A 229,476-nucleotide genomic window follows, 5' to 3' on the forward strand; every position below is an offset into this window, starting at 1 on the left:
GTGCTGGTGACCGAGCTGATGGGCCAGGGCGTCAACGGTGTCACTGGTGACTACTCGCGTGGCGCCTCCGGTTTCTGGGTCGAGAACGGCGAGATCCAGCATGCGGTCGAGGAATTCACCATTGCCGGCAATCTACGCGACATGGCGGCCAATCTGCTGGCGGTCGGTGATGATGTCGATACGCGTGGCAGCATCCACAGTGGTAGCTGGCTGATCGATGGCATGACCGTCGCGGGCATGTCCGAAGGAGAAGATGATGAGCTGGAAGGCTGATCGCTGACGCTTCTGTCTCGTGCGACAGGCGACAAACAACACGGCCGCTCCCTCGGGAGCGGCCGTGTTGTTTCTGGGGTAATCACTAATACCCGCACCCGTCGGGGATTACAGATAGAGCCAGGTCGCCAGCCCCAGGAAGGCCATGAAGCCGATCACGTCGGTCACGGTGGTCAATATCACGCTGCCGGAAAGGGCAGGGTCGATATTGAGCTTCTTGAGCAGTACCGGCAACAGTGTGCCCGTCACGGCGGCGATCAACAGGTTGATCATGATCGCGGCGCCGATGATTGCCCCCAGCTGGACATCCCCGAACCATACGATGGCGATGCCTGCCACCACCACGGCCCATAACAGGCCGTTGAGTCCCGCGACGATGACTTCGCGCTTGAGTAGCCAGCTGACATTGCCACTCTTGACGTGCCCCAGCGCGATACCACGGATCAGGACGGTGAGTGCCTGAGAGCCCGCGATGCCCCCCATGCTGGCGACAATGGGCATCAGCACGGCCAGCGCGGTGATCTTCTGGATGGTGCCTTCGAACATGCCGATCACGGCGGAGGCCATGAAGGCGGTCAGCAGGTTGATACCGAGCCAGACGGCGCGGCGCCACGAGGTCCGTATCACGGGAGAGAAGGTGTCTTCGTCCTCATCCATCCCCGCCATCGACATCACCTGGTGCTCGGCGTCGCCACGGATGACATCGACCACGTCATCGATGGTGATGCGACCCAGCAGGTTGCCATCGCCGCCGACCACGGGCGCCGAGATCAGATCGTGCTTCTCGAATAGCGAAGCGACTTCGTTCTCCGGCATCAGGGCCGGGATCACCACGCTGTCGGTGTCCATCACTTCGCGCACCGTGACGCCGGGGTCCGAGACCAGCAGGCGGTTGATGGGCAGCGCACCGATGAATTCATCGCGTCGTGAGACGACCAGCAGGGTATCGGTGGAGTCGGGCAGGCGCTCGTGGCGGCGAATGTAGCGCAGCACCACGTCCAGGGTGATGTCCGGACGAATGGTGATGGTGTCCGTGTTCATCAGGCCGCCGGCGGTATCCTCCGGGAAGGACAGTACCGTTTCGACGCGCAGACGCTCCTGCGCCTCCATGGAGTCGAGGACTTCGAGAATCACCGTATTCGGCAGGCGCTGCAGGATGTCGGCGACATCATCCGGTTCCAGGTTCTCGGTAGCGGCGAGAACGTCGACGGCGTCCATGTCCTTGAGGAAGTCGGTCTGGATGTCTTCGCCAAGGTATTGAAGGACATCGCCCTGTAGCTCGGCATCGACCAGCTCCCAGAGCAGATTACGCTCCTTGGGGGGCGAGGATTCGAGCAGGTGGGCCACGTCCACCGGCGCGAGGCCGCGATTGAGCATGCGTCTTGCCTGTTCCAGCTCGCCGCTTTCCAGCGCCTGTGACAGGCGATCAAGTCTTGGCTTGAGTTTTCGAGACGTCTTGCTCATCTGTCGGCTTCCCCTGTCGACATGAAGGACAGTGCTGATTCTACCATTGGCTCAGGGGGGCGCGTCGACAAAAGAGAACAGCGTTTCTTATCGAAAGGACAATCCGCGTTCCGGCCACTGGCGCAAAAGCAGCGTTGCATGGCTGTCAAGCGCAAGGATAGGTGCAGGGAAAGGGGGGAGGGTAGGTGAAAGGATAGGTGCAAGATCAGGTGCCAGGCATCCCACGCGAGCCGTTGATGGTGTCGCCAGGGGGGGCTGCCAGAGGGGGGGAGCTGGCCGATAAGCGAGCGGGCCGAAAAGATAGTTGACCAAGAAGCGAGCTGGCTGAGGAAGGAAGGCTGAGCGCATAGCGCAAATGTACAGCGCTGTCAGTGGCGGTTATTCGTCTTCCTCGAAACGCGCCTCGAACAGCGCCTCGATGGCCAGCATCGCCTCATCGGCCTGTTCGCCCTCGACATCGATCAACAGCTTGGTGCCGCAGGGTGCGGCAAGCATCAGCAACGCCATGACATTGGCTGCATTGGCGCGTCGCTCGCCATGGCTGACCATCACCGTCGCGCAATAGGGCGCACAGCAATTGACCAGCTTGGTGGCTGCGCGGGCGTGCAGCCCGCGACGGTTGGTCAGCGTCAGCTCACGAGAGGCCATCGCGACTCTCCTCGGTGCTGGTGTCTGAGTCGCTTTCGCCTGTGGTATCGACATGACTCAGTGCGGTATGAATACCCAGTTCACGATGGCGTAGACGCACCTCCGGCAGGCGCTCGGCGAAGTAGCTCGCCAGCTGCTCGCACAGGTAGACGCTGCGATGTTGGCCGCCGGTGCAGCCCACGGACACCGTCAGGTAGCTGCGATTGCTGTCCTGATAGGCGGGCAGCCAGCGTTCCAGCCAGCCGGCGATATCGTCATGCATCGCCTGGACGGTGGGGTAGCGCCGCAGGAATTCGGCCACGCTGTCATCGCGACCGGTATCGCCGCGCAGGTTGATGTCCCAGTACGGGTTGGGCAGGCAGCGGACATCGAACACCATGTCGGCGTCGGTCGGCACGCCATGCTTGAAGCCGAAGGATTCAAAGGTCAGCGTCAGGTGGCGAGAGCTGTGCTGGGCGACCTGCTCGGTGATCCGGGAGCGCAGATCGTGCACGCTCAGGTTGGTCGAGTCGATGACCAGATCGGCCTTCTGGCGAATGGGAGCGAGCGTCTTCTGCTCGATCTCGATGGCCTCGGCCAGGGTGTGGTCGTTGTCGCGCGTCAGAGGGTGACGACGACGGGTCGCCGAGTAGCGTTCCAGCAGCACGCGCGAATCGGTGGTCAGGTAAACGACCTGCACGTCCATGCCGCTCTGGCGGACGTTGTCGAGCAATTCGGGGAAGCGGGTCAAGGCTTCCGGCAGGTTGCGGGCATCGATGGAGACCGCGATACGTCGGCGTGCCGGACTGTCCTGTTCGAGCTGGTCGACCAGTGGCGCCAGCAGCATGCCGGGCAGATTGTCGATGGCATAGTAGCCAATGTCTTCCAGCGCCTGGAGAGCGATGGATTTCCCGGAGCCGGAGCGGCCGCTGATGATCACGATCTTCATGAAGTGCTCTCCAAGGGCGAGGTCAACGTCGAAAGAATGCAGGGGTGGGGCAGAAGGCTGCCCGCTATCAGTGCGCTGTACGTCGGCCGATGGGAGGCCAGCAAGACGAAAGCCCGGACGATGTCCGGGCCTGTGATTCAGCGCGCCGGTAATTCGGCGATGGCTTGGGTCAATGCCTCAAAGAGTGCACGCTGGCTGTCTGCCTGGCGCAGGGCCGAGCGATTGGTCGGGGAATTGAGCAATTCCGCGACCTGCCCGAGCAGCGTCAGATGGGTTTCATCCGCTTCCTCAGGCACCAGCAGCACGAACAGCAGATCGATGGGTTCTCCGTCGATGGCATCGAAGTCGATGGGTTCACCGAGCTTCAGAAACGCAGCGATTGGCGTCTTGCAATGCGGGCTACGTGCATGGGGCACGGCCACACCGTGGCCGATGCCGGTCGATCCCAGTCTCTCGCGCCCGATCAGGCGCGAGAAGACTTCCTGGCTATCCAGGCTGGGAATGTTCTGTGCGATGAAGGTGCTGAAGAATTCAAGCACCCGCTTCTTGCTCCCCCCGGGGACACCGTAAAGGGTGCGCTCGGGGGGGAGGATCTGATCAAGTGTCATGGCTGAAGGTCAACGGGTCCCGGTGCCCTGAGCACGAGCCTGGGACTTTTCCTTGTGTTTGACCAGCTGGCGATCCAGCTTGTCGGCGAGCGCGTCGATGGCAGCGTACATGTTGGGGTCTTCTGCCAGGGCGTGGAGGTCAGCGCCTGCTGCGTGCAAGGTGCAGGCAGCCTGCTGGCGCTCCTTCTCGATCGACAGTGTCACCTGAACATTGGTGATGTTGTCGTAATGCCGTTCGAGGCGGGCGAGCTTCTCGTTGACGTAATCGCGGAGAGGATCGGTAAGTTCCACATGATGCCCGGTAATATTCACTTGCATGGACACGCTCCTTTATCCAGCGGGTTGCCATTCAATTGTAACCCTTTTTGACTACGAGCAAACCCTGATCGGACGCTCTGCAACAGGCTTGACGGCCGCCGTCTGGCGATGTTTTCGCGCCCTTGCCAGCGGCGTCAGATGTCGTGAGCGTCTGTACCGACAATGCCCAAGCTTTGCGCAAAGATCAACGCTGCGCTGCATCGTGGCTCAGTGCTTGTCTTCAACTCAATGAAGGGTAGCGGAATGGACTTCAAGGTCACGCTTGAAGGGTGGTGCATGAAAGGCGCGCAAGAAGGCGGGTTTTCGTCGCCAATCCCTGCATGTACGCCGCCTTTCAGGCGCCTGGGTTGCGTGGAGCAAGCAGCGTGCCGGAAGGATCACCGAGTGTCATCCCGGTGCAATACGGCCAAAAGTGACTTTAAAAACATGCGATTGACGGTAAATGATGCTGCCGGAATGATGGATTTTTGCCAACATCCTGCGCGCCGTCATGGGCCATGATGGGTCATTGACGAGTGGTTGACGGCATGACAGGGCGCGCAACAGGCGCGCCGGTGTCAGTAATGTCAGAGGCTGGTGAGAGAGAAAACCAGCGTCTGAGGTTGGCGGCGGCTGCCATTGTGGAGGTGAAAGCAGGGCATGGCAGCTGCAGGTGATGCCTCAGGCCAGACGCTTGCGCTCGCTGGAGGATGGGATGCCCATCGCTTCGCGATACTTGGCCACGGTACGGCGTGCGACCTCGATGCCATCGCTGGCGAGCAGATCGACCAGGCGTGAGTCGGAGAGAGGCTTGCGAGCCGGTTCTTCCGCAATCAGCTTGCGGATGCGGGCACGAATGGCGGTGCTTGAGTGGGCGTCGCCACTGCCGCTGCCACCGACCTGGCTCGAGAAGAAGAACTTGAGCTCGAAGACGCCGCGCGGGGTGTGGATGTATTTCTGGGTCGTGACCCGCGAGATGGTCGATTCGTGCATCTCGACCACTTCGGCGATGTTGGCCAGAATCAGTGGCTTCATGCCTTCCTCGCCTTGCTCGAGGAAGTCGACCTGGCGCGCCATGATCTCGCGGCCGACCTTGAGCAGGGTGTCATTGCGTGATGACAGGCTTTTCATCAGCCAGCGCGCTTCCTGCAGGTTGTCCTTGAGGAAGGTGTTGTCGGCGGACTTGTCGGCACGCTTTATCAGTGCGGCGTATTCCGGCTGGATGCGCAGCCTGGGCAGCGCTTCCGGGTTGAGCTCGACCTGCCAGCCGTGGCGGGTATGACGCACCAGCAGATCAGGGATCACGTAATCGCTGGCGGGCTCGCCCCAGGCGGATGCCGGACGCGGATCGAGCGCGCGCACCAGGCGGATGACGTGGTCCAGCTCGTCATCGTCAAGGCTCAGTCGGCGCTTGAGCAGCTTGCGGTCATCGTTGCCCAGTGCCTCGAGGAATTGACGTACCAAGCGACGCGCCTGCGCCAGCAGCGGCAGATCATCCGGCAGCAGCGCCAGTTGCAGCAGCAGGCACTCGCGCAGGTCGCGGGCGAAGACGCCGGTCGGGTCGAACTGCTGCAGACGCAGCAGTACCTGCTCGAGCTCGGAAGCCTTGAGACCGGGCAGGCCCTGGCCGCGCAGACCATCGACCAGCTCATCGAGTGACAGGCTCAGGTAACCGGCACCGTCGACGGCATCGATCAGACTCTCCGCCATCTGGCGTTCACGGCTATCGAGGTCGGTCATCGCCAGCTGCCAGCGCAGGTGGTCCTGCAGGCTCTCGACGCTTGTATTGCGATCGAAGTCCGGCCCTTCTTCGCTCCCGCTGCCACTGCCGGAGCTGGTCAGGCTACCGGCGTGGTCCTGATAGAGGTCCGACCAGTCGCTGTCGAGGGGGTATTCCTCGGGAATCTCGCTCGAGGAGTCGGCAGTGGAGATCTCGCTCGTATCCTGTGTCTCGATGACATCCAGCGACTCGTAGTCCTCGTCGAGCTCCAACATGGGGTTGGACTCGAGGGCTTGCTGAATCTCCTGACGCAGATCGAGCGTCGACAGCTGCAGCAGCTGGATCGCTTGCTGAAGCTGCGGCGTCATGGTCAGCGAGGTGCCGAGGCGGAGTTGCAGGGTGGGTTTCATGGAGTCAGTCAATTCACGGCAAAGGAACGTGCTTACTACGCTATACCGTGACTCGGGCCACTGACAAGTGGTTGCCGTGAATATTAAAGCAACTTGCATGCCATGTTTCCACCAAGGTGGTATGGACGTCATGCATGCGTCTGATGTCAGACATGAAAAAGCCGCTACGCGATAAAATCACGCAGCGGCTTTTGAAGCTTTCGCCTCCGGTGGGCTCAGCGCAGCCGCTGACCCTAGAGCGTGAACTCGTGGCCGAGGTAGACGTCGCGCACCTGCTGGTTGGCCAGGATGGAGTCCGCGTCACCGTGGGCGATGATCTGGCCATCGCCGACGATATAGGCGGTGTCACAGATATCGAGTGTCTCGCGCACGTTGTGGTCGGTGATCAGCACGCCGATGCCACGATCGCGCAGTTGGCGCACGATGCTCTTGATCTCTCCCACCGAGATGGGGTCGACGCCGGCGAAGGGCTCATCGAGCAGCACGAAGTCCGGCTCGGTGGCCAGTGCGCGGGCGATCTCGACCCGTCGACGCTCGCCACCGGACAGGCTCATGCCGGCACTGGCACGAATATGCGTGATGCTGAATTCCTCGAGCAACTCTTCAAGGCGTGCCTTGCGGCCATTGCGATCCAGGTCCTTGCGGGTCTCCAGAATCGCCATGATGTTGTCGGCTACCGACAGCTTGCGGAAGATCGACGCCTCCTGAGGCAGATAGCCGATGCCGGCGCGTGCACGCTGATGCATGGCGGCAGCGGAGAGGTCCTTGTCGTCGATGGAGACGTTGCCGGCATCGGCGCGCACCAGCCCGACGATCATGTAGAACGAGGTCGTCTTGCCGGCGCCGTTGGGGCCCAGCAGGCCGACGATGTCACCCTGACGGATCTCAAGCGAGATGTCCTTGACCACCTTGCGGCCCTTGTAGGCCTTGGCCAGATGGCGAGCGCTCAACGTACGCGGAGTAGCAGCAGTCATCACTCAGTTTTCCTTGCTGGCATTGGCGCCGCGCGGCGTCAGAGTCATGTGCACGCGACCGCCTTCGGTCTGCTGTGCCGTCTTGCTGTTGTTGGCGTTCACCTGGCGCTTGTCGAGGAAGTACTCCACGTAGCCGCCTTCGAAGGTGTCATCGCCTTTCTCGAGGCGCGCATTGCCGACCAGCTCCACGCGGCGCTCCAGCGCATGGTAGCGGATGGTGTCGGCCCAGCCCTTGACCAGCTTCTCGTCGGGTGCGGGTTGCTGTTCCAGGTAGGCACGCTTGCCGGTGGCCTTGACCAGCGAGATCTCGCCGCTGCCGGCGCGGCTGATATCGACGCGGCTGGCATCGAGCTTCATGCTGCCCTGGCGCATCTCCACCTGGCCGGTATAGGTGGCGGTACCGGCCTTGTCATCGAGAGACAGGGCATCCGCGGCGATGTTGATCGGCTGGCTGGCATCGCTGTCCAGCGCCATGGCGGCCGGGGCGAAGGTAGACATGCCCAGTGCCAGGCAGAGCGCCATGACACCGCTGTTGAGGGTCTGGCGACAGGCCGTCAAGGGCTTGCGAGTCGTGGAAGTCATGGTGGCTCCTTGGCATGACGGGGTCGCCGCCCGAGCAATGATGCCATCGAGCGGCAGGGAAGAAGGTGTTGCGGCGCGGGTCATGGCGCGACGGCCAGCCCGGCGGGTTCATTCACCGCTGGCAGGCGCTGCCTCGAAGGTGCTGTTGACGCGCCCCTCATCGGTAGTGGTGCTCTCGGTGCCCGAGTCTATGCGCTCGGCTTCCTTGCTGGCCTCGCTCTGGCCCGCACCGGGTTGCAGGACGCTGCGGACGCGGCCCTGCAGCACGGCGGAATCCCGGGAGAGGTCGGCGCTGAAGCTGTCGCTTTCGACATGCTGGCCATTCTGGGTGATCACGACCGGCACGTCACTCCAGGCGCGATTCTGATCACGGCTGTAGTGCAGGACATCGGTATCGAGGGTCCAGCGGTCATCGGGCTGGCGCAGTCTGGCATTGCCCTCGAGAGTGAAGGTGTCGCCGCCGGCGCTCAACACGCCACTGTCACCCGTGGCATACCAGCGGCGGTCTTCACTGTCGTTGGTGCGAATCTTCGGGGTCTGCGCCCGGGTCACGTCATCGCCTGGCGTATGCTCGATATGCGGCGAGCTCATGGACTGGATCGCCACGCCGCGCGCATCGAAGCGTGTCATGTCTGCCCCGTCGAGATAGTAATCCGGCTCACTGCTGTCGACCTCGACATTGACGGTCGATTCCAGGCTGTTGCGCTGCTCGATCAGCGCCAGCACGCCACCGACGAGCAGCAACAGCAGCATCAGCCAGAGACGCGGAGAAGGGCGGGGCAGACGTAACATCAGGGACGCGACTCCTGCAGGTAGGTATCCAGCACCGAGGCCCAGTGGCCCTGTGCCTTGAGCAGCAGATCACAGAGCTCGCGCACGGCGCCATCGCCGCCCTGGCGCGAGGTGACCCAGTTGGCCTCGCTCATCACGTAGGCCATGGCGTTGGGCACGCTGACGCCGAGGCCGACACGCCGAATAGCTTCGCGGTCCGGCAGGTCATCGCCACAATAGGCGACGTCTTCCAGCTCGATCCCGTGCTCGCGGCACAGATCGGTCAATGCGACCAGCTTGTCTTCACGGCCCTGGATGACATCCTGAATACCCAGTTCCTTGGCGCGACGCTCGACCATCGGTGAGCTGCGGCCGGTGATCAGCGCGACGCGAACGCCACTGCGCAGCACCAGCTTGAGGCCATGACCGTCCTGGACGTGGAAGGACTTGGTCTCGACGCCGTTGGCATCGTAGTGCAGGCGGTTGTCGGTGAGCACGCCATCGACATCCAGCGCCAGCAGACGCACGCGGCGTGCGCGGTCGATGATGTCCTGCGGATATTCTTCGCTCAGGGAATTCGTGTCGCTCATGGTCTTTCTCCTCGCACTCCGTGCATGCTTGACGCTGTCCTGTGAACGGCGCTGATGGGCGTTGAGCGGTGGCGTCTTGCCGGGACGATCTGCCGTCGAACAGAGACAGCGAACGCCCGCGGGAGTTCAGATCACGCCGCTGGCCAGCAGGCCGTGCATATGGATGGCCCCGATGGGGTGCTCATCCTCGTCACAGACTACCAGAACGCTGATGCGGTTTTCTTCCATGATGCGCACCGCTTCGGCGGCCAGCATGCTGGCGCGCACGGTCTTGCCGCCGCGGGTCATGACATCATCGACCTTCAGCGCGCGCAGATCGCCGTGCTGGTCGAGGGTGCGGCGCAGGTCACCATCGGTATAGACGCCGACCAGATGGTCGTCATCATCGATTACACAGGTGAAGCCCATGCCCTGACGCGTGATCTCGAGCAGCGCATCGCGCAGCGGGCTGCCGAGTGCCACGCGCGGCAGGGCGTCGCCATGATGCATCACGTCCTGGACTCGCAGCAGCAGGCGGCGACCCAGGCTGCCGCCCGGATGGGAAAGCGCGAATTCCTCGGCAGTGAAGCCGCGCGCCTCAAGCAGTGCCACCGCCAGGGCGTCGCCCATCACCAGCGCAGCGGTGGTCGAGGCGGTGGGTGCCAGATTCAGCGGGCAGGCTTCCTGGGCAACGCTGGTGTCCAGATGCGCCTCGGCGTCACGCGCCAGGGTCGAGCCGGGTTTGCCGGTCATCGAGACCAGCGGGGTGCCCATGCGCTTCAAGAGCGGTAGCAGCGCTGTGACTTCGGCGGTCTCTCCGGAGTTGGACAGCGCAAGTACTACATCGGCCGGCGTGATCATGCCCAGGTCGCCATGGCTGGCTTCCCCGGGGTGGACGAAGAAGGCCGGGGTGCCGGTGCTGGCCAGGGTGGCGGCGATCTTGCTGGCGACATGGCCGGATTTGCCCATGCCGGTCACGATGACGCGGCCCTTGGTGGCGAGCATCAGCTGACAGGCGCGGTCGAAGTCGTCATCGAGATGGCTTTCAAGCGCGGCGATGGCCGCCTCTTCAATGGCGAAGGTGCGACGGGCGCTGGCGCGAAAATCCGCCTGGCTGGCCGGAGTCTCATCAGCGGCGGCGGACTGGCTGGATGCTGAGGCGCCAGGTGTGGTGGCGTGTGGAGTGCTGGAAGGCTCGGTCATGATCGAATTGTTGCCTGTGGTTGGCCAGGGCTCAGGCCGCGCGGAAAGGGCGTGTCATCCCGCGCGGCGGCGTGGCAAACGATGATGAAGACGCTGCCGTCAGCGAGTCAGGCTGATGGCAAGCCAGGCCGTGTAGGCCAGATAGCAGGCGAGCAGGATAACACCTGGGGCACGGCCGATGCGCCCACGGCGCTGCCAGATGAGCAACGCGGCCAGCAGCAGCGTCAGTCCCAGCATCACCGGATAGTCACGGCTGATGGCGCTGCCATCCACCGGTCCCGGCGCCAGCAGGCCCGGCACGGGCAGCACGGCGAGGATGTTGAACAGGTTGGAGCCGATGACGTTGCCGATGGCGATGTCGTGATGGCGCTTGAGGGCGCTGGCCACGCTGGCGGCCAGTTCCGGCAGGCTGGTGCCGATGGCGATCACGGTCAGGCCGATGATCAATTCCGGCACGCCGAGTGCCTGGGCGATGTCGGTCGCTCCCCACACCAGCGCCCGCGAGCTGGCGATCAGCACGGCCAGCCCGACCAGTAGCCAGAAGATGGCGCGCCCGGTACTCATCTCGGGCACGTCATCCTGGCTTTCCGCCTCACTCGGGGCATCGACCTTGAACAGCCACACCAGCGTGAAGACCAGCAGGGCCAGCAGCAGGATGCCATCGAGACGCTCGAGCCCGCTGTTGGACAGCGCATAACCGCCCAGCGCCGTAGCCGCCAGCAGCAGCGGCAGCTCGCGGCGCACCAGCCCGAAATGCACTGGAATCGGGGCGATCAACGCCGTGACGCCGAGCACCAGGCCGATATTGGCGATGTTTGAGCCCAGCGCATTGCCGGTCGCGATATCCGGAGTGCCATCAAGAGAGGCCATGATGGAGACGACGATCTCGGGGGCAGAGGTGCCGACGGAGACAATCGTCATCCCGATCAGCAGTTTGCTCATCCCGGCGCGCCACGCAGTGGCCGCGGCTCCTTCGACGAAGCGATCAGCACTCCAGACAAGACCAATCAGGCCGATGACGACTGCAAGGATGGGAAATAGCATCAGAACTCTCGGGTCAGGGGGCAGGGCGGTGGCGTATCGCCGGGAACCGCGCCATTAAACGCATCCCCCCAATCCATTGCAAGACGGCGGCCTTGTTCGCATTGCAGGCCGTGTTGCCGAGCGCATTGCTGCCCGCATCACCACCCGCGGCACGGCTCTGTTGCCTTGATGAGACTGGCGGCACAGGGGTGGGTTCGGATACGATGTTCGCTAACTAACTTGATCCTTGGATCCCATGACTCGGACATTCGTCCTGTTCACGAGCCGACTGCGTGTGGCTTGTCACGGCGAAGGTCCCTCACAGCGGATGCTTCTATGACTGATTTGCCCGGTCAGACCGCAACCCGGACGGGTGCGGACGGCCAGGATGCGCAGGCTTCTTCACGTGGCGCGGCAGGCGAGATCAATCTCGATGACGCCCTGATTCGTGTCGAAGGCCTGCGGTTCACCCGTGGAGAACGCGAGATATTCTCCGGCATCGACCTCAAGATCCCGCGCGGCAAGATAACCGCCATCATGGGGCCTTCCGGTACCGGCAAGACGACACTGCTCAAGTTGATCGGCGGCCAGTTGACACCTTCGGCAGGACGCGTCGAGATCGCCGGGTTGCACGTGCATGGCCTGTCGCGGCGCGAGCTGTTTCGCATGCGCCGTCGCATGGGCATGCTGTTTCAGAGCGGTGCCCTGTTCTCCGACCTGAGCGTGTTCGAGAACGTCGCCTTCCCGTTGCGCGTCCACACCGATCTCCCCGATGCGATGATTCGTGACATCGTGCTGATCAAGCTCGAATCCGTCGGGCTGCGCGGCGCGCGTGAACTGATGCCGGCCGAACTCTCCGGCGGCATGACGCGGCGTGTGGCGCTGGCGCGAGCCATCGCGCTGGACCCGGACCTCATCATGTACGACGAGCCGTTCGCCGGGCAGGACCCCATCTCGATGGGCGTGCTGGTCAATCTGATCCGGCGCCTCAATGATGCGCTGGGCATGACGGCGCTGGTGGTCTCGCACGACATCAAGGAAACGCTGACCATTGCCGATTACGTCTATGTGATCGCCGATGGCAAGGTGATGGCGCAGGGCACCCCCGAGGCGCTGAACGCCGAATCGGACCCGCGTGTGGCCCAGTTCATCCACGGCAAGCCGGATGGCCCGGTGCCCTTCCATTACCCCGCCCCGGACTTCGCCGGCGACATTCTCGATGGTCGCGAGTCGGCAACCCGCAGGAGAGAGTCATGAGTGGTCTGAATCGTGGCCCGCTCGGGGCCATCACGTCACTGGGCCGCAGCAGCATCGACGTGATCGCGGCCATCGGGCGCGCCGGCATGCTGCTGGTGCAGGCCGGTATCGGCATCCCGTCCCGTGAGGGCATTGGCCTGTGGGTGCGACAGATGCACTTCGTCGGTGTGCTGTCGCTGGCCATCGTGCTGGTCTCGGGGCTGTTCATCGGCATGGTGCTGGCGCTGCAGGGCTACACCATTCTGGTCGGTTTCGGCGCCGAGGAAGCGCTGGGACAGATGGTGTCGCTGTCACTGCTGCGCGAGCTGGCGCCTGTGGTCGCGGCCTTGCTGTTTGCCGGGCGCGCGGGGTCGGCGCTGACGGCGGAGATCGGCCTGATGAAGGCCACCGAGCAGTTGACCAGCATGGAGATGATCGGCGTCGATCCGCTCAAGCGCATCGTCGCGCCGCGCCTGTGGGCCGGGTTCGTCTCGCTGCCGCTGCTGACCATCGGCTTCAGTGTCGTGGGTATCTGGGGCGGCAAGCTGGTGGGGGTCGACTGGCTGGGCATCTACGAGGGCGCCTACTGGAGCAGCATGCAGTCGAACGTCGATTTCATCGGTGATGTCATGAATGGCGTCATCAAGTCACTGGTCTTCGGGCTGGTGGTCAGCTGGATCGCCGTCTTCCAGGGCTATGACCTGATCCCGACCTCGGAAGGCATTTCGCGCGCCACCACACGTACCGTGGTTTATTCATCTTTGGCGGTGCTGGGACTCGACTTTGTCCTCACGGCCGTCATGTTCGGAGAGATTTGATGAAACGTACCCGCATGCTCGAGTTCGGCGTGGGCCTGTTCATACTCGCTGGTTTCCTGGGAATGGTCTTCCTGGGGCTGCGTGTCAGCGGCGTCACGTTCCAGCAGGCTGATGACACCTTCGTGCTCAATGCCAACTTCTCAGGGATCGGAAGCCTCAAGGCGCGGTCAAAGGTCACGATGGCAGGTGTTGCCGTCGGCAGCGTCGAGAAGATCGAGCTGGACCCGAAGTGGTTTGACGCCCGTGTCACGATGAAGCTGGACAGCAGCCTGCGTGGCAAGCTGAGCAAGGACACCACCGCCGCCATCCTGACGTCCGGCCTGCTGGGCGAGCAGTACATCGGCCTGAGTACCGGGGGAGACCCGGACGTGCTGGAGGACGGCGACACCATTCGCGATACCCAGTCTGCACTGGTGCTGGAAGAGTTGATCCAGCAGTTCGTGTCCAATTTTTCGAAGAGCTGATTCTGGAAGCGCTGATTCTCGAAGCGCTGTTCATCGAAGTCCAGGCACCCGGCGCATGCGTGTGATGCGCCGAAAGACCTGACTCGGTGCCTGTGGTTTCACGTTCGAGCACGATGCACATTTTCAAGGAGCAACCCTGATGATTCCTAGCCTCAAGAAGCTGATCCGTCCGCTGAGCGTGCTGAGCCTGTCCGCCCTGATGGCGCTGAGCCCGCTGGCCATGGCCGCCCCGCAGGAGCCGGACGTGCTGCTGCGCGACACGGTCGAGGGCCTGACTACCAAGATCGATAGCCGCGAGAGCTACTACAAGGACAACGTCGACGAGCTGGAAAGCCTGGTGGATTCCGCGCTGAAGCCGGTGGTGGATTATCGCTACATCGCCGCCAGCGTGATGGGCAAGTACTTCAAGGGCGCCTCTCCTGAGCAGCGCACCGAATTCGCCAAGGTCTTCCATGACACCCTGATCGGCACCTATGCCAAGGGGCTGGTGAGCTTCGATTACGCCAGGCTGGACGTGAAGGACAGCGAAGGTGAGCGTCGCTATGAAGACCAGGACACCGTCTACATGGACGTGGTCGATACCAAGGGCAAGGTCTATCCGGTGGCCTATTCCATGCGTCTGCGCAACGACAAGTGGAAGGTGGTCAACGTGATCGTCAATGGCGTCAACCTGGGCCTGACCTTCCGCAACCAGTTCGACCAGGCCATGCGTGACAACGGCCGCGACATCGATGCCGTCATCAAGGGCTGGCAGCCGGATGTCGACCTCGAGAAGGGTGAGGGGGATCAGGGCAACAGCTGAGCCCTGTCGTCGCCATGACCATGAAAACTCTCTTCGATCGCGAGGGCGTCACGCTGGAAGCCGGTGACGCACGGTTGAGCCTGAGTGGCCAGCCGGATTTCGACAATGCCGCAGAGCTGGCGGATTCCGGCAGGAAATGGCTGGGGCGCCGCGAGGATGGGGTTTCCATCGATCTGTGCGGCGTGGATAGCGCCAGTACTGCCACCCTGAGCGTGCTGCTCGAGTGGCAGCGCCATCTGGCGGAGCATGGTGGGCACGTCGCTCATCTCGCGTTGTCTCCCGCGTTGAGCCGACTGGCGGCAGTCTCTGGACTGGAAAACCTGCTGCCGGGGCTGAATGTCGCTGAGATCAGCGCCGAGCCCCCGCTGTCACTCGAGACGTCCTGAGCCAGCAGTGTGGCCTGACTACCTGTCAGGCCACACTGCTCTGCTGGATGCTAGAGGCTTGTCCGTATCGCCATTCATGCGCGCGGCAACGTGGAGGCAGCGATTGACTGCCAATCGCGTTCCCGCGCGCTTTTGATTACCATGTGCGGTCATATCGCATCGATCGTCGCGCAAGGATTCCCTGCCACGATCCCGACATGTACCGCGAAGGAGTCATCGCCCGTCATGCAACCGAATGATGTCAAGGCCCTGCTCGAGGCTCGTATCGAGAACGTCGATTTTCATATCCAGGGTGAGGGCTGCAATTTCCAGGTCGTCGCCGTGGGGGATGTCTTTGCCGAGCTGAGCCGCGTCAAGGCCCAGCAGCTGGTCTACTCCGCACTCAATGATGAGATCCGCTCTGGCGCGCTGCATGCCATCAGCATTCGTACCTATACCCCGGCGCAGTTCGAAGCTGCCGCCGGCAACGCTCAGGGTTGACCGGAACATTTCATGGATAAGCTGATCATCACTGGCAATGGGCCGGTCAACGGGGAAGTCTGGGCCAGCGGCGCCAAGAATTCGGCACTGCCCATTCTGGCAGCCACGCTGCTGTCGGAAGGTCCCGTGACCATCAGCAACCTGCCGCATCTGCAGGACATCACGACCAGCCTCGAGCTGCTCGGGCGTATGGGCGTCGAGCCGGTGATGGGCGACAACATGACCGTGCAGCTGGATGGCTCCAAGGTCGAGCATTGTCACGCGCCCTATGACCTGGTCAAGAAGATGCGTGCCTCGATTCTGGTGCTGGGCCCGCTGCTGGCGCACTTCGGCAGTGCCGAAGTCTCGCTGCCGGGCGGCTGCGCCATCGGCTCGCGTCCGGTGGATCTGCACATCCGTGGCCTGGAGGCGATGGGGGCCGAGATCACGGTCGAGAATGGCTATATCCGCGCCAAGGCGCCGGGTGGCCGCCTGAAAGGCGCGCGCATCGTCTTTGATGTCGTGACCGTCACCGGCACCGAGAACCTGCTGATGGCCGCGACCCTGGCCGATGGCCGCACCGTGCTGGAAAACGCCGCGCGTGAGCCGGAAGTCGTCGATCTGGCCGAGTGCCTGATCGCGATGGGCGCGAAGATCACCGGCCAGGGCTCCGACACCATCGTCATCGACGGTGTCGAGAAGCTGCACGGCTGTGAATACTCCGTCATGCCGGACCGCATCGAGACCGGCACCTTCCTGGTCGCGGCGGCTGCCTCGCGCGGCAAGGTGCGTGTCACGCGTACGCGTGCCGACACCCTGGATGCCGTACTGGCCAAGCTGGAAGAAGCCGGCGCCACCATCACCACCGGTGATGACTGGATCGAGCTCGACATGCACGGCAAGCGCCCGAAGGCGGTCAATATCCGCACGGCGCCGTACCCGGCATTCCCCACCGACATGCAGGCCCAGTTCGTGGCGATGAATGCGGTCGCGGAAGGCACCAGCACCGTGATCGAGACCATCTTCGAGAACCGCTTCATGCACGTGCAGGAGCTCAACCGCATGGGCGCCCACATCGCGCTCGAGGGCAACACCGCGGTCGTGACCGGCACCGAGCGCCTGTCCGGCGCGCCGGTGATGGCGACGGACCTGCGTGCCTCTGCCTCGCTGGTGATCGCGGCGACCGTCGCCGACGGCGAGACCATGGTCGACCGCATCTATCACATCGACCGCGGTTACGAGTGCATCGAAGAGAAGCTCTCCGGGCTGAACGTGATCATCCGTCGCTCCGCCGGCTGATCAGTGGCCCACCTCGTGCTGCCGGCCTTGATTGACCGGCAGCGCGTGCCGAATTCCTACGTACAAGCACGGGCGAATACCCCATGAGCAAGCAACTGGTCGTCGCCCTCTCCAAGGGGCGTATCCTCAAGGAAACCCTGCCGCTGCTGGCTGACGCTGGCATCGAGCCGCTGGAAGATCTCGACAAGAGCCGCAAGCTGCTCTTCGATACCAATCTGCCGGACGTCAAGCTGGTCATCATCCGTGCCACCGACGTGCCGACCTACGTGCAGCTGGGCGCGGCCGATCTCGGCATCGCCGGCAAGGACGTGCTGCTCGAGCATGGTGCCGAAGGCCTGTACGAGCCGCTGGACCTGGAAATCGCCAAGTGCCGCCTGATGACCGCCGGTGTCGTCGGTCAGCAGCAGCAGGGCGCTCGCCGCCGCGTCGCGACCAAGTTCGTCGATGTCGCGCGTCGTTATTACGCCGAGCAGGGCATTCAGGCGGAAGTCATCAAGCTCTACGGTGCGATGGAACTGGCCCCGCTGATGAATCTGGCCGACGAGATCGTCGATATCGTCGACACCGGCAACACCCTGCGCGCCAACGGCATGGAGCCGCGCGAGCTGATCACCGACATCAGCACGCGTCTGGTGGTCAACAAGGCCGCCATGACCATGAAGCACGATCGTCTCAAGCCGCTGATCGATCGCCTGCGTCAGGCCGTGGAAGCCCGCCGCGAGGCGTGATGGCGGCGTGCTGTTGGCATCGACCCGATGGATACCCAAGGTCGCATAGATGACCGTGGCAGAAGATGACGCTCGAAACGCCAGCTGCCGCCCCTGCTCGTCACGATCCTTATCAAGATGATAGGGGTAGGCGCTGGACAGAGCCCGTCCGGTTCAGCCTTCTCTGCCAAGCAATGAGAAAAGAGGTTCGCATGGATACCTTGATCAACCGGCTTGATAGCCGTGATACCGATTTTATTGCCCGCCTGGATCGCTTGCTGTCATGGGAGGGCGTGTCCGATGCCGAGGTACAGCATCGTGTCACCGACATCCTCGCGCGCGTCAAGCAGGAAGGCGATGTGGCGCTGGTGGAGTTCTCCAACCGCTTCGACCGCCTGAATGTCTCGAGCATGGCCGAGCTGGTCATCGGTGCCGAGCGTCTGGCCCAGGCCTATGCCGACTTGCCGGCGGATCAGCGCGAGGCGCTGGCTGTGGCTGCCGAGCGCGTGCGTGTCTATCACGAGCATCAGAAGCCGGAAAGCTGGTCCTTCAAGGACGAGCACGGCAGCCTGCTGGGCCAGAAGGTCACGCCGCTGGACCGCGCCGGCATCTACGTGCCGGGCGGCAAGGCCGCCTACCCGTCATCCGTGCTGATGAACGCGATTCCGGCGCATGTCGCGGGCGTGCGCGAGATCATCATGGTCGTGCCGACGCCGGACGGCGTGGTCAATGAGCTGGTGCTGGCCGCGGCTCACCTGGCGGGTATCGATCGTGTCTTCACCATCGGTGGCGCCCAGGCCGTGGCGGCACTGGCCTACGGCACCGAGTCCGTGCCGCGCGTCGACAAGATCGTCGGACCGGGCAACATCTACGTGGCGACTGCCAAGCGTGCGGTGTTCGGTCAGGTCGGTATCGACATGATCGCCGGGCCGTCCGAGATCCTGGTGGTCAGTGATGGCGTGACCGATCCGGACTGGCTGGCGATGGACCTGTTCTCCCAGGCTGAGCACGATGAAGATGCCCAGGCGATCCTGATCGGATGGGATGACGAGCACCTGGCCGCCGTCGAGGCCTCCATCGCACGCCTGGCACCGACCATGGAGCGTGCCGAGATCATCCTGACCTCGCTGCGTGAGCGTGGCGCCCTGATCCGTGTCAGCGGGCCGGAGCAGGCGCTGGAGCTGACCAACCGCATCGCGCCGGAGCACCTGGAGCTCTCGGTGGCCAATCCCCAGGAGTGGGTCGAGGGCGTGCGCCACGCCGGCGCCATCTTCATGGGCTCGCATACCTCCGAGGCGCTGGGCGATTACTGCGCCGGGCCGAATCACGTGCTGCCGACCTCCGGCACCGCGCGCTTCTCCTCGCCGCTGGGCGTCTATGACTTCCAGAAGCGCTCCTCGCTGATCCAGTGCTCGCCAGCGGGCGCGTCAGTGCTCGGGCGTACCGCCTCGGTACTGGCACGTGGCGAGTCGCTGACGGCACATGCGCGCAGTGCCGAGAATCGCATTCTCGACTGATCTTGAGACTGAGCCTTGCCTGGTCAGTCGTCTGACAAGACAAGAAGCCCCGCGACGGACTCCGTCGCGGGGCTTCTTGTCATCATGGGGCGGGGGCTGCCCAAGGCGCTGCGCCGATATACCGGCTCAGCCCTTGTCCTGCAGGGACGGCTCGACGGCCGCCGGTGTATTGTCGGGAATCGGGCGCTCGCCGACCTTGACATCGATGTCCAACGTCTTGCCGTCACGCAGCAGGCGCAACTCCAGCGCATTGCCGGGCTTGACGGCGGCGATGTCGGCCATGGCCAGGCGAGCATCCAGCAGGCGCTTGCCGCCGATGGCGGTCAGGATATCGCCCGGGCGCAGGCCGGCGCGCGCGGCAGGGCCGTCACGCAGCACGGCGGCCACCACCACGCCTTGCGGGGCGCTCAGGCCGAAGGAGTGCGCCAGCGACGGCGTCAGCTCCTGGACTTCCAGGCCCAGCCAGCCACGAATCACGCGGCCGTGGTCGACCAGCGCTTCGAGGATGTCACGTGCCAGGTTGGCGGGGATGGCGAAGCCGATGCCCTGCGAGCCCCCGGAGCGCGAATAGATGGCGGTATTGATGCCGACCAGCGAGCCGTCGGTATTGATCAGCGCGCCGCCGGAGTTGCCGGGGTTGATCGCGGCATCGGTCTGGATGAAGTCTTCATAGGCGTTCAGGCCAAGATGATTGCGTCCGGTGGCCGAGATGATCCCCATGGTGACCGTCTGGCCGACTCCGAAGGGATTGCCGATCGCCAGCGAGACATCGCCGACGTGCACCTGGGTGGAATCGGCAATCGCCACGGTGGGCAGGTTGTCGAGGTCGATCTTGAGCGCCGCGAGGTCGGATTCCGGGTCCACGCCCACGACCTTGGCGAATGTCTCGCGGCCATCGCGCAGGGCGACCTGGATCTGGTCGGCACCCTGGATGACGTGATTGTTGGTCAGGATGTAGCCGTCGCTGGAGAGAATGACGCCGGAGCCCAAACTCGACAGCATGCGCTGGCTGCGCAGTGCGTCTTCGCCGTAGAACTGGTTGAAGAAGGGGTCGGACATCAGCGGATGCTTGCTGTCGTCCTTGATCTCGCGCGAGGAATAGATGTTGACCACCGCCGGAGCGGCGGCGTCCACCGCGGCCTGATAGCTGGCCGGGCCGCTGTTGCGCTGCAGCGGCGGTGCTTCACGCAGTACCGGGTCTGCCGACTCTTCGCGCTGCGCCGCTGACAGCGTCAGGCTCGGAGGCGGCAGCACCTGCTGATTGGCGGCAGAGTTCCGTGACGGGCTCGGATAGGGGGTGTTGCCTGCCTGCTCGCTCTGCTGCGGGGCGGGTTCGCCCAGACCCAGCGTCGGAAAGCGATCCAGCACGACGACGGCCAGCAGGACGCCGGTGACGACGGGCCACAGTAGCGGGAGCAGTGTGCTGCGAAGAGAACGGGGCATCGGATTACCTGATGAAAAGTCCGCGCACCGACGCGATGCTGCGGACATGAAGATGAATGGCCTGAAACTCCACGTGCCACGCGAAGGGATGGCCCCGGTCAAGGCGCGGCACGCTTACATGGCGCCGATGCGCCGTTACAATGCTCGCCAGTGTAACACTCGATGACTCTGACTGCTGGAGGCCCAATGGCTGATCGTGACACGCTGATGAAGGCGCTGGATGGCTGTCTGGAGGCGCAGGCCTTCAAGGACTATACCGTCAATGGCTTGCAGGTGGAGGGGCGCCGCGAGGTGCGCCGCGTGATGACTGGCGTGACGGCCAGTCAGGCGTTACTTGATGAGGCGCTCGCCTGGCAGGCCGACCTGGTGCTGGTGCACCACGGCTACTTCTGGAAGAACGAGCCGGCCCAGATCACCGGCATGAAGCGTCGGCGCCTCAAGACCTTGCTGGCCAATGACATCAATCTGGCAGCCTATCACCTGCCGTTGGATGCGCATCCGACCCTTGGCAACAATGCCCAGCTGGCCGAGCGTCTGGGGCTGGTCAGTGAAGGCTGTCTGGATGGCGTGCCCGGGCGTGGCCTGGTGCATGTCGGGCGTCTGGCTGCTGAGGTGGAAGAGCTGGACAGCACAGCGCTGGGGGCCGAGTTCAGTCGGCGTCTGGGACGTGAGGTGCTGGTCGTGGCCGGCCATGATCGTCCCATCAAGCGCATTGCCTGGTGCACCGGCGGCGCTCAGGACTATATCGGTCTGGCCATCGAGGCCGGCGCCGATGCCTTCCTCTCGGGCGAGATTTCCGAGCGCACCACCCATAGCGCCCGTGAAGAGGGAGTGACCTACTTCGCGGCGGGGCATCATGCGACCGAGCGTGACGGTGTGCGGGCCCTCGGCGAGTGGCTGGCCGCCGAGCATGGAGTAGAGCACCGCTTCGTGGATATCGACAATCCGGCGTGACATCTGGTGCCGGAAACGACAACGGCCACCTCTCGAGGTGGCCGTTGTCGTTTTCAGATGCCGTGAGAGGTTCACGACAGCAGGGCGATCAGATGCGCGGCGGGTTGGTGGCCGGAGTCTCGCCTTCACTCGGTTGCGGCTTGAGGCCGAAGTCCTCTGACAGAGTGCCACGGTTATCGGCGTAATCACGCGGCAGGTCGACCTTGTCGGTCTCGCTGTCGTCCGGCGTGGTGTCAGTGTCCAGCAGGCGGCGCTTGAGCTGGCTGTCATCGCACAGCGCGGTGGCGCCAGTGGCCAGATGCTGGCGCAGCTCATTGCCGGCGCGCTGGATCTGGTCGGTCAGGTCGCTGGCCTTGGAGAAGTGGTCGTTGAGGGCATCGCGGAACTGGGTCAGCTCCAGTTCGCGCTCAGCCAACTTCTGGCGGGTCTTCTGATTGCGGGCCACGTTGGCATTCAGCAGGTGGTAGCACAAGGCGCCGATACCGATGCCAGCCAGAAAACAGGCAATGGCCAGGATCCAGTCAATGTTGCTCTCGTTCACGTCGCTCTCCTTGTGTCACGACTGCGGTGATCGTCACCGCTGGGGCATGGTAGCGCTGAGATACGATGCCGGTCTTCAATGATGTTCCATCACGCCGATCTCGGGATCGGTCTGGTGTCCAGCAGGTCAGCGCCGCTTGCCGCTGTCCTTCTTGCCTTGGTCTTTCCTAGCTCAGTCTGTAGTGCCGCTTGCGTTTCAAAAGCGTCCACGCGCCATTATATCGGTGTGGTGCAGCGATGCGTCAATTCACTCGGCGCGCGACCTTGGTCGCCTGTCGGCGCATCCGGCGGGGTGTGGGCGGATGCCAGCTCACGCCTTGCGAGCAATGCGCGCGGCGACAGCCACCTCGCACCGCCGATTGCTGGCCGGTGAGTGGGTAAAGTGGCCATCAAGGCGTATAATGCCGCGCAATTTCGTTCTTGCCTGCCCGCCGTGTCGGGTCAGGCGTGTTCTTGTTCCTTTTCATGTCAGGCGTGTGCCAGTAGGTGGCGCCTGACCTGCAGCGGGTTTCTCAATGCCAGCACCGACGCCTCTCGAGAAGTACCAGGCAGACCTCAAGCGTGATGACTTTGCCTACGATGCCGCCCAGGAAGATGCGGTCCGTCATCTGCAGCGTCTCTACGATGACCTCGTGCGCAGGCCGCGCCAGACGCCCGACAAGGTGTCCGACGCGACGGGTGGCGGCGGGCTGGGCTCCAAGGTGCGTCGTCTGTTCGGCAAGCCGTCACGCACGGCACCTGTCGATGAAGTGCCCGAGATCATGGGTCTCTACTTCTGGGGCGGTGTGGGGCGCGGCAAGACCTATCTCGTCGATACCTTCTACGAGAGCCTGCCGTTTGCCGACAAGATGCGCACGCATTTCCACCGCTTCATGCAGCGTGTCCACAATGAACTCGGCCACTACAAGGGCGAGAAGAATCCGCTGACTCTGGTGGCGGCCAAGTTCGCCGTCGAGGCGCGCGTGATCTGCTTTGACGAATTCTTCGTCAAGGACATCACCGATGCGATGATTCTCGCCACCCTGTTCGAAGAGCTGTTCAAGCAGGGCGTGGTGCTGGTCGCGACCTCCAATATCGTGCCGGATGACCTCTACAAGGACGGCCTGCAGCGGGCGCGCTTCCTGCCGGCGATCGACCTGGTCAAGCGTCACTGCACGGTGGTCAACGTCGATTCCGGCATCGACTATCGCCTGCGCGCGCTGGAGCACGCCGAGCTCTTCCATAGCCCGCTGGGCGACGACAGTGCCGCGCGGCTGGCGCGGGAGTTCCGCTCCATCGCCGGTGCCGAAGGCCATGCTGATGAAGGCTTGAGCATCAATCACCGCGTGCTGCATGCTCTGCGTCGCCATGAAGACGTGGTGTGGTTCCACTTCGATGAGCTGTGTGATGGCCCGCGTAGCCAGAATGACTACATCGAGCTGGCGCGTGAGTTCCATACCGTGCTGGTGTCCGAGGTGCCGCAGATGGGGCGCGACAGTGACGACCAGGTGCGTCGTTTCATCAACATGGTCGATGAGTTCTATGACCGTGGCGTCAAGCTGCTGATGAGCGCCGCGACGCCCGTCGAGGATCTCTACACCGGTGGCAATCTGGATTTCGAATTCCAGCGCACGCTGTCACGCCTGCAGGAAATGCAATCACGCGAGTACCTCGCACTGCCTCACAAACCGTGATGTCCATGACAGGGCAAAATAGCCTTTGTGGTAGGCGGGTATGACATGTACAATGCGCGCTCGCTCGAACTGTTGACCGGTTCTCGAGCCATCCTGAGTCATTCACTCCTGATGGGCGAGGGCAGTCTGGAGATGAGAGGGCAGTGACTGCGCAAGCAGCATGCCGCTCGCTGCCAGACGTCGGGCAACCAAGAAAAATAGGGATTGGTCGCGCACACAGGTGCAAGACCCGACTATAGGTGATTCATCCATGAAGACGTTTACTGCTAAGCCGCAGTCCGTCCAGCGTGACTGGTTCGTCGTCGACGCAGCCGGCAAGACGCTGGGCCGTATGGCTACCGAAATTGCTCGTCGCCTGCGCGGCAAGCATAAAGCCGAGTACACTCCGCACGTTGACACTGGCGATTACATCGTCGTCATCAACGCCGAGAAAGTCGCTGTGACTGGTCGCAAGGCAGAAGCCAAGACCTACTACCGTCACACCGGTTACCCGGGTGGCCTGCGCTCCATGAACTTCAACCAGATGATCGACCACAAGCCTGAGCGCGTGATCGAACTGGCTGTCAAGGGCATGCTGCCGAAGGGTCCGCTGGGTCGTGCCATGCAGTCCAAGCTGAAAGTCTATGCTGGCTCCGAGCATCCGCACGCTGCGCAGCAGCCGCAAGAACTGAACATCTGAGGGAAGCATCGCCATGACACAGCAGCACTACGGTACCGGGCGCCGCAAGACTTCTACCGCGCGCGTCTTCCTGAAGCCGGGCACCGGCAAAATCACCGTCAACCAGCGTGACCTGAACGACTACTTCGGTCGTGTGACAGGGCGTATGGTTGTCCGTCAGCCGCTCGAGCTGACCGAAACTAGCGAACAGTTTGACGTCTACGTCACTGTTGCTGGTGGTGGTGGTTCTGCCCAGGCCGGCGCTATCCGTCACGGCATCACTCGTGCCCTGATGGCTTACAACGAAGACTTCCGTCCGACCCTCCGCGCCGCCGGTTACGTCACTCGTGACGCCCGTGAAGTCGAGCGTAAGAAAGTCGGTCTGCGCAAGGCCCGTCGTCGTCCGCAGTTCTCCAAGCGTTAAGAGAACTCGCGTCGACTACAAGAACGTCCAGTACCCGCAAGGGTGCTGGACGTTTTTTTTGCGGTCTCGCTGCACGATTGACGAAAGCGGCTTTGGTCAAGGTGGCTTTCTTGAGTTGTGAGTGCTCTGTTCTTGCCCTTTAATACAAGCAAGCATCAAGTGCTCGGCAAGTGGATGGCCCAGCATCAAGCGGTAGTGTTTGGGAGATAACAATAAAATGTCAGATCAAGTCGTGAACCGAGGGCGACGCCGCTTCCTCGTCAGCGCAACCACCGTGGTCGGGGCGGTAGGGGTGGTCGGTATCGCAACGCCCTTCCTGGCGTCCTGGCAGCCAAGTGCGCGTGCTCGCGCGGCAGGCGCGCCTGTCACGGCGGATATCTCGCGGCTGGCACCCGGCCAGCAGATGACCATCGAGTGGCGCGGCAAGCCGGTGTGGGTGGTGCGTCGCACCCCCGAGATGATCGCCGATATCCGCGCCATCCCCCCCGCAGAGTTGCAGGACCCCGAGTCACTGCGTCCCCAGCAGCCCCCTTATGTCGATGCCGTGCTGCGTTCCATCAAGCCGGAATATGTGGTGTTGGTGGGTATCTGCACGCACCTGGGCTGCTCGCCTGGCTATCGTCCCGAGATTGGTGCGGCGGATCTTGGCGCGGACTGGCCGGGCGGCTATCTGTGTGCCTGTCATGGGTCCAGGTTCGATCTCGCCGGGCGAGTCTTCACCGGAGTGCCGGCACCTTCGAATCTGGAGGTGCCGCCGCATCGCTACGAGAGCGAGCAGGTACTGGTGGTGGGTGTCGACGAGGAGGCTGCCTGATGGGGAATCCAAACCGTGCCAAGGCGCCACGCGGCATCATGCGCTGGATCGATGACCGCCTGCCGGCCACCCAGTTTCTGCAGGACCATCTGACCGGCTACTACGCGCCGAAGAACTTCAACTTCTTCTACTTCTTCGGCTCGCTGGCCTTGCTGGTGCTGGTCAATCAGATATTGACCGGCATCTGGCTGACGATGAGCTATACGCCGAGTGCCGAGGAGGCCTTTGCCTCCATCGAGTACATCATGCGCGATGTGGAGTACGGCTGGTTGATCCGCTACATGCATTCCACCGGCGCCTCGGCCTTCTTTGTTGTCATCTATCTGCACATGTTCCGTGGCCTGCTGTATGGCTCCTACCGTGCGCCTCGCGAGCTGGTCTGGATCTTCGGCATGTGCATCTATCTGGCGCTGATGGCCGAGGCCTTCATGGGCTATCTGCTGCCCTGGGGGCAGATGTCCTACTGGGGTGCGCAGGTGATCATCTCGCTGTTCACGGCGATTCCGGTCATCGGGGCAGACCTGGCGCAGATGATTCGTGGCGACTATCTGATCTCGGGAATCACCCTGAACCGCTTCTTTGCGCTGCATGTCATTGCCTTGCCGCTGGTGATCGTCGGGCTGGTGGTGCTGCATCTGGTGGCGCTGCATGAGGTGGGCTCGAACAACCCCGATGGCATCGAGATCAAGGACCGGAAGGATGAGGCGGGGCAGCCCCTGGATGGCATTCCGTTCCATCCCTATTACACGGTGAAGGACCTCGTCGGCGTCGGCGTATTCCTGTTCGTGTTCTGTGCAGTGATCTTCTATTTCCCCGAAGGCGGCGGCTACTTCCTGGAGACGCCGAACTTCGAACCGGCCAATTCGCTCAAGACGCCCGAGCACATCGCGCCGGTGTGGTACTTCACGCCGTTCTACGCCATGTTGCGCGCGGTCAATTACCCGCTGTTCGGCGTGGATGCCAAGTTCTGGGGCGTGGTGGTCATGGGGCTGGCGATCGCTATCCTGTTCGTGCTGCCGTGGCTGGATCGCTCGGCGGTGCGCTCGATCCGCTACAAGGGCTGGCTGTCGCGTGTCGCCATCGTCATCTTCGTGGTCAGTTTCGTGACGCTGGGCGTGCTGGGGGTGATGCCGCCCACGCATGAGCGCACGATCATCGCGCAGCTGGCGACCGTGGCATATTTCGCCTTCTTCATACTGATGCCGCTGTATACGCGCTTCGAGACGACGCGAGCGGTGCCTGACAGGGTGACGGGCCGATGAACGCGCTGATGAGTGGGGCAAGGGAGTGGCTCAAACGCGGGCTGGCAGCAGGGTTGCTGGCCGTAGTGAGCCTGATGGGGGCGGGTATGGTGAGCGCGGCCAGCAGCGCGGTGCCGCTGGAGACGATGGAGCCGGATCTGCATGATCAGCCCTCGCTGCAGCGAGGCATGCAGCTTTACACCAACTACTGCCTCGGCTGTCATAGCCTGCAGTATCAGCGTTACTCGCGTGCCGCGGAGGACCTGGGGATGCCCGAGGACCTGGTCGAGCAATACCTGATTCTCTCGCCAGCGCTCAAGATCAATGACACCATGCGTACGGGCATGCAGAAAGAAGACGCGGCCGGCTGGTTCGGCACGCCGCCACCGGATCTGTCGCTCGAGGCGCGTCTGCGCGGCACGGACTGGATCTACACCTATCTGAAGAGCTTCTATCGCGATGCGTCACGTCCGTGGGGCGTGAACAATGCGGTCTTCCCCCAGGTCGGCATGCCGCATGTGCTGGAATCGCTGCAGGGCGTGCAGGAAAAGGTCTGTGGACAGACTGATATGGCGGTAGCGGGGGCGGAGATCGATCCCGGCACGGGGCGTTATGCCTCCTGTGATATCCTAGAGATCACCCAGCCTGGCAGCATGACGGCAGGGGAATTCGATCAAGCGATGTGGGATCTGACCAATTTTCTGGCCTATGTCGGCGAGCCTTCGCGACTCAAGGCTGAGAGCATGGCCCCCAAGGTGTTAATATTCATTCTGATCTTTACCTTGCTGGCGTATCTTCTCAAGAAGAAATACTGGCGCGACATTCATTGATGGCCCCCGGGGCGGGGTCTCAGTGATAATGGCGAGCCGGCAGTGACGGGCGCGCGGCTGATCAGTCGCGCGCCCGCTTGCGTCGCCTCGAGGTGGCGCAGGCTGACCCTCTGGCAGGGCCCGTTGTGACAAGGGCAGGCCAGAGGAAACTTATCCCCGTTTGTCAGGCCAAAAGCTGACACGGGCATGTCTCGAACAGATGCGAGGACAGTTTCATGGGTGTTGTGGCCAAGCGTTCATCGATGACCTTCTACTCCGGTGGTGACGACCACTTCAGCCACCGTGTACGGATCGTGCTGGCCGAGAAGGGTGTGGCAGTCGATATCATTGATGTGGATGATGACAGCCGTCCGGCCGAACTGGCCGACCTGAACCCGTACAACAGTGTGCCGACGCTGCTGGATCGCGACCTGGTGCTCTACGAGTCCAAGGTCATGATGGAATATCTGGACGAGCGTTTCCCGCATCCGCCGCTGTTGCCGGTGTATCCGGTGGCGCGCGCCCAGAGCCGTCTGTGGATGCATCGCATCGAGCGCGAATGGGTGCCGATGATGGAAACCATCCAGACAGGCACCAAGAAGGAAGCCGACAAGGCGCGCAAGGAATTGCGTGAAAGCCTGATCGGCATTTCCCCGATCTTCGACGACATGCCGTTCTTCATGAGCGACGAGTTCTCGCTGGTGGACACCTGCATTGCCCCGATCCTGTGGCGCTTGCCGACACTGGGAATCGAGCTGCCGGAGAAGCAGGTCAAGCCGCTGCTGACCTACATGGAGCGGTTGTTCGGGCGTGATGCTTTCAAGGCGTCGCTGTCCGAGGCCGAGCGCGAGATGCGCATCTGATCCGTGCGTGATCCTTCGGTCACTGATCGATCGGTCACGCATTCGGGCTTTCGCCCTCGCTCATCAGTCTGAGGTCGATGGATGTGAGCGATGTGCGGGGCGTTGGCCCGTTGGCGGAATGGACTTCGGTCGTCGCTGACACTCATTGCAGTTCAAGAGGTTCTCCCATGCTTTCCAGTCGCCCTTATCTGGCACGCGCACTCTACGAGTGGCTGCTGGATAACGACAATACGCCGTACATCGTGGTGGACGCCGAGCAGGAAGGTGTCCAAGTGCCGCGTCAACACGTCCAGAACGGCCAGATCGTGCTCAATATCGCACCCGGTGCGGTGCGTGATCTGTTGATCGCCAATGAAGGGGTCAGCTTCAATGCCCGCTTCGGTGGTCAGCCGATGCACGTCAGCGTGCCGACGACGGCCCTGGTCGCGCTGTATTCGCGTGAAAACGGTGTCGGTATGGTCTTCGGTCATGAGCCGGTGATGCCGGGTGCCGATGAGATGACATTCGGTGAAGCCGCGCCAGATGCCGAGCCGGCCGCCACAGCGCGCCCGACGCTGGCCAGTGTCGGCAGTGCGCCCGCCGAAGAAGAGGCACCTGCCTCGGAATCAGTGGATGCGTCCGTCGAGCCAGGCGCTGATGCCGGAGTCGCCGCTGAAGAGCCGGCGTCGGACTCGGCCAGTGACGAGCAGGATGCTGATGACAATGGTCAGCCCAAGCCGCCGCGCAAGGGGCGTCCTTCGCTGCGTGTGATCAAGTAATCACGTCGGCAGGTGGGGGCGATGGATGAGGGCTGGCCATTGTCCGCCTGATGTCGCTCCTGTCATGAAAAATGCCCCGCAGGCTTCGGCCTGCGGGGCATTTTTCATTCTGGGTGCTGTTCATTCAGGGCGCCTTGCATGTCAGGCATGCAAGGCGCGCCACCTTGATCAGTCGAGGTACTCGAAGACCTTGGCGATACGCTGGATGCCGCCGACTTCAGAGACCTTGCTGACGATCTGGTCAGCTTCGGCGCGGGTCACGATGCCCATCAGGTAGACGCTGGCATTCTCGGTGAGTACCAAGATGCGACCGGAGTCGATATTGGCATCCGCCGCCAGTGTGGCCTTGACGCGCGTGGTCAGCCAGGTGTCCTGCACGCGCTGGCTGGCCGGGGCATTGGCGCTGATTTCCAGCGCATTGTGCACCTGACGCACACGACGCACATCCTTGGCGATGTCCGTGGCCTTCTGCTTCAGCTCGTCACTGGCGACCTGGCCGGTCAGCAGCACCATGCCGTTGTAGGAATTCACATTGACATGGGCATCGTTGAAGCGGGCGTCGGTCTTGCCGAGATTGACCTCGATCTTGGTCTCGATGCTCTCGTCTTCCACCTGGGCGCCCAGGGTGCGATCGCCATAGTCTTCGTCGATCGGGCCGCTGTTGGTCAGGTCGGCGACGGTGGTGCAGCCGGCTAGCGTCAGGAAGCCGGCGGTGGCTATGAGGGAAAGCAGGTTCTTGGGCGTCATGCCGTTTTCTCCTGGTGAATGCCGTGGGGCGCGCGGATTACTCGTTGCTGCCGAACAGCTGATGATCAATCAGGTCGCACAGGCAGTGGATGGCCAGTAGATGGACTTCCTGGATGCGTGCCGTAGAGGTGGCGGGGACACGAATCTCGCAGTCTTCACTGCCCAGTAGTGACGCCATGTCACCACCGTCACGGCCGGTCAAGGCCACGACGCGCATGTCGCGGTCGTGAGCCGCCTGGATGGCCTGCACCACGTTGGCGGAGTTGCCGCTGGTGGAGATGGCCAGCAGGATGTCGCCGGGCTGACCCAGGGCGCGGATCTGCTTGGAGAACACCTCGTTGTAGCTGTAGTCGTTGGCGATGGACGTCAGCGTGGAGGTGTCGGTGGTCAGCGCGATGGCCGGCAGGCTCGGGCGCTCACGCTCGAATCGGTTGAGCAGCTCGGAAGAGAAATGCTGGCTGTCGCCGGCGCTGCCGCCGTTGCCGCAGGCCAGGATCTTGCCGTCATTGACCAAGCTCTGGACCATCATCTGGCTGGCCGCTTCGATGAAGGGCGGCAGCACTTCGCTGGCGTAGGTCTTGGTGTCAATGCTGGCGTTGAAGTGGCCGAGAATACGCGATTGGAAATCCATGATGGCTCTTGGTCGTTGGCTTCAGATCGCTTCGAAGGCGTGGCGAATCCAGTGAATGGAACGAGGGGAGGTCCCCTCCACGCCTACCACGTCGAAGCGGCAGGAACATGATAGCCCGTGCTGGGCCAGATAAAAACGCGCGGCAGTGATCAGCCGGCGTTGCTTGGTATGGGTCACGCTTTCCAGTGCGCTGCCGAAGCGGGAGTTGGCCCGGTAGCGCACCTCGATGAAGACCAGGGTCTCGGCGTCACGCATGATCAGGTCGATCTCGCCGCCCTTGGCATGCTGGTTGCGCGTGACGGGTGTCAGGCCACGCGCTGCCAGCCATTGTTCTACCTCCGCCTCGATGACGGCGCCGCGCGCTCGGGCGCGACGCTGGGGAGGCGGGTGCGCTTTGCCAGAGGGCGAGTCGGCGCGTGTCATGTCAGGGCGTGTAGGCTTCGACGGTGCGGCTGTTGGCGCCTTTCAGTGGCGGACGCGGTACGCCACCTCTGAATTCAGCCCAGGGCAGCGTGCGCTCGATGCGTCCATCGTGGCGCGGGAAGAGGCTGCCGGTGGCGCCGAAGAGTTCGCCGCCCGCTCCGGCCAGCATCAGCGGTACGCGCTGGGCCAGACGATAGGCATCGACCCCCATGGCGTTGAGCTTGAGCATGCGTGGTGAAGCATCGGACAGGGCGCGATAGGTGTCGGCTTCCGGCAGGGATGCCTTGCCACCGGAGGAGGCCTCCGGCACTTCCCAGGGAATGTCCACGAAGTCGACGCCATTGAGGTCGCCGTCCTGATCGGGCTGCGGTGCGCCGTCATAGAGATGGGAAGTGCCGTAGATCGGCAGGTCGCCCGCGTAGTAGAAGTCCAGCATCGGCGGCACCTGACGCGCATAGCTCGGCAGCGCCAGCAGGAAGATCATGTCGATGTTGCCGGAGTGCGCGCGGCCGTATTTGCTGCCGGATTTCTTGGCGGACTTCATGCGCGCCTGGTCCTGGCTCGAGACCGACAGCAGGTCCTTGACGGCCGAGCTGACGGCGCCCTTGGGGTTGTAGCGCTCAACGGAGACGATGTCGCCACCTTCCTGCTCGAAGCGGTCGCGGAAGGCGCTGTAGACGCGTTGGCCCCAGGCATTGTTGGGCACCAGTGCGGCGGCGCCACGATGGCCGTCGAGAGCGGCTCGCAGGGCGACCTGGCGGGCTTCGTCCTCGGCGGAAAGGCCGTACTGGAACAGGTTGTCGGCACGGTTGCTGTCATGGGTGCCGTAGTTGAGGGCCAGTGTCGGCAGCGGCAGGCTGTTCTGAGTCTCGAGCCGACTGACCAGCTTCTTGTCCAGCGGGCCGAGCACGACCTGAGCGCCATCCATGGTGGCACGGGCATACAGGGTCTTGAGGTCCGCGCTCGAGGTGTCATAGAAACTCAGCTGCGGCGTGGCCTCGGCATTGTCGATGGCGCTGCGATGGCGTGCCTCGATGCCTTCACGGATGGCCTGGGCGATCCGCTTGAGCGAACCGGACTCGGGCAGGAAGACGGCAATCTTGCGCACTTCCTGGCCGGAGAGCTCGCGCAGATCGAGAATGCCCTGCGGCATCTGGCGCGCTGCGGGATGCTGCGGGTTGGCGTCCGACCAGTCGTTGATGGCGGAGAACATCTGGTCGATGTTGCCGCCGAAGCGACGCTGTAGGCGCAGCAGGTCCGTCCAGCCGCTGGCGGTCGGGCTAGCGCTGGCCAGCTCATTGAGCTGACTGGGCGAGAGGCGCGTGAGCTGCTCCCACAGGGTGTCGTTGATGCTCAGGTCATCGCTGTCGGCCTGCAGGGCGATCAGGGTCTGGGCGCTGGCCAGGGGTTCGCCGACCATGCCGAGTGCCAGGCCGCGACGCTTGCGCAGTGTGCGCTGGTCATCGCTGGACATCTGGATGTTGTCCTCGAGCACCGAGGTGGCCAGGATCGTGTTCCAGCCGTCCTGCTGCTCAAGCGCGATACGCGACAGCAGCAGGGCCCATTGCACGCGTTCCTGCGGCTCAAGGCTTGTCGGGTCGATGTCGGATGCGATGGTGATCGCCTGCGCGTTGTCGCCGCTGCGTGCTAGGATGTCCGCAGCTTGCAGGCGCGTACTGGCCGCTTGCTGACCCTGTTGCTGCTCGGCCTGAGCTAGCAGGGCATCGGCACCGGGGCCGCTGGAAAGCGGTGACTGTCCGGCACACCCTGCCAGCAGCAGGGCGGAGGCGGCGAGGCCCGCCAGCGTGCGCAGGCCGGAACGTGAACGGCGCGCGGCCTCCTGCCGGATGGCTGACGAAGTGCCCAGCGTATTGGCTGATGCACGATTCCATGTCTGGCGCATGTACGACGGTCCCTTGGCTGATGGGCGATGTGGTCAGGACTGTGCATCGCCGCCTACTGTGATGAAGGGTGAAAGGCATCATGGCACTCGGTCGATCAGGGCCACGCATGCAGCGTCCTTCGGATGAAATGTCCCAAGGCAATCTGCCTGTGTCTGACGACCATTTCTACCATTGAGTTCAACGAGTCGAAGCATTGAATGTCCGAGTCTTCTGAAGGCGTATTGTACGTGGTCGCCACGCCGATTGGTAACCTCGATGATCTCAGTCCCCGCGCCGCGCGGGTGCTGGGAGAAGTGGACCTGATCGCAGCCGAGGATACCCGCCACAGCGCGCGGTTGCTGCGTCACCTGGGCCTGGAAGTGCCCATGATGTCCCTGCACGATCACAACGAGCGTGGCCGTGTCGACCAGCTGTGTCAGGCGCTGGAGGCAGGCCGACGCGTCGCGTTGGTCTCCGATGCCGGCACGCCGCTGATCTCTGATCCCGGCTTCATCGTCGTGCGCGCCCTGCGCGAGCGTGGCTTCAAGGTAGTGCCGCTGCCGGGGCCGTGCGCGTTGATCACCGCCCTCAGCGCTGCGGGCCTGCCGACGGATCGCTTCACCTTCGAAGGCTTTCTGGCCCACAAGGGCGGCCCGCGTCAGGCGCGCCTTGCCGCGCTGCGCGACGATAGCGCCACCCACGTGCTGTATGAATCTCCGCACCGTATCCAGGCGCTGCTCGGCGATATCCGCGAGGTGCTGGGCGAGCGTCGGGTCGTGCTGGCCCGTGAGCTGACCAAGACCTTCGAGACCTTCCTCGATGGCACGGCGGCCGAGCTGCTGGCGCAGATGGACGCTGACAGTGATCAGACACGCGGTGAGTTCGTGGTCATGATCGAAGGAGCGCCGGCACGTGACGGCGACGAGGCGGCCAGTGTCGAAGGCGACGCCCTGTTGCAGGTGCTGTTCGAGGAGGGCGTCGGCGTCAAGCAGATGGCCGCTATCGCCACACGTCTGGTGGGCGGGCGCAAGAAAGCCTGGTATGCCAAGGCGCAAGCCATGAAGGACGCGGCGGAGGAATAGGCAAACCTCTGTCACGCCAGACTTTTTTGCCGCTGCCATTGTTCGGCCTGCGCGGGCTTCGTCTTGTGAAAGGCCCATGACACTGGTAGTCTTGCGTGCTTGGGAGACGGCCAGACAGTCGCCGCCAGCGCAAGCTGGGGGAGGAAAGTCCGGGCTCCATAGGGCAAGGTGCCAGATAACGTCTGGGCGGCGCGAGCCGACGGCAAGTGCAGCAGAGAGAAGACCGCCTACGTCAGCTTCGGCTGACCGGTAAGGGTGAAAGGGTGCGGTAAGAGCGCACCGCGCGGCTGGTAACAGTTCGCGGCGAGGTAAACCCCACCTGGAGCAAGACCAAATAGGCCCCCTATGCTGCTGCCCGCAGTGGGGGCGGGTTGGTTGCTTGAGCCCTGAAGTGATTCAGGGCCTAGATGAATGACTGTCCACGACAAGACCCGGCTTATCGGTCATCTCCCGCCTTATAACGTCAGTGTGCTGCCATCCTTCGCGATGCGAGCGGTGGCAGCACACCTTGAATTCGCATGACCGGCGCCGTCCGCTGCGTGTTTCGTGAATGACCATTGCAGTTGGATGGCAACGAACACGCTGCCGTGACAGGCGCCGGTTGTCGGTTATGGCACTTGAATTCGTGTTTCAGCCGCTTGCCTGCTGCACGCAGGCGCTGTCTCCGCTCTTATGCTGTCGGTGTCCTTTGCCACCGGCTTTCACTGCTCGCATCGCGTGCCAAGGTCCAGAGTTTCGTCATGTCCAAGCCCAGTGCTCCTTCCGTTACCGAGTCTGTCGATACCGAGTCCGTCGAAGTGGCTGATCGCTTCGCGCATGTCAGTGTCATGCTCGATGGTGCGGTCGATGGTCTGATTCAGGACACTGCCGGCGTCTACTTCGACGGCACCTTCGGTCGCGGTGGCCATTCGCGTCTGATCCTGTCGCGTCTGGCGCCCGAGGGGCGTCTGATCGCCTGTGATCGTGACCCCCAGGCGCTGGCGGAAGCCGCGACCATCGATGATGAGCGTTTCAGTATCCATGCCGGTGAATTCGCGCGTCTTGGCGAGTATGCCGAGCATGAGGGCGTGCACGGTCAGCTGGATGGCATCCTGCTCGACATCGGCGTGTCATCCCCGCAGCTGGATGATGCCGAGCGTGGCTTCAGCTTCATGAATGATGGCCCGCTGGACATGCGCATGGACCCCACCAGTGGCGAGAGCGCCGCCGAGTGGCTGTCGCGTGCCAGTGCCGAGGATATGGCCTGGGTCTTCAAGACCTACGGTGAGGAGCGTTATGCCAAGCGCCTGGCGCGTGCCGTGGTGGAGCGTCGCGCCGAGCGACCCATCACGCGCACCGGCGACTTCGCCAGCCTGATCAAGGATGCCCACCCCAACTGGGAGAAGCACAAGCACCCGGCGACGCGTGTCTTCCAGGCGATCCGCATTCACATCAATGGTGAGCTGGATGAGCTGACCCGCGCGCTGGATGCCGGTCTCGAGGCGCTCAAGCCCGGCGGTCGTCTGGTCGTGATCAGCTTCCACTCGCTGGAAGACCGCATCGTCAAGCGCTTCATGCGTGACAAGGCGCGGGGGGATCAGGCGCCGCGTGGCATGCCGATCCGCGAAGACCAGCTCAACAAGCGTCTCAAGCTGGTGGGCAAGGCACAGAAGGCTTCGCAAAGCGAAGTCGATGCCAATGTCCGTTCGCGCAGTGCGGTGATGCGCATTGCCGAAAAGCTCAAATAGCCTCTGTGCACCCTCTGGGGAATCGTGCCTCTTTCTGCGCCTGCCTACCGGCAGGCGCGCGCGCAAGTGGGCTGTGGTGAAAGGGCGACACAAGTGTTGCCGTGCTGCAACTCTTAGCGGCTAACGCCACTTGCTGACATAATGCGCCGGGCGCTTCAAACAAGTGAGCGAACATCGCGCTTGCACGTTGACAGTCTGCAAGGATATTCGTGATGCGGGGCATCACGTTCAGAGTGATTAGGGAGTCGGCATGGCGGGACGGAGACAGGAGGGCTGGACGGGTAACTGGCCGATCAAGGTGCAGATACGTTGGCGTCACCTGTGTTTCGCGGTGCTGATGCTCAGTCTGCTCGGCTCTGCCGCTGCCGTCGTCATCAGCTCGCACCTCTCGCGCGGCCAATATGCCCAGCTGCAGAAGCTGGAAGCGGCGCGCGATGATGCGCGTGCACGCTGGGGCCGCCTGCTGCTGGAAGAGAGCGCCTGGTCGGCACCGGCGCGTATCGAAAGCATCAGCATCGAGCGACTCGAGATGCGCGTCCCGGATGTCCACGATGTCGAGGTCATTCGCTGATGGCCACGCGTCGCCCGCCTTCGTCACGCCCGCGCAAAGCCGCCGGCGCTGAGACGCCCGCTCGTACCAAGGCCGCAAGCGGTGCCCGCAAGAGCGCACGCGCGGCCATGGGGCCTGCCCGCTATCGCATCATGCTCTTCATCGTGCTTGCCGGGCTTGTCGCTCTGGTCGGCCGCATCGGCTATCTCCAGCTCTTCGATCAGCAGTTCCTGCAGGATCAGGGCGATGCACGCACCCTGCGTGTCGACAGCATCAATGCACACCGCGGCATGATCACCGATCGCACCGGTGAGCCGCTGGCGATCTCCACGCCTGTCATCACCCTGTGGGCCGACCCGCGCAAGGTGCCTGATGACCCCGTGCGTCTGTCATTGCTGGCGCGCGCGCTGGGTCAGAAGCCGGATGACCTTATTGCTCGCGTCCGCCGCTATCGTGATGCCGGCAAGGGCTTCATGTACATCAAGCGCCAGATGACCCCGCCGCAGGCTCAGCCTGCCATTGACCTCGATATTCCGGGCGTCAGCCACAAGCAGGAATACAAGCGCTATTATCCCTCCGGAGAAGTCTCCGCCCAGTTGATCGGCGTGACCAACGTCGATGACAAGGGTCAGGAAGGGCTCGAGCTTGCCTACAATTCCTACCTTTCCGGCACGCCGGGCAAGCGACGTGTGCTCAAGGACCGCAAGGGGCGGCTGGTGCGTGACCTGCATCTGATCAGCGAAGCCAAGCCCGGTGGCGACCTGACGCTCTCCATCGACCTGCGTCTGCAATACATGGCCTACCGCGAACTCAAGGCGGCCGTGGCGGAGCACCGCGCCGATGGCGGCACCCTGGTGATGATGGATGCGCGCACCGGCGAGGTGCTGGCGATGGTCAATCAGAAGTCCTATAACCCGAACAACCGTGCCGGGCTTGATCCCGAGGGGCTTCGCAACCGCGCGATCACCGATGCCTTCGAGCCGGGCTCGGTGATGAAGCCGCTGGCGATGAGCGCTGGGCTTGCCACTGACCTGTATCAGCCGGATACGGTGATCGATACCACGCCGGGTTACATGCGGGTCGATCAGTTCACCATTCGTGACTTCCGCAACTACGGCAAGCTCGACATGGCCGGCATTCTCTACCATTCCTCGAATATCGGCATGAGCCGCATGGCGCTGAGTCTCGAGGATGATGCGGTATGGAATCGCTACTATGAGCTGGGCCTCGGCCAGGCACCGGGCACCGGCTTCCCGGGCGAGACGACCGGCGTGCTGCCGCCGCCGACCAACTGGTCGCGCAGCAAGCGGGCCTCCATCTCCTACGGCTACGGTATCAGCGTCTCGGCACTGCAGCTGGCCAGTGCCTTCACCGCGCTCGCCAACGACGGTCGTCGTGTGCCGCCGTCGCTGCTCAAGGTCAAGACGCCGCCGGTCGGTGACCAGGTGATCTCATCGGACAACGCGCACGCCTTGCTCGGCATGATGGAGAAGATCGTGCAGCCCAACGGGCCTGCCAAGCGGGCGGTGGTCGAAGGCTATCGCATCGCCGGCAAGACGGGCACCGTGCGCAAGGTGACGGCCGGTGGTTATCAGAAGACCGCCTATCGTTCGTTGTTCGCGGGTGTGGCACCGGTGTCTGATCCGCGTATCGTGACCGTGGTGATGATCGAGAACCCCAAAGGGCAAGAATATTACGGCGGTCTGGTGGCGGCGCCCGTGTTCGGGCGCGTGGTGGGCAAGGCATTGCGCCTGCTGGATGTGCCGCCGGACAGCAAGGTCGATGAGTAACGCATTCAATGTGGCATGGTCGTCGGCCCCGGGCGGGCGGCTGCGTCTTTTTTCTCATGTAGTGAATACGTTCCGGGACATCGGGAACAAGGAAGGTCTTCCGACATGACTTCACCGCACGATTCCAGGCGCCTGGGCGAGTTTCTGGCGCGCCCGTTGGCCACGGCGAGCGACATGCTCGCCGCCTTGCTGGCACTGTGGCCAGGCGCCCTCGATGATGATTGGCGCGCGCGGCTTGCCGCGCGCGATGACTGGCACCTGACGATCGACAGTCGCAGTGCCGCGCAGGGTTCGCTCTTCATCGCCATCCCCGGCATCGCCAGCGATGGCCGCGACTATATCGCCGCGGCGCTTGAGGGCGGTGCCGAGCTGGTGCTGGCCGAAAGACCCGCAGGCGGGGATGCACGTCTCGCGCTGCATTCAGACGATGCCAGAGTCGTCTGGCTCGAGAATCTGGGCGAGCAGCTCGGTGAGCTGGGTCGCCAGGCCTTCAGTGTGCCCGAGTCGCTGACGCTGGTCGGGGTCACGGGCACCAATGGCAAGTCTTCCGTCACCCATTACATCGCCGAGCTGGCCGAAGCGATGGGCACGCCCGCCGGCATGATCGGCACGCTCGGCATCGGGCGTCCCGGCGCGCTGGTCGCGGGCGAGCGCACCACGCCTGATGCCCTGGCCGTGCAGGCGGCGCTCAAGGGCCTGAGCCTTGCCGGTGCCGAGCTGATCGCGATGGAAGTCTCTTCCCATGCGCTGGATCAAGGGCGCGTCAATGGCTGTCGCTTCACCGTTGCGGGCTATACCAATCTTTCGCGAGACCACCTCGACTACCACGGCAGCATGGCGGCCTATGCGGCGGCCAAGGCGAAGCTGTTCAAGCGCCCCGAACTCAAGCTTGCGGTGCTCAATGCCGATGATGCGCTGGCGCGTCTGATGCTGGCCGGCATGCAGCGCGGCGTGCGCGTGCTGGCGATGGGGCGTGATGATGTCGCGACCCTGCGCGTGCTGGATGTCTTCCCCGAGCCGCTGGGCCAGGTTGCCGTGATCGCGACGCCGGATGGCGAGCGTGAGCTGGGCCTCAATCTGATGGGGCGCTTCAATCTCGACAACGCCTTGCTGGCAATGCTGATCCTGCATGGCCTCGACTATACGTTCGAGGGGCTGTTTGCCGCCGCGCCGCGTCTGACGCCGGTGCCGGGCCGCATGCAGCGCCTGAGCCGTGATGGCGCGCCGGTGGTGGTGGTCGACTACGCCCACACGCCGGAGGCCGTCGAGACGGCACTGACCGCGCTGCGTGCCCACCTGCCGGCGCGGGATGATGCGCGCCTGTGGTGTGTACTCGGCTGTGGCGGCGATCGCGATAGCGGCAAGCGCCCGCTGATGGCCACGGCCGCCGAGCAGGGCGCCGACCGTGTCGTGATCACCGATGACAACCCGCGTAGCGAGGATGCCGCCGCCATCCGTCAGCAGATGATGACCGGCATCCATTCCCGCGAGCGCGTGCTGGATATCGCCGAGCGTGGTGAGGCCATTGCCCAGGTCATCCGGGATGCCGGCGAGCATGATGTCATCCTGATCGCCGGCAAGGGGCACGAGGACTATCAGGAAATCGACGGTCAGCGACTGCCGTTTTCGGATGTGGCCCATGCGGTCGCGGCGCTGGAGCGTCGTGAGCTCTCGATGCTGGAAGGTCAGGAGCGTGACGCATGAGCGCGCCTGAACAGCCCGTCGCTCTGAGTACCTTCGAGGAACTGGCCGCGGTGCTCGGGGCGCAGTTGCCACCGGCATTGCGCGGTCAGTCGCTGGGCGTCATCGAGACGGACACCCGCAAGCTTGGCGAGCAGGCCGCGCCGCTTTTTGTGGCACTCAAGGGCGAGCGATTCGACGCCCATGACTTCCTCGCCCAGGCTCGCGCCAATGGCGCCGTCGCGGCGCTGGTCGAACGGGCAGTGGATGACCCGCTGCCGCAGATCGTCGTTGCGGATACCCGGCTGGCCTTCGGGCTGCTGGCGGCGGCGCGTCGCCGTGCCTGGGGGAAGCCGTTGATCGCGGTGACCGGCAACAGTGGCAAGACCAGTGTCAAGGGCCTGGTGCATGCCATCCTCGTGCGGGATGCCGCGCGTTTCGAGGCCCAAAGCCTCGCCAATCACGGCAACCTCAACAACGATTTCGGCCTGCCGATGACGTTGCTGCGCTTGAGCGATGCCCACCAGCACGGCGTGGTCGAACTGGGCGCCAATCACCTCGGCGAGATTGCCTGGACGACGGCCCTGGCGCGCCCGCAAGTGGCGGTGATCACCAATGTCACCGGCGCCCATGTCGGCGAATTCGGCGGCATGGGTCAGATCGCCCAGGCCAAGGGCGAGATTCTGGCGGGCCTCAGCCCGTTGGGAGGACGACGCCCGGTCGCGGTGCTCAACCGTGATGACGCCTACTTCTCGCTTTGGCAGGCGCTGGCCGCGACTGGTCAGGCGATCGATATCATCGACTTCAGCGTTGCGGATGACGCTGCGGATGGCAGCGTGGATAGCGTTGATTGCCCGGCACGCCTGCAGGCGCGTGAGCTAGGCGCGGATGAACTCGGGCGTTATGCTTTCGAACTGACGTTTGATGGCCGCTCGCTCGGCCGTGTTCAGCTGGCGTTGCTGGGGCGTCACAACGTGGCCAATGCGCTGGCGGCTGCCGCGGCGTGCCTGGCACTGGGCATCGACAGTGATCTGGTGATCGCCGGGCTCGAGAGTGCCGAGAGCGTGCCCGGCAGGTTGGGGGTCGTGGCGGGCATCAATGGTTCGCGTCTGCTGGATGACAGCTACAACGCCAACCCCGGTGCCATGCTGGCGGCGCTGGATCTGCTGGCGACACTGCCTGCGCCGCGCTGGTGCCTGATGGGCGCCATGGGCGAACTCGGAGCCGACGCCGAACGTCTGCATGCCGAGGTGGGCGATTACGCCCGCAAGCTGGGCATAGATTTCATTGCCACCTGCGGCGAGGGCGCTCAGGCGACTGCCGAGGCCTTCGGGGCCGGTGGCAAGCACTTTATCGAGCGGGTGGAGCTGGAAGCTTACGCCCGTAACCATCTACCCACCGGGGCCAGTGTTCTGGTCAAGGGGTCTCGCAGCGCTGGCATGGAGAATGTCGTTGCCGCGCTCAAGGTCGACGCATCAAGGTGAATGTGAGTCATGCTGCTGCTGCTTGCTGAGTTTCTGGCCCAATTCAATGGCGCCTTTACGGTTTTCAATTATCTGACCCTGCGCGTGGTATTGGCCACGTTGACGGCACTGTTGCTGTGTCTGTGGCTGGGTCCCTGGGTCATCCGCAAGCTCGTCGATGGCCAGATCGGCCAGGCCGTGCGCGACGATGGCCCCAAGTCTCACCTTTCCAAGGCCGGTACTCCGACCATGGGCGGCGTGATGATCCTGCTGTCGATGGCCGTCTCCACCCTGCTGTGGGGCGACCTGACCAACCTGTATGTCTGGGTGGTGCTGGTCGTGACGCTGGGCTTCGGCGCCGTCGGCTGGGTCGATGACTACCGCAAGGTGGTGGAGAAGAATCCGCGTGGCCTGCCGGCGCGCTGGAAGTACTTCTGGCAGTCGGTGGTGGGCATCGGCGCCGCCGTGGTGCTGTACCTGACGGCGAGCACGCCGGCCGAGACGGGCCTGCTGGTGCCATTCTTCAAGGACGTCGTCATCCCGCTGGGCGTGTTCTACGTGGTGCTGACCTACTTCGTGATCGTCGGCAGCTCCAATGCGGTCAACCTGACCGATGGCCTCGATGGTCTGGCGATCATGCCGACCGTGCTGGTCGCCATGGGCCTGGCCATTTTCGCCTATGCCTCGGGCAATCTGAAGTTCGCCGAGTATCTGCACATTCCGTTCATTGCCGGTTCCGGTGAGCTGGCCGTGTTCTGCGCCACCATCGCGGGTGCCGGCCTCGGTTTCCTGTGGTTCAACACCTACCCCGCCCAGGTCTTCATGGGCGATGTGGGCGCGCTGGCGCTCGGCGCGGCACTGGGGGTCGTGGCGGTCATCGTGCGTCAGGAAATCGTGCTGTTCATCATGGGCGGCGTCTTCGTGATGGAAACCGTCTCGGTGATCCTGCAGGTCGGCTCCTACAAGCTGACCGGGCGACGCATCTTCCGCATGGCGCCGCTGCATCACCACTTCGAGCTGAAAGGCTGGCCGGAGCCGCGCGTCATCGTGCGCTTCTGGATTATCACCGTCGTGCTGGTGCTGCTTGGCCTGGCCACACTCAAGGTTCGCTGAGGACGCATTCGCGATGACCCTCTCTGTCACCTCTCACACACCGGCCTCGCCGGTGCCTGCCAAAGGACCGACCCTGGTGGTCGGTCTTGGTGTCTCCGGACAGGCGATCGCTCGCCATCTGAGTGATCGCGGCATCGACTTTGCCGTCGCCGATACCCGCAGCGCACCGCCTGGCCTCGAGAGCCTGCGCGAGCATGCGCCGCAGGCCGAGGTACATCTTGGCCCACTGGAAGCGCTGGACCTGTCACGCTTCGGCGAGGTGGTACTCAGTCCGGGCATTGCCCCGCGTCAGGCGGTGTTCGATGGGGTCCGCGAGCGACTGGTCGGCGAGATCGCACTCTTCGTGCGCGCGCTGGATGAGCGCCAGGCTCGTGACGCGCAGGGCAAGCGGCCCACGCTGGTCGCGATCACTGGCTCGAACGCCAAGTCCACCGTGACCACGCTGATCGCGCAGATGGCCGCGCGTGCCGGTCGTGACGTGGCGGTCGGCGGCAATCTGGGCACCGCCGCGCTGAGCTTGTTGCGTGAGCAGCCCGATGCCGAGCTCTACGTGCTGGAGCTGTCTTCCTTCCAGCTCGAGACCACGCCTGAGCTCAAGGCCGATGTCGCCTGCTTCCTGAATCTCTCCGAAGATCATCTTGATCGCCACGACGGCATGCGCGGCTATCAGGCCGCCAAGCGCGGTATCTTCCGCGGCGCAGGCCTTGCGGTCATCAATGCCGATGACGCCTGGAGCTGGCCGGCCGAGAATGATGCGGTGGCGCGAGTCAGTTTCAGCGTGCAGCTCGGTGGGTCGGCCGATAAGTCGACCGATGAGGCTGCCAGGCAGGCGCAATGGTGCCTGGCGGAAGAGGGCGGCACGCTGTCGCTGTGTCATGCCGAGTCTGGCCAGCTGCGCAGCGTGATGCCTGCTGCGGACGTGCGTCTTGCAGGCCGCCACAATCAGGCCAATGCGCTGGCGGCACTCGCGATGGGCACCGCGATCGGCCTCGACGAGGCGGCGATGGTCGCCGAGCTAACCAGCTTCGCGGGCTTGCCGCATCGCGGCGAGCTGATCGCCGAGGTGGCGGGCGTGCGCTGGATCAATGATTCCAAGGGCACCAATGTCGGGGCGACGCTGGCGGCGATTGCCGGTCTCGGCCCGACGCTCGAGGGCAAGCTGATATTGCTGGCCGGTGGCCAGGGCAAGGGCGCAGATTTCACGCCGCTGGCGGCGCCACTGGCCCGTTATGCCCGTGAGGTGGTGGTGTTCGGACAGGATGCGCCGTTATTGATGCAAGCCCTGGCCGATGACGTCCCCGTGACGCCAGTCATGACGCTGGGCGATGCCATGCGTCATGCACGACAGATCGCTCAGGCGGGTGACTGCGTGCTGCTGTCACCGGCCTGCGCCAGTCTTGATCAGTTCCCCCATTACATGGCGCGCGGCGACGCCTTCCGTGACTGGGTCACGCAGTACATCATGTCTGGTGCTGACGGCAATTCTGGCCCTAGCAGCAGCGACAAGGAAGCCTGCGATGCGTAACAAGGCCCGGCGAGTCCATGACACCTTGACGGCAGAGCGTCAGCCCGTCGACGGCTGGCTGCTGTTCTGCGCGCTGGCGATTCTGTGTATCGGCTGGGTAATGGTGACCTCTGCCTCCAGCGAGATCTCGAGCGAGCGCTTCGATGGCAATGCCTTCTACTACAGCATGCGCCACGGCATCTTTATCGTGATCGGCCTGGTGGCCGCCTTCTGTACGCTGCGCGTGCCGATGTCCGCCTGGCAGCAGCGCAGCTTCGCGATGCTGATGCTGGGCTTCGTGCTGCTGGTGGTCGTGTTGGTGGTCGGGCGCGAGATCAACGGCGCCAAGCGCTGGATACCGCTGCCATTGGTCGGCGGGGTGCAGGCCTCCGAGATCGCCAAGCTGTGCCTGATGATCTGGCTGGCCGGCTATCTGGACCGCCGCCTCGACAAGGTGCGCGCCAGCGTCGTCAATGGCCTCATTCTGCCCTGTGTCCCCTTGTTGCTGATGATCGTGCTGTTGGCACTGGAGCCTGACTTTGGCTCCATCGTGGTCATGGGCGGTGCCGTGATGGGCATGCTGCTGATGGCGGGCGTCGCCTGGTGGGGGTTCATCGTCTTGCTGGGCCTGGCGGGCGGTGGTGGTTGGCTCTTGGCGATCGCCGAGCCCTATCGCTGGGAGCGCCTGACCACCTATACCGACCCGTGGGCCAACATGTATGACAGTGGCTACCAGCTGACCCAGGCATTGATCGCCTTCGGTCGTGGCCACCTGAGCGGCATGGGGCTGGGCAATAGCGTGCAGAAGCTGTTCTATCTGCCGGAAGCGCATACCGATTTCGTATTTGCCGTGCTGGCCGAGGAGCTGGGCTTGATCGGGGCGACGGCCGTGGTGGCGCTGTTCGGACTGCTGATCTACCGCGCCTTCAAGATCGGTCGCCGCGCTGAACTCGCCGGCTTGCCGTTCAGCGCCTACCTCGGCTACGGTATCGCCCTCGTGCTGGGGGCGCAGGCCTTCATCAACATCGGTGTGGCCAGCGGACTGCTGCCCACCAAGGGGCTGACCCTGCCCCTGATGAGTTATGGCGGCTCCAGCCTGATCGTCAGTTGCGTGCAGATCGCGATACTGCTGCGTATCGATGCCGAGACCCGCAAGCTGACCCGCACACCGACAGGAAATGCCGCCGCGCCCCGCCGCAAGACCAGGAAGCCGACCGAGACACCGCAAGGAGCACAGGCATGACGTCATCTTCTTCTACCATCGCTCCCCAGGGGGCGGTTGACTCGGTAGACGCTGCCTCCAGGGGCGTCGTGCTGATGATGGCCGGCGGGACGGGAGGACATGTGATTCCAGCGCTGTCGCTGGCGCGTGCCCTTGCGGCGGCCGGTCACGAGATTCATTGGCTGGGCAGCCCGCGTGGTATCGAGAACCGTCTGGTGCCCGACGCCGGCTACCCGCTGCATCGGGTCGAGGTCGCAGGCTTGCGCGGCAAGGGGCTGGCGGGCTATGCGGCGATCCCGTTTCGTCTCGCGCGCGCCGTCCTGCAGGCAAGGCGCGTGATTCGTGAGCTCAAGCCGGTGCTGGTGGTGGGCCTCGGTGGCTTCGCCAGTGGTCCGGGCGGGCTCGCGGCGCGCCTTGAAGGCATTCCGCTGATCATTCATGAGCAGAACGCCATCGCGGGGCTGACCAACAAGGTGCTGGCGCGGATGGCGACGCGTGTCTACGCCGCCTTCCCGGGCGCCTTCCCGCCGGCCCTCGGGGCTCAGGTGGTGGGCAATCCGGTACGTGATGAGATCGCCGACGTCGGCGCCGCCGGGCATATGTCCGAGTCTGCTGCCGAGGCGGCAGGCGAGTCGCGTGCCTTGCATCTGCTGGTGATGGGCGGCTCGCTGGGGGCTCAGGCGCTCAACGAGACGCTCGCGCCGGCGCTGGCCCTGCTGCCGGAAGCCTCGCGCCCCGTGGTGCGCCATCAGGCCGGACGTGACAAGCAGGAGGCGACCCTCGCCGCCTATCAGGCAGTCGGTGTCACGGCTGAGGTCAGCGAGTTCATCGGTGACATGGCCGAGGCCTATGCCTGGGCAGACCTCGTGGTCTGTCGCGCCGGCGCCCTGACCGTGGCCGAGCTGGCCGCGGCAGGTCGCCCTGCGGTGCTGGTGCCGTTCCCCCACGCCGTGGATGACCACCAGACCGTCAATGCCGCGGTATTGGTCAAGGCGGATGCCGCACGCCTGATTCCCCAGAATACGTTGACTGCCGAGCGTCTCGCCGAGACGCTGGCAGAATTGCTCGACCCCAAGATACTCACTGGCATGGCCGCTCGCGCCCGCAATAGTGCGGAACTCGATGCGGTAGCGACCATGCTGGCAGGCTGCATGGAGACTCGCCTTGAACGCTAGCAATTCTGATCGCGGTGCAGGTATGCGCCGCATCCGTCGTATCCATTTCGTCGGCATCGGCGGTGTGGGCATGTGTGGTATCGCCGAAGTACTGGGCAACATGGGCTATGAGGTCAGCGGTAGCGATCTCAAGGAATCCGCCGTCACGGCTCACCTGCGTGAGTGCGGCGTGCGTGTCGCCATCGGTCATGCGGCCATCAATGCTGAAGGCTCGGATGTGGTCGTGGTCTCGACCGCGGTGGACATCACCAACCCGGAAGTGGCTTGGGCGCGGGAGCATCGCATTCCCGTCGTGCGTCGCGCCGAGATGCTCGCCGAGCTGATGCGTTTCCGCCAGGGCATCGCGATTGCCGGTACCCACGGCAAGACCACCACCACCAGCCTGACCGCGACTCTGCTCGCGGAAGGCGGCATGGACCCGACCTTCGTCATCGGTGGCAAGCTGACCAGCGCAGGCACCAATGCCCGTCTGGGCGAGGGGGAGTATCTGGTCGCCGAGGCGGATGAGTCCGATGCCTCCTTCCTGCATCTTCAGCCGTTGATCTCGGTAGTGACCAATGTCGATGCCGATCACATGGCCACCTACGAGGGCGACTTCAATCGCCTCAAGGACACCTTCATCGAATTCCTGCACAACCTGCCGTTCTACGGTCTGGCGGTGCTGTGTATCGATGATGCCAACGTGCGTGAGCTGCTGCCGCGTGTTCAGCGTCAGTTCGTGACCTACGGCTTCAGTGACGATGCCGATTACCGCATCAGCGATTTCCGCCAGGGTGGCGGTCAGCTCAGTTTCACGGCGCTGCGTCCGGAAGGCCATGCACCGCTCGAGATCACCCTGGCGATGCCGGGTGAGCACAATGCGCTCAACGCCCTGGCGGCGATCGCCATCGCCACCGATGTCGGTGTCAGCGATGAAGCCATCGCTCGCGCGCTGGCAAGCTTTGCCGGTGTCGGTCGTCGCTTCCAGGTGCACGGAGAATTCGCGGCACCCAATGGCGAGCAGAGCGTGATGCTGGTGGACGATTATGGCCACCACCCGCGCGAAGTGGAGATGGTGATTCGCGCCGTGCGCGCCGGCTGGCCGCAGCGCCGTCTGGTGATGGCCTACCAGCCGCACCGTTATTCGCGCACCCATGATCTCTATGAAGATTTCGTGCGTGTGCTGTCCGAAGTCGACACCCTGTTGCTGCTGGATGTCTACAGTGCCGGGGAAGCGATGATTCCAGGCGCCGATGGCCGCTCGCTGGCGGGCTCGATCCGTCAGCGCGGCCAGGTGGACCCGCTGTTCGTCGAACACAAGCGTGCCTTGCCGGACCTGCTCAAGAACGTGCTGCGTCCGGACGATATCCTGATTACCCAGGGGGCGGGCGATGTCGGTGGCATTGCGCTGGCACTGGCGGGGGCCGACCTCAAGCTTGACGAGGTGACGCTATGACCGTCTCTTCTTCCTCGTCTGGAGTGACAGGCGTGAATCCTGAGCTGGCCACGCGCTATGGACGTGTCGTGGTGCTGTTCGGTGGCCTGAGCGCCGAGCGCGAGGTGTCGCTCAAGAGCGGTGCGGCGGTGCTGGCGGCCCTGCAGGGCGCAGGTGTCGATGTGCAGGGCTATGACATGGCGCATGGGCTGGCCGGTCTCGAGACATTGCGCCCCGACCGTGTCTTCATCGCCATGCACGGTCGGGGCGGCGAAGATGGCACCTTGCAGGGGGCGCTGGAATTGCTGGGCATTCCCTACACCGGCAGCGGAGTACTGGCCTCTGCACTGGGCATGGACAAGCTGCGCACCAAGAAGCTCTGGGATATCGAGGGCTTGCCGACGCCGCGTTCCTGTCGCCTGGCGGCGGATACGAACTGGCAGTCGGTGCTAGAGACGCTCGGTACCCCGGTAGTGGTCAAGCCGGTGCATGAGGGGTCGACTCTCGGCATTCATATCGTCGAGGACGCCCAGGCGCTCCATGATGCCTGGACGGATGCCAGCCGCTTCGATGCGGTAGTGATGGCCGAGCGTTTCATCAAGGGGCCGGAATATACGGTCTCGGTGCTGGACGGCGAGGTATTGCCAGCCATTCGCATCGAAGCCGATAGTGGCTTCTATGATTACGATGCCAAATACATCGCCAATACCACGCGCTATCTGCTGCCTTGTGGTCTGAGCGCTGCGCGTGAGGCGGAATTGGCCGAGATCTCACTCAAGGCATTCAACGTGCTGGGCTGCGAGGGTTGGGGCCGTGTCGATGTGATGGAAGATGCGGACGGCGCCTTCTGGCTGCTGGAAGTCAACACCTCGCCGGGCATGACTGATCACAGCCTGGTGCCGCAGTCCGCGGCGCATATCGGGCTCGATTTCGCCACCCTGGTGCTGCGTATTCTCGACACGACTCTCGCCGAGCGGGGCGCAAACGATGCGTCAGTCGCTCAGCAGAGTGGTCATTGATCGATGGCGGCGCGTAGCACAACCGGTGCAATCTTCGGCTTCGTTCTCGGCCTTGCGCTGCTGGTTGCGGGCGGACAGGCATTGTGGACCTGGCTTGACCGCCCCATTGAGCGAGTCACCATCAAGGGTGACTTCGATCATGTCAGTGCTGCCTACCTTCAGCGTCATATCGCGCCGTTGATTCGCGGCCAGAGCTGGCTCTCCGTCCCCTTGGGCGAGGTTCGGCGTCGCGCGTTGGCGATCGATTGGCTGAGTGAAGTCAGCATATCGCGTCGCTGGCCGGATACACTCGAATTCGAGCTGTTTGAACAGCAGCCGGTGGCCTACTGGAATGATGGCGAATTGCTCAATGTGCGCGGTGATGCCTTCCAGGCGGGCCCGGTCACGCAGCTGGGCAACCTGCCCAATCTGGCGGGGCCAAAGGGCAGTGGATCCGAAGTGCTGGCCGAGCTTGACGCGCTGCAGAGCCAGTTGGGCGGGCTGGGACTCAATGTCTCCCAGTTGCGATTGGAGCCACGTGGCGCCTGGCGCTTCCAGGTCAATGATTCAGTGTGGGTGATGCTGGGTCGCAACGATCGAGAGGCACGTCTGGCGCGTTTCATGGCAGCCTGGCAGCGGCGTCTGGGTGATGAGGCGTCGCAGATCCGCTACATTGATCTGCGTTACCCCAACGGAGTGGCAGTGGCGTGGCATGGGGAGACGATGGCACTCGAAGAAGGCAAGGATAGTTGAGGCAAATGGCGACACTCACTACATGCTTCATTTGCGTGTGAGCATTAGCAAAATGGCGATATCGCCAGTTTCATTTGTCGTCAATCCCGCCTATTCTAGCGGGGATTTGCGCCCCTCGGTATTTTAGGCTGGTATGCCCCAAGTGGCTGCTCCTATACTGGGAAGTCAAATCCCTCTGTACGGGTTAAACGGAACGTAAACCCGTTCTGGGTGGTGCGGCAGACATGGTGTCTGTCAAAGCGCGCAATTATTTTCATGATGAACCAGAATCAAGGAGCTGGCCCGACCTATGGCAGGACATTCCAAATCACAGGATATGGTGGTCGGGCTGGACATCGGAACCTCCAAGGTAGTCGCGATCGTGGGTCAGCCGACCGATGATGGCGGTATCGAAATCGCGGGAATTGGCTCCCACCCTTCACGTGGCATGAAGAAGGGCGTGGTGATCAACATCGAGTCGACCGTACAGTCGATTCAGCGCGCAGTGGAGGAGGCTGAGTTGATGGCCGGCTGCGATATCCACTCGGTATATGTGGGCATCGCCGGCAGTCATATCAGTTCGATGAATTCCGATGGTGTCGTGGCAATCAAGGATCGCGAAGTGACGCCGTCTGATATCGAACGCGTGATCGACTCGGCGCGCGCTCGAGCGATTTCTGAAGGTCAGCGCATTCTTCACGTGCTGCCGCAGGAATATGCCATTGACCGTCAGGAAGGTATTCGCGAGCCGTTGGGCATGTCCGGGGTGCGTCTTGAGGCGCGCGTTCACCTGGTCACTGCCGCACTGAATGCCGTGCAGAATATCGAGAAGTGCGTGCGTCGCTGCGGGCTCGAAGTCGACGACATCATTCTCGAGCAGCTCGCCTCGAGTCATGCGGTTCTGACCGAGGATGAGCGTGAATTGGGTGTGTGCATGGTGGATATCGGCGGTGGTACCACGGATATCGCCGTCTTCACCGAAGGTGCCATTCGTCATACGGCTGTGATCCCCATCGCGGGTGATCAGGTCACGAATGACATCGCCATGGCGCTGCGCACACCGACGCAATATGCAGAGGAAATCAAGGTCAAGTATGCCTGTGCTCTGACCCAGCTGGCCTCCAGCGACGAGACGATCAAGGTGCCGAGTGTCGGTGACCGACCGGCACGTGACCTGTCCCGTCAAGCGTTGGCAGAAGTGGTCGAGCCCAGGTATGAGGAACTGTTCACCCTGGTCCGCGATGAATTGCGTCGCAGTGGCTATGAAGATCTCGTGGCTGCGGGCGTGGTCCTGACGGGTGGAACGTCACGCATGGAAGGTGTCGTGGAGCTGGCGGAGGAGATCTTCCATATGCCGGTTCGCATCGCTTGCCCGCAAAATGTGCGTGGACTGGCGGATGTGGTCCGCAATCCGATTTATTCCACGGGTGTGGGTTTGCTACATTATGGGATGAAACAGGAGCGGCATACGCCATCCTCGACTGCGGTCGCGGTGCGCAGGGAGGAATCTGCCGCACGACGCGTTCACGGCCATGAGCACGACACCTCCACGCTGGAGCGGATCAAGGGCTGGTTCAAGGGAAATTTCTGACAGGGATTACAGAAAGACTGTGATCCAGGAGACAGGGCATATGTTCGAACTGGTAGATAACGCACCCTCCAGCAGCGCGGTCATCAAGGTGATCGGTGTTGGCGGCGGCGGTGGTAACGCCGTCAATCACATGGTCGAGAGCAACATAGAAGGCGTCGAGTTCATCTGCGCCAACACCGATGCTCAGGCGCTCAAGCGCGTAGCCGCCAAGACTGTCCTTCAGCTGGGCAGTGAAATCACCAAGGGGCTTGGCGCTGGCGCCAACCCGGAAGTGGGCCGCCAGGCGGCGATGGAAGATCGTGAGCGTATCGTCGAGCTGCTGCAAGGCGCCGACATGGTCTTCATCACCGCTGGTATGGGGGGAGGTACCGGTACCGGCGGTGCTCCTGTCGTGGCGCAGGTCGCCAAGGAACTGGGTATCCTGACCGTGGCCGTCGTCACGCGTCCGTTCCCGTTCGAAGGGCCGCGTCGTCAGAAGGCGGCGGAGCAGGGCATGAAGGAGCTCTCCGAGCACGTCGACTCCCTGATCACCATCCCCAACGAGAAGCTGCTGTCAGTGCTGGGCAAGAGCGCCAGCCTGCTGAGCGCCTTCAGTGCCGCCAACGACGTGTTGCTGGGTGCCGTACAGGGGATTGCGGAGCTGATCACCAGCCCGGGCATCATCAACGTCGATTTCGCCGACGTGCGCACTGTCATGTCCGAGATGGGCATGGCGATGATGGGGACCGGTGACGCCATCGGCGAGAACCGTGCTCGTGAAGCCGCCGAGAAGGCCATTCGCAGCCCGCTGCTCGAAGACATCGATCTGCACGGCGCGCGCGGTATCCTGGTCAACATCACGGCAGGCCCGGATCTCTCCATCGGTGAATTCAACGATGTGGGTGCCACCGTGCAGGAGTTCGCTTCTCCGGACGCCACCATCGTGGTCGGGACGTCCATCGACATGGACATGACCGACGAGCTGCGTGTCACTGTCGTGGCGGCCGGGCTTGACGGTCGCGTCGAGAAGCCGGCGGCGCGTGAAACGGCACCGGCCAAGCGTACCGTCGAGAAGCCGGCAGACTACCGTAGCCTGCAGACGCCGACGGTCACCCGTCAGGCCAAGGAAGAGCAGGAAGCGGCAGCCAAGAAGCCGGAGCCGCGCAAGTCGCGTGATATGGATGACTATCTCGATATCCCGGCCTTCCTGCGTCGCCAGGCTGACTGATGTGCACTGACTGACACGTCATTGACGCTCATGTGCCAGTCGGCATGAGGCTAAGATGACACGGCTCATCGTGAGTCTGACTTCACCCATCCGGGGCTTCCCGGGTGGGTGAAGTCGTTTCCGGGGCAGACAAAAGGGGCTTTCGCAGCCGGCGCGGGGCGCTGCCTGTGCGTCGCGGGAGCATCCGCCAGTGGCGTGGGTGTGCAAGGAGGAGAGGCTTCAAGCTGTCTTGCACATTGATTATCGTTTTATGGCAGTGCGAGTGAGAACTGTTTGGTGATTGCGTGTTCATACTCAGCACGAGGCCAGCAGGCACGAGGGTCAGCCTCAATGGTGCTCGAAAGGCAATGTTGAATTTCCCTAACAGCGGCAGGTGACAATTTGTTGAATTCCTGCATTGCTGTTATCATGAACACTGTTTCCAAATTCAGGCTGACTGGCTATCTCCCTATGATTCGACAAAAAACACTCCAGAATACGATCCGCGCCACAGGCGTTGGTCTGCACTCAGGTGACAAGGTTTACCTGACGCTGCGTCCCGCTCCGGTCAACACCGGCATCGTCTTCATCCGTACCGATCTCGAGCCGCAGGCTCATATCCGTGCCGATGCGATGAGCGTCCGTGACACCACCATGTGCACCGCCGTCTCCAACGGTGAAGCCAAGGTGACCACCGTCGAGCACCTGATGTCCGCCTTCGCAGGCTTGGGCATCGACAACTGCTTCGTCGAGCTGTCCGCGCCGGAAGTGCCGATCATGGACGGCAGCGCCGGTCCGTTCGTCTTCCTGATCCAGTCCGCTGGTATCCAGGAGCAATCGTCGCTCAAGAAGTTCATCCGCATCAAGCGCGAGATCGAAGTGCGTGATGGTGACAAGGTCGCGACCTTCCTGCCGCACAACGGTTTCAAGGTGTCCTTCGCCATCGACTTCGATCACCCGGTGTTCGAGCAGCAGAAGCAGACCACCACGGTCGACTTCTCTACCACCTCCTTCGTCAAGGAAGTGTCTCGCGCGCGTACCTTCGGTTTCATGCGTGATCTCGAGTTCCTGCGCTCCCAGAACCTCGCGCTGGGCGGAAGCCTCGACAACGCCATCGTCGTCGATGACTATCGCATCCTCAACGATGAAGGCCTGCGTTACGACGATGAGTTCGTCAAGCACAAGGTGTTGGACGCCATCGGTGACCTCTACCAGCTGGGTCACAGCATCATCGGTGAGTTCCGTGGCTACAAGTCCGGTCATGGCCTCAACAACATGCTGTGCCGCGCGCTGCTGGAAAATGCCGACAGCTACGAGATCGTCACCTTCGAGAACTCCGATGCGATGCCGATTTCCTATGCCTCTCCGGCGCTTGCCGTCTGAGTCGAGGCCAATGACATCTGCGAAAGCTGCAAGACGAGGTATTTCAGAAGAAAAGCACTCAGAGAGACAGTACGAGCAGAACACTGTGACCTAGCCCGTCCAGCCTGACAGCACTGCTCCGGCCTTAGCCAGCCGGAGATGGAAACGACAACAGCCACGCCGCCCTTCTGGGCGGCGTGGCTGTTTGCATGCAAGACAAGAATTGCTTGAGTTGGCTCAGGGGGTCTCGGCGTCTTCGCTCGAATCCGATGCGTGGGCCGCCAGTCGCTCCAGGGCGAGGCGTAGGCGCTCGTCCCGGGTGTGGGAGGCGCAATCCATCAGGTGTTCCGCGGCAGCCTCTGGCAGGTGGCGCGGTTGGCGTGCGGGCACGAAGGCCGGGCGGATCGGGCGGACCTTGAAGGCCAGGCGGGTGAGGGTGGCAAGCTCTGGAAGCTCGCGCAGTACACTGATCAGGCGACGCTGTTCATAGCGCAGCCAGGTCAGCCAGGAGGCGCGGCTGGTGATCAACGTCAAGGTGTCATCGTGATAGCCGCCGACGAAGACCTGTTCCTGCATGTCCTTGGGCAGTGCAGCACGCAGGTGCAGCTGGGCCTGCTCGAGCATGCGCGCCTGGCGCATGACACCGCCAAGTTGCCCCTTGCCGTTCAACAGGCGCGCCGCGGGCTGGGCGCGGAAACGCTTAGCCTTTATACTCATGGGCTTGCATGCCGGTTCAGTGATTTCCGGCAATCTATCATGAGCGGGAGTCCGGCAACAGCATGAGCCTTGTCGATGCCACAGCACGCCCTCGTGCGTTACCGGGTTCCGGTAGCGGCGCTTCGCGTCGCTGGTCGGTACGCACGGCGCCGCGCTGGCTGCTGGCAGGTCTGCTGCTCAGCTGTCTGTTCCCCGCTGGACTGAGCGCGGCGCAGGTCGAGCGCGTCAATCTGACACTGGCCAGCATCCAGTTGCTGGCACCCTCGGTGATTCGTGCCGAGAGTCGCCGTCAGGGGCTGCGCTGTCTGCGCAAGCGGGTGCGCCGTGCGCCCCAGGCCAGTCCCAACCTCCCGCGACAGCGCTCCTTCGTTTCCTGCACACGCGTCCTGCTGCGTGGCCTCGTCAACGCCATCGCGCCGCGTGCGCCGCCCATTCTGTCCTGACACCCCGTTCATCGTTCGCGCTGAGAATGATGAGGTTCGTTTTTTCTTTCGAGCGTAATGCCTGATGGGCCCCGGGCCACATCGAGCTGCTTGTCATCGCGTTTGGCGGCAGCGCTTGAGTGTCATGATATGTGAAGGCGTGCCCCGACCCCGGGTTACGTACAAGGACAGAATATGCTGGGTAAATTCCTGACCAAGGTAGTAGGTTCCAAGAATGATCGCGAAGTGAAGCGCCTGCGCAAGCGGGTCAACGCGATCAATGCGCTCGAGAGCGAGTTTGAGCCGCTCTCCGATGAGGCGCTGACAGCCAAGACCGCGGAATTCCGCGAGCGTCTCGCGCAAGGGGAAAAACTCGACAAGCTGCTCCCGGAAGCCTTCGCGACAGTGCGTGAGGCCAGCAAGCGCATCATGGGCATGCGTCACTTCGATACCCAGATGGTCGGTGGCATGGCGCTGCACGAAGGTCGCATCGCCGAGATGAAAACCGGTGAGGGCAAGACGCTGGTGGGAACGCTCGCGGTCTACCTGAATGCACTGACCGGCGAAGGTGTCCACGTGGTGACGGTCAACGATTATCTGGCCACCCGTGATGCCAACTGGATGCGTCCGCTGTATGAATTCCTCGGTCTGAGTGTCGGTGTCATCTACTCCGGCCAGCCCAATGAAGACAAGCGCGCCGCCTATCAGGCCGATATCACCTACGGTACCAATAACGAATACGGTTTCGATTACCTGCGCGACAACATGGCCTTCTCGCTGGAAGACAAGGTCCAGCGCAAGCTGCACTTCGCCATCATCGATGAGGTCGACTCCATCCTGATCGATGAGGCGCGCACGCCGCTGATCATCTCCGGTCCGGTGGAAGAGAATACCGACCTCTACAAGATCATCGATCGCATGGCGCGCGAGCTCGAGCAGTGCAGCGATGAGGAAGACCCGGAAAGCGGCGACTTCACCCTCGATGAGAAGCAGAAGCAGGTCGAGCTGACCGAGTTCGGTCACCAGAAGGTCGAGGCGCTGCTGCGTGCTCAGGAGCTGCTCGGGGAAGAGGACTCCCTGTATGCAGCCCAGAACCTGAGCCTGCTGCACCACGTGCACTCTGCGCTGCGTGCCCAGAACCTGTTCGTGCGTGACGTGGATTACATCGTCAACAACGGCGAAGTGGTCATCGTCGATGAGCACACCGGGCGTACCATGGTCGGTCGTCGCTGGTCTGAAGGTCTGCACCAGGCGGTCGAGGCCAAGGAAGGCGTTGCCATCCAGAAGGAAAGCCAGACGCTGGCATCCACGACCTTCCAGAATTACTTCCGTCTCTACGACAAGCTGTCCGGCATGACCGGTACGGCCGATACCGAAGCCTTCGAATTCCGTCAGATCTACAACCTCGACGTGATGGTCATCCCGACCAACAAGCCCATTGCGCGCAAGGACATGAATGATCTGGTCTATCTGACCGCGGAAGAGAAGTTCAACGCCATCATCGAGGATGCCCGCGAGAAGGTCGCGGAAGGTCGTCCGGTGCTGGTGGGTACCGCCTCGGTCGAGACCTCCGAGCTGCTGTCGCAGATGATGCACAAGGCGGGCGTCAAGCATCACGTCCTCAATGCCAAGCAGCACGTCAGCGAGGCCGCCATCATCGCCCAGGCGGGTCGTCCGGGCGCCGTGACCATCGCGACCAACATGGCCGGTCGTGGTACCGACATCATGCTGGGCGGCAACTGGGAAGCCGAGCTTGCCGAGCTGGAAGCGCCGACCGAAGAGCAGATCAACGAGATCAAGCATGGTTGGCAGGAGCGTCACGAAGCCGTGCTGGCGGCAGGCGGTCTGCATGTGATCGGCTCCGAGCGTCACGAATCACGCCGTATCGACAACCAGCTGCGCGGTCGTGCCGGTCGCCAGGGTGACCCGGGTTCCACGCGCTTCTTCCTGTCGCTGGAAGACAGCCTGATGCGCCTGTTCGGCTCTGACCGCGTGCAGCGTCTGATGGGCGCGCTGGGGCTCGAGAAGGGCGAAGCCATCGAGCACAAGATGGTCTCCAATGCCGTCGAGCGCGCGCAGAAGAAGGTCGAGGGTCGCAACTTCGACGTGCGCAAGCAGCTGCTTGAGTACGATGATGTCGCCAACGACCAGCGCAGCGTGATCTACGAGCAGCGCAACGACATCCTCGAAGCCGACGAGATCGCCGAGAACATCGCCGGCATCCGTCGCGAGGTGTTGGATGACGCCATCTCCCTGCGTGTGCCGCCGCAGAGCCTGCCGGAACAGTGGGACCTGCCGAGCCTCGAGAACGACCTCAAGACCGACTTCAACCTCGACTTGCCGCTGGTGCAGTGGGCGGAAGAGGACGAGCACTTCCATGAGGAAACGCTGCGTGAACGTCTGCAGGCCGCCCATGAAGCGCTTTATGCCGACAAGGTCGAGGCCGTCGGCCCTGAGCTGATGCGTCGCTTCGAGAAGCAAGTCATGCTTCAGGTGCTGGACACGCGCTGGAAGGAGCACCTGCAGGCGATGGACAACCTGCGTCGCGGTATCCACCTGCGCGGCTATGCCCAGAAGAATCCGAAGCAGGAATACAAGCGCGAAGCGTTCGAGCAGTTCCAGGCGCTGCTGGTCAACATCAAGTCCGACGTGGTGCGCATCCTCAGCCACGTGCAGGTGCGTCGTCAGGAAGAGGTCGACACGCTGGAAGAAGAGCGTCGTGCCAACCTCGAGCGTGAGCAGGCCAGTGCCGAGACGCGCCGTGTCGATGAGGACGCGGTCAGTGAAGACGGTGTCCAGGCGGCCGAAGAGGTCGTCGAGGCACAGTACGGTGCGCAGCCTCAGGCCCAGGGCGATGGCGAGCCGATGCGCCGCGATGTGCCCAAGGTCGGTCGCAACGACCCGTGCCCGTGCGGTTCCGGCAAGAAATACAAGCAGTGCCACGGCAAGCTGAGCTGACACTGAGCCATACAGCCTCCCTGCGAGTCATGTCGACTCGGCTCGCAGGGGGCAGTAGTCACAGAACACCATGATTGGAGACGTGAGCGATGGCGGTAGGGCCTTCCACTTTTCCCGCTGACATGCCGGCGATTGCCGGCTTTCAGATCGGGGTTGCTGAAGCCGGTATCAAGAAGCCGGGTCGTCGTGATCTGGTGATCATGGCCCTCGAGGCAGGGTCGCGTCTTGCAGGCACTTTCACCCGCAACGCCTTCTGCGCGGCGCCGGTTCATGTCGCACGTGAGCACCTCACGGCAGGCGTCGCAGGGCCGCGTTATCTGGTGATCAACACCGGCAATGCCAATGCGGGGACTGGGGAGCAGGGCATGACCGATGCTCGCGCGACCTGCCAGGCATTGGCAGAGATCGTCGGCTGTGATGCTCGGGCAGTGCTGCCGTTCTCGACAGGCGTGATCGGTGAACCCTTGCCGATGGACCGCCTGACGGCGGCGTTGCCGACAGCCTTTGCCAACCTGGGCGAGGGCGACTGGTCTGCCGCGGCGCATGGGATCATGACCACCGATACGCGGCCCAAGGGCAGCTGGCGGACACTGACGCTGAGCAATGGCGAGAGCGTGACGCTGGCAGGTGTCTCCAAGGGCTCCGGCATGATCTGCCCGAACATGGCGACCATGCTGGGCTTCGTGGCCACCGATGCTGATCTCGCCATCGATCAGGCGGCGCTTGATGCCATGCTGCGCCGGGTGGTGGTCAAGAGCTTCAACAGCATCACCGTCGATTCCGATACCTCCACCAATGACGCCTGCATGCTGGCTGTCACGGGGCAGGCCGGACGTGTCGAGGGTGAAGACCTGATCGCGTTCGAGGCCGCTCTGGCGGAAGTCATGCTCGAGCTGGCTCAGGCCATCATTCGTGATGGCGAGGGGGCGACCAAGTTCGTCACCATCGAGGTCAGCGAGGCGCGTTCACAGGAAGAGGCGCGTGCCGTCGGCTTTACCGTCGCGCACTCGCCGCTGGTCAAGACAGCCCTCTATGCCAGCGACGCCAACTGGGGGCGCATTCTGGCGGCCGTCGGACGTGCGCCGCTGGAAGCGCTGGATGTCACGGGTGTCGCGATCACGCTCAATGGCGTCACCATCGTCGAACAGGGCGGCCGTGCCGACAGCTATACCGAAGCCGCCGGCAGTGCCGCCATGGCCGAGGAGGAGCTGGTGATCGGCATCCGCCTGGGACGTGGACAGCAGGAAGCTCGCATCTGGACATCGGATCTGTCCCACGATTACGTCTCGATCAACGCTGATTATCGTAGCTGACGCCCGAGGGCGAAGGCCTACGCTGAAGCGGTAATGCAATATCTCCCGCAGGCTTCGCCTCTCGAGGCGGAGTCGGATGTACAACGCGAGTCAAAGGTACAGGCATCATGCCGAAGCGAAGGGTTCACGTGGCGGCTGCCGCCATCTTAAACGAACAGGGCCAGGTCCTGATTGCACGTCGTCCCTCGACGGTGGATCAGGGCGGCTTGTGGGAGTTTCCGGGTGGCAAGCTGGCGCCTTACGAAACCGGTCTGGAAGCGCTCAAGCGTGAGCTGTGCGAAGAGCTGGGCATCGAGATCATTCGTGCTCAGCCGCTGATCCGTATTCATCACGAATATCCGGACAAGCACATCCTGCTGGATGTGTGGGAAACGCGTCAGTTCACTGGCGAGCCCTTTGGTCGTGAAGGGCAGGCAGTGCGCTGGGTCGAGATCGAGGATCTCTACAAGTACGCCTTCCCGGCGGCGAATCTGCCGATTCTGCGGGCGGTCTCGCTGCCGCGCGAGTATCTGATCACGCCGGAAGAGGTCGATGAGGACGTCTTCGAGACGCGTCTGACGCGTGCATTGGATGAGGATGGCGTGCGTCTGGTCCAGCTGCGCGCCAAGGAGCTGGATGAGGCGGCCTATATCGCGCGTGCCGAGAAGGCGCTGGCGATCTGTCATGCGCGTGGTGCCCGTCTGCTGCTCAATGCCGAACCCTCCATGCTCGACAAGGTCGATGCGGATGGTATCCACCTGACCAGCGTGCGTCTGGCGGAGCTGGCGGAAAAGGGCGAGCGTCCGATTGCCGCCAACAAGTGGCTGTCTGCCTCTACCCACGATCAGCAGCAGCTGGATCAGGCCGGTCGTGTGGCGTGTGACTTCGTGTCACTGTCACCGCTGCGTGTGACGCCGTCGCACCCGGAGCGTCCACCGCTGGGCTGGCACGACTTCCAGGGGCTGGTCGAGCAGGCGTGTATGCCGGTCTATGCGCTGGGTGGCATGTCCCGCCATGACAGCGACCACGCACGCGCCGTCGGTGCCCAGGGTATCGCCTCGATCCGTGATTTCTGGAAGTGATGCTCGCGCGTTGATGGCAGTTGCCTGAACAAAAAAAGACCCTCGAGGCTAGCCTCGAGGGTCTTTTTTTGTTGCTTGGCATCTTGGTTGCCGAGCATCTTGAGTGACGAGCTTTGGACCAGCCTGAGTCAGCAGGGCTCTCTCGAGCGCTACTGCTGGTGCATATCGCGCTCCATGCGCGCCACCATCTCGTCGATGCTGGTCTCATCCATGGCGGGCTCACCGGCGATGCTGTGGGATTCGTCAGCCCAGGCACCAAGATCCAGCAGTTGGCAGCGTTTGCTGCAGAAAGGGCGAAACTCGCTGGCGGTACTCCATACCACGTCGGTACGGCATTGAGGGCAAGCGACGGTCAATGGTGTCTTGCCATTGGGGGCAGCGGTGGCATCAGACATGAGGTGTGTCCTGAAACGGTGTATGGGGGGCGCTCAGTGATCGATAGTAGGCATCCATGGCCCTTACCTGTTCACGAAGATGCGCCAAGCTTCCGTCATTGTCGATGACATCGTCGGCCTTGGCCAGTCGTGTCTCGCGTGGCAGCTGGGCCGCGAGGATGGCGCGTACCTGCGCTTCGCTGACACCATCGCGGCTCAGCGTGCGCGCCAGCTGCACATCCTGGCTGACATCCACCACCAGGGTACGTGAGACGAGGCTGTCCTGGCCGGACTCGAACAACAGGGGAGAGACCAGCAGGCGATAGGGGCTGATCATGGCCGCGAGATGCTCGACGATCCGCTCCCGGATACGCGGATGGGTGCAGTGCTCCAGCCATTGACGCTCCTCGGGGGCAGCGAAGATCCGCTCGCGCAGCGCGGCGCGATCAAGCTCGCCCCGTGCCGTGACGATCGACTCGCCGAAGTGGGCGATGATCTCGGCCAGTGCGGTTTCGCCGGGGCGCACGATCTCGCGCGAGACATCATCGGCATCCACCCACTGGATGCCCAGCTCGCCGAAGAGTCGCGCGACGCTCGACTTGCCGCTGCCGATGCCGCCTGTGACACCGATGATGGGGCCTTGGGATACAGAAGTCGTCGTCATGCGCCAATCACGCTCAGGTAGAGGCTCATCAAGGGCGTGCCAAACAGCAGGGCGATCCAGCCGGCAACCGCCAGATAAGGCCCGAAGGGCATCGGGGCGCCGCGCAGACGCGGAACCAGCAGTTGCAGCAGGATGCCCAGAACGGCCCCGAGACCGGCGGACAGAATCAGCAACAGCGGCAACCACTGCCAGCCGAGCCAGGCACCCAGCGCGGCGAGCAGCTTGAAGTCACCGTAGCCCATGCCTTCCTTGCCGGTGACCAGCTTGAATAGCCAGTAGAAGCTCCACAGCACCAGATAGCCTGCCATCGCGCCGATGACGGCGCTGGGCAGCATCAGAGGCTGGAACAGCAACTGATAGGCGAGGCCTGCCCACAGCAGTGGCAGGGTGATGGCATCTGGCAGCAGCTGGGTGCGGAAGTCGACGACTGACAGCACCAGCAGGGTCAGACAGGCGCCGAAGATCCACAGGCTCTGTGCCTCCAGGCCGTAGATCAACGCGATGGACGCGCCGAGCGCGCCTCCGGCCAGCTCCACCAGCGGGTACTGCGCGCTGATACGCGTATTGCAGCTGGCGCAGCGGCCACGGCGTTTCAGCCAGCCGAGAATGGGCAGGTTGTCGTGCCACTTGATTGGCGTGTCACAGCCCGGGCAGCGTGAAGCTGGCACCAGCAGATTGAAGCGCGGTGTATCTTCGGCTTCCAGCTCCAATGCCTCGCGGGCCTCGGCGCGCCATTGGCGCATCATCATCACGGGCAGGCGAGTGATGACGACATTCAGAAAGCTGCCGATCAGCAAACCGAATATACCGGCCAGGCAGGCCTGCAGAGTGGGGGAAAGTTGGGCGAGTGATTCCACGAGTCGTCCTTGTCAGTAAATGACACGGCCGCGTCCTTTTGGTGGCGCGGCCGCTTGGCATGAAAGCTTCTTTCGAGATACAGGCCGCGTGCTAGATCGCGTTGCCCAGCTCGAAGATGGGAAGATACATCGAGACCACAAGCCCGCCCACCAGGGTGCCTAGCACCACGATGATCAAGGGCTCCAGCAGTGAGGTCAGGGCATCTACCTTGTTGTCGACATCTTCTTCGTAGAAATCCGCCACCTTGTTGAGCATGGCATCCAGTGAGCCGGATTCCTCGCCAATCGCTACCATCTGTACTGCCAGAGTCGGAAACAGCTGCGTATTGCGCATGGCGAAGTTCAGCTGCTGGCCAGTAGAGACATCTTCCTTGATCTGGGCGATGGCACGCTCGTAGACCTTGTTGCCTGAGGCGCCGGCGGCAGTATCTAGCGATTCCACCAACGGAACACCGGCCTGAAAGGTCGTGGCCAATGTGCGTGAATAACGAGCGACAGACGATTTATCCAGGATATCGCCGAGCACCGGTACCTTGAGCATGAAGCGGTGACTGGCGTAGGCAAACTTGTCAGAGCGCTTGATCGCTTGCGCAATAAGTACGACGGCCAGGATGATCGCGCCTAGCGCAATATACCAATAATTCTGCGCATACTCCGACAAGCTGATCGTCAGCTGGGTAAAGGCTGGCAGTTCTGCGCCGAAGCCCTGGAAAAGACTTTCGAATTGCGGGACAACCTTGATCAACAGAATCGCTGTGACCCCGATCCCGACGCCGATCACGGCGATAGGGTAATACAGAGCTTTCTTGACGCGCGCCTTGAGGGAATCAATCTTTTCTTTATAGGTCGCGACACGGTCGAGCATCTTGTCCAGGGCGCCAGCTTGTTCGCCGGCTTCAACCAGATTGGCAAACAGCTTGTCAAAGTGCTGGGGATGTTTGCGCAAGGCTTCCGAAAAGCTGGCGCCTGCTCCCACCTGATTCATCATGTCTTCGACCAGATGACGCATGCCCGGACTCTTCATGCTCTCAGCCACGATGCCAAATGCCTGAAGTACCGGTACGCCAGCGCGGATCATGGTCGCCATCTGACGGGCGAACATGGTGACATCCTTGCCACTGACCTTCTTGCTGCCGCCAAACAGGGAGGACTTCTTGCGCAGGCGCTTTACCACGATTCCCTGGCTGGTCAGCGTGTTCTTGACCTGGTCGACACTGGCCGACATCAGCTCGCCCTTGACGTTTTCACCGCGCGAATTCTTGCCCGACCATTGCCAGGTCTCAATGCCCGCTTTTTTCTTGTCTTGCTTGGCAGTTCTGGGAGTTGCCATGTCAGTTATCGTTCCCTGATAAATGGGGAGCAGGCATTGAAGGTCGAGCCATGTTCAATGCCTGGGTCATCCTGTCCTCAATGTGCCTGATGACTGAACAAAAGTCAGCTATCTGACGTATTGACCACTGTCAGCCGCCATGGATAACCGTGACATGCGTGGCCTGCAACAGTGACTCAGTCCTTGGTGATGCGATTGACTTCTTCCAGTGAGGTCATGCCCGACATCACCTTGCGCAAGCCGCTACGCCTCAGGTCTGAAAGCCCTTCCTTGCGGGCCTGGTCTGCCAGCTCGATGGCGGTGCCCTCACGCATGATCAAGCGGCTCATTTCATCCGAGATCGGCATGACTTCATAGATGCCGACGCGCCCCTTGTAACCCAGGGTGCACTGACTGCAGCCGACGGGGCGGAAGATGGTCGCGGCCTCGAGTTCCGCTGTGCTGAAGCCATTGTCTTCATTGAAGCCCATCGAGGCCATCGCCTCGGGCGGAATCTCCGCGGGCTGGCGGCAGTGGGTGCACAGGCGGCGAGCAAGGCGCTGAGCGATGATCAACGAGACGGAACTCGCGATGTTGAAGGGGGCAATTCCCATGTTGCTCAGACGTGTCAGCGTCTCGGGCGCTGAGTTGGTGTGCAAGGTAGAAAGTACCAGGTGACCGGTCTGTGCCGCCTTGACACCAATCTCGGCGGTTTCCTTGTCACGAATCTCCCCCACCATCACCACATCAGGGTCCTGGCGCAGGAAGGCGCGCAGGGCCGAGGCGAAATCCAGGCCGATCTTGGGCAACACGTTGACCTGGTTGACGCCTTCCACCTTGAGCTCGACCGGGTCTTCCGCCGTCGAGATATTGCGCTCCGGGGTATTGAGGATATTCAAGCCGGTGTAGAGCGTCACGGTCTTGCCGCTACCGGTCGGGCCTGTGACCAGAATCATGCCCTGGGGCTGAGCCAGCGTCTTCTCGAACATGGCGCGCTGCTCGGGTTCGAAGCCCAGCGCTTCAATGCCCATCTTGGCCGAGCTGGGATCAAGAATACGCAGCACGATCTTCTCGCCATACACGGTCGGCAGTGTATTGACACGGAAATCGATGGAGCGGGACTTGGACAGCCGCAGCTTGATCGCGCCGTCCTGTGGCAAACGGCGCTCGGAAATATCCATGCGTGACATGACTTTCAGGCGCGCCGAGATCCGGTTACGCATATTGAAGGGCGGGCGAGTGTTCTCGATCAACATGCCATCGATACGAAAACGAATGCGGTAGGTGGATTCGTAGGGCTCGAAGTGGATATCCGATGCACCACGCTTGATGGCATCCAGCAGTACCTTGTGAACGAAACGCACGACTGGCGCATCGTCACTGCTGGCCGTGATCGCCATATCCTGGCTATTGTCTTCCTCACCCTCGAAATCCAGCCCATCGAGCGCTTCGCCATCTTCACCAAGTATATCCATGGCGCTTTCTTCGCCGGCTTCCAGATACTGCTCCAATGCCGGCGCCAGCTGGTCGGCGGCGACCAGCACACTCTCGATCGACAGGCCGGTGGCAAATTGCAGCTCATCGAGATGTGTGAGGGTTGAGGGTGAGGGCACGCCGACGGTCAGTCGATGCTCACGGCGATAGAGTGGCAATACGCCCAGCTTGCGCAACACCTTCTCAGGCAGCTCATCAATGGCGGGCAGTGAATCGGTGCGAATGGCATCGAGATCCACATACGGCAGGCCGTATTCCCAGGCAGCCGCCAATGTCGCGTCACGTGCCGTCACCAGGCCGTGCGCGATGATATGCAGCAACAGGCTTTCCCCGGCCTCATTGGCTTCCTGTTCCGCCAGCTGCGCTGCCTGGGGGTCGAGCAGGCCAGAGTCGACCAGTCGGGCGGCAAATCCTTTTAGCGTGTGTTCTGACTGGGGCATGACACTCTTCCTGTTGCAGTGGCCGATGGGGCTACTCTAACGAATTCAAGCGTGAAGCAGGCGCTGATCTGCTGTACGAGAACACTGGTGCGGCAAGCCATCGTATGACAAACCTCATATTACCGAAGAGTGTAGCTGGATTGCCCTGCGCTAGGAATGGCGCATTCATGGCATGAGAAGGGGATAGAGTTGGTGGAGGGAGCTAGCCAAACGCTGATGGGGCGGGAGTAACGTTGAAGAGAGTCTGGATCTCGATCACAACGTTTTTGCGTTCGTTGCTTGCAATGTCACTGAGTGTAATCTATTGTAACAACCAAGCAGCCGTCAGCGCCGCCAAGAAAGCGTCTTGCGACATGGCAATGGCACCTGAACTGTGGCTGTGGTATCACTCGTCCCGTCCGGTCGACACCCCGTGATATCAAGATGTTATGCTGATGAAGATGTTGTTGGGAATATTGGAAACAAACGCCCACACTGACATCTTTGAGTAACATCCTGCTGGTCAGGGAAGGTAACCGGGGTTTCAGGACGTACGACCTGATCTCACTACGCAAATGCAAGGAGTCACAACATGACACGCAAGCAACAAGCTGGTTTTACATTGATTGAGCTGATGATCGTTGTGGCGATTATCGGTATTCTGGCGGCCATCGCGATACCGCGTTATCAAGACTATGTGGCGCGCTCCCAAGCAACTAGTGCGTTAGCAAGTTTGCGTGGTGTACAGACTACTGCTGAAGAAGCGATTTTACGTGGCGAAACGCCAGCGTTGACTGATGAAGTTGCAGAGGGACAACTTGATATTGGTATTGCTTCAGATGAGCTCGATCTTGGCACCATCGCCTTGGCTGCTCCCGATGAAGGTGAAGCTGGTGAGTTTGAGCTCATAATGACTTTTGATGGAGAAGTCAACCCACGTCTGTCGGTAGCCGGTGCAAACGAACTTGGGCTGTATCGTGACGAGACTGGTCGCTGGTCTTGTTCAGGTAGTATCCCAGCAGAATTTCTTCCGCAGAATTGCGCTGAGCCAGAAGTTGAGTGAGAGCTTTAAAAAAACCGCCCTTTGGGGCGGTTTTTTGTTGTACTCAATAAAGCGCTTCCTCTTCCTCTACCACATCCTTTAGCAGCTCCAGGAACAACTTGTCCGCATCGGAGTGCTCTTCGGGATCTTCCGGGATATGGATACTGGTCGTGTCAGAAATCTCGTTGGCGATGATGGCCAGCACTGCTTGCTCATTCTTTCCTTGTTCTGCCCCTTCCTTGAGGCGCGCTCGCGCCACGACCAGTGACTGCTCGAGAATCTTCGGGTCTTGCAGCAGCTTGCGGATGAAACCTTTCAGCTCACTGATGATGCGTGTCTTGTGCATTTCGCCGGATGCGTTGCTCATGGCGTGCTCCTTGTCTGGTGGATGTCTGTCGTTGCCTGCAGTGTAACTCACACTTCAGTGCTGGTGGATATGGGATGTCACGCCAATCGATAGTCTGCCGAACCATTCAAGACCCGCTGCGAGGCGTTCCATTTCGGCAATTGATGCGTTGCGCGTGTCGCTGTCGCGGTAACATTGCAGAGCATCTTTCACATCCTCTTTCACGTCCTCTTTTGCAGCACCTTGCGTGACCTTCTCGGGCCTGCTTTCCAGGGCATCAGCGGGTAGCTCCAGCAGGATATCCACATGTGGGGTTGACGAGTCGGAGCCAGCAGATGTGGTGGCATGGTTGACGTAATGCAGGGTGAGGCCGCTGCGCACCTGCCAGAGAGGCGACTGCTGCCAGCATTCATCGAGTGCGGTGATGATGTCGTGGCGTAAAGGCAGGGGCTGCCGCCGCGTGGGCTGCGCCTGGCTGGGCTGGCCGAGATGCGAGTCGTCTTCAGGGTCGATGTGATAGATCACGTCACTGAGCTGGGGGAATTCGGCCTTGAGGCGAGCCACGGCGTGGTGGCCGATGGCGTGGCCTTCCGAGACGCTGATACGTGGCGCGACCAGCAGGTGGACCTCCAGCACGATACGGCCGGCCAGCGTGCGGCTGCGTAGGTCATGTGCGCCACGTACCTCCGGCAGTGACAGCAGGCACTCACACATGGCGTGTTGCTGTTCGCGCGGCAGGGCGGTGTCGATCAGTTCGCGGGAGGCCTCCCAGGCCAATGAAGCGCCGATCTTGCCCACCATCACACCAACGACGACCGCCGCGATGCCATCCAGCCAGCTGGCCCCCAGCTGGGTGCCGATCAGACCGATCAGCACCGCCACTGTGGAGAGCGCATCGCTGCGCGAGTGCCAGGCATTGGCCTCCAGCAGCCTGGAGTTCTGCTTGCGTGCGATCTTCAGCGTGGCGCGAAAGATACCTTCCTTGCCGAGCAGCGAGATGATCGCGATGCCGATACCCAGCGCACCGGGTAGTGGGATGGTCAATGAGCCGAACATCAGCTCCCAGCTGCGCAAAATGCCTTCCCAGCCTATTGCGCCCGCCACGGCCAGCAGCAGACTGCCGAGCACCAGGGTGCCGAGCGTCTCGATGCGCTCATGCCCCCAGGGATGTGAGCGGTCCGGTGCCTGGCGGCCGTAATGAGTCGCCACCAACACGAAGGCATCCGTCACCAGGTCTGACAGGGAATGGATGCCATCGGCGATCAGTGCCTGCGAGCCGACCAGCTTGCCGATCACGAGCTTGGCGACACCCAGCACGCCATCCAGCGCCGCGCCGATCAAGGTGATGCGCTGCGCTTCACGTTTGGCGCTTGCCGTGCTCGCAGACTCCGTGGATGACGATGGTGGCATGGAGGGTGGCACGGATGGTGGCATGGCAAGGCTCGCTCAAAGGGGAGTCGGGTGCGGCATGAAGTCAGCGCTGACTCCTGTGTAGGCGGCTCAGGAGTCAGCGCACGCAGCTGTCTTCAGAGATCTCACCGCTGGGGCGCAGGCGCCGCGCGAGGCTGTCAACGCCGATATTGAGTATGGCGGTGAGTACCAGCAAGGCAAATGCCTGATCAAACATCAGGTATTCGAAGCTCGAGTCGATATGGAAGCCCAGCGTTACCACCCCCAACATGCCGAGAATGGCCGTCTCGCGAATGATGGTCTCGGCGCGGTAGAGCAGCAATGCGAACATGCCGGGAGCGACACGCGGGTTGAGTTCATAGAGCCAGCATTCGAACTTGCCCTGCGGGCGACTGGGCGGCAGCTGAATCTGGTTGGCATGGCGAGCACACAGGAAGGCGATGATCGCGCCGTTGTGCAGCGCCAGCGCCAGCCAGGCGGGCAGCAGGGAAGGCCCCAGCAGCAACAGCAGGATGAAGGCCAGAATCAGCTCCGGCGTGGTGCGCAGGAAGATCAGCAGGCCGTTGGTCGAGTGTTGCGAGAGGCGGTTGCCCACATGGCGACTGGCCAGCGGCCATAGCAGCATGGCGATCAGCAGACTGCCGGCGGTGCCCAGCAGGCCGAGCAGCAAGGTATTGCCGATGGCGGGCAGCAGATCGGGCAGGTGACTCGCCCACTGCAGCAGGCCTGTCGCAAACTCGCCCGAGATCAGTGACTCGAAGGATGCATTGACCAGCGGCGCCGGCCAGATGTCATGGCTGATGAAGCGCCACAACAGGCTCGGGCTGACATCGGGCCATGGCCCCAGCCACCACAAGCTGACGATGGCCAGTACCGGCAATGCTCGACGATGCCCCCACCAGGGGAGCGTGGCGATCAGCAGATAGAAGATCCACAGCAGAGCGCCCGCCTCCGCGTAACGGCCCTCGCGAAAGGCGCTTTCCAGATAGAAACCCAGCGTGGGCAAGCCGACGAAACCCAGCAGAACACTGGCACGCAGTCCGCATTCGAAGCGATAGCGGGTGTAGCTGGCCATGCGCCGCCATGCCATCGGCAGTTCTGCATACACAAAGCGCATCGCGCGCGAGCTGGCCCAGGGCAGTGCCTTGAGTGGTGCCTGCGGCAGTTGTTCGAGAATTTCGGCATAGACCTTGGCGAAGGTCGCGGCATAGGGGATCGTGATCGCCGCCAGCGCCGTGGCGGCCGATAGCCCGAACACCTGCAGCAACAGCAGCGCCCAGAACAGCTCATGTACCGCGCGCAGCCCGGCACAGATGCCCCGCAGCAGGCGTGAGCGCGAGTAGACCAATGCCAGTGGCAGCCCGATCAGCGCGCCCAGCAGGGTGCCCCATAGCGCGAAGGCAATGGTCAGGATCAAAGCGTGCAGCGGGGATTCCAGCGCATCGGGAGCCGGCGACGCCAGACCCGCCAGCATGCGGCCCAACTCCTGCCAGGGATCTCGCGAGGTAATGGAGAGATCGGCGAAGGGCACCAGTACCAGCATGGCGATGACCAGACCACCACCGAGGCGCAACAGGCGCGCACCGTCACTGCGTGCCTGCCACCAGCGAGGAGGATGGCGCAGCTCTGCCGTCATGGTGGAGGGGTCAGCTGACATCGGATGACTCGCGGGTCGCCGCAGCGGGGTACAGGAAGTCCAGGTCGCCAGGCGTCAGTCCGTCGGTCGCGACATCCAGCAGCACGTGCCCCTGACCGTCAGCGTGCTTGCCTAGCCCGATCAGGCGCGTGAAGTGAGTGAGCGCCAACTCGCGCTGATGAAGCGCTACCACGCTGGTGGTGTGACGGGCGTGAATCAGCTGGATCAGCTGGCTGGCCTGATGCGGGTCCACGCTGGCGACGGGCTCGTCACCGAGGAACAGGTCATGGCCCTGATAGAGCGCACGTGCGATGGCGACACGCTGGCGCTGACCGCCGGAAAGCGCCTCGACGGAGCGCTCCATCAGGCCGGCGATACCCAGCGGTTCGCACAGCGCGGCGATCGCCTGCCAATGCGCCGGTTTCGGGCGCAGCAGATTGAGCAGGTTGGTCAGCCGTGAGTGCTGGTCCAACCGGCCCATGAAGATGTTGTGGTAGACCGACAGTTGCGGCACCAGACCCTGGCGTTGAGGGCACCAGGCGGCGGCTATGTCGCGCTGTTGCAGCGCGGCGCGCAGGGCTTCCAGCAGCGTGGACTTGCCTGCGCCACTGGCACCGAGCAGGGCGATGCGCTCGCCCGGCAGGAGGCGAATATCCAGATCACGCAGGACCACCTCGGCGCCATGGCCGAGGTGGTCCTGCGAAAGGTGCAGCAATGGAGAGGGTGTTTCCTGGGGCATGAGCTCAGCGCAGCAGGCCGAGCTGTTCACCGACGGTCTTGATCGGCGCGTAGTCATCGTTGCTGGCCGGGATGAAACCGGAGCGCGGGAAACTCTCGAGCAGCTCCGGGTCCTTCATGTCCAGCAGGGCCGTGGTGACATGGGCGGTGAAGTCCGCGCCGAAGTGGCTATCAGCATCGCCACGAATGGTCCACTGATAATCCGGGTAGGCCGGCGTCTGCCACAGCACCTGCACCTTGCTCGGGTCGACCTTGCCGTCCTTGACTGCCGCTTCCCACACCGCGAAGTTCACTGCGCCCACGTCATAGGTGCCGGCGGCGACCAGTGCGATGGTGCGTGAGTGGTCGCCGGAGAAACCGACGCGGCTGAACAGGGCGTCCGGCGCCTGCTGGAACTGCTCGCGCAGATAGTATTCCGGCATCAGGCGGCCTGAAGTGGAGGTCTTGGCGCCGAAGGTGAAGGAGTGGCCTTCGAGGGAGTCGGGCAGGGCGTCCAGCGGCTCGGCGGCATCGCCGGCCAGCTTGAGGTCGCGACGCGCGATGAAGTAGCTGCGGAAGGCGGCGTCTTCCACGCCCTGCGCGATGGCGACGGAGCCCGGCACCATCTGACGCGCCTGAACACCGGTCAGGCCGCCGAACCAGGCCATCTGGATCTGGTCATTGCGAAAGGCGCTGACGGCGGCGCTGTAGGATTTGACCGGCACATACTCGACATCGACGCCCAGTTTCTCTTCCAGATAGTCGGCGACCTTGTCGAAACGCTCGACCAGGCGTGACTCGTCTTCATCCGGAATCGCCGTGAACTTGAAGGTGTCGGCCTGAGCCAGACTCATGGTCACGGGAAGGGCGGAAATCAGGGTCAGAGCAGCAGTGGCCAGCCAGCGCATGGGAAGCATCCTCAGCATTCACGACATGAGACATCATGCGGCGAGCACCGCATGTCAGGGGGTATGGCGCGTATTGTTGTGTCTTGATCACGCGGGTGCAAGCCCCGCGCCATGCCTGAAGGATCGCTCAAGTGACGCTGAAGAGTCAGTAGCACGTTGAATGGTGGCGCAGGAAGCGCTCTTATGCCGTGGCTGGAGTTGATGAGCTGATGGCCAGTGCTCAAGACTCCGGCGGGAAACGGGTGTCCTTCAAGCTGTCCTTGATCTTCTTGAGATGCTGCTGGAAGTCTTCTCCGCGGCGCAGCGTCACGCCGGTGGCCAGCACGTCGATCAGGGCCAGGTGGATCATGCGTGAGGTCATCGGCATATAGATATCGGTGTCTTCCGGCGCCATGACTTCCAGCACCTCGGTGCACTCGCGCGCCAGCGGAGAGTCCGGTGCGGTGATGCCCAGCACCGCGGCGCCATTGCTGCGTGCGAGCTTGGCGATATCGACCAGCTCGCGGGTGCGTCCGGTGTAGGAGATGATCACGATCACGTCGCCGGTATGGCAGGCGGCGGCTACCATACGCTGCATGAGCACATCTTCATAGGCCATGACCGGCAGGTTGAAGCGGAAGAACTTGTGCTGGGCATCCGCCGCCACCGGGCCTGAGGCGCCAAGGCCGAAGAAGCAGATCTGCTTGGCCTGGCTCAGGTAGTCGACGGCGCGTTCGATGCGTCTGGGATCCAGTGCGCGACGGGCATCGTCCAGCGCCGCCACGGTGGCGCCGAGAATCTTGTCGCCATAGGACGCGGCATCATCGTTCTGTTCGACACTGCGCGACACGTAGGGCGTGCCGCCGGCAAGGCTCTGGGCCAGCTTGATCTTGAAGTCGGGGAAGCCCTTGGCATCGAAGTTGCGACAGAAACGGTTGACGGTAGGCTCGCTGACCAGCGAGGCCTGAGCGAGCGCCGCGATGCTCATGCCGGTGGCCTCAGCCGGGTCCGCCAGAATGACGTCGGCGACCTTGCGCTCGGAGCGGTTGAGCTCGTCGAGACGTTCACGGATGCGATTGATGAGGTCGTGTACTGCCATTCGCCTGTTACCCTGCCATTGTGTAGTGAAATAACTACGTAATCTGGGCATCCTAGCCTCACTCGTCTGGTAGGCCAAGCATCTCTTTGGGTCACTTGCTGATCCAGGGGCGCGCAGGACGAGGTGAAGGCGAAAGCGCCGCTGACTACCACTTTTAGGTAAGTTTACCTATTTGTGGGGCGAATTGTCTTGAGTGACAGCGGCGTTATCGCTACATTTGTTGTTAATATAACCAGCCATGTATCGCCAACGCCTTCCCGGTGCCGTGTGTCATTCGAGCCTCTCCTCGCCGCGCCAGCCTGCGCAGCCTTCATGGAGCGGGTTCGAAGTCGCCCACCTCGTCGGTCATTTCGGCATACAGGGCAGTTTCGACGGGAGAAATCGGCGGCATGAGTTCCGACATCATTCCGGGCGTGGATATTGCCCTGTTCGGCGCCTTGGGCGACCTCGCCAAGCGCAAGCTGTATCCAGCCCTCTATCACCTCGACCGTGATGGTCTGCTCGAGAAGGCAACTCGCCTGATCGGTCTGGCGCGTCAGGATGTCAGCCTCGAATCCTTCAAGGACACCGTGCAGGCGGCGCTCAAGGAGCGCGTCAAGCCGGAGCATCTCGAGAAGGAATGCATCGAGCGCTTCCTCTCTCGCATCAGCTACGCGGCGCTGGACTTCAGCACCGTGGAAGGCTATTCCGCGATCGCCGATTGGCGAGCGGATGACAAGGGCAAGCCGTCGCCGCGCCCGCTGATGATCTATCTTTCCGTACCGTCGCGTATCTACGGCGACATCAGCAGCAATCTGCAGGCGGCGGGCTGTCTCGACGAGCAATCACGTGTCGTGGTCGAGAAGCCGATCGGTTCTGATCTGGAGAGCTCGCGCGTCGTCAACGACGCGATCGGTGCCGTCTTCCACGAATCCCAGATCTACCGTATCGATCACTATCTGGGCAAGGAAACCGTCCAGAACCTGATCGCGCTGCGCTTCGCCAATCCGATGTTCGGCAACCAGTGGAATCAGAACCAGATTTCCCATGTCGAGATCACCGTGGCGGAGAAGGTCGGCATTGAAGGGCGCTGGGGTTACTTCGATCAGGCCGGTCAGCTGCGTGACATGGTGCAGAACCACCTGCTGCAGCTGCTGTGCCTGATCGCGATGGACCCGCCGTCCAACCTGGATGCAGACGCCATTCGTGACGAGAAGGTCAAGGTGCTCAAGGCGTTGCGCCCGATCACCGGCGAACGTCTCAACACGGATCTGGTGCGTGGCCAGTACATCGCGGGTGCCGTCGACGGCCAGCACGTGCCGGGCTACCTCGATGAAGAGGGTGCCAACACCGAATCCCAGACCGAGACCTTCGTGGCCTTCAAGACCGAAGTTTCCAACTGGCGCTGGGCCGGTGTGCCGTTCTACCTGCGGACCGGAAAGCGCATGCCGGAGAAGCTGTCACAGATCGTGATCCACTTCCGTCAGCAGCCGCACTACATCTTCGATCCGGACCAGCGCTCGCTGGCGGCCAACAAGCTGATCATTCGTCTTCAGCCGTCCGAAGGCATCTCCCTGCAGGTGCTGACCAAGGACTCCGGTCTCGACAAGGGTATGCGTCTGCGCCCGGGCCCGCTGGATCTCGACTTCAACAGCGCCTTCCCCAAGCGCCGTATTCCGGAAGCTTACGAACGTCTGCTGCTCGAGGTCATCAAGGGTCAGCAGTATCTGTTCGTGCGTCGTGACGAGATCGAACACGCCTGGCGCTGGGTCGATACCCTCATCGACGGCTGGGAATCCCGCGCCGCCACGCCACGCCGTTATCCGGCCGGCTCCTGGGGGCCCGTCTCCTCGATCGCGATGATCACGCGTGATGGTCGCAGCTGGCATGAGGAATATTGAGATGAGCGCCACCGTGACTGAGCAGGACCCGCGCGGTCAGACCGCACGCTCTCTCGCCGAGTATCTGGCCACCGCCTTGCGAGCTGATCTCGACGTTGACCCGTCAGCACGTGCGCTGCTGGTGGTATCCGGCGGCTCCACGCCCAAGCCGCTGTTTGCCGCGCTGCGCGACAAACCGCTGGACTGGTCGCGGGTCGATATCACTCTCGCCGATGAGCGTTGGGTGAGCGAAGACGCCGATGACAGCAATGCACGCTTCGTGCGTGAGCACCTGCTGAGTGGTGCGGCCAGTGCCGCCACCTTCCATCCGCTGACCAACGCCGAGGCAGAGCCGGAAGATGGTTGCGCAGAAGTGAGTGCTCGCATCGCGGCGCTCCCCTGGCCGGCCTCCGCGCTGATTCTCGGCATGGGCGGCGATGGCCATACGGCCTCGCTGTTCCCGGATGGCGACCGCCTGCAGGAAGCGCTGACCAGTGCGGATTGCTGTGTGCCGATGCGTGCACCCAGCGTGCCGCAGGCGCGTATCACGCTGTCTCTCGAGCGTCTGCGTCAGACGCGTCGTACCGTGCTTCATCTCACGGGGACCGACAAGCAGGCCGTGCTGTCGCGCGCGCTGAGCGATGTCGAAGCGGTCAGTGAACTGCCGATTCGTGCCTTCCTGTCCGCGCCGCTGGCGCTTTACTGGGCCCCCTGATCACATCGGCCGCGGCCAGCCACAAGGGAGGCTGGCCGCGGCACAAGGAGAACGCCATGAGCTTTGAAAAACAGCTTCCGTCGACTCGCACCACCGAGATCGACAGCATCTGCCAGAAAGCCTCCGTGCTGCCGGTGATCGCCGTCGAGCGCATCGAGGACGCCGTACCGCTGGGCAAGGCCCTCTACGAAGGTGGCCTGACCGTATTGGAGGTCACGCTGCGTACCGACTGCGCGCTGGAAGCCATCCGCCTGATGCGTGAAGCGCTGCCCAACGCCAGCATCGGTGCCGGCACCGTGTTGACGCCGGAACAGTATCGCCAGGTGGAAGAGCTGGGCGTCGACTTCATCGTCACGCCGGGCACCACCGAAGCGCTGTACCAGTACGGCGTGACCAGCAGCGTGCCGATGCTGCCGGGCGTCGCGACCGTCTCGGAGCTGATGACGGGCTGGCAGTACGGTTACCGTCGCTTCAAGTTCTTCCCAGCGGAAGCCGCGGGCGGCGTCAATGCGATCAAGTCCTTCGGTGGCCCGATCAGCGAAGCTCGCTTCTGCCCGACTGGCGGTATTTCCCTGAGCAACGCCGCCGACTACCTCGCGCTCAAGAACGTGATGTGTGTCGGTGGTAGCTGGGTCGCGCCGCAGAAATTGATCGATGTGGGTGACTGGGATGGTATCCGCGAGCTGGCGCGTGAAGCCTCAGAGCGTTTCCACCGCTGAAGCCTGATATCTGGATGAGTGCTGGCCACTGATCCAGCGGTTGCCTGCCAACGTCATGCACGCCGTCGTGCTTGAGGCTGACAGGCTGCCAGTACTGCTCTCTCTCGACAGCTTGGCTGTTGCTTGTGACCCGTCTCTCACGAGGCGGGTCTTTTTTATGCGCGTCATCTGGGGAGAGAGGCGAGGCTAACTTGTCTGGCTGGAGTCGCTGGGCTGGTCGTGATGCTGGTTTCAGCGCTGCGGCGTGCTCAGCTGACAGTAGAGGTCATCCAGCAAGGGCAGGGCCATCCCATGTCGGGCGGCAGTGCGGCGCAATGGGCCAAGGATCGCCTCGACCTCGGTAGGGCGATCGGCGAGCACATCCTGCAGCATCGAGGCGCGATTGTTGGCGGTCGCGCGGATGACCTGTTCGACCAGCGCCTGCCAGCCTTCCCCCGGGGTAGAGATGCCTTCGCTATCCAGTACCGCGCTGATCTCCTCGACCGCCTGGCGCACCATTGGCGCAAATGGCCGGTCGCGCAGCTGGCCATTGCGAATGCGATAGCGTGCCACCAGGGGATTGATCGCCGCATTGATCGCCAGCTTGTGCCACAGGCGAGTCTTGATGTCCGGTGTCTGTTCGCATGCAAACCCTGCTGCTCTGAGCCAGTCACATTGCAAGAGAGCGGCCTGGTGGGACTGACGGCCGAGATCGCCGTAGCCGTCACTCTGCCATGCGCCTAGCCAGGTGTGGCCGCGCCCGGCATGTTGCACGGCAAGGTGCTGGAGTTCCTTTGTTGTTGCGTCAGTGTCAGGCGTCGCGCTTGCGCCGGTCTCGGCTGGCAGCCAGGCGCCTTCGGTGGTGCTGGCGCATAGCAGGTTGGCGTGGCGTTCGGCCAGCCACGGCTGAGCGCTCAGGCCATTCTGCCAGCAGGTCACGGGAATCTCGGGCGTGATATGTGGTGTCAGTTGCTGCCACACGGCGGGTACATCGTGGGCTTTGGTCGTCAGCCAGATGGCAGAGGGCTTTCTGGATGGCAGGCCTTGCAGTGTGTCAATTGTTGAATAGCTTATCTTTTCGATAACAGGGTGTGATTCTGGCGTGGTCATCTCGAGCGCGACCGCCTGCCCTGCCATTGCCTGGCGCCCCAGCAGCAAGACACGCGGTAGCGCGGATGTTCCCTGCTCACGAAGCTCTCGCTGGCGTGCTGCCATCAGCGAAGCCGCCAGCAGGCGCCCGATGGCCCCCGGACCGATGATCCACAGCCAGTTATCTTCCGGATCAGTCATTGTGTGCATATTCGTCATCTTGTCATGGAGAGCAGAGCAGGTGAGCGCAAGAGGAGGCCGGTGGTACTCCACCTGACCCGCTGTCAGCTATCGGTCTTGCGCCGTGACCCAGTCGCTCGCTTGCGGGGGCTTCTGGATGAGGCACTTTTACGAGAAGCACCGTCCCTATTGCTGCTAGAAGAGCTGCCAGAAGCTGCCTTGCCAGAAGAGCTGCCGGACGCGCGCTTCTTGTAGGACGTGGCCTTGCGACGCGAACCGCTCTTGCCACTGCCCTTGCGCGGCGCGGGTGTCGCACCCCCGACGCTGGCCAATGCCGTGCTCAGACGACTGGCGGAGCTATCGGCGAGCAGCGCTCGCAGGTCCACGATCAGCTCGCTCAGGAAGGGGGCCGCCGGATCGCCCTGCTCGTGGATCATGCTCAGGCGCTGCTCCCACTGAGCGGTGCGCTCCGGGCGCGACACGGCATCCGGCAGCGCGTGGATCAAGGCGCGGCCGATACGCGTCGAGCGCATCGCCTGGCCTTCTCGCACCAGATAGCCGCGGTTGATCAGCGTCTCGAGCATGCCGGCGCGTGTCGCCTCGGTGCCCAGGCCGTCTACATCGCGCAAGGTGCGCCGTACCGCTTCATCCTCGACGTAACGGGCGATGTTCATCATCGCCTGGATCAGGCTGGCGTCGTTGAAGGGCTCCGGCGGCCGGGTCTCCTTCTCCTCGATACCGCAGTCGAGCACGCAGGCCGGTTCGCCTGCCGTCAGGGCGGGCAGCGGCGGCGGGGTCTTGTCGTCGGCGGCTGTGTTCTTGTCAGAGGTCTTCTTGTCTGAGGCCTTCTTGTCAGCGGCCTCCCCGGCCTCCGCAGTGCGCTGGAACAGCACCTTCCAGCCCTCGTCGATGACGCTGCGGCCACTGGCGCGGAAGGGCTCCTTGGCGAAGCGCAGCTCGACCTTGACCTCGCGATAGCGATAGGCCGGATAGAACTGGGCCAGCACGTTACGCGTGATCATGCGGTAGAGATTGGCCTCATCGCGCGAGAGGCGCGCATAGTCCGGCTCGCGTCCGGTCGGCGCCAAGGCGTGGTGCGCGCTGACCTTGCTGTCATTGAAGGCGCGCGAGCGCAGGCTGAAATCGGCGCCACCACTGAAGCGCTCAAGCTCGCGGTCGCCCACGCAGGCGCTGATCATCAGATTGGCCATGCCGGCGTGATGTTCACGCGGCAGATAACGGCAATCGGAGCGCGGGTAGGTGATCAGCTGATGACGCTCGTAAAGCGCCTGGCAGGTGTCGAGTACCTTCTGGGCGGGCAGGCGAAAGCGGCGCGCAGCATCGACCTGCAGCGCCGAGAGCGAGTAGGGCAGCGGTGCGGGTTGAGACTTGTCGCTGGCCTCGACACTTTCGACATGGCCATCGCCGAGGGTGGTCAAGGTCGCGAGATGGCGGGCGAGGCGCTCGGCGGGGCGGCTATCCAGCAGGCGACCCTTGTCATCGAGTGGCAGCGGGGTGCCCTTGTCCGCCAGACGTTGCAGCCAGGGTGAGCTGGGTGCATGCCACCAGGCCTTGAAGCTGCCCGCCGCTACGCCAGCCTCGATCCACAGCGGGAAGAAGGTGCGGGGCTCGAATGCCTCGATTTCCTCGTCACGGCGCACGACCAGCCCCAGCAGCGGCGTCTGCACACGGCCTACCGACAGGACACCGTCATGGCCAGCCTGGCGCCCGGTCAATGTCCAGGCGCGGGTCAGGTTCATGCCATACAGCCAGTCGGCGCGCTGTCGCGCCAGCGCGGCTTCATAGAGCGGCTGCCAGCGCTGATTGTCGTCCAGCTTGTTGAGGGCACGGCTGACGGCGGGGCGATTCATGTCACTGATCAGCAGACGCTTGACCGGCCCGCGCCAGCGCATGTGCTCCAGCACTTCCTGTACCAGCAGCTGGCCTTCACGGTCAGGGTCGCCGGCATGCACGACCTCATCGGCCAGCTTGAGCTGCTCGCGGATGATCTTGAGCTGACCGCGCGCCTGGCTGCGCGGCTTGAGTTTCCATTGCTCGGGGATGATCGGCAGGTGATCCAGCGACCAGCGCTTGAAGCGCTCGTCGTAGTCATCCGGCGGGGCCTGCTCCAGCAGGTGGCCGATGCACCAGGTGACACGGGTGTCACCGGCATCGATATAGCCGTCGCGCTTGCTTGAGTGTCCGGGCAGCGCCTCGGCAATGGCGCGGGCGAGGCTGGGCTTTTCGGCGATGATCAGGCGCATCGGGCATCCTGCGGTCAAAGGCTGTCGATATGATGATCCATACAGTATGCCGTTGGCCCGAGGCGGGGATCAATCGTCGTCGAGCGCGCGACGTGCCTGGACGAGGGCGCGATACCAGTCGCGGTTGGCGGTCTGGATCAGCGGGGGGCGATTGGAGAGATAGCTGACCGGGTGGTGGTCGGCGGGCTGATAGTTGCTGAGCATGTTGAGCGTCGCTTCACGGGCGCCGAAGGTATCGCGCAGGAACTCGATGGCCAGCGGCTCCAGCTCGACGCGGTAGTGGCGCACCAGCGCGATGGCCAGTGATTCGGCGGTGCGTGACAGGTCATCGTCGATCTCGCGCACCATGGCGCTGCCCAGCGCCGCCTTGGCCGCCGCGGATTGATTGGGCTCCAGCTGGCCGAAATAGGCGGCGTTGGAGCCATTGATGGCGCGCTGCACGGCCGGGCGTGACAGATGTATGTGGGGCTCCAGCGCGAGGGCGATCTCGACCGCCATCGCCTTGGCCTTGTCGACACCGACCCGCAGCACCGTCTCGCGCGCCTGGTAGGCGATCTCGCTGTCGACGCGCTTGATGCGGCTCTCGTTCAAGTGATCGGCCAGATGCTTGCAGACCTCCGCCTTGGCTTCATCGTCCAGCGCGATGGTCTTTTCCTGGATGCGCAGACCGCGACGGCCCGGACCGACCCGCAGGCGGGTGGCGTCATCGGACATCTGCGAGGCGATGTTTTCCCAGCGCTTGGACATCTTGAGGAAGACGGCGTGGCTGCGTCCGACCTGCTCGTAGGCATTGGTCACCGTCTTGTAGAGGCGGATGGCGTTGGTGAGGATGTCGGCCCGCGAGCGCAGCGCAGCGCGGTGTTCACGATCGCCCTCATTGACCGCGATCGCCAGATGCGTCACCTGCTCGGCCAGGGCGTCCATCGCCTGGGTGGAGCGCTCCAGCAGTACCTCGGCGCGCAGGCCAGAGGCGGCGTCTTCCACCAGGGTGCCGGACTGCTCGGCCAGATAGACCGTCAGCGCTTTGAGGCGTGACAGGCCGGTGGCCTGACGAATGCGATACCGCGAGCGGGCATGCTCGAGGTTGTCCAGTGCGCGCGCCAGCTTCCAGCGGCCGCGGTATTCGAAGGTCAGCAGCGGAATCTTGCGCCCGCTGATCAGCTCGAAGGCCAGAATCAGCATCTCCTCCACGTCCTGCAAGGTCATCAGCAGGTCGTTGTCCTGCTCGATGGCGGCCAGCACACGCTCGATGAAGTTCTCGTCACGCGGCACGCCGCTGTGCAGGTCGGGCGCGCGTCCTTCGAAGCGCTCACGCAACAGGCCGATGGCCTCGGGGGCCAGTTCGGCCAGCTCATTGAACTGGGGTTCGAGCCATTCGCGGTTGAGGCTGTTCATGTCGCGGATGCGCGCATGCAGGCCCACGCGACGATAGACGTCGATCTGGCTGATGATGCGCGCGGCATCACGGTCATCGAGCAGCTCCAGCGCCGCCAGCTCGACCCCCTCCGGCGCCAGGTCCTGCTTGCGCAGCAGCATGGCCGCCGCTTCACGCCGGCGGGCATCGCCTTCCAGGCTCTCGACGATCAGGTTGCGCGTGGCGAGGATCAGCTCCGGCACGGTGTCGATGACGCGCTCGATCTTGGCTTCGGTGCGGTCATAGCGCCGTGAGCTGGTCAGGTTGTGGGCGATGTTGGCCACGATGCCCGCGACACCGGTGATGACGGTGTAGGAGATGAAGAAGATGTAGTTCTCGAAGGTCGGTTCCTTGCCGTAACCGAGCAGATAGCCGCCCCAGGCGCCGATCAACGTCACCGGGCCTGCGGTCCACAGGATCTGCATCAGGCTCACCGACCAGGGCACACGCTCCACGGCCTGGGTAATGCGGCGAATCTCGTCGCGGCCCTCACGCTCAAGACGTACCTGGGGCGCGTCATTGGCAGTGTTGGCTCGGGGACGAAAGGGGCTCGGCAACAGCAAGGCAGGCTTCCTTGATTGAACGGGGTGGGGCTTCTGGCGCGACATGGGCTGCCGAGAGGTTCGTGAGCACGAGCCTCGAGCGCAGCGCGGGGCAAAGGGTGTCGTCAACAGTAGCATTGGGCAGCCTTTTGGCTCCAGTGAGCAAGGGCCGCAAGCGGGTCGAGCGTGGTAGAATTTCGCCCGCCACTGACTGGCCAGCGGGTCTCGCCAGGTCGTCAGGCTCACGCTAGGACATCAAAAAGCTCTGGAGGTTGTGTGGAACGAGACTTGGAAGCAGGAAAGGGGGCAGATGACGGGGCTGAAGTCGTGCTGCTGGACGGCGGCATGGGCCAGGAACTGGTGCGTCGTAGCGGCCGTGAGCCGACCCCGCTGTGGTCGTCTCAGGTGATGCTGGACCAGCCTGAGCTGGTGCGTGACCTGCACCTCGATTTCATTCGTGCCGGCGCGCGCGTCATCACGCTCAATACCTACACGGCCACGCCGCAGCGTCTGGGTCTGGCGGGTGTCGGCGAGTCGATCGCGGCCATTCATGCCGCTGCTGGCAAGGCCGCGCGGGATGCCATCGACCTGAGCGGTGAGACGGATGTCCGCGTGGCGGGCTGCCTGCCGCCGCTGGTCGCCACCTATCGCCCCGATGTCGCGCCGGATGCTGACGAGTCCCTGGCCAGCTACCGCCGCCTGGTGGAGTTGCAGGCGCCGCTGGCCGATATCCTGCTGTGTGAGGCGCTGTCTTCCTGCGTCGAGGCGCGCGCCGCGGCCACCGCAGCACTCGAGAGCGGCTTGCCGGTGTGGGTTTCGCTGACGGTGAAGGATGACCTGACCGCGACCCTGCGCAGTGGTGAGCCGCTGGCAGAGGCGATCAGCATGCTGCAAGCGATGGACGTGGACGCGATCCTGATCAATTGCAGCGCGCCGGAAGCCATTCAGGGTAGTCTGGAAAATCTGCTGGCCAGCCCGCTGCCGACCGGTGCCTATGCCAACGGCTTCACCTCGATCGCGGAGCTCAATCCCGGCGGCACCGTCAAGGACCTCAAGGCGCGCGAAGACTTGGGGCCGGAGCAGTACGCGGCGCATGCGCTGGGGTGGGTCAATGCCGGTATTCGTATCGTCGGCGGTTGCTGTGAGGTGGGCCCCGCGCATATCGCCTGCCTGGCCGAACAGCTCAAGGCCTCAGGTTATCGCTGTGTCAGTCGCTTGAGTGAGTGAACGATGAGGGGCGTGGCCTCCTCATGATAGACTTCGACTCTTGATTCGCAGGCTCCGACGGGGCTGTGAAACGCTTTTCTAGGGAGATGCCATGCTTGCCGAGTGGGTCGAACGGCTCTTGAGTTACGCCAGTGGGGCACTTGATGCCATCCGCGCCGATGAATCCTTTCCTGCCTTCATGCAGTGGGCGCATTCGGAGGGCGTGAACTACAGCGGTGGCGACGAAGCGCTGGCGGTAGCGCTGGCGCCGGTGCTATGGAGCCAGACTCCGCTGGTGCGACTCGACTTCGCGCGCGAGTCGTTGGCACCGCCGGGACGCAACGAGCCTTGCTGGTGTGATTCGGGGCGCAAGTACAAGCAGTGCTGCGACAAGGTGCAGCTGCCGGCGATTCCGGATCATCTGATGTGGATGCTGTCGCTGCGCGAGTTCAAGGGCGAACAGCTCAAGGCGGCGCTGGCCTCCGGTCTCGCGCCGGCGCAGGCGCTGCTCGAGGCGGGGCTGATCAGCGCCGAGAGCGGCAATCGCGGACGGGCCCAGCAGATCATGGAGGCGCTGTTCGATACCAGCGACTGGTCGCGCCTGCCCGAGCAGGCCGAGCCTGGCTTCGAACTGCTGCTGGATCTCTATCAGGAGCGCGGCTTCACCCGCAAGAAGGCGCTGCTGCTCGATGAGGTACTCGAGCGTGGCCCTGCCTTCCTGCGCGGCGTCGCCCTGGAGCATCAGTGTCTGCTGCATCTAGATAGCGATGATCTGGGCTCGGCGCGCGCCGCCTTCATTCGTGCCCAGCAGACGCTGCCCGATTCGCCGACGCTTGCGTATATCGAAGCCATGCTGCTGCTGCACGAGGGTCAGCCGGAAGAGGCGCAGGATCGCGCGCGCTTCTGGTGGCGTCGTCTGTCCAAGCAGAAGGACATCGAGCCCGGTCAGCTGGAATTCCTGGCGGATCTGGCCGAAAATCCGCGTGCCACGCTCGCCGAGCAGATGGTCAACTCCGATGAGTCCCTGTCGGATTCACTGGCCGCCCTGCAGGCGTTGTTCGAGGTGATCGAGCATCCGCCGCGTCTGGCGCTGGAAACGCAGCAAGATGGAAGCCTGCTGTTCCGGCAGAATGCGGAGCAGGCCGTGACACTCGGTCTCTGGGAGGCTGTCTTCCCGGCGCGTATCGAGGAAGAGGCGGCACTGGCGCTGGATATCGATCCCTGGGATGCCCAGGACCCCAACGAATGGCTGCAGCAGCTGTGCGCCAGCCCCGAATGGCTGGACGTTCCGGCGGTGTGTCAGGGGCTGATCCTGGCGCTGGCCAGTCGCTTCGGTAGCCTGCCGTGGATGTCGGACACCTTCTTCGTGCCGCTGGCACAGCGCTTCGATCGCTGGCTCGATCAGATCGAACAGGCCGGCGGCCTGCTGCGCTGGGAAGATGGCGACAACGCCCAGTTGCTGCGCTGTGGACTGGGGCTGGTGATCGGCATGGAGCGCGGCGAGCGCGAGCGCTCGCGCCAGCTGGCGGAGCGCCTGCTCAAGCTCGACGAGGAAGACAGCCTCGGCCTGCGTGAGCTGGTACTGGATCAGTTGCTGCGCGAAGGCCGCAACGACGAGGCCGTGACCCTCGCCGAGCATGATATCGAGCGACGTGCCGTCGATGAGGAAATGCCGTTGTTGGGTATCCTGATGGGCCAGGTGCTGGCGCTCTACCGACTGGGGCGCGACAAGGATGCCGAGCAGGCACTCGAGATCGTGCGGGAAGCCAATTCGCATCTGATCAGCCTGCTGCTGGCGGAGCATCCGCGGCCAGTGAGTCTGGCGGTGGAAGCGCCGGAACCCGGCACGCGTGGCGAGGCCTGGCAGTACCGCACCCTGATGCGGGACCAGTGGAAGCGCAGCGAGGGCGCGCTTGCCTGGCTGGCCAAGCATCGCTGAGTCGGTGTCAGAGGCCGCTCATGCTACCTGGCGAGTGATCGCAAGCACTCGTATGGCAAGTCCTCGTGTGACAATGCCCCGTATGACGAGGCTCGTATGAAAAAACCCCGCAGTGCCAAGGCACTGCGGGGTTTTTGTGTCTCGTCCTGTGGCGCGAGGCGAGTTCAGGGGGAAGCATGAATGGACACGATCACTGCTGCTTGCCTTGCTGGCGCAGACGCCAGGCTTCTCGAAGGGCGCTGCGTAGCCCCGGCGTCTGGCCGACCTGGATGGCCTCCAGCGTCGCAGCGAAGGCATCCGGTGTGGCGCGCCAATCCGGGGGCTGGATGGCGCCTGCACTGCTGATGCCGACCCTGTCCAGAGGGGGCGGCGAGCGCTCGGGCAGTGCCCCGAACAGCCGCATGCGGCTGTCCTGCACCTGGCGCAGACGATGGCGAAGCTCCTTGTAGCGTGAGCCGAAGGGGCGTGTGGCCAGGGAAATCAGGGCCGCCAGAATCCGCTCTTGCCATTCAGGGCGTGCCGGGTTGCGGTAGGCGACACCGCGTTGCGAGGCGGCGCCTGCCTGGCGGCGGTCCTTGAACCAGTGCGGGGCCGTCCCGTCGAGTGCCTCGCCCTCGAACAGGATGCCGGCGTTGACCTGCTGGCCACCGTGCACGCGGGTGAAAGGCAGGATGACGCAGTCCTCGAGCATGGCGCCTTCTTCCACGTAGCTGCCCTGTTCCAGGCAGCATTGCCCCTTGAGTAGCACGCCGGGTTCCACATGGGTGGTGATCCCGGCGAAGCCGCCAGTGAGGCGCGATTCATCCAGGCGGGTTGCGCCGGCGGCGTAGTAGACGTGGTGCAGGTCCTGCTCGCCGGGCAATACCCCACGTTCGCCATGCGGTGTCAGGCCTGAGTCAGCGGCATCGAGTGCCTGCATCACCAGGGTGTGATAGTGCGACAGCGAGGCCAGCAGGGCAGGTCCCAGCTGGGGATTGTCACGCAGTTCCGGCCAGTGAAGACGATCGAGCGTCGGGTCTGCCACGCTGGCTGGATGGCAGACCGGCGCGCCCGACGCCATGGCCTGCTCGCTGATCGCGAGGCTGTCATCCTTGAACCATTCCGGCACCAGCAGCACATCGGCACGTAGTACTGGAGCAGGCAGGGCGGCCATGGCGCCGAGCCGCTTGATATGCTCGCGCGGGTCTCGCTCGCCGGGCATCGGCAGAATGTCGAGATCGATGCCCCAGCGTGAGCCATCGGCGATACGCGCCCGGAACCACTCGGGGTCACGGGCGATGATCAGGCTGATATGCGTCACGCCTCGCCCGACCAGCAGGTCGAGGTTGCGTTCCAGCACGCTGCGGCCGGCGATCGGCAGCAGGGCCGGCGAGTAACGGCGGTCAATCGGCGCGACTTCCTGGCCGAGACGGTCCGCCAACAGGATCACATGCATTGCACACCTCCTTGGCATGAATCATGACACTGGCGCAGCGCAGCACGAATGAGAGAAGTTTCGCGCATCAGTAGGCTCCACGGCTGGTCAGAACGGCAGGAATCGTGCGCAACAGCAGCTTGATGTCTTCCTTGATGCCCTGACGATGCAGGTAGAAGAGATCCAGATGGATCTGTTGCTCGAAGGACAGATCCGAGCGGCCCGACACCTGCCACAGCCCGGTCAGCCCCGGGGTGGCATCGAGACGCATGCGCGCGCGCGCCTCGTAAAGTGCCACCTCGCGGGCCAGCGCCGGCCGCGGCCCGACCAGCGCCATCTCGCCGCGCATCACGTTCCATAGCTGCGGCAGTTCATCGATGGACAGCTTGCGGATCACCCGACCCACCCGCGTGATGCGCGGGTCCTGCTTCATCTTGAACAGCACCCCACCTTCGCTCTCATTGGCGGCTTGCAGTTCGCGCAGACGCTCTTCGGCGTCGATGTACATCGAGCGGAACTTCCACAGCTTGAACGGCTTGCCGTGACGCCCGATACGCTCCTGACCGAACAGCACCGGGCCTGGCGATTCCAGGCGGATGGCCAGCACCGTGCCCAACAGCAGTGGTGACAGCACCAGCAGCACGCCGCTGGCGCCGACGATATCCATGGCGCGGCGTGCGCGCGGGGTCAGCCAGTTGTTCACTCGCCATCGAAAGTGGCGCCAGTTGGAGCGTGACTTCATCCACAGGCCGCGGCCGGGAATCGCCTCTTCTCCATACTTGCGCACGCTCATCAGAAAGCTCGGGTTGCCAAGCACGTAGCGCTTGAACATGCGGCGTGGCTCCATCAGCAATCGCCAGGCCCATTCCATGCCCAGTCTGCGTACGACGTCCGGCGCACGCGGAATGCGCTGGGAGTAGAAGTCGAACAGACCGCCGACGCCCATGACCACCGGCACCTCGAGTCGCTCACGATAGGTCGAGATCCACTTCTCCTGCGTCGGCACCCCCATTGCCACCAGCAACAGGTCAGTGCCCTGATTGATCTGCGCCAGCACGTCGTCGATGCTTTCCGGGCCGATGAAACCGTGATGTACACCACTGATCTCGAGCATCGGCCATCGCTCGCGGAGCTTGTCGGCCATCCTGTCGGCTACGCCCGGGGCGGCGCCGAGAAGGAACAGGCGCTTGTTCTCCGCCACCAGCATGTCGCACAGGTGGGGCAGCAGATCGGTGCCATTGAGGTTGGCTTCGAGCTCCTGGCCGAGCATGCGGCAGGCCATCTTGACGCCGCTGCCATCAGGCAGCAGCAGGTCGCTGTCATGCAGTACCTGCATGTAATAGCGATCGACCTGGGCCACGTTCAGGCAGTGGGCATTGACGAAGTTGACGGTGCGCGGTTCGGGATTGCTGATCCAGTCGCGCAGAAGATTCAGTGCCGTCTCCAGGTCAGTATTGACGAAGGGCACTCCCAGTACACTGACATGTGGCAATGTCTTGACGTGATCAGTAGTGAATAGAGTCTGATCAATGGGTTGGCTCATCATGGCGTCTCCACTTCATGAGCGTCACGCTGTTGATTCGGTCTGACCGACTGCGGGCGCGGCGCATTGTCGATCTTCTTCTTCTGTGCCTTGCCGATGACCCCCTGGGCGAGCCCTTCACAGCGTAGATAGAGGCTCCTGGGCATCACGCGCAGCATCAGGGCGGCCCCTGCCGTGGCAGCGGTGCGCCCGAATTCTGCCTTCCAGATGCCTGGCCATGCCTTGATGGCGCGGCGACAATACTCCCAGGCAGCCTCCCCGTCACGCAGGCGAATCGCCTGGCGCGACAGATAGCGCAGTTGGTAGGCCTGGGCGCGGGGATACCATTGTTCGATGAAGTCAGGCGCGTAGGCGCGCGTCAGCTCGACGATCGCAAGCCAGCTCTGGTACTGGCGTTCCAGTTGTGCCGAAAGCCCGCCTTCATTGAGCCGGTAGCGGGTCAGCGGCTCGGGGATGCCTTCCACCGTGGTGCCGGTCTTGAGGGCAATGCGTGTCCAGCATTCGATGTCTTCGCTTTGGCGCAGGCTCTCATCGAAGTAACAGGGCAGCACGCCACCTCCCTTGACCTCACAGTCGAAGGCGATGGCCTCGAGAATCTCGCGGCGGATAACCGGTGCCGAGCCATTGCCCACCGGGTTGCGACAGAACAGCAGCCCCGGCGTGATATCGGTCAGGCTCGGCATCTGGTAGTAGTCCAGCGGTTCGCCGTTGGCATCGACGAAGGCCGAGCGCGAGAAGGACAGACCTACCTCGGGGCGTGACTCGAGGTGCTCGCGGTGACGCGCCAGCTTGGCGGGCTCCCAGATGTCATCGGAGTCCAGGAAGGCCAGATAGCGACCTTGAGCAGCACGCACGCCGGTGTTGCGTGCCCCGGCCAGGCCGCGATTGACCGGATGCGTGATCAGCGTGAGGCGCGGGTCGTCGTAGGCCTCGCAGATCGCCCGGCTGCCATCAGGGGAGCAGTCATCGACGACCAGCAGTTCGAAGTCGCCATCCTCCTGCGCCAGCACGCTGTCGATGGCGGCCGCGACGAAACGTTCGACGTTGTAGATCGGCATGATGACCGAAAAGGTCGGGGTCATGGTCTGGCCTCCTGGACGTCCCTGTCTGGGGAAAGCGATGCGGTGGATGCTGCTGCGTGAGGTGTGTCTGGTGTGTCTAGCGAATCTGGTGGCGGCGCATCTGTCACCCGGCCGTCCTGAGCGAGGATCAGCCGGCGTGTCCACAGATAGCCGGGCAGGGCAGCCAGGCTGATGCCGACCAGAATGCCGGCCGCGACGCCATTGATGCCGAAGGGGACGCCGGCGAACATGCCGGCGCCGAGCATCAGCGTCATGAAGATCTGCAGTTTGAGATCTGCTCCGGGCATGCCCTGGGCGCGCAGTAACTGGCCGCAACTGTCGAGCAGAATGCGCGGCAGGGCGGAGAGGCAGATCAGGATCAGGATCGGCAGGGCACCACGCTCGACCCAGGCCTCCCCGAACAGGATCGGCACATACCAGGGTGCCAGCAGGCTCTGGGCGATGATGGCGGGCACGGCGACCAGCGCGAACAGACGCATGCCGTGGTGCATGCGTGCCATGCGCTCACGGGAAGTCATGTCACCGCACAGCTGTGGGAAGATGGCGGTGGAGTAGGCGCGCAAGAGGCCAAGGCTGATGCCGAGTCCGGCATTGAAGGCAAAGAAGTAGACGCCGAGCACGTCCATGGCGAACAGGGCGCCGACCAGCAGGTAATCCATCTGCTGACGCAGTACCGAGACCACCTCGACGCCCATCATCGGGCGCGCGAAGCTCATCAGCGGACGCGACCACAGCGTGGAGGGGCGCTCATCGATGCGCCATGACTCGCACCAGCGGTAGGTCAGGGTCCAGATGGGCGTCACGATCAGCTTGGGCAGGATCAAGGCCCAGAACCCGGCACCCATGGCGGCCAGCAGCATCACACCGACGGCCTCGCCGATGCTCTGGCCCATCTCGATGCGCGCCGTGATGTGCAGGCGGTTGCTGCGCAGAATTCGTGCCGCGTTGATGGCGGCGGGGGGCAGCATCGGGAAGATCAGCGCCAGCGCCATCAGCGGCAGGGTCAGGTCGGGAGCGTCATAGAGGTAGGCCAGCAGCGGGGCCAGTGCCATCTGCAGTACCATCAGGCCAAGGCACACCACCCAGTTGAACCAGTAGGCATCGCGACACAGGCGTTCATATCCTTCGCGACCGGCTTGCACCAGGGCGGGTACCACGGCGGCATTGGAGATGGCGTGCATGATCTCGTGCGCGGTGAGCACGATGGCGGCGATACCGAAGGACTCCGGCGCGATCATGCGCGCCGCCACCAGGGTCGCGCCCAAGCGCGCGATGCGGTGCACCCCTTGCGACATGCCCATCCAGGCCAGATTGCGGATCAGACGGCCATTGCCGCTTTCTCCGCCACCTGACAGGCGTATCTTGAGTCGCGTGAATGCTCCCATTGCCTGGCTCCCTGGCTTCGTCGTGCCCTTTGAAGGCATCTGGTCTTGTCAGTCATGCTTTTGAACGGCTGATGTAGCCACTCTAGCGCAATGTACTGATGAATTGGCGTGATCTGGCGCAGCCTTGTTCCACTATCCCGTGATCAGGCTAGGTTGCCGTGTCGCTGCTGCCGGCATCGGCGGAGGCGGGCGCTGCCCTTGAAAGCGGCTTCTCCACATCCACCGGCCCCATGTTGTAGATATGCCCCTCGCTGGCGGGCAGGCCCGCCAGCTGGTGCGCCTTGCCGATCAGGATCAGCCCCGGCCAGATCAGGTAGGCCAGAATCTCCAGGTTCTCGCCGAAGGAGTAGACGAACAGCAGGCCGACCATGATCAGGCCCAGTTGCGCGACAGGGCGGCCGACCACGAAGCGCAGCAGATGCAGCAGGCTAGCCAGCATCGGGATCAGCAGCGCGAAAAGCCCGAAGATGCCCTTGACGAACAGCAGTCCATACCAGCTGTGGTGAGAGCCGATCGGCATGTACTCCACCAGGTGCGGTCCGCGCTCGACGATGCCGTGGCCGAACCAGGGTGCCTCATTGCGCCAGCGATCCACCGCGATACGCCCCAGCGCGGCGCGCACGCGGGTCGAGTCCGCTCGCGAGCCCTTGAAGGCGGCGATGAAGTTGTCGATGGCTTCCAGAATCGGCGCGCCAAGAAAGCCGGCGATCAAGCTCACGCCGGAGAAGCTGAACCAAAGCCACGGCTTGTGCAGGCGCTTGAGCAGGAACATACCGACGCTGATCAATACCAGCGATACCAGTGCCATTCGTGAGCCGGACATCAGGATCATCAGCACGCTGCCGCCGATGCCGATCGCCTTCCATATCGGATGCTTCTCCAGCAGGGCACAGGCGAAATAGATGCTGGCAACAAAGCCCACCGCCGGGGCCCAGGGCGTGAACAGTCGCCAGCGCGGCATGCCGCTGCCGGGATCGATCTCGTAGAGCGAGACGGCGAAGAATTCCGGTCCCGGCCCACCGATGGCCTGCAGTGGCGAGACGAAGGGCACCTGGGGCAGCCCCGCCAGCCAGGCGCCGACGAATACCGGCAGCAACAGCATGGTGTGCAGGCAGACGTGCATGGCCGCGCGAATGATCACCGCTGGGCGGATCGCCAGACAGCCAATGATCGGGAAGACCGCCAGCAACGCCCAGCCCTTGGCCCAACCGATGGAGGACTTGATCAGCTTGCCGGTGCCGAGGTTCTCGATCAGATGGCCGGCCAGCAGCGAGAACTCCATCACGATCATGCCGATGATCCACACCCATAGCGGCCAGGGCAGGCGCGGAAAGCGCTGGCGGCCCTTGAGGTGCAACCAGGCGGCACGCATCACCAATGACCATGCCAGCACCGGTGCCAGCACGTAGAGGCCACCGATCAGGTAGAACAGATAGGTCGCGGTGATCGAGAACCAGATGATGCGCTCTTCCGGGGTCTCGGGGCGGACATCCGCCGCCGGCCCCGCCTTCAGGGAAAACATCGGCGGCTCACACGCTTTGCTGCAGGCGCAGCAGATAGGGTTTCCTGATCCACAGCAGGATCAGGCCGATGATGCTGAAGACGCTCGCGGCCAGCGCGCCGACGATGGCCAGCTTGATGCCCAGCGAATCCGCCTTCTCGGGCAGTGGCGGTGGATCGAGAATCTGCAGCATCGGGTAGCTGGCGAAGGGGTCGATCTGGCCGATGTCAATCTTGGCCAACGCCGTGGTGTAGACCGCCGTGGCGACCTGTTGCTCGCGCAGCAGGTCCTGCAGTTGGGCGGCCTTGGCAACACTGTTGTCCAGTCGCTGCTGGCGAGCCGCCAGATTGGCACGCCCTGTGGCAAGCTCGCTGATCACGCCGCGCCGCTGGGTATCCAGGGTGATCAGCTCGCCGACCAGAGTGTCCTGATTGGCATGGCCGGATGCGGCACGCAGGGCATTCTGGTTGCGCGAGGTCTGGCGGGGCAGCAACTGACGCATGCGTGAGGCCAGCGAGCGCTCGAGGGAATCAAGCCCCGCGGCCAGATTGATGACCTCCGGATTGCGCTCGCCCCATTTGCCACGCGCTTCATCGAGACTGGCCGCCTGCTCCGCGGCTTGAGTCAGCAGCGCCTGATAGCGGGCGTCACGCTGCAGGGCGATCACACCACCGGCCTGGCCGGCATCCAGCCCCAGGCGACTGGACAGGGTGGCGAGCCGGGCATTCAGCGCTGACAGCTCGCCATCACGCGTCTCGAGCGTGTCCTTGAGCGCCTCGACACTCAGCGTCAATTCCTTGAACTGCTCCATGGAGACCAGCCCGGAGGTGGACTGGAACTCGAGCAGCTTGCGCTGGGTTTCCTTGAGCGTGCGGTCGTAGCTCTCCAGCGAGCGGCGGATGACGGCTTCGCGGCGCGCCTGTTCATCATTGCGCAGCTGTTCGATCACCTCATTGAAGGCATCAATGTGCGCATTGGCGCGAGCAAGTGCGGCCTTGGCGCTCGGCGCGCTGGTCTGGAAGGCGATCAGGGCGGTCTGGTCGGTCAGCTTGATCTTGGGCTTGCCGTAATCGTCGGGATGCATGTCGACCGTGCTTGCGGCACGCTCCAGTACGGCAGGGCTCTCGGCGATGGCGCGATAGTTGACCTTGGGGTCCAGCGAGGAGCTGGAGTAGGAGGAGTTGGCGCTGGTGCTGGCCTGGCCAATGCTCTCGAAGTTCACCGACAGGCCGGAGCCGGTACCCGGCAGGATCATTGTCCAGCTGGTGGTGTAGGTGACAGGTGCCACGGCGATGAAGGCGATGGTCAGACCCCAGATGACACTCAGGATGGCGGTGGCCAGCAGCAGGTAGGCCGCGCGGCGGGTGCGCGGGCGCATGCTGGAGCCACGCGCCGCCCAGCCCAGCAGGACGCCCAGGAGTCGGCGTCCCAGTGAGGGCTTGGCTGCGTCTTGTGGTGTGTCGGGTGAGCGGGACTCTGACATGCGCATCCTTGTCGCGTGGTAGTGATCAGTCGCATTCCATCAACGGACAGGCGATGGGTTACAGCAGAGTGGCCGGCGTCAGCAGGTCAGTCAGCGTGCGGGCGATATCACGGATGTTGGTGACACCGGAGTCATAGCAGCCGACCACATCTTCGGGCATCAGGTAGGGATTGACGCCCACATCCGCCGGATTGGCCAGCAGGGCATCGATACCGCGATCGACCACGACCGGCTGATGCGTCATCGGGTTGGTACTGATCAGCACCGCGCGACGTGAACCGGAGGTCGCCTGGATGCCGCCGACGCAGTTGGCATTGATCACGCCCTGCAGCATGCGCACGCCGTAGGGCACCTGCGAGCGCAACACCGTGTAATTGCTGACGTTGTTGTTGTTGGCAGGGGTGGTCAGGTTGGAGGCATAGATGACGATGCCCGGCGCGGTGAGAGGCGAGGGGCGCATCAGCGCGGCCTGGAAGGCGCCGCTGGAAGGCACGTGGACGCGGTCACCCACACGCAGCCAGGGATTGGCGGCATACTCGCCGTCGATCAGGCCGCGCATGTCGAGAATCTGTGTCTGGCCGTCGCGAATCAGCTCGATATGGCTCAGGTCCGCATCGGGGCGGATGCCGCCGGCCGTGGTCAAGGCCGCCGACAGGCGGCGCTGTTGACTGGCATCGCCGCCGGCGAAATCGCGGCGCACCATGCGCTCTTCGGGCAGGCGGGTATTGATGACCGCCTCGCCCGGGAAGAACACCGCGCCGGACACCGCGACGGCCAGCGGCGCCCATTCCTCGAGCCGGATGCTGACATGCGCCAGCCCCGGGCGAATCAGCTCTTCCTGCACCAGACGCCGGGTGATCTCATCCGCTAGGGTGTCGATGGTCCTGTTGGAGGCCTCGACCGGCGAGAGCCACGGCAGGCGCAGGCGTCCGTCATGATCCACCTCGTAGCTGCCATCGAAGAGTTCGCTGCCGGCGACCCTGACGCTCAGTCGGTCCCCTGCCGCCAACCGCTGGTCATCGCCCGCGGGCAGTTGCATGAAGCGATCATCGGCATGAGGTGCAGGCAGTTCCAGCGGCCAGTGGGTCGCCTGTTGCCAGTGATCTTCGGCGGGAGTGTCGTCCAGCATGATCGGCGTACAGCCGCCCATCAGGCCGGCCGTGACCGCGACGCCCAGCAGGCGTCGAAGAGAGCGGAAAAGGGAGCTGGGCCGAGTCAGATCGCGTTTCATCAGGCTACCTCACGAGAAGGCCCTGTCCGCGTGTCGCCGCTCGACTCCAGCAGCGGGTCGCGCTGATAGTAGATATCGAAGAGCTCGAACAGGCGCACGCGCTCCAGCTCTGTCTGCATGACCGGCGAGGGTTCAACCACCACCAGCGCCGCCGGGGACAGCGCATCATGCAGACTGACCAGCACCGAGAGCCCATCGGCATCAATGGCCTCGACATGGCTGAGGTCCACCGCCAGCGTGCCAGTGTGCTCAGGAATCATCGCCAGCATCTCCTGGCGGAAATAGCGCGCGAGCTCGCCTGTCAGCTGGGCAGGCGGCGTGATCAAGATGCCTTCGTGAATCCGGGTGGTGATGGGCATGACGGGCTCCCTGTGCTTGATGTCACCGCCTGGTCCCAGCTGGGCCTGCGGTGCAGCTTGTTATCTTTATGCACTATGCCGCATAAGCATCGTTTACCTGCTGTTACAGTGTCAACGACGCCGGCTGACTTGCCTCATTCTTTCTTGCTGGGTTTTGTGGTTCTGCCTTGGTGTTTTCGGGCTCTCCTGCTGTTTTCGGACTTTCCAGGTTGCCTGCACGACGTTGTCACTCGCCCGACATGGCGGGTGACTTGTGTGGCGTGGCCAGCATCGCGCCCCAGTGGCGGAAGCGCAGCAACAGCAACAGGCCCGGTATGGCGGCCAGCGTGCAGATCCAGAAGAAGCTGTCCCAGCCGGCCGCATCGGCCAGATAGCCGGAGGGCGCGGCAATCACCACGCGCGGCAGCCCCATGATCGATGAGAGCATCGCGTACTGGCCGGCGGTGAAGCGTTTGTCGGTCAGCGCGCCCATGAAGGCGATGAAGGCGGCGCTGCCCATGCCGGCTGCCAGGTTCTCGAAGGCGACCACCGCCGCGAGCCACGCCAGCGAATCACCGACGTGATGCAGCCACACGAAGCCGGCAGTCGACACCATCTGCAGGATGCCGAACCACCAGAGCGCTCGATAGATGCCGATACGCATGATCAGCAGGCCGCCGAAGAAGGTGCCGGCCAGCAACGGCCACAGGCCGAACAGCTTCACGGTCGCGCCGATCTGCGAGTTGCTGAAACCGATGTCCTTGTAGAAGGGCGTGGTCAGATTGCCTGCCACGGAATCGCCCAGCTTGTAGAGCAGGATGAACAATAGCAGCCAGATGGCACCATCGCGCTTCATGAAGTGGCGGATGGGGTCCCACAGGATCTCATGCAGATGATGGGCGCGCGGCGCGGCCTGTGCCTCGGGCTCCGGTGCCAGCAGCGTCACCAGCATGCAGGCGCCCAGGGTCGCGGCCATGATCAGGTAGGTCACGCGGAAGCCGATCATGTCGGCCAGCACCAGGCCGCCGGCCGAGGCCATCAGCATGCCGATGCGATAGCCATAGACATAGAAACTGGAGCCCAGCCCCAGCTCGTTGTCCGGCAGATGTTCGCGCCGATAGGCGTCGATCACGATGTCCTGGGTGGCGCTGAAGAAGCTGACCGCCAGCGCGATGGTGCCCATGGTCAGCGGCGACATGTGCGGGTCCTGCAGGGCAAGCAGCGCGATCAGTGCGGTCAGGGCCAGCTGGGCGATCATCAGCCAGCCACGGCGCCGGCCAAGCACCGGTGGCATGATGCGGTCCAGCAATGGCGCCCACAGGAACTTCAGTGTGTAGGGCAGGCCGACCAGCGCGAGCAGGCCCACGGCGTCAAGCGAGACACCGGCATCCGTCATCCAGGCCTGCAGCACGCTACCGGTCAGAAGCAGTGGCAGCCCGGAGGCGAAGCCCATCAGGAACGTGATACCATGACGGCCAACGAGTAAGCGTAAATCCTTTGAAGTCAAAGCCTTGCCTGTCCATGCAGAGGGTGTGGCCGCGCGTGTCACACGCACGGTGAGCGGCTATCTGCCGCTTGCGTCATTCATGGCCGGATTGTCGCACTGCCTGAGGGCAAGAGCCATGCATTGTCCTGCCGGTCAGCCGACAGGCATGATGCAGGTCGAGACACGCATGAGTGGGGCAGGCAGGCAATGAGAGGTCATCATGAGTGAAGCCCGAGAAGCTGCCAAGGCGCATTGGTATCTGATCCAGTGCAAGGGCGGGGAATCCTTCCGTGCGGCAGAGAACCTCACCAATCAGGGGTTTCACGTCTTCCACCCCCTGTTGGAGGTGGAAAAGAAGCGCGGCGGCAAGTTGCGTTGGGTCGAAGAGCCGCTCTTCCCCTATTACCTGTTCATACGCCTTGATCAGATGGATGACAACTGGCGTCCGATTCGCTCGACCCGTGGCGTGCTCAAGCTGGTCAGCTTCGGCAATACGCCGACGGCGGTGCCGACGCCTCTGGTGGAAGCCCTGATCGCCAGCGGCGAGCAACGCCAGGAGCAACCGCCGGAGAATGTCTATTTCCGCGCCGGCGAGCAGGTCGAGATCATCGATGGCCCCTTGAGTTCGCTCAGTGGCGTCTTCGAGAGCGCGAAGGGCGATGAGCGCGTCATCGTGCTGCTCAATCTGATCAATCAGCAACAGCGTGTCGAGCTGTCCAGTCGTCAGCTGCGGCGCAGCGAAAGCTGAGCTGTCGTCCTGTCTGATCCGACTTGATCCGCGAGACCGCATTGCATCTTTCTTCTGGAGTGGTTCCCATGGCGATTACTTCCCAGCAGGTCGTCAGCCTGCATTACACCCTGCGCACCGCTGATGGCACTGTGCTGGATAGCTCCCTTGAGCGTGAGCCGATGGACTACCTGCATGGCCACGACAATATTCTGGCAGCGCTCGAGAGCGCGCTTGAGGGCTGCGATGTCGGCGACCGCAAGGTCGTCAATCTGACGCCTGCCGAAGGTTTCGGTGAGCGGGATGAAGGCCTGGTGCAGTACTTCGGGCGTGATGCCTTCGGCCCGGGCGAGATCAACGCCGGGATGCGCTTTCAGGCCCGCACGCCGGAAGGCCAGCGGTCGGTCACGGTGCTGGAAGTCGGCGAGCAGCAGGTCAAGGTCGATGCCAATCATCCGCTGGCAGGTCAGGCGTTGAACTGGGAAGTCGAGGTGCTGGATGTGCGCGATGCCACGCGTGCCGAACTCTCGGCCGGTCATCCGCTCGGTCTCGATGTCAGCCATACCGAGATCGAAGACAAGAAGGTGCGTCGCTGAAGTAGGCATTGCAAAAGGGGTATCGCTCAAGCTCCTCGTTGCAGTCCCTTTTCAACTAAAGACAGCCCCGCTGCCGGAATCCTCGGCAGCGGGGCTGTCTGTTGTTGGGGCCTATGGCGATGGAGAAAATTGATATGGATCAGTCGGCTGCGCGCCAGTCGCCAAGATCGATCCGTGAAGCCTTCAGGACTTGATGCAGATCAGATTCGCGCGGGGAGTGGCGGGGTAGAGTGTCCCTGTCGAGGCCGCAGCAGGCCGGCACAGGCGGAAGCGCTAGCGATATCAGAGCTGTTGATATCAAAGCTATCGATGTCAGAAGCAGAGGTGTCAGCTGCCGACAGAGGCTGACATTCAGGGAGCCCCTTGGGGAAGGGGCAGGCCAGGATGGCCGCTGTCAGAATCGGGCTTTTTTGCAGGTGCCGATTCGCCGTCAGGGGAGGGGGAAACCCCGCTAGCCGACCTTCGGGTCGGCTTTTTTGGTTGTGGGGTTCAGAGGGGGATGGCTAGAGCACCGCGTTTGCATGACGCTGGCTTGCCGGTGCGCTATTTGAATTTTTTTGCCAATTCTTGCCAGTTCTCTGGGAGGAAGAGAGTCGATGGGCAGGCAACCCCGCAACTGACACGAGGTTGCCTGATTGGCGAGACGGCTCAACTATTGTTGCTGGCAGTCTTGAGGCTCTCGACTTCCTTGTGGGAGTCGACGACCCTCTGGGTAGTGGTCTTGTCGATGCTCTGACCTTTCTTGACAGCCTGGTTCTTCTGGGTAGCCACGTCTTGCTTGAGCGATGGGCTCTTCGTGTTGATGGACGAGGTCATCTTTCCTGGTTTGCCCGGCTCGCCCAGCGTCAATGTCGTGTTCATGCGCTTGAGCGTATTGGGACCGATTCCCTTGATTTCCGTCAACTGTGACACGTCGGTGAAGGGGCCGTTCGCCTTGCGCCACTCGACGATGGCCTGGGCCTTCTTGTCACCGATGCCCTTGAGCTCGGTCAGTTGTGCGGCAGTGGCGGTGTTGATGTTCATGTCTGCGGCCTGGCTGGTCGGTGACAGTACCAGCAGGCTGGTCACGAGAAGTGTTCCTAGCAGGGTTTTCATGGTCGCTTCCTATGCTCACATCAGGGTGGTCGATTGGGTGTGCGCGGAGCCACCACCCGAGGCCCTGCGCGAGAAATACTCTGGCTCAGGTATTAGGTTTGTAGTCAATTAGATTTAAACGGTTTCTCATCCTTACGCGGCTTTCTGCGCTCAACGCAAGAAAGCGCTAAGAGCGTTAGCCTGCTGATTCGATTCGTCTTTCCCTGGGCATACAACCATAGAGCCGAGCGCTATAATGTTGCCCCGAGCCCATGACCTCCCGTCATTGCGCCTGCCACATCGCCTGGAGCCCGGATGCCTGCCACGACTTCCCCCCTGATCATCGCCCTCGACTACCCGGACATGAAAGCTGCGCTTGCCATGGCAGACCAGCTGGATCCTGCCCGCTGTCGCGTCAAGGTGGGCAAGGAGCTGTTCACGCGTGTGGGTCCCGAGATTCTCAAGGCACTGCATCAACGCGGCTTCGAGGTCTTTCTTGATCTCAAATTCCATGACATCCCCAATACCACCGCCCAGGCCGTGCTGGCGGCAGCGGAGCACGGCGTGTGGATGACCAATGTCCACGCCTCTGGTGGTGCGCGCATGATGCAGGCCGCCGCCGAGGCACTCTCGACTCGCGGCCTCGACACCCAGTTGATCGCCGTGACGGTGCTGACCAGCATGGAACAGGCCGATCTGGCCGGTATCGGGCTGGATGTCACGCCGCTTGCGCAGGTCGAGCGGCTGGCGGCCCTCGCCCAGCAGAGCGGCATGCACGGTGTGGTGTGCTCCGCACGTGAGACCCCGAGCCTCAAGGCGCTGTGTGGTGCGGAGTTTCTCAAGGTGACGCCGGGTATTCGCCCGAGCTTTGCGCAGGCCGGTGATCAGCGGCGCACCATGACGCCCGGTGAAGCCATGGCGGCCGGTAGCACCCATCTGGTGATCGGGCGTCCTGTCACCCAGGCGCAGGATCCGCTGGCTGCGCTGGCGCTGATCGAGCAGGAGCTGGGCGCCTGATCGGCTGATTGCCTGCCTTATGGGCAAAAAAAGACGCCAGTCGCAGACTCTGCGGCTGGCGTCTTTTTCATGGCAGTGATCACTCGCTCACGCTTTGCGCGACTGCCTCAATCGGCAGACTTGATATGCCAGCTGACCTGAACGCTGCTCTCGAGGCTCAGCTCACCGGGGCGGTATTCACTGCCGCTGCTCTTGGCTTCTGCCATGTCGGCACGCATTGCCATCATCTGTGGGCGTGGGCTGTGTGAGGACTCATTGACCGACTGCACGCTGCCCAGGGTCGCGCCGAGGGTCTCGGCCATCAGCTGTGCCTTGTGGCGTGCCTTGGTCAAGGCCTCCTTCAACACCTTGTCTTCCAGGGCGTCCCGTTCACTGATCTGATACTGCACACCGGCCAGTTGATTGACGCCAGCGCCCAGCAGCAGGTCGATGACTTCCGGTACCTTGTCTAGGTCATCGAGAGCGAGGCTGATCGGGCGTTCGAGGTGTGTACGGCGCCATTGCTGGGGCTGCTGCTGACCATTGTTGCGCTCGTAGTACTGCTCAGGGCGCAGGTTGAGGCTGCCGGCACTGATCTGACGGCTGTCGATGCCCGCTTTCTCCAGTGCCTGAATCAGGGTCGTCATGCGTGATTCCAGTGACTCGCGTGCCTTGCGGGCCGCCTGACCCTCGGCCTTGCTGTCCGGGGCCTTGTCATCTACCTTGCGGGCGGGTGTCTTCTCCCACAGACGTGCCTCGATGGTCGCCTCGTCGGGCGCCGCTTCCAGACTGGCGCTGGCGCTGACATGCACGAGCGCGGGCGCAGGCGCCTGATCGGCCCGAGCGATGTTCGTGGCAGTCGTCGCGCTGAGTGCCAGACCGCATAGCAAGGCGGTGTGACGCAAGCGTCGGGCGAGTGAGTTCTGAGCAGTGACAGGGTGCTTCATCAGCATGAGAACTTCCTTGTGTAAAGTGACAGCCTTGCCGTCTGAAAGTCAGGGCGGTGACAAGGGCAGCAACGCAAGACTCGAAAGTAGCAGCTATGGGGACAATGCGTGAAGACACACAAGGGACTGCAGTGCGTGCAAGGGCTGGCCGGGAAAGTCGTTGCCCTCATCATGGCGTGCGCGATGGCGCAGCCGATTCTGGCGGCGCCTCTGGTGGTCAGGGATGATGCGGGTGAGGTCGTGACGTTGTCGCAGCCAGCCCAACGTGTGGTCACCCTGGCTCCCCACGCGGCTGAGCTGGTGGCGGCGGCGGGTGGCTTGCCCGTCTTGATCGGCGTCAGTCAGGGCAGTGACTTTCCACCAGCTGTGCGCGAACTGCCGCGTCTGGCCAGTTATCACGGCCCCGACCTGGAGGCACTCTTGAGTGCACGGCCCGATCTGATCGTGGCGTGGGGTAGCGGACTTTCCGATGAGATGCACGAGCGGCTTGCGACCTTGGGGATGTCCGTCTTCGTCAGCGAACCCAGGACACTGGGTGACGTGCTGACCAATATCGCCCGGCTTGGCGCCTTGCTGGGTACTCAAGACATCGCGGACAAGCGGGTGGCGGCGCTTCAGACCCGCATTGATCAGCTGGAGAGCGAGGCCCATGTGCAGGGCATCGCGCCCTTGCCGGTCTTCTTCCAGTTGGGCGAGAGCCCGACGACGACCCTGGGCGGCAACCATCTGGTCAATGAGCTGATTCGGCGTTGCGGCGGCGAGCCGCTGTTGACGGATTCACCGGCCGTGGTGCCGCAGATCACCCGGGAAGCCTTGTGGCTGGCCAGCCCGCAGCTGATTCTGCACCCGGTCGCACAGGGGCAGGCGCGCAGGGACTGGGTGGCTGCCTGGCGTGCCGATGCCGGGCCGCTATCCAGAGTGGCGCTGGCCGGCCTGAATCCTGACCTGATCAGTCGTCCCGGGCCGCGCAGCGTCGAGGCGATGGCAGAGGTCTGCGCTGCCATCGCGAAGGTGCAGGCGGCACAGTAAGCGCGTCCAGTTGCAGCACGCTCAGAAATCGATGCCGCGACGCGCCTTGAGGCCGTGATTGAAGCCATGGCGAATCTCGGTCATCTCGGTGACGGTATCGGCACAGGCAACGATCTCACGATTGGCATTGCGCCCGGTGATGATGACGGTCTGTTCCGCCGGGCGATTCTCGAGTGCCGTCATCACTTCCTCCAGCGGCAGATAACCGAACTTGACCATGTAGGTCAGCTCGTCGAGCACCACCAGATAGACGCTGTCATCGCGCATCAGGCGCTGCGCTTGCTGCCACACGGCCTGACAGGCAGCGGTATCGGCCTCACGATTCTGGGTATCCCAGGTGAAGCCGGTGGTCATGGCATGCACTTCGAGATTGGCATCTTCGGCGAGACGTTCGCGCTCGCCACATTCCCACAGCCCCTTGATGAACTGGATGACCCCGACCTTGTAGCCATAGCCCAGCGCGCGGGTGATGGTGCCCCAGGCGGCGGTCGTCTTGCCCTTGCCATTGCCGGTGAAGACCAGCAGTTGGCCGCGCTCCTCAGTGGCCTGTGCCACTTTGTCATCGACACGCGACTTGAGCTTTTCCATCGCGACCTTGTGGCGGGTATTGCGGTCCGTCATGCGTATGCTCCGTAAGTCAAGGCACAGCATCGACCCGGGGGACGGTGCCCTGATCGGTGCTGTGCCATGTGTGGCTGGCTAACGCCCGAGGCTCTTCGAAAGAGGTGCCCAGGGGAAAGCCGATCAGAAGAAGAAGGTGACACCGCCTTCCACGTAACGGCCTTGGGTGTTGTAGCCATTGACCAGCTGGTAATCGCGATCGAAGACGTTATCCAGCTTGGCGCTCAACTTGACGTTCGGCATCACCTGCCAGCTGGTGCGCAGATCGAAAACGCCATAGCCTGCGGTACGAGTGTCGGTGTAGGTGTCCGCATCAGTATCGCTGCGGCTGGCGCTGCCACGCAGCGTGGCACCGAAGCTCCAGTCGTCGAGGGCGTAATCGGCGTCCAGACGCGCAAAGCGCTGGGCGCGGCGCTTCAACTGCTCACCGGTATCGCGGTCCTCCGGATCCTGCCAGGTCATGGCAAGGTTCACGCTGAGCGCATCACCTTGCCAGCCACTGCTCAGTTCGATGCCACGGATGCGTGAGCGATCGATATTGATCGGCGTGAAATTGGCACCTTCGTAGCTGATCAGATTGTCGATATCCGTCTGGAAAGCATTGACGCCTACGTGCCACCGCTGCTCCTGCAGGCGCCAGAACAGTTCGGCCGTGGTGGAGGTCTCGGCATCGAGGTCCGGATTGCCGGAGCCGTAGGGGCTGTAGAGGTCGATCAGGTTCGGTGCCTTGAATGCGCTGGAATAGCTGGCACCGAGCTGTTGCGCGGCCGTCAGATCATAGGCGTAGCTGGAGCCGCCCGTCATCTGATGGCCATAACGATTGTCGTCGTCGTAACGCAGGCTGGTCGTGACATGATGACGCTGTTGCTGAAGGTGCCAGCTGCCGTAGACGCCGGTGGCATAGCGGCTATCGACGCTGTAGCCCTCGGCGGTGAAGTAGGGGCCATCGGCATCCAGGCTTTCCTCGCGATGGTCCACCCCCAGACTGAGCGTGCCGAGGTCGGTGTAGAAGTCGTGGCGCAGGCCGACCTCATTGCGGGTGCTGGCGACACGCCCGGCATCGCTGCCGGCTTCGGTGTTCTCGTACTCATCCCGCGTGCGCGCCACGCTGACCGTCATGTCCCATTTCGGGTTCAGGTGCGTCAACAGGCTGGCATCCAATACCATCTGGCTGCCTTCGCCGTGGCAGTCTTCCGAGGCACTGAAGCTGCTGTCGTAGCAGTCGTCATAGTCGTAATCGGTCTCGGTGTTGGCGACGCCGAGGCTGAGCGTGGCCTGCTGACCGAAGTCGTGGCCAAGACGCAGTTCGGCGCCCGTGGCCTCGTAGCCATCATCTTCACTGCCGGTATCGCGGGCCGAGAAGCCATCGCTCTCATCATGATGGAGATTGGCCGAGAGGCGCGTGTCGTCTTCCACCGAGCTGAACTGGGCGTTCTGGCGGAAGGTGCCGTCGCTGCCGGCACGCAGGGTGACTTCTGCATACTGACCGACTTCGCTGCCGCCACGCGTGATCAGGTTGATCACACCACCGATGGCATCGGCGCCGTAGACGCTGGCGCGCGGACCACGCACGATCTCGACACGCTCGACGGCAGCGAGTGGCAAGAATTCGAAATGCGCCAGGCCATCGGCACTGTTGGCGACGCGCTGACCATTGACCAGAATCAAGGTGTGGTCGGACTCGGTACCGCGCATGAAGAGGCTGGTCTGGCTGCCCATCGGGCCGCTGCGGGCGACCTCGATGCCATTGCGTGACTGCAGCAGATCGACTAGCGAATTGGCCTGCAGGCGATCGATCTCGTCACGGGTGATGACGTCGGTGCTGGCCAGCACATCATTCTGCAGCTGCGGAATGCGATTGGCGGTGACCTGAACGGTCTCCAGATCATCGGAGGAATCCGCGGTCAGATCATCAGCAGCGAAGGTGGGCGGGGTCAGCAGCAGCAGGCTACCGACGAGGGTGAATCTGGCCTGCGCGGATGCGCGACCACGAGTGTTGTTGTGTTTCATGAATGATCCTCAAGCGTCGGACGCAATGAGGAGGACAGGCGTGACAGGGTGCGTGAACACACATCATCCCTGCGTGCGCTCGTTGAAAAGGCGCGCGCTGGGCTGATTTGCCACTGGTGAGGCCCTCCGCATCAACCAGTGTGGAAGCGAGGGCCGGTCTCCGGACTGACGCCTGGTGGACTCCATCGGCAGGAGCCTCACCCACTCATGCGCCTTCCCACCTCCTTCCCTTGGGGGAAGTCTGATTGACAGGACCTCCCGGAGGCAGTGGCTGGCCGTGTCGATCTTGTTGATCGTGGTCGACCTGCATGAGCGTTGCGATCACCGTTGCGGGGGCAGTACGGGGTTTTCACCCGTTTCCCGAACACCCTGGCTTCAACGTGAACCATTGTCTGGGGCGGGGGTGAGGGAGTCAATCGGCAAACCGGCGTTGCGCTGACTGGCACCCATGGCCGCTCAGTCGCAGCCATGCAAGGGGAGAAGTCAGAGGGCGAGCAGAGGGTGAGAAGAGGGTAAGAAGAGGCTAAGTCATTGGGTGTGCCAGATACGACAACGCCCGCATTGGGCGGACGTTGTCGAGATGTCACTTGGTGAGCGTCACTCACTGGCGAGTGACGCTCACCAAGCGTCTTACAGCGACAGAAACAGGCCAGCGAGGCTCGCTGACATCAGGTTGGAGAGGGTGCCGGCGAGAATCGCCTTCATGCCCATCTGTGCGATATCACCGCGACGGTTCGGTGCCATCAGCCCCAGGCCGCCCATCAGGATGGCGACAGAGGACAGGTTGGCGAAGCCGCACAGCGCGAAGATGATGATGGCTTCAGAGTGCTCGGACAGCTTGATCTGGTGGCTGGCGAGATCGGCGAAGGCGACGAACTCGTTGAGCACCAGCTTCTGACCGATGAAGCTACCCGCCTGGATGGCTTCGTGCCACGGCACGCCGATGACCCAGGCCACCGGGGCGAAGGCGTAGCCCAGCAGCAGCTGCAGCGTGATGTCTTCATAGCCGAACAGGCCGCTGACCCAGCCGACGATGATGTTGCCCAGCGCGATCAACGCGATGAAGGCCAGCAGCATGCCGCCGACATTGATCGCCAGCTGCACGCCGGAAGCCGCGCCGGAGGCGGCAGCGTCGATGACGTTGGTCGGGCGATCGATGTCCTTGCCCAGCGCTTCTTCGACGCTCTGAGTCTTGGTCTCGGTCTCCGGGATCAGCATCTTGGCCATCAGCAGGCCACCCGGCGCCGCCATGAAGGAAGCCGCCAACAGGTACTTGAGGTCGATGCCCAGCGAGGCATAGCCCACCAGTACGGAACCGGCCACCGAGGCCAGGCCACCGGTCATCACGGCGAACAGCTCCGAGCGGGTCATGCCGGCGATGAACGGGCGCACGACCAGTGGGGCTTCGGTCTGGCCGACGAAGATGTTGGCGGCCGCGGACAGGGACTCCGGACGGCTGGTGCCGAGCACCTTCGACAGGCCGCCGCCGAGCACGCTGATCACGACGTTCATCACGCGCAGGTGATAGAGCACCGCGATCAGTGACGAGAAGAATACGATGATCGGCAGTACGCGCAGCGCGAACACGAAGCCGCCTCCGCCGAAGACTTCGAACATCTTGTCGCTGACCAGGCCGCCGAACAGGAAGTCCATGCCGACGTTGGCACTGGACATTACGGCCTGTACACCTTCGCTGAGGCCAAGCAGCATGCTCTTGCCGGCAGGCACGTAGAGCACGAAGGCCCCCAGCATCGCCTGGATGGCAAAGGCACCCAGTACGGTGCGCAGGCTGATGGCGCGTCGGTTTTCTGAGAGAAGGAAGGCAATCCCCAGCAGGGCGAAGATGCCCACCAGGCCCATGACGATCTGCATCAAGCAGCTCCTGAATGCGTAGGTGTTACGTTGAGGACAAGGCAATAGCGCTGGCCACAGGACGGTATGGCCAAAACTGGCGCGTACTCTACCAGTATTTTTGCCCTCTGTCGGAGTCTGCCACTAACGTTTGACGCATTTTTTGTGAATCGCGCGCGGCGTGCCTTCGTCAACACGCACGAGGCCCGCCATGAGCGAGCCTCGTGCTTTCCCCTTGGTACCGCCGTGATGTCCCGACGTGATACTGAGTCTATCCCCCTGTCAGGTGCCCGCGCCCGGCAGTCGACTGGCCGGCAGAGGGCCAGACCCTGAGCCCGGCGGCGTCCGTGAAGTCTGTGATGACTTGCCGGCCGTGTCCTTGTCGGCCTGCGGAGCTTCCGCCTTATCGGTCCTGGGCTGGGAAGGCTTGTTCAGCTCCGGCGAGTCGGCATGGATCAGGCTGATCAGCGTCTCGCCAGCCTTGGGCTCCAGTGCCACGGCCGTGTTGGCGATCCGGATGCGGCCCTGACTGCTGATGCAGAACAGCGGCAGCAGGCGCTCTTCGTGAATTTTGCGGTAATCCTCGAGGCTGAAGCTCTCGGTGATGCGGGCACGTCGGAACTGTGCACCCTGAGACAGCAGGCTCGCCAGCTTGGCATAGGTGATCTTGCCATCGAACAGCAGCGGCAGATGCCCCAGCGCCTGGTCCTGCTGGCGCTTGGCATTCTTGCCATTGTCCTCGGCGAGTCGGAAGACACGTCCGTGGCCCAGGATGTGCTCGAAGTGCAGCGCGGCCAGGCTATTGAGTTCGCGATAGGGCGACAGCGGCATCAGGTGGCCGATACCGGTCAGCTCGAGATGCTGGGCGGCATGTTCAGACAGCGGGTTGCCGTAGTAGACCGGCAGACCCGCCATGCGCGCTTCCTGCACCGCGTCCCAGTTGGTATCGGTCAGGCGCACCGAGAAGCCGGCATCGACCAGTTCACGGGCGATCTGGCGCGACACCGAGTTGGCGCCCAGGATCAGGAATCCCGAGGGCGGCGGCTCGCCGACGCCCAGCACCTTGACGATGGGGCGCGACAACAGACTCTGGATCACCACCGTGCCGATGATGACCAGGAAGGTCATCGGTACCAGCATCTCGGCACCCTCGATGCCCTGGGATTCGAGCTTGAGGGCGAACAGCGAAGCGACCGCTGCCGCGACGATGCCGCGCGGCGAGAGCCAGGCCAGCAGGGCCTTCTCGCGCAGCGTCAGCCCGCTGCCCAGGGTACACAGCCAGACCGTCAGGGGGCGTGCGACCCACATCAACACTGCCAGGAAGATCCATGCCGGCCACGACAGCAGGGACAGCTGCTCGACGGTCAGGCGCCCCGCCAGCAGCAGGAACAGTCCCGAGATCAGCAGAACCGTCAGGGTCTCCTTAAACTCGATGATCTGCTGGGTCGGTACACCGCGCATGTTGGCCAGCCACACGCCCATCACGGTGACGGTCAGCAGGCCGGATTCATGGAACAGGGTGTTGGAGATGGCGAACAGCCCCAGCATCACCATCAGGGTGCCGAAGTTGTGCAGCTTCTGGGGCAGCCAGAAATGACGCAGCACCAGCCCCCAGCACCAGCCACCCAGTGCCCCCATGCCGAGCCCGAGGCCCACCGTCTGGGCGAACAGCAATAGGGTATGCGAGGCCGCATTGCCGGTCATGCCGAGCGCGACGTACTCGTAGACCAGTACCGCCAGCAGCGCGCCGACCGGGTCGATCATGATGCCTTCCCAGCGCAGGATCTGGGTCAGGTTGCCGCGCGCGCGCAGCGTCTGCAGCAATGGCATCACCACCGTCGGGCCTGTCACCACCAGCAGGGCGCCAAGCACGGCGGCCATCTCCCAGCGCATGTCGAGCAGATAGTGGGCGGCCACGGTGCCGATCACGCCGGTGATCACCACGCCGGTGGTGACCAGCCGCCTGACGATATGGCCATGGCCGCGCAGGTCCTTGAAGTCCAGCGTCAGGCTGCCCTCGAACAGGATGACCGCCACCGCCAGCGAGACCAGCGGGAACAAGAGGTCGCCGAGCAGCTCATCCGGCTTCAGCCAGCCCGTGACGGGGCCGGCGAGGATGCCGACGATCAGCAGCGGCAGGATGGCGGGCAGACGCATGCGCCAGGCCAGCCATTGGCAGCCGAGGGCCATCAGACCGATCAGGGTCAGGGCCAGAGCAGGTTCGGTCATCGGATGTCTTCCTTGGAGTCAGCGAAAATGAGCGGTGCCACTGTTGCGGTCACCGCTCATCGTTTCGTTGTGTCTCAGCCGTCTGTCAGTGGCCCTTGCTCCTGCTTGCCTGTACAGGCAAGCAGGGGGCAGGCGCCACTCAGGTGCCGCGCGGCAGGCCGAAAGGGCGCAGCCTAGCGATTGATTCCGTGGTATGCAACGTCGCGTTGCCTTATAGCGCTCTCCTCATTTCCTTTCTCTGTCGTGCCCGCGTGATGGCGTCGGGCAGACACGATCCCTCATTGGGCGCGACGCAGCAGCGGCAGCAATGCCTGCAGCGGATGCGGCAACTGGCTGTCCGAGAAACGCTTGCTCTGACTGCGGCACGAATAGCCACTGGCGACCAGCTTGCCCTGATTGTCATCATCCTCGACCACGGACTTCCACGACAGGTCATAGATGGCGCGTGATGTCTCGAGATTGCGCGCTTCGTGGCCGTAGGTACCGGACATGCCGCAGCAGCCGGTGGCGATGGTCTCGAGCTTGAGGCCGAAGGCTGCGTAGACCTGCTGCCAGGCCTTGGCCGAGCCCGGGGCATTGGTGCTCTCGGTACAGTGGCTCAAGAGTTTCATGCCCGGGTCCATCTTGCCGAGAATCGTCCTGGTGACGCCGACCGGCAGCAGCTTGCGCAGGCTGGTCAGCCATTCCTGCAGCAGCAGGACGTCGGGCGTGGCGTCCGGGCCGAGGGTCTTCACGTACTCCTGACGGTAGGTCAGGGTCATCGCCGGGTCGATGCCGACCAGCGGCACGCCGAAGTCGGCGATCGCCTTGAGACGCTCGGCCTGGGCACGTGCGGTACGCTGGAAGGCGCCGGTGAAGCCCTGTACCTGCAGCGGCTTGCCGTTGGGGGCAAAGGGCGCCACGAAGACATGGATGTCGAGTCGCGACAGCAGCTCGATGATGTCGATCACCAGCTGGGCCTCGAAGTGGCTGGTGAAGGCATCCTGCACCAGGATCACGCTTCTGGCCTTCTGGGATTCGGTCAGACGGCCCAGCTGGGTCGGCGTCGCCTCGGACACACCCCAGCTCTTGAGCTGTCTGCGCAGGCTGGCGCGTGACAGGCGCGGCGCATCGACCATGCCGATCGGGCCTTCCAGCAGACGACTGACCAGGCGATTGGACAGCAGGCCGTTATACAGCGGCGTGACGCGCTCGGCCCACGGCAGCACGAATTCGAGGCTGCCGATCAGGTAATCGCGCAGTGGACGCTGATAACGATGGTGATAGACCTCGAGGAAGCGGCTGCGGAAATCGGGCACGTTGACCTTGATCGGGCACTGGCCCGCGCAGGACTTGCACGCCAGGCAGCCGGACATGGCGTCGTAGACCTGCTGGTCGAAGTTGGCGTCAGACTGACCCTCGGCCTGTGTGGTGCCGGCACGGCGTGCCTTGAGCGAGGCGCTGATGCGCGCCGGCAGACGCGCCAGCCACATGCCGGTGCCCTTGAGGCCCGGCGTACGCGCAGCCTGGGCTTCGGCGATCACGTCGCGTCCGGCGTTGCCTTCCAGGCGCAGCCACTCACGCATCAGGCTGGCACGCCCCTTGGGCGAGTGGATGCGCTGGCGAGTCGCCTTCCACGACGGGCACATGGCGTCGTTGGGGTCGTAGTTGTAGCAGGCGCCGTTGCCGTTGCAGTAGACGGCGCTGGCGTATTCCTGCCACACGCGCTCATCGATCTGGCGGTCGAGATCGCCACGCATGGTCACGTCATCGATACGCATCAAGCGGGGGTCGAAGGCCTCGACGGCGCTGTCAGCATGATCACGCTTGTCGCTCTCACTGTTCTCTTCGTTGCCCCCTTCGCTGGCATCAGCATCACTCGCGCCTGCGTCGTCGACCAGCGCCACTGGCAGGCGCGGGGAGGCGATCTTGCCCGGGTTGAGCTGATTGTGCGGGTCAAAGGCCGCCTTCACATCCTGCAGCGCACCGTAGAGGCTGCCGAAGAAGCGTGGCGAGTACTCGGAGCGCACGCCCTTGCCGTGCTCGCCCCACAGCAGGCCACCGTACTTGTGGGTGAGGGCGGCGACCTCATCGGAGATCTCGCGGATCATCGCCTGCTGGGCGGGGTCCTTCATGTCCAGCGCCGGGCGCACGTGCAGCACGCCGGCATCGACATGCCCGAACATGCCATAGCGCAGGCCACGGACATCCAGCGCGGCACGGAACTCGGCGATGTAATCGGCCAGGTGCTCCGGCGGAACGGCGGTGTCCTCGACGAAGGGCAGCGGGCGGGCTTCGCCGTCGACATTGCCCAGCAGGCCCACCGAGCGCTTGCGCATGCCATAGACACGACTGATCTGCGCCCGCCCGCGGGCTTCGGTGAAGCCGAGGCGCTCGACACTGGTGTCGCTGGCCAGGTGCTCGCTGAAGGCGCGGACCTTGGCATCCAGCACCTCTTCGCTGTCGGCATTGAATTCGATCAGGTTGATGCCGCCGATGGCCGGGGTGCCTTCGGCACTGGCCGGGAAGAATTCCTCGACGCTATCCCACACGAAGTCCTGCATGGCGAGGTTGAGCACGGTGTCATCCACCGTCTCGATGGAGGTCGGGCGATTGCCCTCGACCGCCATCAGCGCCTTGGCGTCGCGCAGTGCGTCCATGAAGCTTGCGTAGCGCAGGTTGATCAGCGTCGAGCAGGGTGCGATGGGCAATGCATTCAGCTCGGCCTCGACCACGAAGCCCAGCGTGCCCTCGGCGCCGCACAGCAGGCTGTTGAGGTTGAAACGCCCATCAGCCTCGCGCAGGTGGGCGAGGTCGTAGCCGGTCAGGCAGCGGTTGAGCGGCGGAAAGATGTCGGCGATTTCCTCGGCGCGCTCATCGGCGATCGCGCGTGCTGTGCGATAGACCTCACCGACGCGATCCTCACGTGCGCACAGTATCTCGAGCTCGGCGTTGTCGATGGCATGGCTCGACAGTCGTGTCCCGTCGAGCAGGACGCTGTCGAGCGCCAGCACGTGGTCACGCGTCTTGCCGTATTCGCAGCTGCCCTGGCCGGAGGCATCGGTATTGATCATGCCGCCAATGGTGGCGCGGTTGGAGGTCGAGAGTTCCGGCGCGAAGAACAGGCCATGCGGCTTGAGCGCGGCATTCAGCTGGTCCTTCACCACACCGGCCTCGACGCGCACGCGGCGGTTCTCGACATCGATCTCGAGAATGCGGTTCATGTGCCGCGAGACATCCACCAGCACGCCGTCATTGAGCGACTGGCCATTGGTGCCGGTACCGCCGCCGCGTGGCGCGAGGGTGACGCCCGAAAAGCGTGACTCGTTGGAGAGGCGCGCGATGCACTGGATATCCTCGGCATGGCGCGGGTAGACCACGGCCTGAGGCAGCACCTGATAGAGCGAGTTGTCGGTCGACAACACGGTGCGGTTGGCGTAGTCCGGACTGATGTCACCGGCAAAGCCTGCATCTCGCAGGGCGGCCAGGAAGTCCAGATAGAGAGAATCGACGGGGGCGGGCATATCCAGCAGGCGTTCGGTCATGATCTCGCTCGGGCAGTGAGTCGCGTCAGGCAGGCATCCAGGGCCAATGGGCCTAAGCTTACCTGAGCTGGGCGTGTGGCCCCAGCCCAGCGCGGCATTGCGTCACTCGCGAGACGGGAATTCAGGTGAAAGGAGTGAGGAGTGACTACGCTGTGAGGAGTCATCAAATCAAGGTGTGTGCGCCAGAATGCAAGCCACAAGGGGGGGCGATGTGCACATGCTGCGGGCGATTGTCAGGCGTCAGTCGCCGCCTCAGTGGTACCGTTGGCATCGCAAGGCAGACTGTCACGCCACATCCCCGCTGCTTCTTTCCTTGAAGCTGTCTTCCCTCTTCCGCTGAGTCATCAGGAGTTAACTCATGGCATCGTCCACCTATTCCTCGACCTCCACCTGTCATCGCGAGTCTCGCCAGCCGCCCACGCGATTGGGAGTGCTGGGGGTGGGGGAGTTGGCGGAGTCATTGCTGGTCGCGTTGGCGCGCGGTTGTCAGCGCGAAGGCCGCTACCGGCATGATCTGGAATTTCACCTCTCGCCGCGCAACGACGTGCGCAGTCACCGTCTGGGCTGGCGTTTCGGTGCCATCCGCCACGTAAGCAACGTCGCGGTGTGTGAATCGAGCCTGTGCCTGCTGGTCGGGGTGCGGCCGCAGCAGCTCGAGGCGCTGGCAAGTGAGCTGCGTGAAAGCCACGCACTGAGCAAGGATCATCACCTGATGGTGCTGGCAGCCGGTGTGCCACTGCAGCAGCTGCAGCGCTGGTTCGCGCCGGCGCGAGTGGTGCGGGTGATGACGGGGCTGGCAGTCTGTGAGGGGCAGAGCGCCCTCACGCTCTATCCGGAAGACCCGCTGACGCGCGACCTGCTCGGGCCGGCGGTCCGGCAGATCATCGCCTTCGATGATGAAGCGGCCTTCGAGGCCAGCATGCTGGCGGTCTGCGTGAATGCCTGGCAGATGGCGCAGCAGCAGGCGTTGCTCGACTGGTTCCAGACTGTCCCGGGCATCACCGGGCCTCAGGCCCGCCAGTTGTTGATGACCCAGATGCGTGATGCCCTTGCGCTGATGGAAGCCCACCCCGATACCCCGCCGGGTGAGCTTGCCTCGCGCATCGGCACACCTGGCACCTGGACGGCACGAGGACTTGAGCAGCTAGGGGGCAAGGAAGGTGCTCATCGTCAATGGCAGCAGGTGCTGGAGGGGCTGAGAAGCGAATTGAACTGATTCCAGCGCTGTCGATCATCTCGGGCGGCGAGTCATGTTTTGTTGAACTCGCCTTTCCCATGTCCCGAGTTCCCCGCATGCCGTGATTTTCTTACACTGGCAGTTCATGACATGCCTCGGATATGGCGGTGTGCCTGAGGCATGATCTTTTATACGGACAGCTAGATGAGCTGTTGGCGGCTCATGACATGAGGCAGATGCGAAACATGGGAACCTGGTTGGCAGTAGCAGCGGGCGGCGCCATCGGGGCGCTGGGACGATATCTTGTCAGTGGCTGGATCGTCGGCGCCGCCGGGCGTGGTTTCCCGTGGGGAACATTGGGCGTCAATCTGATCGGCAGCTGCCTGATGGGGTTCCTGTTCATCTGGGTGACCCAGGAGCTCAAGCTGGCCCCCGTCTGGCAGGCGATCATGGTGGCGGGCTTCACCGGCGCCTTCACCACCTTCTCCACCTTTGCCCTCGAGGCGCTCAATCTGATGATGAGCGGACGCATGCTGGCGGGGCTGGTCTATGTCGCCGTCAGTGTGGTGGCGTGTCTGGGCATGGTCGCGCTGGGCATGAAGATCGCACGCGTTCTGCTGTGATTCTCGCGCCCGGGCGCGCCCTCCTGTCGCCTGGGCGGCTGCGAAGCAGGGCATGGCTGAGGTAGACTAGGGCGCATGACCTTTCCGCGCCGCGATGCGGCCTGAGTGATCCGACGAGAGAGCCTTCCCACATGCTGGACCCGAAACTTCTGCGCGCTGATCTTGAAGCGACTGCCGAGCGCCTCGCACGTCGTGGCTATCAGCTGGATACCGAAGCCTTTGCCGCGCTGGAAGCGCGCCGCCGTGACCTGCAGGTCGAGACGGAATCCCTGCAGAACGAGCGCAACACCCGCTCCAAGTCCATCGGCAATGCCAAGGCACGCGGCGAGGACATCGCGCCGCTGCTGGCAGAGGTCAGTGATCTGGGCGAGCGTCTCGACGCCGCCAAGTCCGAGCTCAATGAGCTGCAGGCCAAGGCCGACGCCATGGCGGCCAGCCTGCCGAACCTGCCGGACGCCGAAGTGCCGGAAGGCGCTGATGAAAGCGACAACGTCGAGCTGCACCGCTGGGGCACGCCGCGTGAATTCGATTTCGACGTGCGTGATCACGTCGACCTCGGTGAGCTCAAGGGCCAGCTGGACTTCGAGCTGGCGGTCAAGATCACCGGTTCACGCTTCGCCGTGATGCATGGCTCCATCGCGCGCCTGCACCGTGCGCTGGTGCAGTTCATGCTCGACAAGCAGACGCTGGAGCATGGCTACGAAGAATATTACGTGCCGTATATCGTCAACCGCGATTCCCTGATGGGCACCAGCCAGCTGCCCAAGTTCGAGGAAGACCTGTTCAAGCTCAACGACGATCGTGATTTCTTCCTGATCCCGACCGCCGAAGTGCCGCTGACCAACATGGTGCGTGACGAGATCATCGACGCCGGCAGTCTGCCGCTCAAGTTCACCGCCCATACCCCGTGCTTCCGCAGTGAAGCCGGTGCCTATGGCCGGGATACTCGCGGCATGATTCGCCAGCACCAGTTCGACAAGGTCGAGATGGTGCAGGTGGTCGCGGCGGAGAAGAGCGACGAAGCCCTCGAAGAGATGCGCGGCCACGCCGAAGCCATCCTGCAGGCGCTGGAACTGCCGTACCGTGCCGTGACCCTGTGCACCGGCGACATGGGCTTTGCCGCCGCCAAGACCTACGACCTGGAAGTCTGGCTGCCGAGCCAGGCGACCTACCGCGAGATCTCCTCCATCTCCAACTGCCGTGACTTCCAGGCGCGCCGCATGCAGGCGCGTGTGCGTGTCGAAGGTCAGAAGAAGCCGCAGCTCGTGCATACCCTGAATGGGTCCGGTCTGGCCGTGGGCCGTTGCCTGGTCGCCGTGCTGGAGAACCATCAGAACGCCGATGGCTCCATCAGCGTGCCGCAGGCGCTGCGTGGCTACATGGGTGGAGTGGAAACCATCAATGTCTGAGATGCGTGAATCGCCTTAGTGGATTCTCGCGACAAGGCCCCTGCTTTCCCATGGGAAGCGGGGGCCTTCGTTTATCGCGCAGACAGAGGCCTTGCCCGATCGCACCACTCGTGATTCCCTCACTCGGTATTTCCTCTGCGTGACTACAACGTAGCATCAGGGTTGTTATTCTTATTGGTTATTTTAGAGAGTGGTTCTTATGCTCTAAAATGCGACCCATCGAAGGCTGCTCCCCAGCCTCGCCGCGTTTGTGGATGTGCCCCATGGAATTTCTCAATCTCTCCTGTGACCCCTCACGACTCCAGTTGTGCCTGATCGGTGGCGGTCAGGAGGCTGTCGCGCTGGCCGAGCGTTTCGCCGGCCTCGGTGCAGACCTGTGTGTCTACGGCGATGCCCGCATGCCGATGCTGGAGACCCTGTGTGGTCGTGAAGGTTGGGAGGTTGCCGATACCCTGTTGCCCGTGCCGGCCCCCGGCCAGCTATGGCTGGTCGCCACCGGCAGCGAAGGACGTGATCGCGGCATCCTGCGTCATGCGCGCGAGCAGCACGTGATGGTGTTCGCGCCGAGCCACCCCCGGGACTCCAGCGTGCGCCTGCCGCCGCGTCTGGTGGCCGGCGAGGCGGTATTGCCCGTGAAGGGGGAGGACCGCTTCACGGGCACGCATGGCCAGGTGGCGTTGGTCAGCGCGGGGCCGGGTGATCCGGAGCTGCTGACGCTCAAGGCACTGCGCCATCTGCAGCAGGCCGATGTCATCATTCATGATCGCCTGGTCAGTCACGAGATTCTGGCGCTGGCCAAGCCAAAGGCGCGTCGCCTGTACGTCGGCAAGGCGCGCAGCGATCACAGCGTGCCCCAGGAAGGCATCAATCAGGCACTGGTGGATTACGCCCGCGCCGGGCATCGCGTGGTGCGCTTGAAGGGCGGTGACGCCTTCATCTTCGGGCGCGGCGGGGAAGAGCTCGAGACCCTGGCCGGCGCCGGCATCAGCTTCGAGGTGGTACCGGGTATCACGGCGGCTTCCGGTTGCGCGGCTTACGCGGGTATTCCGCTGACCCATCGCGACCACGCCCAGTCGGTGCGCTTCGTCACCGGCCACTTGAAGGATGGCAGCTGTGACCTGGATTGGGAGGCGCTGGCGCGTCCGGCCCAGACGCTGGTCTTCTACATGGGGCTCGGCAGCCTGGGCCTGATCTGCGAGCAGTTGATCGCCAATGGTCTGGCGGCGTCCACGCCGATCGCGCTGGTCGAGCAGGGCACTACCGCGCGTCAGCGTGTGCATGTGGCAACGCTGGCGGACATGCCGGCGCAGATCGCCGGTCAGGGCCTCAAGCCGCCGACGCTGATCATCGTCGGGGATGTGGTCAAGCTGCACGATTCGCTCAAATGGTTCTCACCGAATGCCAACAGCAGCCTGGGATGGGAAGATGGCAAGCACCCGACGCCGCTGGCCAATGTGGTATCGGTATAGAGTGACCGTCGTGGAAAAGAAGGCGTAGAAGCGCTAAAAGCAGCGACATGCGCAGTGACAAGATGCCGCCTCGGTAAACCCGGGGCGGCATCTTGCGTTGTTGGACTGGTTATCGCGGGCCTGATCATCGTGCTGGCGCATGGCTGGGCGGCTCTTGGGCCAAGGTCGAGATGACGTGGAATCTGATTGCGCCTATTGTTTCAAGCAATCGTTTGAATTCTGCTGAGCGAAGCCTGTCGTTCATCATGGGGTGAGAGGCAAATCTTTCGCGAAAGCCCTAAGCACATGAGTCAGTGAGGACAGTGATATGGCCAAGTATCAGGCGCCACTCAAGGATGCACGCTTCATTCTCGATGAGGTGTTCGCCGCCGAGCAGGAATGGGCGGGCATGGCAGCCACCGAAGAGGTGAATGTCGAGCTGGCCGAGGCGATTCTCGAGGAAGGTGCGCGCGTGACCCAGGCCGAGCTGCTGCCGCTCAACCTGAGCGGTGATGCCGAGGGCGCGCGTTTCGAGAATGGCCACGTCACGACACCCAAGGGCTTCAAGGAGGCCTATCGGGTGCTTGCCGAAGGCGGCTGGATGGGGCTGGGCGGCAATCCTGAATACGGTGGTCAGGGCATGCCCAAGATGCTCACCGTGGCCTTTGAAGAGATGCTCTACGCCACCAATACCAGCTTCGCGCTTTATCCGGCGCTCAATGCCGGTGCCTGTCTGGCGGTGGACAGTCACGCGCCGGAGTCCGTCAAGCAGGTGTTTCTGCCGCGCATGTATGCCGGCGACTGGCTGGGCACCATGTGTCTGACCGAGCCGCATTGCGGCACGGATCTCGGCCTGATTCGTACCCGTGCCGAACCCCTCGAGGACGATGACCCGCTGCTGGGGCTGCCGCGCTATCGCCTCACCGGCACCAAGATCTGGATCACCGGCGGCGAGCACGACATGGTCGACAACATCGTGCATCTGGTGCTGGCCAAGTTGCCGGATGCGCCGCCGGGCACGCGTGGCATCTCGTTGTTTCTGGTCTCCAAGCACCTGCTTGATGCCGACGGCCAGCCGACGACACCGAATGCAGTCAGCTGTGGCTCCATCGAGCACAAGATGGGCATCAAGGGCAGCGCGACATGCGTGATGAACTTCGACGGCGCCGAAGGCGTACTGATCGGCGAGCCGCATCAGGGGCTGGCGGCGATGTTCACCATGATGAACTACGAGCGTCTTTCCATCGGTCTGCAGGGGCTGGGGCTGGGCGAGGTGGCCTATCAGAGCGCGATGGACTTCGCCGCCGAGCGCCTGCAGAGCCGGGCACCGACAGGCGCCAAGGCGCCCGACAAGCCGGCCGACCCGATTCTGGTGCATCCTGACGTGCGCCGCATGGCTCTCGAGGTGCGCGTCTGGAACGAGACCGGGCGCGCCTTTGCCGTCTTCGTGGGTCAGCAGCTGGACCGCGTCAAATATCACGCCGATGACGCGGTGAAGGCCGACTCGGATGCGCTGGTGCAATTCATGACGCCGATCGCCAAGGCGCTGCTGACCGACCGTGGCTTCGATGCCACCGTCATGGCGCAGCAGCTCTATGGTGGCAATGGCTACTGCGTGGAGTGGGGCGCCGAGCAGTACGTGCGCGATGCACGCATCGCGATGATCTACGAAGGCACCAACGGCATTCAGGCGATGGATCTGGTCGGGCGCAAGCTCTACCGCAATCGTGGCGCCCATGTGGCGAGCTTTGCCGCCCTGGTGCGAGCCGAGCTTGAGCGTGAGGCCGACGACGCCCGGACCCGCCCGTTCGCCGAGGCCTGCAAGACGGAGCTTGCGCGTCTAGAGCGAGTATCCGAGCAGTTGCTGGCCCGCGCCGATGACAACCCGGAAGAGCTGGGCGCGGCGGCCTGTGACTTCCTCGATCTGGCGGGGCTGTGTGTCTATAGCTATCTGTGGTTGCGCATGGCGCGTGCTGCGGCGCGTGGACTGGCGCAAGCGGGGGCCAGTGGTGAGGGCTTCTATCGCCGCAAGCTGGCGCTCGGGGAGTACTTCGTGGCCCGCGTGCTCCCGCGTGCCGTCGCCCTGGAAACCCAGGTCAGTGCTGGCGCAGCGCCATTGATGGTCTTCAGCCTCGAGGATTTCGCGCCGGAGCAATGACGTAAGTCACAAGCCACCGTGACTGTCAGTAGCGTCATATGAAAAGCCCAGCGACCGTGTCAGGTCGCTGGGCTTTTTTGTGTTGTCGGAATCCCTGTCCATCGGACCGTGTCGGCAAGCTTGCATGCTTACAGGCCCGCTCATGACCGCTTGGTGGGCTCATCCTGCTTCAGCAGCCAGTCACGCATGTCGGGGAACAGCTCGACCAGCACGAACAGCGGGCCGATCAGCAGCTGACGCAGGTCATCGAGGAAGGCCGGTTTGCGGCCCTCGATACGATGGCCGACGACCTGACCGATCCAGGCGACCACGAAGGCTGCCAGCATCATGGGTGTCACCGGCCAGTTGAGCCCGAGCATCACGAACATCAGCGCCAGGCTTGCCAGAGTCCAGGCGACCATCACGCCAAGCACCTTGAGAGAGAAGCGCGCATAGACGGCCAGGACCGCGAGGGTGATCACGCCACCGGGCAGTATCCACAGACCCAGCCCCGGTTCGCTCGATAGCCCCTGCCCCCCGAGCAGTCTCCACAGCAGGATCAAGCTGGCAGTGAAGATGACAGGCACGCAGACCAGATGCATGCGGATGTTTTCACGATGCTGATGACTGGCCGCGTAGTGCTCGAGTGCTTCATGCAGACGCTGGTGAGCGCCTGCCTTGACATGAGGGTGCGATAATATACCCATGAGGCATTCTCCAGACAGACATTGAAAATGCCCGCGTGCGCAGGTGCGCAGCGGGATCGATGGCGTGTTATGTCAAGGAGCAATGGCGTGAGTCAGCAGGGTCCGGCAACCCTGCTGACTCCTGTCAGCGTAGCGTATTACCACGCTGCCAGCCTGTGTCAGCGCAGGCAGACTGTCGAACCTGGCGCTTTTTTCTGGTGTGAATCAAGCGGCATTGGCCCTTCAGAGGTGGAAATGACCGCAGGCTTCCGGCTGATGCAGGATGGCTTCCAGGCGGATGATGTCGCTCTGGCCATCTTCCCGGGGCAGCGTGATCTGCTCGCCAACCGCCATTCCCAGCAGCGCGATGCCCAGCGGCGACATGATGCACAGTGCCAGTGAGGTCTCTTGCTCTTCAGGTTGTGGCAGGTGGCTGCACAGGGGCATGCACTCACCATCCTCCGGGGTCGGATAGTGCAGTGTCAGCTCGCTATCGCCGGAGCGAGACCCCTTGAGGCGCAGGCGGCTACGCATGCTGACGCGGTCTTCGGGGAAGTCATCGGGGGGCACGATCTCTGCCTGGGTCAGGCGGCTTTCGAGGCGAAGGGACAGCTCATCATCATGTTGCTGAGCGTCGATCAGGCGCTGGAGGCGGTCAGCATCCAGGCGGTTGATGATCAGTCGTTGCCGAGTCATCGTGGGGTTCCTTGTTATCGAGTCACTGCGCGATATCATGCGCAGCAAGACGGCGCCAATCCTGGCTTGGTCAATGCGGAGAGACGGACAGGGAATCCATCGGCCGTGATTGTCCATGGATTGTCCGCTAATTCATCCTAGCGGCTTTTGACGGGGTGCGGGAGTCGTCTGATACCGACAGCTTTCATGGCGCTGTTACCCAAGGCTGCCAATCTCACACGAGACTCATCGATGTCGATTCTCTGGATATATCCGCTGGCGGCGCTCGCCGAGATCGCTGGCTGCTTCAGTTTCTGGGCCTGGTGGAAACTGGAGCGCAGCCCCGGTTGGCTGATTCCCGGCATGCTCAGCCTGGCGCTGTTCGCCTGGCTGCTTTCACTGGTCGACGTCAGTCACGCCGGGCGCGCCTTTGCCATTTATGGCGGTGTCTATATTGCCGCGTCAGTGGCCTGGCTGTGGCTGGTCGAGCAGCAGTTGCCCAGTCGCTGGGACCTGCTGGGGACACTGGTCTGCCTGGCGGGCAGCGCCATCATCGTGCTGGGCGCCCGTGCGCAATGAGCGCAAATGTCTTGTTTATTAGTATTTTATTAAATATGTCGGGCGTTGAGCATGAGAGCGCTCATTGTTGGGTATACTGCGCCAGGATGAGGCAATGACCCTCGGGATTCGATCTGACGCAATGAGGCACCAGCATGCAGTGGGAATGGTTATGGGGGCTGGGCGGCCTTGGCATCGGCGGTTTCATCGGCTTCTGGCTCGGTCGCTGGCGGCCGCGCAGAGAGGAATGGAATCAGGCCGTGCAACCACTGCGATCGGCATTGGTGGAGGCGGAGCCAGGCGTTGCGCGTGGTGAGCTGCTGGCGCTTGATCCCTCGCTGCTCGACGCCTTTCGCCAGGTGGCCTCGCGTCGCGAGTTCTATCGCTTCGCCAGCGGGATCGAATACGTGAACCTGCAACTCGCCGCGGCGCATGCCGCGCATCATGACCGTGAAGAGCGCCAGCTGTTGCTGGATCAGGCGCGTGTCAGCCTGGCCAATCTGCAGGACAGCCTAAGACGACGCTGAGGTTCGTCCAGACGCGCGAATGCCGCACCGCAGATCGACCGAGGGTCGCAAAGCAGAGGAACGCAGAGCAGGAGAGCGTCGAGCAGGTTGTTTGCAAAGCAGAGTAACGACGCAGAGAGCGGGCGTAAAACGGGTCCAGCAACCAACGGGAAGGCACTGACGATGATGATGGGTGCAGAAGGCATCAGATGACACGACGCATGCACGACAGACAAAAGCGGTAGGACTTGCTGACTGCGCGAGGCAGCTGGGGAGCATCAGCAAAGGCTTGCTGATGGTGCGGAAGGGGGGACTCGAACCCCCACACCTTGCGGCACCAGAACCTAAATCTGGCGTGTCTACCAATTCCACCACTTCCGCGAGAAGTAGGGCTGCATTTTACCTGTGATGCCTTTCAAGTCAATCGCTTGTGTCGATTATCCCCTGAATTTTCCCGCCTTGCGCTGCGCCTTCAGCGCCTCACTCCTGTACGACATGCACGCTGCGTGATTCCAGTCCGCAGGGCAGTTGCAGATAGCTGGCGGCGCGCTCGGCGGCGTGGCGTGTATTGGAGAGATCTTCATCGCACATCCATGGCACGACGCCCAGGCAGGGGGCTCGCAGCGTGCGTGACAAGGTTGCCATGTTGTCTTCGCTGACCTCGATATCCGCTTCCAGATGGTTGATGACGTAGCCGGCGATCTCCAACCCATCGCGCTCGATGGCCTCAAGCGTCAGGCGCGCATGGTTGATGCAGCCCAGGCGCAGCCCGACGACCAGAATCACCGGCAAGCCCAGCTCGATGGCCAGGTCCGAGAAATCCTCATCGTCATTCAGCGGTACCCGCCAGCCGCCAGCGCCTTCCACCAGTAGCAGGTCGCGCGGTGCGCTTGTTCGCTGGTCCCGCACATGCGCGGCGATTTTCGCCACCTCGAGACTGACTCCTACCTGACGTGCGGCAATGTGCGGCGCGATGGCCGGCGCAAAGCGCCAGGGGTTGATGCTTTCATAATCCGCTTCTGGTTCGCACTGCGCCTGCAATGACAGGGCGTCGGCGTTGACCAGACCATCGTGATTCTCGAAGCAGTCAGAGGCCACGGGCTTGAGGCCCAGCGTGGTCAGGCCGCGCAGGCGAGCGCGTGCCAGCAGGGCGCTGGCGATGAAGGTCTTGCCGATTTCGGTATCGGTGCCGGTCACGAAGGCGGCGATGCCATGTTCGGCTCGCGCAGGCGGAGCAGTGTCCCCTGACGAGCTGTCCGCGGTTTTCATATCAGTTTTCATTGTATCCGAGCGAGGCAGGTAATTGCCTTCAAGCAAAGTGTCAGTGTTATCCGTACGCAATTCTGATCGGTTTTTCGAGCTCAAGTTCAATGACTTGATAGCTTACAGGCAATCCCTTCGCGGTACGCAAGGTTTCATGCCGCGCCTTGGCCTGCTGTACCTCGGCACGTGTCAGGCGCCGGCCAGTGGCGGTCTGTGCCCCGATGCCCTTGATCGAGGCCATGACCGCAGCGACATCGGGATAGTGAAATACCCGCGGGCGTAACTGCCAGTGGCAGCGCAACCCGGCGGCTTGGGCATGGCGTGCAAGGTGGGCGGCGCTGGGGAAGTGACGCACGGAATCATCTGCGCGCTGCCAGGCGTGGCGTACTTCCTTGAGGGTGCCGGGCCCCAAGGTGTTGATGTGCGCTCGAGCGCCGGGTTTCAAGGTGCGTGACAGTTCCGCGAGCCATTGCCGAGGGCTGTCGCACCATTGCACGGCGAGGCTCGAGAACACCAGGTCCAGACTCGCATCGGCCAGTGGCAGGCGCTCGGCATCGGCGCGTAGCCAGTGCAGACGTTCTGGGCTGCCAATCGCAAGCTCGCTTGTCTGGCGTGCGGCTTCACGCAGCATCTCAAGCGAGAGATCCAGCCCCATGCAGCAAGCCCCGGAGTAGCGCTGCGCCAGTTCGAGGGTCCAATGTCCGGGCCCACAACCGAGATCGAGCACACGCGCGGCGGCCGGCAGCCGCTCAGGGAGCGAGGCGAACAGGGTGGCCGCCATGGCGTGCTGCGCCTGCGCCAGTGTGAGGTAGTCGGCAGCGCCGCGATCAAAGGCGCGGGCAACCTGCTGACGGCTCGTGGTAGGCGTAAATGTTGGCGTGAGCGGTGGCGTTGCAGGCTTTGCAGGCGGCATGCTGACGGCAATCGACATCTCAGGCCTCCTCGCTGATGCGCGTGGCGTGGTGGGTGGCGAGGCCCATGCGTGTGAGCAGGGCATCGGCAAGCGCCTCGGTCGCACTCAATGGCAGGCAGTGGCCGCCCTCGAATTCCTCAACCCTCTGACCCTGCGCGCGCAGCGCCGCACTCAGGCCCGGTGCCAGTAGCGGGTCCTGCTTGCCGAGCCAGAACTCGAGCGGTAGCTCTGATTGAGGCGCCAGCGACATCTGACGGCTAGCCAGTTCCGACAGTCCTGCCGCGAGCACCGCTTCGCGACTGACGGGGTGACGACCGATCAGTTCGCGCAAGTGTCTGAGGCAGTCACGTGCAGAGGCCTCACCACTGGCCTGCCAGCGCAGAAAGTGTTGCCAGCTGGCGGCAGGGTTGCGCGCGAAGGCTGCGCGGAAGTCCTCCAGCACCTCAGGTGCCAGGGCGGGGAGCGTCTGCTCCGCTGCGGCCTGATCGATGAAGCTTGGCCCCATCGCCAGCGAGACAAGGGCGGCCGGCGCTTGCTCTCTCGCCAGCGCCTCGGCCCGCAGGGCGCCCAGCGACCAGCCCAGCCACAGGGTATCGGCGCCGCCCAGTGAGGCTTGCGAGGCAGGCGGTTCTGAGCCTGCCCGTGACTCGGCCTGCGGGCCTTCTTCTGGCCAGTCCGGCGTGATGACCTCCAGCGGGCGACTCTCTGTCTGATCATCTGCCCCGTCATTTGCCTCATCATCCGTTTCAGTGACGTGAGCGAGGCGTGCGTGCAGGCAGGTGATCAAGGGCTGCCAGATGCGCGCATCGATGCCCCAGCCGCTGAACAGCACCAGACGAGTCAGCGTCATGGCGTGACTCCTTCTGAGCTGATGGTTGGGGAGACGGAGCGGGGCTGGGCCTTTTCCGCTGTCAGTACCGCTTCGAGAGCCTCAAGCAGTGCCGCGATATCTTCGGCCGTGTGCTCGGCGGAGAAGGTGAAGCGCAGGCGCGAGCTGCCGGCGGGCACCGTGGGTGGACGGATGGCCGAGACCAGTACGCCGCGTTCGCGCAGTGCCGCGCTCCAGGCCAAGGCCCGCGCTTCGCTGCCCAGAATCAGCGGCTGAATCGGGGTCAGCGGAATGGAGGGTGAATCATTGATGTCGGCTGGCGACAGCCCGAGCGCGAGACCACTGCCCGCCAGCAGATGCGTGCAACCCTCACGGAACTGCTGCACACACGCCTGCAATCGCTCACGGCGCTGCGGCTCGCGCGCGACGATTTCCAGCGCCGCCAGGCTAGCGGCGGCGACATGCGGCGGTTGCGCGGTGGTGTAGATGTAGGGGCGTGCCAGCTGGATCAGGCTCTCGATCAGCGCATCGCTGCCGGCGACGAAGGCGCCGCTGCTGCCGAGCGCCTTGCCCAGGGTGCCGACCAATACCGGCACGTCAGCCAGCGGGGTAGCGCGCCCGACCAGTCCTTCGCCATGCTCGCCCAGCACGCCCAGTCCGTGGGCATCGTCGATCATCAGCCAGGCGCCGTGCCGGGCGCAGGCCTGGCTCAGGCCCGCGATATCGGCGCAGTCGCCATCCATGCTGAACACGCCATCGCTGATCACCAGCCTGTCATCGGCCCGGGAGCGCGCCAGCTGGCGCTCGAGGTCTTCAAGATCGCGATGGTGGAAGCGACGCGAGCGTACGGCAGTGGTGCCGGAGGACGCCAGGCGTGCGCCGTCGAGGAGGCTGGCGTGATTGAGGCGATCATGGAAGATCTCGAGGCTGCGACCGGCCTCGCGCGAGGCACTCGCCAGCGCATCGATCACGCCCAGATTGGCCATGAAGCCGGTGGAGAACAGCAGCGCGCGTGGTCGCCCGGTCAGCTCGGCCAGGCGAGCCTCCAGCTGGTGGTGAGCGCGCTGGTGGCCATTGACCAGGTGAGCGCTGCCGCTGCCGACACCGAAGTCACGCGCCGCGCGACAGCCGGCTTCGACCAGCTCCGGGTGGTTGGCCAGCCCCAGATAGTCGTTGGCGGTGAAGTTGAGCAGCGGGCGCGGCTCTGCATCGGCTACCTGCCCGGCGAGGCTGACGTGGGGCCCCTGTGGCGAATCCAGCGTCAGGCGCCGGCGATAGCGGCCGACCCGCTCACGCTGAGTGAGCAGGTCCTCCAGATGCGTGAAGCTTGCGCTGGATCGGGAGTTGGAGCGCGCGCTGATGGGCGTTTCGGTGGCCACGAGCGATCAGACCACCAGGCCGCAGGGCTTGCGTTCGCGCACCAGGCCTTCACTGCTGGCGGGCGTCGCCTCGCGCGTGGCGTCATAGAACAGGCTGCCCTCGACATTGGCGCGTGCCTTTTCTTCCATGGCGGCCTTCAGGGCGGCCTCGCGCACTTCGTCACTGGCGACTTCCTGGCGGGTCTCCGGGTGCAGGCCGAGGCGCTCGAACAGCTCGCGGTCACGGTTGGTCTGCGGGTTGCCGGTGGTCAGCAGGCGCTCGCCATAGAAGATGGAGTTGGCGCCGGCGAGGAAGGCCAGTGCTTGGGTGGAATCGTCCATCTGCTCGCGGCCGGCGGACAGGCGCACGTGACTCTTCGGCATCATGATGCGTGCCACGGCGATGGCGCGGATGAACTCGATGGGATCGAGGTCATCGACATTCTCCAGCGGCGTGCCCGCCACCTTGACCAGCATGTTGATCGGCACCGATTCCGGCTGCGGCTCCAGATTGGCCAGCTGACGCAACAGGCCGGCACGGTCGGTGGTGGTCTCGCCCATGCCGAGGATGCCGCCGGAGCACACCTTCATGCCGGCTTCGCGCACGCTGGCCAGGGTATCCAGGCGCTCGCTGTAGCTGCGCGTGGTGATGATCTCGCCGTAGTATTCCGGTGAGGTGTCCAGATTATGGTTGTAGTAGTCGAGGCCGGCATCCGCGAGCTTCCTGGCCTGATCGGTATCGACCATCCCCAGCGTCATGCAGGTCTCGAGTCCCAGTGACTTCACCTGACGCACCATCTCGGTGACCACTTCGAGGTCGCGCTCACGTGGGCTCTTCCAGGCCGCGCCCATGCAGAAGCGGCTGGCGCCGGCGTCCTTGGCGGCACGCGCCTGCTCGACCACCTTCTGGATCTCCATCAGCTTTTCCTTGCCAAGGCCAGTGTTGTAGTGGCCGGACTGCGGGCAGTACTTGCAGTCTTCCGGGCAGGCGCCGGTCTTGATGGACAGCAGGGTGGAGACCTGTACCGCATTCGGATCGAAGTGCTGGCGGTGCACCTGCTGGGCACGGAACAGCAGGTCATTGAAGGGCAGGGCGAACAGCGCCTCGATTTCCGCGACGCTCCAGTCATGGCGTACCACGCTGTCATCGCCAGGCGCAGGGATATTCGTGGCTTGTGTGGTCACGCGGGAGGCTTCTACGGTCATGAGCTTGAGGTCCTTCATCAGGCGGGCAGAGCGAGAGCGCGCTGGGCCGTTCATCCGTGGGTGAGTCCGGGAGTCGGCAGCCGAGCTGGCAAGTGGCCAGTCAACGCATCGAGTAAAGTCAGGTTAACTGAGATGATAGAGTTTCCGCAGGCGCTGTCAACGATGAGAACTTTGCTGGTTGACCACTGGCAACTGTCGCGACCCTGTGCCTTCTGTCAACGTCAGCTGACGACGGCCATGCCCGGCGTGACCGAACGGCAGAGCGCTTCAGTTTCACCTCCCCAGTCATTTTTCTCTCTAAAGAGTGGTTCGCCTGATGAGCGAGAGCTGTCATCGCGCCGCGAGTGGTGCGACGCCTGCGAGGCGAGCATCGCGCGCAATCAGCATGCCTGTCCGCGCTGTGCTGAGCCTGTGGCCTCACTGGCCTTGAGTCAGCAGCCCTGTGCGCGGTGCCTGTCGTCACCGCCTGCCTTTGCACGCTGCTTTGCGCCGCTGCGTTATGAAGGGTTGCTGGCGGGGCTGTTCCAGCGCTACAAGGACCAGCATCAGCGCCGCGCCGGGCGACTGCTTCGCCAACTCATGCAGCGGGAGTTTACGCACTTCTGCCGCGACTGGCTTCAGGCGCACCCCTGCGGGGCAGTGCTGCTGGTGCCGGCTGACGCCTATCGTCGTCGCCAGCGCGGGCATGATGCGCTGGCGGAGCTGTGTCGCGGGCTGACACCGGTCATCGCCGGCCATCAGCGCGATATGGCGCGGGTGCGCGACAGACGCATGCCGCACGAGGCGTCTGTCGCGGTGGCCAGGGCAGCGCCGGATCAGCGCCTGCGGGATAGGCGCGGGCGTCTGAAAGCGCAGCGTGGGCGTTATGACATTGACGGCCTATTGCCCGAGCACGTGCTGCTGATCGATGACGTCATGACCAGTGGTGCGACGCTCGACAGTCTCGCTCAGGCCTGCCTGCGAGCCGGTGCGCGTGAGGTCGATGCCTGCGTGCTGGCGCGGACTCCGCTGTCCACGCGCGGGGTGCTGTGACCTGCAAACGCGACATGAAGGTGATCCGCACGACATGTGCCGCCAGGGCTCAACCTCCAAGCGGGCGTTGAACTCAGCGGGCAGGCGGGGTCAATCAGGCAGAAGACTGGCGTGCAGAGGGGCTAATCTCATAGCATGCAAGGTCCGGCAGCCGTTTGCTGGTCCATGCCCGAGGAATTGCCATGCCTATTGATCCTGTTTCCCCCGATGACACGCAATCTTTTGGCACCTCGCGCGAGTTGGATGCGCGCTCCAATGGCAACACCTGGTCGACGACATCCGCGCCAGAGGGCCATGGAGACACGCGTTTTCATCCCTTCGATGCTCTCGCGCCGGACCGTGTCGTGGCCGCTGTCGAATCGCTGGGCTTCTGGTTGCCCGGCGAGCCGTTCGCGCTGAACAGTTACGAGAATCGTGTCTACCATCTCGCCGATGATGATCGACGCCGCTGGGTGGCCAAGTTCTATCGCCCCGAGCGCTGGAGCCGTGCTCAGATTCTCGAGGAGCACGCCTTCCTGGCCGAGCTGGATGAGGCCGGTGTGCCGGGCGCCCCCGCGTGGGCCAACGAAGCCGGCGAGACGCTGCATCGATTCGAAGGCTTCGACTTCGCTCTCTTCCCGCATGTAGTGGGGCGCGCGCCGGAGCTCGAATCTGCCGAACACCTCTATCAGTTGGGTGAGCTGATCGGCCGCGTGCACGCAGTGGGGCGCAAGAGCGCGTTTCGCGAGCGGGAGACGCTCTCGCCGCTGCGGATTCTGGAAGAGAGCTGCGCCAGCGTGCTGGCCTCCGACTGGCTGAGTGAGCGCCAGCGCGACAGCTACCAGCGCGTCATCGAGGCATTGTGCCCATTGGTCGCGGAGCAGAGCTGGCCGGAAAGCGCCCTGATCCGTACCCACGGCGACTGCCACATCGGCAACATGCTGGGGCGCGATGACAGCTTCGCGCTGGTCGACTTCGATGACTGCTTGAGCGCCCCGGCGGTGCAGGACCTGTGGATGCTGTTGACCGGTCAGAGCGACCCGGAGCTGCATATGCAGCTGTCCGAGGTGCTGGAGGGCTACGAGCAGCATTGTGAGTTCAATCGCAGCGAGCTCAAGTGGGTCGAGACCCTGCGCACACTGCGCATGGTGCGTCACAGCGCCTGGGTGGTGCGGCGCTGGTCGGACCCCGCCTTCCCGCAGGCCTTCTCCCACGTGGCGAGCCTGGGCTACTGGGACGACCACATTCGCAGCCTGGAACAGCAGCGCGTCGCGCTGTCTGCGCCGCGTTGGCTGGCCTAGCAATCGCGACATGGCCTGGTAGTCGTGACATGACCTGAAGGTCGTCGCGAGGCTTGAGCCCCGTTGGCGAAGTGAGTGACACCGTTCCTTCATGCGCCCCCATCGGTTACCGATGGGGGCGCATGTGTTGCACGGATACGACAATCGTGTGAACAGACCTGCGTTGACGGCACGCCTGAGGTAGAATCTGGCCCTGACATTGAACACGAAGTTATACGATTTCTTGCCATCTGATCGCTTTTGTATGACTTTTGTGCTTTACCCCTGCTGTGCGTGCGCTCGTACGCGCCCCTGACCGATACCATAGGCAGACGGATGACCGAAGAGATTGCCAACCACTACCGCCAGATCATCACCTCGTTGGGTGAGGATCCAGAGCGTGAGGGCCTGCTGGATACGCCCAAGCGCGCGGCCAAGGCCATGCAGTACCTGACTCATGGCTATCAACAGTCGTTGGAGGAGATCGTCAACGGCGCTGTCTTCACCTCCGAGACGGACGAGATGGTGCTGGTCAAGGACATCGAGCTTTACTCGATGTGCGAGCATCACCTGCTGCCGTTCATCGGCAAGTGCCACATCGCCTATCTGCCGTCTGGCAAGGTGCTTGGTCTGTCCAAGTTCGCGCGTATCGTCGACATGTATTCGCGTCGCATGCAGATTCAGGAAAACCTCACCAAACAGATCGCCGAGGCCGTTCAGCAGGTCACTGGTGCACGTGGTGTGGCCGTCGTGGTCGAAGCGCGTCACATGTGCATGATGATGCGTGGGGTGGAAAAGCAGAATTCCAGCATGAAGACGTCCGTGATGCTGGGCGCCTTCCGCGACAATCAGCCGACTCGCCAGGAATTCCTGACGCTGGTCAGCTGACAGCAGAGTGATGACGCCGCCTTTCGAGGCGGCGTTGTTGTATTGGAGTCATCTCGCGCGTTTCCCTGTTCAGGAGTTCCTGCCGATGCCGATGCATGCCTTGCACGATGAACATCTCGATCACGACCTCGCCACCATTCGCATCAAGAATCTGCGCCTGAGAACCTATATCGGGATCAATGAAGACGAGATCCAGAACCGCCAGGATGTCGTGATCAACGTGGTGATCCGCTATCGCGCGGCACGCGCCGTGCAGTTCAATCACATCAGTGAAGCGCTCAATTACCGCACCATCACCAAGCAGTTGATCCGTCATGTCGAGGAAGGGCGCTTCGCGCTGCTCGAGCGCATGACCCGTGAGGTGCTGGATATCGTGATGGCGCACGAACAGGTGCTGACGGCGCAGGTCGAGATCGATAAGCCGCATGCCTTGCGCTTCTCGGACTCGGTGTCCGTCACCCTGTCGGACAGTCGCGAAGCGCATGATTAGTCAGTCGGGGCAGGCGTTGAGAAGCTCAGGCGTCGAGAAAGTCTGGTATCGAGAAGCTCACATATCGAGAAAGTCATGCGCGTAAGCCAGGAGAGTCGGGAGACATGACGTGATCGGGGAAATCATCCATTTCGATGATGCAGAACAACAAGGCACCATTCGGGACGAGAAGGGCGGTGAGCACGCCTTCGATCTGGTCGGCTGGCGCGGGCGAGGTCTGCCGGGAGCGGGAGTGGCCGTCGATTTCGAGGTGTGCGACGGGCGTGCAGTGCAGGTCTTCAATGCGCGTATCAAGCAGCAGAAGGCGCGTCGAGTCGTCTCGATGCAGCCCGAGAGCGAGTCCCCCGGGGCCACATCCAACGCTGCCAGGTCGGCGCTGCGCAAGCGCTGGTGGCTCGTCGGGCTGGCCATCGTGGTAAGCGTACTGGCAGGGTTGTGGATCTAGCACCATGCCCGCATCTAAGCTATATCAGGTTAGTCTTGAGTAGTCCGGTCAAGTGACAGCGGCTGCCTCGACCCCCACGCATGCTTCTGGAGTCTTCATGGAACATCTCAACGATACCAGTCTGTTTCGTCCATTTGCCTATATCGACGGTGGCTGGGTAGCCGCGGATTCCGGCGAGCAGATCGAGGTCGACAATCCTGCCACCGGTGAGATCATCGGCCGCGTGCCTCGACTGGGGTACACCGAGACCCAGCGTGCCATCGAGGCCGCCCAGAATGCCTTCACCGACTGGAAGGAAACACCTGCGCTTGAGCGCGCCGACATCCTGATGAAGTGGTATGCCTTGATGCTGGAGCACAAGGATGATCTGGCGCAGATCATGACGCTGGAGCAGGGCAAGCCCCTCGCCGAAGCCGCCGGTGAAATCCAGTACGCGGCCAGCTTCCTGCGCTGGTTCGCCGAGGAGGGGCAGCGGGTCTACGGTGACACCATTCCCGCCGCCAAGCGTGATCAACGCATCCTCGTGCTCAAGCAGCCGGTCGGAGTGGTGGGGGCGATCACGCCATGGAACTTCCCGGCCTCGATGATTACCCGCAAGGCGGGTGCCGCGCTGGCCGCAGGCTGCCCGATCGTGGTCAAGCCGGCCAGCCAGACGCCGTTCTCGGCACTGGCGCTGGCGGTGCTGGCGGAACGCGCTGGCGTGCCGCGCGGCGTTTTCAACGTCGTGCCGGGCTCGGCCAAGGACATCGCCAAGGCGATGACCGATTCCAGCATCGTGCGCAAGGTGACCTTTACCGGCTCCACGGAAGTCGGGCGTGGCCTGATGGCAAATGCCGCTCAGCATATCCAGAAGATTTCGCTGGAGCTTGGCGGCAATGCGCCCTTCCTGGTGTTCGAAGACGCCGATCTCGATGCGGCGGTGGAAGGCGCGATGGCAGCCAAGTTCCGCAATGCGGGTCAGACCTGCGTCTGCACCAATCGCTTTTTGGTGCAGTCCAGCGTGGTCAATGCCTTCAGCGAGAAGCTGGCTGCCGCCATGAACGCCGAGCTGACCGTGGGCAATGGCTTGGAAGAGGGCGTCAAGGTCGGCCCGTTGATCGATGGCGACGCCGTCGAGAAGGTCACTGAGCACGTGCAGGATGCCCTCGACAAGGGTGCCGAATTGCTGCTGGGCGGCCATCCGCATCCGCTGGGGGGCAGCTTCTTCACGCCGACCCTGATCTCGCAGGTGACGCCGGAGATGAAGGTCGCCCGTGAGGAAACCTTCGGCCCGCTGGCAGCGATCTTCCCCTTCGAGAGCGAGGAAGAGGCCATCGAGATGGCCAACGACACCGAGTTCGGTCTGGCCAGCTATTTCTACAGCACGGATCTCAAGCGTGTCTGGCGCGTCTCCGAGGGGCTGGACTACGGCATGGTCGGCATCAATACCGGGCTGATCTCCAACGCCGCGGCGCCCTTCGGTGGCACCAAGGCATCGGGGCTGGGCCGTGAAGGCTCCAAGTATGGCCTCGAGGAGTACATGGAAACCAAGTATCTGTGTCTTTCGCTTGGCTGATTCATCGTCAACGGGTTTGCGCGGATGATCCTTGCGTGAGCCTTGCAACCTTGAGTTTTGCCTCCTGGAACCTTGCATCGCCGTTTGATGGCCAGTGCTCAAGGCAATGATCGGACACGCCATCAACTGGCAAAAAGCCCGCTCGGGAATCCGGGCGGGCTTTTTCATACCGTGCATATCTCCCACCTGTCTGCGCCGAGTATGCCTGCAACTCGCCCATGGAACCTGCTCTGCTGATGAGAGCGACCTTTCGTTGCTGATGAGAGAGCGGCATGGACGAGAGGAGGGCAATCTCGCGTCAAGAGGCGCACAAGTCATTGGTCGTAGAGAGGGAGTGTCTCGAGGGTCGATGGCACTATAAATGTCAGACCAAAGTGGCATGTCGCGGTCTTTTAGCGCAGATCAGGGCCAAAGACAGATGTGCTTTGTCGGCATTCTCTTACTTGTGGATATGCTTATTTACGCTACAGTCAAAGAGCGGGACCTGTGGTGATAGTCTTCAAGGATTGAAGACAGGGCGAGTGGCGTGGCGGACGCGACTCGCCCTTTTTTATGGCCGGATCTCGGCTATCGTACCTCAACCCTCACGTCTCACCCCAATGGCGAAAGCCCCATTCCCGCCACCAGCCCTTCCAATGCATGCCGCCCGGCAATCGAGTTGCCATAGCCGTCCAGGCGTGGTGACCAGACGCAGATGCTCATCTGTCCCGGCAGGATGGCGATGATGCCACCGCCGACACCACTCTTGCCCGGCAGCCCCACTCGCCAGGCGAAGTCGCCTGCCGCATCGTAAAGCCCGCAGGTCAGCAACAACGCATTGAGCTGGCGTGTCTCCAGCGGCGAGACCACTTCCTTGCCATCCAGCGGATTGACGCCACGATTGGCCAGGAAGGCGAAGCTGCGCGCCAGTTCCACGCAGTTCATCGACACCGAGCAGCTGTGGAAGTAGGTATCCAGCAGGTCATCCACGTCGGAATGCACATTGCCGTAGGCCTGCATCAGGTAGGCGAGCGAGGCATTGCGTGCCTTGTGGTCCATTTCCGAGCGCGCGACCTTTTCATCGAAGCCGATATCGTCGCTGCCGGACAGACGCCTGAGCTGCTCACGCAGGGTGTTCTGGATCGAGACGATGCGTGACACCAGCAGGTCGGTGATCAGCAAGGCACCGGCATTGATGAAGGGATTGCGCGGAATGCCGTTCTCGACCTCCAGCTGCATGATCGAATTGAACGCCTGGCCGGAGGGTTCACGGCCGACGCGCGACCAGATCTCGTCGCTCTCCAGGCGCTGCATCGCCAGTACCAGCGCATGTACCTTGGAGATCGACTGGATCGAGAAGCGAGTATGCGCGCTGCCGGCGTACTGGACACGGCCATCGACATGGCAGACGGCGATGCCGAACTGGTCAGGGTCAACCTGCGCCAGTGCCGGGATATAGTCCGCGACCTTGCCCTCGTTGAAGCAGCGGCTGGCATCATCGGACAGGCGTTCGAGCAGTGTCTGGAGAGCATCGGGGTCGAGTGGCGGCGTCATGGCAACCTTGAAGCAGCGGTAGAGGGAAAAGGGCGTGAAGCTGGCCCGGCCATCGTGACAACGGCGCCATCGGGTGACAGGCCGATAATGGCGCCAGAAACCGGCAGAGCATTCTAGCGGATATGACCGCAGCTGGCGCGCTCGATGCCGCTGGCAGTCCCTGCCCTCAGGCCGGCTCAATCGCGTGATAGTTGACGCTTATCAGCCAGGTAGTGCAATGTGATTTCTACATGCAGTTGAGAATCGTTATTGTTGGTACATCAAAGCAGCACGCAGCTGCCTGACCCCATGACATGCGACGCGCTGAGGCTCAGCGTCTCGCTGAGTAGACCGCCCGGAGGGCAGCCAACATGATCAAGACATTGACCTTTGCCAGCATGCACTTCTCCATCGCCTTCGGTGTCACCTACCTGCTGACCGGCGATATCGTGGTCGGCGGCCTGGTCGCCATCGTCGAGCCGGCGGTCAACACCGTCGCCTTCTTCTTCCACGAGAAGGTCTGGAATCGCGTCACCGCGCGCCGCCAGCAGGCAGCTGAGCGCGAGGCAGACTCGCGAAATCCCATGAGCGGGGCGGCGCTAGCGGGCTGAAGCCGCTTGCGCGTAGCGAGGATGCGCCGCAGAATCGAGCGACCTTTTTCCCGGAGCTCCCCATGCTGAAGCTTGCCCCTCGCACCGCCCGTTCCTCTCTTCCTGCCAGGGCCTCTTGTCCTGCCCGCGCCCGCCAGCGTCCTCTCGTCCAAGGGGCTTTGGCGTTGCTGCTGGGGCTTGCCGGCAGCCTGACTGCTCTCGAATCCGTGTCAGCCGACGAGACGCGCGATTATCACTACAGTGACGCCCATCTGCACTTCGTGGACTTCTTCCAGCAGGGTGAGGGGCTGGGGGCCTTGCTGGATGCCATGGACGAGGCGCAGGTCGATCACGCCCTGGTCACGGGCATTGGCGTTGCCAAGAAATGGCAGCAGGACGCACCCAAGAAACCACGTTACTACATGGGCGATGATGCGCCGGTCTACTGGTATTCCGGTACCGATTACATCCTGGCCGAGGCGCTGACTCGCGCGCCCGAGTCGGTACAGGCGCGTTTCTCGCCATTCATCACCGGCTTCAACCCCACCGATTTGAACGCCGCCGACGAGATCCGCCAGTTGATGGCGATCTATCCCGGCTTCTGGAGGGGCATCGGGGAGGTCTTCACGCGCCATGATGATCTGACGCGTCTGACCGAAGGCGAGACGCCGCGCGCCAATCATCCTGCCTTGATGAAGGTCTATGCGCTGGCGGCAGAGAAAGGCCTGCCGGTGATGATCCATTCCAATATCACCAGCAAACGGGAAGGGCATGAGGGCCTGTACCTCGAGGAATTCGAGAGTGCGGTGCGCGACAATCCGAACACGACCTTCATCTGGGCGCACGCCGGGACCAGTGCCGAGCTCAATCGCCGTCTGGGGCGCATGACCTGGCTACACGGCGAGATTGAGCGCATGCTGGAAACCTATCCCAACCTGAATATCGACCTGTCCTGGTCAGTGCTGGAACCCTATCTGCTGGACGATGAAGGGCAGCCGCGCGCGCGCTGGGTCAAGCTGGTCGAGCGCTTCCCACAGCGCTTCGTGCTCGGCAGTGACGTGGTCGGGCGCTTCGGCTCGGTGGGCGATATCCTCGCCAGCTATACGCCCTTCCTCGATGCGCTGTCGCCACAGGCGGCGCGCAATGTTGCGCGCGACAACTTCCTGCGCTGGGTCAATCTGCCGGTCGAATGACCTCGTTCCTTGCCGTCTGCGCATGAAAAAGCCCCCGCCAGCGATTATTCGCTGACGGGGGCTTTTGCGTGAGCGCTAGTCTATACGCTCGTGCAAGTCACCGTGCTCGTGCATGCCACTGAAGTACTGACATCTGATCAGTGACGGAAGTGACGCATGCCGGTGAATACCATGGCGATGCCGGCTTCGTTGGCCGCATCGATGACTTCCTGATCGCGCATGGAGCCACCCGGCTGGATGACGGCAGTGATGCCGGCTGCCGCGGCGGCGTCGATACCGTCGCGGAACGGGAAGAAGGCATCGGAGGCCATCACGGAGCCCGGCACTTCCAGACCTTCATCGGCGGCCTTGATGCCGGCGATCCTGGCGGAGTACACACGGCTCATCTGGCCGGCGCCCACACCGATGGTCTGGCCATCCTTGATGTAGACGATGGCGTTGGACTTGACGAACTTGGCGACTTTCCAGGCGAAGGTCAGGTCGTTGAGTTCCTGCTCGCTCGGCGCACGCTCGGTGACGACCTTTAGCTCATCACGGCCGACCATGCCCTGGTCGCGGTCCTGGACCAGCAGGCCGCCGGTGACACGCTTGAAGTCATGACCGCCGGTACGCTCGGCCGCCCAGGCATCCGCGACGTCGAGCAGGCGCACATTGGCCTTGGTAGCGACGATGGCCGCCGCCTCTTCACTGATGCCCGGGGCGATGATCACCTCGACGAACTGACGCGAGACGATCGCCTGTGCGGTCTCGGCATCCAGCGGCACGTTGAAGGCGATGATGCCACCGAAGGCGCTGGTCGGGTCGGTTTGATAGGCACGCTCGTAGGCGGCCAGGGCAGACTCGCCGATGGCGACGCCACACGGGTTGGCGTGCTTGACGATGACACAGGCGGTCTCGTCGAAGGCCTTGACGCACTCGAAGGCGGCATCGGTGTCGGCGACGTTGTTGTAGGACAACGCCTTGCCCTGCACCTGCACGGCCGTGGCGACGCTGGCCTCGGTGGCACCGTCCTCGACGTAGAAGGCCGCATTCTGGTGCGGGTTCTCGCCGTAACGCATGTCCTGCTTCTTGCTCAGACTGACGTTGTACTGACGCGGCAGGCCTTCGCTGCCGCCTTCGACGCGCTGGCCCAGCCAGTTGGCGATGGCGCCATCGTAGGCCGCGGTGTGCTCGAAGGCGGCCACGGCGAGGTCGAAGCGCGCGCCATCGCTGACGGCGTTGTCATTGGCATCCATCTCGGCGATCACGCGGTCATAATCCGAGGCGTTGACGACAATGGTGGTGTGGGCGTGGTTCTTGGCGCAGGAGCGCACCATGGTCGGGCCGCCGATATCGATGTTCTCGATGGCATCTTCCAGCGAGCAATCCGGGTTGGCCACGGTAGCGGCGAACGGGTACAGATTGACGATGACCATGTCGATGGGGTCGATGCCGTGCTCGGCCATCACCGCATCATCCTGGCCGCGACGACCGAGGATGCCGCCGTGGATCTTCGGGTGCAGGGTCTTGACCCGGCCATCCATCATTTCCGGGAAACCGGTGTGCTCGGACACTTCCGTCACGGCAAGGCCGTTGTCCTTGAGCAGGCGGAAGGTACCGCCAGTGGACAGCAGGGCGACGCCGCGGGCGTCCAGGGCACGAGCGAATTCGACGATTCCGGTCTTGTCGGAAACACTCAGGAGGGCGCGACGGATGGCTTGGGGCTTGGCTTGCATGATGCTCCACTCGTGGATCAACAAAAAGACGCCGGGGCACCTGTAAAGGTGCCCCGGCGGGGTCAGATCAGATCAAACTGCTTGAGCTTCTTGCGCAACGTGCCTCGGTTGAGGCCCAGCATGTCGGCGGCGCGGGTCTGGTTGCCCTGTGCGTGGGCCATCACCGCCTCCAGCAGCGGCGCCTCGACCTCGGCCATCACCATGGCATGCAGGTCGGTGACCTGCTCACCATCCAGGTGGGCGAAGTAGCGCGCCATGGAGTGCTCGACCGCCTCGCGCAGGGTCTGATGGTGCCGCACGGGCGTCATCAGGGTGGCCTGACTTGCGTCGTCGGGTGAAAGAGGGTGCCTGCTGGTCATGCTGCGTGACTTCCTTGCGTCTCTGTGCGGGCGATGCCTTCCGGCTCGCCGAACAGGCGGGTCAGGAACTGGCGCTGTTCTTCCGGCTCCTCGAGGGGATTGAAGTGGCGCTTGAGCTCACTGCCATCCTCGCGCGTCGCTAGATACCAGCCCACATGCTTGCGCGCGATGCGCACGCCCATGTAGTCACCGTAGAATTCGTACAGGGCCTCGAGGTGGGTGCGCATCACTAGGGCGCGTTCCGCATCGCTCGGGCCACAGGCTACCTGGCCGGTGGCCAGATAGTGATTGATCTCGCGGAAGATCCAGGGGTTGCCCTGGGCCGCACGGCCGACCATCACGGCGTCGGCGCCCGTATAGTCAAGCACATGTCGCGCCTTCTCGCCGCTGTCGATATCGCCATTGGCGAAGACCGGAATCGACACTGTGGCCTTCACGGCGGCGATGGTGTCGTATTCGGCTTCACCGGTATATTTCTGCTGGCGAGTGCGACCATGCACGGACAACGCCTGGATGCCGGCGTTTTCGGCCATGCGCGCGATAGTGATGGCGTTGCGTGTCTCTTCGCACCAGCCGGTGCGCATCTTGAGCGTGACTGGCACGTCCACGGCGCGCACCACGGCATCGAGAATCTCGCCGACGAGCTTCTCGTCGCGCATCAGGGCAGAGCCGGCGGCCTTGTTACAGACCTTCTTGGCTGGGCAGCCCATGTTGATGTCGATGATCTCGGCACCCATCTCGGCGTTGAGCGCCGCGGCCTCGGCCAGCATGGCGGCGTCACCGCCGGCGATCTGCACGGCACGCGGGCCGGGTTCACCGGCATGGTTCATGCGCGTGCGGGACTTGACGGTATTCCACAGCCGCTTGTCACTGGTCACCATCTCCGATACCACCAGCCCGGCGCCCAGCTCACGACATTGCTGTCGAAACGGGCGATCGGTGACACCGGCCATCGGGGCCAGAATCACGCGATTGGGAAGCTGGTGTACGCCGATGCGGGGCAGGTCGGCGGGAAGCGGGGTATCGGTCATGGGGCTCGTGTCATGCGTGTGGTGTCAGGCGAGCGATTCGCCGTGGTGCCAACGGATTCGCGGGGGCGTCATGATACCTAGAGCGCCGCAGGGTTTGAAGGGCTATTTCATCCACAATGCATCGCGGATGCGTTCTCCCTGTGCGGCTGCGGCGCTCACGGCGTGGCTCATACGTGTCTTATGGCGTGTCTTATAGCGAGCTTCAGCCCATCAGCGGACGCTGACCATTGAGGCGTACCCAGCCATCGCGCTCGGTGGGCTCTTCCATGATCAGGCCAGCCTCACGATAGGCGTCGAGCACCTCCCCCGCCTGGGGCGCGAGAATGCCGGAGAGCGCCAGCCGGCCGCCCGGGGCGACACTGGCAGCAATCTGCGGAGCCAGTTCGACCAGCGGGCCGGCCAGGATGTTGGCGACCACGATCTGATAGCCCGCGTCCGGCAGGCGGTCCGGGTAGCACAGGGTCAGCTGGTCGCTGACGTCATTGCGCTGGGCGTTCTCACGCGAGGCCTGCAGGGCCTGCGGGTCGATGTCGGTGCCCAACGCATCCACCGCGCCGAGCTTCAGTGCGGCGATGGCGAGAATGCCGGAGCCACAGCCGAAGTCGAGCACGCTGTGCTGGGCGAGCTTGCCATCGACGGCCAGACCATCGAGCCATTCCAGGCACAGGGCGGTGGTCGGATGGGTGCCGGTACCGAAGGCCAGGCCGGGGTCGAGCATCAGATTGACGGCGTCCTGCTCCGGGGCATCGTGCCAGCTGGGTACGATCCACAGACGCTGGCCCATCTTGAGCGGCTCGAAGCCGTCCATCCATTCGCGGCTCCAGTCACGGTCCTCGAGGATCTCGACCTCGATCTCCGGGCAGGGCTCGTCGGGAATCAGCGCCGCCCAGCCGGCCTTGACCCGCTCGCGCATGGCCTCGATGCCTTCGGTGCCATCCCACAGGCCGGTGAGGACAGTCTCGCTCCACAGCGGTGTGCTGCCGAGGTCCGGCTCGAACAGCGGTTGGTCTTCAGCATCCTGCAGCGTGATGGCGCAGGCGCCTTCTTCCATCAGCAGATGCTCGAGAATCTCGGCGTGGTCGGGGGCGATGCGCGCCTTGAGTTGCAGCCAGGACATGGTGACTCCTGTCGATGGGCGATAAGAAAGGGGAGGAGGGCACAGACGACAGAAGGGCAGCCGAGGCCACCCTTCTGTCGTGCGTCCATCGGCAACCAGGTCACCGATCTCAAGCGGGGCGTCTTACAGGCCCAGCTTCTTCTCCAGATAATGGATGTTGACGCCACCTTCCTGGAAGCCGGCATCACGCACCAGATCCTTCTGCAGGTCAGTGTTGGTCTTGATACCTTCCACCAGCAGCTCGTCGAGGGCATTGCGCATGCGCGTCAGTGCGATCTCGCGGCTTTCGCCCCAGGTGATCAGCTTGCCGATCAGGGAGTCGTAGTGCGGCGGAACGGTGTAGCCGGAGTACAGGTGCGAGTCCATGCGCACGCCCAGACCGCCCGGCGCATGATAGAGCTCTACCTTGCCCGGAGACGGCATGAAGGTGCGCGAATCCTCGGCATTGATGCGGCACTCGAAGGCGTGACCGCGCAGCTCGATATCTTCCTGCTTCACGGACAGCGGCAGGCCGGAGGCGATGCGCAGCTGTTCCTTGACGATATCGATGCCAGTGACCATCTCGGTCACCGGGTGCTCTACCTGAACACGAGTGTTCATCTCGATGAAGTAGAAGCCGCCGTTCTCGTACAGGAACTCGAAGGTGCCGGCGCCACGGTAGCCGATCTCGATGCAGGCATCGGTGCACGCCTTGAGTACCTTGGCACGCGCTTCTTCGTCCAGCTGCGGCGCCGGTGCTTCTTCCAGCACCTTCTGGTGACGACGCTGCAGGGAACAGTCGCGGTCATACAGATGGATGGCGTTGCCCTGGCCATCGGCCAGTACCTGGACTTCGACGTGGCGCGGGTTCTGGAGGAATTTCTCCATGTACACCGTGCCGTCGCCGAAGGCCGCGGCCGCTTCACCTTGAGTGATGCTCACCGAGGACAGCAGGCTGGCCTTGGAGTGCACCACGCGCATGCCGCGACCACCGCCGCCAGCGGCAGCCTTGATGATCACCGGATAGCCGATGCGCTCGGCGATGGCGTGCATCTCGTCTTCGTCTTCCGGCACCGGGCCGTCGGAACCCGGCACGGTCGGAACGCCGGCCAGCTTCATCGCCTCGATGGCCGCGACCTTGTCACCCATCATGCGGATGGTGTCAGCGCGCGGGCCGATGAAGGCGAAGCCTGAACGTTCGACCTGTTCGGCGAAGTTGGCATTTTCCGACAGGAAGCCGTAGCCCGGGTGGATGGCGTCGGCGTCCGTCACTTCGGCGGCTGCGATCAGCGCCGGGATGTGGAGATAGGATTTGGTAGAGGAGGCCGGGCCGATGCACACAGCTTCATCCGCCAGGCGGACGTGCATCAGGTCGCGGTCGGCCTTGGAGTGCACCGCTACCGTCTTGATGCCCAGTTCCTTGCAGGCGCGAAGGATGCGAAGGGCGATCTCGCCGCGGTTGGCAATCAGTACCTTGTCGAGCATGGTGACGTGTCCGTTGGGATCAGGAAATGACGATCATGGGCTGGTCGAATTCAACCGGCTCGCCGTCTTCGATCAGAATGGCTTCGACGACGCCGTCCTTGTCGGCTTCGATCTGGTTCATCATCTTCATGGCCTCGACGATGCAGACGGTATCACCTTTCTTGACGCTCTGGCCGACTTCGATGAAGGCCTTGGAGCCGGGTGCCGGAGACCGGTAGAAGGAGCCGACCATCGGGGAGTTGATGGTGTGACCCTGCGGTGCAGCCGGTGCAGCCGGTGCAGCCGGAGCGGCAGGTGCTTCAGCGGCGCCAGCGGCTGCCGGAGCGGCCTGCTGCATCGGCTGCTGCTGCATCATCGGGGCCTGCATCATCGGCTGCTGGGCGAAGCCCTGCGGATGGCGGCTGATGCGAACGGACTCTTCGCCTTCCTGGATCTCGATTTCGCTGATGTTGGACTCTTCGAGCAGCTCGATCAGCTTCTTGACCTTGCGGATATCCATGAAATTAATCCCGATGTGAATGTGGCTGGAAATGGGGTGTGCAGCCGTGATGGCGGCGGCTACGGGCGACAGCCCCGACGGCTGTCCCGACCATGGCGATGGCCGGTGAATCCTGGTGTCAGGCGGTGATGATGCCTGATGGTGGTGCGTGAACACCTCTCTGGACGTGCCCTTACTGCGCGAGATCGTCCAGGGCGGCGTCAAGGGCCATGTCATAGCTTAGAGCGCCAAAGCCCATGATCACGCCGCGTGCCACATCGGAAAGATACGAATGGTGGCGGAACGGCTCGCGGGCATGGGTGTTGGAAAGGTGCAGCTCGATGAACGGGAGTGCGATGCCGAGTAGCGCATCGCGCAGCGCAACGCTGGTATGGGTAAAGGCCGCCGGATTGATCAGGATGATGGCGGTGCCATCTTCACGGGCAAGGTGGATTCGCTCGATCAGTACATGCTCGGCATTGGACTGCAGCCAGTCCAGCTGATGGCCGGCCGCGCTGGCGCGCTGGACCAGACGCTGGTGGATATCCTCCAGCGTGGTGGTGCCATACACCTCGGGTTCACGGGTCCCCAGCAGATTGAGATTGGGGCCGTTGAGTACCAGGATGCGCGCCATGAAAGTCCCTTGTGTCAGCCGTGCTCGAGCACCAGGCTCATTGAGCTGTTAACCCATGAAGAAAATGCAAAGATACCGTCACTATCCACGACGTTTACCTATTGAGCGTAGGCTGTTGCCGTAGTGACGCGGATTTTGCCGAAATTCTCGAACGCTGTCCAGTTTGGCACTGAACCGAAGATTTTGCCGCATTCTTCGTCCTCGCGTGCGTCTCGGCAGCAACTGCCCCGCGCCGGGCGTGTGGCAGACACGCCGCTCAGTTCGCGCGCTGTGACGTGCCGCGCTGCTGATCCAGCACCGCTGTCAGGTGCTGGCCGAGCTGGCTGGCGTTGACCTCCCCCTGAATGCGCGCCTCCTTGAGCTCGCGCTCATCGTCGAAGAACAGCAGGCTAGGAGGGCCGAACAGACCGTATTGCTTGAGCAGCGCCTGGGTCGCGGCCGCAGTACTGGTGACGTCGGCGCGAATCAGGTGGAACTGGCGCAACTGGCTGGCGACTTTGGGGAAGACCTCGCGCTCCATCACCTTGCACGAGATGCACCAGTCAGCGTAGTAGTCGACGAAGACCGGCTGGCCGCGGCTGGCGGCCAGTGCCAGTTCTCGCTCGAGCTCGCTCATGTTGCTGACGGTGGTGAAATCCAGTGACGTCTCGGTGGCCTGTCCGGGTGATGTGCCGCCAGTGAAGGGGGCCAGCGGGCGCAGCGGGTCACCTGCGCCGCCTGCCACGCCCAGCAGGCTGATCATGCCCCAACCCAGCGCGACCAGTCCCAGTGCCTGACGGGCACGCGCCCAGCCTCGGGTCTGTGCGCTGAGCGCCCCCAGCGCCACGCCGGTGCCGATGGCCAGAATGGCCCAACCCAGCACCGCCAGAGAGGCCGGCAGCAAGCGCTCGATCAACCACAGTGCCACCCCCAGCAGCAGGATACCGAAGGCCTGCTTGATGCCCTCCATCCAGGCGCCCGCGCGCGGCAGCAGGCTGGCACCGAAGGTGCCGACCAGAATCAACGGCACGCCCATGCCCAGCCCCAAAGCGAAGAGTGCCAGCCCGCCGGTCATGGCATCGCCACTGGCGGAAAGATAGACCAGTGCACCGGCCAGAGGTGCCGAGACGCAGGGCGATACCACGAGTACCGATAACGCGCCCGCCAGTGCCAGCCCGCCGGGGCCGGCGTTCATCAGGCGGCCTTGCAGCGTGTCGAGGCGTGAGTGCATGCCGCTGGGCAGGCGTAGAGTGAAGGCGCCGAACATGGCCAGCGCGAACAGAACGAACAAGGCAGCGAAGGGGATCAACACGGCAGGCGCCTGTAGATGCGCCTGCAGGTTGAGCCCCGCGCCGAACAGGCCCATCAAGGTGCCGGCCGCGGCGTAGGTCAGGGCCATGCCCAGGGCGTAGCTCGTCGACAGCAGCAAGGCGCGCGGGCGGCTGGGGCGCTGACCGACGATGATCGAGCTCAGGATCGGAATCATCGGCAGCACGCAGGGCGTGAAGGTCAGCCCGAGACCGGCGAGGAAGAACAGCCCCAGAGCCGTCAGCAGGCTGGCATCCGCGAACAATGCGCTGAAGCCGGCATCGGTGCCGCTGATCGGGGCTGTTGTGGTGCGACTGTCCGTCGACGCCGTCGTATCGCTCGACTGGCTGGCGGTTGGCATCAGCTGCGTGAAGGGGGCAGGGGCACTCTGCTCGCCGGCCTGCAGAGTGACGGTCTCCGGCGGATAGCAGAGCCCGGCATCGGCGCAGCCCTGGAAAGTGATGGAGAGCGGGATCGGGCCGCTGGCTGGTGTGTCATCACGCACTGCCTTGCCAGCGGAGGCGCTCATGAGCGGGATACGAATGACCAGCGCATCGTGGAAGACATGCACCTCGCCCATGTAGGGATCGTTCTTCAGCTCTCCCGGCGGAAGGTCGGCGTCGCCCAGAGCGACCTGGTCGCTGGTGGTCGCGAAGCTGAACTGATGCCGGTAGAGGTAATAGCCTTCGGCACTGGTGAAGCCGACATACAGGGTGTCGCCCTCGCGCCAGCTACGCGGCTTGAAGGCTTCATTGACCGGCAGGAAATCTCCCTGATTGCCGCTGCCGAACAGGCTGGACGCCGCACTGCTGGAGCCGCTGCCGGCGTTTGAACTTGAGCCTGAACTGAACAGACCGGCATTGGCGGGCAGCGCCGTCATTGCCTGCGCGATCACCAGAGCGATTGCCAGCAGGGTTGCCAGCAATGCAGGGCCCAGCAGGCGTGAGAACGCGGAGGGGCGTGCGCGGCCCGTTGGCAGCGCCATGCTGACTTTCAAGAACGAACGAAGCACGGAAGCATCCTTATACAGTGCCGAAAGAACATCCTGCAGGCCTCAAGGCACCGCAGTCTCGCGCCGCCATCATCCTGCTCTGGGGTGAGCGCTGGATCGAGAGCAGGCCCATCATCGCCGCGCACGACTTGCACGCGGATGAATGTGCCACCATGTAGCAGACATCTCGCTCATGTGAGGGCGTGTGAGGACGTATCGGGGTCGAGTGGTGAAGCCGCCTGCGCGGGTGGCAGTCTGGCCCTCGGCTCTTACCGCGGCTCGGTCCACGACCAGGCCCGTGACCCAGCCCGCAGTCCGGAGCGCATCGCACCTTGCTACAGAACCGGCACTTCACCGAGTGCGGCTGGCACGTGCAGGGGCGCATGATAGGATAGGACGTACGTCATGAGTACCGGCGCTGGATGCATCGGCGCGGCTCATATCCGTTCAGGCAGGTCTGACTCGTCTCTCACACGGCTTTTTCTACAAGGCTTCATACAAGGAAGAACGCATGGCCCTATTCGGTAAAGGCAGCAAGCGCGGCGCCAATCGCGATGTGCTGGAAACGCCTCAGTATGGCTGGATCTGGAAACCACTGATCGGGCTGTTCGTCATTTACCTGCTGGTCTGTGTTGGCCTTGGTATCTACTGGAGCAGTGAACCGGACGAGTTCAACATCGATCAGGCCACGCGCACCGAACTGGCTCGCGTGCATGGTCTGGCCGCGCCGGTGGCCAAGGTCGAGGGTGAAGAGCCGGCACCGGCTTTCGAGACCCTGCCGACAGGCACCGCGACCGTCGCCACCCTGATGACACTCAACGATACTCTGCTGCACAAGCCGGGTGGTTATCTCAAGAATGATGTGGCGCCGCCGGGGCTGATGCTCGACAACATGCCCAACTGGGAATATGGCGTGCTGGTGCAGGTACGTGACATGACGCGTGAGCTGCGCAAGGAATTCAGCCGCTCGCAGTCCCAGTCCAGCGATGACAAGGCACTGGGCAAGGCCGAATCCCTGCTGTTCATCGATGCCAATGCCTGGATGCTGCCGGAAGCCGAGCACGAATATGCCGACGCCAACCGTGAGCTGGGCGACTACCTGAAGCGTCTGAGCGATGACACCCAGAACAACGGCCAGTTCTACGCGCGTGCGGACAACCTGGTGGCCTGGCTGTCCGATGTCGAGAATCGCCTCGGTTCCCTGTCCCAGCGCCTGTCGGCCAGTGTCGGCAAGTCGCAGCTCAACCTGAGCCTGGCCGGCGACAAGAGCGCCACCTCGGCCAAGAGCATCCAGACGGAAGAAGAGATCAAGACGCCGTGGCTCGAGATCGACGACGTCTTCTATCAGGCACGCGGCACCTCCTGGGCGCTGATCCATCTGCTCAAGGCGGTGCGTCACGACTTCCAGGGCGTGCTGGAAGACAAGAACGCGCTGACCTCCATCGATCAGATCATCCGTGAGCTGGAAGCGACCCAGACCGACATCGGCAGCCCGGTCATCCTCAATGGCTCCGGCTTCGGCTTCTTCGCCAACCATTCGCTGGTGATGGCCAACTACGTCGCGCGTGCCAACTCCGCGATCAGTGACCTGCGCAGCCTGCTCGAGAAGGGCTGATCCCGTGACGTTCGATGCCGGCTGACGGTTCTCCTCACCGGTGTCGGGCGTGAGCTGGAAACGAAAAAGCCCCCGTCAATGACGGGGGCTTTTTGCATCGTGATGCCTGAATCGCGCATCACTTCGAAAGGACTCAGTCCTTCTGGTAGGCAGCGGCTGCCTTCTCGATCGCGGCACGGGCTGCATCAGCACCGTCCCAGGAATCGATCTTGACCCACTTGCCTTTCTCGAGATCCTTGTAGTTCTCGAAGAAGTGCGCGATCTGCTGACGCAGCAGTTCCGGCAGATCAGTTACTTCCTGGACGTCGTCGTACAGGGAGGTCAGCTTCTGGTGCGGGACGCAGACCAGCTTGGCGTCTTCACCGGCTTCGTCGCTCATGTTGAGCACGCCGACCGGACGCGCACGGATGACGCTGCCCGGTGCGACCGGATACGGAGTCACGACCAGCGCGTCGAGGGCATCGCCATCGTCGGCCAGGGTGTTCGGGATGTAGCCGTAGTTGGCCGGGTAGAACATCGGGGTGGCCATGAAACGATCCACCATGAGCGCATCGATGTCCTTGTCGATCTCGTACTTGATCGGCGCGTGATTGGCCGGAATCTCGATCGCTACGTAGACGTCGTTCGGCAATTCCTTGCCAGCGGGGATCTTGTCGAAACTCATTGTCGAGTCCTTGGGTTTGCGGGTTGAAGGCCTGCGGGTCAAAATTCCGCTGAATTATACGAACTGGCAGACCGTTTTGCCATCATGCCACGCTCGATCGCCTTGCGTTGCACCAACGAGTGGTGGCACTGCAGGCTGACTCGGGTAACACTTGGGGCCGTCCAGCGCGGCGCAACGGCGATTGTGCCTTTTAGCGTCGGGCTGACGCTGCGTCACCACCGCATGCATGAAACGTAACGGCAGGATCGAGACGCAAGGAGACCGCCTTGGCGGATGCAGAGCTTTCACTCAGTTACGGTCAGGCCTTCGTGGCTCCCGACCGCAAGCGTCATCGCAGCTCGATGTCGCTGGAGATACCGCTGGAGCGCGGCCCGCTGGCGGCCAAGGGTGGCTGCGCGCTGATCGCCGACACCACCAGCAAGAATGCGATTGCCAAGCAGGCCGGCGACCTTGCCGTGCGTGGCTTTCTGGCCGACTACTTCGCCACGCCTGACAACTGGAGCGTCAAGTATTCCGCGACCCGCGTGCTGCGGGCATTGAACAGCTGGTGTTACAGCCAGAGTCGCTTCGTGCGGGGCGGCAGTTACGTGACCTCGATTTCCGCGGTCGTCTTCCGGGGCCAGTCGGCGCATCTGTTCCATGCCGGTGACACGGTGGTCTTCCGGCTGCGTGGCGGCGAATTCGAGCAGATCTCGCGTGATCATGTCACCGATCTCGGCGGCTATCGTTATCCGTCGCGGGCGCTGGGCATGGATGTCAGCCTCGACATCGACTACATCGAGCTGCCGCTCAAGCAGGGCGATATCTTCCTGTTCACCACCCAGGCGGTTCGCGGCACTCTGCTGCCTTCCGATTTCGTGTCACTGATCCGTGATGACGTCTCGGATCTCGACGCCGCCAGTGAGCGCCTGGCCCATGCCGCGGCGGACCGCGCCGATGAGCGCGGCTACACGGCCGATCAGTTCTGCTTCCAGCTGGTGCGCATTGACCGCCTGGCGACTGCCTCTGACGATACGCCGGGGCGCGTCTATGGCGACCTTCCGGTACCGCGTGAGCTGGAGCCGGGCGACCGCATCGATGGTCTGGAAGTGCTGGAAGTCATGTCACGCAGCGCGCGGGTACGCGTCTACAAGGTGCGTGACCTCAAGAGCCGACGCGTGATGGTGATGAAGGCGCCCAGCCCGGAGTTGTCGCTCAAGAACGCCTATCTGGAGCACTTCCTGCTCCAGCAGTGGGTGGTGGACCGTGTCAGCTCGCCCTTCGTGGTCAAGGTGGTGGAGCCGTCACGTCCGCGTGATCACCTCTACTACCTGCTCGAGCACCTTGAGGCGCAGACATTGACCGAATGGGCGCGCATGCACCCGCAGGCCAATCTCGAGCAGCGCCTCGACATCGCGCGCCAGCTCGGCAAGGCCGTGCATGCTCTCAATCGTCGTGAGGTGCTGCACCAGCTGATTCACCCCGACAACGTGATGATCGACCGGCATGGCAAGGTGGTGCTGGTCGATTTCGGCGCCTGCCATCTGCGTGAGGGGGATGGCCATGAGAGCGCCGGTCCGCTGGCGCGTCAGGTCGGCCTGACCGAGCACAGCGCGCCGGAATATGCCCTTGGCGCCGATGTCAGTCGGCGCAGCGATCAATACGGCCTGGCTTCGGTGATCTACTGGTTGCTGACCGGCATGCAGCCCTACGCCCAGTCGATGGAACAGCTGCGCACCCATACCGACCTCGAACTGCTGGAATATCAGCCAGCCCGCATGCGCAATCCCCAGGTGCCACAGATACTGGACGATGCCCTCAGGCGCGCCCTGGACCCGCAACGTACCCTGCGCTATCGCCGCCTGTCTGAACTGCTCTACGCGCTGCGGCTGCCGCAGCAGGACCCCGGCAAGGCGCTGACGCCCTCGGAGGCGATACGTGAACCGGCCAATTTCTGGCAGGGCGTCGCCGGCATCCTGCTGTTGCTGCTGGTGCTGTCCTGGCTGCTCAAATGAGCGCGGAGACTGATGGGGGGCAAGGCCATGGTAGGAGGAATAGGTGCATGGGCCAGACCGCGATCGTGATCGGGGCGACCGGCGTGGTCGGGCGCGAGGTGGTGACTGAACTCATCGCGTGCGAGGCCGTCGCCCGAGTCGTCACGCTGACGCGCCGGGCGGCGCCTTGCGACTCTGACAAGGTCGAGAACCATGTGGTCGACTTCGCGCGACTGGAAGACTGGGCCGATTGCTTCCAGGCTGACCTGCTGTTCTCGTGCCTGGGCACCACGCTCAAGCAGGCGGGGTCGCTCGAGGCGCAGCGGCGTGTCGACATCGATCATCAACTGAGTGCCGCCCGGCTGGCGGCCGCCCGGGGAGTGGCGCACTACCTGCTGGTCTCCTCCAGCGGCGCCAATCACGCGAGCCGCAATGACTATCTCAGGATGAAGGGCGAGCTGGAAGTGGCCATCAAGGCGCTGCCCTTTGCGCGTATCAGTGTCTTCCAGCCGTCATTGCTGGTGGGGGAGCGCAGCGAGTTCCGTCTGGGCGAGACGCTGGCACGCCATCTGTTGCCGGTGCTAACTCGCTTGCCGGGTCTGCAGCGCTATCGGCCGATCCGTGGCGCTCAGGTAGCGGCGCGTATGGTCGAGGTCAGCCAGCGTCAGCAGCAGGCGCATGCGGTGTACCGGCTGGAGGAGGTGTTCCCCCGACCCCCGCATGACAACTGACAGTCATCAAAAAGCCCCGCACAGTCGCCTGTGCGGGGCTTTTTTACACTCGCTTCACTGTCAGCGACGGATCGCTCAGACGCGTCAACGCCAGGCGATCAGACCGTGAACGGTGTCAGCTTCTTCTCGACCTTGGCCAGCGTGAGCCTGGCGACCGCCGGCAGGCCATTGACGAACGGCGGGAAGTCCTCGCCCTGGATCAGCGGCGACAGATATTCGCGGCAGGCGTCGGTGATGTAGAAGCCATCTTCGCTGATGAACTCCAGCGGCATGAACTTCTCATGGTTGGCGATCTTCTCCAGCGGCGCCTCGATGATATCCCAGGCGTAGTCAGCGCCATCACCGAGGCGACGGATCGCCGGCATCACGGCGTTCTTGCCGGCCAGGGCCATCTCGACGGCGGCACGACCCGTGGCGTAGGCCTGCTCGACGTCGGTCTTCGAGGCGATGTGACGCGCTGCGCGCTGCAGGTAATCGGCCACCGCCCAGTGGTACTTGTAGCCCAGGTCCTGCTTGACCATGCCGGCCAGTGTCGGCGCGACGCCGCCCAGCTGACGGTGGCCGAAGGCGTCGGTGTTGCCGGCATCGGCCAGGAAGGTGCCATCTTCGTAACGCGCACCTTCGGAGACCACCACCACGCAGTAGCCGTGTTCCTTGACGCAGGCATCGACGCGCGCCATGAATTCCTTGCGGTGGAAGGCGACTTCCGGGAAGACGACGATGTGCGGCGGCTGGGTGGCATCTTCACCGGCCAGGGCACCGGCAGCGGCGATCCAGCCGGCGTGACGGCCCATGACTTCCAGAATGAACACCTTGGTGGAGGTGGCGCACATGGAGGCGATGTCGAGGCCGGCCTCGCGGGTGGAGGTGGCGATGTACTTGGCCACGCTGCCGAAGCCCGGCGAGTTGTCGGTGATCGGCAGGTCGTTGTCCACGGTCTTCGGCACGTGGATGGCCTGGATCGGGTAGCCCATGGTCTCGGCCAGCTGGGAGACCTTCAGGCAGGTATCGGCGCTGTCGCCGCCACCGTTGTAGAAGAAGTAACGGATGTCGTGGGCCTTGAACACTTCGATCAGACGCTCGTACTGGGTACGGTGGTCCTCGATGCTCTTGAGCTTGTAGCGGCAGGAGCCGAAGGCACCGCCCGGCGTGTGGCGCAGCGCGGCGATGTTCTCGTCGCTTTCCTGGCTGACGTCGATCAGGTCTTCGGTCAGGGCACCGATGATGCCGTTGTGACCGGCATACAGCTTGCCGATCTGGTCGCCGTTTTCACGAGCGGCTTCAATGACGCCACAGGCACTGGCGTTGATGACGGCGGTAACGCCACCGGACTGGGCGTAGAAGGCATTGTGCTGGGGCATGGGCTTCTCGTCTCTGCTTCCTTGTCATGGTCTTGAACGGGCTGGCGCTTACCCGCCGCATCATATCCGAAAGACATGACCCCTGCACGACGCCCGAATGCCACCGGGGGTGTCGTCCATCCCTGACAGGTCGCGTGCTACTCGCCGCCCGGCGGGCATGCTAGGCTGCTCGGGCTTCCGGATTGGAGAAACAGATGCACCTTCACGTCATCGGTATTTGCGGTACCTTCATGGGCTCTCTGGCGCTTCTGGCGCGCGCGCGCGGTCATCGCGTCACGGGGAGCGATGCCAACGTCTATCCGCCCATGAGCACACAGCTGGCCGAGGCCGGTATCACTTTGATGGAAGGCTATGCGGCCGACAATCTCGTCCCCGCGCCGGATCTTACGGTGGTCGGCAATGCCGTCTCGCGCGGCAACCCCGAAGTCGAGGCGCTGCTCGAGCGTGGGCTGGCCTATACCTCCGGCCCGCAATGGCTGTGTGATGAGGTGCTGACCGGCCGTCCGGTGATCGCCATCGCCGGCACCCACGGCAAGACCACCACCGCGACCATGACCGCCTGGATTCTTGAATGTGCAGGCCTCGCACCGGGCTATCTGATCGGTGGCGTGCCGCCGCAGCTGGGCGATTCCGCGCGTATCGGCGATCCTCAAGCGCCCTTTGTGGTCGAGGCCGATGAATATGACACGGCCTTCTTCGACAAGCGCTCCAAGTTCGTGCATTACCGGCCGCGCATCGCCGTGCTCAACAACCTCGAGTTCGATCACGCCGACATCTTCCCGGATCTCGCCGCCATCGAGCGTCAGTTCCACCACCTGGTACGTACCGTGCCGGCAGGCGGCAAGCTGGTGGTCGCGGCGGACGCCGTCGCCGGTGCCCAGGCACTGGAGCGCGTGCTGGATCAAGGCTGCTGGACGCCGGTGACGCGCTTCGGCGATGAGAGCGGTATCGAGAATGCCGGTGGCGACTGGCGCTATCGTCTGATCAGTGCCGATGGCAGCCACTTCGCGCTGGCGGCGCCGGCCGCCGTGTCCGGCGAGGCGGACCGCTTCGTCGAGTGCCAGTGGGCGATGCGCGGACGCCACAACGTGGCCAATGCCTGTGCCGCGGTGGCCGCTGCCGTCGAGTGCGGCGTGAGTGTCGAGGCGGCGCTGGAGGCGCTCGCACGCTTCGCGCCGCCCAGGCGTCGGCAGGAGCTGCGCGGTGAGGTGGCAGGCGTCAAGGTCATCGATGACTTCGCGCACCACCCGACCGCCATCGCCACCACGCTGGAAGGCCTGGCGCCGGGCGTGGCGGCCGAAGGGCAGGGCGGTCGCCTGTGGGCGGTGATCGAACCGCGCTCCAACACCATGAAGCTCGGCACCATGAAGGCGCGTCTGCCGGCTTCAGTGACCGCGGCCGACCGCGTCAGCTGGTTCGCGGGCCCCAGCCTCGGCTGGTCGTTGGAGGAAACGGTCAGCGAGTGCCGTGCGCTTGGCGTGGAGGCGGAGGTCGAGCAGGACATCGACGCCCTGATCGCGAAGATCGCCAATCAATCTCGCGCCGGCGACTGGGTGGTCGTGATGTCCAATGGCGGCTTCGGCGGTATCCACGAGCGCCTTCTGGCGGCGCTGGCAGCACGTGAAGGTGAAGCATGAAAACGCAAGCGACAGCCCCGGAGGGCGAGTTCAAGTCGGCGGTCACCGTCGCGCTGACCGGGGCCTCCGGCGCCCAGTACGGTCTGCGTCTGATCGAGTGCCTGGTCGCGGCCGGTCATGAAGTGATGGTGATGGTCTCCAAGGCGGCGCACATGGTGATCGCCACCGAGACCGACGAGGAGCTGCCGGCGCGCCCGGCGCGTCTCACCGAGGTGCTCACGCAGCGCTACGCCGCCAGGTCCGGCCAGATTCGCTGCTTCGGGCGCGAGGACTGGATGGCCCCGGTGGCCTCCGGCTCCGGCGCGCCGAGCGCCATGGTGGTGTGCCCGTGTTCCACGGGCTCACTGTCCGCGATCGCGACCGGGGCCAGCAACAACCTGATCGAACGCGCGGCCGACGTGGCCCTCAAGGAACGCCGCACGCTGATTCTGGTGCCGCGCGAGACGCCGTTCTCGGCCATCCATCTCGAACACATGCTGAGTCTGACGCGCATGGGTGCCGTCATCCTGCCCGCCGCGCCCGGCTTCTATCATCGTCCGCAGACCCTCGATGACATGATCGATTTCATCGTCGCGCGCATTCTCAACCAGCTGGGAATCTCGCATGCGCTGATGCCGCGCTGGGGCGAGGGGCATGTCAGCGGCGATTGAGGGGCGCTCGGTCGATCCGCTCAGGGGAGAGTCCGTCGGTGAGAGCTTGTCAGAGGCACCCCTCTGGCACTGCATCAGACTGTGCAAGGAGAGCAGGGAATGCTGAATTGGTCATTGTTGTCGGTGTTCGTGCCGACATTCTTTCTGGTCTCGCTGACGCCGGGCATGTGCATGACGCTGGCGATGACCCTGGGCATGACCCAGGGCGTCAAGCGCACCCTGTGGATGATGGTGGGCGAACTGCTGGGCGTCGGGCTGGTGGCGGTGTCGGCGGTGATCGGCGTCGCGACCATCATGCTGCGCTATCCGATGGTGTTCTCGGCCTTCAAGCTGGCGGGGGGCGCCTACCTGGCCTGGCTGGGGATCCAGATGTGGCGCTCACGTGGTCGCCTGGCCCTGGGGGTAGCAGAGGAGGATGCGGAGGCACCGCGCGCCTCGCGCCGCGCGCTGGCGGCACAGGGCTTCGTTACCGCGATCGCCAACCCCAAGGGATGGGCGTTCTTCATTGCGCTGTTGCCGCCGTTTCTGGATGCCAGCCTGCCGCTGGCGCCGCAGCTGATCGCGCTGGTCGGCATCATCCTGACGCTGGAATTCACCTGCCTGCTGCTCTATGCCGGCGGTGGCAGCAGCCTGGCGCGTTGGCTGGGGCGTGGCTCGCGTGTGCGCCTGATGAACCGCGTGGCGGGCACGCTGATGATCGGCGTGGGAGTCTGGCTCGCAACCGGTTGATGTCGGCATGACCGAGCGAAGAATTGCAGCTTGTAAATGCACCAAGGCCCGCCATTGGCGGGCCTTGGTGTGTTCAGGGGAGGTGTTGATTCAGCAGCCCCACTTCGAGTCAGTTGTGACTTCGGTTCAGCTGCGACGCTGATTCAGCTGCGACGCAGGGTCTCAAGTGCTGCCGCCGCCACGATGAAGCTGCCGCCGACCAGTGTCAGCCAGGTGGGCACTTCACCGAGAATCAACCACGCCAGCAGCACGCCGTAGACGGGTTGCAGGCAGCCGATCATGCCGACGGTCTTGGCCTTGAGGCCACCGAGGGCGAAGGTCATCAGCGCATGCGGCGCAGCCGTGAAGACGATGGCCAGCACCAGCATGGCGATCCCCGTCGAGGGGCTGGCATCCATGATCTCACCGGAGACGAACGGCAGCGTCAGCACCACGACCCCCAGCGCCTGCAGGCTCATCGACAGCACTGGATTGAGATGGCTGAGACGGTAGCGCACCAGTAGATTGCGTGCCGCGAACAACAGGCCCGAGAACACGCCCCATAACACTCCCGCCAGGCTGTCGCCCTGCGCGCTGCTGTCGCCGCCGGGAACGAGCAGCCAGATGCCGATACAGACCAGCCCCGCTGCCGCCAGGTCCTTCGCTTTCAGGCGCGTGCCTTCCACCCAGGGTTCCAGCAGCACGATGAAGACGGGATAGGTGAACAGCGCCAGCATGCCGGTGGCCACGGAAGACACCTGCATCGAGTGAAAGTAGCTCACTCAGTGCGCGGCCATCAGCGCGGCGGCGATGCCCAGCAAGGCCCAGTCGCGCCCACTCAGGCGCAGCGAGACATGCCACTTCAGGCGCGCCAGCCACAGCAGGAACAATCCTGCCAGCAGGCTGCGCCAGGTGGTGATGTCGAGCGCCGAGAGAGGCACGCCTTTCGAGAACAGCGCCGTACCGCCGAGCAGCGCGATGCCGAGATGAATCGACATCAGTGCCTGGGGCTGGTTGGCGGGAGGGGCAGCAGGGCCGGGCATGAGGTTCCTCGTCATCAGGGGGGGAGTGATAAAGCCGCCATCCCAGGCGGCTCATCGGTTTACCGCGTTATCACGGCAACGTTATCGCGACGGCCTGAGCGGCGGCAGTCTGATCGCGACAGCCTAGAGCGGCAGCCAGACGAAGCGTGCCGCCAACAGCAGCAGGCTCGCCATGCTCAACCACAGCAGCGGGGCTGGCGATTCCAGGGGTGCCGAGGGCTGGCGCACGAAGGCGGGATAGCTGATGCGCACCAGCGCACAGACCAGCAGGCCCAGGCAGGCACCGCCCAGCACATCGCTGAGGTAATGGACCCCAAGCGTGATGCGTGACAGGCCGACGAGCGTACAGGCGGCGATGGCTGCCCAGTAGATCCAGCGACGTCGCGAGGAGGGCTGGCGCTCGGCGATGAAGGCGGCGGCCAGCCCGAACACCGCCACGCTGCCGGCGGCATGGGCGCTGGGAAACGACATCGACCCTTCCAGGAAGGCGGGGGTATCCGGACGCGGGCGCTGGATCAGGTGCTTGAGCACGGTATTGGCGCTGGCGATGCCCAGCCAGGCGGCCGTCAGATGCAACCACACCGCGTGGCGACCCTTGAGCAGCAGCCACACCAGCCATGGAGCCACGAGCGCCGCCAGGCCGGTACCATCGGCGAGGCGAGACAGCCCGAGGCTTGCCTCGCGCAGCCAGTCCTGGGGCAACAGTGAGGAGAGGCTAGCGGCCAGCGAGGCGGCCACGCGGTCGATCCACCACGGCTCGGGATGGGCCAGCACCGCCAGACTCATTGCGGGCACGCTGATCACCGCGAAGATCAGCAGTGCCATCGAGGCGAGCGGGAATTCGCCCTCGGGGTCGGGATGGCGCAGCTGCCACCACAGACGCCGCCCGGAGGGGCTGCGACGCATGCGACGCGCCAGCCAATGATAGAGGCGGCCCTCACGGCCCAGCTGGCGGCGCAGGAAGGAGAAGGCGAAGGCACAGGCGATCAGGCCGCTGGCCAGGCCGACCAGCAGACCATCGGCCCCTTCCGGCAGGGTGAACAGTGACTGCCAGGTCTGGCCCAGCAGATAGCCCGGCAGCAGGTAGGCCGGTGCCCAGGCCAGTGCCGAGAGGCCATTGACCAGGAAGAAGCGCGCCGGCGGCATGTCGAGCATGCCGGCGACCAGCGGGATGATCGGGCGCACCGGGCCGACGAAGCGCCCGAAGGCGATCGACCAGCTGCCGTGGCGATGAAAGAACTGCTGACCATGCTCGATCCACTCGGGATGTCGCGAGAAGGGCCAGCGGCCGGGCAGTTGATCGCGATAGCGGATGCCCAGCCAGAAGCTCACGCCATCGCCGATGATGGCGCCCAGCGCACCGACAGCCAGCAATATCGGCAGAGAGAGTTCGAGGTGGCCGGCCAGTGAGGCGCCGGCGGTGAGAATGACCACGCCCGGCACCAGCAGGCCGATGATGGCGAGCGATTCAAGCAGTGAGACCAGGCCGATGACGGCGACAAGGGCTGCCGGGTGATCGCTCAGCGTGGTCATCAGGATATCGATCATCACACTGGGGTTCAGCCAATGCAGCAGTGACGCAAGGGTGTCGCTCATTCATTGAGATCCATCAGGGCAAGCTGGCTGGCCAGCAGGCGTTGCTCGAGTTTCTGGGTGGTGTCATCGGCCTTGTACGTCACCAGGCGCGCGCGGGCAATGATGGAGCCGGTTTCCGGCTGCGTGGCCGCTGCCAGCGCCGCGGTCAGGCGCTCGCGCATGATCAGTGCTCCCGCCTCGCCGGTATTGGGCAGCATCAGCCAGAAGGAGGACTTGTCGCTGCGGCACAGCAGGTCGCCCTGGCGCGAGACCTCCTGCATCACGTTGCAGGCCATCGCCAGGCATTCGACGCGCCTGTCCTCGCCGAACTGCTCGCCGAGCATGTCCAGTTGCGGCAGATAGACGACCAGAATGCTGAACGGTTGGTCCAGCGCCCGCGCACGCGCCGCCTCACTGACTAGGCGTTGCTGGCCGGTGCGGGCGTTGAAGGCGTTGCACTCGGTTTCCTCGCTGGCGGTCAGGCTCATGATCCCCGCCTGCAGGCTGTTGATGACGAACGGCTGGCTGGCCACCAGCAGCAGACACAGGTAACGCAGTATCTCGCCGAAGTTGTCTTCCTGCTGACCCAATAGCCATAGCCACAGCGGTGCCAGCACAAGATTGAGCAACATCGCCGGTGCCAGGGGCAGCAGCAGCAGCGTCAGCACGCTGGGCAGCCCCAGCCACAGCGACATGCCCGGATAGGTGCCCGGCGCCTCGAGTGCCAGCATCAGATAGCTGGCGATCAGCGTCAGGTAGGAAGGCAGCGGCTGCTCATCATCGAGGTGATTGAGGCCGGCGGCAATCGCCATCAGCATGGTGGCCAGCACCGGCGTCAGGATATGATCGAAATCGCCCACCAGGTAGCGCCACAGGGCGTAGGTGGCGATCACCGCGGCGGCCAGCAGCATGATCAGTGTCTTGCGATTGGCGAGTTCCCGACGCTCGCTGTGCGCCAGATTGTGTAGAGGAGACATCAGTGATCATTCCCCCGCGATGGTGCCGCGGCGACCTTGTCTGCCGCGCTGGCCGGTTTCAGGGTGTCTCGTCCGTCGTCTGACCGGGCTTCGTCTGAAAAAGCATCAGCATCGGCAGGCTTGCGAGGCAGAGGCGGCAGCAGGGTGATCGGATGAGGTTCATCGCTCAGGTGGGCACTGAGGCGCTTGAGGTCCAGCGCGCCGGGATCACTGTCGTTGAGAGGCTGTACACGGGCGCGGACCGGCATCGCGAGATGCTCGATCAACTGGCGACGACGCAGGCTGGCCATGCGCTCGCCGCGGGTGACCAGCAAGACGGCCAGTGCCCCGTCATCGAGCTGGTAGCGGGTTTCATGCGGCAATGCGGCGCTGTCGAGGGTGTTCATCAGGCGACGGTTGGCCAGGCGGCCGGTCTTGACCGGTGCGAGCAGGATCAATTCGATATGGATTTCCTCGCGATCGGCACGGGCAATTTCCCGAGGCAGGTCTCGCATCAGCTGGTACTGTGACCAGATCGCGCGGCTGGAATCACGCCGACCACGACGCTCCAGCTGCATCCAGACCTGCTGCTGGCGTCGCCCACCGATGGCACCGAGCGCCATCAGGGTCGCGGTGATACCGATGCCTAGGCTCAGCCAGTCGCTGCCCAGCTGGCTGAGCGCCAGCCAGGTGGTGACCAGTCCGATCAGTGCGCAGGCCGGTGCCAGCCAGCGTGGGCGCGGATAAAGCAGCAGGACGGCAAAGCCCCACAGCCACATCAGGTGCTGTTGCGGGGCCAGCAGCACCAGTGCACTCATGATCAGCGCGACGCTGAGCATCACCAGCGTACGGAACCAGCGCAGGGTGAACAGCTCGTGGGCGAGAGAGACCACCAGCAACATCGTGCCGCCCACCGCCAGCAACAGGGCAGTGAGCGTCAGGCCGATACTGATCTGTCGTGCCGCTTCCAGCAGCAGCAATACAGAGCCGAGCAGACAGACGAACTGACTGAGACGGACTTTGAACTTGATCTCCATGGTGACTTATATTGGCACCTTTGCCGTGGATGGCGCGAAATCGGCCGAATTCCCTGGCCGAACGGTCTGTGACGTGGGCATTGCCTGCACGTTTGCAGGATGCGACGGTGCTCCGATCATGCAACGTCGTCTGCAATAATGGCAGCATACCCCAAACGGCGAGTGACAAAAGTGTCTACGCCTCTCGGGTCTTCACATAAGACCTTCACATCAGGTCTTCACGTCAGGGCTTCTCTGGGGAATGCCCTCGCGAGGCTCGGACGATGATGAAATGAGTGCGTGGACACTGACAACCAGCGAGATTAGGCACATGAGTGAGCAGGGCAAGCACGACACCACGGACGTCGTGGCGTACATGAATCGTCTGGGGCACGCAGCGCGCGCGGCAAGCGTCGTGATGCGTCGCGTCGACAGCGGCATCAAGAATCGTGCTCTGCAGACCATGGCGCGTCTGATCGATGAGCGTCGCGAGGCACTGGCAGAGGCCAATGCCGAGGACCTGACGCGTGCACGCGCCAATGGGCTCTCGGAGGCGATGGTCGATCGTCTCGCGCTGACGCCTGCGCGTATCGACGCCATGATCGAAGGGCTCGAGCAGGTCGCGGCGCTGCCGGACCCGGTCGGCGAGGTCGATGGTCTGCGCTCGCGTCCGAGCGGCATTCAGGTCGGCCACATGCGCGTGCCGCTGGGCGTGATCGGCATCATCTTCGAGTCACGCCCCAACGTGACCATCGAGGCGGCCAGCCTGTGCCTGAAGTCCGGCAATGCCTGCATTCTGCGCGGTGGCTCCGAGGCCGCGTCCAGCAACCGTGCGTTGAGCGAGATCATCAGCGAGGCGTTGGTGCTCTCCGAGCTGCCGGCCACGGCAGTGCAGGTCGTCGCCACCACGGACCGAGCCGCGGTCGGCGAGCTGATCGCGATGCCGGAATTCGTCGATGTGATCATCCCGCGTGGTGGCAAGAGCCTCATCTCGCGTATCTCGCGTGATGCGCGCGTGCCGGTCATCAAGCACCTCGATGGCATCTGCCACGTCTATATCGATGCCACGGCTGACCTGGCGATGGCGGTCCGGATCGCCGAGAACGCCAAGACCCATCGCTACGGCACCTGCAACACCATGGAGACCCTGCTGGTCGATGCGCCGGTTGCCGCCGAGGTCCTGCCGCGTATTGCCGAGCGTCTGGCGGTACATGAGGTCGAGATTCGCGGTTGCGAGCGTACCTGTGAAGTGCTGCCGCAGGCCATGGTTGCCAGTGCAGAAGACTGGGACACCGAATATCTCGCGCCGATTCTGGCGATTCGCGTCGTGGAAGGCGTCGATGAGGCGATGTCGCATATCGAGCGTCACAGCTCCGGGCACACCGAGGCCATCATCACCGAGAACTATGCGCTGGCGCGCCGCTTCATGGCGGAGGTCGATTCCAGCTCGGTGATGGTCAACGCCTCCACCCGCTTCGCCGATGGCTTCGAATATGGCCTGGGTGCCGAGATCGGCATCTCCACCGACAAGCTGCATGCGCGTGGCCCGGTCGGGCTTGAGGGCCTGACGACCCGCAAGTACATCGTGTTCGGTGATGGGCAGATTCGCCAGTGAAGGATCAGGTCTCACCCGACGAGGATCAGGCCGTGCCCGCGCAGACCTTGACGAACGAGAAGGCCCTGTCGCCCGAGGCGCTGGAGGACACTCAGCGCCCCTTGAATGCCGATGGTCTCGCGCAGGAGCGTGAGGCCGTGCATCACGGCGCCGAGTCGGCACATGATTCGCGCTTAAGGACTGACACGGCAGCGGAGCCGAGTTTCGAGGGCTGCCTCGGCCCGGTACCGCGTGTCGCCATGCTCGGTGGTACCTTCGATCCCATCCATCACGGCCATCTGCGCAGTGCCATCGAGCTGCGCGAAGCGCTGGGGCTGGATCATGTGCTGCTGGTGCCTTCGCATCAGCCGCCGCATCGCGCCGCGCCCGGCGTCAGCAGTGACCAGCGGCTGGCGATGCTGGAAGCCGCGATAGAGGCAGAGCCGGGCCTCAAGGCCGATGGGCGTGAGCTGCTGCGCGATGGGCCTTCCTACAGTGCCGACACCTTGGCCAGTCTGCGCGCCGAATACGGCCCGCAGGCGCGGCTGGTGATGGCCATCGGCCATGACGCCTTCCTCAAGCTCGGGGAGTGGCATGCCGCCGATCGTCTGTTCGATGACGCCCATGTGGTGGTGATCGAGCGACCGGACCATGATGCACCGCTGCCCCGGGCGCTCGAAGCGTTGATCCAGGGGCGCGAGGTCGACTCGGTGGCGGCCTTGATGGCGCGCCCGGGTGGCCACCTGTTGCGCCTGTCGCTGCCGACACGCATGGCCATCAGCGCCACCTTCGTGCGTGAGCGTCTCGCGCTGGGCGACAGCGTGCGCTACCTGCTGCCGGAAGCGGTGATCCGTCATATCGAGGCGCATGGCCTCTACTGTCCGTCATCGACCTGAGCCCGAGCCCACTATCGAGCCGAGCGTTGTGGCTCTGAACGTCCTGTCGCGTGCGAGCGTGGCATCATGAGAGGGGCGTCACTGCCGCGATCCCGCATCGCCGTGCGTGGCGCTCCTTTGGCGAGTAAATCACGATGCCCATAGGCGCGCGCATCGCCAACGGGTAGAATGCGCCCCCTGCCGAACAAACTCCCGAGGAATCATGCAGACCGAAGCTCTTAAAAACCTGGTTGTCGACGCCCTTGAAGAACTCAAGGCCCAGGAAATCAGCGAGATCAATGTCTCCAAGCTGACCAGCGTCACCGATGTGATGGTGATCGCGACCGGTACGTCCAGCCGTCATATCTCCGCGCTGGCCAACAACGTGCAGGTCACCGTGAAAGAAGCCGGCGTCAAGCCGCTGGGCTGTGAAGGCGAAAACGGCTCCGACTGGGTGCTGCTGGATCTGGGCGATGTCGTCGTCCACGTCATGCTGGCCGAAACCCGTGCCCTGTACGACCTCGAGCGCCTGTGGAGCGATCTGCCCCGCGAGACGCGTGAAGAGTACGAGCAGAGCCATTGATCCTGCCAGCCTGACCCGACGGGTTGCTCGTCGGGGCATGCCAACCGCTCGTTACGTCCTTGCCGGTCGCGATGTCGCGGGCAGGGAGTATCCGATGGAAGGACCGCGGGCTTGCCCGGCGTTCTGACACAGCACGGGACAGGACATGAAGATCCGAGTTTTGGCGGTCGGGCAGAAGATGCCGGACTGGGTGGAGAAGGGTAGCCGGGAATATCTCAAGCGCATGCCGCGGGATTTTTCGCTTGAGTTCATCGAACTGGCGCCCGGCAATCGCGGCAAGAATGCGGATATTGCCCGTGCCATGGCCAGTGAAGGCGACCGGATGCTTGAAAAACTCAAGGGAAATGAACATGTTGTCGCCCTTGATGTCCTAGGTAAGGCTTGGAGTACCGAGCAGCTTGCCCAGCATGCCGATGATTGGCGGCTGGGAGGGCGAGACGTGGCCATCCTCATCGGTGGCCCGGATGGGCTCGACCCACGTCTGCTGGCACGTGCCGATCAGCGCTGGTCGCTCTCGGCACTGACGCTGCCGCACCCCTTGGTGCGCATCGTGCTGGCGGAACAGCTTTACCGCGCCTGGACATTGCTGGTCGGGCACCCCTATCACCGGTAAGCGCCTGCCGCTTGCGACACGACACTGGTTGCGAGACCCGCCATGCGCCAACGCCGGGCGACGATAAAGAATCCTCAACAGGAAGTGCGGATCTTTCGCCTTCGCAGCATCGTGGCTGCCGGCCTCGTGCTGGTGCTGGCCGGATGTCTGCTGGCGCGGCTGCTCTTCCTGCAGGTCGTGGAACACGACATCTATACGACGCGCTCGGACAAGAACCGTGTGCGTGTCGAGCCCTTGCCGCCCACGCGTGGCTTGATCTATGACCGCAATGGTCAGCTGCTCGCCGAAAACCGCCCCAACTACAACCTCACGATCGTGCGCGAACGCGCCGGTGATCTCGAGACGACGCTTGAACGCCTGGTCGAGATTCTCGATCTGCCGCCCGATGAGGTCGAAGACTTCAAGGAACGCTCGCGTCAGCGTCAACGTCCCTATCAGCCTGCCCTGTTGATGAGTGAATTGAGCCAGGAGCAGATCGCGCGTCTGGCCGTCAATCGCTATCGCCTGCCCGGCGTCGAGGTCGAGGCGCAGCTGCTGCGCTACTACCCGGACGCCAAGCCGCTGTCGCATACCCTGGGGTATGTGGGGCGCATCAATCAGGCCGAGCTCAAGACCCTCGACAAGGGCAACTATTCGGGCACCCACTTCATCGGCAAGACCGGTATCGAGCGCTTCTATGAAGAGGAGCTGCACGGTCAGGCGGGCCTGCGCAAGGTGGAAACCAATGCGCGGGGTCGCGTGCTGCGTGAGCTGTCGCGGATCGACCCGGTGCCGGGCAAGGACCTGACGCTGACCATCGACCGCGGCCTGCAGGATCTCGCCTATCGGCTGCTCAAGGGGCGGCGTGGTGCCATCGTGGCCATCGAGCCCGAGACGGGTGACATCCTGGCGATGGCCTCCGTGCCGGGCTTCAACTCCAATGAGTTCGTCACCGGCATCAGTGTCAAGAGTTATCGCGCGCTGCAGAATGATATCGACCTGCCGCTGTTCAACCGTGCCATTCGCGGCCAGTACCCGCCGGCCTCGACCGTGAAGCCCTTCATGTCGCTGGCGGGGCTGGAGAACGGTGTCATCACCACCAGCACTTCCTTCTACGATCCCGGCTATTTCCAGCTGCCCAATGACAGCCACAAGTACCGCAACTGGCTGCGCTGGGGGCATGGGCGCGTCAACATGCGGCGTGGCATCGCGGTCTCCAATGACACCTTCTTCTACAACGTTGCCTATCGCCTGGGGATCGACCGCATCAGCGAGTACATGCACAAGTTCGGTTTCGGTGAGCAGACGGCGCTGGACGTGCAGGGCGCGCTGCCCGGTCTGATGCCGTCCAAGGAATGGAAGCGCAATCGCTACGACAAGCCCTGGTACCCCGGCGAGACCATCTCCATCGGTATCGGTCAGGGCTACTGGCTTGCCACACCGTTGCAGCTCGCCTCGGCGGAGGCCGTGCTGGCCAATCGCGGCAGGCACGTGACGCCTCACCTGGCCAAGCGCATCGGCGACGAGACGGTATTGCTGCCCAGAAGCGAGGAAAAACCGGATGTGGTGCTGGACAATCCGGCGTGGTGGGACGATGTCATCGCCGCGCTCGAGGACGTGGTCAGCGGGCGAGAAGGCACGGCGCGCAAGTATGTCGGGCCCGGTCTCAAGTACCGCATGGCCGGCAAGTCCGGTACCGCGCAGGTCTTCACTCTCGGGCAGGACCAGAAATACAACGGCGAGGAGCTTGCGGAGCGTCTGCGTGACCACGCCCTGTTCGCCGCCTTTGCGCCGGTCGAGCACCCGGAGATAGCCGTCTCCGTGGTAATCGAGAACGGCCAGGGCGGCAGCTCCGTGGCGGGCCCGATGGCACGCGCCGTCACCGATTACTGGCTGTTGCCGCGCATTGACCCCGAAGCGCGTGAGGCGGCGCTCACGCTGGCTGCCGCTCTGGCACCGCCGGAGGCACCGGCGGGCGAGAGTGAGCAAGGAGAGAACGATGCCGACTGATTATCAGCGCTCGATGCGTGGTGTAGGTGGGGATCTCAGTCATCGCCGCCGCACCAGTCTATGGGAGCGTATCCACCTCGACCCCTGGCTGCTGCTGCTGTTGTTGGCCGTGCTCGGCTGCGGGCTGATCGTGCTCTATAGCGCCAGCGGTCAGGATATCGATTTCACGCTGCGCCAGGCCTCACGCCAGGCGCTGGCGCTGGTGATCATGATCGGGCTCGCCCAGTTGTCACCCGCGACGCTTTACCGTTGGGCGCCGGTCGCCTATGGCGCTGGCTTCCTGATGCTGGTGGCGGTGGAGGTGCTGGGGGATGTCGGCATGGGTGCCCAGCGCTGGCTGGTCATCCCCGGGGTGGTGCGTTTTCAGCCCTCTGAGCTGATGAAGCTGGCGATGCCGATGATGGTGGCCTGCTGGCTCGGGCAGCGCCCGTTGCCTCCTCGCTGGCGAGACCTGGTCATCTGCGCCGTGATCATCGTCGCGCCGGTGCTGCTGATCGCGCGCCAGCCGGACCTCGGCACCTCGTTGCTGGTCGCTGCGGCGGGCGTGTTCGTGATCCTGCTGGCAGGGCTTTCCTGGAAGCTGATCGCCTTCTTCGGTGCCTTGATCGCCTCGGCATTGCCGCTTCTGTGGATGGTGATGCACGACTATCAACGCCGCCGTGTGCTGACATTCCTCAACCCGGAGTCTGACCCGCTAGGCGCGGGCTGGAACATCATCCAGTCCAAGACGGCCATCGGCTCGGGCGGCATCTTCGGCAAGGGCTATACCCTGGGGACCCAGTCCCAGCTCGAGTTTCTGCCGGAACGCCATACCGACTTCATCGTCGCGGTCATCGGGGAGGAATTCGGCCTGATCGGCATGAGCTTCTTCCTGGGGCTCTACGTGTTGATCGTGCTGCGCGGGCTGGTGATGTCCAACAATGGCCAGGACAGTTTTGCACGGCTGACGGGGGGCGCGATCATCCTGACGTTCTTCGTCTACGTCTTCGTCAACATCGGCATGGTATCGGGTATCTTGCCGGTCGTTGGCGTCCCGTTGCCGCTGGTCAGTTATGGTGGGACCTCCAGCGTGACCTTGCTGGCAGGCTTCGGTATTCTCATGAGCATTCATACCCACCGGCGCCTATTGTCGCGATGACGTGGCGGCCAGTTGCCGAGTGGCAAGGACATTCGCGAGCCCAAGCTCGCAGACAGGCAAGGAGAGAGTCGATGACGGTGATCAATGCGTGTGGGCGACGTCTGAAGCACTGGGGCGCAGCCCTGGTGATGGTGGCACCGCTGCTGGGAATGTCAGGCGTGGCCAAGGCGGCGCCTGATGGCTTCGCCCCGGCGACTCACCCGGAAACGGCCAGGCTGGTCGACGAGCTGGTGGCCAAGGGGCTGGATCGCGATCGTGTGACCGAGCTGATGAATCAGGCCGATTACAGCCAGAAAGTGCTGGATGCCATGTCGCGTCCGGCGGAAGGTCATCTGCGCTGGGACCAGTACCGCGCCATCTTCATGAAGCAATCGCGCATCGAAGCCGGTGTGAAGTTCATCGCCGAGCATCGTGAGACCTTCGATCGTGCCCAGGCCGAGTATGGTGTGCCGCCGGAAGTCATCGCCGCCATCATCGGTGTCGAGACCTTCTTCGGCAAGCACACCGGGACTCACCGCGTGATCGATTCACTGTCCACGCTGGCCTTTGATCACCCGCGTCGCGGCAAGTTCTTCCGTGGCGAGCTGGCAGCCTTCCTGCAATTGACGATAGAGCAGGGCATCGACCCGCTCTCCATCAAGGGCTCCTACGCCGGTGCGATGGGCTATCCGCAGTTCATCCCGACCAGCTATCAGGCCTATGCGGTCGATTTCGATGGCGATGGCGTGCGTGATCTGTGGCACAACCCGGTCGATGCCATCGGCAGCGTCGGCAACTACTTCGCGCGTCATGGCTGGAAAGCCGGTGCGCCGGTGGTCAGCGCCGCGGACGGCCCCGGGACGCCGCCGTCGTCCGTCACCTTCAACAAGACGAAAAAGCCGTACATGAGCGTTTCCGCGCTTGAGGCGGCCGGTGTCCAGGTGGCAGACGACGTGGCCGGCAATACCCAGGTGATTCCGTTGGCGCTGGACCTGAAACAGGGCTACCGCTACGCCGTCGGCTACGACAATTTCTACGTCATCACGCGCTACAACCACAGTCACATGTATGCGATGGCCGTGGATGAGCTCTCCCGTGCGATCAAGCGTCGTCTCGAGGACGGAGGTGCGGGATGAGCTGGTCACGCGCGCTACCGCTGACCCTCGCGCTTGCCCTGCTGGCTGGCTGTGCCAGCAGTGGGGGCGGCACCCAGGTCAGTGATGGTGCCTCGGCGAGCACCGGCAAGAAGGCGGGCAAGAACAGCCGCTACGAGTTGGACAGCGATGCCTATCCCGATGATGCGCCGGATGTCTCGGCGGTGCCCGATGAGGTACCACGTGTCGAACCCTATACCCGCAGCGGCAATCGCAGCGAGTATGAGGTATGGGGCAAGACCTATCGCGTAATGGATGATCCGCGCGGTTACGTGGCCGAGGGCACTGCTTCCTGGTATGGCAAGAAGTTTCATGGCTACGCCACCGCCAGTGGCGAGATCTATGACATGTACACCATGACGGCGGCTCACAAGTCGCTGCCATTGCCGACCTATGCGCGTGTCACCAATCTGGACAACGGCAAGCAGGTCATCGTCAAGGTCAACGACCGTGGCCCCTTCCATGAAGATCGCCTGATCGACCTGTCCTACAGCGCGGCGTGGCGCCTGGACATGCTGGACCACGGCACTGGGCACGTGCGTGTCGAGGCCCTCGATGCCACGACCTGGAAGCCGGGCCCGAGCCCGACCCAGGGCACGGCAGAGTCCGAGCGTCTGCTGGTGCGCAGTCAGGCGGTACGTCGCGAACAGGGCATTGCCGGACTCGACGCGATGCAGGCAACCGGCGGTTCCGTGGCCTCGAGCGCTTCCGGCGCGAGCGTTGCCGCCAAGCCCGTGGTAGCCTCTGCTGCGCCGAGCAGCACGCCCTCAGTGGCGAGCGGGGAAGCTACCTTCCTGCAGGTCGCGGCGGTCAGTGATCTGAGCAAGGCCGACAGCATTCGTGCCAGTGTCAGCTCCCGTCTTGGGAGACCGACTCGCGTGCTGGGTAGCGGCGACCTCTACAAGGTTCAGGTCGGTCCGCTGGAAGACAGTGTCCGTATTGAATCGCTCAAGTCGGCGCTGGCCGATGCTGGCTATGCCGGGGCTTTCAGTGTCACGGCAGAGCGATAAGGGCCGCAGGCCCGTTTTCATCCATCATGCGCTTCGTGAAGAGGCGCAACCTGGCCGAGGCGCAAGCCTCGGCTTATGCATGAGTGTCAAAGAGATTCCAACATGTCCCTGAAAGCCCGACTTCTTCCTCTTCGGCGTCGATTCTCCGCGCTGATGGCGGCCAGCGGCATTGCGCTGTTCGCAGGCGTTGCCGCCACCCCGGCCCATGCCATCGAGACGGATACCCTGATTCCGGCCGCGCCGCAGCTGGCGGCGTCTTCCTGGATCCTGATGGACGCCAATTCCGGGCGCATCCTGGTCGAGCACAACGCCGACAAGCGCCTGCCGCCGGCCAGCCTGACCAAGATGATGACGGCCTACCTGGTCGAGAGCGAGATCGACGACGGCAAGCTGAGTCCGGACGAAGACGTACGCATCAGCGTCAATGCCTGGAAGACGGGTGGCTCGCGCATGTTCATCCGCGAAGGCACCAGCGTCAGTGTCGATGACCTGCTGCACGGTGTCATCATCCAGTCCGGCAACGACGCCAGCGTCGCGCTGGCCGAGCGTATCGGCGGCAGCGAGGGCTCCTTTGCCGACCTGATGAACCAGCACGCCAAGCGTCTGGGCATGAAGAACACCCACTACATGAACGCCACTGGCCTGCCGCACGCGGAGCATTACTCCACGGCGCACGACCTGGCGATTCTGGCGCGTCGCATCATCAAGGATTACCCGGATCACTACGAGATCTATTCCCAGAAGTACTTCACCTGGAACGGTATCAAGCAGCCGAACCGCAACAAGCTGCTGTGGCGTGACAAGGACGTCGATGGCCTGAAGACCGGCCACACCGAAGAAGCCGGCTACTGCCTGGTGGCATCCGCCAGGAAGGAAGATACCCGCCTGATCAGTGTCGTGATGGGTACCAAGTCCGAAGAGGCGCGTGCGCAGGAATCCCAGAAGCTTCTGACCTACGGCTTCCGCTACTTCGAGAGCAAGAAGCTCTATGACAAGGGCGCGGTACTCAATCAGGCGCGTGTCTGGGGTGGCGAGAAGGACCAGGTACGTCTGGGCATGGCCCAGGACGTCTTCCTGACCGTACCGAGTGGCCAGGCTGACAAGCTGACCGCGCGTCTTGATCTCAAGGACACCATCAAGGCCCCGGTTCAGGCCGGCGAGCAGTACGGTACCCTGCAGATCAAGCTGGACGACAAGGTGCTGGCCGAAGAACCATTGGTCGCACTGGAACCGGTGGAGCAGGGCGGGCTGTTCAAGCGTCTGTGGGATGCCCTGATGCTGTTCTTCCACGGCCTGTTCAACTGAGACAGTCGTCTGGCTGTGTGAAGTGACGCGGCCGATGACATGATTCAGTGATGGCAGTGGGGTGCGCGTGCTGGCGGTGCCAGGCGCGCGCCCCTGAATATCGCGGTCGTGTACTCAACAAAGGGCGATCCGGCTGACGGATCGCCCTTTGTTGAGTAGAATGGTCGGAAATAGAGTTACCTGAAGGGCTATCCCCATGGCCAAGACGCCAGCAGCTGGTGGGCAGACGCCCCCGAAGATTGAATTCCCGTGTGATTTCTCCCTCAAGATCGTCGGCACCGCCGCAGAAGATCTCGTCGAGGTGGTTTGCAATATCCTGGAAGTGCATGCGCCGGGCTTCGATGCGACGGCCATTACCTGGCAGGACAGCAAGAACGGCAACTACCGCAGTATCCGTGTGGTGATCCGTGCCACCGGTACCGATCAGCTGGATGCGCTGCACCGTGACCTCAAGGCCACCGGTCGCATCCACATGGTGCTGTGATCCAGGCATGAAACGCTGGATTTCCTTGTCTTGCGCCTTGATGACAGGAGCGCATGCATGAACACGATTCACGTCTACCACCTCGGCCTCAAGGCCTATGATGAGGTGTGGTCGGCCATGCGCCACTTCACCGATATGCGTGCGGCCGATGCGCCGGACGAGCTATGGGTGGTGGAGCACCCGCCGGTCTTTACCCAGGGCCAGGCGGGCAAGCCGGAGCATCTGTTGATGCCGGGCGACATTCCGGTGGTTCAGACCGACCGTGGCGGCCAGGTGACCTATCATGGGCCCGGCCAGCTGGTGCTCTACCCGCTGCTCAACGTCAAGCGAGGCGGCATCGGCGTTCGCCAGCTGGTGACGGCGCTGGAAGAGACGGTGGTGGCAGCGATGGCCGAGCACGGCATCGAGGCCTATCCGCGCCCGGACGCGCCAGGCGTCTATGTGAAGAAGGCGGCGCAGCGTGGTGATGACCCGCGTCGTTCGATGGAAGAGGCCAAGATCGCCTCGCTGGGACTGCGCATCCGGCGTGGTTGCAGCTTTCACGGCGTGGCGATCAATCTGGATATGGACCTCGCGCCCTTCGGGCGCATCAATCCCTGCGGCTATGCCGGCATGGCGATGACCCAGCTGCGCGATCTCGTTCGCGCACCGGTGGATCTCGCCAGCGAGCGTGACCGCCTGGTGCGTTGTCTGGGCGCAAGCCTGGGCGATGTGACCCTGACTCCGGTGAGCGGCCTGCCCGCGGCACTGGCTGACATTTCTCGAACAGCAGGACAGAACTGATGACCGAGACCATCGCTACCACGAAGCCCGCTCCCTCCGCTGCTCCTGCCCGCAAGGAGCGTGGCGTTAAGCTGCGCGGCGCCGAGAAGGTTGCCCGCATTCCGGTCAAGGTGATTCCCACCGAGACCTTGCCCAAGAAGCCGGACTGGCTGCGTGTGCGCATGCCGGCCTCGCCGGAAGTCACGCGCATCAAGCAGACGCTGCGCAAGCACGGTCTGCACACGGTCTGTGAGGAAGCCTCCTGCCCGAACCTGGGTGAGTGCTTCAGCGGCGGCACCGCCACCTTCATGATCATGGGGGATATCTGCACCCGTCGTTGCCCGTTCTGTGACGTGGCGCACGGTCGTCCCAATGCATTGAACGCCGACGAGCCGCGCGAGCTGGCCGAAGCCATCGCCGAGATGCGCCTGAATTACGTCGTCGTGACCTCCGTCGACCGTGACGACCTGCGCGATGGTGGCTCCAACCACATCGCCGAGTGCATCCGCGAGATTCGCGAGAAGTGCGACGGCACCGAGATCGAAGTGCTGGTGCCCGACTTCCGTGGCCGCATGCAGGTCGCGCTGGACGTGCTCGAGCAGACACCGCCGGATGTCTTCAACCACAACCTGGAAACCGTGCCGAGCCTTTACCGTCGCGTGCGCCCGGGTGCCGACTACCAGTGGTCACTTGATCTGCTCAAGGGCTACAAGGAGCGTCGTCCGGAAGTGAAGACCAAGTCCGGTCTGATGCTGGGGGTCGGCGAGACTGACGAGCAGGTGCTCGAGGTCATGCAGGACCTGCGCAACCACGGTGTCGACATGCTGACTCTGGGTCAGTACATGCAGCCGTCGCGCAACCACCTGCCCATCGATCGCTGGGTGCATCCGGACACCTTCGATTGGCTCGGCCAGAAGGCGCGCGAGATGGGCTTCTCGCATGTTGCCTCCGGCCCGCTGGTGCGCTCTTCCTACCACGCCGACAAACAGGCGCACGGTGTGGAAGTGAAGTAAGCCGCACTGCTGACATGCCGTCAGTAGCCTGAACGAAAAACCGCCATGGAGCTTGTCTCCATGGCGGTTTTTTCATGTGGCTTGCGCCATCAGGACGCTATGTTCATTGCTCGGTCGCCAGCGGCAGGCAGGCCACGCTGTGCCCGGGGATGGGCTCCATCGGCGCACTGAAGTGCGCATTGAGCTCCGGCAGCAGCTCGCGCACGAAGCGCAGGAACAGCTCGGTGACCGGCGTGGGGTAGCGGTCCTTGGGGTAGACGGTGCACCAGCTGCGTCTGAGCGGGAAGCCCGGCAGCGATGGCGAGGCCAGCAGGCCTGAGGCCAGCTCCAGCTGAACCGACAGTCGCGGCAGGATCGCCACGCCCAGGTGCGCCATCACGCCTTGCTTGATGGCCTCATTGGAGCCCAACTCCAGCGTATGGCGCAGCGAGACACGCTCGCGTGCGGCGAACTCCTCGAAGGCGGTGCGTGTGCCAGAACCGGGTTCACGCATCAGCATGTAGTACTGCGCGAGGTCTTCCAGGGTGATGCCCTTGACCTCTAGCAGCGGATGACCGGGCCAGACGACGGGGATCAGCTCGTTGTCGAGAATCGGCATGAAGGCCAGATTGGCGTCATCTGGCACCATGCCCATGATCACGAGATCATCGCGCCGCTCGGCGAGGCGTTCGAGCGCCTGGCCGCGATTGCAGACGCGCAGGCGTACCGACACTTCCGGATAGCGCGCCCGAAAGCGCGCCAGAATGTGCGGCACCACGTACTGTGCGGTGGACACGGCCGCCAGGTTGAGCTCGCCGCGGATGGTGCCGGCGATCTCCGACAGCTCCATCTGCAGGCTCGAGACCTCGCCGAAGATCGACTGCACCGAGTTTGCCAGGGCATCAGCCGCCGGCAGGATATGTAGCGTCTTGCCGGCATATTTGAACAGCGATTGCTCGAGTGCCTGCTCCAATTGACGAATCTGGGCACTGACGGCGGGTTGCGTCAGGCCAAGTTGCTCGGCCGCACGGGAGTAGGACTGCTGGCGATGAACCGCTTGGAACACCTGTAACTGTCTGAAAGTTAAGCGATTCAACAAGTTTGGACGCGACATGACACACCCAGTCATAAGGTTTTACTTATAGATTGGCAAAAAAATATCAACTTTTCTATTGGTCTCTCGCTGGGTAGCGTGGAACGCATGCTACCTCGTGTCTTTCAGCGCCGTTGTCGCGTCTGGCGGTCAATGACAAGCGCACGACCGGAGCACCACAACAAGATCACGCGTCACGTCCGGGAGAGTCACCATGTTTCGCAAGTTGCTGATTGCCAACCGAGGGGAAATCGCAGTGCGCATTGTACGCGCCTGTGCCGAGATGGACATCCGCTCAGTCGCTGTCTACACCGAACCGGATCGTTTCTCCTTGCACGTCAAACGCGCCGATGAAGCGCATTTCATCGGCGACGACCCGCTGGCCGGTTATCTGGACGCCCGCCGCCTGGTCGATCTCGCGCGCGAGACCGGCTGTGATGCCATCCATCCGGGCTACGGATTCCTGTCGGAGAACGCCGAATTCGCGGCCATCTGTGAAGCGGCGGGAATCGCCTTCGTGGGGCCGGCCAGCAGTGTCATCGCCCGCATGGGCGACAAGACCCAGGCCCGCGATGCCATGAAGGCAGCCGGCGTGCCGGTGACACCGGGCTCGGCCGGCAATCTGGCCGATGTCGAGGAGGCGCTGAGTGTCGCCGAGCAGGTCGGCTACCCCGTCATGCTCAAGGCTACCTCAGGCGGTGGGGGGCGCGGTATCCGGCGTTGTGATGATGCTCATCAGCTCGAGCAGGCCTGGGGGCGCGTGATCTCGGAAGCCACCAAGGCCTTCGGCAGTGCCGATGTGTTCCTCGAGCGTTGCGTGGTCGACCCGCTGCATATCGAGGTGCAGATCCTCGCTGACAATCACGACAACGTGATTCATCTGTTCGAGCGTGACTGCTCCATCCAGCGTCGCAACCAGAAGCTGATCGAGATCGCCCCCAGTCCGCAGCTGACACCGGAGCAGCGCTCCTACGTCGGCGAGATGGCAGTACGTGCCGCCCGCGCCGTCGGCTATCGCAACGCCGGTACCGTGGAGTTTCTGGTCAAGGGCAACGAGATCTACTTCATGGAGATGAACACTCGCGTGCAGGTGGAGCACACCATCAGCGAGGCCATCACCGGCGTGGATATCGTGCGCGAGCAGATCCGCATCGCCTGGGGCCACAAGCTGGCCTTCCGCCAGGAAGACATCCGCCATCACGGCTATGCGATCCAGTTTCGCATCAACGCCGAGGACCCCAAGAACGACTTCCTGCCAAGCTTCGGGCGCATCACGCGCTACTACGCGCCGGGCGGGCCTGGCGTGCGCACCGATACCGCGATCTATACCGGCTACACCATCCCGCCGTATTTCGATTCCATGTGTCTGAAGCTCATCGTGTGGGGGCTGACCTGGGAAGAGGTCATCAATCGTGGTTCGCGGGCCCTCAGTGACATGCGCCTGCAGGGCGTCAAGACCACGGCGCCTTACTATCAGGAAATCCTCAAGCACCCTGATTTTCGCAATGCGCACTTCGATACCGGCTTCGTGGCCGCTCACCCGGAATTGACCCAGTACTCGGTCAAGCGCCTGCCGGAGCAGACAGCGCTGGCGATCGCGGCGGCCATCGCGGCCCATGCCGGTCTCTGATGCGTACCTGATGCCCCTGATGTCGTGAATCTTCCCTGATCTTCCCCCGGTTCACGTAGCCAATAATGAGAAGGACCCCAGACATGACAGCTGCAACCCCCAACACCAACACCGTCGATCATGCCGATCGCGTCAAGGTCACCGAAGTCGTGCTGCGCGATGGCCACCAGTCATTGATCGCGACCCGCATGCGCACCGAAGACATGCTGCCGATTGCCGCGCGCCTCGATCAGGCCGGTTTCTACAGCCTCGAAGTGTGGGGCGGCGCGACCTTCGATGCCTGCGTGCGTTTCTTGAAGGAAGACCCCTGGGCGCGCCTGAAGGCGCTCAAGGAAGCCATGCCCAACACCCCGCTGCAGATGCTGCTGCGCGGCCAGAACCTGCTCGGCTATCGTCACTACGCCGATGATGTGGTGGAGGCCTTCGTCGAGCGCGCCGCGGCAGGTGGTATCGATATCTTCCGTGTCTTCGATGCCTTGAATGACCTGCGCAACATGGAAACCGCCATGCGCGCGGTCAAGAAGGCCGGCAAGCACGCCCAGGGCACCATCTGCTACACCGTGAGCCCGGTGCATACGCTGGAAATGTACGTCGAGCAGGCGCGCAAGCTGGTCGAGATGGGGGCCGATTCCATCGCCATCAAGGACATGGCCGGCCTGCTGACGCCGTACGCCACCTATGATCTGGTCAGCGCGCTGGTCGAGGCGGTCGAGGTGCCGGTCCACCTGCACAGCCACGCCACGGCGGGCCTGGCGCCGCAATGCCAGCTCAAGGCCGTCGAGGCGGGCTGTCGCCATATCGACACCTGCATCTCGGCCTTCGCCGGCGGCACCAGCCATCCGGCCACCGAATCCTTCGTGGCCTCGCTGCGCGGCACCCAGTGGGATACCGGCCTTGAGCTGGAGTCGCTGCGTGAGATCGGCGATTACTTCCAGGAAGTGCGCAGCAAGTATGCGGCCTTCGAGAGCGAATTCACCCGCGAGGATGTTTCGGTCCAGATCAGTCAGATCCCCGGCGGCATGATGTCCAACCTGGCCAGCCAGCTGAAGGAGCAGAATGCCCTGGAGCGCATCCGCGAGGTGTTCGATGAGATTCCGCGTGTGCGTGCCGATCTCGGCTATCCCCCGCTGGTCACCCCGACTTCGCAGATCGTCGGCACCCAGGCGGTACTCAACGTGCTGACCGGCGAGCGCTACAAGAGCATCACCAACGAGGTGAAGCGCTATCTGCAGGGCGGTTACGGTCAGGCGCCGGCACAGGTCAATGAAGAGGTCCGCTCGCGTGCCATCGGTAACGCGCCTGTGGAAGTCGGGCGCCCAGCCGATCTGCTCGCGCCGGAGATGACGCGCCTCACCGAGGAGCTGGGCGAGCTGGCCGAGTCCCCCGAGGACGTGCTGACCTTCGCCATGTTCCCGGAGCTGGGACGTGACTTCCTCAACGAACGCCGCGCCGGCACGCTCACACCGGAAATCATCCCCCAAGGCGAGGCGGAACGCCCGGTGACCTCTGGCGTGCCGACCGAGTTCGTCATCGACGTGCACGGCGAGTCCTACGCGGTGCAGATCACCGGCGTCGGCGGTGCCAAGGGCAGCAAGCGTCACGTCTACCTGACCCTGGACGGCATGCCGGAAGAGGTGGTGTTCGAGGCCAAGGACGATTACGTGGCGGGCGGCCAGAATGGCGGACGTGCCAGCGCCTCGGCGCCGGGCCATGTCACCACCGCGATGCCGGGCAACATCGTCGAGGTGCTGGTTGCGGTCGGTGACAGCGTCACCGCGGGCCAGTCAGTGTTGATCAGTGAAGCGATGAAGATGGAGACCGAGATCGCCGCGCGTGTCGACGGTACCGTCAAGGCCATTCATGTCGCGCGTGGCGATCGCGTCACGCCGGGCGAAGTGCTGATCGAGATCTCATGAGGCCAGCGGTGGCGAGGTTGTAAAAACCGGCCGCCGTCACCATCTGCTAGGCATGAAATCACCAGGGGCGGCAGGGTATCTTCGATGTCTCGCCGCCCCTTCCTTGAAAGGGACTGACATGACAGCACATTTCGAACAGGCACCCGGCCTGAGTGAACAGATCGACCCGGCGACCCGTGGCTACGTCTTCAACCAGACCATGCTGCGCATCAAGGACCCCGAGCGCAGCCTTGATTTCTACACCCGCGTGATGGGCATGCGTCTGGTGCGCAAGCTCGACTTCCCGGAAATGCAGTTCAGTCTTTATTTCCTCGCCTATCTGGATGATGACCAGGCCAGTCAGGTGCCTGGTGATGATCTCAAGCGCACCACCTACACCTTCGGGCGTGAGGCGATGCTTGAACTGACCCATAACTGGGGCACCGAGAATGACCCGGACTTCGCCTATCATGACGGCAACGCCCAGCCGCAGGGCTTCGGTCATATCGGAGTGAGTGTGCCAGATGTCTACGCGGCCGCCGAACGCTTCGAGTCACTGGGCGTCGAGTTCGTCAAGCGTCCTGATGATGGCAAGATGAAGGGACTGGCCTTCGTGAAGGACCCCGATGGCTACTGGATCGAGATCCTGCGCGCCGATACCTTCGAGCGTCAGGCCAACGGCGAAGCCTGAGACAGGCGGCCGCTGTAAAGAACCGCCACCACCGGCATGCCCGGGGTGGCGGTTTTTCGTTCATCCGAAACTCCGCGTTGCAGGGGTGTCAGCGGCATTCGCTTGCTGCAATGATGATGTCTGACTGACACTCGCAAGGCGCTCATTATTGATCGCCCTTGAGATGGATGGCCCTTGAGATCGATCGCCCATGATGAAAGAGGAGATAGCCATGTCTGAGAATGCACAGCGGTTGAGCGGCAAGGTGGCGGTAGTCAGTGGGGCTTCACGCGGGATCGGTGCCGGCATCGCGCAGCGCCTGGCCGCGGACGGTGCCCAGGTCATCGTCAACTATCGCAGTGACAGTGACGGTGCCCTGCAGGTCGTGGCGGATATCGAGTCACGGGGTGGCAAGGCGATTGCGGTACAGGCCGATGTCGGCGTCAGCCGTGATGCGACGCGCCTGTTCAAGGAAGCCAGTCGCGTGTATGGCGGCGTGGACATTGTGGTCAACAATGCCGGGATGAGCATCTACAAACCCATCGCCGACTTCACGGATGATGACTTCGCCAACCTGATGCAGGCCAACCTGACGGGGTCCTTCAATCTGATGCGTGAGGCGGCGCAGCACCTGCGCGATGGCGGGCGCGTGATCAACATGTCCACCTCGGTGACACGTCAGATGTTCCCCAGCTATGGTCCCTATGCGGCTTCCAAGGCCGCAGTCGACCAGCTGACGAGAGTGTTGGCCAAGGAGGTGGGGGAGCGGGGCATCACGGTCAATGCCGTGGCGCCGGGCCCCACGGATACTGGCCTGTTTCGTCAAGGCAAGAGTGAAGAGACCATCGAGCGCCTCAAGGGCATGGCGGCGCTGGGGCGAATTGCGGACCCGCAGGATGTCGCGGCGGTGGTGGCCTGGCTTGCCAGCGAAGACGCCGGCTGGGTGAGTGGCCAGGTCATCGGCGCCAATGGCGGCTTTGCGTGAGATCACCGAGGTGGGTTTTGCCTAACGCCACCTCTGTTTACGGCTATGATGTTGTCAGGATGAGGTTTGTTCAGACATCGGCATGAGGGGCTGGTATGAAGGTGACAGCTAGCGAAGTCCACGGCGATATCTCGCCGCAGGGCGTGATGCCGGATTCCGATGGTTCGTGCGTGGGTTATCCCGGGCGCCTTGGGGGGTACTCGCGCGAGTGTGCGCTCAAGCTCTATGCCAACGACGCCCAGCTCAAGGCTTACGCAGGTATCGAGGAGGTCATCAGGGCACTGGCGGAAGGCGAGATCGATACCGCCGTGGTGCCCTGGTCGCGTGGGCATCAGCGTCCAGTGCGTACCACGCATCAGGCCCTGGCCTTCTGGACGGGCATCTGCGTCGAGCGGCGGGTCTTCCGTGCCATCAGTCTCAGTCTACTCGGCCCCCCCGGGGCTTCGCCGTCGGCGGTGAGGCGTATCGTGGCACGGGAGGCTCTGTTCGAAGAGTGCGATGCCTGGCTGCAGCAGAACCTGCCGGAGGTCGAGCGGGTGGAGTGTCTGCACATGGCGGATGCACTGGACATGGCAGAGAGTCGCGGCGATACGCTGGCCATCGCGCCGCCATCACTGGCACGCCGCCCGGGCCTTGTGTGCCTCGCCCAGCGCATCGAGGATGACCCCGGTCGTGTGGCGCAATTCGCGGTGCTGAGGCGTGATCACGCGCGGGTGCGCGGCCAGTGCTTTTCCTGTGACGCCACGGTGGATGAAGGGCAGGGCAACGCCGTGCTGTCCGGGGCCAGCGAGCCCACCGGGTGAGGGTCGCCGCTCGGCCCTGAGTTCCGTTATGCTGAAGGCCATTCGTCATCAGAGGCCTTTTGCATGGTGTCTTCCGACCAGCGCTCATCCGCAACCTTCGTATCCTCTATATCAGAGACGCAGGACGCCGCGACTTCATCCGATGTCGCGGCACCTCGCGTGGTGCAACGCATTCCTGCCACTCCCGCCGAGTGGAAGACTCCCGGCGAACTTGATGCCCGCCTGCCGATGCGGCCGGCCGTGGTGCCGGTCTCGCTGCCGACGGCCGGGCTGATCATCGTCGATGAGATCAACGGCTTCTGTCAGGTCGCAGGCGGTGCGCTGGCGCCTCAGGCACCCAATGCCCAGGTCAGCAGGATGATCACTCTCAGCGATATACTGGCGCGAGTCTTCAGTGAGCGCAATCGCCCCTTGCTGGCCTTCATTGATTCCCATGCGCCGGGCAAGCCGGAGCCGCCTTATCCCGCCCATTGTGAGCAGGGCAGCGGCGAGGATGAGCTGGTGGCGGAACTTGCCTGGCTGAAAGAGGAGCCGCAGGCCACGCTGGTGCGCAAGGACTGCATCAATGGCTATGTCGGCGCGATTGATCCCCATACCCAAGTCAATGCGCTGCAGGAGTGGGTGAGCGACGAAGGGCTGGAAACCCTGGTCGTGGTAGGCATCTGTACCGATATCTGCGTGATGGACCTGGTATTGACGTTGCTGTCGGCGCGCAATCACGACCTGCTGAGCGAGGTGCGTGACATCGTGGTACTGGAGCCCGGCTGTGCCACCTACGACCTGCCGGCTGAAGTGGTTGAGCAGCTGGGGCTTCCCGTTACGGCGACGCATCCCCAGGCAGACAGTCATCACATCGGGCTTTACTGCATGGCGGCGCGCGGTGCGGTCATCGCCAGTCAGCTTGAGCTGATGTCCTGATCTGACGTTATGCAATGACGGCCCGTGACAAGCCCCCTGTGCGAGGTCGGCGCAAGAGTGTCACCAGAGGTTCGCAAGGCAGGTCGCTGGGTGCGCGTAAAAGGTAGTTTGATTACAACATCCGGTCATGAAAAGGAAAACGCCGCCTCTCTTGTGAGCAGGCGGCGTTTTCCTTTTCATAGGGCAACAGCCAGCGCCATTCAGGCGCGGGTGCTGACCCAGTCGTTGGCATCCGGCACGGCCACTTCGACTTCCTCGGAGATCAACTTCGAGTGGAAGAGGAAGTCCGCGCTGGCCGCATTGCTGGCGACCGGCACGTTCCACAATGCCGCCAGGCGCAGCAACGCCTTGACGTCAGGATCATGCGGCATCGGCGCGAAGGGGTCCCACAGGAAGACCAGCAGGTCCAGATTGCCTTCGGCGATGCGCGTGCCGATCTGCTGATCACCGCCCAGCGGGCCGCTCAGCAAGCCCTCGACCTCGAGCCCCAGTTCCTTGCTGATGCGGCGGGCAGTCGTGCCCGTGCCCAGCAGCTGGTGGCGGGATAGTTCATCGCGCCAGCGATTGGCCCACGCCAGCATTTCATTCTTCTTGCCATCGTGCGCCACCAGCGCAATGCGCTTGCGTGCTGGCAGGGTGCGCCGTGCCTGGCGCCTGGGTCGTTGTTCGCTCATTCCCTGACCTCCTGAGGATGGGGCAATGTCGCTGGCCTCCCGCCTCGAGAGGCCCGAGACGGGAGGCCAGCGAGGCCGATCAGTCGATGGTGCTGCCGACAGTGACGATCTTCATGGTGTTGGTGCCGCCATGTGCGTTCATCTGATCGCCACGGGTCAGGATCACCAGGTCACCGCGAGTCGCGATGCCGCGAGCTTCCAGCTCCGCGATGGCGCGGCGGTTGATTTCCGCCGCCGGCAATTCGCTGGAATCGAAGGGCAGTGACACCACGCCACGGTAGAGCGCCATGCGACGCTGGGTCTTCTGGTCCTGTGCCAGGCCGACGATGGGCAGGCCGGAGCGGATGCGTGAGGCGATCAGTGGGGTATAGCCGGATTCCGTCATGCACACGATGGCCACGACACCGGTCAGGTGGTTGGCGGCATACATCGCGGACAGCGCGATGGTCTCGTCGGTCTTGCTGAAGCCTTCGTGGATGCGGTGCTGGGATTCCTGCGCGGCACGCTCACGTTCGGCACCCAGGCAGACCCGGTCCATGGTCTCGATGGTCTCGACCGGGAAGTCGCCGGCAGCGGTCTCGGCCGACAGCATCACGGCGTCGGTGCCGTCGAGCACGGCATTGGCGACGTCGAAGACTTCGGCGCGGGTCGGCAGAGGCGCGCTGATCATGGATTCCATCATCTGGGTGGCCGTGATGACCACGCGGTTGAGGCTGCGCGCGCGGCGAATCATGCGCTTCTGCACACCGATCAGCTGAGCATCGCCAATCTCGACGCCCAGATCGCCACGCGCCACCATCACGCCTTCACTGGCGAGGATGATGCCATCCAGCACGGCGTCGTCGGCGACGGCTTCGGCGCGCTCGACCTTGGCGATCAGACCGATGTCACGACCTTCCTCGCCCAGCAGCTCACGGGCCAGCTGCATGTCGGCGCCGCTGCGCGGGAAGGACACGGCCAGATAGTCGACGCCGATATCGATGGCGGTCTTCAGGTCAGCCTTGTCCTTGTCGGTCAGGGCTTCGGCAGACAGGCCGCCGCCTTGCTTGTTGATGCCCTTGTTGTTGGACAGCTTGCCGCCGACCTTGACGGTGGTGTGGATCTCGTTGCCCTTGAGCTCCTTGACCTCGAGCACCACGCGGCCATCGTCGAGCAGCAGCACGTCGCCCGCGGCCACGTCATTGGCCAGTTCCTGGTAGTCACAGCCGACACGCTCGGCGGTACCTTCATCGCGGCCCAGGCCGACATCGAGGATGAACGGCTGGCCTTCGCTCAGCTTGACGGCGGTATCCTTGAAGCGGGCGATGCGGATCTTCGGACCCTGCAGGTCGCCCAGCACGGCGACGCTGCGGCCCTGGGCGGCGGCGGCCTGGCGTACGGCCTCGGCGCGCATGCGGTGATCTTCGGGGCTACCGTGGGAGAAGTTGAGGCGTACCACATCGACTCCGGCACGAATCATCGCGTCGAGCACACCCGGCTTGTCACTGGCAGGGCCGAGAGTGGCGACAATCTTGGTGCGGCGGATCGGGCCGTTGAACGCGTGCGGCATGAAAGCATACTCCTTGAACACTGGCGTGATGGACTGGCTGAAAACGCAAACCAGGTTGTTGTCATTTTACTACATTGAAGGCTGAAAGGGAGCCTGTCGAGTATCGTCGGCTGTCGTTGTCCATTCTCGTGATCACGATCGGGACTGCAAGGGATGACGTGAAGTCTGCCGAGCGATTGTTGCGAATACGTTGTCGCGGGTACGCGGACATGGGCTGAGGCCTGAGGGTCTGTCGCACTGCGTCATGCCAATGTCCGCTGGCTGGCTTTCACTGACAGCCATTCCAGTGCTACCTATATAGTGGCAATACCCTGCTGAGCGAAATTTCCGCTCATCGGCCCTGCGCAGACCCTGTGCCGGATCCATGTATCGGGCCCGTTGACCGCTGCCATGCGCTGGTGACCTATGCTCAAACCCGGCTCGAAGGCCGGATTGCCCACGATCACACGCCTGGCGGCTGTCGATGTCATTCGGCGCATGCTGCATGCTGACGTGGCGGGTGGCAGGGCATGTCTCGAGGCTGTCGCAGAGGCGCCCTGTCGAGCCGCCCTGACGAGGCGTCAGTCTCAACATTGCTGGTCAGCGCTGAAATGCTGGGGTAGGGTAGGCGCATTTTTCGGCTGGGACAAAACCCAGCGCGACGAGTCATTCGCCGGCGCAATCAGCGCTGGCCAGGAGATGCGAGCAACCATGGGCAAGTCACTGGTGATCGTCGAGTCGCCCGCCAAGGCCAAGACCATCAACAAGTATCTCGGCAACGATTTCGTGGTGAAGTCGAGTGTCGGGCACATCCGCGACCTTCCGACCAGCGGGAGCGGCAAGCAGGCCACCGACCCCAAGGAACGTGCCCGTCAGGCGGCGGAGACTCGCAAGATGTCGCCCGAGGCCAAGGCGGCTCACAAGGCACAGAAGGCCAAGATCCAGTTGATCCGCCGCATGGGGGTCGACCCGGAGAATGGCTGGGAGGCGCATTATGAGATCCTGCCCGGCAAGGAGAAGGTTGTCTCCGAACTGACGCGTCTGGCCGAGAAGGCCGACACCATCTATCTCGCGACGGATCTGGACCGCGAAGGTGAGGCGATTGCCTGGCACCTGCGCGAGACCATCGGTGGCGACGATTCGCGTTACAAGCGCGTGGTGTTCAACGAGATCACCAAGAAGGCGATCACGGCAGCCTTCGATGAGCCGGGTGAGCTGAAGATGGACCGCGTGCATGCCCAGCAGGCGCGCCGCTATCTGGATCGCGTCGTGGGTTTCATGGTCTCGCCGCTGCTGTGGGCCAAGGTCGCCCGTGGTCTGTCCGCCGGTCGTGTGCAGTCGGTCGCCGTGCGTCTGATCGTCGAGCGCGAGCGCGAGATCCGCGCCTTCATCCCCGAAGAGTTCTGGGATGTCCACGCCGAGCTGGCCGCCGCCAGTGGTGAGGCGATCCGTTTCGAGCTGGCACGTCAGGATGGCAAGGCCTTCCGTCCTACCAGCGAGAAGGAGACGATGGATCGTATCGCGGCGCTGCGCACGGCCAGACTCGCGATCACCAATCGTGAAGACAAGCCGACACGCTCCAAGCCGAATGCGCCGTTCATTACCTCGACCCTGCAGCAGGCGGCCAGTGGTCGTCTCGGCTTCTCGGTCAAGAAGACCATGATGATGGCCCAGCGTCTCTACGAAGCGGGTTACATCACCTACATGCGTACCGACTCGACCAACCTGTCGGCGGACGCGGTCGCCACGGCGCGTGACTTCATCAGCGAGGAATACGGCAGCAACTATCTGCCGGAAGCGGCCAACGTCTACTCCAGCAAGGAGGGCGCCCAGGAGGCGCACGAGGCGATTCGTCCTTCCGAGGTGACGCGTCGTGCCACCGACCTCGCCGGCATGGAGCGTGATGCCGAGCGTTTGTATGAGCTGATCTGGCGCCAATTCGTGGCCTGTCAGATGCTGCCGGCCGAATACCTGTCGTCCACGCTGACCATCGAAGTGGATGGCTATGAGCTGCGCGCCAAGGGCCGTGTGCTCAAGTTCGACGGCTACACGCGTGTCATGAAACCGATGGGCAAGAAGGAAGAGGACCAGTCGCTGCCGGATCTTGCCATCGGCGAGACGCTGGACCTGGTCGAGCTGCAGCCGCTGCAGCACTTCACCAAGCCCACGGCGCGTTACACCGAGGCCAGCCTGGTCAAGGAGCTGGAAAAGCGTGGTATCGGTCGTCCGTCCACCTATGCCGCCATCATCTCCACCATCCAGGACCGTGGCTACGTGGCGCTGGAAAACCGTCGCTTCTATGCCGAGAAATTGGGCGACATCGTCACCGATCGCCTCAGTGAGTCCTTCAAGGATTTGATGGACTTCGGCTTCACGGCGCGCATGGAAGACTACCTCGATGAGGTGGCCAACGGCGGGCGCAACTGGCGCGAGCTGCTGGACACCTTCTACGCCGAGTTCAAGGCCGAGCTGGACCACGCCCAGTCCGAAGAGGGCATGCGTCCGAACCAGCCGGTGCCGACGGACATCGCCTGCCCGACCTGCGGGCGTGAGATGCAGATTCGTACCGCCTCGACCGGGGTCTTCCTGGGCTGTTCCGGCTACAACCTTCCGCCCAAGGAGCGCTGCAAGACCACCATCGATCTGCTGCCGGGCGATGAAGCCGTGGCGGCCGATGCCGGTGAAGATGCCGAGACGGATGCGCTGCGCGCCAAGCGTCGCTGCCCGATCTGCGCCACCGCGATGGACAGCTACCTGATCGATGAGCAGCGCAAGCTGCACGTCTGCGGCAATAGCCCGGACTGTGTCGGTCACGAGGTCGAGGAAGGTCAGTTCCGCATCAAGGGCTACGATGGCCCGGTGATCGAGTGCGACAAGTGCGGCTCCGACATGCAGCTCAAGACCGGGCGTTTCGGCAAGTACTTCGGCTGCACCAACGAGAATTGCAAGAACACCCGCAAGCTGCTCAAGTCCGGTGAAGTGGCGCCGCCGAAGATGGACCCGATTCCGATGCCGGAACTTGCCTGCGTCAAGGTCGAGGACCACTACGTGCTGCGCGATGGCGCCAGTGGTCTGTTCCTGGCGGCCAGCCAGTTCCCCAAGAATCGCGAGACGCGTCCGCCGCTGGTCAAGGAGCTCAAGGCGCACGCCGACGAGTTGCCGGAGAAGTATCACTTCATTCTCGAGGCCCCGGATCAGGACCCGGATGGACGTCCGGCACAGATTCGCTTCTCACGCAAGGTCAAGGCTCAGTACGTCATGACCGATGAGGAAGGCAAGGCGACCGGCTGGAAGGCGACCTACGACAACGGCCGCTGGGTCGTCGAGGACAAGCGCAAGGGAGCCAAGAGCTGATGAGCCAGCGTGCCCGTACCAATCAGCTGCTGTATCAGGCCGAGTTGCTGCTGGCCCAATCAGCGGTCTCTGGCGACGATGAGCATGCCGTGGCGCGTCGCATGGCCGGTGAAGAGGGCGCGCTCGCCCTGCTGGAGCTGGCGCTGGCGTCATTGCTGGAAGAGTGTGCCGTGACGGCGCGCTGGCCAGAGGGTAGCTGGCGCGAGCGCCTGGCCACACCACCGACGCCCATTGCCGAGGTCGAGCAGCTGCGCAGCCTGCTGGAACGTCCTGACAGCTGGTTGTCTGAGCTGATCGCGGATGTGACCCGTCTGCATGAAGAGGGTGGCGTCGCTCGCCGCGAGGAATCGCGTTCGCGGGGTGATGGTCTGATCATCGCGGCAGCCTCGAGCGCCTCGCTGGCCGAGCGTCTCAGCGCCGCCATCACGGCATTCAAGGCGCTGCTGCCGCAGCTGCGCGAGTCGAGCGTCGAGTGGTAGGTCAAGGCGTTGATCTGGTGCTGCACGCTGGTGGTGACTGGCGCATGGCAATCGGGTGACGTTTCGCCTTCACGGGTGCTAGACTGATTGCATTGTGGCAAGCCCTGCATTCTCCGGTACGACCATGGCTCTGGCTGTGGTCGTACTTTTTTCTGCGTCGCTGATGGCAACGCGGTGCCGGGCTTGCCAGCCGTCGCGCTGACGATTACAACGACGCCGGTATCTCGCGAGATGCCGTGCAGGAGGAATGACGTGTCCGATCCCGCCGTACTTGAAATTGTGCAAATGGAAGATGGTGAAGTGATTCTGCGCGCCGCGGAAAGCGAAGGTGAGCCGCTGCTCAGCATTCGCATTTCGGACGAGGCCGCTGATCTGCTGCGTGACAATCGTTTCGAGGTCGCGCGTGAGATGATCGACCACGCCATCACCCGGACTCGCCTCTGGGATGGCGAAGAAGACAAGGGCGAGCAGTCGGAAGGCATCGTGCACTGATGCATCGTTCGCGCTTCGCGCACAAAAAACCCGCCTCGAGGCGGGTTTTTTGTGCAATGCGTGCGGCTTTTCCGTTGCTCAGGGCTCTGCGAGAGAAGCTCTGCGAGAAAAGCCCTGATGAAAAAGTGCTGCTGGGCAAGGTTCTGTTGCTCAAGGCGCAGCTGGTCAAGGCCTCAGTGCAGGCCACCATCGCGGATGACGCCTACCCCGAGACCCTCGATCTCCAGGCTGTCCGTGCGCAGGTCGACCTTGATCGGCGAGAAGTCCTCGTTTTCGGCTTCCAGCCACACGTAGTGCCCGTCACGACGGAAGCGCTTGACGGTGACTTCATCTCCCAGGCGTGCCACCACGATCTGCCCGTCACGCACGCTGGTGGTGCGGTGCACGGCCAGCAGGTCGCCTTCCAGAATTCCCACGTCCTTCATCGACACGCCGCGCACACGCAGCAGGTAGTCGGCAGCCGGCGAGAAGTAGTCGCTCGGCAGCGGGCAGTGACGGTCGATATGCTCGCTGGCAAGAATCGGGCTGCCGGCGGCCACTTCCCCGATCACCGGCAGGCCATCGTTGGCGCTGTCGTCGACGTCAGCCAGCGACGGCACGCGAATGCCGCGTGAGGTGCCCGGCACCATTTCGATGGCGCCCTTGCGCTTGAGGGCACGCAGATGCTCCTCGGCGGCATTCGGCGAGCGAAAGCCCAGCGCCTGGGCGATTTCGGCCCGCGTCGGCGGGTAGCCAGAGGACTTGATGGTCTTGATGATGAAGTCGAAGACATCCTGCTGGCGCGGAGTAAGCGGCTGGGTCATGGCATTGCCTTTGGCCTGGGCGGCATCTTGAGCTGACGGCACGGGGTGTGCATCCATACAACTGTCATTGTATCCAGTCATGGCAGTCATGCAAGGCATCCTGGCTTGTGTGGAGGCCTCAAAGGGCAGGTAGTCGTCGAGATATCGCCGTCTGCCGACTTGGCTTGTCGATATCCAAGGCAAGCTGTCGCGAGGTCAATCCGGTGTGGCCCTGCGGGGAGGGGGCTGTCACCGAGCACGACGAGTCCTTGAATCGGCACGGTCTGCATTGAAGGAATATCAGGCTCAGCTAAACCTCTGGCGTTTGAAACGCGAGAGAATTGTCAGTCATGGCATGGCGCGCTAGAATCAAAGTGTTTCAAACGAATGTTCGCCGATGGCAGTGTTCGGATGTGTCGTACTCACTTGTGTCGTACTCACGTGTGTCGTGATCAAACGAGCCGATATCGTACGTGGCCTTCCGGTGAACCTGCACCACCTCATGAGAGAGTCGCCGCGCGGCGCTTGCGTCGTGACCTACGACTCCAGTCCTCTTCTACCTGACAAGGGTTCCGCCCATGGCCCAGACCGATACCGTTACCCGCATCCTCGATACTGCCGAGGTGCTGTTCGCCGAGCGTGGTTTCGCCGAGACCTCACTGCGCAACATCACCAGCAAGGCCAAGGTCAATCTGGCGGCGGTGAACTACCACTTCGGCTCCAAGAAATCGCTGATCCAGGCGGTCTTCGCGCGCTATCTCGATCCGTTCAGTGAGCGTTTCCACGCGGCACTCGACAGTGTCGAGAAGCAATACGCCGGGCGTCAGGTGCCGCTGGAGGTCCTGCTGGAGGTGATGGCGCGTACCGTGCTGGAGGTGCCGGCCGAGCGCAACAGCCTGCGTACCTTCATGCGCCTGCTCGGGCTTGCCTACACCCAGGGTCAGGGCCACATGCGGCGCTATATTCGCGAGCACTACGGCACGGTCTTCAGTCGCTTCGCCGAGCTTTTGAAGCTGGCGACGCCTGATCTGCCGGACAACGAGCGCTTCTGGCGCCTGCACTTCATGCTCGGCAGCGTGATCTTCACCTTCTCGGGCCTGGATGCACTGCGGGATATCGAGGAGGCCGAGTACGGCCATCACACCACGGTGCGTGAGCTGATCCAGCACATGCGTCCGGTGGTGGTCGCGGCGATGGCAGCGCCGTTGCCGGCCTCGCTCGAGGATGGTGAGGCGGCCACCCAGGCGGCCAGCTGATGGCCTGCTGGGTAGCGGTGGATCTCGCGCGCCAGAGCCTTGAGATACGCAATGACGCGCCGAGTGGCAGTCGTGATGCGCCGCCCTCCGTGGCTGCCCCTGACGCGCTGGTGTACGCCTGCGCGATCTCCAGCGGCCTCAACGGTATCGGCGAGCTCGATGGCAGCGGTTGCACGCCAAGCGGCTGGCATGTGATTCGTGCCGCCATCGGGGCAGGCAACCCGCGTGGCGCCGTCTATCGTGGACGGCGCTTCACGGGCGAGGTATTTACCCCCGAGCTTGCCTTGGAGCATCCAGAGCGTGACTGGATCCTGACGCGCATTCTATGGCTCAGTGGCCGCGAGCCGGGCATCAACCGCGGTCGCAATGCTCGCGGTGAGCGGGTCGATAGCCTGCGCCGTTATATCTATTTTCATGGCACGCCCAGCACGGAGCCCATGGGGGTAGCGGCGTCCCATGGCTGCATTCGCTTGCGCGATGATGACCTGCTGCGACTATTTGCCGAGGCTATGCCTGGCACTCCGGTGCTGCTGCATCCCTGAAGGCGCTGGGGCCCGAGTCTGATACCCTCCATGAGCTGTCACCGGAACTTGCGTGACAGCCCCTTGCCGGGGCGCAGCTGGCCGCGACTGTTCGATAGGGGTTCAGTCGGCTAGAATTGCGCCTTTCCTCGCGCTGGCAGCCTGATTCATCGCGTTTCTTCCAGGCTGCCGAGCCCCGTAAAAGACATGAAGTCCTGGCGGCCGTGATCTCTCTCTGCATGGGATATCACTGCCGCAGGCCATGGACAGGAAGGATGACATGACACAGCCACTGGGCTCCGTAATGGTCGATGTTGCGGGGCTGACTCTCGCCCGCGACGAACGTGAACTGCTGGCACGTCCTGCCGTCGGGGGCGTCATCCTGTTTGCGCGCAACTGTGCTTCTCCCGAGCAGGTGCTGGAGCTGAGCCGCGAGATTCGCAGCGTCAATCCCCACCTGCTGATCGCCATCGATCAGGAAGGCGGGCGCGTCCAGCGTCTGCGTGAGGGCGTGACACGCCTACCGTCGATGCGCAGCCTGGCACAGTGCTGTCTCGGGCGTGACTGTGATGGCTGCGGCGAAGACGCCCAGGCCGCAGGCCTGGGGCTGGCACGCGATGCCGGCTGGCTGCTGGGCATGGAAATGGCAGCCATCGGCTGTGATATCACCTTTGCGCCGGTACTGGATATCGATGTGGCGGGCTCGACCATCATTGGCGATCGCAGCTTCGGCGCCACGCCGGAAGACGTCATCGCGGTGGGCGGCGCCTTCATCGACGGGCTGCAGGAGGCGGGCATGTCCGCCGTCGGCAAGCACTACCCGGGGCATGGTGGCATCTCGGCCGATACCCATCTGGAGCGCGTGGTCGATCCGCGTCCGTTCCGCGAGCTGCGCGAGCATGATCTCAAGCCCTTCGCGGCCCTCGCCGAGCGCCTGGGCGGCGTGATGCCGGCGCATGTGATCTATCCGGATTTCGATGCACGTCCCGCGGGCTTTTCGCCCAGCTGGTTGGGCCTGCTGCGCGAAGAGTTCGGCTTCAAGGGCGCCATCTTCTCCGATGATCTCGGCATGGCGGCGGCCGTCGCGGAAGGCAGCCCGGCAGAGCGTGCGCGCCTGGCGCTGGACGCCGGCTGCGACATGGCGCTGGTCTGCAATGACCCTGCCGCCGCGCGCGAAGTGCTCGACAGCCTCGATGACGATGAGCAGCGCCACCGTGGCAAGCGCCAGGCGCGTCTGCGCTATGCGCGGGCTCGCCCGACGCTTGATGGTCTGGTGGGGTTGGCACGCTGGCGGCGCACTCACGCGAGGCTCGAATCGATGGCGGCCAGTCAGGCATCACAGCAGGTCGCCATGCCTTCGGGCACGCCTGGTACCGCCGAGGCGTCTGACGCGTCTGATGCACGGTCGGCCTCTGAGTCCGGTAGCGCGTAATAATCAGGCACGCGGTGCCTTTTCGAGTCGAAGACTGGCAAGGAATTCCCATGGCTGAGCAATCCGCCACCGAGGCTGCTGCCGATAAGCTGGCAGCGCCTGCCGAAGAGATGATCAATCAATGGGTCGAGCCGCTGCGCCAATGGGTCGAGCAGACCTTTGGCCTGCCGCTGTGGGGCATCAATCTCGCTCTGCTGCTGATGGCGGTGCTGTTGCTGCATCTCATCGAGCGAGTGGTGCTCACCCGCCTGGCGACGCATGCCGAGAAGAGCCGCAACCTGTGGGATGACGCCCTGGTGCATGGTCTGCGTCATCCCGTGTCATTCTGGCTCTACAGCATGGGGGTGTTGCTGGCGCTCGGCATCATCGCCGGCCAGTTCAGCCTTGGCGGGGCCGAGAAATACCTCGGCACGGCGCGCCAGATCGTGACCCTGCTGGCGCTGGCCTGGGCGTTGATCCGCATGGTCAAGCGCTTCGAGGCGCTGCGCACCATGCCGCCGCCCGGCACCAACGTCAACGCGATGGATGCCACCACGGCCTCGGCGATCAGCAAGCTGCTGCGTGCGGTCGTGGTCGTGCTTGTGGGGCTGGCCATCCTGCAGAATCTCGGCGTCTCGCTGTCCGGGGTGCTGGCCTTCGGCGGTGTCGGCGGTATCGCGGTCGGCTTTGCGGCGCGGGACCTGCTGGCCAACTTCTTCGGCGCCCTGATGATCCATCTCGACCGGCCCTTCAAGGTCGGCGACTGGATCCGATCACCGGACCGCGAGATCGAGGGCACCGTCGAGGATATCGGTTGGCGACTGACGCGCATCCGCACCTTCGACATGCGGCCCCTCTACGTGCCGAACGCCATCTTCACCAGCATCTCGGTGGAGAATCCGTCACGCATGTACAATCGTCGCATCTTCGAGACCGTGGGGCTGCGCTATGAGGATGCCGCCCAGGTCGGCCCCATCGTTGCCGCGGTACGCGAGATGCTGGAAGGCCATGACGAGATCGACCAGACGCGCACCCAGATCGTGAACTTCACCACCTACGGTGAGCACTCGCTGAACTTCTTCGTCTATGTCTTCACGCGCACCACCGACTGGGTGAAGTACCACGCGATCAAGCAGGATGTCCTGCTCAAGGTGCACGACATCATTCGTGAGCATGATGCCCAGGTGGCACTGCCTGGTCAGCGTCTGCATTTTGCCGATGTGCTGTCCTTCGAAGGGCACAACCATGAACACGACGCCGAGGCAGAGCATGCCGCGGCGTCATCAGACACGCAGACGCGCGGGTCCCGCCGCCGTTCTGATTCAACCGCCGCTGCTACATCCTCCTCTGCGCCCGTCCGGCGTGGAGATGAGGCCAGTGACACCCAGGAAACTCCCGATGCTGACTCCGACGCCTGAGACTCTCACCGCCCTGCATGACGAAATGCGTGAGGTGATGGACAATGCCGATTGCCTGATCCCGCAAGCTGACCTTGAAGTGGCACTCGACCGCATGGCCGTTGAGCTGACGGAACGCCTCGGCGATCGCATGCCGATCTTCTATTGCGTGATGAACGGCGGCCTGATCACTGCCGGCCAGCTGTTGACCCGCCTCGACTTCCCGCTGGAAGTCGATTATCTGCACGCCACTCGCTACCGTGGCGCGATGCGCGGCGGCGAGCTGTTCTGGCGCGTCAATCCGGAGCTGCCGATGGCCGGTCGCGACGTGGTGATCGTCGATGACATTCTCGATGAGGGTGGCACCCTGGCCGCGATCCTCGAGTACTGTCGTGAAGCCGGTGCGCGCAGCGTGTCCAGCTGTGTGCTGGTCGACAAGAAGCACGATCGCAAGGCCTATCCGGGCTTCAAGGCCGATTTCTGTGGTCTCGACGTCGAAGACCGCTTCCTGTTCGGCTTCGGCATGGACTACAAGGGCTACTGGCGTAACGCGCCGGGCATCTTCGCGCCCAAGGGGCTGTAACCCAAGTGTCTGTGACATGAGCCGCCGGATGGCAGTCGCCATCGCCGGCTGACATCGTCAACGCTGACATTCGTTCACCACCCGCCCGGGCAACCGCGGCGGGTGGTGTCGTTTTCGGGGCCTTTTCTGTTCCCCTGACGCAGAGCGTGACGATTGTGCTTGTCGTCGCCGGTTGGCTCGGAGTAGCGTTCGCTGAGGATCGGAGTGTCCGGTCCCGAGAGATTCCTGCACATGGGTGGCAAGGAGGCGGGCGATGCTGGCGGTGATCGGTGGCACGGGGTTCGGCAGTTGGTCAGGCATGGAAGTGCTCAGGCGCGGCGGGCAGGAAACGCCCCTGGGGGCGGCCTCCTGTGGCGTCGTGGAGGGGCGACTGAATGGGCAGTCGCTGCTGTTTCTGGCCCGTCATGGTCAACCGCACAAGGTGCCGCCGCATCGCATCAACTATCGCGCCAATCTGTGGGCGCTCAAGCAGGCGGGCGCGACCCATGTGGTGGGAGTCAACTGCGTGTCCGGCATCGACCCGACGCTGGCCCCGGGCACGCTGGTGGTGCCGGACCAGCTGATCGATTACACCACCGGCCGCGAGGGTTCGTTCTTCGATGGGCGTTTCAAGCCGTTCCAGCATGTGTCGTTCGCCTGGCCGTATCATCGGGTCTGGCGTGAGGAGTTGCATGCGGCGGCGGCCGATGCGGGGCTGCCTCTCACGGCTGGCGGGGTGCTGGGCGTGGTGCAGGGGCCGCGGCTGGAGACGGCCGCCGAGATCCGCCTGATGGCGCGTGATGGCAATACGCTGGTCGGCATGACGGGAATGCCCGAGGCCGTGCTGGCGCGCGAGCTCGAGATGGAATACGCCAGCCTGTGTCTGGTGATCAGCCATGCCGCGGGCGTCGGCGAAGAGGAGCCGACCCGCGCAGGCACGGAATCCGTGATCGAGGCCGGAATGCCCAGGGTGCAGCGCTTGCTGGCGGCGCTGTTGGGGCGCCATGTCTCAGGCACCAGTTGCTCGGGTTGAGCGCGATCCTGTCACGGCAAATCAAAGACGGCCTGCATCGATGATGCAGGCCGTCTTCATGTTCCGCTCAAGTTCATGCCCAAGTTCGAGCCCAGGCGCCTGGCAGCGCAGGGCGCGTCAGGCGGCCTTTGTCTTGGCGTTGAGCAGGTCCAGCAAGCTCTCGCAGAAGCTGAAGCGCTTCTCGGCGTCATCCATGTAGGTGGCGAAGCGCAGCGTGTCGGCGCCTTCCAGCTTGTAGACATCCGACTGGCGCTGGATCAGGTTGACCAGCGTCAGTGGATCGACCGGCGTCTGGGCGCCGAAGATGATGCGACCACGCCCGGCGCCGGCTTCCAGCTTGATGATGCCCAGCGCCTGGGCGCGCTGGCGCAGCTGGGTCTGGCGGAACAGGGTCTTGACCGGTTCCGGCAGCAGGCCGAAGCGGTCGATCATCTCGACCTGCAGTTCGCGCAGGTCGCTTGCGTTCTCGGCGTTGCTGATGCGCTTGTACATCATCAGGCGCTGCTGGACGTCGTGCAGATAATCGGCCGGAATCAGTGCCGGCAGGTTCAGGCTGACTTCGACGCCTTCATCCAGCGGCGACTCGATATTGGGCGTCTTGCCCGCCTTGATGGCCTTCACGGCGCGATCCAGCATTTCCATGTACAGCGAGTAGCCGATGGTTTCCATCTGCCCGGACTGCTCGTCACCCAACAGCTCGCCCGCGCCGCGAATCTCCATGTCATGGGAGGCCAGCGTGAAGCCGGCACCGAGGTCCTGGGATTCGCTGATCGCTTCCAGACGCTTGACCGCATCGCGGGTCATTGCCTTGGGGTGCGGGGTCAGCAGGTAGGCGTAGGCCTGGTGATGCGAGCGCCCGACGCGCCCACGCAGCTGGTGCAGCTGGGCCAGACCAAACTTGTCGGCGCGCTCGATGATGATGGTGTTGGCGCTCGGAATGTCGATGCCGGTCTCGATGATGGTTGAGCACACCAGCACGTTGAAGCGCTTGTGATAGAAGTCCGACATGCGCCGCTCCAGACTGCGCTCCGGCAGCTGGCCGTGGGCGACGCCGACATTGGCCTCCGGCACCAGCTCCGCGATGCGCGCGGCGCTCTCCTCGATGGTCTTGACCTCATTGTGCAGCACGTAGACCTGTCCGCCGCGCAGCAGTTCGCGCAGGATGGCTTCCTTGACCACGCCGTCGTTGCGTTGCTGGACGAAGGTCTTCACCGACAGGCGGCGCGCCGGCGGCGTGGCGATGATGGACAGGTCGCGGATGCCGCTCATCGCCATGTTCAGCGTGCGTGGTATCGGCGTGGCGGTCAGGGTCAGGATGTCGACCTCGGCGCGCAGGCTCTTGAGGCGCTCCTTCTGGGAGACGCCGAAGCGATGCTCCTCATCGATGATCAGCAGCCCCATGTTGGGCAGCTCCAGCGACCTGGACAGCAGCTTGTGGGTGCCGATCACGATATCGGCCTGGCCGTTCCTGATGCGCTCGAGCGAGGTTTCCTGGCCCTTGCCGCTGGTGAAGCGCGACAGCAGGGCGATCTCTACCGCGGTGTCGGCGAAGCGATCGCGGAAGTTGTCGTAGTGCTGCTGGGCGAGCAGAGTGGTGGGCACCAGCACCACTACCTGACGGCCGGCGTTGACGGCCAGGAAGGCAGCGCGCATCGCGACTTCCGTCTTGCCGAAGCCGACATCGCCACATACCACGCGGTCCATCGGCTGGGGGGCGCACATGTCCTGGATCACCGCGCCGATGGTCTGGGCCTGGTCAGGGGTTTCCTCAAAGGGGAAGCTGGCTGCGAAGCGTGCGTAGTCCTCGGCGGGGAAGTCACAGGCATGCCCGACACGCGCTTCGCGGCGTGCATAGACATCCAGCAGCTCGGCAGCGGTATCGCGAATCTTCTCGGCCGCCTTGCGCTTGGCCTTCTCCCACTGCTCGGAGCCCAGCTTGTGCAGCGGCGCCAGCTCGTCACTGGCGCCGGAATAGCGCGAGATCAGATGCAGGCTGTCCACCGGCACGTAGAGCTTGGCGCCATCGGCGTATTCGAGGGCGAGGAACTCGGCCTCCTGACCGCCGGCGTTGATGGTCTCCAGCCCCAGGTAGCGGCCGACGCCATGGGTGTGGTGAACCACCGGCGCGCCTTCACGCAGCTCCGAGAGATGGCGCACGGCCAGCTCGTTGTCATCGGTGGCGCGCGCCTGGCGGCGGCTCTGCCGTACCACCTCGCCGTAGAGCTCGGTCTCGGTGATGACCACCAGCCCCTTGTGGCTGTCGGTGTCATTGCTGGATGGCGCATCTTCCGTCTGTGCGCTGGCCACCCAGGTGCCATGCGTCAGGCCACCGACGGTCAGGCCGACGGCGGCTGGACTGTCCACGAAGTGCTCGAAACTTGCGAAGTCATCCAGGCTACGCAGCCCGAAGCCACGCAGCAGCGGGGTGAGCTGCTCCTCGACGACTTCGCGGCGACCCTGGGTCTCGGCGACGAACAGTACGCGCTGGGCATGTTCGCCGTTCAGGCGTTGCTTCAGGAAGCTGGCCAGGGCCTGAGTCGGGTCGGCGCTGCGCGCATCGATGGCCAGGCTCGGCAGTGTCTGGTGGCCGAACTCGATGGCGTGGGCATTGGGCTCGCGCACCAGCTCGATGCGCTCGTGCTGCTTGAACTGCCCCAGCAGCTCGTTGACTGGCACGAAGGCACGATGTGGCGGCAGCAGCGGGCGGGTCGGGTCGACGCCCAGGTTGGCATAGCGGGTCGTGATGGCGTCCCAGTGGCTCTCGGCCGCCTCGCGGACGCCGGGCAGCATGGCGATGCGCAACTCATCGCCCATGTGATCGAAGAGCGTCGCGGTCTCGTCGAAGAACAGTGGCAGATACTGCTCGAGCCCCGGTGAAGGGATGCCCTTGATGGCGTCGTTGTAGAGAATGCACTGGCGCGGGTCGACATCGAACAGCGTCTCGAAGCCCTCGCGGAAGCAGGCGATGGCGCCACGTGTCAGCGGGTATTCATGCGCGGGCAGAATCTCGATCGCCTCGACCTTGTCGCCACTGCGCTGGGTGTCAGGATCGAAGGCACGCAGGGTGTCGATCTCGTCATCGAACAGGTCGATGCGCAGTGGTTGCTCGCTGCCCATGGGATACAGGTCGATCAGCGCGCCGCGCAGGGCGTATTCGCCTGGCTCGTAGACTGTCTCCACGGCACGATAACCGGCCCGCGACAGGCGTGAGCGGAAGTCTTCACGATCGAGGGTGTCCCCCTTGGCGAGACGGAAGACCTGGCCTGCGATGTAATCCACCGGTGCGAGGCGCTGCATCAATGTGTTGACCGGTACCGGCACGATGGCGCGGCGGCTGGTCTGCAGGGTGCGCAGGGTACGCAGCCGCTCCGAGACGATGTCCTGGTGCGGCGAGAAGCTGTCGTAGGGCAGCGTTTCCCAATCGGGGAAGGGCAGCAGGCGCTCGGGGTGGCGCGTATAGAAGCGCAGGTCGGCTTCCAGGCGCTGGGCGCTGGCAGTGTCCGGTGTGATGACCATCAGTGGCGCTTCATCGGCATCGGCCAGGCGTGCCAGTGCCAGCGCCGCGGCGCTGGGATCATTGAGCATCCAGAAGGTGGTTTCGCGGCGCGAGCGCGGCAATGGGGGCGTCAGCGGGGTCTCGAACATGGGCTCTGGTGTCTTGTGTCCTGGGCTTGGGCGCAACGCCTTGTGGCGTTCACGGCACGGGATGACGTCACGGGCAGGGCCCGAGTGAATAAGGTACTGGGTCAGTCGCTCGCGGTGAGCGGCCCACGCAGGCAGATGACGCTGAGCGACGCATGGGTGCAAGGTAGTCTCTCGAGTGCTTGGCACACCGGTGAGCACACGGCGCGCACATGAGTGCACGACACGCTCAAGAGGGCGACAAGGCAGGCGCGATGCCTCGGCTTGCAGGCGAGCTTCACCGCAAGCTGTCGCAGCGCAAGGTGCTGAAGCGTCATTCCTCGCAATGAAAGGAGTCGCGCTTGATCATAGCAAGTCAGTTGCTACATGGGGGCAAGTGATCCTCTTTTCAGCACCGTGGACACCGATGGCCGAGCGCGGGATGGGGGAGGGCTTTTGTAGTCAAATCGTTGATTCTGTAGCACTACTACCCTGCGTGCGACCATCCTTTCATTGTGGTGCATAGCCGCGTTACGCATACTCAGCTGGCCTTGTCCGGCGTCGCCAGACGATCGGTGACGACCATCATCATTTGCCCGCACGTGAGAGGATGCACCCGTGAGCCAAGAGAATCTCGAAGCCTGTTTCAAGCAGTGGCAGGACAATGAAGCCCTCGCGGAGCAGATGATCCCGCTGTTGGGAGATCTCTACCGCCGCTTCAACGTCGTGCCCTCCATCTACGGGCGTTCGCTGATCAATCGTTCGATGGTGCGCATCCTCAAGAACCACCGTTGGGTGCGCAAGGCCGAAGGCGTCGAGCTGTCAGTGGAAGACACCTTCCCGCTGGTGCGCGCGATGATCGAGCTCAACCTGGGCCCGGCCCACGTCGATATCGGCAAGCTGGCCGTCGCCTTCAAGCGCTCTGACGAGATGGATATCACCGCCTTCCTCAAGCGTGAGCTGGCCGACATCGTCGGTGGCTATGTCGAGGGCGGCATGGGCGGCGATCCGAAGGACGTCGTTCTGTATGGCTTCGGGCGCATCGGTCGTCTGTTGGCGCGCATCATGATCGAGAAGGCCGGCGGCGGTAACCTGCTGCGTCTGCGCGCCATCGTGGTGCGTGGCAGCAAGGATGATCTGGAGAAGCGGGCCAGCCTGCTGCGTCGCGACTCGGTGCACGGGCCCTTCGAGGGCAGCATCACCGTCGATGAGGAAAATTCGGCGCTGATCGTCAACGGCAACTACATCAAGATCATCTACGCCAATTCGCCCACCGAGATCGATTACACCGCGCACGGCATCGACAACGCCATCGTGGTCGACAACACCGGCAAGTGGCGTGACGAAGCTGGCCTTGGCCAGCACCTGGAGTGCAAGGGCGTGTCCAAGGTGCTGCTGACGGCACCGGGCAAGGGCGATCTGAAGAACATCGTCTACGGGGTCAACCATACCGACATCAGCGATGATGACCGCATCATCTCCGCGGCGTCCTGCACCACCAACGCCATCGTGCCGGTGCTGAAGGTGCTGCACGACGAGTACGGCGTCAGCCAGGGCCACGTCGAGACGGTGCACTCCTACACCAACGACCAGAATTTGATCGACAACTTCCACAGTGGTGATCGTCGTGGCCGTGCCGCGGCCCTCAATATGGTGTTGACCGAGACCGGTGCCGCCAAGGCCGTCGCCAAGGCACTGCCGGAGCTTTCCGGCAAGCTGACCGGCAATGCGATCCGCGTGCCGACGCCCAATGTCTCGATGGCGATCCTCAACCTGACGCTGAACACCGCAAGCGACGCCGAGCGCATGAATGACTTCCTGCGCACCGCCTCGCTGCATTCCTCGCTGCAGAAGCAGATCGACTACGTCGATTCCTGTGAAGTGGTGTCCTCGGACTTCGTCGGCAACCGCCATTCCGGCATCGTCGACGGCCAGGCGACCATCGTCACCGACAAGCAGGCCGTCGTGTACGTGTGGTACGACAACGAGTTCGGATACAGCTGTCAGGTGGTGCGTATTCTGCAGCACATGTCCAACGTGCGTTTCAGCTACTTTCCGACGCGCTGAGTCAATGCGCCGCGTCTGTGGCGTGACTGGCAAAAAATTGAAATAAATACCTGCTGTTACAACGCCCCCGCCCTCACTGATGGCGGGGGCGTTGGCGTTTTCGGCGTGTGCACCACTTTAGTGTCGTATGGTCTTTCCGGCCTCGCATCTTTATAATGAGCCGGATTTTTTTGGGCCGGTCCAATCTCTGGGCTACACCTCCAACCGTCTGATAAGAAAAGCATTCACACTGCCTGATACGCGAAAATCGCGAGGTTGCCTGGTCAATTATCGGCCTCGAGGCGTATCTACGATGGGTGATCTTTCCTGAACAACATCAGATCCGACAATTGGGCGAGTCTATGATCGAAGTCAAACGTGGCCTGGATCTCCCCATCGCCGGGGCGCCGGAGCAGCGTATCGAGGATGCGCAGCCCGTTCGTCGCGTAGCGATCCTGGGTGTTGACTACGTCGGCATGAAGCCGACGATGGAAGTCCGCGAAGGGGACAAGGTGAAGCAGGGGCAACTCCTGTTCACCGACAAGAAGACCCCGGGCGTCCGTTACACCGCGCCGGCTGCCGGCACTGTGGTCGAGATCAATCGTGGCGAGAAGCGCAAGCTTCTGTCCGTGGTCATCGAGATCGACGCGCAGGGCGAAGCTGTGGAATTCACTGCACATGGCGATGCCGCCATTGCAGGTCTCGAACGTCAGGTCGTGGTCGACCAGCTGGTCGAGTCCGGTCTGTGGACGGCGCTGCGTACCCGTCCGTTCTCGCGCGTGCCGGCACTGGATGCCAAGCCGGCAGCCATCTTCGTCACCGCCATCGATACCCATCCGCTGTCCGCGGATCCGGCCGTGGTGCTCAAGGGCCAGGAAGCCGCTTTCCGTCAGGGTCTCGTCGCACTGACGCGTCTGACCGAAGGCAAGGTGTTCCTGTGCCAGGCACCGGGTGCTGATATTCCGGGTGGCGACGTTTCCGGTGTGGTCAGCGAGTCCTTCAAGGGCCCGCACCCGGCAGGCCTGCCGGGCACGCACATCCACCACCTCGCACCGGTCAGCCTGCAACGTCAGGTCTGGCATGTCGGTTATCAGGATGTGGTTGCCATCGGTACGCTGCTGGCGGAAGGTCGCCTGGACACCACACGCGTCATCGCCGTCGGTGGCCCGCGTGCCACCAAGCCGCGTCTGCTGCGCACCCGTCTGGGCGCCAGCACCGAAGAGCTGCTCAAGGGCGAAGTCGAGCAGCCGGAAGACACGCGTGTCATCTCCGGTTCGGTGTTCTCCGGCCTGACCTGCGAAGGGGCGCTGCGTTTCGTCAGCCGCTACCACAATCAGGTGAGCCTGCTCGAGGAAGGCAACAAGCGTGCCTTCATGGGCTGGCTGTCGATGGGCGCCAAGCGTCACTCGGTGCTGGGTATCTACCTGTCGAAGCTGACCGGTCTGACCGACTACCGTCCGAATACCTCCACCAATGGCTCCGAGCGTGCCATGGTGCCGGTGGGCGCGTACGAGAAGGTCATGCCGCTGGACATTCTGCCGACGCAGCTGCTGCGTTCGCTGATCGTGGGTGATATCGAGACCGGCATGCAGCTTGGCTGCCTGGAGCTTGATGAAGAGGACCTCGCGCTGTGCACCTACGTGTGCCCGGGCAAGTACGAATACGGTCCCATCCTGCGTGACAACCTCACCACGATCGAGAAAGAGGTCTGATGATGGGCATTCGACAGACTCTGGATAACCTGGAGCCGCACTTCCACAAAGGTGGCAAGTACGAGAAGTTCTACGCGCTCTACGAAGCCGTGGACACCATTTTCTATGCGCCGGCGAGCGTCACGCGCAGTACCACCCACGTGCGTGATGGCATCGATTTGAAGCGCATCATGATCACGGTCTGGATGTGTACCTTCCCGGCCATGTTCTTTGGCATGTACAACGCCGGTCTGCAGGCCAACGAGGCCATCGCTGGCGGTTACAGCGCACTGGGCGGCTGGCGTGAAGCCATCGTCATGCTGCTGGCGGGCAGCCACGATGCCGGCAGCGTGTGGGCCAACTTCATCCTGGGCGCCACCTACTTCCTGCCCATCTATCTGGTGACCTTCGCGGTCGGCGGCTTCTGGGAAGTGCTGTTCGCGATGCGTCGCGGCCACGAGGTCAACGAAGGTTTCTTCGTCACCTCCGTGCTGTTCGCCCTGACACTGCCGGCGACCATTCCGCTGTGGCAGGTCGCGCTCGGTATCACCTTCGGTGTGGTGATCGGCAAGGAAGTCTTCGGCGGTACCGGCAAGAACTTCCTCAACCCGGCTCTGTCCGGTCGTGCCTTCCTGTACTTCGCGTATCCGGCCAGCATTTCCGGCGACGCGGTATGGGTGCCGGCCGACGGTTATACCGGTGCCACCGCACTGTCCACCGCGGCACAGGACGGCATGAACGCCCTGATGCAGCAGATGAGCTGGACCGACGCCTTCCTCGGCTTCATTCCGGGCTCGATGGGTGAGGTGTCGACACTCGCCATCTTCCTGGGGGCTGCAGTATTGCTGTGGACGCGCATCGCCTCGTGGAGAATCATGCTAGGCGTCCTGCTGGGCATGATCGCGACCTCGGCGCTGTTCAATGCCATCGGCAGCGACACCAATGCCATGTTCGCGATGCCGTGGTACTGGCATCTGGTCATCGGCGGCTTCGCCTTCGGTATGGTCTTCATGGCTACCGATCCGGTTTCCGCCTCCATGACCAACAAGGGCAAGCTGATATTCGGTGCGTTGATCGGTGTGATGACCGTGCTGATCCGCGTCGCCAACCCGGCCTTCCCGGAGGGCATCATGCTGGCGATCCTGTTCGCCAATCTGTTCGCTCCGCTGATCGACCACTTCGTCGTGCAGGCCAACATCAAGCGCCGCGTCAAGCGCGAGACTGCCGGCATCGCGAACGAGGAGACCGTCTGACATGGCCAGCAACAACTCCATCAAGAAAACCCTCGGCGTCGCGCTCGGGCTGTGCATCGTCTGCTCGGTGGTAGTTTCCACCGCAGCGGTCGTGCTGCGCCCGATGCAGATGACCAATGCCGAGCTGGACCGCAAGAGCAACATCCTCGCGGTCGCCGAGCTGCTGCAGCCGGGTGAGGACATCGGTCAGCAGTTCCGTGACAAGGTCACCGCCAAGGTGGTGGACCTGGATTCCGGTGAATACGTCGACGACATCGACCCGGAGAAGTACGACCAGGCCAAGATGTCCAAGGACCCGGCCACCTCACGCACCCTGTCTGGCGAGGAAGACCTGCCGGGCATCAAGCGTCGTGAGCAGTACTCCGTGGTCTATCTGGTCGGTGATGTCGAGCAGCCGGACGAGATCATCGTCCCGGTGCGCGGCAACGGCCTGTGGTCAATGATGTACGGCTATCTGGCACTGAAGGGTGACGGCAACACCGTGGTCGGTCTCTCCTTCTACCAGCAGGGTGAAACTCCGGGGCTTGGCGGCGAAGTCGACAATCCGAAGTGGAAGGCCCAGTGGGATGGCAAGAAGATCTATCCCGAAGGCAGCATGGACCCGGAAGTGCACCTGAAGAAGGGCGGCGTGAATCCGTCTTCTCCGGATGCCAAGTACCAGGTCGATGCGCTGTCAGGGGCTACCCTGACCAGCAACGGCGTGACCAACCTGTTGCAGTTCTGGATGGGTGAGAATGGCTTCGCCAAGTACCTGACCCAGTTCCGTGACGTCAAAGGAGCGTAATGATGGCAGCCGAAACTCCTAAAGGTGTCCTGACGACGCCGATCTTCAAGAACAATCCCATCGCGCTGCAGATCCTCGGTATCTGCTCCGCGCTGGCGGTGACCAACTCGATGAACACCGCCCTGATCATGGGTATCGCGGTGTGCCTGGTGACAGCGTTCTCCAGCATGTTCATCTCGTTGATCCGCAATCACATCCCATCGTCCATCCGTATCATCGTGCAGATGACGATCATCGCCTCGCTGGTCATCGTGGTCGACCAGTCGCTGAAGGCCTTCGCCTTCGAGACGTCCAAGCAGCTGTCGGTCTTCGTCGGCCTGATCATCACCAACTGCATCGTGATGGGTCGCGCTGAAGCCTACGCCATGCAGAATGGCCCGACGATGAGCTTCATCGACGGTATCGGCAACGGTCTCGGCTACACCGTGATCCTGCTGGTGGTCGGCTTCGTGCGTGAGCTGTTCGGTTCCGGCTCCCTGTTCGGCGTGACCATCCTGCAGACCGTCAACGACGGTGGCTGGTACATCCCGAACGGCCTGATGCTGCTGCCGCCGTCCGCGTTCTTCGTCATCGGTCTGTTCATCTGGGTGCTGCGCAGCATCTACCCGGAGCAGGTCGAGAAGGCGGAGTACAAGATTACCGCCAACACCAAGATCAAGGAGGCTGTGTAACATGTTCGAACACTATCTGAGCCTGTTCATCAAGGCCGTGTTCGTCGAGAACATGGCACTGGCCTTCTTCCTGGGCATGTGTACCTTCCTGGCGGTGTCCAAGAAGATCCAGTCCGCGATCGGTCTGGGCGTGGCCGTCATCGTCGTGCTGGCGGTGACCGTTCCGGTCAACAACCTGATCCTGAACTACCTGCTGCGTGAAGGCGCGCTGACCTGGACGGGTCTGGAAGGGGCGGAGAGCATCGACCTGTCCTTCCTGGGCTACCTGTCCTACATCGGTGTCATCGCGGCGATCGTCCAGATCCTCGAGATGTTCCTCGACAAGTTCGTGCCGGCGCTCTACAACGCGCTGGGCGTGTTCCTGCCGTTGATCACGGTCAACTGCGCAATCCTCGGTGCGGCCCTGTTCATGGTACAGCGTGACTACACCTTCGGTGAGTCCGTCATCTATGGCGTGGGTGCCGGCTTCGGCTGGGCACTGGCCATCGCTGCACTGGCCGGTATTCGCGAGAAGCTGAAGTACTCTGACGTGCCGGCTGGCCTGCAGGGCCTGGGTATCACCTTCATCACCGTTGGCCTGATGTCGCTGGGCTTCATGTCCTTCTCCGGCGTCCAGCTGTAACGCAACCGAGCATAAGGAAATCGAAATGGTAGATACCTCCATCATCGTGCTCGGCGTCGTCATGTTCACCGTGGTCGTTATCGGCCTGGTGCTCGTGATTCTCGCGGCACGCAGCAAGCTGGTCTCGAGTGGTGACGTCCAGATCGAGATCAACAACGACCCCGCCAACACCCTGACGACCCAGGCCGGCGGCAAGTTGCTGCAGACCCTGGCCGCCAATGGCATCTTCCTGTCCTCCGCCTGTGGTGGCGGTGGTTCCTGTGCCCAGTGCAAGTGCCGGATCTCGGAAGGCGGCGGTTCCATCCTGCCGACTGAAGAATCCCACTTCACCATGGGTGAGAAGAAGGAAGGCTGGCGCCTGTCGTGCCAGGTCCCGGTCAAGCAGGACATGAAGATCGAAGTGCCGGAAGAGATCTTCGGCGTAAAGAAGTGGGAGACCACCGTCACCGCCAACCCGAACGTCGCGACCTTCATCAAGGAGCTGAACCTGCAGCTGCCGGAAGGCGAGGAAGTCAACTTCCGAGCCGGTGGTTACGTGCAGCTGGAAGCGCCGGCCTATGACATCAAGTTCTCCGACTTCGACATCGAAGAGGAGTATCGTGGTGATTGGGAGAAGTTCGGTCTGTTCAACGTTCAGCACAAGAACGAAGAGCCGGTCATCCGCGCTTACTCCATGGCGAACTATCCGGAAGAGTACGGCATCCTGAAGTTCAACATCCGTATCGCCACTCCGCCGCCGAATTCCCAGCATCCGCCGGGTCTGATGTCCACCTACGTCTTCTCGCTGAAGCCGGGTGACAAGGTGACCGTGATGGGGCCGTTTGGTGAGTTCTTCGCCAAGGATACCGACGCCGAGATGGTCTTCATCGGTGGTGGTGCCGGTATGGCGCCGATGCGTAGCCATATCTTCGATCAGCTCAAGCGTCTGAATTCCAAGCGCAAGATGTCGTTCTGGTACGGTGCGCGCTCCATGCGCGAGTCGTTCTACAACGAGGAATACGACAAGCTGGCCGAAGAGAACGAGAACTTCGAATGGCACCTGGCGCTGTCCGATCCGCAGCCTGAGGACAACTGGGAAGGCCCGACAGGCTTCATCCACAACGTCCTGTACGAAAACTACCTCAAGGACCATCCGGCGCCTGAGGATTGCGAGTACTACATGTGCGGGCCGCCCATGATGAACGCCGCCGTTGTCAAGATGCTCACCGACATGGGTGTAGAGCCGGAGAACATCCTGCTCGATGACTTCGGTGGTTGATCGATGATGTCACGCGTCGCAAGACGACTGGCAGGGCCGGCCCTCATGGGGCTGGCCCTGCTGGTTGCAGGCTGTGAAAATTCCAGCAACCCTGAGTTGCATCGCTTCGCCGGCCCCATCTTCGGCACCGGGTTCCATGTCACGGTGGCGGCGGACCTGGATGCCGATGAGGTGGCGTCGCTCAAGCAGGCGAGCCTCGAGGCGCTCGACAAGGTCGACTGGCAGATGTCGACCTACAAGGACGCCTCGGAGCTCTCGAAGCTGAATCAGGCGCCGCTGGATACGCCGGTCACGCTATCGGATGGCCTGGCGCAGGTGCTGGCCGAGTCGCAGGATATCGGCAAGCGCTCCGACGGGGCCTTCGATATCACCGTCGGCCCGGCCGTCAATCTTTGGGGCTTCGGTCCGGATGAGCGTCTGGACAAGGCACCGAGCGATGAACAGATCGCGCAGGCGCTCGAGAAGGTCGATCATCTGGCGCTGGAGCTCGATGGCAATACGGTGATCAAGCGCAAGCCGGTGTATGCCGACCTGTCGGGCATCGCCAAGGGCTATGGAGTAGACCGGGTCGCCGATGTGCTCGAGGCCAATGGCATCGAGAACTATCTGGTCGAAGTCGGGGGCGAGATCCGCGTCAAGGGTGAGAAACCCGGCCACAAGCCGTGGCGAATCGCCATCGAAGCACCGAAGTCCTTCGAGCGCTCGGTGCAGCGGATCATTGATCCCGGTAACGCTGCGGTTGCCACCTCCGGTGATTACCGCAACTATTTCGAGCAGGACGGCGTACGTTACTCGCACACGATCGATCCACGTACCGGGCGACCGATCCAGCACAGTCTGGCCTCGGTCACCGTGATCACGCCGGATTGCGCGAGTGCGGACGCCTGGGCCACGGCACTCAACGTGCTGGGTGCCGAGAAGGCAATGACGATCGCAGATCGCGAGAACATTGCCGCCTATTTCATTGTCAAAACGGATGATGGCTTCAAACAGTCCTGGAGTCCGGCATTCGCGCCCTACCTGAAGGACGCGCCGGCGACAGGCGACACGAAGCCCGCAGATGAAGCCGGCGCCTGATGCCGGTCTATCAAGAGACGGTCTGCCGACAGGCGCTTGACCGGTTCGTTTCATCTGCCATCTGTCGCGACACGCCTCCGACAGGGTCGGTCGCTCGGATTGCATGGCATCCTCCGGGTGCTGTCCTGAACGATCCACAGGATCGACAGGGTGCAAGCTGCGCCGTGCTGACCCGCTCGAGAGGTCCACAATGGGGCCATGCCCCGGGAGAAACGACATGACTATCTGGTTACTGGTGTTCGCCGCGATGTTGCTGCTGATCGGCGTGATGGCCGTTGGCGTCCTGATGGGCCGCAAGCCGATCGCCGGCTCCTGCGGGGGGCTCAACAACCTCGGGCTCAAGGACGGCTGTGATATCTGTGGCGGCAAGGACGAGGAGTGCGAGAAGGAGCAGGATCGCCAGCGTCTGATGGCGGAGAGTGGCGGCAAGCCGGCCAGCGACCTGGCCTACGACGCCGCACGTCGCTGATTTCTGCTCTGATGGCTCAGAGCCCGCCGGCCGCAAGGCCTGCTACCGGCCCTGACATGGCAGTGTCACCGCGAGGTGAGACCGTACGTGTCAGGGCCGGTCTACGAATAATCAAGGAGCAAAGCGAGTCTCATGGCAGTCTATAACTACGATGTCGTCGTGATCGGTACCGGCCCGGCAGGGGAAAGCGCGGCAGTCAACGCGGCCAAGCATGGCAAGCGTGTCGCCGTGATCGAGGCTCAGTCTTCCGTGGGCGGCAACTGTACCCACAAGGGCACCATCCCTTCCAAGGCGCTGCGCCACGCGGTCAAGCAGATCATCGAGTTCAACACCAATCGCATGTTCCGCGATATCGGCGAGCCGCGCTGGTTCTCCTTCCCCAAGGTGCTGGAGCGTTCACGCCGCACCATCGAGCAGCAGGTCGAGATGCGTACGCGCTTCTACGCCCGCAATCGCATCGATGTGTTCTTCGGTACCGCCCGCTTCAAGGACGAGCACACCGTCGTGGTGCGCGATGCCCATGAAGGGGTCGAGGAGCTACATGCGGAGAAGGTCGTGATCGCCACCGGCTCACGTCCTTACCGCCCGGCGGACGTCAACTTCCGCCACCCGCGCATCTACTGCTCCGATACCATCCTGGGCCTGTCGCACACACCGCGCACGCTGATCATCTACGGCGCCGGTGTCATCGGCTCCGAATACGCCTCGATCTTCTCCGGCCTTGGCGTCAAGGTCGACCTGATCGATACGCGTGATCGTCTGCTGTCCTTCCTGGATAACGAGATTTCCGACGCGTTGTCCTATCACCTGCGCAACAATGGCGTGCTGGTGCGTCACAACGAGGAATACGAGCGCATCGAGGGCGACGAGTCCGGCGTGGTCGTACACCTCAAGTCCGGCAAGAAGCTGCGTGCAGACGCCTTCCTGTGGGCCAACGGTCGTACCGGCAACACCGACAGCCTCGGTCTCGAGAATGTCGGTCTACAGGCCAACGGCCGCGGTCAGCTGACCGTCGATGATCAGTACCGCACCGAGCTGGACCACGTCTATGCGGTGGGCGATGTGATCGGCTGGCCGAGCCTGGCATCTGCCGCCTACGATCAGGGCCGCTTCGCGTCGGCCAACCTGCTGGGGGAAGAGTTCAAGTTCGTCAATGAGGTGCCGACCGGCATCTACACCATCCCCGAGATCAGCTCGGTGGGGCGTGGCGAGTCCGAACTGACCGAGGCGCGCATTCCCTACGAAGTGGGGCAGGCGTTCTTCAAGGACACCGCTCGGGCCCAGATCACCGGCGATACCGTCGGCATGCTCAAGATCCTGTTCCATCGCGATACGCTGGAAATTCTCGGCATCCACTGCTTCGGTGACCAGGCCTCCGAGATCGTGCACATCGGTCAGGCCATCATGCAGCAGAAGGGGGAGGCGAATACGCTCAAGTACTTCGTCAACACCACCTTCAACTACCCGACCATGGCGGAAGCCTACCGGGTCGCGGCCATGAACGGACTCAACCGTCTGTTCTGAGCGGCGCGGGCCTCGTGCCCGCTGACTTGAAGGCATACCACAAGGCCCCGACATCATTGATGTCGGGGCCTTGTGGTTGTCGGGCTCCCAGCCGGGAAACCTTGTCGATGAACCTTGAGGAAATCACGCATGCAGGATGATCCACGGCAACACGACACTCGCCAGTCGGGCACGCAGTCACGCGAGACACTGCAGGATGATCCAGCCTCGGACCTCACGCTGCGGCTTGGCCATGAGGAGCTGATCATCCACCGTCGCTATGAGCTGGCCAGCATCATCAATGAGCTGGTGCTGGGCCTGCTGTTCACGATCGGCAGCGTGTGCTTCTTCTGGGAAGAGTGGATGACGCTGGGCATCTGGCTGTTCGTGATCGGCTCGCTGCAGTTGACGCTCAAGCCGATGATTCGACTGGCGCGCCGTATTTACCTCAAGCGGATGCCCGAATCGGCGCTTGACCTCTAGCAGGCGGCTTCACGGCCGGTGTGTCTCTTCGGCTCACCGGCTCTCTTGCTCCAGGGATCAGCGATAGCGATGCACGCGCAGACTCTTGAGGAAGGGCGTGTCCTCGATGCGCACGTCACCGCGGCGGGCGCGTGTGCGCTCGGTGGGCGGCGTCGGGCTTGGCTGATTGAGTGCAGGCAGACGCAGGTCATCATGCGGCAGGAACAGCGGCAGGGAGACATTCAGCGCGCGGCGCGTACGTAGCTCGCCGTCTTCGCGCATCACCGGCTCACGATAGAACAGGTTGGCTCGCATCAGCGGTGCCTGGGGCTGGATGCGGGCCAGAATCTCATTCGATGGCAAGCCAGCGAGCAGCTTGAGCTGCAGGCGTACGTGCTCGGCCTCGGTATCCAGTTTCATCAGCAAGGTCTCACACTCCGCCACGCTGACGCGCTGGATCGAGCGCCCGGAGCTGTACCAGGCAAAGCGCACTCGCGCGACTGGCGCCTCTGCCACCGGCACCCGCCGCCAGCACTGCTTGAGATGCAGTCGCGCCAGTCCATCTCCTCTCAGGTGCTGATTCAGCCCCGGATGGCGGAAGGGCAGAATCGCCTTCAGTTCGGCCAGTTGGTCGGGATATTTCTCGCGCAGCTCGGCGAAGAGCTCCGCCAGTTGCTCCTTGGCCGCGTTGAGTGCCGCGACGCGCTCGATCACCGTCGGGCCTGCTGCGACCACGCCCAGGTAGGGGCGGGTGACTCGGCCGTCCTGGCCATCCTGATACCATACGTCCTGCAACGCCTGGCTGAGCCATTCGCTATCGGCACTGACGCCATCCAGTCGCCAGAGTGGCGAATTCTCTTCTCTGACCGCGGTGATGACCTGATCGGCGGCGCTGATCTGCGTATCGAAGGCCGCTTCTATTCTGGCCATCAACTGGTATTCGGGCATGCTCTGCGTCCTGATTGCAGCAAGGGAGACGTGATTTTTTATCGCGTTATCTTGTTTAGCCTAGCGTGACCGGGATGGCAAGACAGACCATGGCGGCATGCGCGGACAGAAGAGGGGCTCCGAGAGGCTGAATCACCCGACGGGAGAGGCCGACGGCGCCGGCACCGACAGACGGAAACAGAAGAGGGCGCCACGCTGGGCGCCCTCCTGTCTCTGCGGGGGGAGGCTGTATGATCTCGATAGGGTGCTGTTATCGGGCCGGCACCTGCAAAAGCCCGATGGGCTCAGCGGTCGCGATAGCGCTCGGTGAGATCACCATAGGCATCGATGCGACGATCGCGCAGGTAAGGCCAGATGCGGCGCACGTCCTCGCCGCGCGCCAGGTCCACCTCGACCAGCAGCTCCTCGGGCTCGGTGCCGCCATGCGCCAGCAGCTCGCCCTGGGGGCCGCAGATGAAGCTGCCGCCCCAGAAGTGGATGCCTTCGCTGGCAGGCGTCGGGTCCGCTTCATGACCGACCCGGTTGGCGACGATCACCGGCACGCCATTGGCGACGCCGTGGCTGCGCTGGATCAGGGTCCAGGCATCCTTCTGGCGTGTCTGCTCGGCTTCATCGTCGCGCGGGTCCCAGCCGATGGCGGTGGGGTAGAGCAGCATCTCGGCACCGGCCAGCGCCATCAGGCGTGCGCCTTCGGGATACCACTGGTCCCAGCAGACCTGAACGCCCAGACGCCCGACCGAGGTGTCGATGGGTTCGAAGCCGCGGCGCGGGGACTGTGCGCTGGGCGCGTCGCCCGGCGTGAAGTAGAACTTCTCGTAGAAGCCGGGATCATCCGGGATGTGCATCTTGCGGAAGGTGCCGACCAGGCCAGCGGCCTTGTCGAGCACCACGGCGGTATTGTGATACACGCCCGCCGCGCGGCGCTCGAAGATGGAGCCGACGATCACCAGGCCGAGTTCGGCGGCCAGCCCGGCCAGACGCTGGGTGGTCGGGCCGTCGAGGGGCTCGGCGAGATCGAAGATCTCGGTGTCTTCGGTCTGGCAGAAGTAGTGGCTGGCATGCAGCTCCTGCAGCATCACCAGCTCAGCGCCATCGGCGGCAAGGCGACGAATGGCGGCTTCGCTGGCCGCCAGGCTTGTGTCCTTGTCGGGCCAGCCCTGTTGCTGGACGACACCGACCTTGAGTGTACGGCGGGAAGCAGTCATCACAGTGCTCCTTGAGAGGTGTTCGAGGTGGCCAGCGTGCCCTTGGGCAGTTGCATGGTCATGCAGTGCAGGCTGCCATGCTGGCGAATCACGGCGCGGCAATCGACCGGAATGATGTCACGCTTGGGGAAGGCGCTGGCGAGGGCCTTGAGAGCGATCATGTCGTGACGATCGGCGTAGGTCGGCACCAGCACGGCCCCATTGATGATCAGGAAGTTGGCGTAGGTCGCCGGCAGACGATGGCCGTCGTCCGGATCGAAGCAGGCATCCGGCCACGGCAGCGGTATCAGGAAGTACGGGTCGCCATTGGCATCGCGCAGTGCTTCAAGTTCGGCTTCCATCGCCTTGAGTGCCGGATAGTGCGGATCGTCGCGATCATCGCAGCGGACATAGGCGATGGTGCGCGGGTCGCAGAAGCGCGCCAGGGTGTCGATATGGCTGTCGGTGTCATCGCCTTCCAGGTGACCATTGGCGAGCCACAGCACGCGTTCGACCCCGAAATCGGCCTTGAGTTGCGCCTCGACCTGGGTACGGCTCAGGCCGGCATTGCGGTTGTCGTTGAGCAGGCAGGCTTCGGTGGTCAGCAGGGTGCCCTGGCCGTCGCTCTCGATGCCGCCGCCTTCCAGAATGAAGTCGCGGCTTTCCATCGGGCTTGCGTAAGCCCCTTGAGCGGCCAGCGCTCGGGTCAGGGCGTTGTCGCGGGCGGCCTCGAACTTGCCGCCCCAGCCGGTGAAGGTGTAGTCGAGCAGCACCGGCTGGCGATCACGTTCGACGGTGATGGGGCCGTGGTCGCGCGCCCAGGTGTCATCCAGCGGCGCCACGAAAAGATGCAGGCGCTCGGCGGGCACGCCGAAACCGGCGAAGCGCGCGGCGAGGCGCTCGCGGGTGGCGTCATCGCTGACGCTGATCAGCACGTGCTGATAGCGGCTGATGGCGATCACCATGGCCTCGCAGGTGGCTTCGATGCTCTCGAGCATCTCGCTCCAGTCACTGTGCGGGCTGGGCCAGCTGAGCTGGATGGCGTCCTGCGGGTGCCATTCGGCGAGCAGACGGGTGGCCATGGGCATCTCCCTGATGAAGAGGTAACGATAAAGGCGCAAGCCGCAATGCCGCGGACTCGGCGCGCGATGATAGCAGAGCCATGCGCCGACGCTAGCCCTGTGGTGCCTGACGTGCACATGTCTTGCCATGATGGCGGTTCATGTTGGCCACAGACGAAGGCTGGCAAACTGCGTTCGAATATGGCTCCATGCGCCGAGCCTGCGGAATGCGTATCATGGCCCGCGACCCTGACCCAAGGAATCGACTTCGATGCTGCTGGATCGCCTACCCTTTCTGATCGGCCTGCGCTATACCCGCGCCAAGCGCCGTAACCATTTCATTTCCTTCATTTCCTTGACCTCGATGCTGGGGCTGTCGCTGGGCGTCGCCGTGCTGATTCTGGTGCTGTCGGTGATGAACGGCTTCGACCATGAGCTGCGAACCCGCGTGCTGGGCATGGTGCCGCATGTGCGCGTCGAGGCGCGTGACAGCGTCACCGACTGGGAGACGCTGGCCGGCAAGCTGCGCGAGAAGCCGCATGTCGTCGGTGCGGCGCCCTATATCGAGCAGCAGGGCATGTTCACCACCAACGGTCGCAACAAGGGTGCGTTGGTCACCGGTATCGATCCGTCCGCGGAGGATCAGGTCTCGATCATCAGCGAGCACATGGTGCAGGGCAGTCTGGCGGATCTCACGCCCGGCAGCTGGGGCATCGTGATGGGCGAGCTACTGGCGCGCAATCTGGGCGTCGGCGTGGGGGACAGCGTCACGCTCTTGGTGCCCGAGGCCTCCATCACGCCGGGAGGCATCTTCCCGCGCCTCAAGCGCTTCACGGTGACCGGTATCTTCAAGGTCGGCGCGGACGTCGATGCCAGCCTTGCCTACACCGATATCTCGGACATGGCCAAGCTGGCACGCTTCAATGAGGGTGACGTCCAGGGGGTGCGCCTGAAGCTCGATGACCTGTTCAGCGCCGATCAGGTCACGCGTGACATCGTCAGCCAGCTGGGGCCGCAGTATCGCGGCATGGACTGGAAGCGCACCCACGGCAACCTGTTCGCCGCCATCCAGATGGAGAAGAACATGATCGGCCTGCTGCTGATGGTGATCGTCGCCGTCGCGGCCTTCAACATCGTCTCGACGCTGGTGATGATGGTGACGGACAAGCACGCCGACATCGCCATTCTGCGTACTCTCGGGGCCAGGCCCGGTTCCATCATGGGCATCTTCATCGTGCAGGGGCTGACCATCGGCGTGTTGGGCATCATCATCGGTGCCATCGCCGGGGTGGCGCTGGCGCTGAGCGTCTCCGACATCATCGCCTGGGTGCAGTCGACCTTCGGTATCCAGTTCCTGGACCCCAACGTCTACTTCATCAGCTATCTGCCATCGCGCCTCGAGATGAGCGACATGGGCATCATCATCGGCTCCGCGCTGGTGCTGAGCTTCCTGTCGACGCTGTATCCGGCCTGGCGCGCCTCGCGCATCCAGCCGGCGGAGGTGCTGCGCTATGAGTAATCCGTCGACATCGTCTGATGCATCCACCCGTTCCGCTGCTGGAGACACCGCCATGCCGACGCCGGCTTCTGACACTCACGCGCCGGATCAGGCCCACGGCAAGCCGATGCTGATCTGTGAGCGCCTGAGCCGCAGTTACGATGAGGGCCCGCAAGAGGTGCAGGTGCTCGACGAGCTGGAACTGCGCGTGCATGCCGGTGAACGAGTCGCCGTGGTCGGCAGCTCCGGCTCCGGCAAGACTACGCTGCTCAATCTGCTCGGTGGGCTGGACCATCCCACCCAGGGCATCGTGAAGGTGGCCGGCCAGCGCCTGTCCGAACTCAGCGAGTCGGCGCTGGGCAGCTTCCGCAATCAGCACATCGGCTTCGTGTATCAGTTCCACCATCTGCTGGCGGAATTCAGTGCCGAAGAAAACGTGGCGATGCCGTTGATCATCCGTGGCCACAAGCGTTCCGAGGCTGCCGTCAAGGCGCGCAAGCTGCTGGAGCGGGTCGGCATGGCGCCGCGCGCCGATCACAAGCCGGGCGAGCTGTCCGGGGGTGAGCGCCAGCGCGTCGCCATCGCGCGTGCGCTGGTGACGGACCCGAGTCTGGTGCTGATGGATGAGCCGACCGGCAACCTGGATCAGACCACGGCGGCGCGTATTCTCGAGCTGATGGATGACATCGCGCGCGAAGCGCAGGCGGCCTTCATCATCGTGACCCACGACAACGGTCTGGCCGCGCACCAGCACCGTGTGCTGCGTCTGGACGGCGGCAAGCTGCACGAGGATTGAATCGAGCCGCTGACTGATTCACGCTAGCCAGAAAGCCAAACGCCCCGCCATCTCTCGATGGCGGGGCGTTTTTCATGCGTGTCTGTCGGCAGTGTTCAGAGCTTGTCCGTGTCCTGCTCAGCGTTCTGGCGTGATGATTGCTCCTTGCTGCAACGCCTGGCGGCCAGGCGCGCCTTGCGGCGGCTGCGCCAGTTGCGCACTACCTGATAGCGCCACAAGAGGCGGACAAGCATGTTGCCCAGCAGTGCCAGGACGACGGCGCTGACCAGCGAACCCAGCGCCAGAGCGGGCAGGATGTCTTCCAGCTGATTGGCGAACCAGGCCGCGGATACCTGCTCCGGCATCACGCGTGCGGGCGTGTCGAGCATCCAGGCGCCCACGCGGTAGGTCGCGTAGTAGACCACCGGCATGGTCAGCGGGTTGGTCACCCACACCAGACCCACCGACAGCGCGAGGTTGCAGCGCAGTGCCCAGGCACCGAAGGCGGCCACCACCATCTGGAAGGGAATCGGCAGCAGCGCACAGAACAGCCCCACCATGCAGGCATTGGCCACAGTGCGTCGCGACAACGCCCACAGTGCGGGATCGGCGATCAGGTGATGCATGAAGCGCAGCGACTTCTTGCGCTTGAGGGCATCCGGTTCCGGCATGAGCCGCTTGAGTAGACGACGAGGCATGACTTGGCCATTTGGCATTCAACGCCGGCCATTATCCATACATGGCTGCAGGACTGCCATGCTGACTGTGCAGTTATCCGGTTAGTGATCTGCAACCCGCGTGTCTCGATTCGGCACTGAGTACAGCAAAGCCCGCGCGATGCCTGACGGGCTGCGCCATGGGTGACCTTGCAAGAGGCCAGCAACATGCCAGGTGCCACCGTGAACAAATCTTCCCATCCCGCTCGATTCTGGCTGTCACCGGCCTCGCTGGCCCAGCTGCTGACGGGGCTGGTGGCGGGCATCTGGCTGTCACGCCAGGGCGAGTGGGGCGCGGATTGGCAGTCACGCTCATCGGCAGGGCTCGGCGCGCAGGAGGGTGGGACGCATGGTTGGGCCGCCTTCATGACGCTGAGCGACAACCTGTTGCTGGCCGCCTTGCTGCTCTGCTGGCTCATGGTGGCAGGGGCCTTGGCAGTCACTCCCACCCGTGCTTGCCCGCATTCTGCTTCCGACGCCGGGTCACGCCGCTCTCGGCTCGGAGCCTTGAGCCTTCGGTTCTCGGCAGCGCTGGGGGGCGGGCTGTTGATCAGTCTTCTGCAGCAGCCGATCGTGATGGCGGAGGCGCTGACGCGCCAGGAGCTGTGGCTGGAAGGCCGGGTCGAGCAGGTCAATCGCGCGCTGCCGACACCTGATGAATCGGTGCGCCTGGTGCTGCGTGTCTCGCGCTGTGATCTCTTCCAGCCGACGGAGTCACCCAACGCGGATGCCGGGCGTCTGGCCGCCTGTCATCGCCTGCTGGATCAGCGAGTGCAGCTTCGGCGCTACTGGCCACACAAGCCACCCCGCGATATCGCGACACGCGAGGCGCTGGCGACTCCCTGGCAGGCCGGTGAGCGCTGGCGCATGGTCGTGCGTCTGGTGCCGCCTCATGGCGCCAGCAACCCGGCATTCGGGCGCTCAGCGAGCCCGGCGGAGTTTGATCGTGTCGCCTGGCTATGGCGCGAAGGTATCGTCGCCACGGGGTATGTGCGCCAACTGTCTCTTGCGCAGCGCCTGGCGCCACCAGGCGGGCTGGCAGCGCTGCGCCTTCATGCCGAGCAGGCGCTATGGCAGCGCTGTGGCGCGGGCGAAGGCGGGGCACTGGTCGACTGGCCGGGGTCGCCCTGTCGCTGGCTGGCGGCACTGACGCTGGGCAAGGCCGCGGCACTGACCCACGACGACTGGGACACGCTGAACGCTACTGGGCTGACGCATCTGGCGGTGGTGTCGGGGCTGCATGTCGGCCTGATGGCCAGCCTGGTGCTGGGGCTGAGTTTCGGCGTGCTGCGCCTCTGGCGACCGGGCGGGTGGCGATTCAGTGTGGCGCCCTGGTGGCTTGCCTGTCTGGCGGCCTGGAGTTTCGCCTTGCTGGCAGGCCTGGCGCCGCCGGCCCTGCGCGCCGCCTTGATGGTGACGGTCGGGCTCTGGATGGCGAGTGGCCGTAGCGGCCTGGGTGTCTGGCAGGTCTGGATGCTGGCGCTGATGCTGGTGCTGGGGCTGGACCCGCTGGCACTGTGGCGCCCGGGTACCTGGCTATCATTCATCGCCGTGGCGGTGTTGTTGCTGGCCTGGCAGGGCCGCTCGCGACCGCGGGGAGTGCGCGGCTGGTGTCTGGCCACGTTGCGCAGCCAGTGGTTGCTGACGCTGGTCATGGGTGCGGCCCTGCTGCTTTCGCGCGGCCAGCTGTCCTGGCTGTCGCTGCCGATGAATCTGCTGATGGCGCCCCTGGTGACGTTATTGATCGTGCCGCTTGGCATGCTGGGCTGGGGGCTTGCGGGACTCGAGCAGCTGTTGCTGTTCACGGGACTCGTCCCGTCACGGCTCACAGGCATGCTCGCTGACGGTGTGTTCAGTGGCGGTCTATGGCAGCTGCTGGCACAGGGCATGGCGCAGGTGATGGAGATATTGTCTTCGCTTGCGTCGACGCAGGGGCGCTGGCCGCAGGTGCCAATGGCGGCGGGGGTGTCTGGCGCCACTCCCTCGGCCTTGATCCTGATGCTCGCGGTCATGGCCCTTCTATGTGCCTGGCTGGCGGAGGGTGTGCCGGGCCTCGATGGCCGTCTGAAGCGCCTCTGTGGCACCGTGGCACTCTGCTGGGGGCTGTCACTGGCGGCGCTGACCTTGCCGTGGTCACCGACTGCGCTGGCCACCGCCGGGCGGGACGCCGGCACGCGCGCGACAGAGGTCGCCTCGTTCTCGCCCGGGGCGCCCGCGCTCAGTCTGACGGTGCATGATGTCGGGCAGGGGCTGGCGATTTCGCTGCGCAGTCATCTTGCTGCGAGCATCGGCATCGGTACTTCACGCCAGACGCCGAGACACTGGCGATATGATCTGGGCATGGCATCACGCCATGCCGGCGCTCGCTTGCCGGGGCCAATGCCCGTGGCGGGAGAGCCGATCGGCGTGATCGTGAGTCACGGGGATGGTGACCATGCCGGCGGCCTGCAGGCGCTGTCTGCCGAGGAGATCGCTTCCTTGTGGGTGCCGGCCGGGCAGCGAGCGAGACTGGCGCATCAGGTAAGCTGGCTCGATGAGGTGGCGATGCGAGAGTGTGTCGCCGGGCGCAGCATCATCCTTGGTCAGTTACAGGGCGAGCCGGTGCGCCTTGAGATGCTGTGGCCGCCAGCAGGGTTGACGACTCGACGTGACAACGCGCACTCCTGTGTGGTCTTGATAGCACATGGCGCGCGCCCACTGGCGTTGCTGAACGGCGATATCGGCCTGCAGGAGGAGCGCGAGTTGCAAGCGACGCTGGGCAGACGACTGGCCGGACGCAGCTTGCCGTTGCTGGTGGTCGCACATCACGGCAGCCGCACCAGCAGTGGTGATGGCTGGCTTGAGAGCCTGGCGGCGCGTCACGCGATTGTCAGCGCCGGTCGCTACAATCCGCATGGTCATCCGCATCCGGACGTGGTGGAGCGTCTGGCGCGTCATGTCGAGTGTCTCTGGCATGTCGGCCTGGATGGCGCCTTGCACTGGGAGTGGTGGCCGCAGGGGGAGCGGCTGCAACCAGCACGCAGGGCTGGCGGTATCGGAGTGAGGTGCCTTGGGGTAAAATCCGCTGGATGATCAGATGTATGGCGGATTCATGCGGCCTGCGCGACAGGGACGGCGCGTGACATCTGACACGACAAAAATGGTGCCCGCAGAGGCATCGAGACCAAGGGAGAGGTCACATGCTGGAAGCCTTGTACGCAGGGGGAGTCTTGATGCTCCCCATCCTCGGATGTTCCGTCGTGGCACTGGCCATCGTTCTCGAGCGCCTGTGGACACTGCGCACGCGTCGCATCGCGCCGAAGGGACTGGGGCAGCAGGTGTGTGAACTGATCAGCCAAGGACAGGTCAATGTGTACTGGCTGGAGAGTCATTCGCCGCTGGGCAATGTGCTGGCGGCGGGACTGCGCAATGCGCGCCTGGGCAATGAGCAGGTACGCGCGCGCATGCAGGAATCGGCCGTGGCCGTGATTCATGACATGGAGCGCTTCCTGAGTCCGCTGGGCACCATCGCCGCCATCACGCCGCTTTTGGGGCTGCTGGGCACAGTGGTGGGCATGATCGACGTCTTTGCCGTGATCGTCGATGCGGGCAGCGCCGAGCGAGCCCAGGAGCTGGCCGGCGGGATTTCCCAGGCGCTGGTGACGACGGCCTCCGGATTGACGGTGGCGATTCCGGCACTGATGTTCCATCGCTATTTCCAGCGCTGTGTCGAGGACATCACCGTCAACATGGAGGAGCAGGCAGGGCAGGTGGTGGAGTATATCTCGCACCATCAGGGCGAGCTCGGGCTGGCCGAGAGCCACGACGGCATCGACCGTCGCCCGGGCCAGCGCCGCGGCCAGGTGCCGGAGCCCCATGAGCGTCTGCCGGAAGACCTGCCGGCTTACATGCGTCGTGACGCCGATGATCCCTATGGTGGCGATGATGGCAAGGGGGCAGGTGCCGGGAGGCCGTCATGAGGTTTCCGCGTCGCCGGCGTGAGTCGGTGGAGGTCAACCTCACCCCGCTGATCGACGTGGTGTTTCTGCTGCTGATCTTCTTCATGGTCTCGACCACCTTCGATAGCCGTCGAGCGCTGGACCTCATTCTGCCGCAGTCCAGTCAGGCCAGCGCGGTAGAGCAGGCGCCCTTGATTTTGAGCATCGGAGCAGCAGGTGATTTTACGCTCGGCGAGGCAAGCCTCGGCGAGGATGAACTGGGAGCGCAACTTGCGCAGTACAAGAACCAGGCAGATCGCTTCGGGTTGATCCTCGAAGCCGATGGCCGCACGCCCCACGCCAAGGTGGTCACGGCGCTGGACGCCGCCGCTGAAGTGGGTATCACCCGTGTGCGCATCAGTACGCGTATCGGGACGGAATCATCATCACCGGATGCCCCATGAGGGCGCCGCCCAAGTCTATGGAGACCCCGTGAGTCGCGACTCCACCTGGATTCATTACCGCCGCTTGCTCGGCTATGTTCGCCCGCACTGGAAGATGTTTCTTGCCGCCGTCATCGGCTACATCATCTACGGTGCCTCGAGTACGGCGCTGGCCGAGATGATGAAGCGCCTGATCGACGGCATCCAGAATCCTGACGCCCAGTTCAGACTGTTCCTGCCGCTGTTCGTGATCGGCATGTTCGCCGTGCGCGGCGTCGGCACCTTCCTGGGCACCTATTGCATGAGTGATGTGGCGCGCAACGTGGTGCACACCCTGCGCACCACGGTGTTCAACCACATGCTGCATCTGCCGGGGCGCTATTTCGACGAGAACTCCACCGGCCATCTCATCACCCGTGTCACCTATCATGTCGAGCAGATCACCGGCGCGGCCACCAAGGCGCTGACCATCATCCTGCGCGAAGGTTTCTTCGTGCTCGGCCTGCTGGGCTATCTGTTCTGGACCAACTGGAAGCTGACGCTGGTCTTCATCGCGGTCACGCCGCTGATCGGCTGGGTGGTCAGCTATGCCAGCAAGCGCTTCCGCAAGCTCTCCAAGCGCATTCAGGGCTCGATGGGCGAGGTGACCCACGTGGCCTCCGAGGCGCTGTCCGGCCACCGGATCGTGCGTACTCACGGTGCCGAGGATTACGAGAAGGCACGCTTTGCGGCGGTCAGTGAGTACAACCGCGAGCAGAAGATGAAGGAAGCGCTGACCAAGGCCACCGCCACGCCGGTCATCCAGCTGTTGATCGCCGTGGCGCTGGCCACGCTGGTGTGGCTGGCGATGGCGCCGGAACTGATGGCCGGCATGAGCGCCGGTGAGTTCGTCGGCTTCATCACCGCTGCTTCGATGATGGCCAAGCCGGTGCGTCAGTTGACCGAAGTCAACGGCGAGATCCAGAAGGGCATGGCGGCCTCGGAAGAACTGTTCGGTCTGCTGGATATGCCGGCAGAGCCGGACAACGGCACCCTGGTGCCCGAGGGTCGTCTCGAGGGGCGTGTGCGCTTCGACAATGTCCACTTCCGCTATGCAGATCATCAGCAGGAGGTGCTCAAGGGTATCGATCTGGAGGTGAAGCCAGGGCAGATGGTCGCCATCGTCGGGCGTTCGGGATCGGGCAAGTCGACGTTGATGAGCCTGTTGCCGCGCTTCTACGCACCGACCACCGGCCGCATCCTGATCGACGATGTCGCCATCGAGGACTACAAGCTGCGACCGATGCGTCAGCAGATCGCGCTGGTCTCGCAGAATGTCACCCTGTTCAATGCCGACCTGACCGCCAACATTGCCTACGGCACCGGCGAGGTCGACAAGGCGCGGGTGGAAGAGGCGGCGCGTGCGGCCTATGCCCACGAATTCATCGAGCGCATGAGTGAAGGCTACGACACCATCGTCGGCGACAATGGCGTGATGCTCTCCGGTGGTCAGCGCCAGCGTATCGCCATCGCGCGCGCCATCTACAAGGACTCGCCGATTCTGGTGCTGGATGAGGCCACCTCGGCGCTGGATACCGAATCAGAACGCTATATCCAGCGCGCGCTGGAAGAAGTGTGTCAGGGCCGGACGACCTTCGTGATCGCCCACCGTCTGTCCACCATCGAGAAGGCGGACCGCATTCTGGTGATGGATGATGGCGAGATCATCGAAGACGGCACCCACGAATCATTGATTGCTCAGGAAGGTGCTTATGCCGCGCTGCATCGCATCCAGTTCCGGGAGACGGCAGACGCATGAGTGAACGACTGGTAGACGCCTGGTATCGTGGCGCCGGCTGGCTGCACCTGCTGCGCCCGCTGGAACATGTCTACAGGAATGTGGTGGCGCGCAAGCGCAATGCCTATCTCACCGGCAAGCGTGAGGTCTGGAAGGCGCCGGTGCCGGTGATCGTGATCGGCAACATCACCGTCGGTGGCACCGGCAAGTCGCCGCTGGTCGCCTGGCTGGGGCGCTGGTTGAGCGAGCAGGGCTGGCGCCCGGGCATCATCTCGCGCGGCTACGGTGGGCATTCGCCGCGCTACCCCCTCTACGTGCAGGCCGATACCGATCCCCAGCATGCCGGCGATGAGCCGGTGATGCTGGCCCAGCAGACCGGCCTGCCGGTGGCGGTCGACCCGGATCGTCCGAGTGCGGCGCGGCGCCTGATTGCCGCGGGCTGCGACATCCTGCTCTCCGATGACGGCCTGCAGCACCATGCTCTGGGGCGCGATATCGAGCTGGTGGTCGTGGACGGTGAGCGTGCCTTCGGCAATCAGCGTTGCCTGCCCGCTGGGCCGCTGCGCGAGCCGTTGTCGCGCCTTGCCAGTGTCGATGCGGTGATCTCCAACGGTGTCATCGACTGCTCGCGCCTGCCGGTGGAGTCGCATTGCATGACGCTGACGCCGGTTCACTGGCGCCATCTGATCGACGACGTGCGCTATCCTGCCCACCAGCTGCCGTTCAGTGGTCAGGTGCATGCGTTGGCCGGTATCGGCAATCCGCAGCGCTTCTTCCGCACCCTGACCAATCTCGGGGTCGATCATCTGCCGTGTCCGCTGGCGGACCACCATCGTTTCACGCCGACGGATCTGCGCTTTTCCGACAATCTGCCTGTGGTGATGACCGCCAAGGACGCCGTCAAGTGTCGCAGCTTCGCCAATGAGCGCTGCTGGGCGCTGGATGTCGAGGCGCGCCCGGATCAGGCGCTGGTGGACTGGCTCGCCAAACGCCTTGAGGCGCTCTGAGGGCTTGATCGCTGAATTTTCTTTCTTTTCTGCTGTTATTCCGGAGATGTCTCGATGGACAAGGAACTGCTCGCGCTGCTGGTCTGCCCGCTGTGTCAGGCCAAGCTGACCTATGATGCGGCGAATGCCGAGCTCAAGTGCTTCTACGATGGCCTCGCCTATCCGGTACGCGACGGCATTCCCGTCATGCTGGAAGAAGAAGCGCGCCAGATGGATGCCGACGAGAAGCTCAAGGGGAGCCGCGGCTGATGAGTGACCTTCTGCAGCAGGGGCAGGCAGACGACAGCCGTTCAGAGAGCGAGGCCGGTTTCGTGGTCGTGATTCCGGCGCGCTTCAACTCCTCACGCCTGCCGGGCAAGCCCTTGGCGGACATTCATGGCCAGCCGATGATCAAGCATGTCTGGCGCAATGCCTGCGCCAGTCAGGCCAGTCGGGTCGTGATCGCCACCGATGACGAGCGCATCCGTGAGGTCTGTGAAGGCTTCGGGGCCGAGGTGGTAATGACGCGTGCCGATCATCCCAGCGGGACGGACCGTCTTGCCGAGGTGGTCACGCTGCTGGCGCTGGCCCCGGAGACCCTGGTGGTCAACGTCCAGGGCGATGAGCCGTTGCTGCCGGCGGCGTTGATCGATCAGGTGGCGGTACGCCTCGAGGAAGACGCGGGGGCCTCGATCGCCACGCTGGCGGAGTCGATCGCCAGCGTCGACAGCCTGTTCAACCCCAATGTGGTCAAGGTGGTGCGTGACCTGCGTGGGCGTGCCCTGTACTTCTCGCGCGCGCCTATCCCGTGGGACCGCGAGCACTTCACCACGCCGCCGGACATGCTGGCCACCGATTCCTGGCTGCGTCATATCGGCCTCTACGCCTACCGTGCCAGCTTCCTGACCGATTACGTCGACTGGCTGCCGGCCCCGCTGGAGCAGCTTGAACAGCTCGAACAGCTGCGCGCGCTGTATCATGGTCATGCCATCCAGGTAGCCATTGCCTGCACGGCGCATCCGGCAGGTGTCGACACGCCGGAGGACCTCGAGCGCGTGCGCGACTGGCTGGCGCAAGCAGCGGCAGGCAGCGAGAGCGGAGAGGCCTGATGAGCGAGCTTCTTGAGCAACTGGCCCAGCGTCAGGCGCCATTGGAGCGCATCCTGATGGTGTGCCTGGGCAATATCTGTCGCTCACCGAGTGCCGAAGGCGTGTTGCGCGCGGCGCTGACGCGCCATGGCCTGGATCAGGTCGTCACGGTGGACAGCTGCGGCACCAGTGACTGGCATGTCGGCGGTCAGCCTGATTCGCGGGCCATCGCGCATGCAGCCAGGCGCGGCCATGACATCAGCACGCTGCGTGCCCGTCAGTTGTGCGAGCAGGACTTTCACGATTTCGATCTGATTCTGGTGATGGACGACGCCAATCTTGCCGATACCCGTGCCTTGGCTGCGCGCAGCAACAGTGGTGATCAAGCGCTGATCGGTCGCCTGCTGGACCTGCTGCCGACTCCGCTGCCCGCGTCGGCAGCGGGCAGTCGTGAGGTACCGGACCCCTACACCGGGGGCCCCGATGCCTTCGAGCGTGTGCTGGACCTGATCGATGTGGCCTGCGAGGCGCTCATCGCGGCACTGCCTGCAGCGACCACGGCGCGGGCGCGCTCATGACACAGGTATCCAGTGATCAGAACGCTGGCGACACCTCGCAACGAGAGGGTGTGGCGCTGGATAGCTGCAATACCCTGGGCTTCTCGGCGCGTGCCCGTGCCCTGAGTGAGCCACACACCATCGAGGCGGCCAGGGCGCAAGTGCTGGCCTCCCGGCAGGCTGGTGAGCGTCTGGTGGTGATCGGCGGCGGCAGCAATCTGGTGTTGCTGCCGTGGCTGGATGCCCATGTCATGCGCCCGGCCTTTGACGAGGTCACCATCACGCCAGCAGAAGACGGCCTGACGGCCACGGTCTCTGTCGAGGCCGGCAAGCGCTGGCATGCCCTGGTGATGGAGCTGGCCGCCGCCGGCTGGTGGGGCTATGAAAATCTGGCGCTGATTCCCGGTTGCTGCGGTGCGGCGCCTATCCAGAATATCGGCGCCTATGGCGTCGAGCTGGCAGACCACTTGCTGCGTCTGGAAGTCATGTCGCTGGAAGATGGCAGCTGCCGTTGGATGAATCGTGAGGAATGCGGTTTCGGCTATCGCGACAGCATCTTCAAGGGCGCGCTTGAGCATCGCGTGCTGATCACGCGCCTGGAGTTGCAGGTATCGCGCCAGGCGGCGCCCCGGCTCGGTTATGGTGATCTCGCCCAGCGCGTCAGTGCGGCGCTGCCGCAAGGGGAGGAGGCGACGCCGTTGCAGGTCGCCCGGGCGGTGATTGCCACGCGCAGTGAGAAGTTGCCCGACCCCGCGCAACTCGGCAATGCCGGCAGTTTCTTCAAGAATCCACAGCTTCCCCAGGCTGAGGCCCAGGCGCTGCTGACCCGCTTCCCGAGCTTGCCGCATTACCCGCAGGCCGATGGCAGCATCAAGCTGGCAGCAGGCTGGCTGATCGATCAATGTGGTCTCAAGGGCGCGCGCAGAGGCCATGTCGGCGTGCATGCTCAGCAGGCGCTGGTGCTGGTGCACTTCGGCGAGGGGGCCGTCACGGAGCTGCTGGCACTGGCGCAGGAGGTGCGCGAGGCCGTTCACGCCCGTTTCGGTGTCTGGCTCGAACAGGAGCCGCGCGAGCTGGGGATGATGCCTGAAGGGTAATGCCCGAGGACTGAGGCCCAGCGTCGTGTACACTGAGCTATACGCTGAAAACAAGAACGCCCCGCAGGCAAGCCTGCGGGGCGTTCTTGTTTTCATCTGACTTGCTGCTCAGCGAGAGCGGCCGGCAGACGCTGGCAGGGTCCTCTGCCTTGCTGCCTTTCTGGCGCCCCCTTCAGCGCTTGTGGCTGAAAGGGGCAGCAGAGTGACGGCAGGGGCAGGGCGCCAGCCCCAGGCCTCAGTGTGACGTGTTGCTGTCATCCTGAGCGGTCGTGTCCTGAGTCTCTGCGCTGGCCTGTTGTGCAGCAGCACGTTCGGCAGCTTCACGCTCACGACGACGCACTTCGCGCGGATCGTTGTAGGCGCGTTCGCCACGGCGACGGCGGGTCTCGGTGGCTGGCTGCGCGCTGTCCTGCTGCACGCCTTCTGCCGCTGCTGCCTCGCCTTGCTCGTTCGGTGCCTGCTTCTGCTCGCTGTCAGCGACTTCCGCCGTGGAGATGTCGTCGCTCACGGCTTGCGCCACGGCGACATTGTCGTGACGCTCGGCAGTCGCGAACGCTGCCTCGGCCGGGGCGTTCTCGACGCTGGCGCTTACGTTGACGGCGCTTTCGGCACCTTCAGCAGCAGCATCAGAGCCTTCAGCGTTTGTAGAGCCGTCAGCAGAATCGGAGCCTTCAGCTGATTGAGAGCCTTCCGCAGCTTCAGCGACAGTATCTGCGGTGCGCTCGGTGCTGACGGCAGGCTCAATCTCAGTGCTGGCCACGTCAGCGTTTTGCGTCACCTTCGCCTCGCTGGTCTCAGTCTGCTGAGGAGCCTCTTCGTGCGCGGCCTCCTGTACAGGCTGTTCAGCGGCGGCTGGTTCCACGGCAGGTTCTTCCACGGCAGGTTCTTCCGCCGCCGGCTGCGCAGGCTGGCTGGCAGAGTCTGCCTCAGCGGCGACCGCTTTGTCTGCGTCAGCGGCAGGTGCCGGAGCGTCAGTCTGCTCGGCAGCTTGCGCTTCGGCGCCGTTCTCACTGACAGTGATTTCACCTTGCGGCGCTTCAGGCGCAGCGGCTTCGCTGATCACGCTTTCCTTCAGCGACTGCTCATCGGCCGCGGCTTCCGGTGCGACTTCTGCAGCGGTGACGTCCGGCGTGTCGACGGCGGCGTCAGCTTCGCTGGCCTGCGGCTGGTGAACGCTTGGCTGCTGGACGGCATGCTGCTCAGTGCGCTGGGCGGCGTGCTGCTCAGGCTTCTGCGCCTGGTGAGCGCCAGTGGCAGGCGCTTCTGACGCCTCTTCGTCAGGTGCGTCGATCGGCGCTTCGGCGACCGGCTCGGCCACTTCCGCTGGCTCAGACTCAGACGCTTGCGCGTCGGATGCCGCTGACTCAGGGGCTACCGTCTCTTTCAGCGTCTCGTTGCTCGGCTCGCTGACTTCCGGTGCGGCGACTGCCGTGAGGTCTGCGCTGGCAGACGGCTCGGCGGTGGCCGGCGTGTCCTGTGCAGCGGTGCTGTTTTCATCCTGCGGAGCGCTGTCACTGCCTTGCGGGGCATTGGCTTCGCCCTGCGGAGCAGCGGTAGTGGCGTTGACGGCTTCGGCACCTTCCTCGGAAATGGTCGGCACCACAGCGGCTGCCGGAGCAGCGGCTGCCTGCGGGCCTGCCAGCGCCATGGCCTTGAGCGATTTCTGCTCTTCGACCGCCTGCGGGTTCAGAGCGTGCTGACGGCTGCGCACACGCGGGTTGTTGCGTGTCTGCTGGTCTTCGCTGCTGACCTGCTGTTCCTCCTGCTCGGCCTGTTCGGCTGCCTTGATGGACTCGCGTGCCTGCTTGCTGTCGACCTGTTCGGCCTTGTCAGTCTTGCTCGGCTTTTCACCACGTGCCGGCTTGTCGCTGCGCTTGCCGGAATCGCGCTTGCTGGCGTTGTCGGCCTTCGAGCTGTTGTCGGCCTGCGCCTTCGGCTCGGCTTGAGGCTTGCTGTCGTTGGTGACGATTTCCTGCTGGCTGTCCTGACGCGACTCGTTGGACTTGCGACGGCTGCCACGGTCGTTGCGCTGACGGCGCTTGTTGCTGTTACGGCCATCGTTCTGGCTGTTGCTGTCAGCATCGTTGTTGCGTGACGCGTTGTCATTGCGACGACGGGAGTCCTTGCGGTTGTCATCGCGCTCGTTGCCACGGCCGTCATTGCTGCGGTCGTTGTTGCGATCGTTTTTGCGATCGTCGCTACGTTCAGCGTTACGGCCATTGCGGGAATCGTTGCGAGCCGCTGCCGGAGCACTGGCTTCACTGACGGTCTCGCGACGCTCGCGGGCCTTTTCCAGTGCCTTGCGCGCTTCGCTGGACTTGGCCGGTGCTGCGCTGTCGCTGTCATTGCCCAGCAGGCGGCTGAAGCCTCGCGCCAGGCGCGACAGCAGGCCGCCACCGGCGACGGGGGCTGCTGTGCTGGCGTGAGACTGGGCGGGCGCCTGGGTGACGACTGCCTGCTTGCTGGCCTGAGCGCGGCTGTCGTTGCTCTGGTTCGAACGATTACTCTGACGGCTGTCATTGCGCGAGCTTTGACGGCTGTCGTTGCGGCCTTCGCTGCGAGTGTCGTTACGAGACTCGTTGCGCGAGTCCTGACGATTGCGTCCGCTGCCATTGGTGTTGCGACGACGGTTGGCGTTGTTCTTGCCGTTTCCGTTACGGCTGTCGTCATCGTTGCCGCTGTCGGCGCTCTCGGCCGATGCAGCAGGCGCCTGTGCGGCGGCAACCGGAGCCGGCGTGGTGTGGGACACGCTCTTGACAGCGGCTTCGGTGCGCGCCGGCGGCTTGTCGAAGTTCGGGTCCGGTTCCTTGCCGACTTCGGTCTCGACGGACAGTTCGAAGCTGGACTTGTCGGCACCGTCTTCATCGACGTGGTCATCACGCAGACGCACGACTTCGTAGTGCGGGGTGTCGAGTTCCGGGTTCGGCAGCAGCACGACATTCACGCCCTGACGACGTTCGATGTCGAACAGCGTGGCGCGCTTCTCGTTGAGCAGGTAGGTCGCGACCGGCACCGGCAGAATGGCGCGGATCTGCGAGCTGCGCTCCTTCATGGCCTCTTCTTCGATCAGGCGCATGATCGAGAGCGCCATGGAGCGCACGTCACGGATGGTGCCCTGGCCGTCACAGCGCGGGCAGACCACGCCGCTGGTCTCGCCCAGAGACGGACGCAGGCGCTGGCGCGACATTTCCATCAGGCCGAAGCGTGAGATGCGACCGATCTGGACGCGGGCGCGGTCGATCTTGAGCGCATCGCGCACGCGATTCTCGACTTCACGCTGGTTGCGTGCCGGTGTCATGTCGATGAAGTCGATCACCACCAGGCCGCCGATATCGCGCAGGCGCAGCTGACGAGCGATCTCGTCCGCGGCTTCCAGGTTGGTCTGCAGCGCGGTTTCCTCGATATCACTGCCGCGGGTGGCGCGAGCGGAGTTGATGTCGATGGAAACGAGGGCTTCGGTGTGGTCGATGACGATGGCGCCACCGGAGGGCAGCTTCACTTCACGCTGGTAGGCGGTCTCGATCTGGGATTCGATCTGGAAGCGCGAGAACAGCGGCACATCGTCTTCGTAGAGCTTGATCTTCTGCTGGTAGCTCGGCATCACCTGACGCACGAAGGACAGCGCTTCTTCCTGGACTTCCGGAGAGTCGATCAGCACCTCACCGATGTCATTGCGCAGGTAATCGCGCATGGCACGGATGATGACGTTGGATTCACGGTAGATCAGGAAGGGGGCTGGGCGGCTGGAAGCAGCCTTGGTCACCGCGTCCCACACCTGGGCCAGGTAGTCGAGGTCCCATTGCAGTTCTTCGGCGCTCTTGCCGATGCCGGCGGTGCGCACGATGACGCCCATCTTGTCCGGCAGGGTCAGGCTGTTCATCGCTTCCTTCAGCTGAGCGCGCTCTTCGCCCTCGATGCGGCGGGAAATACCACCGGCACGCGGGTTGTTGGGCATCAGCACCAGGAAGCGGCCGGCCAGGCTGATGAAGGTGGTCAGGGCGGCGCCCTTGTTGCCACGTTCTTCCTTGTCGACCTGGACGATGACTTCCTGGCCTTCCTTGAGCACTTCACGAATGTTGGGGCGGCCCTGGCCGGGGTCCTTGGAGAAGTACTCGCGGGAGATTTCCTTGAGCGGCAGGAAGCCGTGGCGTTCGGCGCCGAAGTCGACGAAGCAGGCTTCGAGGCTGGGCTCGATGCGGGTGATCTTGCCGCGGTAGATATTGGCTTTCTTCTGTTCGCGGGCGCCGGACTCGATGTCGAGATCGTAAAGGCGTTGTCCGTCGACCAGTGCGACGCGCAGCTCTTCCGGCTGGGTCGCGTTGATGAGCATCCGTTTCATGTCGTCTCGCTAGACTGGGCGTGCCGAAGGGCAGCCGCATTGTGCGTCGGCGACGAGGAACCGTTTTCCGCTTCGTGTTGTGCTCAGCGCATGTCGTGGAATGCGTTTTTCGCATGCAGGCAAGTCCGTGACGGGCCACATGCGGCATGATCATGTTGAGTACTTGGAAGAGGCAGGACGTGTTGCGGGGATTGGTACTCCTCCGGCCCTGCGGTCTCTTCCCTAACACCTGGCATTTGCCGATTCATCGACGCCGGCCTTCGGCACGGATATCGAATGATGACCCGGGCTTCATGCCCGAGCGGTCTTGTGTCGTTGGCCCATGAATGACTGGGCATCTTGCTGTCTTGCCTGCGCAGGCGACTTTCGGGCTCTCGCGACATCATCTCGTGGAGTCTGCAACGAAGGCTCGAAGGGCGATTGCGCTGCGGCGCGCGGCGTCATGCGTTCCGCGCCCGCTGATATCGTCATCAGGTCCTGTGAGACCTGAGCGACATCGATGTTTTGCGTCAGCTGTTGGTCCGGCCACTGGCCGCGAATGACTGTCCTTGGGGCTGCCTTCGCTGCCTGTGATTGACAGGTGCGATGCGCGGGACAGCACGCTACCGACATGGTAGATGACAACAGGGTGCTTGCGTGACCTGCACGGTGCTGATGTCGGTGCGCGTTGCTTCATTGCGGGCCATCTGACCCTCTCCGCCGGCGTGAAGCACCTTGTTGAAGTGCCGGGTGCGCCGTTTTTCCGGCCGCTGTGACAGGGCTGCGGAGACGATGATCGGGCATATAGAGAAGGCCCATCTCACTGCGCTCGAATATACCAGTAAAGGTATGTACCAGCAATTCAGCTGCCAGATCAAACGCTTCGCTACATCGCCTGAGATACGAGGCCCGGCGAGCCGCTCGTGCGATCGCCATGTGGCGCGATGATTCCCCATTGGTCGCATGACACCGTAGAATGGCCGGTCTGAGTGCGTCACGGCGCACGGCAACAAGATGAGCAGGCCGCGCGAAGGCGGGGCCGGAAGGAGTGCGACATGGCCGACGGCCAATCAGTCCAGTGGATCGAGGTTGCCCCGGAGTTGGCCGGGCAACGTATCGACAACTTTCTGCGTACCCGCTTGAAGGGCGCACCCAAGGCGTTGATCTATCGCATCGTGCGCAAGGGGGAAGTGCGCGTGAACAAGAAGCGCATCAAGGTGGATTACCGCCTGCAGGCCGGTGATCTGGTGCGCGTACCGCCACTGCGCCTCTCGCCGGAAGCCGCTGTCCAGGAAGTCAGCGACAACCTGCGTGAGGTGCTGGCGGGCTGCATCGTGCGAGAGACGGATGATTTCATGGTCATCAACAAGCCCTCAGGACTTGCCGTGCATGGCGGCAGTGGCGTCAAGATCGGCCTGATCGAGGCCATGCGCCAGATTCGTACTGATCTGCCGTTCCTGGAGCTGGTGCACCGCCTGGACCGTGATACTTCCGGTTGCATTCTGCTGGCCAAGTCGCGGGCAGCGCTGTTGCAGCTCAATGCCGACCTCAAGGCCCACAAGATGACCAAGCTGTATCTGGCACTGGTCGAGGGGCGCTGGGATTCCCGGCGCGATTACGTCAATGCGCC

General features: G+C 63.4%; 200 protein-coding genes, 1 tRNA gene, 1 other RNA gene, 2 pseudogenes and 1 riboswitch (2 of these 205 only partly in view). Of the genes and pseudogenes, 121 read left to right on the plus strand and 83 right to left on the minus strand.

Translation table 11 applies throughout. From position 1 onward, the window contains the following. A protein-coding gene (gene pmbA / locus FLM52_03445) for a metalloprotease PmbA (GenBank protein NVN54850.1) crosses the window boundary here: on the plus strand, positions 1 to 273 show its 3' end. Its footprint begins 1,098 nt before the window's first position; 273 of the gene's 1,371 nt are visible here — the last part of the coding sequence; its start codon lies off the left edge, out of view; it ends in the stop codon at positions 271 to 273. 108 nt (positions 274 to 381) lie between these two features. On the opposite strand, the gene mgtE is transcribed toward pmbA, so the two are convergent. The 12 genes from mgtE to FLM52_03505 form a co-directional block, all read right to left on the minus strand. Beyond that, a complete protein-coding gene (gene mgtE / locus FLM52_03450) occupies positions 382 to 1,737 on the minus strand; it encodes a magnesium transporter (GenBank protein NVN54851.1) in 1,356 nt (451 codons plus the stop codon). Positions 1,738 to 2,115: 378 nt separating this feature from the next. Further along, entirely contained in the window at positions 2,116 to 2,385 is a 270-nt protein-coding gene (locus tag FLM52_03455; protein ID NVN54852.1) for an HPr family phosphocarrier protein, read from the minus strand. Beyond that, entirely contained in the window at positions 2,372 to 3,313 is a 942-nt protein-coding gene (gene rapZ, locus FLM52_03460; protein NVN54853.1) for an RNase adapter RapZ, read from the minus strand. Before rapZ ends, FLM52_03455 begins: the two co-directional genes overlap by 14 nt. A 137-nt stretch (positions 3,314 to 3,450) precedes the next feature. Continuing rightward, positions 3,451 to 3,921, minus strand: a complete 471-nt coding sequence (locus FLM52_03465; protein NVN54854.1) for a PTS fructose transporter subunit IIA — start codon at positions 3,919 to 3,921, stop codon at positions 3,451 to 3,453. Positions 3,922 to 3,930: 9 nt separating this feature from the next. Further along, positions 3,931 to 4,239, minus strand: a complete 309-nt coding sequence (gene raiA / locus FLM52_03470) for a ribosome-associated translation inhibitor RaiA (protein ID NVN54855.1) — start codon at positions 4,237 to 4,239, stop codon at positions 3,931 to 3,933. Positions 4,240 to 4,899: 660 nt separating this feature from the next. After that, complete coding sequence (locus FLM52_03475; protein NVN54856.1) at positions 4,900 to 6,348, minus strand: RNA polymerase factor sigma-54; 1,449 nt, start codon at positions 6,346 to 6,348, stop codon at positions 4,900 to 4,902. A 233-nt stretch (positions 6,349 to 6,581) separates the two neighbouring features. Next, positions 6,582 to 7,322, minus strand: coding sequence for an LPS export ABC transporter ATP-binding protein (gene lptB / locus FLM52_03480; protein ID NVN54857.1), 741 nt, complete (start codon positions 7,320 to 7,322; stop codon positions 6,582 to 6,584). Positions 7,323 to 7,325: 3 nt separating this feature from the next. Then, the gene (gene lptA, locus FLM52_03485) at positions 7,326 to 7,844 is read right to left on the minus strand and encodes a lipopolysaccharide transport periplasmic protein LptA (GenBank protein NVN54858.1); all 519 of its coding nucleotides are present in this window, start codon (positions 7,842 to 7,844) and stop codon (positions 7,326 to 7,328) included. Between the two features lie 168 nt (positions 7,845 to 8,012). Further along, entirely contained in the window at positions 8,013 to 8,696 is a 684-nt protein-coding gene (gene lptC, locus FLM52_03490) for an LPS export ABC transporter periplasmic protein LptC (GenBank protein NVN54859.1), read from the minus strand. Next, positions 8,696 to 9,265, minus strand: coding sequence for an HAD family hydrolase (locus tag FLM52_03495; protein ID NVN54860.1), 570 nt, complete (start codon positions 9,263 to 9,265; stop codon positions 8,696 to 8,698). The genes lptC and FLM52_03495 overlap by 1 nt, the downstream gene beginning before the upstream one ends. Positions 9,266 to 9,391: 126 nt before the next feature. Continuing rightward, positions 9,392 to 10,447: a KpsF/GutQ family sugar-phosphate isomerase gene (locus FLM52_03500; protein NVN54861.1), complete on the minus strand. Its 1,056-nt coding sequence runs from the start codon at positions 10,445 to 10,447 to the stop codon at positions 9,392 to 9,394. Between the two features lie 99 nt (positions 10,448 to 10,546). Next, entirely contained in the window at positions 10,547 to 11,491 is a 945-nt protein-coding gene (locus FLM52_03505; protein ID NVN54862.1) for a calcium/sodium antiporter, read from the minus strand. 315 nt (positions 11,492 to 11,806) lie between these two features. Here FLM52_03505 and FLM52_03510 point away from each other — a divergent pair, with 315 nt between their 5' ends. The 9 genes from FLM52_03510 to hisD all read left to right on the plus strand — a co-directional run bounded on the left by FLM52_03510 (position 11,807) and on the right by hisD (position 19,158). Further along, positions 11,807 to 12,727 carry an ATP-binding cassette domain-containing protein gene (locus FLM52_03510; GenBank protein ID NVN54863.1) on the plus strand — a complete coding sequence of 307 codons (921 nt, stop codon included), beginning with the start codon at positions 11,807 to 11,809 and terminating at the stop codon, positions 12,725 to 12,727. Beyond that, complete coding sequence (mlaE, locus tag FLM52_03515) at positions 12,724 to 13,524, plus strand: lipid asymmetry maintenance ABC transporter permease subunit MlaE (GenBank protein ID NVN54864.1); 801 nt, start codon at positions 12,724 to 12,726, stop codon at positions 13,522 to 13,524. The genes FLM52_03510 and mlaE overlap by 4 nt, the downstream gene beginning before the upstream one ends. Further along, positions 13,524 to 13,988, plus strand: a complete 465-nt coding sequence (gene mlaD, locus FLM52_03520) for an outer membrane lipid asymmetry maintenance protein MlaD (GenBank protein NVN54865.1) — start codon at positions 13,524 to 13,526, stop codon at positions 13,986 to 13,988. Before mlaE ends, mlaD begins: the two co-directional genes overlap by 1 nt. Positions 13,989 to 14,127: 139 nt before the next feature. After that, positions 14,128 to 14,790 (plus strand): ABC transporter substrate-binding protein, encoded by a 663-nt coding sequence (locus tag FLM52_03525; GenBank protein NVN54866.1) that lies wholly within the window; start codon positions 14,128 to 14,130, stop codon positions 14,788 to 14,790. Between the two features lie 14 nt (positions 14,791 to 14,804). Then, complete coding sequence (locus FLM52_03530) at positions 14,805 to 15,176, plus strand: STAS domain-containing protein (protein ID NVN54867.1); 372 nt, start codon at positions 14,805 to 14,807, stop codon at positions 15,174 to 15,176. Positions 15,177 to 15,401: 225 nt separating this feature from the next. Beyond that, entirely contained in the window at positions 15,402 to 15,656 is a 255-nt protein-coding gene (locus FLM52_03535; protein ID NVN54868.1) for a BolA/IbaG family iron-sulfur metabolism protein, read from the plus strand. Between the two features lie 12 nt (positions 15,657 to 15,668). Further along, positions 15,669 to 16,934 carry a UDP-N-acetylglucosamine 1-carboxyvinyltransferase gene (gene murA / locus FLM52_03540; protein ID NVN54869.1) on the plus strand — a complete coding sequence of 422 codons (1,266 nt, stop codon included), beginning with the start codon at positions 15,669 to 15,671 and terminating at the stop codon, positions 16,932 to 16,934. A gap of 83 nt (positions 16,935 to 17,017) precedes the next feature. After that, positions 17,018 to 17,662: an ATP phosphoribosyltransferase gene (locus FLM52_03545; protein ID NVN54870.1), complete on the plus strand. Its 645-nt coding sequence runs from the start codon at positions 17,018 to 17,020 to the stop codon at positions 17,660 to 17,662. Between the two features lie 191 nt (positions 17,663 to 17,853). Beyond that, positions 17,854 to 19,158, plus strand: a complete 1,305-nt coding sequence (gene hisD, locus FLM52_03550) for a histidinol dehydrogenase (protein ID NVN54871.1) — start codon at positions 17,854 to 17,856, stop codon at positions 19,156 to 19,158. A gap of 126 nt (positions 19,159 to 19,284) precedes the next feature. Here the strand turns inward: hisD and FLM52_03555 are convergent, their stop codons facing one another. Next, a complete protein-coding gene (locus tag FLM52_03555; GenBank protein NVN54872.1) occupies positions 19,285 to 20,601 on the minus strand; it encodes a trypsin-like serine protease in 1,317 nt (438 codons plus the stop codon). 186 nt (positions 20,602 to 20,787) lie between these two features. On the opposite strand from FLM52_03555, the gene FLM52_03560 reads away from it, so the two are divergent. Next, the gene (locus tag FLM52_03560; GenBank protein ID NVN54873.1) at positions 20,788 to 21,555 is read left to right on the plus strand and encodes a Nif3-like dinuclear metal center hexameric protein; all 768 of its coding nucleotides are present in this window, start codon (positions 20,788 to 20,790) and stop codon (positions 21,553 to 21,555) included. 88 nt (positions 21,556 to 21,643) lie between these two features. Here the strand turns inward: FLM52_03560 and FLM52_03565 are convergent, their stop codons facing one another. Continuing rightward, the gene (locus FLM52_03565) at positions 21,644 to 22,096 is read right to left on the minus strand and encodes a DUF1043 family protein (GenBank protein ID NVN54874.1); all 453 of its coding nucleotides are present in this window, start codon (positions 22,094 to 22,096) and stop codon (positions 21,644 to 21,646) included. 514 nt (positions 22,097 to 22,610) lie between these two features. On the opposite strand from FLM52_03565, the gene FLM52_03570 reads away from it, so the two are divergent. The 8 genes from FLM52_03570 to FLM52_03605 all read left to right on the plus strand — a co-directional run bounded on the left by FLM52_03570 (position 22,611) and on the right by FLM52_03605 (position 29,335). Continuing rightward, positions 22,611 to 23,768, plus strand: coding sequence for an AFG1 family ATPase (locus FLM52_03570; GenBank protein ID NVN54875.1), 1,158 nt, complete (start codon positions 22,611 to 22,613; stop codon positions 23,766 to 23,768). 250 nt (positions 23,769 to 24,018) lie between these two features. Then, on the plus strand, positions 24,019 to 24,447 hold the full coding sequence (rplM, locus tag FLM52_03575; GenBank protein ID NVN54876.1) for a 50S ribosomal protein L13: 429 nt from the start codon (positions 24,019 to 24,021) through the stop codon (positions 24,445 to 24,447). Positions 24,448 to 24,460: 13 nt separating this feature from the next. Next, positions 24,461 to 24,850 (plus strand): 30S ribosomal protein S9, encoded by a 390-nt coding sequence (gene rpsI, locus FLM52_03580; GenBank protein ID NVN54877.1) that lies wholly within the window; start codon positions 24,461 to 24,463, stop codon positions 24,848 to 24,850. Positions 24,851 to 25,067: 217 nt separating this feature from the next. Beyond that, entirely contained in the window at positions 25,068 to 25,664 is a 597-nt protein-coding gene (petA, locus tag FLM52_03585) for a ubiquinol-cytochrome c reductase iron-sulfur subunit (protein NVN54878.1), read from the plus strand. Beyond that, positions 25,664 to 26,926, plus strand: coding sequence for a cytochrome bc complex cytochrome b subunit (locus tag FLM52_03590; GenBank protein NVN54879.1), 1,263 nt, complete (start codon positions 25,664 to 25,666; stop codon positions 26,924 to 26,926). Before petA ends, FLM52_03590 begins: the two co-directional genes overlap by 1 nt. 8 nt (positions 26,927 to 26,934) lie before the next feature. Further along, positions 26,935 to 27,735, plus strand: coding sequence for a cytochrome c1 (locus tag FLM52_03595; protein ID NVN54880.1), 801 nt, complete (start codon positions 26,935 to 26,937; stop codon positions 27,733 to 27,735). 215 nt (positions 27,736 to 27,950) lie between these two features. Further along, complete coding sequence (gene sspA / locus FLM52_03600) at positions 27,951 to 28,577, plus strand: stringent starvation protein A (GenBank protein ID NVN54881.1); 627 nt, start codon at positions 27,951 to 27,953, stop codon at positions 28,575 to 28,577. 167 nt (positions 28,578 to 28,744) lie between these two features. Then, the gene (locus FLM52_03605) at positions 28,745 to 29,335 is read left to right on the plus strand and encodes a ClpXP protease specificity-enhancing factor (GenBank protein ID NVN54882.1); all 591 of its coding nucleotides are present in this window, start codon (positions 28,745 to 28,747) and stop codon (positions 29,333 to 29,335) included. 168 nt (positions 29,336 to 29,503) lie between these two features. Here the strand turns inward: FLM52_03605 and FLM52_03610 are convergent, their stop codons facing one another. The 4 genes from FLM52_03610 to FLM52_03625 are packed head-to-tail and all read right to left on the minus strand — an operon-like array spanning position 29,504 to position 33,039. Next, positions 29,504 to 30,082 (minus strand): BON domain-containing protein, encoded by a 579-nt coding sequence (locus tag FLM52_03610; GenBank protein NVN54883.1) that lies wholly within the window; start codon positions 30,080 to 30,082, stop codon positions 29,504 to 29,506. A 37-nt stretch (positions 30,083 to 30,119) separates the two neighbouring features. Next, positions 30,120 to 30,713: a phosphoheptose isomerase gene (locus tag FLM52_03615; GenBank protein ID NVN54884.1), complete on the minus strand. Its 594-nt coding sequence runs from the start codon at positions 30,711 to 30,713 to the stop codon at positions 30,120 to 30,122. A 21-nt stretch (positions 30,714 to 30,734) separates the two neighbouring features. After that, the gene (locus FLM52_03620; GenBank protein ID NVN54885.1) at positions 30,735 to 31,136 is read right to left on the minus strand and encodes a YraN family protein; all 402 of its coding nucleotides are present in this window, start codon (positions 31,134 to 31,136) and stop codon (positions 30,735 to 30,737) included. Between the two features lies 1 nt (position 31,137). Then, positions 31,138 to 33,039: a penicillin-binding protein activator gene (locus FLM52_03625; GenBank protein NVN54886.1), complete on the minus strand. Its 1,902-nt coding sequence runs from the start codon at positions 33,037 to 33,039 to the stop codon at positions 31,138 to 31,140. 198 nt (positions 33,040 to 33,237) lie between these two features. Between FLM52_03625 and rsmI the strand changes: the two genes are divergently transcribed. The 17 genes from rsmI to FLM52_03710 all read left to right on the plus strand — a co-directional run bounded on the left by rsmI (position 33,238) and on the right by FLM52_03710 (position 53,629). Next, complete coding sequence (gene rsmI / locus FLM52_03630) at positions 33,238 to 34,101, plus strand: 16S rRNA (cytidine(1402)-2'-O)-methyltransferase (protein ID NVN54887.1); 864 nt, start codon at positions 33,238 to 33,240, stop codon at positions 34,099 to 34,101. 102 nt (positions 34,102 to 34,203) lie between these two features. Next, positions 34,204 to 34,556, plus strand: an RNA gene (gene rnpB / locus FLM52_03635) — RNase P RNA component class A. 285 nt (positions 34,557 to 34,841) lie between these two features. Beyond that, entirely contained in the window at positions 34,842 to 35,828 is a 987-nt protein-coding gene (rsmH, locus tag FLM52_03640) for a 16S rRNA (cytosine(1402)-N(4))-methyltransferase RsmH (GenBank protein NVN54888.1), read from the plus strand. Positions 35,829 to 36,078: 250 nt separating this feature from the next. After that, the gene (gene ftsL, locus FLM52_03645) at positions 36,079 to 36,399 is read left to right on the plus strand and encodes a cell division protein FtsL (protein NVN54889.1); all 321 of its coding nucleotides are present in this window, start codon (positions 36,079 to 36,081) and stop codon (positions 36,397 to 36,399) included. Positions 36,400 to 36,506: 107 nt separating this feature from the next. Beyond that, positions 36,507 to 38,168: a penicillin-binding protein 2 gene (locus FLM52_03650; protein ID NVN54890.1), complete on the plus strand. Its 1,662-nt coding sequence runs from the start codon at positions 36,507 to 36,509 to the stop codon at positions 38,166 to 38,168. Positions 38,169 to 38,342: 174 nt separating this feature from the next. Beyond that, a complete protein-coding gene (locus tag FLM52_03655) occupies positions 38,343 to 39,872 on the plus strand; it encodes a UDP-N-acetylmuramoyl-L-alanyl-D-glutamate--2,6-diaminopimelate ligase (protein NVN54891.1) in 1,530 nt (509 codons plus the stop codon). Further along, positions 39,869 to 41,332, plus strand: coding sequence for a UDP-N-acetylmuramoyl-tripeptide--D-alanyl-D-alanine ligase (murF, locus tag FLM52_03660; GenBank protein NVN54892.1), 1,464 nt, complete (start codon positions 39,869 to 39,871; stop codon positions 41,330 to 41,332). The genes FLM52_03655 and murF overlap by 4 nt, the downstream gene beginning before the upstream one ends. A gap of 9 nt (positions 41,333 to 41,341) precedes the next feature. Then, positions 41,342 to 42,424: a phospho-N-acetylmuramoyl-pentapeptide-transferase gene (locus FLM52_03665; GenBank protein ID NVN54893.1), complete on the plus strand. Its 1,083-nt coding sequence runs from the start codon at positions 41,342 to 41,344 to the stop codon at positions 42,422 to 42,424. A 13-nt stretch (positions 42,425 to 42,437) separates the two neighbouring features. Continuing rightward, entirely contained in the window at positions 42,438 to 43,949 is a 1,512-nt protein-coding gene (murD, locus tag FLM52_03670; protein NVN54894.1) for a UDP-N-acetylmuramoyl-L-alanine--D-glutamate ligase, read from the plus strand. Further along, entirely contained in the window at positions 43,942 to 45,171 is a 1,230-nt protein-coding gene (ftsW, locus tag FLM52_03675) for a putative lipid II flippase FtsW (protein ID NVN54895.1), read from the plus strand. The genes murD and ftsW overlap by 8 nt, the downstream gene beginning before the upstream one ends. Before the next feature lie 77 nt (positions 45,172 to 45,248). Beyond that, complete coding sequence (gene murG / locus FLM52_03680) at positions 45,249 to 46,325, plus strand: undecaprenyldiphospho-muramoylpentapeptide beta-N-acetylglucosaminyltransferase (protein ID NVN54896.1); 1,077 nt, start codon at positions 45,249 to 45,251, stop codon at positions 46,323 to 46,325. Positions 46,326 to 46,347: 22 nt separating this feature from the next. Next, positions 46,348 to 47,760, plus strand: a complete 1,413-nt coding sequence (gene murC / locus FLM52_03685) for a UDP-N-acetylmuramate--L-alanine ligase (GenBank protein NVN54897.1) — start codon at positions 46,348 to 46,350, stop codon at positions 47,758 to 47,760. After that, a complete protein-coding gene (locus FLM52_03690; GenBank protein ID NVN54898.1) occupies positions 47,757 to 48,758 on the plus strand; it encodes a D-alanine--D-alanine ligase in 1,002 nt (333 codons plus the stop codon). Before murC ends, FLM52_03690 begins: the two co-directional genes overlap by 4 nt. Before the next feature lie 3 nt (positions 48,759 to 48,761). Next, the gene (locus FLM52_03695) at positions 48,762 to 49,490 is read left to right on the plus strand and encodes an FtsQ-type POTRA domain-containing protein (protein NVN54899.1); all 729 of its coding nucleotides are present in this window, start codon (positions 48,762 to 48,764) and stop codon (positions 49,488 to 49,490) included. Positions 49,491 to 49,779: 289 nt separating this feature from the next. Beyond that, positions 49,780 to 51,060: a cell division protein FtsA gene (gene ftsA, locus FLM52_03700; GenBank protein NVN54900.1), complete on the plus strand. Its 1,281-nt coding sequence runs from the start codon at positions 49,780 to 49,782 to the stop codon at positions 51,058 to 51,060. A 40-nt stretch (positions 51,061 to 51,100) separates the two neighbouring features. After that, positions 51,101 to 52,267, plus strand: a complete 1,167-nt coding sequence (ftsZ, locus tag FLM52_03705; protein ID NVN54901.1) for a cell division protein FtsZ — start codon at positions 51,101 to 51,103, stop codon at positions 52,265 to 52,267. Positions 52,268 to 52,717: 450 nt separating this feature from the next. Further along, on the plus strand, positions 52,718 to 53,629 hold the full coding sequence (locus tag FLM52_03710; GenBank protein ID NVN54902.1) for a UDP-3-O-acyl-N-acetylglucosamine deacetylase: 912 nt from the start codon (positions 52,718 to 52,720) through the stop codon (positions 53,627 to 53,629). 216 nt (positions 53,630 to 53,845) lie between these two features. Here FLM52_03710 and FLM52_03715 read toward each other — a convergent pair whose 3' ends face one another. After that, entirely contained in the window at positions 53,846 to 54,325 is a 480-nt protein-coding gene (locus FLM52_03715) for a DUF721 domain-containing protein (protein ID NVN54903.1), read from the minus strand. 62 nt (positions 54,326 to 54,387) lie between these two features. On the opposite strand from FLM52_03715, the gene FLM52_03720 reads away from it, so the two are divergent. The 4 genes from FLM52_03720 (at position 54,388) to FLM52_03735 (ending at position 60,079) form a co-directional block, all read left to right on the plus strand. Continuing rightward, positions 54,388 to 54,768 carry a hypothetical protein gene (locus FLM52_03720; GenBank protein NVN54904.1) on the plus strand — a complete coding sequence of 127 codons (381 nt, stop codon included), beginning with the start codon at positions 54,388 to 54,390 and terminating at the stop codon, positions 54,766 to 54,768. A 174-nt stretch (positions 54,769 to 54,942) separates the two neighbouring features. Next, a complete protein-coding gene (gene secA, locus FLM52_03725; GenBank protein ID NVN54905.1) occupies positions 54,943 to 57,705 on the plus strand; it encodes a preprotein translocase subunit SecA in 2,763 nt (920 codons plus the stop codon). 89 nt (positions 57,706 to 57,794) lie between these two features. Then, complete coding sequence (argJ, locus tag FLM52_03730; GenBank protein ID NVN54906.1) at positions 57,795 to 59,018, plus strand: bifunctional glutamate N-acetyltransferase/amino-acid acetyltransferase ArgJ; 1,224 nt, start codon at positions 57,795 to 57,797, stop codon at positions 59,016 to 59,018. 107 nt (positions 59,019 to 59,125) lie between these two features. Further along, on the plus strand, positions 59,126 to 60,079 hold the full coding sequence (locus FLM52_03735) for a Nudix family hydrolase (protein NVN54907.1): 954 nt from the start codon (positions 59,126 to 59,128) through the stop codon (positions 60,077 to 60,079). 149 nt (positions 60,080 to 60,228) lie between these two features. Here FLM52_03735 and yacG read toward each other — a convergent pair whose 3' ends face one another. The 5 genes and pseudogenes from yacG to pilB form a co-directional block, all read right to left on the minus strand. Next, positions 60,229 to 60,474, minus strand: coding sequence for a DNA gyrase inhibitor YacG (yacG, locus tag FLM52_03740; GenBank protein ID NVN54908.1), 246 nt, complete (start codon positions 60,472 to 60,474; stop codon positions 60,229 to 60,231). Continuing rightward, a complete protein-coding gene (locus FLM52_03745) occupies positions 60,467 to 61,117 on the minus strand; it encodes a dephospho-CoA kinase (protein ID NVN54909.1) in 651 nt (216 codons plus the stop codon). The genes yacG and FLM52_03745 overlap by 8 nt, the downstream gene beginning before the upstream one ends. Further along, positions 61,114 to 61,923, minus strand: a pseudogene (locus FLM52_03750) (prepilin peptidase). Before FLM52_03750 ends, FLM52_03745 begins: the two are co-directional and overlap by 4 nt. A 142-nt stretch (positions 61,924 to 62,065) precedes the next feature. After that, positions 62,066 to 63,304: a type II secretion system F family protein gene (locus FLM52_03755; GenBank protein ID NVN54910.1), complete on the minus strand. Its 1,239-nt coding sequence runs from the start codon at positions 63,302 to 63,304 to the stop codon at positions 62,066 to 62,068. A gap of 176 nt (positions 63,305 to 63,480) precedes the next feature. After that, a complete protein-coding gene (gene pilB / locus FLM52_03760; GenBank protein ID NVN54911.1) occupies positions 63,481 to 65,217 on the minus strand; it encodes a type IV-A pilus assembly ATPase PilB in 1,737 nt (578 codons plus the stop codon). Positions 65,218 to 65,788: 571 nt separating this feature from the next. Here pilB and FLM52_03765 point away from each other — a divergent pair. Further along, a complete protein-coding gene (locus tag FLM52_03765) occupies positions 65,789 to 66,259 on the plus strand; it encodes a pilin (protein NVN54912.1) in 471 nt (156 codons plus the stop codon). Between the two features lie 43 nt (positions 66,260 to 66,302). Here FLM52_03765 and FLM52_03770 read toward each other — a convergent pair whose 3' ends face one another. The 6 genes from FLM52_03770 to FLM52_03795 all read right to left on the minus strand — a co-directional run bounded on the left by FLM52_03770 (position 66,303) and on the right by FLM52_03795 (position 72,333). After that, positions 66,303 to 66,605: a hypothetical protein gene (locus FLM52_03770; protein ID NVN54913.1), complete on the minus strand. Its 303-nt coding sequence runs from the start codon at positions 66,603 to 66,605 to the stop codon at positions 66,303 to 66,305. 54 nt (positions 66,606 to 66,659) lie between these two features. Continuing rightward, positions 66,660 to 68,018 carry a cation transporter gene (locus tag FLM52_03775; GenBank protein NVN54914.1) on the minus strand — a complete coding sequence of 453 codons (1,359 nt, stop codon included), beginning with the start codon at positions 68,016 to 68,018 and terminating at the stop codon, positions 66,660 to 66,662. Positions 68,019 to 68,091: 73 nt separating this feature from the next. After that, positions 68,092 to 69,630: an ABC transporter permease gene (locus FLM52_03780; protein ID NVN54915.1), complete on the minus strand. Its 1,539-nt coding sequence runs from the start codon at positions 69,628 to 69,630 to the stop codon at positions 68,092 to 68,094. A 10-nt stretch (positions 69,631 to 69,640) separates the two neighbouring features. Beyond that, positions 69,641 to 70,369, minus strand: a complete 729-nt coding sequence (locus FLM52_03785; GenBank protein ID NVN54916.1) for an ATP-binding cassette domain-containing protein — start codon at positions 70,367 to 70,369, stop codon at positions 69,641 to 69,643. Between the two features lie 4 nt (positions 70,370 to 70,373). Next, the gene (locus tag FLM52_03790) at positions 70,374 to 71,273 is read right to left on the minus strand and encodes a putative selenate ABC transporter substrate-binding protein (GenBank protein NVN54917.1); all 900 of its coding nucleotides are present in this window, start codon (positions 71,271 to 71,273) and stop codon (positions 70,374 to 70,376) included. 202 nt (positions 71,274 to 71,475) lie between these two features. Then, positions 71,476 to 72,333 carry a MurR/RpiR family transcriptional regulator gene (locus tag FLM52_03795; protein ID NVN54918.1) on the minus strand — a complete coding sequence of 286 codons (858 nt, stop codon included), beginning with the start codon at positions 72,331 to 72,333 and terminating at the stop codon, positions 71,476 to 71,478. 389 nt (positions 72,334 to 72,722) lie between these two features. On the opposite strand from FLM52_03795, the gene zwf reads away from it, so the two are divergent. From zwf to FLM52_03810, 3 genes are read left to right on the plus strand one after another with little or no spacing between them, the layout of a single operon-like run. Continuing rightward, positions 72,723 to 74,213, plus strand: a complete 1,491-nt coding sequence (gene zwf, locus FLM52_03800; protein NVN54919.1) for a glucose-6-phosphate dehydrogenase — start codon at positions 72,723 to 72,725, stop codon at positions 74,211 to 74,213. Position 74,214: 1 nt separating this feature from the next. After that, on the plus strand, positions 74,215 to 74,907 hold the full coding sequence (pgl, locus tag FLM52_03805; GenBank protein ID NVN54920.1) for a 6-phosphogluconolactonase: 693 nt from the start codon (positions 74,215 to 74,217) through the stop codon (positions 74,905 to 74,907). Between the two features lie 56 nt (positions 74,908 to 74,963). Next, positions 74,964 to 75,626 carry a bifunctional 4-hydroxy-2-oxoglutarate aldolase/2-dehydro-3-deoxy-phosphogluconate aldolase gene (locus tag FLM52_03810; GenBank protein ID NVN54921.1) on the plus strand — a complete coding sequence of 221 codons (663 nt, stop codon included), beginning with the start codon at positions 74,964 to 74,966 and terminating at the stop codon, positions 75,624 to 75,626. Between the two features lie 231 nt (positions 75,627 to 75,857). On the opposite strand, the gene FLM52_03815 is transcribed toward FLM52_03810, so the two are convergent. From FLM52_03815 to FLM52_03825, 3 genes are all read right to left on the minus strand, one after another. Beyond that, positions 75,858 to 76,895 carry a 2-dehydropantoate 2-reductase gene (locus FLM52_03815; protein ID NVN54922.1) on the minus strand — a complete coding sequence of 346 codons (1,038 nt, stop codon included), beginning with the start codon at positions 76,893 to 76,895 and terminating at the stop codon, positions 75,858 to 75,860. Positions 76,896 to 76,978: 83 nt separating this feature from the next. Beyond that, positions 76,979 to 79,138 carry a DNA topoisomerase III gene (locus FLM52_03820; protein NVN54923.1) on the minus strand — a complete coding sequence of 720 codons (2,160 nt, stop codon included), beginning with the start codon at positions 79,136 to 79,138 and terminating at the stop codon, positions 76,979 to 76,981. Positions 79,139 to 79,207: 69 nt separating this feature from the next. After that, positions 79,208 to 81,115, minus strand: a complete 1,908-nt coding sequence (locus FLM52_03825) for a hypothetical protein (GenBank protein NVN54924.1) — start codon at positions 81,113 to 81,115, stop codon at positions 79,208 to 79,210. Positions 81,116 to 81,439: 324 nt separating this feature from the next. On the opposite strand from FLM52_03825, the gene FLM52_03830 reads away from it, so the two are divergent. Both FLM52_03830 and FLM52_03835 read left to right on the plus strand, forming a co-directional pair. Beyond that, positions 81,440 to 82,321, plus strand: a complete 882-nt coding sequence (locus tag FLM52_03830; protein ID NVN54925.1) for a homocysteine S-methyltransferase family protein — start codon at positions 81,440 to 81,442, stop codon at positions 82,319 to 82,321. 91 nt (positions 82,322 to 82,412) lie between these two features. Continuing rightward, a complete protein-coding gene (locus FLM52_03835; GenBank protein NVN54926.1) occupies positions 82,413 to 84,239 on the plus strand; it encodes a zinc chelation protein SecC in 1,827 nt (608 codons plus the stop codon). Between the two features lie 190 nt (positions 84,240 to 84,429). On the opposite strand, the gene FLM52_03840 is transcribed toward FLM52_03835, so the two are convergent. From FLM52_03840 to FLM52_03880, 9 genes and pseudogenes are all read right to left on the minus strand, one after another. Continuing rightward, positions 84,430 to 85,674 (minus strand): hypothetical protein, encoded by a 1,245-nt coding sequence (locus FLM52_03840; protein NVN54927.1) that lies wholly within the window; start codon positions 85,672 to 85,674, stop codon positions 84,430 to 84,432. 67 nt (positions 85,675 to 85,741) lie between these two features. After that, positions 85,742 to 87,199, minus strand: a complete 1,458-nt coding sequence (locus FLM52_03845; protein ID NVN54928.1) for a WecB/TagA/CpsF family glycosyltransferase — start codon at positions 87,197 to 87,199, stop codon at positions 85,742 to 85,744. After that, the gene (locus tag FLM52_03850; GenBank protein ID NVN54929.1) at positions 87,196 to 88,278 is read right to left on the minus strand and encodes a glycosyltransferase family 2 protein; all 1,083 of its coding nucleotides are present in this window, start codon (positions 88,276 to 88,278) and stop codon (positions 87,196 to 87,198) included. Before FLM52_03850 ends, FLM52_03845 begins: the two co-directional genes overlap by 4 nt. After that, positions 88,275 to 89,702, minus strand: coding sequence for an oligosaccharide flippase family protein (locus tag FLM52_03855; protein ID NVN54930.1), 1,428 nt, complete (start codon positions 89,700 to 89,702; stop codon positions 88,275 to 88,277). The genes FLM52_03850 and FLM52_03855 overlap by 4 nt, the downstream gene beginning before the upstream one ends. Positions 89,703 to 89,937: 235 nt before the next feature. Continuing rightward, a pseudogene (locus tag FLM52_03860) lies at positions 89,938 to 91,185 on the minus strand (O-antigen ligase family protein). Between the two features lie 7 nt (positions 91,186 to 91,192). Continuing rightward, on the minus strand, positions 91,193 to 92,647 hold the full coding sequence (locus FLM52_03865; GenBank protein ID NVN54931.1) for a hypothetical protein: 1,455 nt from the start codon (positions 92,645 to 92,647) through the stop codon (positions 91,193 to 91,195). Positions 92,648 to 92,705: 58 nt separating this feature from the next. After that, complete coding sequence (locus FLM52_03870) at positions 92,706 to 93,878, minus strand: polysaccharide export protein (protein ID NVN54932.1); 1,173 nt, start codon at positions 93,876 to 93,878, stop codon at positions 92,706 to 92,708. Next, complete coding sequence (locus tag FLM52_03875) at positions 93,878 to 94,237, minus strand: STAS domain-containing protein (GenBank protein ID NVN54933.1); 360 nt, start codon at positions 94,235 to 94,237, stop codon at positions 93,878 to 93,880. Before FLM52_03875 ends, FLM52_03870 begins: the two co-directional genes overlap by 1 nt. 226 nt (positions 94,238 to 94,463) lie before the next feature. Continuing rightward, positions 94,464 to 95,669 carry an AmpG family muropeptide MFS transporter gene (locus tag FLM52_03880; GenBank protein ID NVN54934.1) on the minus strand — a complete coding sequence of 402 codons (1,206 nt, stop codon included), beginning with the start codon at positions 95,667 to 95,669 and terminating at the stop codon, positions 94,464 to 94,466. 253 nt (positions 95,670 to 95,922) lie between these two features. On the opposite strand from FLM52_03880, the gene rfaH reads away from it, so the two are divergent. Both rfaH and FLM52_03890 read left to right on the plus strand, forming a co-directional pair. Further along, positions 95,923 to 96,450 carry a transcription/translation regulatory transformer protein RfaH gene (gene rfaH / locus FLM52_03885; protein ID NVN54935.1) on the plus strand — a complete coding sequence of 176 codons (528 nt, stop codon included), beginning with the start codon at positions 95,923 to 95,925 and terminating at the stop codon, positions 96,448 to 96,450. A gap of 68 nt (positions 96,451 to 96,518) precedes the next feature. Next, positions 96,519 to 97,025, plus strand: a complete 507-nt coding sequence (locus tag FLM52_03890; GenBank protein ID NVN54936.1) for a peptidylprolyl isomerase — start codon at positions 96,519 to 96,521, stop codon at positions 97,023 to 97,025. Between the two features lie 648 nt (positions 97,026 to 97,673). On the opposite strand, the gene FLM52_03895 is transcribed toward FLM52_03890, so the two are convergent. Continuing rightward, a complete protein-coding gene (locus tag FLM52_03895; GenBank protein ID NVN54937.1) occupies positions 97,674 to 98,120 on the minus strand; it encodes a helix-hairpin-helix domain-containing protein in 447 nt (148 codons plus the stop codon). Positions 98,121 to 98,414: 294 nt separating this feature from the next. Between FLM52_03895 and pyrF the strand changes: the two genes are divergently transcribed. Further along, positions 98,415 to 99,116, plus strand: a complete 702-nt coding sequence (gene pyrF, locus FLM52_03900; protein ID NVN54938.1) for an orotidine-5'-phosphate decarboxylase — start codon at positions 98,415 to 98,417, stop codon at positions 99,114 to 99,116. Positions 99,117 to 99,223: 107 nt separating this feature from the next. Here pyrF and FLM52_03905 read toward each other — a convergent pair whose 3' ends face one another. Further along, on the minus strand, positions 99,224 to 100,042 hold the full coding sequence (locus FLM52_03905) for a DUF541 domain-containing protein (GenBank protein NVN54939.1): 819 nt from the start codon (positions 100,040 to 100,042) through the stop codon (positions 99,224 to 99,226). Positions 100,043 to 100,150: 108 nt separating this feature from the next. Here FLM52_03905 and FLM52_03910 point away from each other — a divergent pair, with 108 nt between their 5' ends. Beyond that, entirely contained in the window at positions 100,151 to 101,071 is a 921-nt protein-coding gene (locus FLM52_03910; protein ID NVN54940.1) for an ABC transporter substrate-binding protein, read from the plus strand. A 21-nt stretch (positions 101,072 to 101,092) separates the two neighbouring features. Here the strand turns inward: FLM52_03910 and cobO are convergent, their stop codons facing one another. The 5 genes from cobO to FLM52_03935 form a co-directional block, all read right to left on the minus strand. After that, positions 101,093 to 101,692, minus strand: a complete 600-nt coding sequence (cobO, locus tag FLM52_03915) for a cob(I)yrinic acid a,c-diamide adenosyltransferase (protein NVN54941.1) — start codon at positions 101,690 to 101,692, stop codon at positions 101,093 to 101,095. 123 nt (positions 101,693 to 101,815) lie between these two features. Further along, positions 101,816 to 103,702, minus strand: a complete 1,887-nt coding sequence (locus FLM52_03920) for a TonB-dependent receptor (protein NVN54942.1) — start codon at positions 103,700 to 103,702, stop codon at positions 101,816 to 101,818. A 133-nt stretch (positions 103,703 to 103,835) separates the two neighbouring features. Beyond that, a riboswitch (cobalamin riboswitch) is annotated at positions 103,836 to 104,107 on the minus strand. A 225-nt stretch (positions 104,108 to 104,332) separates the two neighbouring features. Further along, positions 104,333 to 105,574 (minus strand): NupC/NupG family nucleoside CNT transporter, encoded by a 1,242-nt coding sequence (locus FLM52_03925; protein NVN54943.1) that lies wholly within the window; start codon positions 105,572 to 105,574, stop codon positions 104,333 to 104,335. Between the two features lie 261 nt (positions 105,575 to 105,835). Then, positions 105,836 to 107,782, minus strand: a complete 1,947-nt coding sequence (locus tag FLM52_03930) for a sodium:proton antiporter (protein ID NVN54944.1) — start codon at positions 107,780 to 107,782, stop codon at positions 105,836 to 105,838. Between the two features lie 278 nt (positions 107,783 to 108,060). Beyond that, complete coding sequence (locus tag FLM52_03935) at positions 108,061 to 111,306, minus strand: FAD-binding oxidoreductase (GenBank protein NVN54945.1); 3,246 nt, start codon at positions 111,304 to 111,306, stop codon at positions 108,061 to 108,063. A 358-nt stretch (positions 111,307 to 111,664) separates the two neighbouring features. Here FLM52_03935 and FLM52_03940 point away from each other — a divergent pair, with 358 nt between their 5' ends. From FLM52_03940 to FLM52_03960, 5 genes are all read left to right on the plus strand, one after another. Continuing rightward, the gene (locus tag FLM52_03940) at positions 111,665 to 112,522 is read left to right on the plus strand and encodes a hypothetical protein (protein ID NVN54946.1); all 858 of its coding nucleotides are present in this window, start codon (positions 111,665 to 111,667) and stop codon (positions 112,520 to 112,522) included. Between the two features lie 206 nt (positions 112,523 to 112,728). Next, the gene (crcB, locus tag FLM52_03945; GenBank protein NVN54947.1) at positions 112,729 to 113,106 is read left to right on the plus strand and encodes a fluoride efflux transporter CrcB; all 378 of its coding nucleotides are present in this window, start codon (positions 112,729 to 112,731) and stop codon (positions 113,104 to 113,106) included. A gap of 131 nt (positions 113,107 to 113,237) precedes the next feature. After that, positions 113,238 to 114,515 (plus strand): serine--tRNA ligase, encoded by a 1,278-nt coding sequence (gene serS / locus FLM52_03950; GenBank protein NVN54948.1) that lies wholly within the window; start codon positions 113,238 to 113,240, stop codon positions 114,513 to 114,515. Between the two features lie 209 nt (positions 114,516 to 114,724). Next, positions 114,725 to 115,984: a uroporphyrinogen-III C-methyltransferase gene (cobA, locus tag FLM52_03955; protein NVN54949.1), complete on the plus strand. Its 1,260-nt coding sequence runs from the start codon at positions 114,725 to 114,727 to the stop codon at positions 115,982 to 115,984. A gap of 307 nt (positions 115,985 to 116,291) precedes the next feature. Continuing rightward, positions 116,292 to 118,121 (plus strand): acyl-CoA dehydrogenase, encoded by a 1,830-nt coding sequence (locus FLM52_03960; GenBank protein NVN54950.1) that lies wholly within the window; start codon positions 116,292 to 116,294, stop codon positions 118,119 to 118,121. 140 nt (positions 118,122 to 118,261) lie between these two features. Here FLM52_03960 and FLM52_03965 read toward each other — a convergent pair whose 3' ends face one another. Both FLM52_03965 and FLM52_03970 read right to left on the minus strand, forming a co-directional pair. Further along, entirely contained in the window at positions 118,262 to 118,807 is a 546-nt protein-coding gene (locus tag FLM52_03965) for a DUF962 domain-containing protein (protein NVN54951.1), read from the minus strand. Between the two features lie 222 nt (positions 118,808 to 119,029). Further along, the gene (locus FLM52_03970) at positions 119,030 to 119,482 is read right to left on the minus strand and encodes a hypothetical protein (protein ID NVN54952.1); all 453 of its coding nucleotides are present in this window, start codon (positions 119,480 to 119,482) and stop codon (positions 119,030 to 119,032) included. Between the two features lie 231 nt (positions 119,483 to 119,713). On the opposite strand from FLM52_03970, the gene FLM52_03975 reads away from it, so the two are divergent. Beyond that, complete coding sequence (locus tag FLM52_03975) at positions 119,714 to 120,040, plus strand: YnfA family protein (protein NVN54953.1); 327 nt, start codon at positions 119,714 to 119,716, stop codon at positions 120,038 to 120,040. A gap of 134 nt (positions 120,041 to 120,174) precedes the next feature. Then, positions 120,175 to 120,546 carry a hypothetical protein gene (locus FLM52_03980; GenBank protein ID NVN54954.1) on the plus strand — a complete coding sequence of 124 codons (372 nt, stop codon included), beginning with the start codon at positions 120,175 to 120,177 and terminating at the stop codon, positions 120,544 to 120,546. A gap of 275 nt (positions 120,547 to 120,821) precedes the next feature. Here FLM52_03980 and FLM52_03985 read toward each other — a convergent pair. From FLM52_03985 to bioB, 6 genes are all read right to left on the minus strand, one after another. Then, positions 120,822 to 120,906 (minus strand) — tRNA-Leu (locus FLM52_03985). A gap of 99 nt (positions 120,907 to 121,005) precedes the next feature. Beyond that, complete coding sequence (bioD, locus tag FLM52_03990) at positions 121,006 to 121,794, minus strand: dethiobiotin synthase (GenBank protein ID NVN54955.1); 789 nt, start codon at positions 121,792 to 121,794, stop codon at positions 121,006 to 121,008. A gap of 58 nt (positions 121,795 to 121,852) precedes the next feature. Further along, positions 121,853 to 122,701, minus strand: a complete 849-nt coding sequence (locus FLM52_03995; GenBank protein NVN54956.1) for a methyltransferase domain-containing protein — start codon at positions 122,699 to 122,701, stop codon at positions 121,853 to 121,855. Between the two features lie 19 nt (positions 122,702 to 122,720). Then, the gene (locus tag FLM52_04000) at positions 122,721 to 123,551 is read right to left on the minus strand and encodes a hypothetical protein (protein NVN54957.1); all 831 of its coding nucleotides are present in this window, start codon (positions 123,549 to 123,551) and stop codon (positions 122,721 to 122,723) included. Next, on the minus strand, positions 123,548 to 124,846 hold the full coding sequence (locus tag FLM52_04005; GenBank protein ID NVN54958.1) for an 8-amino-7-oxononanoate synthase: 1,299 nt from the start codon (positions 124,844 to 124,846) through the stop codon (positions 123,548 to 123,550). Before FLM52_04005 ends, FLM52_04000 begins: the two co-directional genes overlap by 4 nt. A 69-nt stretch (positions 124,847 to 124,915) precedes the next feature. Next, positions 124,916 to 126,094 carry a biotin synthase BioB gene (gene bioB / locus FLM52_04010; GenBank protein NVN54959.1) on the minus strand — a complete coding sequence of 393 codons (1,179 nt, stop codon included), beginning with the start codon at positions 126,092 to 126,094 and terminating at the stop codon, positions 124,916 to 124,918. Between the two features lie 426 nt (positions 126,095 to 126,520). Here bioB and FLM52_04015 point away from each other — a divergent pair, with 426 nt between their 5' ends. From FLM52_04015 to FLM52_04040, 6 genes are all read left to right on the plus strand, one after another. Next, a complete protein-coding gene (locus FLM52_04015; protein ID NVN54960.1) occupies positions 126,521 to 127,126 on the plus strand; it encodes a ComF family protein in 606 nt (201 codons plus the stop codon). 182 nt (positions 127,127 to 127,308) lie between these two features. Continuing rightward, on the plus strand, positions 127,309 to 128,406 hold the full coding sequence (locus tag FLM52_04020; protein NVN54961.1) for a serine/threonine protein kinase: 1,098 nt from the start codon (positions 127,309 to 127,311) through the stop codon (positions 128,404 to 128,406). 315 nt (positions 128,407 to 128,721) lie between these two features. Then, positions 128,722 to 129,273, plus strand: coding sequence for a GTP cyclohydrolase I FolE (gene folE / locus FLM52_04025; GenBank protein NVN54962.1), 552 nt, complete (start codon positions 128,722 to 128,724; stop codon positions 129,271 to 129,273). 85 nt (positions 129,274 to 129,358) lie between these two features. Beyond that, positions 129,359 to 129,763 carry a dihydroneopterin triphosphate 2'-epimerase gene (folX, locus tag FLM52_04030; protein ID NVN54963.1) on the plus strand — a complete coding sequence of 135 codons (405 nt, stop codon included), beginning with the start codon at positions 129,359 to 129,361 and terminating at the stop codon, positions 129,761 to 129,763. Between the two features lie 109 nt (positions 129,764 to 129,872). Then, positions 129,873 to 130,208 carry a hypothetical protein gene (locus FLM52_04035; protein NVN54964.1) on the plus strand — a complete coding sequence of 112 codons (336 nt, stop codon included), beginning with the start codon at positions 129,873 to 129,875 and terminating at the stop codon, positions 130,206 to 130,208. A gap of 97 nt (positions 130,209 to 130,305) precedes the next feature. Next, complete coding sequence (locus FLM52_04040; GenBank protein ID NVN54965.1) at positions 130,306 to 131,763, plus strand: NAD-dependent succinate-semialdehyde dehydrogenase; 1,458 nt, start codon at positions 130,306 to 130,308, stop codon at positions 131,761 to 131,763. A 591-nt stretch (positions 131,764 to 132,354) separates the two neighbouring features. Here FLM52_04040 and glsB read toward each other — a convergent pair. Further along, the gene (gene glsB, locus FLM52_04045; protein ID NVN54966.1) at positions 132,355 to 133,296 is read right to left on the minus strand and encodes a glutaminase B; all 942 of its coding nucleotides are present in this window, start codon (positions 133,294 to 133,296) and stop codon (positions 132,355 to 132,357) included. Positions 133,297 to 133,646: 350 nt separating this feature from the next. On the opposite strand from glsB, the gene FLM52_04050 reads away from it, so the two are divergent. After that, positions 133,647 to 133,886, plus strand: coding sequence for a DUF2061 domain-containing protein (locus FLM52_04050; GenBank protein ID NVN54967.1), 240 nt, complete (start codon positions 133,647 to 133,649; stop codon positions 133,884 to 133,886). A 62-nt stretch (positions 133,887 to 133,948) separates the two neighbouring features. Next, positions 133,949 to 135,058, plus strand: a complete 1,110-nt coding sequence (locus FLM52_04055; GenBank protein NVN54968.1) for an amidohydrolase family protein — start codon at positions 133,949 to 133,951, stop codon at positions 135,056 to 135,058. A gap of 137 nt (positions 135,059 to 135,195) precedes the next feature. Here the strand turns inward: FLM52_04055 and purH are convergent, their stop codons facing one another. The 8 genes from purH to dsbD all read right to left on the minus strand — a co-directional run bounded on the left by purH (position 135,196) and on the right by dsbD (position 144,023). Beyond that, a complete protein-coding gene (gene purH, locus FLM52_04060; GenBank protein ID NVN54969.1) occupies positions 135,196 to 136,773 on the minus strand; it encodes a bifunctional phosphoribosylaminoimidazolecarboxamide formyltransferase/IMP cyclohydrolase in 1,578 nt (525 codons plus the stop codon). A gap of 62 nt (positions 136,774 to 136,835) precedes the next feature. Further along, positions 136,836 to 137,132 (minus strand): DNA-binding transcriptional regulator Fis, encoded by a 297-nt coding sequence (fis, locus tag FLM52_04065; GenBank protein NVN54970.1) that lies wholly within the window; start codon positions 137,130 to 137,132, stop codon positions 136,836 to 136,838. Continuing rightward, complete coding sequence (gene dusB, locus FLM52_04070; GenBank protein ID NVN54971.1) at positions 137,129 to 138,163, minus strand: tRNA dihydrouridine synthase DusB; 1,035 nt, start codon at positions 138,161 to 138,163, stop codon at positions 137,129 to 137,131. The genes fis and dusB overlap by 4 nt, the downstream gene beginning before the upstream one ends. 202 nt (positions 138,164 to 138,365) lie before the next feature. Continuing rightward, positions 138,366 to 139,280 carry a 50S ribosomal protein L11 methyltransferase gene (gene prmA / locus FLM52_04075; protein NVN54972.1) on the minus strand — a complete coding sequence of 305 codons (915 nt, stop codon included), beginning with the start codon at positions 139,278 to 139,280 and terminating at the stop codon, positions 138,366 to 138,368. 123 nt (positions 139,281 to 139,403) lie between these two features. Then, entirely contained in the window at positions 139,404 to 140,744 is a 1,341-nt protein-coding gene (gene accC, locus FLM52_04080; protein NVN54973.1) for an acetyl-CoA carboxylase biotin carboxylase subunit, read from the minus strand. A 19-nt stretch (positions 140,745 to 140,763) separates the two neighbouring features. Next, positions 140,764 to 141,243 (minus strand): acetyl-CoA carboxylase biotin carboxyl carrier protein, encoded by a 480-nt coding sequence (locus FLM52_04085; GenBank protein ID NVN54974.1) that lies wholly within the window; start codon positions 141,241 to 141,243, stop codon positions 140,764 to 140,766. A 172-nt stretch (positions 141,244 to 141,415) separates the two neighbouring features. Next, positions 141,416 to 141,856 carry a type II 3-dehydroquinate dehydratase gene (aroQ, locus tag FLM52_04090; protein NVN54975.1) on the minus strand — a complete coding sequence of 147 codons (441 nt, stop codon included), beginning with the start codon at positions 141,854 to 141,856 and terminating at the stop codon, positions 141,416 to 141,418. Between the two features lie 256 nt (positions 141,857 to 142,112). Further along, entirely contained in the window at positions 142,113 to 144,023 is a 1,911-nt protein-coding gene (dsbD, locus tag FLM52_04095) for a protein-disulfide reductase DsbD (GenBank protein NVN54976.1), read from the minus strand. Between the two features lie 622 nt (positions 144,024 to 144,645). On the opposite strand from dsbD, the gene FLM52_04100 reads away from it, so the two are divergent. Further along, positions 144,646 to 145,749, plus strand: a complete 1,104-nt coding sequence (locus FLM52_04100) for a DUF2333 family protein (protein ID NVN54977.1) — start codon at positions 144,646 to 144,648, stop codon at positions 145,747 to 145,749. Between the two features lie 133 nt (positions 145,750 to 145,882). Here the strand turns inward: FLM52_04100 and FLM52_04105 are convergent, their stop codons facing one another. After that, positions 145,883 to 146,413, minus strand: coding sequence for an inorganic diphosphatase (locus FLM52_04105; protein NVN54978.1), 531 nt, complete (start codon positions 146,411 to 146,413; stop codon positions 145,883 to 145,885). 266 nt (positions 146,414 to 146,679) lie between these two features. On the opposite strand from FLM52_04105, the gene FLM52_04110 reads away from it, so the two are divergent. Beyond that, complete coding sequence (locus FLM52_04110; protein NVN54979.1) at positions 146,680 to 148,407, plus strand: protein kinase; 1,728 nt, start codon at positions 146,680 to 146,682, stop codon at positions 148,405 to 148,407. A 47-nt stretch (positions 148,408 to 148,454) separates the two neighbouring features. Beyond that, the gene (locus FLM52_04115) at positions 148,455 to 149,117 is read left to right on the plus strand and encodes an NAD-dependent epimerase/dehydratase family protein (GenBank protein ID NVN54980.1); all 663 of its coding nucleotides are present in this window, start codon (positions 148,455 to 148,457) and stop codon (positions 149,115 to 149,117) included. Between the two features lie 98 nt (positions 149,118 to 149,215). On the opposite strand, the gene FLM52_04120 is transcribed toward FLM52_04115, so the two are convergent. Then, entirely contained in the window at positions 149,216 to 150,478 is a 1,263-nt protein-coding gene (locus tag FLM52_04120; GenBank protein ID NVN54981.1) for a 6-phosphofructokinase, read from the minus strand. A gap of 194 nt (positions 150,479 to 150,672) precedes the next feature. On the opposite strand from FLM52_04120, the gene mpl reads away from it, so the two are divergent. The 3 genes from mpl to FLM52_04135 all read left to right on the plus strand — a co-directional run bounded on the left by mpl (position 150,673) and on the right by FLM52_04135 (position 153,494). Further along, complete coding sequence (mpl, locus tag FLM52_04125) at positions 150,673 to 152,115, plus strand: UDP-N-acetylmuramate:L-alanyl-gamma-D-glutamyl-meso-diaminopimelate ligase (protein ID NVN54982.1); 1,443 nt, start codon at positions 150,673 to 150,675, stop codon at positions 152,113 to 152,115. After that, positions 152,112 to 152,765 (plus strand): UbiX family flavin prenyltransferase, encoded by a 654-nt coding sequence (locus FLM52_04130; GenBank protein ID NVN54983.1) that lies wholly within the window; start codon positions 152,112 to 152,114, stop codon positions 152,763 to 152,765. Before mpl ends, FLM52_04130 begins: the two co-directional genes overlap by 4 nt. 99 nt (positions 152,766 to 152,864) lie before the next feature. Further along, positions 152,865 to 153,494, plus strand: coding sequence for a LysE family translocator (locus FLM52_04135; protein ID NVN54984.1), 630 nt, complete (start codon positions 152,865 to 152,867; stop codon positions 153,492 to 153,494). Between the two features lie 143 nt (positions 153,495 to 153,637). Here the strand turns inward: FLM52_04135 and FLM52_04140 are convergent, their stop codons facing one another. The 5 genes from FLM52_04140 to FLM52_04160 form a co-directional block, all read right to left on the minus strand. Beyond that, positions 153,638 to 154,237 carry a DMT family transporter gene (locus FLM52_04140; GenBank protein NVN54985.1) on the minus strand — a complete coding sequence of 200 codons (600 nt, stop codon included), beginning with the start codon at positions 154,235 to 154,237 and terminating at the stop codon, positions 153,638 to 153,640. A gap of 18 nt (positions 154,238 to 154,255) precedes the next feature. Continuing rightward, on the minus strand, positions 154,256 to 154,516 hold the full coding sequence (locus FLM52_04145) for a hypothetical protein (GenBank protein NVN54986.1): 261 nt from the start codon (positions 154,514 to 154,516) through the stop codon (positions 154,256 to 154,258). 123 nt (positions 154,517 to 154,639) lie between these two features. Further along, on the minus strand, positions 154,640 to 156,064 hold the full coding sequence (locus FLM52_04150) for a phosphatase PAP2 family protein (protein NVN54987.1): 1,425 nt from the start codon (positions 156,062 to 156,064) through the stop codon (positions 154,640 to 154,642). A 44-nt stretch (positions 156,065 to 156,108) separates the two neighbouring features. Next, a complete protein-coding gene (locus FLM52_04155) occupies positions 156,109 to 157,068 on the minus strand; it encodes a diguanylate cyclase (GenBank protein NVN54988.1) in 960 nt (319 codons plus the stop codon). Then, a complete protein-coding gene (locus FLM52_04160) occupies positions 157,068 to 158,084 on the minus strand; it encodes a hypothetical protein (protein ID NVN54989.1) in 1,017 nt (338 codons plus the stop codon). The genes FLM52_04155 and FLM52_04160 overlap by 1 nt, the downstream gene beginning before the upstream one ends. Before the next feature lie 310 nt (positions 158,085 to 158,394). Here FLM52_04160 and FLM52_04165 point away from each other — a divergent pair, with 310 nt between their 5' ends. The 12 genes from FLM52_04165 to lipA all read left to right on the plus strand — a co-directional run bounded on the left by FLM52_04165 (position 158,395) and on the right by lipA (position 170,562). Continuing rightward, on the plus strand, positions 158,395 to 159,678 hold the full coding sequence (locus FLM52_04165; GenBank protein ID NVN54990.1) for a glutamate-5-semialdehyde dehydrogenase: 1,284 nt from the start codon (positions 158,395 to 158,397) through the stop codon (positions 159,676 to 159,678). Positions 159,679 to 159,917: 239 nt separating this feature from the next. Further along, positions 159,918 to 160,553 (plus strand): nicotinate-nucleotide adenylyltransferase, encoded by a 636-nt coding sequence (gene nadD / locus FLM52_04170; GenBank protein ID NVN54991.1) that lies wholly within the window; start codon positions 159,918 to 159,920, stop codon positions 160,551 to 160,553. A 202-nt stretch (positions 160,554 to 160,755) separates the two neighbouring features. Beyond that, the gene (rsfS, locus tag FLM52_04175; protein ID NVN54992.1) at positions 160,756 to 161,115 is read left to right on the plus strand and encodes a ribosome silencing factor; all 360 of its coding nucleotides are present in this window, start codon (positions 160,756 to 160,758) and stop codon (positions 161,113 to 161,115) included. 145 nt (positions 161,116 to 161,260) lie between these two features. Next, a complete protein-coding gene (gene rlmH / locus FLM52_04180; protein NVN54993.1) occupies positions 161,261 to 161,728 on the plus strand; it encodes a 23S rRNA (pseudouridine(1915)-N(3))-methyltransferase RlmH in 468 nt (155 codons plus the stop codon). A 42-nt stretch (positions 161,729 to 161,770) separates the two neighbouring features. After that, a complete protein-coding gene (mrdA, locus tag FLM52_04185) occupies positions 161,771 to 163,717 on the plus strand; it encodes a penicillin-binding protein 2 (protein NVN54994.1) in 1,947 nt (648 codons plus the stop codon). Continuing rightward, the gene (rodA, locus tag FLM52_04190; GenBank protein NVN54995.1) at positions 163,707 to 164,855 is read left to right on the plus strand and encodes a rod shape-determining protein RodA; all 1,149 of its coding nucleotides are present in this window, start codon (positions 163,707 to 163,709) and stop codon (positions 164,853 to 164,855) included. The genes mrdA and rodA overlap by 11 nt, the downstream gene beginning before the upstream one ends. A 128-nt stretch (positions 164,856 to 164,983) precedes the next feature. Then, positions 164,984 to 165,970 carry a lytic murein transglycosylase B gene (mltB, locus tag FLM52_04195; GenBank protein ID NVN54996.1) on the plus strand — a complete coding sequence of 329 codons (987 nt, stop codon included), beginning with the start codon at positions 164,984 to 164,986 and terminating at the stop codon, positions 165,968 to 165,970. Next, positions 165,967 to 166,998 (plus strand): septal ring lytic transglycosylase RlpA family protein, encoded by a 1,032-nt coding sequence (locus tag FLM52_04200; GenBank protein NVN54997.1) that lies wholly within the window; start codon positions 165,967 to 165,969, stop codon positions 166,996 to 166,998. Before mltB ends, FLM52_04200 begins: the two co-directional genes overlap by 4 nt. A 153-nt stretch (positions 166,999 to 167,151) precedes the next feature. Further along, the gene (locus FLM52_04205; GenBank protein NVN54998.1) at positions 167,152 to 168,303 is read left to right on the plus strand and encodes a D-alanyl-D-alanine carboxypeptidase; all 1,152 of its coding nucleotides are present in this window, start codon (positions 167,152 to 167,154) and stop codon (positions 168,301 to 168,303) included. Between the two features lie 196 nt (positions 168,304 to 168,499). After that, a complete protein-coding gene (locus FLM52_04210; GenBank protein ID NVN54999.1) occupies positions 168,500 to 168,787 on the plus strand; it encodes a DUF493 domain-containing protein in 288 nt (95 codons plus the stop codon). A 57-nt stretch (positions 168,788 to 168,844) separates the two neighbouring features. Continuing rightward, complete coding sequence (gene lipB, locus FLM52_04215; protein ID NVN55000.1) at positions 168,845 to 169,570, plus strand: lipoyl(octanoyl) transferase LipB; 726 nt, start codon at positions 168,845 to 168,847, stop codon at positions 169,568 to 169,570. After that, positions 169,570 to 170,562, plus strand: coding sequence for a lipoyl synthase (gene lipA / locus FLM52_04220; GenBank protein NVN55001.1), 993 nt, complete (start codon positions 169,570 to 169,572; stop codon positions 170,560 to 170,562). The genes lipB and lipA overlap by 1 nt, the downstream gene beginning before the upstream one ends. 103 nt (positions 170,563 to 170,665) lie before the next feature. Here the strand turns inward: lipA and FLM52_04225 are convergent, their stop codons facing one another. Beyond that, complete coding sequence (locus FLM52_04225) at positions 170,666 to 171,655, minus strand: LysR family transcriptional regulator (GenBank protein NVN55002.1); 990 nt, start codon at positions 171,653 to 171,655, stop codon at positions 170,666 to 170,668. 193 nt (positions 171,656 to 171,848) lie between these two features. Here FLM52_04225 and FLM52_04230 point away from each other — a divergent pair, with 193 nt between their 5' ends. From FLM52_04230 to FLM52_04255, 6 genes are all read left to right on the plus strand, one after another. Next, on the plus strand, positions 171,849 to 173,264 hold the full coding sequence (locus tag FLM52_04230; protein ID NVN55003.1) for an acetyl-CoA carboxylase biotin carboxylase subunit: 1,416 nt from the start codon (positions 171,849 to 171,851) through the stop codon (positions 173,262 to 173,264). A gap of 83 nt (positions 173,265 to 173,347) precedes the next feature. Continuing rightward, a complete protein-coding gene (oadA, locus tag FLM52_04235; GenBank protein ID NVN55004.1) occupies positions 173,348 to 175,180 on the plus strand; it encodes an oxaloacetate decarboxylase subunit alpha in 1,833 nt (610 codons plus the stop codon). A gap of 118 nt (positions 175,181 to 175,298) precedes the next feature. Next, entirely contained in the window at positions 175,299 to 175,850 is a 552-nt protein-coding gene (gene gloA / locus FLM52_04240) for a lactoylglutathione lyase (GenBank protein NVN55005.1), read from the plus strand. Positions 175,851 to 176,061: 211 nt separating this feature from the next. After that, the gene (locus FLM52_04245; GenBank protein NVN55006.1) at positions 176,062 to 176,814 is read left to right on the plus strand and encodes an SDR family oxidoreductase; all 753 of its coding nucleotides are present in this window, start codon (positions 176,062 to 176,064) and stop codon (positions 176,812 to 176,814) included. A gap of 95 nt (positions 176,815 to 176,909) precedes the next feature. Further along, positions 176,910 to 177,617 (plus strand): hypothetical protein, encoded by a 708-nt coding sequence (locus tag FLM52_04250; GenBank protein NVN55007.1) that lies wholly within the window; start codon positions 176,910 to 176,912, stop codon positions 177,615 to 177,617. 228 nt (positions 177,618 to 177,845) lie between these two features. Then, complete coding sequence (locus FLM52_04255) at positions 177,846 to 178,535, plus strand: isochorismatase family protein (GenBank protein ID NVN55008.1); 690 nt, start codon at positions 177,846 to 177,848, stop codon at positions 178,533 to 178,535. Between the two features lie 200 nt (positions 178,536 to 178,735). On the opposite strand, the gene FLM52_04260 is transcribed toward FLM52_04255, so the two are convergent. Together FLM52_04260 and pyk are read right to left on the minus strand one after the other, a co-directional pair. Continuing rightward, entirely contained in the window at positions 178,736 to 179,209 is a 474-nt protein-coding gene (locus tag FLM52_04260) for a methylglyoxal synthase (protein ID NVN55009.1), read from the minus strand. Between the two features lie 79 nt (positions 179,210 to 179,288). Beyond that, positions 179,289 to 180,758, minus strand: a complete 1,470-nt coding sequence (gene pyk, locus FLM52_04265; GenBank protein NVN55010.1) for a pyruvate kinase — start codon at positions 180,756 to 180,758, stop codon at positions 179,289 to 179,291. 690 nt (positions 180,759 to 181,448) lie between these two features. On the opposite strand from pyk, the gene topA reads away from it, so the two are divergent. The 3 genes from topA to FLM52_04280 all read left to right on the plus strand — a co-directional run bounded on the left by topA (position 181,449) and on the right by FLM52_04280 (position 185,062). Then, the gene (topA, locus tag FLM52_04270; protein NVN55011.1) at positions 181,449 to 184,091 is read left to right on the plus strand and encodes a type I DNA topoisomerase; all 2,643 of its coding nucleotides are present in this window, start codon (positions 181,449 to 181,451) and stop codon (positions 184,089 to 184,091) included. Continuing rightward, on the plus strand, positions 184,091 to 184,570 hold the full coding sequence (locus FLM52_04275; GenBank protein ID NVN55012.1) for a hypothetical protein: 480 nt from the start codon (positions 184,091 to 184,093) through the stop codon (positions 184,568 to 184,570). Before topA ends, FLM52_04275 begins: the two co-directional genes overlap by 1 nt. A gap of 252 nt (positions 184,571 to 184,822) precedes the next feature. Continuing rightward, positions 184,823 to 185,062, plus strand: coding sequence for a hypothetical protein (locus FLM52_04280; GenBank protein ID NVN55013.1), 240 nt, complete (start codon positions 184,823 to 184,825; stop codon positions 185,060 to 185,062). A 173-nt stretch (positions 185,063 to 185,235) separates the two neighbouring features. Here FLM52_04280 and lexA read toward each other — a convergent pair whose 3' ends face one another. Further along, positions 185,236 to 185,865, minus strand: coding sequence for a transcriptional repressor LexA (gene lexA, locus FLM52_04285; protein NVN55014.1), 630 nt, complete (start codon positions 185,863 to 185,865; stop codon positions 185,236 to 185,238). Positions 185,866 to 186,422: 557 nt separating this feature from the next. Between lexA and FLM52_04290 the strand changes: the two genes are divergently transcribed. The 6 genes from FLM52_04290 to FLM52_04315 all read left to right on the plus strand — a co-directional run bounded on the left by FLM52_04290 (position 186,423) and on the right by FLM52_04315 (position 192,024). Continuing rightward, on the plus strand, positions 186,423 to 187,100 hold the full coding sequence (locus tag FLM52_04290; GenBank protein ID NVN55015.1) for a TetR/AcrR family transcriptional regulator: 678 nt from the start codon (positions 186,423 to 186,425) through the stop codon (positions 187,098 to 187,100). Beyond that, positions 187,100 to 187,642 carry a L,D-transpeptidase gene (locus FLM52_04295; protein NVN55016.1) on the plus strand — a complete coding sequence of 181 codons (543 nt, stop codon included), beginning with the start codon at positions 187,100 to 187,102 and terminating at the stop codon, positions 187,640 to 187,642. Before FLM52_04290 ends, FLM52_04295 begins: the two co-directional genes overlap by 1 nt. Positions 187,643 to 187,901: 259 nt before the next feature. Beyond that, positions 187,902 to 189,053 carry a beta-N-acetylhexosaminidase gene (gene nagZ / locus FLM52_04300; GenBank protein NVN55017.1) on the plus strand — a complete coding sequence of 384 codons (1,152 nt, stop codon included), beginning with the start codon at positions 187,902 to 187,904 and terminating at the stop codon, positions 189,051 to 189,053. A 200-nt stretch (positions 189,054 to 189,253) separates the two neighbouring features. Then, positions 189,254 to 190,450 (plus strand): mechanosensitive ion channel family protein, encoded by a 1,197-nt coding sequence (locus FLM52_04305; GenBank protein ID NVN55018.1) that lies wholly within the window; start codon positions 189,254 to 189,256, stop codon positions 190,448 to 190,450. Further along, on the plus strand, positions 190,431 to 191,012 hold the full coding sequence (locus tag FLM52_04310) for a hypoxanthine-guanine phosphoribosyltransferase (protein NVN55019.1): 582 nt from the start codon (positions 190,431 to 190,433) through the stop codon (positions 191,010 to 191,012). The genes FLM52_04305 and FLM52_04310 overlap by 20 nt, the downstream gene beginning before the upstream one ends. Positions 191,013 to 191,265: 253 nt before the next feature. Continuing rightward, entirely contained in the window at positions 191,266 to 192,024 is a 759-nt protein-coding gene (locus tag FLM52_04315) for an S-methyl-5'-thioinosine phosphorylase (GenBank protein NVN55020.1), read from the plus strand. A gap of 117 nt (positions 192,025 to 192,141) precedes the next feature. On the opposite strand, the gene FLM52_04320 is transcribed toward FLM52_04315, so the two are convergent. Further along, positions 192,142 to 195,669: a transcription-repair coupling factor gene (locus tag FLM52_04320; GenBank protein NVN55021.1), complete on the minus strand. Its 3,528-nt coding sequence runs from the start codon at positions 195,667 to 195,669 to the stop codon at positions 192,142 to 192,144. A 594-nt stretch (positions 195,670 to 196,263) separates the two neighbouring features. Here FLM52_04320 and FLM52_04325 point away from each other — a divergent pair. The 11 genes from FLM52_04325 (at position 196,264) to FLM52_04375 (ending at position 207,502) form a co-directional block, all read left to right on the plus strand. Beyond that, complete coding sequence (locus FLM52_04325) at positions 196,264 to 197,712, plus strand: glyceraldehyde-3-phosphate dehydrogenase (GenBank protein NVN55022.1); 1,449 nt, start codon at positions 196,264 to 196,266, stop codon at positions 197,710 to 197,712. A gap of 341 nt (positions 197,713 to 198,053) precedes the next feature. After that, a complete protein-coding gene (locus FLM52_04330) occupies positions 198,054 to 199,403 on the plus strand; it encodes a Na(+)-translocating NADH-quinone reductase subunit A (protein NVN55023.1) in 1,350 nt (449 codons plus the stop codon). Further along, positions 199,403 to 200,635, plus strand: a complete 1,233-nt coding sequence (locus FLM52_04335; GenBank protein ID NVN55024.1) for an NADH:ubiquinone reductase (Na(+)-transporting) subunit B — start codon at positions 199,403 to 199,405, stop codon at positions 200,633 to 200,635. The genes FLM52_04330 and FLM52_04335 overlap by 1 nt, the downstream gene beginning before the upstream one ends. 1 nt (position 200,636) lies before the next feature. Next, a complete protein-coding gene (locus tag FLM52_04340; protein NVN55025.1) occupies positions 200,637 to 201,419 on the plus strand; it encodes a Na(+)-translocating NADH-quinone reductase subunit C in 783 nt (260 codons plus the stop codon). Positions 201,420 to 201,421: 2 nt separating this feature from the next. Next, complete coding sequence (locus FLM52_04345; GenBank protein ID NVN55026.1) at positions 201,422 to 202,090, plus strand: NADH:ubiquinone reductase (Na(+)-transporting) subunit D; 669 nt, start codon at positions 201,422 to 201,424, stop codon at positions 202,088 to 202,090. Between the two features lies 1 nt (position 202,091). Continuing rightward, entirely contained in the window at positions 202,092 to 202,712 is a 621-nt protein-coding gene (gene nqrE / locus FLM52_04350; GenBank protein ID NVN55027.1) for an NADH:ubiquinone reductase (Na(+)-transporting) subunit E, read from the plus strand. A 25-nt stretch (positions 202,713 to 202,737) separates the two neighbouring features. Further along, the gene (gene nqrF / locus FLM52_04355) at positions 202,738 to 203,970 is read left to right on the plus strand and encodes an NADH:ubiquinone reductase (Na(+)-transporting) subunit F (protein ID NVN55028.1); all 1,233 of its coding nucleotides are present in this window, start codon (positions 202,738 to 202,740) and stop codon (positions 203,968 to 203,970) included. 6 nt (positions 203,971 to 203,976) lie between these two features. Continuing rightward, positions 203,977 to 205,047 carry an FAD:protein FMN transferase gene (locus FLM52_04360; protein ID NVN55029.1) on the plus strand — a complete coding sequence of 357 codons (1,071 nt, stop codon included), beginning with the start codon at positions 203,977 to 203,979 and terminating at the stop codon, positions 205,045 to 205,047. Positions 205,048 to 205,264: 217 nt separating this feature from the next. Continuing rightward, a complete protein-coding gene (nqrM, locus tag FLM52_04365) occupies positions 205,265 to 205,516 on the plus strand; it encodes a (Na+)-NQR maturation NqrM (protein NVN55030.1) in 252 nt (83 codons plus the stop codon). Between the two features lie 132 nt (positions 205,517 to 205,648). After that, positions 205,649 to 207,040: a Si-specific NAD(P)(+) transhydrogenase gene (locus FLM52_04370; GenBank protein NVN55031.1), complete on the plus strand. Its 1,392-nt coding sequence runs from the start codon at positions 205,649 to 205,651 to the stop codon at positions 207,038 to 207,040. Between the two features lie 129 nt (positions 207,041 to 207,169). Beyond that, complete coding sequence (locus tag FLM52_04375) at positions 207,170 to 207,502, plus strand: hypothetical protein (GenBank protein ID NVN55032.1); 333 nt, start codon at positions 207,170 to 207,172, stop codon at positions 207,500 to 207,502. A gap of 57 nt (positions 207,503 to 207,559) precedes the next feature. Here FLM52_04375 and FLM52_04380 read toward each other — a convergent pair whose 3' ends face one another. The 3 genes from FLM52_04380 to FLM52_04390 all read right to left on the minus strand — a co-directional run bounded on the left by FLM52_04380 (position 207,560) and on the right by FLM52_04390 (position 210,695). Next, positions 207,560 to 208,429 carry a DNA replication terminus site-binding protein gene (locus FLM52_04380; protein NVN55033.1) on the minus strand — a complete coding sequence of 290 codons (870 nt, stop codon included), beginning with the start codon at positions 208,427 to 208,429 and terminating at the stop codon, positions 207,560 to 207,562. Positions 208,430 to 208,713: 284 nt separating this feature from the next. Continuing rightward, on the minus strand, positions 208,714 to 209,634 hold the full coding sequence (locus FLM52_04385) for a carbon-nitrogen hydrolase (GenBank protein NVN55034.1): 921 nt from the start codon (positions 209,632 to 209,634) through the stop codon (positions 208,714 to 208,716). Beyond that, positions 209,634 to 210,695 (minus strand): agmatine deiminase family protein, encoded by a 1,062-nt coding sequence (locus FLM52_04390; GenBank protein NVN55035.1) that lies wholly within the window; start codon positions 210,693 to 210,695, stop codon positions 209,634 to 209,636. Before FLM52_04390 ends, FLM52_04385 begins: the two co-directional genes overlap by 1 nt. A gap of 253 nt (positions 210,696 to 210,948) precedes the next feature. On the opposite strand from FLM52_04390, the gene FLM52_04395 reads away from it, so the two are divergent. Together FLM52_04395 and FLM52_04400 are read left to right on the plus strand one after the other, a co-directional pair. After that, a complete protein-coding gene (locus FLM52_04395) occupies positions 210,949 to 212,193 on the plus strand; it encodes a lipoprotein-releasing ABC transporter permease subunit (GenBank protein ID NVN55036.1) in 1,245 nt (414 codons plus the stop codon). 52 nt (positions 212,194 to 212,245) lie between these two features. Beyond that, on the plus strand, positions 212,246 to 212,968 hold the full coding sequence (locus tag FLM52_04400; protein ID NVN55037.1) for an ATP-binding cassette domain-containing protein: 723 nt from the start codon (positions 212,246 to 212,248) through the stop codon (positions 212,966 to 212,968). Positions 212,969 to 213,063: 95 nt separating this feature from the next. Here FLM52_04400 and FLM52_04405 read toward each other — a convergent pair whose 3' ends face one another. Then, positions 213,064 to 213,645 (minus strand): DUF2062 domain-containing protein, encoded by a 582-nt coding sequence (locus FLM52_04405; protein ID NVN55038.1) that lies wholly within the window; start codon positions 213,643 to 213,645, stop codon positions 213,064 to 213,066. 186 nt (positions 213,646 to 213,831) lie between these two features. On the opposite strand from FLM52_04405, the gene FLM52_04410 reads away from it, so the two are divergent. From FLM52_04410 to murB, 9 genes are all read left to right on the plus strand, one after another. Next, the gene (locus tag FLM52_04410; GenBank protein NVN55039.1) at positions 213,832 to 216,735 is read left to right on the plus strand and encodes a DUF4131 domain-containing protein; all 2,904 of its coding nucleotides are present in this window, start codon (positions 213,832 to 213,834) and stop codon (positions 216,733 to 216,735) included. 107 nt (positions 216,736 to 216,842) lie between these two features. Further along, positions 216,843 to 217,622, plus strand: coding sequence for a MotA/TolQ/ExbB proton channel family protein (locus FLM52_04415; protein ID NVN55040.1), 780 nt, complete (start codon positions 216,843 to 216,845; stop codon positions 217,620 to 217,622). After that, positions 217,619 to 218,044 carry a biopolymer transporter ExbD gene (locus tag FLM52_04420; protein ID NVN55041.1) on the plus strand — a complete coding sequence of 142 codons (426 nt, stop codon included), beginning with the start codon at positions 217,619 to 217,621 and terminating at the stop codon, positions 218,042 to 218,044. The genes FLM52_04415 and FLM52_04420 overlap by 4 nt, the downstream gene beginning before the upstream one ends. Beyond that, positions 218,034 to 219,821, plus strand: a complete 1,788-nt coding sequence (gene msbA / locus FLM52_04425; protein NVN55042.1) for a lipid A export permease/ATP-binding protein MsbA — start codon at positions 218,034 to 218,036, stop codon at positions 219,819 to 219,821. The genes FLM52_04420 and msbA overlap by 11 nt, the downstream gene beginning before the upstream one ends. Then, positions 219,818 to 220,807: a tetraacyldisaccharide 4'-kinase gene (locus tag FLM52_04430; GenBank protein NVN55043.1), complete on the plus strand. Its 990-nt coding sequence runs from the start codon at positions 219,818 to 219,820 to the stop codon at positions 220,805 to 220,807. Before msbA ends, FLM52_04430 begins: the two co-directional genes overlap by 4 nt. A 54-nt stretch (positions 220,808 to 220,861) precedes the next feature. After that, a complete protein-coding gene (locus tag FLM52_04435) occupies positions 220,862 to 221,056 on the plus strand; it encodes a Trm112 family protein (protein ID NVN55044.1) in 195 nt (64 codons plus the stop codon). Further along, positions 221,056 to 221,895 carry a 3-deoxy-manno-octulosonate cytidylyltransferase gene (kdsB, locus tag FLM52_04440; GenBank protein ID NVN55045.1) on the plus strand — a complete coding sequence of 280 codons (840 nt, stop codon included), beginning with the start codon at positions 221,056 to 221,058 and terminating at the stop codon, positions 221,893 to 221,895. Before FLM52_04435 ends, kdsB begins: the two co-directional genes overlap by 1 nt. Beyond that, on the plus strand, positions 221,895 to 222,452 hold the full coding sequence (locus FLM52_04445) for a low molecular weight phosphotyrosine protein phosphatase (GenBank protein ID NVN55046.1): 558 nt from the start codon (positions 221,895 to 221,897) through the stop codon (positions 222,450 to 222,452). Before kdsB ends, FLM52_04445 begins: the two co-directional genes overlap by 1 nt. Then, the gene (murB, locus tag FLM52_04450; protein NVN55047.1) at positions 222,449 to 223,528 is read left to right on the plus strand and encodes a UDP-N-acetylmuramate dehydrogenase; all 1,080 of its coding nucleotides are present in this window, start codon (positions 222,449 to 222,451) and stop codon (positions 223,526 to 223,528) included. Before FLM52_04445 ends, murB begins: the two co-directional genes overlap by 4 nt. Positions 223,529 to 223,763: 235 nt before the next feature. Here the strand turns inward: murB and FLM52_04455 are convergent, their stop codons facing one another. After that, positions 223,764 to 227,858: a ribonuclease E gene (locus tag FLM52_04455; GenBank protein ID NVN55048.1), complete on the minus strand. Its 4,095-nt coding sequence runs from the start codon at positions 227,856 to 227,858 to the stop codon at positions 223,764 to 223,766. A gap of 1,043 nt (positions 227,859 to 228,901) precedes the next feature. On the opposite strand from FLM52_04455, the gene FLM52_04460 reads away from it, so the two are divergent. Next, on the plus strand, positions 228,902 to 229,476 hold the 5' portion of the coding sequence (locus FLM52_04460; GenBank protein ID NVN55049.1) for an RluA family pseudouridine synthase. The gene runs 385 nt beyond the window's last position; 575 of the gene's 960 nt are visible here — the first part of the coding sequence; its start codon is at positions 228,902 to 228,904; the stop codon falls past the right edge of the window.

Source organism: bacterium Scap17 (assembly GCA_013376735.1).
Classification (GTDB): Bacteria; Pseudomonadota; Gammaproteobacteria; order Pseudomonadales; family Halomonadaceae; genus Cobetia.

Coding starts and splice junctions, on each gene's coding strand:
- mgtE (NVN54851.1), bottom strand. CDS start 1,737: ATGAGCAAGACGTCTCGAAAACTCAAGCCAAGACTTGATCGCCTGTCA.
- FLM52_03455 (NVN54852.1), bottom strand. CDS start 2,385: ATGGCCTCTCGTGAGCTGACGCTGACCAACCGTCGCGGGCTGCACGCC.
- rapZ (NVN54853.1), bottom strand. CDS start 3,313: ATGAAGATCGTGATCATCAGCGGCCGCTCCGGCTCCGGGAAATCCATC.
- FLM52_03465 (NVN54854.1), bottom strand. CDS start 3,921: ATGACACTTGATCAGATCCTCCCCCCCGAGCGCACCCTTTACGGTGTC.
- raiA (NVN54855.1), bottom strand. CDS start 4,239: ATGCAAGTGAATATTACCGGGCATCATGTGGAACTTACCGATCCTCTC.
- FLM52_03475 (NVN54856.1), bottom strand. CDS start 6,348: ATGAAACCCACCCTGCAACTCCGCCTCGGCACCTCGCTGACCATGACG.
- lptB (NVN54857.1), bottom strand. CDS start 7,322: ATGACTGCTGCTACTCCGCGTACGTTGAGCGCTCGCCATCTGGCCAAG.
- lptA (NVN54858.1), bottom strand. CDS start 7,844: ATGGCGCTCTGCCTGGCACTGGGCATGTCTACCTTCGCCCCGGCCGCC.
- lptC (NVN54859.1), bottom strand. CDS start 8,696: ATGTTACGTCTGCCCCGCCCTTCTCCGCGTCTCTGGCTGATGCTGCTG.
- FLM52_03495 (NVN54860.1), bottom strand. CDS start 9,265: ATGAGCGACACGAATTCCCTGAGCGAAGAATATCCGCAGGACATCATC.
- FLM52_03500 (NVN54861.1), bottom strand. CDS start 10,447: ATGACCGAGCCTTCCAGCACTCCACACGCCACCACACCTGGCGCCTCA.
- FLM52_03505 (NVN54862.1), bottom strand. CDS start 11,491: ATGCTATTTCCCATCCTTGCAGTCGTCATCGGCCTGATTGGTCTTGTC.
- FLM52_03510 (NVN54863.1), top strand. CDS start 11,807: ATGACTGATTTGCCCGGTCAGACCGCAACCCGGACGGGTGCGGACGGC.
- mlaE (NVN54864.1), top strand. CDS start 12,724: ATGAGTGGTCTGAATCGTGGCCCGCTCGGGGCCATCACGTCACTGGGC.
- mlaD (NVN54865.1), top strand. CDS start 13,524: ATGAAACGTACCCGCATGCTCGAGTTCGGCGTGGGCCTGTTCATACTC.
- FLM52_03525 (NVN54866.1), top strand. CDS start 14,128: ATGATTCCTAGCCTCAAGAAGCTGATCCGTCCGCTGAGCGTGCTGAGC.
- FLM52_03530 (NVN54867.1), top strand. CDS start 14,805: ATGACCATGAAAACTCTCTTCGATCGCGAGGGCGTCACGCTGGAAGCC.
- FLM52_03535 (NVN54868.1), top strand. CDS start 15,402: ATGCAACCGAATGATGTCAAGGCCCTGCTCGAGGCTCGTATCGAGAAC.
- murA (NVN54869.1), top strand. CDS start 15,669: ATGGATAAGCTGATCATCACTGGCAATGGGCCGGTCAACGGGGAAGTC.
- FLM52_03545 (NVN54870.1), top strand. CDS start 17,018: ATGAGCAAGCAACTGGTCGTCGCCCTCTCCAAGGGGCGTATCCTCAAG.
- hisD (NVN54871.1), top strand. CDS start 17,854: ATGGATACCTTGATCAACCGGCTTGATAGCCGTGATACCGATTTTATT.
- FLM52_03555 (NVN54872.1), bottom strand. CDS start 20,601: ATGCCCCGTTCTCTTCGCAGCACACTGCTCCCGCTACTGTGGCCCGTC.
- FLM52_03560 (NVN54873.1), top strand. CDS start 20,788: ATGGCTGATCGTGACACGCTGATGAAGGCGCTGGATGGCTGTCTGGAG.
- FLM52_03570 (NVN54875.1), top strand. CDS start 22,611: ATGCCAGCACCGACGCCTCTCGAGAAGTACCAGGCAGACCTCAAGCGT.
- rplM (NVN54876.1), top strand. CDS start 24,019: ATGAAGACGTTTACTGCTAAGCCGCAGTCCGTCCAGCGTGACTGGTTC.
- rpsI (NVN54877.1), top strand. CDS start 24,461: ATGACACAGCAGCACTACGGTACCGGGCGCCGCAAGACTTCTACCGCG.
- petA (NVN54878.1), top strand. CDS start 25,068: ATGTCAGATCAAGTCGTGAACCGAGGGCGACGCCGCTTCCTCGTCAGC.
- FLM52_03590 (NVN54879.1), top strand. CDS start 25,664: ATGGGGAATCCAAACCGTGCCAAGGCGCCACGCGGCATCATGCGCTGG.
- FLM52_03595 (NVN54880.1), top strand. CDS start 26,935: ATGAGTGGGGCAAGGGAGTGGCTCAAACGCGGGCTGGCAGCAGGGTTG.
- sspA (NVN54881.1), top strand. CDS start 27,951: ATGGGTGTTGTGGCCAAGCGTTCATCGATGACCTTCTACTCCGGTGGT.
- FLM52_03605 (NVN54882.1), top strand. CDS start 28,745: ATGCTTTCCAGTCGCCCTTATCTGGCACGCGCACTCTACGAGTGGCTG.
- FLM52_03610 (NVN54883.1), bottom strand. CDS start 30,082: ATGACGCCCAAGAACCTGCTTTCCCTCATAGCCACCGCCGGCTTCCTG.
- FLM52_03615 (NVN54884.1), bottom strand. CDS start 30,713: ATGGATTTCCAATCGCGTATTCTCGGCCACTTCAACGCCAGCATTGAC.
- FLM52_03620 (NVN54885.1), bottom strand. CDS start 31,136: ATGACACGCGCCGACTCGCCCTCTGGCAAAGCGCACCCGCCTCCCCAG.
- FLM52_03625 (NVN54886.1), bottom strand. CDS start 33,039: ATGCGCCAGACATGGAATCGTGCATCAGCCAATACGCTGGGCACTTCG.
- rsmI (NVN54887.1), top strand. CDS start 33,238: ATGTCCGAGTCTTCTGAAGGCGTATTGTACGTGGTCGCCACGCCGATT.
- rsmH (NVN54888.1), top strand. CDS start 34,842: ATGTCCAAGCCCAGTGCTCCTTCCGTTACCGAGTCTGTCGATACCGAG.
- ftsL (NVN54889.1), top strand. CDS start 36,079: ATGGCGGGACGGAGACAGGAGGGCTGGACGGGTAACTGGCCGATCAAG.
- FLM52_03650 (NVN54890.1), top strand. CDS start 36,507: ATGGGGCCTGCCCGCTATCGCATCATGCTCTTCATCGTGCTTGCCGGG.
- FLM52_03655 (NVN54891.1), top strand. CDS start 38,343: ATGCTCGCCGCCTTGCTGGCACTGTGGCCAGGCGCCCTCGATGATGAT.
- murF (NVN54892.1), top strand. CDS start 39,869: ATGAGCGCGCCTGAACAGCCCGTCGCTCTGAGTACCTTCGAGGAACTG.
- FLM52_03665 (NVN54893.1), top strand. CDS start 41,342: ATGCTGCTGCTGCTTGCTGAGTTTCTGGCCCAATTCAATGGCGCCTTT.
- murD (NVN54894.1), top strand. CDS start 42,438: ATGACCCTCTCTGTCACCTCTCACACACCGGCCTCGCCGGTGCCTGCC.
- ftsW (NVN54895.1), top strand. CDS start 43,942: ATGCGTAACAAGGCCCGGCGAGTCCATGACACCTTGACGGCAGAGCGT.
- murG (NVN54896.1), top strand. CDS start 45,249: ATGGCCGGCGGGACGGGAGGACATGTGATTCCAGCGCTGTCGCTGGCG.
- murC (NVN54897.1), top strand. CDS start 46,348: ATGCGCCGCATCCGTCGTATCCATTTCGTCGGCATCGGCGGTGTGGGC.
- FLM52_03690 (NVN54898.1), top strand. CDS start 47,757: ATGACCGTCTCTTCTTCCTCGTCTGGAGTGACAGGCGTGAATCCTGAG.
- FLM52_03695 (NVN54899.1), top strand. CDS start 48,762: ATGGCGGCGCGTAGCACAACCGGTGCAATCTTCGGCTTCGTTCTCGGC.
- ftsA (NVN54900.1), top strand. CDS start 49,780: ATGGCAGGACATTCCAAATCACAGGATATGGTGGTCGGGCTGGACATC.
- ftsZ (NVN54901.1), top strand. CDS start 51,101: ATGTTCGAACTGGTAGATAACGCACCCTCCAGCAGCGCGGTCATCAAG.
- FLM52_03710 (NVN54902.1), top strand. CDS start 52,718: ATGATTCGACAAAAAACACTCCAGAATACGATCCGCGCCACAGGCGTT.
- FLM52_03715 (NVN54903.1), bottom strand. CDS start 54,325: ATGAGTATAAAGGCTAAGCGTTTCCGCGCCCAGCCCGCGGCGCGCCTG.
- FLM52_03720 (NVN54904.1), top strand. CDS start 54,388: ATGAGCCTTGTCGATGCCACAGCACGCCCTCGTGCGTTACCGGGTTCC.
- secA (NVN54905.1), top strand. CDS start 54,943: ATGCTGGGTAAATTCCTGACCAAGGTAGTAGGTTCCAAGAATGATCGC.
- argJ (NVN54906.1), top strand. CDS start 57,795: ATGGCGGTAGGGCCTTCCACTTTTCCCGCTGACATGCCGGCGATTGCC.
- FLM52_03735 (NVN54907.1), top strand. CDS start 59,126: ATGCCGAAGCGAAGGGTTCACGTGGCGGCTGCCGCCATCTTAAACGAA.
- yacG (NVN54908.1), bottom strand. CDS start 60,474: ATGTCTGATGCCACCGCTGCCCCCAATGGCAAGACACCATTGACCGTC.
- FLM52_03745 (NVN54909.1), bottom strand. CDS start 61,117: ATGACGACGACTTCTGTATCCCAAGGCCCCATCATCGGTGTCACAGGC.
- FLM52_03755 (NVN54910.1), bottom strand. CDS start 63,304: ATGGCAACTCCCAGAACTGCCAAGCAAGACAAGAAAAAAGCGGGCATT.
- pilB (NVN54911.1), bottom strand. CDS start 65,217: ATGCCCCAGTCAGAACACACGCTAAAAGGATTTGCCGCCCGACTGGTC.
- FLM52_03765 (NVN54912.1), top strand. CDS start 65,789: ATGACACGCAAGCAACAAGCTGGTTTTACATTGATTGAGCTGATGATC.
- FLM52_03770 (NVN54913.1), bottom strand. CDS start 66,605: ATGAGCAACGCATCCGGCGAAATGCACAAGACACGCATCATCAGTGAG.
- FLM52_03775 (NVN54914.1), bottom strand. CDS start 68,018: ATGCCACCATCCGTGCCACCCTCCATGCCACCATCGTCATCCACGGAG.
- FLM52_03780 (NVN54915.1), bottom strand. CDS start 69,630: ATGACGGCAGAGCTGCGCCATCCTCCTCGCTGGTGGCAGGCACGCAGT.
- FLM52_03785 (NVN54916.1), bottom strand. CDS start 70,369: ATGCCCCAGGAAACACCCTCTCCATTGCTGCACCTTTCGCAGGACCAC.
- FLM52_03790 (NVN54917.1), bottom strand. CDS start 71,273: ATGCTGAGGATGCTTCCCATGCGCTGGCTGGCCACTGCTGCTCTGACC.
- FLM52_03795 (NVN54918.1), bottom strand. CDS start 72,333: ATGGCAGTACACGACCTCATCAATCGCATCCGTGAACGTCTCGACGAG.
- zwf (NVN54919.1), top strand. CDS start 72,723: ATGAGTTCCGACATCATTCCGGGCGTGGATATTGCCCTGTTCGGCGCC.
- pgl (NVN54920.1), top strand. CDS start 74,215: ATGAGCGCCACCGTGACTGAGCAGGACCCGCGCGGTCAGACCGCACGC.
- FLM52_03810 (NVN54921.1), top strand. CDS start 74,964: ATGAGCTTTGAAAAACAGCTTCCGTCGACTCGCACCACCGAGATCGAC.
- FLM52_03815 (NVN54922.1), bottom strand. CDS start 76,895: ATGACTGATCCGGAAGATAACTGGCTGTGGATCATCGGTCCGGGGGCC.
- FLM52_03820 (NVN54923.1), bottom strand. CDS start 79,138: ATGCGCCTGATCATCGCCGAAAAGCCCAGCCTCGCCCGCGCCATTGCC.
- FLM52_03830 (NVN54925.1), top strand. CDS start 81,440: ATGGGCCAGGAACTGGTGCGTCGTAGCGGCCGTGAGCCGACCCCGCTG.
- FLM52_03835 (NVN54926.1), top strand. CDS start 82,413: ATGCTTGCCGAGTGGGTCGAACGGCTCTTGAGTTACGCCAGTGGGGCA.
- FLM52_03840 (NVN54927.1), bottom strand. CDS start 85,674: ATGCATGTGATCCTGTTGGCGGACCGTCTCGGCCAGGAAGTCGCGCCG.
- FLM52_03845 (NVN54928.1), bottom strand. CDS start 87,199: ATGATGAGCCAACCCATTGATCAGACTCTATTCACTACTGATCACGTC.
- FLM52_03850 (NVN54929.1), bottom strand. CDS start 88,278: ATGACCCCGACCTTTTCGGTCATCATGCCGATCTACAACGTCGAACGT.
- FLM52_03855 (NVN54930.1), bottom strand. CDS start 89,702: ATGCCTTCAAAGGGCACGACGAAGCCAGGGAGCCAGGCAATGGGAGCA.
- FLM52_03865 (NVN54931.1), bottom strand. CDS start 92,647: ATGTCAGAGTCCCGCTCACCCGACACACCACAAGACGCAGCCAAGCCC.
- FLM52_03870 (NVN54932.1), bottom strand. CDS start 93,878: ATGAAACGCGATCTGACTCGGCCCAGCTCCCTTTTCCGCTCTCTTCGA.
- FLM52_03875 (NVN54933.1), bottom strand. CDS start 94,237: ATGCCCATCACCACCCGGATTCACGAAGGCATCTTGATCACGCCGCCT.
- FLM52_03880 (NVN54934.1), bottom strand. CDS start 95,669: ATGGGCTTCGCCTCCGGGCTGCCACTGCTTCTGACCGGTAGCGTGCTG.
- rfaH (NVN54935.1), top strand. CDS start 95,923: ATGAGTGAAGCCCGAGAAGCTGCCAAGGCGCATTGGTATCTGATCCAG.
- FLM52_03890 (NVN54936.1), top strand. CDS start 96,519: ATGGCGATTACTTCCCAGCAGGTCGTCAGCCTGCATTACACCCTGCGC.
- FLM52_03895 (NVN54937.1), bottom strand. CDS start 98,120: ATGAAAACCCTGCTAGGAACACTTCTCGTGACCAGCCTGCTGGTACTG.
- pyrF (NVN54938.1), top strand. CDS start 98,415: ATGCCTGCCACGACTTCCCCCCTGATCATCGCCCTCGACTACCCGGAC.
- FLM52_03905 (NVN54939.1), bottom strand. CDS start 100,042: ATGAAGCACCCTGTCACTGCTCAGAACTCACTCGCCCGACGCTTGCGT.
- cobO (NVN54941.1), bottom strand. CDS start 101,692: ATGACGGACCGCAATACCCGCCACAAGGTCGCGATGGAAAAGCTCAAG.
- FLM52_03920 (NVN54942.1), bottom strand. CDS start 103,702: ATGAAACACAACAACACTCGTGGTCGCGCATCCGCGCAGGCCAGATTC.
- FLM52_03925 (NVN54943.1), bottom strand. CDS start 105,574: ATGCAGATCGTCATGGGCCTGGTGGGCATCTTCGCCCTGCTGGGGATT.
- FLM52_03930 (NVN54944.1), bottom strand. CDS start 107,782: ATGACCGAACCTGCTCTGGCCCTGACCCTGATCGGTCTGATGGCCCTC.
- FLM52_03935 (NVN54945.1), bottom strand. CDS start 111,306: ATGACCGAACGCCTGCTGGATATGCCCGCCCCCGTCGATTCTCTCTAT.
- FLM52_03940 (NVN54946.1), top strand. CDS start 111,665: ATGGCATCGTCCACCTATTCCTCGACCTCCACCTGTCATCGCGAGTCT.
- crcB (NVN54947.1), top strand. CDS start 112,729: ATGGGAACCTGGTTGGCAGTAGCAGCGGGCGGCGCCATCGGGGCGCTG.
- serS (NVN54948.1), top strand. CDS start 113,238: ATGCTGGACCCGAAACTTCTGCGCGCTGATCTTGAAGCGACTGCCGAG.
- cobA (NVN54949.1), top strand. CDS start 114,725: ATGCGACCCATCGAAGGCTGCTCCCCAGCCTCGCCGCGTTTGTGGATG.
- FLM52_03960 (NVN54950.1), top strand. CDS start 116,292: ATGGCCAAGTATCAGGCGCCACTCAAGGATGCACGCTTCATTCTCGAT.
- FLM52_03965 (NVN54951.1), bottom strand. CDS start 118,807: ATGGGTATATTATCGCACCCTCATGTCAAGGCAGGCGCTCACCAGCGT.
- FLM52_03970 (NVN54952.1), bottom strand. CDS start 119,482: ATGACTCGGCAACGACTGATCATCAACCGCCTGGATGCTGACCGCCTC.
- FLM52_03975 (NVN54953.1), top strand. CDS start 119,714: ATGTCGATTCTCTGGATATATCCGCTGGCGGCGCTCGCCGAGATCGCT.
- FLM52_03980 (NVN54954.1), top strand. CDS start 120,175: ATGCAGTGGGAATGGTTATGGGGGCTGGGCGGCCTTGGCATCGGCGGT.
- bioD (NVN54955.1), bottom strand. CDS start 121,794: ATGAAAACCGCGGACAGCTCGTCAGGGGACACTGCTCCGCCTGCGCGA.
- FLM52_03995 (NVN54956.1), bottom strand. CDS start 122,701: ATGCCGCCTGCAAAGCCTGCAACGCCACCGCTCACGCCAACATTTACG.
- FLM52_04000 (NVN54957.1), bottom strand. CDS start 123,551: ATGACGCTGACTCGTCTGGTGCTGTTCAGCGGCTGGGGCATCGATGCG.
- bioB (NVN54959.1), bottom strand. CDS start 126,094: ATGACCGTAGAAGCCTCCCGCGTGACCACACAAGCCACGAATATCCCT.
- FLM52_04020 (NVN54961.1), top strand. CDS start 127,309: ATGCCTATTGATCCTGTTTCCCCCGATGACACGCAATCTTTTGGCACC.
- folE (NVN54962.1), top strand. CDS start 128,722: ATGACCGAAGAGATTGCCAACCACTACCGCCAGATCATCACCTCGTTG.
- folX (NVN54963.1), top strand. CDS start 129,359: ATGCCGATGCATGCCTTGCACGATGAACATCTCGATCACGACCTCGCC.
- FLM52_04040 (NVN54965.1), top strand. CDS start 130,306: ATGGAACATCTCAACGATACCAGTCTGTTTCGTCCATTTGCCTATATC.
- glsB (NVN54966.1), bottom strand. CDS start 133,296: ATGACGCCGCCACTCGACCCCGATGCTCTCCAGACACTGCTCGAACGC.
- FLM52_04050 (NVN54967.1), top strand. CDS start 133,647: ATGATCAAGACATTGACCTTTGCCAGCATGCACTTCTCCATCGCCTTC.
- FLM52_04055 (NVN54968.1), top strand. CDS start 133,949: ATGCTGAAGCTTGCCCCTCGCACCGCCCGTTCCTCTCTTCCTGCCAGG.
- purH (NVN54969.1), bottom strand. CDS start 136,773: ATGCAAGCCAAGCCCCAAGCCATCCGTCGCGCCCTCCTGAGTGTTTCC.
- fis (NVN54970.1), bottom strand. CDS start 137,132: ATGACCAGCAGGCACCCTCTTTCACCCGACGACGCAAGTCAGGCCACC.
- dusB (NVN54971.1), bottom strand. CDS start 138,163: ATGACCGATACCCCGCTTCCCGCCGACCTGCCCCGCATCGGCGTACAC.
- prmA (NVN54972.1), bottom strand. CDS start 139,280: ATGTCCTGGCTGCAACTCAAGGCGCGCATCGCCCCCGACCACGCCGAG.
- accC (NVN54973.1), bottom strand. CDS start 140,744: ATGCTCGACAAGGTACTGATTGCCAACCGCGGCGAGATCGCCCTTCGC.
- FLM52_04085 (NVN54974.1), bottom strand. CDS start 141,243: ATGGATATCCGCAAGGTCAAGAAGCTGATCGAGCTGCTCGAAGAGTCC.
- aroQ (NVN54975.1), bottom strand. CDS start 141,856: ATGGCGCGCATCCTGGTACTCAACGGCCCCAATCTCAATCTGCTGGGG.
- dsbD (NVN54976.1), bottom strand. CDS start 144,023: ATGACGGCGCTGCCCGCCAATGCCGGTCTGTTCAGTTCAGGCTCAAGT.
- FLM52_04100 (NVN54977.1), top strand. CDS start 144,646: ATGGCCCTATTCGGTAAAGGCAGCAAGCGCGGCGCCAATCGCGATGTG.
- FLM52_04105 (NVN54978.1), bottom strand. CDS start 146,413: ATGAGTTTCGACAAGATCCCCGCTGGCAAGGAATTGCCGAACGACGTC.
- FLM52_04115 (NVN54980.1), top strand. CDS start 148,455: ATGGGCCAGACCGCGATCGTGATCGGGGCGACCGGCGTGGTCGGGCGC.
- FLM52_04120 (NVN54981.1), bottom strand. CDS start 150,478: ATGCCCCAGCACAATGCCTTCTACGCCCAGTCCGGTGGCGTTACCGCC.
- mpl (NVN54982.1), top strand. CDS start 150,673: ATGCACCTTCACGTCATCGGTATTTGCGGTACCTTCATGGGCTCTCTG.
- FLM52_04130 (NVN54983.1), top strand. CDS start 152,112: ATGAAAACGCAAGCGACAGCCCCGGAGGGCGAGTTCAAGTCGGCGGTC.
- FLM52_04135 (NVN54984.1), top strand. CDS start 152,865: ATGCTGAATTGGTCATTGTTGTCGGTGTTCGTGCCGACATTCTTTCTG.
- FLM52_04140 (NVN54985.1), bottom strand. CDS start 154,237: ATGCAGGTGTCTTCCGTGGCCACCGGCATGCTGGCGCTGTTCACCTAT.
- FLM52_04145 (NVN54986.1), bottom strand. CDS start 154,516: ATGCCCGGCCCTGCTGCCCCTCCCGCCAACCAGCCCCAGGCACTGATG.
- FLM52_04150 (NVN54987.1), bottom strand. CDS start 156,064: ATGATCGATATCCTGATGACCACGCTGAGCGATCACCCGGCAGCCCTT.
- FLM52_04155 (NVN54988.1), bottom strand. CDS start 157,068: ATGTCTCCTCTACACAATCTGGCGCACAGCGAGCGTCGGGAACTCGCC.
- FLM52_04160 (NVN54989.1), bottom strand. CDS start 158,084: ATGGAGATCAAGTTCAAAGTCCGTCTCAGTCAGTTCGTCTGTCTGCTC.
- FLM52_04165 (NVN54990.1), top strand. CDS start 158,395: ATGAGTGAGCAGGGCAAGCACGACACCACGGACGTCGTGGCGTACATG.
- nadD (NVN54991.1), top strand. CDS start 159,918: ATGCTCGGTGGTACCTTCGATCCCATCCATCACGGCCATCTGCGCAGT.
- rsfS (NVN54992.1), top strand. CDS start 160,756: ATGCAGACCGAAGCTCTTAAAAACCTGGTTGTCGACGCCCTTGAAGAA.
- rlmH (NVN54993.1), top strand. CDS start 161,261: ATGAAGATCCGAGTTTTGGCGGTCGGGCAGAAGATGCCGGACTGGGTG.
- mrdA (NVN54994.1), top strand. CDS start 161,771: ATGCGCCAACGCCGGGCGACGATAAAGAATCCTCAACAGGAAGTGCGG.
- rodA (NVN54995.1), top strand. CDS start 163,707: ATGCCGACTGATTATCAGCGCTCGATGCGTGGTGTAGGTGGGGATCTC.
- mltB (NVN54996.1), top strand. CDS start 164,984: ATGGTGGCACCGCTGCTGGGAATGTCAGGCGTGGCCAAGGCGGCGCCT.
- FLM52_04200 (NVN54997.1), top strand. CDS start 165,967: ATGAGCTGGTCACGCGCGCTACCGCTGACCCTCGCGCTTGCCCTGCTG.
- FLM52_04205 (NVN54998.1), top strand. CDS start 167,152: ATGGCGGCCAGCGGCATTGCGCTGTTCGCAGGCGTTGCCGCCACCCCG.
- FLM52_04210 (NVN54999.1), top strand. CDS start 168,500: ATGGCCAAGACGCCAGCAGCTGGTGGGCAGACGCCCCCGAAGATTGAA.
- lipB (NVN55000.1), top strand. CDS start 168,845: ATGAACACGATTCACGTCTACCACCTCGGCCTCAAGGCCTATGATGAG.
- lipA (NVN55001.1), top strand. CDS start 169,570: ATGACCGAGACCATCGCTACCACGAAGCCCGCTCCCTCCGCTGCTCCT.
- FLM52_04225 (NVN55002.1), bottom strand. CDS start 171,655: ATGTCGCGTCCAAACTTGTTGAATCGCTTAACTTTCAGACAGTTACAG.
- FLM52_04230 (NVN55003.1), top strand. CDS start 171,849: ATGTTTCGCAAGTTGCTGATTGCCAACCGAGGGGAAATCGCAGTGCGC.
- oadA (NVN55004.1), top strand. CDS start 173,348: ATGACAGCTGCAACCCCCAACACCAACACCGTCGATCATGCCGATCGC.
- gloA (NVN55005.1), top strand. CDS start 175,299: ATGACAGCACATTTCGAACAGGCACCCGGCCTGAGTGAACAGATCGAC.
- FLM52_04245 (NVN55006.1), top strand. CDS start 176,062: ATGTCTGAGAATGCACAGCGGTTGAGCGGCAAGGTGGCGGTAGTCAGT.
- FLM52_04250 (NVN55007.1), top strand. CDS start 176,910: ATGAAGGTGACAGCTAGCGAAGTCCACGGCGATATCTCGCCGCAGGGC.
- FLM52_04255 (NVN55008.1), top strand. CDS start 177,846: ATGCGGCCGGCCGTGGTGCCGGTCTCGCTGCCGACGGCCGGGCTGATC.
- FLM52_04260 (NVN55009.1), bottom strand. CDS start 179,209: ATGAGCGAACAACGACCCAGGCGCCAGGCACGGCGCACCCTGCCAGCA.
- pyk (NVN55010.1), bottom strand. CDS start 180,758: ATGCCGCACGCGTTCAACGGCCCGATCCGCCGCACCAAGATTGTCGCC.
- topA (NVN55011.1), top strand. CDS start 181,449: ATGGGCAAGTCACTGGTGATCGTCGAGTCGCCCGCCAAGGCCAAGACC.
- FLM52_04275 (NVN55012.1), top strand. CDS start 184,091: ATGAGCCAGCGTGCCCGTACCAATCAGCTGCTGTATCAGGCCGAGTTG.
- lexA (NVN55014.1), bottom strand. CDS start 185,865: ATGACCCAGCCGCTTACTCCGCGCCAGCAGGATGTCTTCGACTTCATC.
- FLM52_04290 (NVN55015.1), top strand. CDS start 186,423: ATGGCCCAGACCGATACCGTTACCCGCATCCTCGATACTGCCGAGGTG.
- FLM52_04295 (NVN55016.1), top strand. CDS start 187,100: ATGGCCTGCTGGGTAGCGGTGGATCTCGCGCGCCAGAGCCTTGAGATA.
- nagZ (NVN55017.1), top strand. CDS start 187,902: ATGACACAGCCACTGGGCTCCGTAATGGTCGATGTTGCGGGGCTGACT.
- FLM52_04305 (NVN55018.1), top strand. CDS start 189,254: ATGGCGGTGCTGTTGCTGCATCTCATCGAGCGAGTGGTGCTCACCCGC.
- FLM52_04310 (NVN55019.1), top strand. CDS start 190,431: ATGCTGACTCCGACGCCTGAGACTCTCACCGCCCTGCATGACGAAATG.
- FLM52_04315 (NVN55020.1), top strand. CDS start 191,266: ATGCTGGCGGTGATCGGTGGCACGGGGTTCGGCAGTTGGTCAGGCATG.
- FLM52_04320 (NVN55021.1), bottom strand. CDS start 195,669: ATGTTCGAGACCCCGCTGACGCCCCCATTGCCGCGCTCGCGCCGCGAA.
- FLM52_04330 (NVN55023.1), top strand. CDS start 198,054: ATGATCGAAGTCAAACGTGGCCTGGATCTCCCCATCGCCGGGGCGCCG.
- FLM52_04335 (NVN55024.1), top strand. CDS start 199,403: ATGATGGGCATTCGACAGACTCTGGATAACCTGGAGCCGCACTTCCAC.
- FLM52_04340 (NVN55025.1), top strand. CDS start 200,637: ATGGCCAGCAACAACTCCATCAAGAAAACCCTCGGCGTCGCGCTCGGG.
- FLM52_04345 (NVN55026.1), top strand. CDS start 201,422: ATGGCAGCCGAAACTCCTAAAGGTGTCCTGACGACGCCGATCTTCAAG.
- nqrE (NVN55027.1), top strand. CDS start 202,092: ATGTTCGAACACTATCTGAGCCTGTTCATCAAGGCCGTGTTCGTCGAG.
- nqrF (NVN55028.1), top strand. CDS start 202,738: ATGGTAGATACCTCCATCATCGTGCTCGGCGTCGTCATGTTCACCGTG.
- FLM52_04360 (NVN55029.1), top strand. CDS start 203,977: ATGTCACGCGTCGCAAGACGACTGGCAGGGCCGGCCCTCATGGGGCTG.
- nqrM (NVN55030.1), top strand. CDS start 205,265: ATGACTATCTGGTTACTGGTGTTCGCCGCGATGTTGCTGCTGATCGGC.
- FLM52_04370 (NVN55031.1), top strand. CDS start 205,649: ATGGCAGTCTATAACTACGATGTCGTCGTGATCGGTACCGGCCCGGCA.
- FLM52_04375 (NVN55032.1), top strand. CDS start 207,170: ATGCAGGATGATCCACGGCAACACGACACTCGCCAGTCGGGCACGCAG.
- FLM52_04380 (NVN55033.1), bottom strand. CDS start 208,429: ATGCCCGAATACCAGTTGATGGCCAGAATAGAAGCGGCCTTCGATACG.
- FLM52_04385 (NVN55034.1), bottom strand. CDS start 209,634: ATGACTGCTTCCCGCCGTACACTCAAGGTCGGTGTCGTCCAGCAACAG.
- FLM52_04390 (NVN55035.1), bottom strand. CDS start 210,695: ATGGCCACCCGTCTGCTCGCCGAATGGCACCCGCAGGACGCCATCCAG.
- FLM52_04400 (NVN55037.1), top strand. CDS start 212,246: ATGCCGACGCCGGCTTCTGACACTCACGCGCCGGATCAGGCCCACGGC.
- FLM52_04405 (NVN55038.1), bottom strand. CDS start 213,645: ATGCCTCGTCGTCTACTCAAGCGGCTCATGCCGGAACCGGATGCCCTC.
- FLM52_04410 (NVN55039.1), top strand. CDS start 213,832: ATGCCAGGTGCCACCGTGAACAAATCTTCCCATCCCGCTCGATTCTGG.
- FLM52_04415 (NVN55040.1), top strand. CDS start 216,843: ATGCTGGAAGCCTTGTACGCAGGGGGAGTCTTGATGCTCCCCATCCTC.
- FLM52_04420 (NVN55041.1), top strand. CDS start 217,619: ATGAGGTTTCCGCGTCGCCGGCGTGAGTCGGTGGAGGTCAACCTCACC.
- msbA (NVN55042.1), top strand. CDS start 218,034: ATGCCCCATGAGGGCGCCGCCCAAGTCTATGGAGACCCCGTGAGTCGC.
- FLM52_04430 (NVN55043.1), top strand. CDS start 219,818: ATGAGTGAACGACTGGTAGACGCCTGGTATCGTGGCGCCGGCTGGCTG.
- FLM52_04435 (NVN55044.1), top strand. CDS start 220,862: ATGGACAAGGAACTGCTCGCGCTGCTGGTCTGCCCGCTGTGTCAGGCC.
- kdsB (NVN55045.1), top strand. CDS start 221,056: ATGAGTGACCTTCTGCAGCAGGGGCAGGCAGACGACAGCCGTTCAGAG.
- FLM52_04445 (NVN55046.1), top strand. CDS start 221,895: ATGAGCGAGCTTCTTGAGCAACTGGCCCAGCGTCAGGCGCCATTGGAG.
- murB (NVN55047.1), top strand. CDS start 222,449: ATGACACAGGTATCCAGTGATCAGAACGCTGGCGACACCTCGCAACGA.
- FLM52_04455 (NVN55048.1), bottom strand. CDS start 227,858: ATGCTCATCAACGCGACCCAGCCGGAAGAGCTGCGCGTCGCACTGGTC.